Origin of the sequence: Pseudomonas sp. IT-P2, from assembly GCF_949767575.1 — a bacterium.
Classification (GTDB): domain Bacteria; phylum Pseudomonadota; class Gammaproteobacteria; order Pseudomonadales; family Pseudomonadaceae; genus Aquipseudomonas; species Aquipseudomonas pharyngis.
Genome location: NZ_CATKQA010000049.1, coordinates 1 through 230,686, shown reverse-complemented (window position 1 = coordinate 230,686; position 230,686 = coordinate 1). Strand labels below are relative to the sequence as shown.

177 protein-coding genes, 3 tRNA genes, 1 other RNA gene and 3 pseudogenes (1 of these 184 cut by a window edge) are annotated in these 230,686 nt (G+C 58.9%); 105 read left to right on the top strand and 79 right to left on the bottom strand.

The window, feature by feature from the left end; genetic code table 11:
* The 5 genes from recB to ACM6JM_RS29610 all read left to right on the top strand — a co-directional run.
* Positions 1–3,037 carry the 3' portion of an exodeoxyribonuclease V subunit beta gene (gene recB, locus ACM6JM_RS29630; protein ID WP_414882945.1) on the top strand. It extends 653 nt beyond the left edge of the window, so only the last 3,037 of its 3,690 coding nucleotides appear in the window; its start codon lies beyond the left edge, outside the window; it ends in the stop codon at positions 3,035–3,037.
* Positions 3,034–5,142, top strand: a complete 2,109-nt coding sequence (gene recD, locus ACM6JM_RS29625) for an exodeoxyribonuclease V subunit alpha (RefSeq protein WP_414882944.1) — start codon at positions 3,034–3,036, stop codon at positions 5,140–5,142. The genes recB and recD overlap by 4 nt, the downstream gene beginning before the upstream one ends.
* Positions 5,143–5,261: 119 nt before the next feature.
* On the top strand, positions 5,262–5,837 hold the full coding sequence (locus tag ACM6JM_RS29620) for a YfiR family protein (RefSeq protein ID WP_103387293.1): 576 nt from the start codon (positions 5,262–5,264) through the stop codon (positions 5,835–5,837).
* Positions 5,834–7,102, top strand: coding sequence for a diguanylate cyclase domain-containing protein (locus ACM6JM_RS29615; RefSeq protein ID WP_074692019.1), 1,269 nt, complete (start codon positions 5,834–5,836; stop codon positions 7,100–7,102). Before ACM6JM_RS29620 ends, ACM6JM_RS29615 begins: the two co-directional genes overlap by 4 nt.
* Positions 7,102–7,602, top strand: coding sequence for an OmpA family protein (locus tag ACM6JM_RS29610; RefSeq protein WP_170929403.1), 501 nt, complete (start codon positions 7,102–7,104; stop codon positions 7,600–7,602). The genes ACM6JM_RS29615 and ACM6JM_RS29610 overlap by 1 nt, the downstream gene beginning before the upstream one ends.
* Here ACM6JM_RS29610 and ACM6JM_RS29605 read toward each other — a convergent pair.
* Positions 7,599–8,546, bottom strand: a complete 948-nt coding sequence (locus ACM6JM_RS29605) for a LysR family transcriptional regulator (RefSeq protein ID WP_103387294.1) — start codon at positions 8,544–8,546, stop codon at positions 7,599–7,601. The two genes, ACM6JM_RS29610 and ACM6JM_RS29605, sit on opposite strands and share 4 nt — an antisense overlap.
* Positions 8,547–8,695: 149 nt before the next feature.
* Between ACM6JM_RS29605 and ACM6JM_RS29600 the strand changes: the two genes are divergently transcribed.
* Positions 8,696–10,222 (top strand): CoA-acylating methylmalonate-semialdehyde dehydrogenase, encoded by a 1,527-nt coding sequence (locus ACM6JM_RS29600; protein WP_039772936.1) that lies wholly within the window; start codon positions 8,696–8,698, stop codon positions 10,220–10,222.
* Positions 10,223–10,231: 9 nt separating this feature from the next.
* Positions 10,232–11,119 carry a 3-hydroxyisobutyrate dehydrogenase gene (mmsB, locus tag ACM6JM_RS29595; protein ID WP_039772935.1) on the top strand — a complete coding sequence of 296 codons (888 nt, stop codon included), beginning with the start codon at positions 10,232–10,234 and terminating at the stop codon, positions 11,117–11,119.
* A 94-nt stretch (positions 11,120–11,213) separates the two neighbouring features.
* Here mmsB and ACM6JM_RS29590 read toward each other — a convergent pair whose 3' ends face one another.
* Complete coding sequence (locus tag ACM6JM_RS29590) at positions 11,214–11,558, bottom strand: cupin domain-containing protein (protein ID WP_007953863.1); 345 nt, start codon at positions 11,556–11,558, stop codon at positions 11,214–11,216.
* Positions 11,559–12,198: 640 nt separating this feature from the next.
* On the opposite strand from ACM6JM_RS29590, the gene ACM6JM_RS29585 reads away from it, so the two are divergent.
* The 5 genes from ACM6JM_RS29585 to rfbA are packed head-to-tail and all read left to right on the top strand — an operon-like array spanning position 12,199 to position 18,648.
* Positions 12,199–13,098, top strand: coding sequence for an acyltransferase (locus tag ACM6JM_RS29585; RefSeq protein ID WP_414882943.1), 900 nt, complete (start codon positions 12,199–12,201; stop codon positions 13,096–13,098).
* Positions 13,095–14,345, top strand: a complete 1,251-nt coding sequence (locus ACM6JM_RS29580; protein WP_085666951.1) for a hypothetical protein — start codon at positions 13,095–13,097, stop codon at positions 14,343–14,345. The genes ACM6JM_RS29585 and ACM6JM_RS29580 overlap by 4 nt, the downstream gene beginning before the upstream one ends.
* 22 nt (positions 14,346–14,367) lie before the next feature.
* Entirely contained in the window at positions 14,368–16,545 is a 2,178-nt protein-coding gene (locus ACM6JM_RS29575) for a prenyltransferase/squalene oxidase repeat-containing protein (RefSeq protein ID WP_414882942.1), read from the top strand.
* Positions 16,546–16,599: 54 nt separating this feature from the next.
* A complete protein-coding gene (gene rfbB / locus ACM6JM_RS29570) occupies positions 16,600–17,682 on the top strand; it encodes a dTDP-glucose 4,6-dehydratase (protein ID WP_085666949.1) in 1,083 nt (360 codons plus the stop codon).
* A gap of 42 nt (positions 17,683–17,724) precedes the next feature.
* Positions 17,725–18,648 carry a glucose-1-phosphate thymidylyltransferase RfbA gene (gene rfbA, locus ACM6JM_RS29565; RefSeq protein WP_011332341.1) on the top strand — a complete coding sequence of 308 codons (924 nt, stop codon included), beginning with the start codon at positions 17,725–17,727 and terminating at the stop codon, positions 18,646–18,648.
* Between the two features lie 36 nt (positions 18,649–18,684).
* On the opposite strand, the gene ACM6JM_RS29560 is transcribed toward rfbA, so the two are convergent.
* A complete protein-coding gene (locus tag ACM6JM_RS29560; protein ID WP_039772929.1) occupies positions 18,685–19,821 on the bottom strand; it encodes an LLM class flavin-dependent oxidoreductase in 1,137 nt (378 codons plus the stop codon).
* Positions 19,822–19,946: 125 nt separating this feature from the next.
* Here ACM6JM_RS29560 and ACM6JM_RS29555 point away from each other — a divergent pair, with 125 nt between their 5' ends.
* The 7 genes from ACM6JM_RS29555 to ACM6JM_RS29525 all read left to right on the top strand — a co-directional run bounded on the left by ACM6JM_RS29555 (position 19,947) and on the right by ACM6JM_RS29525 (position 29,141).
* On the top strand, positions 19,947–20,852 hold the full coding sequence (locus ACM6JM_RS29555) for an NAD(P)-dependent oxidoreductase (protein WP_256587092.1): 906 nt from the start codon (positions 19,947–19,949) through the stop codon (positions 20,850–20,852).
* A 232-nt stretch (positions 20,853–21,084) separates the two neighbouring features.
* Positions 21,085–22,242 carry an oxidoreductase gene (locus ACM6JM_RS29550; protein ID WP_103387301.1) on the top strand — a complete coding sequence of 386 codons (1,158 nt, stop codon included), beginning with the start codon at positions 21,085–21,087 and terminating at the stop codon, positions 22,240–22,242.
* A 135-nt stretch (positions 22,243–22,377) separates the two neighbouring features.
* Positions 22,378–23,478: an efflux RND transporter periplasmic adaptor subunit gene (locus ACM6JM_RS29545; RefSeq protein ID WP_039772925.1), complete on the top strand. Its 1,101-nt coding sequence runs from the start codon at positions 22,378–22,380 to the stop codon at positions 23,476–23,478.
* Positions 23,475–26,552, top strand: coding sequence for a MexW/MexI family multidrug efflux RND transporter permease subunit (locus ACM6JM_RS29540; RefSeq protein WP_011332346.1), 3,078 nt, complete (start codon positions 23,475–23,477; stop codon positions 26,550–26,552). Before ACM6JM_RS29545 ends, ACM6JM_RS29540 begins: the two co-directional genes overlap by 4 nt.
* 9 nt (positions 26,553–26,561) lie before the next feature.
* Positions 26,562–28,013 carry an efflux transporter outer membrane subunit gene (locus ACM6JM_RS29535; protein ID WP_414882940.1) on the top strand — a complete coding sequence of 484 codons (1,452 nt, stop codon included), beginning with the start codon at positions 26,562–26,564 and terminating at the stop codon, positions 28,011–28,013.
* Positions 28,014–28,143: 130 nt separating this feature from the next.
* The gene (locus ACM6JM_RS29530) at positions 28,144–28,509 is read left to right on the top strand and encodes an ArsR/SmtB family transcription factor (RefSeq protein ID WP_074691998.1); all 366 of its coding nucleotides are present in this window, start codon (positions 28,144–28,146) and stop codon (positions 28,507–28,509) included.
* A gap of 74 nt (positions 28,510–28,583) precedes the next feature.
* Positions 28,584–29,141 (top strand): chorismate--pyruvate lyase family protein, encoded by a 558-nt coding sequence (locus tag ACM6JM_RS29525; RefSeq protein ID WP_414882939.1) that lies wholly within the window; start codon positions 28,584–28,586, stop codon positions 29,139–29,141.
* Positions 29,142–29,192: 51 nt separating this feature from the next.
* On the opposite strand, the gene ACM6JM_RS29520 is transcribed toward ACM6JM_RS29525, so the two are convergent.
* The 3 genes from ACM6JM_RS29520 to ACM6JM_RS29510 form a co-directional block, all read right to left on the bottom strand.
* Positions 29,193–29,468: a helix-turn-helix domain-containing protein gene (locus ACM6JM_RS29520; protein ID WP_085713206.1), complete on the bottom strand. Its 276-nt coding sequence runs from the start codon at positions 29,466–29,468 to the stop codon at positions 29,193–29,195.
* 59 nt (positions 29,469–29,527) lie between these two features.
* Positions 29,528–30,037: a flavin reductase gene (locus ACM6JM_RS29515; RefSeq protein WP_007953834.1), complete on the bottom strand. Its 510-nt coding sequence runs from the start codon at positions 30,035–30,037 to the stop codon at positions 29,528–29,530.
* 172 nt (positions 30,038–30,209) lie between these two features.
* Positions 30,210–31,091: a LysR family transcriptional regulator gene (locus tag ACM6JM_RS29510; protein WP_414882938.1), complete on the bottom strand. Its 882-nt coding sequence runs from the start codon at positions 31,089–31,091 to the stop codon at positions 30,210–30,212.
* Between the two features lie 142 nt (positions 31,092–31,233).
* On the opposite strand from ACM6JM_RS29510, the gene ACM6JM_RS29505 reads away from it, so the two are divergent.
* Positions 31,234–31,998, top strand: coding sequence for a sulfite exporter TauE/SafE family protein (locus ACM6JM_RS29505; protein WP_414882937.1), 765 nt, complete (start codon positions 31,234–31,236; stop codon positions 31,996–31,998).
* Here ACM6JM_RS29505 and ACM6JM_RS29500 read toward each other — a convergent pair.
* The gene (locus ACM6JM_RS29500) at positions 31,988–32,302 is read right to left on the bottom strand and encodes a putative quinol monooxygenase (protein ID WP_007953825.1); all 315 of its coding nucleotides are present in this window, start codon (positions 32,300–32,302) and stop codon (positions 31,988–31,990) included. The two genes, ACM6JM_RS29505 and ACM6JM_RS29500, sit on opposite strands and share 11 nt — an antisense overlap.
* A gap of 202 nt (positions 32,303–32,504) precedes the next feature.
* On the opposite strand from ACM6JM_RS29500, the gene ACM6JM_RS29495 reads away from it, so the two are divergent.
* The 7 genes from ACM6JM_RS29495 (at position 32,505) to ACM6JM_RS29465 (ending at position 39,484) form a co-directional block, all read left to right on the top strand.
* A complete protein-coding gene (locus ACM6JM_RS29495) occupies positions 32,505–33,095 on the top strand; it encodes an NAD(P)H-dependent oxidoreductase (protein WP_414882936.1) in 591 nt (196 codons plus the stop codon).
* A gap of 60 nt (positions 33,096–33,155) precedes the next feature.
* Positions 33,156–34,067, top strand: coding sequence for a LysR substrate-binding domain-containing protein (locus tag ACM6JM_RS29490; RefSeq protein ID WP_414882935.1), 912 nt, complete (start codon positions 33,156–33,158; stop codon positions 34,065–34,067).
* 103 nt (positions 34,068–34,170) lie between these two features.
* Positions 34,171–35,064: an NAD-dependent epimerase/dehydratase family protein gene (locus tag ACM6JM_RS29485; protein WP_414882934.1), complete on the top strand. Its 894-nt coding sequence runs from the start codon at positions 34,171–34,173 to the stop codon at positions 35,062–35,064.
* A gap of 249 nt (positions 35,065–35,313) precedes the next feature.
* A complete protein-coding gene (locus tag ACM6JM_RS29480; protein ID WP_163973982.1) occupies positions 35,314–36,663 on the top strand; it encodes a GntP family permease in 1,350 nt (449 codons plus the stop codon).
* Positions 36,664–36,678: 15 nt separating this feature from the next.
* On the top strand, positions 36,679–37,539 hold the full coding sequence (locus tag ACM6JM_RS29475) for a MurR/RpiR family transcriptional regulator (protein WP_039769047.1): 861 nt from the start codon (positions 36,679–36,681) through the stop codon (positions 37,537–37,539).
* Between the two features lies 1 nt (position 37,540).
* Positions 37,541–38,998 carry an N-acyl-D-amino-acid deacylase family protein gene (locus ACM6JM_RS29470; protein WP_414882933.1) on the top strand — a complete coding sequence of 486 codons (1,458 nt, stop codon included), beginning with the start codon at positions 37,541–37,543 and terminating at the stop codon, positions 38,996–38,998.
* Positions 38,999–39,115: 117 nt separating this feature from the next.
* A complete protein-coding gene (locus tag ACM6JM_RS29465; protein ID WP_039769049.1) occupies positions 39,116–39,484 on the top strand; it encodes a glyoxalase superfamily protein in 369 nt (122 codons plus the stop codon).
* On the opposite strand, the gene ACM6JM_RS29460 is transcribed toward ACM6JM_RS29465, so the two are convergent.
* From ACM6JM_RS29460 to ACM6JM_RS29425, 8 genes and pseudogenes are all read right to left on the bottom strand, one after another.
* A complete protein-coding gene (locus ACM6JM_RS29460) occupies positions 39,481–40,509 on the bottom strand; it encodes an AraC family transcriptional regulator (protein ID WP_039769050.1) in 1,029 nt (342 codons plus the stop codon). The genes ACM6JM_RS29465 and ACM6JM_RS29460 overlap by 4 nt on opposite strands.
* Before the next feature lie 239 nt (positions 40,510–40,748).
* Positions 40,749–41,132: a DUF6124 family protein gene (locus tag ACM6JM_RS29455; RefSeq protein WP_163973984.1), complete on the bottom strand. Its 384-nt coding sequence runs from the start codon at positions 41,130–41,132 to the stop codon at positions 40,749–40,751.
* Between the two features lie 490 nt (positions 41,133–41,622).
* Complete coding sequence (locus ACM6JM_RS29450) at positions 41,623–44,445, bottom strand: RHS repeat domain-containing protein (protein ID WP_414882932.1); 2,823 nt, start codon at positions 44,443–44,445, stop codon at positions 41,623–41,625.
* Entirely contained in the window at positions 44,442–48,971 is a 4,530-nt protein-coding gene (locus tag ACM6JM_RS29445) for a SpvB/TcaC N-terminal domain-containing protein (protein ID WP_414882931.1), read from the bottom strand. The genes ACM6JM_RS29450 and ACM6JM_RS29445 overlap by 4 nt, the downstream gene beginning before the upstream one ends.
* Positions 48,968–52,816 carry a neuraminidase-like domain-containing protein gene (locus tag ACM6JM_RS29440; protein WP_103385613.1) on the bottom strand — a complete coding sequence of 1,283 codons (3,849 nt, stop codon included), beginning with the start codon at positions 52,814–52,816 and terminating at the stop codon, positions 48,968–48,970. The genes ACM6JM_RS29445 and ACM6JM_RS29440 overlap by 4 nt, the downstream gene beginning before the upstream one ends.
* Positions 52,817–52,839: 23 nt before the next feature.
* Entirely contained in the window at positions 52,840–56,160 is a 3,321-nt protein-coding gene (locus ACM6JM_RS29435) for a Tc toxin subunit A (protein ID WP_414882930.1), read from the bottom strand.
* A 226-nt stretch (positions 56,161–56,386) separates the two neighbouring features.
* The gene (locus ACM6JM_RS29430) at positions 56,387–57,100 is read right to left on the bottom strand and encodes a methyl-accepting chemotaxis protein (RefSeq protein ID WP_372240818.1); all 714 of its coding nucleotides are present in this window, start codon (positions 57,098–57,100) and stop codon (positions 56,387–56,389) included.
* A gap of 144 nt (positions 57,101–57,244) precedes the next feature.
* Positions 57,245–58,171 (bottom strand): annotated as a pseudogene (locus ACM6JM_RS29425) (methyl-accepting chemotaxis protein); the annotation flags it as partial.
* A gap of 379 nt (positions 58,172–58,550) precedes the next feature.
* Here ACM6JM_RS29425 and ACM6JM_RS29420 point away from each other — a divergent pair.
* Positions 58,551–59,222 carry a histidine phosphatase family protein gene (locus tag ACM6JM_RS29420; protein WP_085611269.1) on the top strand — a complete coding sequence of 224 codons (672 nt, stop codon included), beginning with the start codon at positions 58,551–58,553 and terminating at the stop codon, positions 59,220–59,222.
* Positions 59,219–60,040, top strand: a complete 822-nt coding sequence (locus tag ACM6JM_RS29415) for a phosphatase PAP2 family protein (RefSeq protein ID WP_414882929.1) — start codon at positions 59,219–59,221, stop codon at positions 60,038–60,040. Before ACM6JM_RS29420 ends, ACM6JM_RS29415 begins: the two co-directional genes overlap by 4 nt.
* 65 nt (positions 60,041–60,105) lie before the next feature.
* On the opposite strand, the gene ACM6JM_RS29410 is transcribed toward ACM6JM_RS29415, so the two are convergent.
* From ACM6JM_RS29410 to ACM6JM_RS29400, 3 genes are all read right to left on the bottom strand, one after another.
* A complete protein-coding gene (locus ACM6JM_RS29410) occupies positions 60,106–61,539 on the bottom strand; it encodes an ArnT family glycosyltransferase (RefSeq protein WP_414882928.1) in 1,434 nt (477 codons plus the stop codon).
* 68 nt (positions 61,540–61,607) lie between these two features.
* On the bottom strand, positions 61,608–62,195 hold the full coding sequence (gene rimJ / locus ACM6JM_RS29405) for a ribosomal protein S5-alanine N-acetyltransferase (RefSeq protein ID WP_074691948.1): 588 nt from the start codon (positions 62,193–62,195) through the stop codon (positions 61,608–61,610).
* 215 nt (positions 62,196–62,410) lie between these two features.
* Complete coding sequence (locus ACM6JM_RS29400) at positions 62,411–62,779, bottom strand: DUF6124 family protein (protein ID WP_414882927.1); 369 nt, start codon at positions 62,777–62,779, stop codon at positions 62,411–62,413.
* 611 nt (positions 62,780–63,390) lie between these two features.
* Between ACM6JM_RS29400 and ACM6JM_RS29395 the strand changes: the two genes are divergently transcribed.
* Together ACM6JM_RS29395 and ACM6JM_RS29390 are read left to right on the top strand one after the other, a co-directional pair.
* Complete coding sequence (locus ACM6JM_RS29395; RefSeq protein WP_414882926.1) at positions 63,391–63,624, top strand: helix-turn-helix domain-containing protein; 234 nt, start codon at positions 63,391–63,393, stop codon at positions 63,622–63,624.
* Complete coding sequence (locus tag ACM6JM_RS29390; protein ID WP_414882925.1) at positions 63,621–64,793, top strand: HNH endonuclease; 1,173 nt, start codon at positions 63,621–63,623, stop codon at positions 64,791–64,793. The genes ACM6JM_RS29395 and ACM6JM_RS29390 overlap by 4 nt, the downstream gene beginning before the upstream one ends.
* On the opposite strand, the gene ACM6JM_RS29385 is transcribed toward ACM6JM_RS29390, so the two are convergent.
* From ACM6JM_RS29385 to ACM6JM_RS29375, 3 genes are all read right to left on the bottom strand, one after another.
* The gene (locus ACM6JM_RS29385) at positions 64,755–65,744 is read right to left on the bottom strand and encodes a DNA cytosine methyltransferase (protein ID WP_414882924.1); all 990 of its coding nucleotides are present in this window, start codon (positions 65,742–65,744) and stop codon (positions 64,755–64,757) included. The genes ACM6JM_RS29390 and ACM6JM_RS29385 overlap by 39 nt on opposite strands.
* 847 nt (positions 65,745–66,591) lie before the next feature.
* Positions 66,592–67,065 carry an isochorismatase family protein gene (locus ACM6JM_RS29380; protein ID WP_414882923.1) on the bottom strand — a complete coding sequence of 158 codons (474 nt, stop codon included), beginning with the start codon at positions 67,063–67,065 and terminating at the stop codon, positions 66,592–66,594.
* A 413-nt stretch (positions 67,066–67,478) separates the two neighbouring features.
* Entirely contained in the window at positions 67,479–68,549 is a 1,071-nt protein-coding gene (locus tag ACM6JM_RS29375; protein WP_414882922.1) for a hypothetical protein, read from the bottom strand.
* 144 nt (positions 68,550–68,693) lie between these two features.
* Between ACM6JM_RS29375 and ACM6JM_RS29370 the strand changes: the two genes are divergently transcribed.
* Complete coding sequence (locus ACM6JM_RS29370; protein WP_414882921.1) at positions 68,694–69,476, top strand: hypothetical protein; 783 nt, start codon at positions 68,694–68,696, stop codon at positions 69,474–69,476.
* Positions 69,477–69,680: 204 nt separating this feature from the next.
* Here ACM6JM_RS29370 and ACM6JM_RS29365 read toward each other — a convergent pair whose 3' ends face one another.
* The 10 genes from ACM6JM_RS29365 to ACM6JM_RS29320 all read right to left on the bottom strand — a co-directional run bounded on the left by ACM6JM_RS29365 (position 69,681) and on the right by ACM6JM_RS29320 (position 84,990).
* The gene (locus ACM6JM_RS29365; RefSeq protein ID WP_273902723.1) at positions 69,681–70,382 is read right to left on the bottom strand and encodes a M48 family metallopeptidase; all 702 of its coding nucleotides are present in this window, start codon (positions 70,380–70,382) and stop codon (positions 69,681–69,683) included.
* The gene (locus ACM6JM_RS29360; RefSeq protein ID WP_414882920.1) at positions 70,379–73,705 is read right to left on the bottom strand and encodes a type I restriction endonuclease subunit R; all 3,327 of its coding nucleotides are present in this window, start codon (positions 73,703–73,705) and stop codon (positions 70,379–70,381) included. Before ACM6JM_RS29360 ends, ACM6JM_RS29365 begins: the two co-directional genes overlap by 4 nt.
* A 67-nt stretch (positions 73,706–73,772) precedes the next feature.
* Entirely contained in the window at positions 73,773–75,425 is a 1,653-nt protein-coding gene (locus ACM6JM_RS29355) for an ATP-binding protein (protein ID WP_414882919.1), read from the bottom strand.
* A gap of 48 nt (positions 75,426–75,473) precedes the next feature.
* Positions 75,474–76,778, bottom strand: a complete 1,305-nt coding sequence (locus ACM6JM_RS29350; RefSeq protein ID WP_414882918.1) for a restriction endonuclease subunit S — start codon at positions 76,776–76,778, stop codon at positions 75,474–75,476.
* The gene (locus ACM6JM_RS29345; protein ID WP_414882917.1) at positions 76,771–79,266 is read right to left on the bottom strand and encodes a type I restriction-modification system subunit M; all 2,496 of its coding nucleotides are present in this window, start codon (positions 79,264–79,266) and stop codon (positions 76,771–76,773) included. Before ACM6JM_RS29345 ends, ACM6JM_RS29350 begins: the two co-directional genes overlap by 8 nt.
* Positions 79,267–79,676: 410 nt before the next feature.
* A complete protein-coding gene (locus ACM6JM_RS29340; RefSeq protein WP_201819116.1) occupies positions 79,677–79,994 on the bottom strand; it encodes a hypothetical protein in 318 nt (105 codons plus the stop codon).
* Positions 79,995–80,588: 594 nt separating this feature from the next.
* Positions 80,589–81,149 (bottom strand): DUF2857 domain-containing protein, encoded by a 561-nt coding sequence (locus tag ACM6JM_RS29335; protein ID WP_414882916.1) that lies wholly within the window; start codon positions 81,147–81,149, stop codon positions 80,589–80,591.
* A 147-nt stretch (positions 81,150–81,296) separates the two neighbouring features.
* Positions 81,297–81,515 (bottom strand): AlpA family transcriptional regulator, encoded by a 219-nt coding sequence (locus ACM6JM_RS29330; protein WP_414882915.1) that lies wholly within the window; start codon positions 81,513–81,515, stop codon positions 81,297–81,299.
* A gap of 286 nt (positions 81,516–81,801) precedes the next feature.
* Positions 81,802–82,704: an integrase domain-containing protein gene (locus ACM6JM_RS29325; protein WP_414882914.1), complete on the bottom strand. Its 903-nt coding sequence runs from the start codon at positions 82,702–82,704 to the stop codon at positions 81,802–81,804.
* A gap of 1,413 nt (positions 82,705–84,117) precedes the next feature.
* On the bottom strand, positions 84,118–84,990 hold the full coding sequence (locus ACM6JM_RS29320) for a LysR family transcriptional regulator (RefSeq protein ID WP_414882913.1): 873 nt from the start codon (positions 84,988–84,990) through the stop codon (positions 84,118–84,120).
* 99 nt (positions 84,991–85,089) lie between these two features.
* Here ACM6JM_RS29320 and ACM6JM_RS29315 point away from each other — a divergent pair, with 99 nt between their 5' ends.
* From ACM6JM_RS29315 to ACM6JM_RS29300, 4 genes are all read left to right on the top strand, one after another.
* Positions 85,090–86,259 (top strand): mandelate racemase/muconate lactonizing enzyme family protein, encoded by a 1,170-nt coding sequence (locus tag ACM6JM_RS29315; RefSeq protein ID WP_414882912.1) that lies wholly within the window; start codon positions 85,090–85,092, stop codon positions 86,257–86,259.
* 101 nt (positions 86,260–86,360) lie between these two features.
* Complete coding sequence (gene dctA, locus ACM6JM_RS29310; protein WP_011334186.1) at positions 86,361–87,668, top strand: C4-dicarboxylate transporter DctA; 1,308 nt, start codon at positions 86,361–86,363, stop codon at positions 87,666–87,668.
* Positions 87,669–87,775: 107 nt separating this feature from the next.
* Positions 87,776–88,648 carry an isocitrate lyase/PEP mutase family protein gene (locus tag ACM6JM_RS29305; RefSeq protein ID WP_011334185.1) on the top strand — a complete coding sequence of 291 codons (873 nt, stop codon included), beginning with the start codon at positions 87,776–87,778 and terminating at the stop codon, positions 88,646–88,648.
* A gap of 26 nt (positions 88,649–88,674) precedes the next feature.
* Entirely contained in the window at positions 88,675–89,640 is a 966-nt protein-coding gene (locus ACM6JM_RS29300) for a 2-hydroxyacid dehydrogenase (RefSeq protein ID WP_414882911.1), read from the top strand.
* A 173-nt stretch (positions 89,641–89,813) separates the two neighbouring features.
* Here ACM6JM_RS29300 and ACM6JM_RS29295 read toward each other — a convergent pair whose 3' ends face one another.
* Positions 89,814–90,401, bottom strand: coding sequence for a TetR/AcrR family transcriptional regulator (locus ACM6JM_RS29295; RefSeq protein ID WP_414882910.1), 588 nt, complete (start codon positions 90,399–90,401; stop codon positions 89,814–89,816).
* Between the two features lie 97 nt (positions 90,402–90,498).
* On the opposite strand from ACM6JM_RS29295, the gene ACM6JM_RS29290 reads away from it, so the two are divergent.
* The 4 genes from ACM6JM_RS29290 to ACM6JM_RS29275 all read left to right on the top strand — a co-directional run bounded on the left by ACM6JM_RS29290 (position 90,499) and on the right by ACM6JM_RS29275 (position 93,785).
* Positions 90,499–91,257 carry an SDR family oxidoreductase gene (locus tag ACM6JM_RS29290; protein ID WP_414882909.1) on the top strand — a complete coding sequence of 253 codons (759 nt, stop codon included), beginning with the start codon at positions 90,499–90,501 and terminating at the stop codon, positions 91,255–91,257.
* Positions 91,258–91,466: 209 nt separating this feature from the next.
* Complete coding sequence (locus tag ACM6JM_RS29285) at positions 91,467–91,898, top strand: MarR family winged helix-turn-helix transcriptional regulator (RefSeq protein ID WP_011334181.1); 432 nt, start codon at positions 91,467–91,469, stop codon at positions 91,896–91,898.
* Positions 91,899–92,080: 182 nt separating this feature from the next.
* Entirely contained in the window at positions 92,081–92,827 is a 747-nt protein-coding gene (locus ACM6JM_RS29280) for an NADPH-dependent F420 reductase (protein ID WP_414882908.1), read from the top strand.
* Between the two features lie 223 nt (positions 92,828–93,050).
* Positions 93,051–93,785, top strand: coding sequence for an NADPH-dependent F420 reductase (locus ACM6JM_RS29275; RefSeq protein WP_414882907.1), 735 nt, complete (start codon positions 93,051–93,053; stop codon positions 93,783–93,785).
* 494 nt (positions 93,786–94,279) lie between these two features.
* On the opposite strand, the gene ACM6JM_RS29270 is transcribed toward ACM6JM_RS29275, so the two are convergent.
* From ACM6JM_RS29270 to ACM6JM_RS29260, 3 genes and pseudogenes are all read right to left on the bottom strand, one after another.
* Complete coding sequence (locus ACM6JM_RS29270; RefSeq protein ID WP_414882906.1) at positions 94,280–94,525, bottom strand: hypothetical protein; 246 nt, start codon at positions 94,523–94,525, stop codon at positions 94,280–94,282.
* Between the two features lie 321 nt (positions 94,526–94,846).
* Entirely contained in the window at positions 94,847–95,989 is a 1,143-nt protein-coding gene (locus tag ACM6JM_RS29265) for an STY4528 family pathogenicity island replication protein (protein ID WP_414882904.1), read from the bottom strand.
* A gap of 137 nt (positions 95,990–96,126) precedes the next feature.
* Positions 96,127–96,305, bottom strand: a pseudogene (locus ACM6JM_RS29260) (integrase); the annotation flags it as partial.
* A 125-nt stretch (positions 96,306–96,430) separates the two neighbouring features.
* Here ACM6JM_RS29260 and ACM6JM_RS29255 point away from each other — a divergent pair.
* Both ACM6JM_RS29255 and ACM6JM_RS29250 read left to right on the top strand, forming a co-directional pair.
* Entirely contained in the window at positions 96,431–99,784 is a 3,354-nt protein-coding gene (locus ACM6JM_RS29255; protein ID WP_414882903.1) for an STY4851/ECs_5259 family protein, read from the top strand.
* A 2-nt stretch (positions 99,785–99,786) separates the two neighbouring features.
* Positions 99,787–105,990, top strand: a complete 6,204-nt coding sequence (locus ACM6JM_RS29250; RefSeq protein ID WP_414882902.1) for a DEAD/DEAH box helicase — start codon at positions 99,787–99,789, stop codon at positions 105,988–105,990.
* A 311-nt stretch (positions 105,991–106,301) separates the two neighbouring features.
* Here the strand turns inward: ACM6JM_RS29250 and ACM6JM_RS29245 are convergent, their stop codons facing one another.
* From ACM6JM_RS29245 to ACM6JM_RS29210, 8 genes are all read right to left on the bottom strand, one after another.
* Complete coding sequence (locus ACM6JM_RS29245; protein WP_414882901.1) at positions 106,302–107,534, bottom strand: integrase domain-containing protein; 1,233 nt, start codon at positions 107,532–107,534, stop codon at positions 106,302–106,304.
* A 183-nt stretch (positions 107,535–107,717) separates the two neighbouring features.
* Positions 107,718–108,107: a transfer-messenger RNA gene (gene ssrA / locus ACM6JM_RS29240) on the bottom strand.
* Between the two features lie 95 nt (positions 108,108–108,202).
* The gene (locus ACM6JM_RS29235) at positions 108,203–108,481 is read right to left on the bottom strand and encodes a hypothetical protein (protein ID WP_007953788.1); all 279 of its coding nucleotides are present in this window, start codon (positions 108,479–108,481) and stop codon (positions 108,203–108,205) included.
* A gap of 130 nt (positions 108,482–108,611) precedes the next feature.
* Positions 108,612–111,434 (bottom strand): FAD-binding and (Fe-S)-binding domain-containing protein, encoded by a 2,823-nt coding sequence (locus tag ACM6JM_RS29230; protein WP_414882899.1) that lies wholly within the window; start codon positions 111,432–111,434, stop codon positions 108,612–108,614.
* Positions 111,431–112,102 (bottom strand): LutC/YkgG family protein, encoded by a 672-nt coding sequence (locus ACM6JM_RS29225; protein ID WP_011332385.1) that lies wholly within the window; start codon positions 112,100–112,102, stop codon positions 111,431–111,433. The genes ACM6JM_RS29230 and ACM6JM_RS29225 overlap by 4 nt, the downstream gene beginning before the upstream one ends.
* The gene (locus ACM6JM_RS29220; protein ID WP_230735347.1) at positions 112,102–113,556 is read right to left on the bottom strand and encodes a LutB/LldF family L-lactate oxidation iron-sulfur protein; all 1,455 of its coding nucleotides are present in this window, start codon (positions 113,554–113,556) and stop codon (positions 112,102–112,104) included. The genes ACM6JM_RS29225 and ACM6JM_RS29220 overlap by 1 nt, the downstream gene beginning before the upstream one ends.
* Positions 113,553–114,377, bottom strand: a complete 825-nt coding sequence (locus tag ACM6JM_RS29215) for a (Fe-S)-binding protein (protein WP_115076499.1) — start codon at positions 114,375–114,377, stop codon at positions 113,553–113,555. The genes ACM6JM_RS29220 and ACM6JM_RS29215 overlap by 4 nt, the downstream gene beginning before the upstream one ends.
* A gap of 150 nt (positions 114,378–114,527) precedes the next feature.
* A complete protein-coding gene (locus tag ACM6JM_RS29210) occupies positions 114,528–116,222 on the bottom strand; it encodes a lactate permease LctP family transporter (RefSeq protein ID WP_039769138.1) in 1,695 nt (564 codons plus the stop codon).
* 262 nt (positions 116,223–116,484) lie between these two features.
* Between ACM6JM_RS29210 and ACM6JM_RS29205 the strand changes: the two genes are divergently transcribed.
* On the top strand, positions 116,485–117,252 hold the full coding sequence (locus tag ACM6JM_RS29205; RefSeq protein WP_039769141.1) for an FCD domain-containing protein: 768 nt from the start codon (positions 116,485–116,487) through the stop codon (positions 117,250–117,252).
* Between the two features lie 50 nt (positions 117,253–117,302).
* Here the strand turns inward: ACM6JM_RS29205 and smpB are convergent, their stop codons facing one another.
* Positions 117,303–117,785: an SsrA-binding protein SmpB gene (gene smpB / locus ACM6JM_RS29200; protein WP_007953781.1), complete on the bottom strand. Its 483-nt coding sequence runs from the start codon at positions 117,783–117,785 to the stop codon at positions 117,303–117,305.
* Between the two features lie 119 nt (positions 117,786–117,904).
* On the opposite strand from smpB, the gene ACM6JM_RS29195 reads away from it, so the two are divergent.
* From ACM6JM_RS29195 to ACM6JM_RS29185, 3 genes are read left to right on the top strand one after another with little or no spacing between them, the layout of a single operon-like run.
* Positions 117,905–119,308, top strand: coding sequence for a sodium-dependent transporter (locus ACM6JM_RS29195; protein WP_039769144.1), 1,404 nt, complete (start codon positions 117,905–117,907; stop codon positions 119,306–119,308).
* Positions 119,309–119,315: 7 nt separating this feature from the next.
* On the top strand, positions 119,316–119,750 hold the full coding sequence (locus ACM6JM_RS29190; protein WP_003221509.1) for a type II toxin-antitoxin system RatA family toxin: 435 nt from the start codon (positions 119,316–119,318) through the stop codon (positions 119,748–119,750).
* Positions 119,743–120,057: an RnfH family protein gene (locus ACM6JM_RS29185; RefSeq protein WP_074691917.1), complete on the top strand. Its 315-nt coding sequence runs from the start codon at positions 119,743–119,745 to the stop codon at positions 120,055–120,057. The genes ACM6JM_RS29190 and ACM6JM_RS29185 overlap by 8 nt, the downstream gene beginning before the upstream one ends.
* A 61-nt stretch (positions 120,058–120,118) precedes the next feature.
* On the opposite strand, the gene ACM6JM_RS29180 is transcribed toward ACM6JM_RS29185, so the two are convergent.
* Entirely contained in the window at positions 120,119–120,646 is a 528-nt protein-coding gene (locus ACM6JM_RS29180; protein WP_039769148.1) for an outer membrane protein assembly factor BamE, read from the bottom strand.
* Positions 120,647–120,743: 97 nt separating this feature from the next.
* On the opposite strand from ACM6JM_RS29180, the gene fur reads away from it, so the two are divergent.
* The gene (gene fur / locus ACM6JM_RS29175; RefSeq protein WP_039769149.1) at positions 120,744–121,148 is read left to right on the top strand and encodes a ferric iron uptake transcriptional regulator; all 405 of its coding nucleotides are present in this window, start codon (positions 120,744–120,746) and stop codon (positions 121,146–121,148) included.
* A gap of 75 nt (positions 121,149–121,223) precedes the next feature.
* Here fur and recN read toward each other — a convergent pair whose 3' ends face one another.
* The gene (recN, locus tag ACM6JM_RS29170) at positions 121,224–122,897 is read right to left on the bottom strand and encodes a DNA repair protein RecN (RefSeq protein WP_134334082.1); all 1,674 of its coding nucleotides are present in this window, start codon (positions 122,895–122,897) and stop codon (positions 121,224–121,226) included.
* Positions 122,898–123,137: 240 nt separating this feature from the next.
* On the opposite strand from recN, the gene grpE reads away from it, so the two are divergent.
* The 8 genes from grpE (at position 123,138) to ACM6JM_RS29130 (ending at position 133,611) form a co-directional block, all read left to right on the top strand.
* Positions 123,138–123,707 carry a nucleotide exchange factor GrpE gene (gene grpE / locus ACM6JM_RS29165; RefSeq protein WP_039769154.1) on the top strand — a complete coding sequence of 190 codons (570 nt, stop codon included), beginning with the start codon at positions 123,138–123,140 and terminating at the stop codon, positions 123,705–123,707.
* A 102-nt stretch (positions 123,708–123,809) separates the two neighbouring features.
* Complete coding sequence (gene dnaK, locus ACM6JM_RS29160) at positions 123,810–125,726, top strand: molecular chaperone DnaK (protein ID WP_074691912.1); 1,917 nt, start codon at positions 123,810–123,812, stop codon at positions 125,724–125,726.
* Between the two features lie 297 nt (positions 125,727–126,023).
* A complete protein-coding gene (gene dnaJ / locus ACM6JM_RS29155; protein ID WP_039769159.1) occupies positions 126,024–127,148 on the top strand; it encodes a molecular chaperone DnaJ in 1,125 nt (374 codons plus the stop codon).
* Between the two features lie 9 nt (positions 127,149–127,157).
* Positions 127,158–127,964, top strand: coding sequence for a 4-hydroxy-tetrahydrodipicolinate reductase (gene dapB, locus ACM6JM_RS29150; RefSeq protein ID WP_007953764.1), 807 nt, complete (start codon positions 127,158–127,160; stop codon positions 127,962–127,964).
* Positions 127,965–128,220: 256 nt separating this feature from the next.
* The gene (carA, locus tag ACM6JM_RS29145) at positions 128,221–129,357 is read left to right on the top strand and encodes a glutamine-hydrolyzing carbamoyl-phosphate synthase small subunit (protein WP_064593337.1); all 1,137 of its coding nucleotides are present in this window, start codon (positions 128,221–128,223) and stop codon (positions 129,355–129,357) included.
* Between the two features lie 126 nt (positions 129,358–129,483).
* A complete protein-coding gene (gene carB, locus ACM6JM_RS29140; RefSeq protein ID WP_039769162.1) occupies positions 129,484–132,705 on the top strand; it encodes a carbamoyl-phosphate synthase large subunit in 3,222 nt (1,073 codons plus the stop codon).
* A complete protein-coding gene (gene greA / locus ACM6JM_RS29135) occupies positions 132,702–133,178 on the top strand; it encodes a transcription elongation factor GreA (RefSeq protein WP_039769164.1) in 477 nt (158 codons plus the stop codon). The genes carB and greA overlap by 4 nt, the downstream gene beginning before the upstream one ends.
* Positions 133,179–133,206: 28 nt before the next feature.
* Positions 133,207–133,611, top strand: a complete 405-nt coding sequence (locus tag ACM6JM_RS29130; protein WP_039769166.1) for a hypothetical protein — start codon at positions 133,207–133,209, stop codon at positions 133,609–133,611.
* Between the two features lie 9 nt (positions 133,612–133,620).
* Here the strand turns inward: ACM6JM_RS29130 and ACM6JM_RS29125 are convergent, their stop codons facing one another.
* The gene (locus ACM6JM_RS29125; protein WP_007953753.1) at positions 133,621–133,929 is read right to left on the bottom strand and encodes a YhbY family RNA-binding protein; all 309 of its coding nucleotides are present in this window, start codon (positions 133,927–133,929) and stop codon (positions 133,621–133,623) included.
* 101 nt (positions 133,930–134,030) lie between these two features.
* Here ACM6JM_RS29125 and rlmE point away from each other — a divergent pair, with 101 nt between their 5' ends.
* The 17 genes from rlmE to ACM6JM_RS29040 all read left to right on the top strand — a co-directional run bounded on the left by rlmE (position 134,031) and on the right by ACM6JM_RS29040 (position 150,078).
* The gene (rlmE, locus tag ACM6JM_RS29120) at positions 134,031–134,660 is read left to right on the top strand and encodes a 23S rRNA (uridine(2552)-2'-O)-methyltransferase RlmE (RefSeq protein WP_414882897.1); all 630 of its coding nucleotides are present in this window, start codon (positions 134,031–134,033) and stop codon (positions 134,658–134,660) included.
* Between the two features lie 202 nt (positions 134,661–134,862).
* Positions 134,863–136,770: an ATP-dependent zinc metalloprotease FtsH gene (gene ftsH / locus ACM6JM_RS29115; protein ID WP_414882895.1), complete on the top strand. Its 1,908-nt coding sequence runs from the start codon at positions 134,863–134,865 to the stop codon at positions 136,768–136,770.
* Positions 136,771–136,778: 8 nt separating this feature from the next.
* Complete coding sequence (gene folP / locus ACM6JM_RS29110; RefSeq protein ID WP_414882894.1) at positions 136,779–137,630, top strand: dihydropteroate synthase; 852 nt, start codon at positions 136,779–136,781, stop codon at positions 137,628–137,630.
* Positions 137,631–137,646: 16 nt separating this feature from the next.
* Positions 137,647–138,984 (top strand): phosphoglucosamine mutase, encoded by a 1,338-nt coding sequence (gene glmM, locus ACM6JM_RS29105; protein WP_039769173.1) that lies wholly within the window; start codon positions 137,647–137,649, stop codon positions 138,982–138,984.
* 65 nt (positions 138,985–139,049) lie between these two features.
* Positions 139,050–139,805 (top strand): triose-phosphate isomerase, encoded by a 756-nt coding sequence (tpiA, locus tag ACM6JM_RS29100; RefSeq protein WP_007953744.1) that lies wholly within the window; start codon positions 139,050–139,052, stop codon positions 139,803–139,805.
* A gap of 4 nt (positions 139,806–139,809) precedes the next feature.
* Positions 139,810–140,193 carry a preprotein translocase subunit SecG gene (gene secG, locus ACM6JM_RS29095; RefSeq protein WP_011332406.1) on the top strand — a complete coding sequence of 128 codons (384 nt, stop codon included), beginning with the start codon at positions 139,810–139,812 and terminating at the stop codon, positions 140,191–140,193.
* A gap of 22 nt (positions 140,194–140,215) precedes the next feature.
* Positions 140,216–140,301 (top strand) — tRNA-Leu (locus tag ACM6JM_RS29090).
* A 97-nt stretch (positions 140,302–140,398) separates the two neighbouring features.
* Positions 140,399–140,475: transfer RNA gene (locus ACM6JM_RS29085), tRNA-Met, on the top strand.
* Between the two features lie 138 nt (positions 140,476–140,613).
* Positions 140,614–141,072, top strand: coding sequence for a ribosome maturation factor RimP (gene rimP, locus ACM6JM_RS29080; RefSeq protein ID WP_039769696.1), 459 nt, complete (start codon positions 140,614–140,616; stop codon positions 141,070–141,072).
* Positions 141,073–141,119: 47 nt separating this feature from the next.
* Positions 141,120–142,601, top strand: a complete 1,482-nt coding sequence (nusA, locus tag ACM6JM_RS29075; protein WP_003221546.1) for a transcription termination factor NusA — start codon at positions 141,120–141,122, stop codon at positions 142,599–142,601.
* A 27-nt stretch (positions 142,602–142,628) separates the two neighbouring features.
* Positions 142,629–145,145: a translation initiation factor IF-2 gene (infB, locus tag ACM6JM_RS29070; RefSeq protein ID WP_414882893.1), complete on the top strand. Its 2,517-nt coding sequence runs from the start codon at positions 142,629–142,631 to the stop codon at positions 145,143–145,145.
* A 159-nt stretch (positions 145,146–145,304) separates the two neighbouring features.
* Positions 145,305–145,706 (top strand): 30S ribosome-binding factor RbfA, encoded by a 402-nt coding sequence (rbfA, locus tag ACM6JM_RS29065; protein ID WP_007953741.1) that lies wholly within the window; start codon positions 145,305–145,307, stop codon positions 145,704–145,706.
* Positions 145,707–145,710: 4 nt separating this feature from the next.
* The gene (truB, locus tag ACM6JM_RS29060) at positions 145,711–146,628 is read left to right on the top strand and encodes a tRNA pseudouridine(55) synthase TruB (protein ID WP_007953739.1); all 918 of its coding nucleotides are present in this window, start codon (positions 145,711–145,713) and stop codon (positions 146,626–146,628) included.
* Positions 146,629–146,769: 141 nt separating this feature from the next.
* Positions 146,770–147,039 carry a 30S ribosomal protein S15 gene (gene rpsO / locus ACM6JM_RS29055; RefSeq protein WP_011332409.1) on the top strand — a complete coding sequence of 90 codons (270 nt, stop codon included), beginning with the start codon at positions 146,770–146,772 and terminating at the stop codon, positions 147,037–147,039.
* A 194-nt stretch (positions 147,040–147,233) separates the two neighbouring features.
* Positions 147,234–149,339 (top strand): polyribonucleotide nucleotidyltransferase, encoded by a 2,106-nt coding sequence (gene pnp / locus ACM6JM_RS29050; protein ID WP_011332410.1) that lies wholly within the window; start codon positions 147,234–147,236, stop codon positions 149,337–149,339.
* A 129-nt stretch (positions 149,340–149,468) separates the two neighbouring features.
* Positions 149,469–149,544, top strand: a tRNA-Thr gene (locus tag ACM6JM_RS29045).
* 234 nt (positions 149,545–149,778) lie between these two features.
* A complete protein-coding gene (locus tag ACM6JM_RS29040; protein WP_039769697.1) occupies positions 149,779–150,078 on the top strand; it encodes a DUF6388 family protein in 300 nt (99 codons plus the stop codon).
* An 88-nt stretch (positions 150,079–150,166) separates the two neighbouring features.
* On the opposite strand, the gene nadC is transcribed toward ACM6JM_RS29040, so the two are convergent.
* Positions 150,167–151,015, bottom strand: coding sequence for a carboxylating nicotinate-nucleotide diphosphorylase (gene nadC / locus ACM6JM_RS29035; protein WP_007953729.1), 849 nt, complete (start codon positions 151,013–151,015; stop codon positions 150,167–150,169).
* 255 nt (positions 151,016–151,270) lie between these two features.
* Between nadC and ACM6JM_RS29030 the strand changes: the two genes are divergently transcribed.
* The 6 genes and pseudogenes from ACM6JM_RS29030 (at position 151,271) to ACM6JM_RS29005 (ending at position 157,647) form a co-directional block, all read left to right on the top strand.
* Positions 151,271–153,460, top strand: a complete 2,190-nt coding sequence (locus ACM6JM_RS29030) for a DUF1631 domain-containing protein (RefSeq protein WP_039769182.1) — start codon at positions 151,271–151,273, stop codon at positions 153,458–153,460.
* Positions 153,461–153,524: 64 nt separating this feature from the next.
* The gene (gene ampD / locus ACM6JM_RS29025) at positions 153,525–154,085 is read left to right on the top strand and encodes a 1,6-anhydro-N-acetylmuramyl-L-alanine amidase AmpD (protein WP_074691898.1); all 561 of its coding nucleotides are present in this window, start codon (positions 153,525–153,527) and stop codon (positions 154,083–154,085) included.
* Positions 154,082–154,915 carry a regulatory signaling modulator protein AmpE gene (gene ampE / locus ACM6JM_RS29020; protein ID WP_414882892.1) on the top strand — a complete coding sequence of 278 codons (834 nt, stop codon included), beginning with the start codon at positions 154,082–154,084 and terminating at the stop codon, positions 154,913–154,915. The genes ampD and ampE overlap by 4 nt, the downstream gene beginning before the upstream one ends.
* Before the next feature lie 190 nt (positions 154,916–155,105).
* A pseudogene (locus tag ACM6JM_RS29015) lies at positions 155,106–156,245 on the top strand (HAMP domain-containing protein); the annotation flags it as partial.
* 144 nt (positions 156,246–156,389) lie between these two features.
* Positions 156,390–157,103, top strand: a complete 714-nt coding sequence (locus tag ACM6JM_RS29010) for a methyl-accepting chemotaxis protein (RefSeq protein ID WP_371855252.1) — start codon at positions 156,390–156,392, stop codon at positions 157,101–157,103.
* Positions 157,104–157,257: 154 nt separating this feature from the next.
* Positions 157,258–157,647: a hypothetical protein gene (locus ACM6JM_RS29005; RefSeq protein ID WP_074691892.1), complete on the top strand. Its 390-nt coding sequence runs from the start codon at positions 157,258–157,260 to the stop codon at positions 157,645–157,647.
* Here the strand turns inward: ACM6JM_RS29005 and ACM6JM_RS29000 are convergent, their stop codons facing one another.
* A complete protein-coding gene (locus tag ACM6JM_RS29000) occupies positions 157,648–158,424 on the bottom strand; it encodes a TatD family hydrolase (protein WP_414882891.1) in 777 nt (258 codons plus the stop codon).
* Positions 158,425–158,427: 3 nt separating this feature from the next.
* A complete protein-coding gene (gene cra / locus ACM6JM_RS28995) occupies positions 158,428–159,423 on the bottom strand; it encodes a catabolite repressor/activator (protein ID WP_074691885.1) in 996 nt (331 codons plus the stop codon).
* Between the two features lie 306 nt (positions 159,424–159,729).
* On the opposite strand from cra, the gene ptsP reads away from it, so the two are divergent.
* Genes ptsP through ACM6JM_RS28975 form a run of 4 tightly spaced genes read left to right on the top strand, consistent with a single transcriptional unit; the run spans position 159,730 to position 166,878 of the window.
* Complete coding sequence (ptsP, locus tag ACM6JM_RS28990) at positions 159,730–162,591, top strand: phosphoenolpyruvate--protein phosphotransferase (RefSeq protein ID WP_414882890.1); 2,862 nt, start codon at positions 159,730–159,732, stop codon at positions 162,589–162,591.
* Positions 162,591–163,532: a 1-phosphofructokinase gene (gene pfkB / locus ACM6JM_RS28985; protein WP_414882889.1), complete on the top strand. Its 942-nt coding sequence runs from the start codon at positions 162,591–162,593 to the stop codon at positions 163,530–163,532. Before ptsP ends, pfkB begins: the two co-directional genes overlap by 1 nt.
* Positions 163,533–163,543: 11 nt before the next feature.
* Positions 163,544–165,277 (top strand): PTS fructose-like transporter subunit IIB, encoded by a 1,734-nt coding sequence (locus ACM6JM_RS28980; protein WP_414882888.1) that lies wholly within the window; start codon positions 163,544–163,546, stop codon positions 165,275–165,277.
* A gap of 59 nt (positions 165,278–165,336) precedes the next feature.
* On the top strand, positions 165,337–166,878 hold the full coding sequence (locus ACM6JM_RS28975; RefSeq protein ID WP_414882887.1) for an alkaline phosphatase D family protein: 1,542 nt from the start codon (positions 165,337–165,339) through the stop codon (positions 166,876–166,878).
* Between the two features lie 54 nt (positions 166,879–166,932).
* Here ACM6JM_RS28975 and ACM6JM_RS28970 read toward each other — a convergent pair whose 3' ends face one another.
* Both ACM6JM_RS28970 and ACM6JM_RS28965 read right to left on the bottom strand, forming a co-directional pair.
* Positions 166,933–169,461 (bottom strand): PepSY domain-containing protein, encoded by a 2,529-nt coding sequence (locus ACM6JM_RS28970; RefSeq protein WP_414882886.1) that lies wholly within the window; start codon positions 169,459–169,461, stop codon positions 166,933–166,935.
* 132 nt (positions 169,462–169,593) lie between these two features.
* The gene (locus ACM6JM_RS28965; protein WP_414882885.1) at positions 169,594–171,915 is read right to left on the bottom strand and encodes a TonB-dependent receptor; all 2,322 of its coding nucleotides are present in this window, start codon (positions 171,913–171,915) and stop codon (positions 169,594–169,596) included.
* 207 nt (positions 171,916–172,122) lie between these two features.
* Here ACM6JM_RS28965 and ACM6JM_RS28960 point away from each other — a divergent pair, with 207 nt between their 5' ends.
* Together ACM6JM_RS28960 and ACM6JM_RS28955 are read left to right on the top strand one after the other, a co-directional pair.
* On the top strand, positions 172,123–172,803 hold the full coding sequence (locus tag ACM6JM_RS28960; RefSeq protein ID WP_039769208.1) for a Fe2+-dependent dioxygenase: 681 nt from the start codon (positions 172,123–172,125) through the stop codon (positions 172,801–172,803).
* Complete coding sequence (locus ACM6JM_RS28955) at positions 172,804–173,562, top strand: tetratricopeptide repeat protein (RefSeq protein ID WP_414882884.1); 759 nt, start codon at positions 172,804–172,806, stop codon at positions 173,560–173,562.
* 60 nt (positions 173,563–173,622) lie between these two features.
* Here ACM6JM_RS28955 and ACM6JM_RS28950 read toward each other — a convergent pair whose 3' ends face one another.
* From ACM6JM_RS28950 to ACM6JM_RS28930, 5 genes are all read right to left on the bottom strand, one after another.
* On the bottom strand, positions 173,623–174,786 hold the full coding sequence (locus tag ACM6JM_RS28950) for a type III PLP-dependent enzyme (protein ID WP_039769212.1): 1,164 nt from the start codon (positions 174,784–174,786) through the stop codon (positions 173,623–173,625).
* A gap of 858 nt (positions 174,787–175,644) precedes the next feature.
* Positions 175,645–176,799, bottom strand: coding sequence for a betaine/proline/choline family ABC transporter ATP-binding protein (locus ACM6JM_RS28945; RefSeq protein ID WP_039769215.1), 1,155 nt, complete (start codon positions 176,797–176,799; stop codon positions 175,645–175,647).
* Positions 176,796–177,449 carry an ABC transporter permease gene (locus ACM6JM_RS28940; protein WP_007953690.1) on the bottom strand — a complete coding sequence of 218 codons (654 nt, stop codon included), beginning with the start codon at positions 177,447–177,449 and terminating at the stop codon, positions 176,796–176,798. The genes ACM6JM_RS28945 and ACM6JM_RS28940 overlap by 4 nt, the downstream gene beginning before the upstream one ends.
* 13 nt (positions 177,450–177,462) lie before the next feature.
* Positions 177,463–178,356 carry a glycine betaine ABC transporter substrate-binding protein gene (locus tag ACM6JM_RS28935; protein WP_064593352.1) on the bottom strand — a complete coding sequence of 298 codons (894 nt, stop codon included), beginning with the start codon at positions 178,354–178,356 and terminating at the stop codon, positions 177,463–177,465.
* Between the two features lie 20 nt (positions 178,357–178,376).
* A complete protein-coding gene (locus ACM6JM_RS28930; protein ID WP_172829515.1) occupies positions 178,377–179,066 on the bottom strand; it encodes an ABC transporter permease in 690 nt (229 codons plus the stop codon).
* Between the two features lie 355 nt (positions 179,067–179,421).
* Here ACM6JM_RS28930 and ACM6JM_RS28925 point away from each other — a divergent pair, with 355 nt between their 5' ends.
* Both ACM6JM_RS28925 and ACM6JM_RS28920 read left to right on the top strand, forming a co-directional pair.
* The gene (locus ACM6JM_RS28925; protein ID WP_011332431.1) at positions 179,422–181,005 is read left to right on the top strand and encodes a peptide chain release factor 3; all 1,584 of its coding nucleotides are present in this window, start codon (positions 179,422–179,424) and stop codon (positions 181,003–181,005) included.
* A gap of 335 nt (positions 181,006–181,340) precedes the next feature.
* Complete coding sequence (locus tag ACM6JM_RS28920) at positions 181,341–181,601, top strand: hypothetical protein (RefSeq protein WP_103385642.1); 261 nt, start codon at positions 181,341–181,343, stop codon at positions 181,599–181,601.
* Positions 181,602–181,697: 96 nt separating this feature from the next.
* Here the strand turns inward: ACM6JM_RS28920 and ACM6JM_RS28915 are convergent, their stop codons facing one another.
* The 10 genes from ACM6JM_RS28915 to ACM6JM_RS28870 form a co-directional block, all read right to left on the bottom strand.
* Positions 181,698–182,831: a F0F1 ATP synthase subunit beta gene (locus tag ACM6JM_RS28915; protein ID WP_414882883.1), complete on the bottom strand. Its 1,134-nt coding sequence runs from the start codon at positions 182,829–182,831 to the stop codon at positions 181,698–181,700.
* Between the two features lie 301 nt (positions 182,832–183,132).
* Positions 183,133–184,113, bottom strand: a complete 981-nt coding sequence (locus ACM6JM_RS28910) for a peptide ABC transporter ATP-binding protein (protein WP_007953682.1) — start codon at positions 184,111–184,113, stop codon at positions 183,133–183,135.
* Positions 184,113–185,081, bottom strand: a complete 969-nt coding sequence (locus ACM6JM_RS28905; RefSeq protein ID WP_064382563.1) for an ABC transporter ATP-binding protein — start codon at positions 185,079–185,081, stop codon at positions 184,113–184,115. The genes ACM6JM_RS28910 and ACM6JM_RS28905 overlap by 1 nt, the downstream gene beginning before the upstream one ends.
* Positions 185,082–185,091: 10 nt before the next feature.
* Positions 185,092–186,018 carry an ABC transporter permease subunit gene (locus ACM6JM_RS28900; RefSeq protein WP_039769224.1) on the bottom strand — a complete coding sequence of 309 codons (927 nt, stop codon included), beginning with the start codon at positions 186,016–186,018 and terminating at the stop codon, positions 185,092–185,094.
* Positions 186,019–186,029: 11 nt separating this feature from the next.
* Positions 186,030–187,040 carry an ABC transporter permease subunit gene (locus ACM6JM_RS28895; RefSeq protein WP_007953665.1) on the bottom strand — a complete coding sequence of 337 codons (1,011 nt, stop codon included), beginning with the start codon at positions 187,038–187,040 and terminating at the stop codon, positions 186,030–186,032.
* 74 nt (positions 187,041–187,114) lie between these two features.
* Positions 187,115–188,710, bottom strand: coding sequence for an ABC transporter substrate-binding protein (locus ACM6JM_RS28890; protein ID WP_163974029.1), 1,596 nt, complete (start codon positions 188,708–188,710; stop codon positions 187,115–187,117).
* Positions 188,711–188,788: 78 nt separating this feature from the next.
* Entirely contained in the window at positions 188,789–190,225 is a 1,437-nt protein-coding gene (locus ACM6JM_RS28885; RefSeq protein ID WP_039769228.1) for an OprD family porin, read from the bottom strand.
* Between the two features lie 177 nt (positions 190,226–190,402).
* Positions 190,403–192,001: an ABC transporter substrate-binding protein gene (locus ACM6JM_RS28880; protein WP_074691859.1), complete on the bottom strand. Its 1,599-nt coding sequence runs from the start codon at positions 191,999–192,001 to the stop codon at positions 190,403–190,405.
* A gap of 298 nt (positions 192,002–192,299) precedes the next feature.
* Entirely contained in the window at positions 192,300–193,925 is a 1,626-nt protein-coding gene (locus ACM6JM_RS28875; RefSeq protein ID WP_129972358.1) for an ABC transporter substrate-binding protein, read from the bottom strand.
* 260 nt (positions 193,926–194,185) lie between these two features.
* Positions 194,186–195,787 carry an ABC transporter substrate-binding protein gene (locus ACM6JM_RS28870; protein ID WP_414882882.1) on the bottom strand — a complete coding sequence of 534 codons (1,602 nt, stop codon included), beginning with the start codon at positions 195,785–195,787 and terminating at the stop codon, positions 194,186–194,188.
* A gap of 918 nt (positions 195,788–196,705) precedes the next feature.
* Here ACM6JM_RS28870 and ACM6JM_RS28865 point away from each other — a divergent pair.
* Positions 196,706–197,065 carry a DUF6124 family protein gene (locus tag ACM6JM_RS28865; RefSeq protein ID WP_414882881.1) on the top strand — a complete coding sequence of 120 codons (360 nt, stop codon included), beginning with the start codon at positions 196,706–196,708 and terminating at the stop codon, positions 197,063–197,065.
* Between the two features lie 74 nt (positions 197,066–197,139).
* Here the strand turns inward: ACM6JM_RS28865 and ACM6JM_RS28860 are convergent, their stop codons facing one another.
* Positions 197,140–197,856, bottom strand: coding sequence for an SIMPL domain-containing protein (locus ACM6JM_RS28860; RefSeq protein WP_103385650.1), 717 nt, complete (start codon positions 197,854–197,856; stop codon positions 197,140–197,142).
* 278 nt (positions 197,857–198,134) lie between these two features.
* On the opposite strand from ACM6JM_RS28860, the gene ACM6JM_RS28855 reads away from it, so the two are divergent.
* The 4 genes from ACM6JM_RS28855 to ACM6JM_RS28840 all read left to right on the top strand — a co-directional run bounded on the left by ACM6JM_RS28855 (position 198,135) and on the right by ACM6JM_RS28840 (position 202,652).
* A complete protein-coding gene (locus ACM6JM_RS28855) occupies positions 198,135–199,397 on the top strand; it encodes an ATP-binding protein (protein ID WP_011332442.1) in 1,263 nt (420 codons plus the stop codon).
* Entirely contained in the window at positions 199,390–199,950 is a 561-nt protein-coding gene (locus ACM6JM_RS28850) for a response regulator transcription factor (RefSeq protein WP_003221630.1), read from the top strand. Before ACM6JM_RS28855 ends, ACM6JM_RS28850 begins: the two co-directional genes overlap by 8 nt.
* Positions 199,951–200,046: 96 nt before the next feature.
* The gene (locus ACM6JM_RS28845) at positions 200,047–201,774 is read left to right on the top strand and encodes an ABC transporter ATP-binding protein/permease (RefSeq protein WP_134334068.1); all 1,728 of its coding nucleotides are present in this window, start codon (positions 200,047–200,049) and stop codon (positions 201,772–201,774) included.
* A 131-nt stretch (positions 201,775–201,905) separates the two neighbouring features.
* Positions 201,906–202,652, top strand: coding sequence for a FadR/GntR family transcriptional regulator (locus tag ACM6JM_RS28840; protein WP_176240928.1), 747 nt, complete (start codon positions 201,906–201,908; stop codon positions 202,650–202,652).
* 7 nt (positions 202,653–202,659) lie between these two features.
* Here ACM6JM_RS28840 and ACM6JM_RS28835 read toward each other — a convergent pair whose 3' ends face one another.
* From ACM6JM_RS28835 to ACM6JM_RS28820, 4 genes are all read right to left on the bottom strand, one after another.
* Positions 202,660–203,013 (bottom strand): hypothetical protein, encoded by a 354-nt coding sequence (locus tag ACM6JM_RS28835; protein ID WP_414882880.1) that lies wholly within the window; start codon positions 203,011–203,013, stop codon positions 202,660–202,662.
* 192 nt (positions 203,014–203,205) lie between these two features.
* A complete protein-coding gene (locus tag ACM6JM_RS28830; protein ID WP_414882879.1) occupies positions 203,206–203,580 on the bottom strand; it encodes a hypothetical protein in 375 nt (124 codons plus the stop codon).
* Positions 203,581–203,682: 102 nt separating this feature from the next.
* Positions 203,683–203,874 (bottom strand): hypothetical protein, encoded by a 192-nt coding sequence (locus ACM6JM_RS28825; RefSeq protein ID WP_103385652.1) that lies wholly within the window; start codon positions 203,872–203,874, stop codon positions 203,683–203,685.
* Between the two features lie 11 nt (positions 203,875–203,885).
* Entirely contained in the window at positions 203,886–205,184 is a 1,299-nt protein-coding gene (locus tag ACM6JM_RS28820; RefSeq protein WP_414882878.1) for a phospholipase, read from the bottom strand.
* A gap of 234 nt (positions 205,185–205,418) precedes the next feature.
* Between ACM6JM_RS28820 and kdgD the strand changes: the two genes are divergently transcribed.
* The 5 genes from kdgD (at position 205,419) to ACM6JM_RS28795 (ending at position 211,986) form a co-directional block, all read left to right on the top strand.
* Positions 205,419–206,330 carry a 5-dehydro-4-deoxyglucarate dehydratase gene (gene kdgD, locus ACM6JM_RS28815; protein WP_011332448.1) on the top strand — a complete coding sequence of 304 codons (912 nt, stop codon included), beginning with the start codon at positions 205,419–205,421 and terminating at the stop codon, positions 206,328–206,330.
* Positions 206,331–206,391: 61 nt separating this feature from the next.
* Positions 206,392–207,831 carry an aldehyde dehydrogenase family protein gene (locus tag ACM6JM_RS28810; protein ID WP_039769256.1) on the top strand — a complete coding sequence of 480 codons (1,440 nt, stop codon included), beginning with the start codon at positions 206,392–206,394 and terminating at the stop codon, positions 207,829–207,831.
* Between the two features lie 99 nt (positions 207,832–207,930).
* The gene (locus ACM6JM_RS28805; protein WP_039769701.1) at positions 207,931–209,295 is read left to right on the top strand and encodes an MFS transporter; all 1,365 of its coding nucleotides are present in this window, start codon (positions 207,931–207,933) and stop codon (positions 209,293–209,295) included.
* Between the two features lie 11 nt (positions 209,296–209,306).
* A complete protein-coding gene (gene garD / locus ACM6JM_RS28800; protein WP_039769258.1) occupies positions 209,307–210,860 on the top strand; it encodes a galactarate dehydratase in 1,554 nt (517 codons plus the stop codon).
* A gap of 184 nt (positions 210,861–211,044) precedes the next feature.
* On the top strand, positions 211,045–211,986 hold the full coding sequence (locus ACM6JM_RS28795; RefSeq protein ID WP_007953620.1) for an AEC family transporter: 942 nt from the start codon (positions 211,045–211,047) through the stop codon (positions 211,984–211,986).
* 9 nt (positions 211,987–211,995) lie between these two features.
* On the opposite strand, the gene ACM6JM_RS28790 is transcribed toward ACM6JM_RS28795, so the two are convergent.
* The 6 genes from ACM6JM_RS28790 to gatC form a co-directional block, all read right to left on the bottom strand.
* Entirely contained in the window at positions 211,996–212,376 is a 381-nt protein-coding gene (locus ACM6JM_RS28790; RefSeq protein ID WP_011332452.1) for a carboxymuconolactone decarboxylase family protein, read from the bottom strand.
* Positions 212,373–213,434: a calcium/sodium antiporter gene (locus tag ACM6JM_RS28785; protein WP_039769703.1), complete on the bottom strand. Its 1,062-nt coding sequence runs from the start codon at positions 213,432–213,434 to the stop codon at positions 212,373–212,375. The genes ACM6JM_RS28790 and ACM6JM_RS28785 overlap by 4 nt, the downstream gene beginning before the upstream one ends.
* A 46-nt stretch (positions 213,435–213,480) precedes the next feature.
* Positions 213,481–213,855, bottom strand: a complete 375-nt coding sequence (locus ACM6JM_RS28780) for a septal ring lytic transglycosylase RlpA family protein (RefSeq protein ID WP_064593383.1) — start codon at positions 213,853–213,855, stop codon at positions 213,481–213,483.
* A gap of 145 nt (positions 213,856–214,000) precedes the next feature.
* The gene (gene gatB, locus ACM6JM_RS28775) at positions 214,001–215,446 is read right to left on the bottom strand and encodes an Asp-tRNA(Asn)/Glu-tRNA(Gln) amidotransferase subunit GatB (RefSeq protein ID WP_039769265.1); all 1,446 of its coding nucleotides are present in this window, start codon (positions 215,444–215,446) and stop codon (positions 214,001–214,003) included.
* Positions 215,447–215,456: 10 nt separating this feature from the next.
* A complete protein-coding gene (gene gatA / locus ACM6JM_RS28770) occupies positions 215,457–216,908 on the bottom strand; it encodes an Asp-tRNA(Asn)/Glu-tRNA(Gln) amidotransferase subunit GatA (protein ID WP_163974033.1) in 1,452 nt (483 codons plus the stop codon).
* Positions 216,909–216,924: 16 nt separating this feature from the next.
* Positions 216,925–217,212, bottom strand: a complete 288-nt coding sequence (gene gatC, locus ACM6JM_RS28765) for an Asp-tRNA(Asn)/Glu-tRNA(Gln) amidotransferase subunit GatC (RefSeq protein WP_007953612.1) — start codon at positions 217,210–217,212, stop codon at positions 216,925–216,927.
* Between the two features lie 211 nt (positions 217,213–217,423).
* On the opposite strand from gatC, the gene mreB reads away from it, so the two are divergent.
* The 8 genes from mreB to tldD all read left to right on the top strand — a co-directional run bounded on the left by mreB (position 217,424) and on the right by tldD (position 228,644).
* Positions 217,424–218,461, top strand: a complete 1,038-nt coding sequence (mreB, locus tag ACM6JM_RS28760; RefSeq protein WP_002555108.1) for a rod shape-determining protein MreB — start codon at positions 217,424–217,426, stop codon at positions 218,459–218,461.
* A 140-nt stretch (positions 218,462–218,601) separates the two neighbouring features.
* Positions 218,602–219,732 (top strand): rod shape-determining protein MreC, encoded by a 1,131-nt coding sequence (gene mreC / locus ACM6JM_RS28755; RefSeq protein ID WP_414882947.1) that lies wholly within the window; start codon positions 218,602–218,604, stop codon positions 219,730–219,732.
* Positions 219,732–220,223: a rod shape-determining protein MreD gene (gene mreD / locus ACM6JM_RS28750; RefSeq protein WP_039769270.1), complete on the top strand. Its 492-nt coding sequence runs from the start codon at positions 219,732–219,734 to the stop codon at positions 220,221–220,223. Before mreC ends, mreD begins: the two co-directional genes overlap by 1 nt.
* A gap of 63 nt (positions 220,224–220,286) precedes the next feature.
* Positions 220,287–220,883: a Maf family protein gene (locus tag ACM6JM_RS28745; RefSeq protein ID WP_414882876.1), complete on the top strand. Its 597-nt coding sequence runs from the start codon at positions 220,287–220,289 to the stop codon at positions 220,881–220,883.
* Positions 220,884–220,940: 57 nt separating this feature from the next.
* The gene (gene rng, locus ACM6JM_RS28740; RefSeq protein WP_007953605.1) at positions 220,941–222,398 is read left to right on the top strand and encodes a ribonuclease G; all 1,458 of its coding nucleotides are present in this window, start codon (positions 220,941–220,943) and stop codon (positions 222,396–222,398) included.
* 75 nt (positions 222,399–222,473) lie between these two features.
* A complete protein-coding gene (locus ACM6JM_RS28735; protein WP_414882874.1) occupies positions 222,474–226,277 on the top strand; it encodes a YhdP family protein in 3,804 nt (1,267 codons plus the stop codon).
* Positions 226,278–226,335: 58 nt separating this feature from the next.
* Positions 226,336–227,196 carry a carbon-nitrogen hydrolase family protein gene (locus ACM6JM_RS28730; protein WP_007953603.1) on the top strand — a complete coding sequence of 287 codons (861 nt, stop codon included), beginning with the start codon at positions 226,336–226,338 and terminating at the stop codon, positions 227,194–227,196.
* Between the two features lie 5 nt (positions 227,197–227,201).
* A complete protein-coding gene (gene tldD / locus ACM6JM_RS28725) occupies positions 227,202–228,644 on the top strand; it encodes a metalloprotease TldD (RefSeq protein ID WP_007953601.1) in 1,443 nt (480 codons plus the stop codon).
* A 51-nt stretch (positions 228,645–228,695) separates the two neighbouring features.
* Here the strand turns inward: tldD and yjgA are convergent, their stop codons facing one another.
* Complete coding sequence (yjgA, locus tag ACM6JM_RS28720; protein ID WP_007953598.1) at positions 228,696–229,220, bottom strand: ribosome biogenesis factor YjgA; 525 nt, start codon at positions 229,218–229,220, stop codon at positions 228,696–228,698.
* A 108-nt stretch (positions 229,221–229,328) separates the two neighbouring features.
* On the opposite strand from yjgA, the gene pmbA reads away from it, so the two are divergent.
* Entirely contained in the window at positions 229,329–230,675 is a 1,347-nt protein-coding gene (pmbA, locus tag ACM6JM_RS28715; protein WP_039769277.1) for a metalloprotease PmbA, read from the top strand.
* Positions 230,676–230,686 lie beyond the last annotated feature (11 nt).

Genomic DNA, 230,686 nt, shown 5'->3' with positions numbered 1-230,686 from the left:
GATCGAAGAATGCCTGCAGGAACGCCGTGCGGCATTGGTGGAGTTGAAGGGACCATGGCGGCAGTGGGCCGATGAGTTGCTCGCGATCTGTCATCAGGGCGTCGCCAACAAAACGGTGGACGGGCGCAAGATGCAGGCCCGCTATTTCGAACCCTGGTTCGAAAAGCTCAAGGCCTGGGCCGAGGACGAGTCGCTCGAACAACTGGATATCGGCACCGGGTTCGCCCGGCTCACGCCGGACGGCATGGCTGAAGCCTGGAAAGGCGAGCCGCCGAGTCACCCGGGCCTGGATGCCATGCCTGTGCTCAAGTCTAGTCTCGACAATTTGCCGACGCCCGATGCGGCCGTGCTGCAGCATGCTGCCAAATGGGTTGGTGCTCGCTTTGAAGATGAGAAGCGCCGTCGAGCCGAAATGGGTTTCGACGACATGCTGCTGCGTCTGGATGCGGCCTTGCAGTCCGACGGCGGGGAGCGTCTCGCCACGCTCATTCGCGAGCAGTTCCCCGTAGCTTTGATCGATGAATTCCAGGACACGGATCCGGTGCAGTACCGGATTTTCGAAAGCATCTATCGCATTGAAGAGAATAACCCCGAGACCGGGCTGTTCCTGATTGGCGACCCCAAGCAGGCAATCTATGCCTTCCGTGGCGCGGACATCTACACCTATCTGCGAGCCCGGCAGGCCACAACCGGGCGACTGCATACCCTGGGCACTAACTTCCGTTCCAGTCACGGGATGGTCAGTGCGGTCAACCATGTTTTCGAACGTGCCGAGTCCCGTGAGCAAGGGCGCGGAGCGTTTCTGTTTCGAGAGAAAAACGGCGATAACCCGGTGCCGTTCCAGCCTGTGGAGGCGCAGGGACGCAAAGAACATTTGCAGGTAGCCGGGCTGGACGTACCGGCGCTGAACATCTGGCATCTATCTACCGACAAGCCACTGTCCGGGGCAGTTTATCGCCAGCAGTTGGCGGCAGCCTGCGCCAGTGAGATCACAGCCCTGCTCAATGGCGGGCAGACCGGTCGCGTCGGGTTTGCGCAGGAGGGCAAGGATTGGCGTGGACTGCGGCCAGCGGACATTGCGATCCTGGTGCGCGACGGTAAAGAGGCGCAGGCGGTACGCGGTGAGCTCGCAACGCGGGGAGTCCGCAGCGTTTATCTGTCGGACAAGGACTCGGTCTTTGCCGCACAGGAAGCCCATGATCTGCTTTCGTGGCTCAAGGCGTGCGCGGAGCCGGATGTCGAGCGTTCCCTGAAAGCGGCGTTGGCGTGCATCACGCTGAATCTGCCACTGGCTGAGCTGGAGCGTCTGAATCAGGACGAACTGGTCTGGGAAACCCGGGTCATGCAGTTCCGTGGTTACCGTGAGCTATGGCGCAAGCAAGGGGTGCTGCCGATGTTGCGGCGCCTGCTGCACGACTTTCAACTGCCGCAGATGCTCATTGCCCGCAGTGATGGTGAGCGGGTGCTGACCAACCTGTTGCACCTGTCGGAGTTGTTGCAACAGGCCGCGTCGGAACTCGATGGTGAGCAGGCACTGATCCGCCATCTGGCCGAGCATCTGTCGCTGTCTGGGCAGGCAGGTGAAGAGCAGATCCTGCGTCTTGAAAGCGACGAACAACTGGTCAAGGTCGTGACCATTCACAAATCCAAGGGGCTCGAGTACCCGTTGGTGTTCCTGCCTTTCATCTGCTCGGCTAAACCGGTAGATGGCAGTCGATTGCCGCTGCACTACCACGATGAATCCGGCAAGGCTCGCATCAGCCTGAAGCCCGACGCGGAACTGATCGCTGTGGCGGACACCGAACGCCTGGCAGAGGATCTGCGTTTGCTCTACGTCGCGCTGACCCGCGCACAACACGCTTGCTGGCTTGGGGTGACGGATCTCAAGCGCGGCAACCACAGTAGCTCGGTGCTGCATCTTTCTGCGCTGGGCTATCTGTTGGGCGGCGGCGTAACGTTGAATGAATCCAGCGGATTGGCCCGCTGGCTGGACGATCTGCAACAGGATTGTTCGGCGCTGAGCGTTGTTGAAATGCCACAAGCCACCAGCGAGGTTTACCAGCCTCCGCGTAACGAAGCTACGCTGCGTGCCACCCTTTTACCGAGCCGCAGGGCCAGCGAGAACTGGTGGATCGCTTCGTACAGTGCCTTGCGCATCAGTGACGTGCTGAGCGCTGGCAACGACGAAGCCCCCGACAGTCCGCAAGCGCAAAAGCTGTTCGACGACGAACGCCTCGATCCTGAAGCACCGCGCGAGATCATCGCCGGCGGAGCTGATATTCACCGTTTCCCTCGTGGACCGAATCCGGGAACGTTTCTTCACGGTTTGCTCGAGTGGGCGGGTGAGGAGGGCTTCGCGGTCACCCGCGAGTCGCTCGATGATGCGATCGCCCGGCGTTGCAATCGACGGGGCTGGGAGGGCTGGATCACCACCCTCGGCGACTGGTTGCAACACTTGCTCAAACTGCCACTGCCTGCGGGCCTCGACCAACCGCCAGTGGTGCTTGAGCAATTGAAGCAATATCGGGTCGAGATGGAGTTCTGGTTCGCCAGCCACAAGGTCGACGTGCTCAAGCTCGACGAACAGGTGCGTCAATTCACTCACAACGGTGTGGCCCGGGTCGGCGCCGAAGCGGTGCAACTCAACGGTATGTTCAAAGGCTTTATCGACCTGACGTTCGAGCACGAGGGCCGGTACTACGTGGCCGATTACAAATCCAACTGGCTGGGCGTCGATGACGCCGCGTACACCGAACGGGCCATGGAGCAGTCAATTCTCGACAACCGTTACGACCTGCAATACGTGCTGTACCTGTTAGCACTGCATCGTCAGCTCAAGGCGCGGCTCGCCGATTACGACTACGACCGGCATATCGGCGGCGCGTTGTATCTGTTTCTGCGTGGAACTCGGGCGCCTGGTGGTGGCGTTTACTTCGCACGCCCACCACGGGAGCTGATCGAGCGTCTGGACATCATGTTCCAGGGTAAACCGCAACCCAGGGCCGAGCCCGCGTGGGTGCAGGGAGAATTGCTATGAATCGGACGTTCGCCGACCTGCTGCCCACGCCGCTGACCGCCGACAGCCTCGCGCAGCTGACACCTCTCACCTGTGCCGATGATCTGCTGCTATTGCTCACCCGCTGGGTCGAGCGCGGATGGCTGCGGGCACTGGACAAGGCATTCGTGGCTTTTCTTCATGAATTGGCACCCGATGTCGATCCGCTGGTGTTGCTCGCCGCCGCATTGACCAGTCACCAGCTCGGCCATGGACATGTGTGCCTGGATCTGTTTGAAACCCTCAAGGCGCCGGATTTTGCACTTTCCCTGCCGCCGGAGGGGGATGCGCAACCCGGCGTGTTGCTGCTGCCATCGCAACTGCTCGAAACCCTCGACGGAGCGAACTGGTGCAAGGTGCTGGCCGGCAGTTCGCTGGTGGCACTGGCCGCCGACGAAGGTGCGTCGGCGCAGGAGCGCCCGCTGGTGTTGTCCGGCAAGCGTTTGTACTTGCGACGCTATTGGGCCTACGAGCGGCGTATCGACAGCGCATTGCGCCAGCGGCTCGCGGAGCAGGAAGCGACGCCGTCCGATCTTGCACGGCGGCTGGACGAGCTGTTCGATCCAGCGCAGCGCGCGGATGTCATCGACTGGCAGAAACTGGCCTGCGCCCTGGCCACCCGAAGTGCCTTCAGCATCATCACGGGCGGCCCGGGCACTGGCAAAACGACAACGGTGGTACGTCTGCTGGCGTTGCTCCAGGCACCTGCGGTCGAGGCGCATCAACCACTGCGCATTCGACTCGCGGCGCCTACCGGTAAAGCGGCGGCGCGGCTGACCGAGTCCATCAGTCAGCAGGTGCAGTCGCTGAAGGTCGCTGAAGGCGTCCGGGAAAAAATTCCGACCGAGGTGACCACGGTGCATCGCCTGCTCGGCAGCCGACCTGGCACGCGGCATTTTCGCCACCATGCCGGTAACCGCCTGCCACTGGATGTGCTGGTGGTCGATGAAGCATCCATGATCGACCTGGAAATGATGGCCAATCTGCTCGATGCCTTGCCGCCTCATGCTCGACTGGTGTTGCTGGGCGATAAGGATCAACTGGCCTCGGTGGAGGCTGGCGCGGTGCTGGGCGATTTGTGCCGTGATGCCGAAGCGGGTTGGTACAGTCCGCAGACTCGCCAGTGGCTGGAAGCGGTGAGCGGCGAATCCCTGCAAGACAGCGGTTTGCAAGAAGGCAGTGACAGCTCGCACCCGCTGGCCCAGCAAGTGGTGATGTTGCGTCACTCACGGCGTTTCGGCGAGGGCAGCGGCATCGGTCAACTGGCGCGACGGGTGAATCAGCAACTCTCGGACGAGGCTCGCCAGTTGCTGGATGCCAAAACCCATGGCGATGTGTTTTCGTTGCCACTTCAGAACGAGCACGACCGGAAACTTGAGCACCTGGTGCTCGATGGACACGGCGAAGGCCCCCACGGTTATCGACACTATCTGAGCATTTTGCGCGATCGACGTCCGGTGAGCGGAACGCCGCTCGAGAACCCGGGTTGGGTCGATTGGGCGCGTGACGTCCTGCGGGCCTTCGATACCTTCCAGTTGTTGTGCGCAGTGCGCAAAGGACCGTGGGGTGTTGAGGGGCTTAATCAGCGCATCACCGATGCATTGCTCAAGGCGCGGCTGATCGAGAGCGACCAGCAATGGTACGAAGGCCGGCCGGTGTTGATGACTCGAAACGACTATGGCCTCGGGTTGATGAACGGTGACATCGGTATCGCCCTGAAACTGCCCGAGCGCGATGGCCCGGATGCCGGTAAGTCGGTGTTGCGCGTGGCGTTCCCGCGTAACGACGGGCGCGGTGGGGTGCGTTTCGTGCTGCCGAGCCGGCTCAACGATGTCGAGACCGTCTATGCGATGACCGTGCACAAGTCACAGGGTTCTGAGTTCGCCCATACCGCGCTGATCCTGCCGGACGCCCTGAATCCCGTGTTGACCAAGGAGCTGATCTACACCGGAATTACCCGGGCCAAGGACTGGTTCACCTTGATCGAGCCTCGGATCGGCGTGTTTGAAGAAGCGGTGCAACGCAAGGTGAAGCGCTTGAGCGGACTGATGCTGGAACTGGAAGAAGGGGCGCCGCATAAAGGATGAAGGTGCCTTCGATTGCCGCCGGTAATTGACCGACCGGTCAGAGGTCGCTGTATCGCTGGCGTTCCAACGCTGTGCTATCGTTGCGGCATCATTTCGTAACGATCCAAGAGAATCCCTGCATGAAGGTGGCTGTCTGGGCGACAGAGCGCGTAGTTGGCTGCAAGCGGACGTTGCTTTCCGGTGTGCTCTGTTTGCTCACGGGTGTGGCCGCTGCCCAGACTCAAACCCCGGTGGGCATGGCCGAACAGCGGGCCAAATCCGTCACCCAAGTTGTTCTCGGTATCCTCAGTTACGCGCGCTGGCCGGTAGAGCCTGCGCAGTTGCGCCTGTGTATCGTTGGCCCGACCGAATACACCGATGACCTGGTCAAGGGCACGACCCAGGCCACGGGCCGTCCGGTTATCGTGCGCCGGCTGTTGGCCGACAATCCAGCCATCGTCAGCGAGTGCGACGCGGTCTATATCGGCAAACTCACCACAGACGAACGCAGCCGGCTGTTCGCGTCCCTGATCGGCCATCCGGTGCTGAGCATCAGCGAAGGCGGCGATCAATGCACGGTCGGCAGTCTGTTCTGCCTGAGGGTCGGTGATGAACAAGTGTCGTTCGAGGTCAATCTCGACTCCGTTGCCCGCAGCGGTGTGCGCATTCACCCCAGCGTGCTGCAGTTGTCGCGCCGCAAACCGGCGGTGCCATGAGACGCGACAAATCCACAGGGCGCCCGACCCTCGGCTCGGTCATCGGTCGTGGCAACCTGATTGTGGCGCTGGTCGCCGTGGCAATGGCCAGTGTGTCGCTGACGTTGCTCGGGGTGCTGGCGCTGCGGGTCTATGCCGATCACAACCTGCACTTGATCGCCCGCTCGATCAGTTACACCGTGGAAGCCGCCGTGGTGTTCAACGACAAGGCCGCCGCGACCGAAGCGCTGGCGTTGATCGCCTCGACCGAAGAAGTGGCCGATGCCCAGGTGCTGGACACTCAGGGCCAATTGCTCGCGCGCTGGCAGCGTCCGGAGAACGGCCTGATTTCCGAGCTGGAGATGCAGGTCGCGCGAGTCATTCTGGAAAAACCCATCAACCTGCCGATCCAGCATCAGGATCGGGAGATAGGGCGGATCTTGCTGATCGGCCACGGTGGCAGCCTGATGCGTTTTCTGTTGAGCGGTCTGGCGGGGATCATTCTCTGCACGGCGATCAGCGCCTGGGTCGCGCTGTACTTGGCGCAGCGTCAGTTGCGCAGGATCATCGGCCCGTTGCACAGCCTGGCGGCGGTGGCGCATGCGGCCCGCAGCGAGCGGGCACTGGATCGACGGGTGCCACGGGCAAAAATTGCCGAACTGGACAACCTCGGCACTGACTTCAATGCCCTGCTCGATGAACTCGAATCCTGGCAAACCCACTTGCAGAGCGAGAACGAAACCCTCGCCCATCAGGCCAGCCACGACAGCCTCACCGGGTTGCCGAACCGGGCCTTTTTCGAAGGCCGCCTGATCCGTGCTCTGCGCAGTGCCCACAAGTTGAATGAGCAAGTGGCGGTGCTGTTTCTCGACAGCGACCGATTCAAGGACATCAACGACAACTTCGGTCATGCCGCCGGCGACGCGGTGCTGGTGGCGGTGGCGAATCGGGTGCGGGCGCAGTTGCGTGAAGAGGATCTGGTGGCGCGTCTGGGCGGTGACGAGTTCGCCGTTCTGCTCACGCCCTTGCACAAGACCGAAGACGCCGAACGCATTGCCGACAAGATCCTCGCCAGCATGGACACCCCGATTGCGCTGCCGGGCGACAGCAGTGTCGTGACGTCGCTCAGTATCGGCATCGCGGTTTACCCCGATCATGGCGTCACGCCCGGCACCTTGCTCGACGCGGCCGATGCCGCGATGTATCAAGCCAAGCGTTTGTCGCGCGGCGCCCAATTCACGGCCGGGACGGAGTACCCGGTCGATTCCGTTCAAACCAGGAGCTGATGCCCGTGTTCTCACTTTCCTTTCGACTGTTTTCCACCCTGTTGCTGACGGCCATGCTGGCCCTGACCGGTTGCCAGACCGCCCCGCAAAAAGGCCTGACGCCGGCCCAGGTCGCGGTTCTCAAGCAGCAAGGCTTCGAGCTGACCGATGACGGTTGGGAGTTCGGCCTGTCGGGCAAAGTGTTGTTTGGCAGCGATGTCGAAAGTCTTAACAAGCAAAGTACAGAAATCGTCGAGCGTATCGGCAAAGCGTTGCTGGGTGTCGGCATCGAACGGGTTCGGGTCGATGGCCACACCGACGCTTCGGGCAAGGAAACCTATAACCAGCAGCTGTCACTGCGTCGCGCGAAAAGCGTCGGCAAAGTGCTGACCTCGGTCGGCATGAAAGAAGAGAACATCCAGTTGCAAGGCCTCGGCAGCCGCGAACCGGTCGCCTCCAACGATACCGCCGCCGGCCGCACCGAAAACCGCCGGGTGTCGATCGTGGTCAGCGCCGATTAGTCGGCGAACTGCATCTCTCGAGTTTCACCCATCAACAGCGCCTGATTGCACTCGGTCACCTCGCGGATGTAATCCCACAACAGGGTGATCCGCTTGAGCTTACGCAGGTCTTCCCGGCAGTACATCCAGAACTGCCGGGTGATATCGATTTCCTCCGGCAGCACCGGCAACAGGCGCGGATCCTGAGCCGCGAGAAAGCACGGCAGAATCGCCAATGAGCGCCCCTGCTGCGCCGCCACGAACTGCGCAATCACGCTGGTGCTGCGTAAATTGGCGCTGGCACCGGGCAACACGTTCGCCAGATACAGCAGCTCCGAGCTGAACGCCAGGTCATCCACGTAACTGATGAATTGATGCTTGCCCAGGTCGGCGGGGCGGCGGATCGGCGGATGTTTGTCCAGGTATTCCTGGGTCGCGTAGAGCTGCAAGCGGTAGTCGCAAAGTTTGCAGCACACGTACGGCCCGTGTTCCGGGCGCTCGAGGGCGATGACGATGTCGGCCTCGCGTTTGGACAGGCTGATGAAGTGTGGCAGCGGCAGGATGTCCACCGAGATCGCCGGGTAGGCGTCGACGAAGTGGCTCAGTTGCGGGGTGATGAAGAAGCTGCCGAAACCTTCGGTGCAACCCATCCGCACGTGCCCGGACAGTGCGACGCCGGAGCCCGAAACTTGCTCGCAGGCCATGTGCAGCGTGCTTTCGATCGACTCGGCATAACTCAGCAGGCGCTGGCCTTCGGCAGTCAGCACGAAACCGCTGGTGCGCGACTTTTCGAACAGCAAGGTACCGAGCGCCGCTTCCAGCGAACTGATCCGCCGCGACACGGTGGTGTAGTCCACCGCCAGGCGTTTGGCCGCCGTGCTGGCCTTGCGGGTACGGGCGACTTCGAGGAAAAACTTCAGATCGTCCCAATTCAGCGAGCCTAGAGAGGTGATGTTTTTTTGCATGATGGACGGGCTTATATGTGCGTTCTTATTAGAAGTTTGCACATCTATACTCCAAAAACAGTCCGACAACCAATTCGTGACACACGCCTCATCTCAAGGCGAACCTTTCGCCTTGGCTCCTACGATAAAAACAAGTTCTGGAGACCAGCATGAACGCATCGCTTACGCCCAACGAAACCACGATCCAGAAGGTCAAGCTGCTGATCGACGGCGAGTGGGTCGAGTCGCAGACCACCGAGTGGCACGACATCGTCAACCCGGCGACCCAGCAAGTGCTGGCCAAAGTCCCGTTCGCCACCGCCGCTGAAGTCGACGCTGCCGTCAGCGCCGCCCAGCGCGCCTTCCAGACCTGGAAGCTGACCCCGATCGGCGCGCGCATGCGCATCATGCTCAAGCTGCAAGCGCTGATCCGCGAACATTCCAAACGCATCGCCGTGGTGCTGAGCGCCGAGCAGGGCAAGACCATTGCCGATGCCGAGGGCGATATTTTCCGTGGCCTGGAAGTGGTCGAGCACGCCTGCTCCATCGGCAGCCTGCAGATGGGCGAGTTCGCCGAGAACGTGGCCGGCGGCGTCGACACCTACACTCTGCGCCAGCCGATCGGCGTCTGCGCCGGCATCACCCCGTTCAACTTCCCGGCGATGATTCCGCTGTGGATGTTCCCGATGGCCATTGCCTGCGGCAACACCTTCGTCCTCAAGCCATCGGAGCAGGATCCGCTGTCGACCATGTTGCTGGTGGAGCTGGCCATCGAAGCCGGCATCCCGGCTGGCGTGCTTAACGTCGTCCATGGTGGCAAGGACGTGGTTGACGGCTTGTGCACCCACAAGGACATCAAGGCCGTTTCATTCGTCGGTTCGACCGCCGTCGGCACTCACGTTTATGACCTGGCCGGTAAACACGGCAAGCGCGTGCAATCGATGATGGGCGCGAAGAACCACGCCGTAGTGCTGCCAGACGCCAATCGCGAGCAGGCGCTCAATGCGCTGGTCGGTGCCGGTTTCGGTGCGGCGGGTCAACGTTGCATGGCCACTTCGGTGGTGGTGCTGGTGGGCGCGGCCAAACAGTGGCTGCCGGATCTGAAAGCGCTGGCGCAGAAACTCAAGGTCAACGCCGGCAACGAGCCGGGCACCGATGTCGGCCCGGTCATTTCGAAAAAGGCCAAGGCGCGGATTCTCGATCTGATCGAAAGCGGCATCAAGGAAGGCGCCAAACTTGAGCTGGACGGTCGCGACATCAGCGTGCCGGGCTACGAGAACGGCAACTTCGTCGGCCCGACCCTGTTCTCCGGGGTCACCACCGACATGCAGATCTACACCCAGGAAATCTTCGGCCCGGTGCTGGTGGCGCTGGAAGTCGACACCCTCGATCAGGCCATCGCGCTGGTCAACGCCAACCCGTTCGGCAACGGCACCGGCCTGTTCACCCAGAGCGGTGCGGCGGCGCGTAAATTCCAGACTGAAATCGACGTCGGCCAGGTCGGCATCAACATCCCGATTCCGGTGCCGGTGCCGTTCTTCAGCTTCACCGGTTCGCGCGGTTCGAAACTCGGCGACCTCGGCCCGTACGGCAAGCAAGTGGTGCAGTTCTACACCCAGACCAAAACGGTCACGGCGCGCTGGTTCGACGACGACAGCGTCAACGACGGCGTGAACACCACCATCAACCTGCGCTGAGGAACGGCCATGAAAATCGCATTTATCGGGCTGGGCAACATGGGCGCGCCGATGGCGCGCAACCTGATCAAGGCCGGGCATTCGCTGAACCTGGTGGACCTGAACAAGACCGTGCTGGCGGAACTTGAGCAACTGGGCGGCACCATCCGCGCTTCGGCTCGCGAAGCTGCTGAAGATGCTGAACTGGTGATCACCATGTTGCCGGCTGCGGTGCATGTACGCAGCGTCTGGCTCGGTGAAGACGGCGTGCTGGCCGGGATCGGCAAAGGCGTGCCGGCAGTGGATTGCAGCACCATCGATCCGCAGACGGCGCGCGATGTGGCGGCGGCGGCTGCCAAACAAGGCGTGGCCATGGCCGATGCGCCGGTGTCCGGCGGCACTGGCGGCGCCACGGCCGGGACGCTGACCTTCATGGTCGGCGCCACCCCGGAACTGTTCGCCACTCTGCAACCGGTGCTGGCGCAGATGGGCCGCAACATCGTGCATTGCGGTGAGGTCGGCACCGGCCAGATCGCCAAGATCTGCAACAACCTGTTGCTCGCCATTTCGATGGTTGGCGTCAGCGAGGCGATGGCGCTGGGTGATGCGCTGGGGATCGACACCACGGTGCTCGCCGGGATCATCAACAGCTCTACCGGCCGTTGCTGGAGTTCGGAAATGTACAACCCATGGCCAGGCATCGTCGAAACGGCGCCGGCCTCACGCGGCTACACGGGTGGCTTCGGCGCCGAGCTGATGCTCAAGGATCTGGGGCTGGCTACTGAAGCGGCGCGTCAGGCCCATCAGCCAGTGGTGCTGGGCGCGGTGGCGCAGCAGTTGTATCAGGCGATGAGTCAGCGCGGGGAAGGGGGCAAGGACTTCTCGGCGATCATCAACAGCTATCGCAAGCCGCAGTAATCGTCGTCAGGCCTGTGCTCGTCACAGGTCTGCAATTCAGATGCAGTAGGTGTTGCCGGGAAATCACGTCGGGTGGTTTCCCGGCTTTTTTGTATCAGGCGAACACGAAATATTTGCGCACGGTCTCGACCACTTCCCAGGTGCCCTTCATGCCTGGCTCGACCACGAAGATGTCGCCGGCGCGCAGGTGGATCGGCTCCATGCCGTCCGGGGTAATCACACAGTAGCCTTCCTGGAAATGGCAGTACTCCCACTTCACATAGTCCACCCGCCACTTGCCCGGGGTGCAGATCCAGGTGCCCATGATCTTGCTGCCGTCTTCGCTGGTGTAGGCGTTGAGGTTGACGGTGTGCGGGTCGCCCTCGAGCTTTTCCCATTTGCAGGCGTCGAGTACGGGCAGGGGATGGGTGTCGCGCAGAACGGTGATAGGTGCGGGCATGACGGCTCCAGGCCAGAGGGAAATAGAGCCGTCACCGTAGCGTTCGTGGGGGCTGTCGAAGTGTCTGGGGTCGACCTCCAGATGTCTGTAAGCGCTGGAGCAAATCTGCACTCCTCCCTGATTTGCACCAACGCTGTGCATATAAAACGGTTTTGGTACAAGCGTGCACCATAAAAGTTCAATCAATTTTTAGACTAAAACGAGATAACCATTCTGACACCTATTGCAAAACAAAATCGTCTGTACTATAACATTCGTACTAAAGAACTATTCCTCAAAACGGAGCTTCATCTGAGTCACGGACAGACTTGAATCGGCTTTTTCTCATCTCGACAACTGACTTGGCCTTTGGCTCAAGTGTGAACTTCTATCTGTTGTTAATGAATAATGACAGTTGAATGAACCGGACAGTTAATAAGTGGCGCGGACGCAATGTCTCGCGTGCTTTGAGTTGAAGCCTTAAATGAACAGTTAATTAATTATTTGTGCACTGGCGGATTTATATCTGCGGGATACGCACGCCTCTCGGAATGTTATGTGCCCGGCATCAATGGAATGAGGCTTTATTGTGGACGACATAAACGTAATTGAAGTTTCGACGACTGTTGATAGTTCAAGTGAGCTTGGCCGGCACGTCTGGGTGCGTGCCGGCAGTCGCCTGACAAACGTGCAGATCGGCGATGAATGCTTCATCGGTTTCAGATGCGATTTGCAGCACGCGTTGGTCGGCAAGTCCAGCATGTTCGCCACCGGTGCGCAGTGCCTGGGGACGGCGCAGTCGCCGGTTCGGATTGCCGAAAACGTCTGGGTGGGCGCCAAGGCCACCGTGACTGCCGGTGTTTCCATCGGTGCCGGGGCCGTGGTGGCGGCTGGCGCGTTGGTGACCGCCGATGTGCCGCCGGACGCAATCGTCGTCGGTCGCCCGGCGCGGGTCATTGCCCAGCGCACTGTGGTCGAGGACGGCCGGCCGAGCCCGGAACCGGTGCTGGCCAAAGTCCGGGACCGGGCGCGCCAGGGCTTGCCGTCGATGCTCGATCGGTCCACGCAGTCGGTCGCGCGACTCAAGTCGCTGAACCCCGACACCTTGACGTGGGACATTAGTGACGATGCCTTGATCGACGCCGAATTGCGCGGCGGAGCGTCGGTGGAAATCGCCCGGGACTGCATCCTGATCGGGCGCAGCAACCGCCAGGGCGGCATGTCGCAATTGGGCGGTATCGAATTGGGCACCGGCGTGCGACTGGCGACCGGTGTGGTTATCGAAGCAGCCGGCGGCGTATCCGTCGGTGCCTTCAGCGAGTTGTCCGAGGGGGTCACGATCGTGGCCTCCACCCATGATCATTCTTTCCGCTCACTGCCTTGGGAGGAGGCACCGGTGCGCATTGGAAGTCGTTGCGTTATTGGCGAGGGCGCCATCTTGGTAGGTCCACTGAATATTGGTGACGGTGCCGTTATCAAACCGTACTCGGTGGTTATAAGGGATGTATTGGAAAACACTGTGGTTCATGGCGTTGTTCAACTAATGGAGATTCAAGAATGATTTTATTTGCCCCCAATCCAACCGGTTCCGGTCACAACATGCGCGCGCTGTCCATCGCTCAGGCGATTAAAAAGCAGCGCCCGGACATGCCATTGACCGTGGCACTGGCTTCCTTGCAGCCGACCTTCACGCCGATGTTCGAAAAGTCTGGCGTTGAAGTAGTGGATATTGCCGGCCGTTTGGTCGATTACTCGAAAAAGAGCAACTTGTCGAAAGAACTCGACTGGAATAATTACATCGGCGGATATATCGCCAATACCTTCTTGTCCGGCGAGCGAATTCTGTCTTACCTGGCCCTGATCGCCGAATACAAGCCCACCGCTCTGGTGTCGGACTACAACATGGCCGCCTGCCTGGCCGCGATTTTCAGCGGTACGCCGCTGGTGTTCGTCACCGAGCGCTACGACTTCACCCTGTGCCAGCTCGAAGACCATGATCTGGCCGACGGCGGTTTCGAAGTCAACGCGCTGGAAATGGCCCGGGCCCGCACCGCGCTGCACAGCCAGTTCAACTGGATGATCAATCAGAGCCAACTGGTGCTGACCGACAAACCGTACGTGGCTTCCCTCGATCAGGGCACGCCGGTGGCCGAAGCGCTGGTCAGCGGCAAGGCGCATTTTGTCGGCCCGATGATCCGCGACATCAATGTGCAGACCGGATTGAATGTGCGCGAGCAACTGAACCTCGGCGACTCGCCGTTCATTGTGGCTTCGATCAGCGGCACTACGATGTTTGCGCAAAACAAGGACGCGCTGCTCGCTGCGTATCTGGACAGCTTCAAGATCCTGCGCGAGCGCAATCCGGAACTGAAACTGGTGCTGCTGGGCCGTCAGGATATCCAGGCTCAGGACGGCGTCGTCTGCGTGCCGTACTACCCGGACTGGATGGGTCTGCTGCGTGAAGCCTGCCTGCTGATTTCGGCGCCGGGCTGGATCACCGTAACGGAAATCGCCGCACTGCAGATTCCGACGCTGTTCGTGCTGCCGTCCAAGTCCGAGTACCACGAACTCGAGGCGCTGCGCCGTCTGGAGCTGCTGGGTTTCCCAACGCATCTGGGCCACGACCGCGATGCGATCGTCGAACTGATCCAGGGCGAACTGGAAAAAGACACCGACGCTTCGACCTATTACGCACCGCATCAGCAAGTCGCCGCGCCGGATGGCGAAGGTGCCGCCCGCGCCGCGACGCGCATCATCGAGTTGTGCCAGGGCAGCGTTGTGTCGCTGACCGAAAGCAAAGCCGCTTAACCTCAAGGAAGAGGGATTCACCATGTCACTGCATCCGCAGTTTCTATTTGATCAAGGCCTCAAGGACATCGAGCACGGCGGCTTTTTCGCCGTGACCGATGCCAGTGGCGAGGTTGCGATTTCCAGCGACAAGCAGTTGCAGGATCAGGTCGCGGCGACGCTCTACCAGGCTGAACACGGCGACGATGTCGAACTGCGTTTTGCCCATGACGGGCTGATGCGTTTGCATGATGCGGCGAATGGCGGTTTCCACGAACTGGCCGACCGCTACTGGACGCCGCACGGCTCCGGACGCTGCCGTACGCTGGCGCTGCAACTGGACGCGCTGGCGGCATTGATTGCCTATCAGCGCCGGGTGCCGCAGGACGCGGCGAACAATGCCGCGATCCACGGCCTGCTGGAAAAGGTCGAAGCGCTCTACGCCCGTTCCACCGTCGCCGGCCTGTATAGCAGCGACTGGTCGACGCCGCTGGAGCTGGCGACCTCGATCAATCTCGACATCAGCGCCACGGCGTTGCTGGCGCGTATCGACAATCAGCCGTTGGGGCTGGGGTTGGTCGGGCACTTGCAAGTTCATGCAGAGAACCTGATTGGCCGGGTGGCCGGCAGCGACAGCCAATCCTGCGTCGATGTGGCGCTGACCCGTTGCGGTGTGCGTGCGCAGGTCAGCCTGGTGCTGGCGCAACTGGCTGATGCGCGCGACGACAATGCGCTGTCGAATCTGGCCCGTTCGTTCCTGCTGCAAACCCTGGCACTGTTCCGCGATCCGGCGTACGGCGGGTATTGGGATCGAGTCGGGATCAACGGCAAAGTGCGTTGCGACTGGCACACCTCGTACAAAAATCACGAGTCGCCATTCCCGATCAAGACCGCCTACGACGTGGCGTTGCTGTTGCAGGCGATTCAGGCCTTGCCGTCCGGCGCGAGCGAAGCGGATCGGGCTTCGGTGACGGCGGCGTTGCTGGAGTTTCATGACGCGCGCAATGGCGGTCTGTTCATGGGCAAGGGCTACTTCTGGTCGACCCCGGATGACCCGACCGTGCCGTTCATTCGCCAGTTCTGGGCGCCGCCGCGTCAGCCGGGGATCTTCAGCATCGGCAACCTGACGTACCTGCCGCTGCACCTGAAAAGCCTGAAAACCCAGCTCGCCGCTGCCCACGCTTTGCAGTCCATCGAGCCGGTCGCTGCCGTCACTCATCATGACGATGCGGCGCTGGTAAACCGTGAGCTGCAAGTGATCGATGGCGGTGGTGATGTGCAGCGCATTCACCCGAATGGCGTGCCGACCATCAATGTTGATCTGCAGCGTTATCTGGCGTGGCTGGTCAAGGCCCGGGCGTCGAATGAAACGCCCTACGGGCTGACCGCCGAAACCGCGCCGCTGGGTTTCCGTGCCGACAAGACCTGGCAAGTGTTTTCCGGGCTGCACGTGATTTCGGACTTGCACGCGCTGGGTCTGCAAATCGAAAACAAGGCCAGCCTGATCGATTGCATCAGGGCTTCGCAAAACACCGACGGTGGATTTGCCGAGCAACCGGGTCACCTGAGTGATGTGTTCGCCACCTACTGCGCAGTGTTGTCGCTGCGAGTGCTGGGCGCGTTGCCGAACGATATCGGTGGTTGCGTGCGTTACCTGCAAGCGTGCCAGAACCCCGATGGCGGGTTCGGCGATGTACCGGGTTTCGGCTCGGACATCTGGCACACCAACCTGGCGGTGCTGTCGCTGCACGCCCTTGAAGCCAAGGCGCCGGACGAGCAGGGCGTGATGGCGTTTGCCTTGCGCTGCCGCTCGGTCGATGGCGGGTTCGCAAACAAGCCGGGTTATCCGCCGGACGCGTTTTCGGTGTACCGCGTGGTGTCGACGCTGTTCATTCTCAACCGACGCATCGTCGATGCCGAACAGACCGTCGCCTGGCTGCAAAAGCTGCAACTGGCCAACGGCTCGTTCCATTACCGGCCGGGCAAAGCGGTCAGCCTGGTGGGTACTTACATGGCCATCGCAGCAATGTATTTGCTCGACGCGCAGCCGACGTATCTGCAGGAATCGAAAGACTGGATCGCTGCCCATCAGAAGCAGGACGGTGGTTTCGGCCCGCTCAACGCAACCTCGGCAACCACCGACGAAAGCTTCGTCTGCATCCAGACACTGCTGATTCTCGAACAAGGACTGTCGCCATACTGGGTCGCGTTGTTGAACTGACCCGCACACAGCATCGAAGGACGTTAAGTCATCATTTTGCCAGGGGAGGCGCTGATGAAAATTTTAGTGACAGGGGGCGCGGGCTTCATTGGCTCGGCCGTGGTGCGGTTTCTGATTGAAGAGACCGAATGTGAAGTGATCAACGTCGACAAACTGACCTACGCCGGCAACCTGGAATCGCTGGCCGATGTATCCGATTCGCCGCGTTACCGTTTCTGCCAGGTCGACATCTGCGACAAGCCGGCGCTGGACGAGCTGTTCGCACGGCTGCAGCCGGATGCGGTGATGCATCTGGCCGCCGAGTCCCACGTTGACCGCTCGATTGATGGCCCGCAAGCCTTCATCGAAACCAATATTGTCGGTACCTACACCCTGCTCGAAGCCGCGCGTGGTTACTGGAACCGACTGGATGCGGCGCGTCAGGCGGCGTTCCGTTTCCATCACATTTCCACCGACGAAGTGTACGGCGACCTGGAGCCTGAAGATCCGGCGTTCACCGAGCGTACGGCGTATGCGCCAAGTTCGCCGTACTCGGCAACCAAGGCCGGTTCCGATCATCTGGTCCGCGCCTGGCATCGCACTTTCGGCCTGCCGGTGGTGATGAGCAATTGCTCGAACAATTACGGGCCGTATCACTTCCCGGAAAAACTGATTCCTCACGTCATTCTCAATGCGCTGCAAGGCAAGCCGTTGCCGGTGTACGGCGATGGCGCGCAGATCCGCGACTGGCTGTTCGTCGAGGATCACGCCCGCGCCCTGTATGCGGTGGTCACGCGCGGTGAGGTCGGGCAGACCTACAACATCGGCGGCCACAACGAGAAGACCAACCTGGAAGTGGTGCACACCTTGTGCGATCTGCTTGAAGCGCGCGGTGCGGAAAAACCGGCGGGCGTTGCGCACTTCCGCGACCTGATCACCTTCGTCAAGGATCGTCCGGGCCACGACAAACGCTACGCCGTCGATGCCGGAAAAATCCACGCGACGCTCGGCTGGACGCCGCAGGAAACCTTCGAAAGCGGCATGCAGAAAACCGTCGACTGGTATCTGGACAACCGCGCCTGGTGGGTGCGGGTGATGTCGGGTGCCTACGCACTGGAGCGCCTCGGCGAGCAACGCGACGAAGCCCTCGTGGCCTGAACATTCAGTCATTCAAATCTCACTGCTTGAAAGGAAAAAAGCATGGCCAAGTACAAAGGAATTCTGCTGGCGGGCGGCGCCGGTTCGCGTCTGCACCCGATCACTTTGGGCGTCTCGAAACAGTCGCTGCCGGTGTATGACAAACCGATGATCTACTACCCGCTGTCGGTGCTGATGCTGGCGGAAATCCGCGAGATCCTGATCATCTCCACCCCGGAAGATCTGCCGGGCTTTCAGCGCATGCTCGGCGACGGCAGCCAGTTGGGCCTGAGCCTGAGCTACGCGGTGCAACCGAGCCCGGACGGTCTCGCTCAAGCGTTCATCATCGGTCGCGAATTCGTCGGTGAAGACAACGTCTGCCTGGTGCTCGGCGACAATATTTTCTACGGCGCCGGTTTCGGTGAAACCCTGCTGCAAGCGGCGGCGCGTGATGAAGGCGCGACGGTGTTCGGCTACTACGTGGCCGATCCCGAGCGCTTTGGCGTGGTGGAATTCGATGCTGCCGGCAAGGCCCTGAGCATCTGCGAAAAACCGAGCGATCCAAAGTCCAACTACGCCGTCACCGGCCTGTATTTCTACGACAACGAAGTGCTGCAGATTGCCGCTGACATCAAGCCGTCGCCGCGCGGCGAGCTGGAGATCACTGACGTCAACAACGTCTATCTGCAACGCGGCAAATTGAACGTGTCAGTGATGGGCCGTGGCATGGCCTGGCTCGACACCGGCACCCACGACGCGTTGATGGAAGCGGGCAATTTCGTCCAGGCCATCGAGAAACGCCAGGGCCTGAAAATCGCCTGCCTCGAAGAAATCGCCTACCACAAGGGCTGGATCGACGACGCGCAGTTGCTGGTGCATGCGGGCAGCATGAGCAAGACCGGTTACGGTCAGTATCTGGCCCGTTTGATCCACGATGACGTGGTGGTGGCGATGGATGCGCAGCGCCCGTTGAAAGGCGCTGCCTGATCAAGTGTGGGAGCGGGCTTGCTCGCTCCCACAGGTTCAGTGGCCGGTCACGCTGTCGAGTTGGGCAGCTTTGACCGTGGCGCGTGGATCGGCCGACGGAGTTTGCAAACGGGCCAGTCGATTGGCATGCGTCGGCGCTTCGGCCGCCAGCGGCGAGCGGCGTTTGCGGGTTTCTTCACGCAGCACCGGCAACACTTCCTTGCCGAACATGTCGAGTTGTTCCAGCACGGTTTTCAGCGGAATGCCGCCATGGTCGAACAGGAACAGCTGGCGCTGATAGTCGCCGAAGTACTCGCGGAAGGTCAGGGTCTTGTCGATGATTTCCTGAGGGCTGCCGACGGCCAGCGGGGTCATTTCCATGAACTCTTCCAGCGACGGGCCATGGCCGTACACCGGGGCGTTGTCGAAGTAGGGACGGAACTCCCGGCGCGCATCCTGCGAGTTGCGACGCATGAAAATATGCCCGCCGAGGCCGACGATCGCCTGCTCCGGCGTGCCGTGACCGTAATGGGCAAACCGTGCGCGGTAGAACTCGACCAGCGCCATGAAATGCTCACGGGGCCAGAGGATGTGGCTGGCAAAAAAACCGTCGCCGTAATAAGCGGCCTGCTCGGCGATTTCCGGGGTGCGGATCGAGCCGTGCCAGACGAAGGGCGGCAGGTCATCGAGGGGCCTGGGGATTGAGGTGAAGTTTTTCAGCGGGGTGCGAAAGCGTCCGCTCCAGTTGAGGTCTTCTTCGCGCCAGAGACGATGCAGCAGGCGATAGTTCTCCATCGCCAGTGGCAGACCGTCGGCGATGCTCTTGCCGAACCAGGGATAGACCGGTGCGGTGTTGCCCCGGCCGAGCATCAGGTCCATGCGCCCGCCACAGAGGTTTTGCAGCAGCGAATACTCTTCGGCCAGGCGAACCGGATCGTTGGTGCTGATCAGGGTGGTGGACGTCGAAAGAATGATGCGTTGGGTCTTGGCTGCGATGTAGGCCAGCAGCGTGGTGGGAGAGGAGGTGATGAACGGAGGATTGTGGTGTTCGCCGGTGGCGAACACGTCCAGTCCGATGTCTTCGGCCTTCTGCGCAATTTGCAGGGTGGCCTGGATGCGCTCGGATTCGCTGGGGGTACGGGCGTTGGTAGGGTCTTGTGTGACGTCGCCAACGGTGTAAATCCCGAATTGCATAAAGCCTCCTTGCCTTGGGTAAAGGTGTGTTTGAAACCCTTGCCGCGAAGAATGAATCGTCGCGGCACTTGAAATGTACGCCTGTACACGTACAATCGCAATTCTGCATCATCGTCTGAACGGCTTTGAACACCTCATCGAGAGAGGAACGCGACATGGAACTGGGATTTATCGGTCTGGGCACGATGGGCGCACCGATGGTGCTGAACCTGCTGAAAGCCGGGCATCGGGTCCGCGTGTGGAATCGTTCGACGGCACCGCTGGAAGCACTGGCCAAGGCCGGCGCCGAAGCTGTCGAGACACCGGCGCTGGCGGCGCAGGCCGAGGTGCTGATTTCCATGCTCGGCGATGACACGGCGATCCGCTCGGTGTTCTTCGACGCCAAGGCGCTGGACGGTCTGCAGGCCGGCAGCGTGCACGTCAACATGTCCACGGTGTCCGTGGCGCTGGCCAAAGAACTGGCGGCCGTGCATGAAGCGCGTGGCGTCGGTTACGTGTCGGCACCGGTGCTGGGGCGGGTCGATGTGGCGGCTGCCGGCAATCTGAACATTCTCGCCTCCGGGCCCGTCGAAGCACTGGCTCGGGTACAGCCGTTGTTCGATGTGCTTGGGCGCAAGACCTGGACGCTCGGCGACACGGCCGAGGTGGCCTGCGCTGCCAAACTGTCGGCCAACCTGATGATCGCCTCGGCAATCGAATCCATGGCCGAAGCCTCGACCCTGGCCGGCGGCTATGGCATCAGTCGCGAGGCGTTCATCGAGATGATCACCTCGACCCTGTTTGCCGTGCCGGTCTATCAGGGCTACGGCAAGCTGATGGTCGATGAAACATTCGAGCCGGCGGGTTTCAAATTGTCGCTCGGTCTCAAGGACGTGCGCCTGGCGCTGGAAGCCGGTGAAGCGGCGCAGGTACCGCTGCCGTTTGCCAGCGTGTTGAAGGACAACCTGCTGGACGGCATGGCCCATGGTCAGGCCGATCAGGACTGGGCTTCACTGGCGAAAGTCAGTGACCGGCGCGCCGGCGTGAAGTAATCCAAAAGTTTCAAGCAACGTAACTTGTGCGCAAGTTACGTTGGCCTTTTGCGCCTTGCGTTATTGTCGGACAGTGATTGCTCTTTTATTGGGAAATGAAAGAAGTCTGATAATAGTGCTTGTAAAATGTACGACTGTAGACGTACATTTTTATCGGGGTTTAACAACAATAAAAAGTTCTGTCTGTTTTTTTCGTCTGCTGATCGTAAATAAATAATAGCTAGGAGCCGTTATGAAAAATCTAATGCAATGGAACAGCCTTCCCTCCGAATCCAATGAATGGCTCGAGAAGGTGCGTGCACTGAATCCGCTGATTATTCAGCACCGCGATTACAGCGAGCAGACCAATGCGACGCACAAGGATGTGATGTCCCGATTCTTCAAGGAAGGTTTTGGCCGCACCTCGGTATCCAAGGCGTTCGGCGGGTCCCAGGTCGATATCCAGACCACCTCGGCCCTGCTGCTGGAATTCGCCCGGTTTGACGCCTCGCTGTCCTGGCAGCTGGCGGTGCAAGTGGCGATGGGGCGCCTGTCGGACTACCTGCCGGAAGCCACTTCCGAAGCGATCTACAACCACTGCGACGGTTTCGTGATCGGCGCCATCCACTCCGGTGGCGAAGCGCTGCCGATGGGCGACGAGTACCTGCTGAGCGGCAAATGGGCGTTCGCCAGCGGCTCGGCCCACGCCGACTGGCTGGTCTGCACCGCCACCGTCAAAGGCACCGAAAACAACACTAATCCGGAAGTGCGGATGTTCTTCGTGCCCGCCAGCCAATGCACCATCCTGCCGACCTGGGACACCCTGGGCATGCGCGGCACCGGCAGCCATCACTTCCAGTGCTCCAACGTGATCGTCCACAAGTCATTCTCGCTGGATGTCGAAACCCTCAAGCAATCCCCCGAAGCGCGCAGCTCCCGGGCCTACGCCACCGGTTACTACGAGTTCGGCACCCTGGCGGCGATGTCCACCGTGCTGGGCGTGGCCCGGGCTGCGGTCGATCACTTCCGCAATGACCGCGCCGTGAACACCGATCCGGGCCTGGAAGGGGTGATCTTCGAGAAGACCGGTCGCGCCATATCCTCGGTGCATACCGCACAACTGCTGCTGGAAGATGCGATCCATCAGGTGATCAACCGGGGTGAAACCATCGGCGAACCGGTCAGCGCCCGCGTCGGCCTGGCAGCCTCGGTGCTGACCGAGAACTCGGTCAATGCGGTCAACCAGATCTACTCGATGGCCGGTTCCAAAGCCGTCTACAAGTCGCACTTCCTGGAGCGTTGCTTCCGCGATATTCACACCGGCTCGAAGCACTTCACGTTGTCGCCTTTGAACTTGCACGGTATCGGCAAGTATTACCTGGATAAAACCAACGTACTGGCCGCGGCGTAACAGCGGATAAATAAAGCGGGCGCGTTTACAAGTGAAAGTTCACAGGGATCGATAGCGCGCCCGTCTTTAGTTGCACCTTTATTTTCTTAAAACTCAAACTTTTGTGCTCGCAGCAAAGAGTCAAGGGAGTGCCACATGCTTGCTCGAAACATTATCAAGTCGCTGATCTTTATTGTTCTTGTGGTGGTGTTATCCGCTGCACTGGGCTGGCGTTTCTGGTCGCCGCCACCGGCGGCGGCCGAGCAACGGATCCCCAGCACCCGGGTCGGTCTGGCCGTAGTCAAAAAGCAGCCTTACACCTACTACCTCGAGGCCATCGGCAAACTCGAAGCCCAGCGTCAGGTGCTGGTGTCGGCTGAAGTCAGCGGCAAAGTGGTGGATATCGATTTCGAGTCCGGCGATGAAGTGAAGGCGGGGCAAGTGCTGCTCAAGCTCAACGACGCGCCGGAGCAAGGCGAACTGGTGCGCCTGAAAGGCGAGTACGAATCGGCCAAGGCCCAGTTCGCACGGGTTCAGGAACTGGCCAAGACGGGCGCCGAAAGCCGTCGCGCCTTCGACAGTGCCCGCGCTCAATACGACGCGGCGAAAGGCGACATGGAGCGCATGCAGGCGCAGATCGCTCAACGGCATATCCGCGCGCCGTTCGCCGGCACCCTAGGCATTCGCCAGGCGCACCTGGGCCAATACCTTCAGGCCGGCAGCGCGGTGGCAACCCTGACCGATCCGGGCGTGCTGCGCGTCAACTTCACCCTCGCCGAGCGCGATGGCTCGCAAGTGCAACTGGGCCAGACCGTGCAGGCCAAGGTCGATGCCTGGGGTGATGTGACCTTCGCCGGGAAGATCGTCGCGGTCGATCCGCAGATCAACCAGTCCCACACCATCAACGTTCAAGCGGTCATCACCGACACGCAAAAACGCCTGCGTCCCGGCATGTACGCACGGGTCTCGGTGACCCTGCCGCAGACCGCCGAGCTGCTGATTCCGGAAACCGCGATCACCTACAACGCCTACGGCGAAAGCGTGTTCTCGGTCTACACCGACGAGGCCGGGGTGCAGAAGGTCAAGCGTGAAAGCATCAAGGTCGGCGAGCGCCGCGATGGCTGGGCGGTGGTCGACAAGGGCCTGACCGAAGGCGTGCAAGTGGTGACGTCCGGCCAGCTCAAACTCCACGACGGCGTGGCGGTGGAAGGTGTCCCGGACACGATTGCTCTTAAACTCAGTGGGCTGGAAAAATGAATTTCACCGACCTCTTTCTTCGCCGCCCGGTGCTGGCCGTGGTGGTCAGCACGCTGATCCTGCTGTTCGGGGTGCGTGCGCTGATGAACCTGCCGATCCGCCAGTACCCGATGCTGGAAACGTCGACCATCACGGTCACGACCCAATATCCCGGCGCCTCTTCGGAACTGATGCAAGGCTTCGTCACGCAACCGATCAGCCAGGCCGTGGCCTCGGTCGAGGGCATCGACTATCTGTCGTCAGCCTCGACCCAGGGCCGCAGCCAGGTGACGATCCGCATGGCACTCAACAGTGACTCCATCGCGGCGCTGACCGAGGTCATGGCCAAGGTTAACCAGATCAAATACCGCTTGCCGAAGGACGCCTACGACCCGGTGGTGGAGCGCACGTCCGGCGGTTTCACCAGCGTGGCCTACGTCGCGTTCGCCAGCTCCAACCTGACCATTCCGGAGATGTCGGATTACATCTCCCGCGTCGTCGAGCCGATGTTCGCCGGCATCGAAGGCGTGGCCAAGATCAACATCATGGGCGAGCAGAAATTGTCCATGCGCCTGTGGCTCGACCCGCAGCGTCTGGCCGGTTACGGCATGACCGGGCAGGACGTGTCGGCGGCGATCGAGGGCAACAACTTCCAGGCGGCGCCGGGTCAGGTCAAAGGCCTGTACGTGGTCAGCAACCTGCGGGTCAACACCGACCTAAACAGCGTCGAAGACTTCCGCGACATGGTGCTGCGCAACGACAACGGCCACATCATCCGTGTGCGAGACGTCGGCACCGTGGAGCTGAACGCCGCCTCCACCGACACCAGTGGCGCGATGAGCGATGTGCCGGCGCTGTTCCTCGGCCTGGACGCGGCGCCGACCGGCAACCCGCTGGTGATCGTCAAACGCGTGCGTGAATTGCTGCCGCAGATCCAGGAAACCCTGCCACCGGGCGTGACCGTGCAGATCCCGTTCGAAGTGGCGCATTTCATTCAGTCGTCGATCGACGAGGTGAGCTACACCCTGCTCGAAGCGCTGGTGATCGTGGTGCTGGTGATCTACCTGTGCCTGGGCACGTTCCGCACTGTGCTGATTCCGCTGGTGACGATTCCGCTGTCGATGCTCGGCGCGGCGATGCTGATGCAGATGTTCGGCTTCAGCCTCAACCTGCTGACCTTGCTGGCGATGGTTTTGGCCATCGGGCTGGTGGTTGACGACGCCATCGTCGTGGTGGAGAACGTCCACCGTCACATCGAAGAGGGCAAGAGCCCGTTCGAAGCGGCGCTGATCGGCGCGCGCGAAGTGGCGGGTCCGGTGGTGGCGATGACCTTCACCCTGGCGGCGGTGTATGCGCCGATCGGTCTGATGGGCGGCCTCACCGGCACGCTGTTCAAGGAGTTCGCGCTGACCCTGGCCGGCGCCGTGGTGATTTCCGGCATCGTCGCGCTGACCCTGTCGCCGATCATGAGTACCCGTCTGCTGGACGCGAAAACCAGCGAAGGTTTCATGGCGGTCAAGGCAGATCGATTCTTCCAGTACCTGTCCCGTCGTTATGGCGCGCTGCTCGGCGGTTCGCTGGCGCGGCGCTGGATCAGTCTGAGCGTGGCGCTGGTGATCTTCTTCAGCCTGCCGTTCCTCTATCGCTCGGCGCAGACCGAACTGGCGCCGCTGGAAGACCAGAACATCCTGCTGACCGCGATCAAGGCGCCGCAGCACGCCAACCTGAATTACCTCGAGGCCTACGCCCACGAGTTGTACAAGACCTTCAACGAAATCCCCGAGGGTTACAGCAACTGGGTGGCGAACGGTTCCGACGGTCTGTCCAACAGCGTCGGCGGGATCAACCTGGTGGACTGGGAAAAGCGCGGCCGCGATGCCAACACCATCCAGCCTGACTTGCAGGCGCGGGTGAACCAGATCGAAGGCACGAGCATTTTCGTGTTCCAGATGCCGCCGCTGCCGGGCTCTACCGGTGGTCTGCCGGTGCAGATGGTGATCCGCAGCGATCAGGAATACCTGGCGCTGTACAACGTGATGGATCAGCTCAAGCAGGCCGCGCAGGCCAGCGGTCTGTTCGCGGTGGTCGACAGTGATCTGGACTTCAACAACCCGGTGGTGGAAATCCAGGTTGACCGGGCCAAGGCCAACGCCCTGGGCATCCGCATGCAGGACATCGGCGAAACGCTGAACAGCCTGATCGGTGAGAAGTACGTCAACCGGTTCTCGTTCCATGGTCGCTCCTACGACGTGATCCCGCAGTCGGTGTCGGCGGACCGGCTGACCCCGGAAACCCTGAAGCTGTATTACGTGAAGGACCAGAAGGGCAATCCGGTGCCGCTGTCGACGCTGGCCACTCTCAGCGTCAAGGTCGAGCCGAATCGCCTGACCCAGTTCAACCAGCAGAACTCCGCCACGTTCCAGGCCATTCCGGCGCCGGGCGTGACGTTGGGTGATGCAGTGGGCTTCCTGCAAAAACAATCGGAAGGCTTCCCGGCCGGCTTCAGTTTCGACTGGCAGTCCGACGCCCGCCAATACGTGCAGGAAGGCAACAGCCTGGCGTTCACCTTCGGCCTGGCCCTTGTGATCATCTATCTGGTTCTGAGCGTGCAGTACGAGAGCTTCCGCGACCCGTTCATCATTCTGATCAGCGTGCCGCTGTCGATCTGCGGGGCCCTGGTGCCGCTGGCGCTGGGCATGACGTCGATGAACATCTACACCCAGATCGGCCTGATCACGCTGATCGGTCTGATCAGTAAGCACGGGATTCTTATGGTTGCGTTCGCCAACGAGTTGCAGCGCCAGCAAGGCATGGACCGCGTGCAAGCCATTCAGCATGCCGCGCAGGTGCGTCTGCGGCCGATCCTGATGACCACGGCTGCCATGGTGGTCGGCCTCGCGCCGCTGTTGTTCGCCAGCGGTGCCGGCGCCAACAGCCGCTTCGGCCTGGGCCTGGTGATTGTGGTGGGGATGCTGATCGGCACCTTGTTCACCCTGTTCATTCTGCCGTCGGTGTACACGCTGCTCAGTTCGATCAAGCAACCGAGCCACGCACCCGAAGCCGAACCGGCCGGTGTGCCGCAACCCATCCTGTGAGGACGTGACATGCATTCGATTACACGTTTGATGCTGGCGCCGCTGGCGGCGTCCATTCTGTTGGCGGCGGGTTGTGTGAACTACGCCGGGATCGATCATCAGGGCAAATTGCTGGCGGTCGGCGATGCGCCGTCCGACAGCCTGAAAGACAAACTGCCGCCGGCCCAATGGCCGCGTGCGGACTGGTGGACATCGCTGGGTGACCCACGTCTGGGTGCGCTGATCGAAGAGGCGTATGCCAGCAACCCGGACTTGCAGGAAGTCGCTGCCCGGGTCGCCAAGGCCAACGCATTTCTCGACCTGCGCGACGCCGAGCGTTATCCCGAAATGGACGCGTCGGCGGGTGTCACTCGCGGTCGGCTGTCGCGCTTCGAGGACTACAGCGGCGAGGGCCACAAGTATTTCACCGCACGCAATCTGGCGGTCAATTTCGGCTATACCTTCGACCTCTGGGGCGGCCAGCGTGCCGCCTGGGAATCGGCGCTCAACAGCGCACGAGCGGCGGAAGTCGATCTGCAATCGTCGCGGCTGATTCTCGCGGTCAACGTGGTCAAGGCTTACAACCAGTTGGCGTATGCGTGGCAGGTCTCGGAGCTCAATCAACGGGATCTCGAACGCCTGAGCAAACTGGTGGAGCTGACGGATTCACGTTACGGCTCGGGCCTCGACAACCTGTCGCAACTCAAGCAGGTGCAGAGCCTCAAGGCGCGTTCGGAATCGACGTTGATCGGCGCCAACGAAGACATCGAAATCGCCCGTCTTCAACTGTCGGCGCTGATCGGCAAGGGCGTTGACCGTGCGCACACGCTTGATCGGCCATCGAATCTGCAAGCCAGTGTGGTGGCCTTGCCGGCGCAGTTGCCAGCCCAGTTGTTGGGCCGTCGTCCGGACATCGTCGCCGCACGCTGGCGCGTGGAGGCCGAGACTAAAAACGTCGAGGCGGTGAAGACCACGTTCTACCCGAACATCAATCTGGTGGCAGCGGCCGGGTCCCATGCATTGACCGGTGATGCGCTGTTCGCCGGGGTCAGCAAGTTCTGGAATGTGGCGCCGACGGTGTCGCTGCCGATCTTCGATGCCGGGCGCCTGCGCTCGGATCTCAAGGCCGGCAATGCCGAACTCGACAGCTCCATCGCGCAGTACAACCGGGTGCTGAATTCGGCCCTGCACGAGGTGGCGATTTCGGTGACGCAGTTGCGTTCGTTCGAGCAGCAGATCGTCGTGCAGCGCGATGCCTGTGCGATTGCCCAGTCGTCTTACGATCTGTCGCAGTCGCGCTACAAGGCCGGGGAGGACACGTTCCTCGATGCGCTTAACATCGAGCAACAATTGATTCAGGACGAAATGCGCCTGGCCTTCCTCAACAGCAAGCACATCGACAGCTCGGTTTCGTTGATGGCAGCGCTGGGCGGCGGGTTCCAGGCGCCTGCGCTGGAGACCGCGCAGAGCAGCAATTTGTAGTTGTTTTGCGGGACGCCGCCTCCGGGGCGGCTGTCGCGGGGAAAAAACATCTTGTGTATAGTCTTACTGTTCTCGTATAGACGAATACAAGACGGATTTTTCCCGCCTATATCATCAAGGGTACCTACCTATGAACGTCCCGAATCATCCCAATCAGGATCAGATCCTTCTGGAAAATGTGCTGTCCGCATTGGGAAGCCCGCTGCGTCTGACCGTGTTGAAAGTATTGGCCGATGGCCAGGAACATCCGTGCGGCCGGATCCTCAAGGGTGCATCGAAGTCGACCATGACCCACCACTGGCGGGTTCTGCGTGACAGCGGTCTGATTTGGCAGCGCCCTTACGGTCGGGAAAACCTGCTGTCCCTGCGTCGTGAAGACATGGACGTGCGTTTTCCGGGCCTGCTCGACTCGCTGCTGTCGGCGGTCAAGACCGATGAACAGACCATCAGCGTCATCAGCAAACACGAAGTGACCGAAGAAAACGGAGCCGAGTGACAGACACCGCCGGTGAAGGGTTGGCCTTCCACGGCAACCAACAATTCACCATCACCAGGAAGGTGTGAGCGGGTATGGATACAAGTCATTACTGGTCATCGCGACCGCTGTCGGAATTGACCGGCTCCGAGCATCACTGGCTGTTTTTGCCCGGGGCCTTGACCCCACGTCTGAAAGCCATGGGCGATTATTCAATCGAAGTCGTCGAGCAGTCCCATGGCCCGCTCAATCCTGAAGAAGCGCAAGCGCTGAACGTGCCGCCAAACACCATTGGTTGGGTGCGTGAGGTGGTGATGAAACTCGATGGCGAGGCCTGCGTCACCGCGCGCAGCCTGACCAGCGTGCCGGCACTGAATGGCGACTGGGCGGATCTGAACGGCTATGGCCGTCGACCGCTGGCCGAGATCCTCTACACCTCGGAGCAGACCCTGCGCGAACCCTTCCAATGTGCTTTGCTGCCGCCCGGCGCACCGTTGGCGGCGCTGTCCTATCGCTTCGCGCCACAGGCCAAACGTCTGCTGGCCCGGCGTTCGCGTTTCACCCGCAATGGCTCGGCGCTGCTGGTCAGCGAATGCTTTTTGCCGGCGTTCTGGGCTCGGGTCGAGTACGCTCAGGCGCTCAAGTCGGCCTGATGAAAAAAACCTGCGGAAGCGAACCCCCGCAGGTTTTTTTTCGCCGGTTTTTCAGAGCCGGATCACCGCTTCGATCTGCTTGATGGCCGGTGTCAGTGCTTGCGCCAGTTCCTCGGCCTTCGAGGTCGGGCGCATGGTTCGCGACGAGCGCAGAAACAACGGATCATCGAACCGCTTGCGCAGGCGTGCCAGCGATCCGCTGATGGCGGGTTGTTTGACGTGCAGACGTTCGGCCGTGCGGGACACGCTGCGTTCGCGGAACAGCACCAGGAAAATGATGATCAGGTTCAGGTCGATATCCGCGAAGTTGTCTTCATTGAATAGCATGGTTACATCCCTGTCATGACCCGCCGGCCGGCGTCAGCCGAGGCCGGCGGGTGTCTGGATCACTGCTCGGGTGCCAGGCGCAGTTCGTCGTTCAGACGGTAGTAACTGCGGTTGAAATAGACCAGGCCTTCCGTGGCCTCGCTGTGTTGCTGCAGTTCGAGGATTTCACAGTAGAAGATGCTGTGAGTGCCGACCTCGTCGACCTTGCTGACCCGGCAATCGAGGCTGACCAGCGCCTCTTCGATCACCGGCGAACCGGTCTTGAGGGTCTGGCAGTTCACGCTGGAAAAACGCTCCTGCATGCTCAACTGCCGATTGGCGAATGCGCCGGAGGTCGACTGGTGATCACCGGTCAGGACGTTCACGCACAGCACGCCATTGGTCTTGAAATGCTCGTGATTGGACGACGAGCGATTGACGCACACCAGCAGCGTCGGCGGTGAATCCGTCACGCTGCACACCGCCGACGCGGTAAAGCCGAAACGCCCCGCAGGGCCATCGGTCGTGACGATGGTGACGGCACTCCCCAGCATCGCCATTGCATTACGAAACTCCGTTGAATCAACCATCGCGTCACCTCATTCCATGTAGGTTTAATGGAGCCGATCCGTTCTTCCTTGTCCGTTGTCGTTGTGCGAAAACGGGTATCGGGCAACACGTTCGCTCTGGCGATATAGTACGTATGTATACGTACCTTGCAAGCTATTCCTTGTGCTTAATTTGCCGAAGAAAAAAACATGTTTACGGGAGTACCAAGGCTTGCAACAAGGCTGTGGCATAGGGCGGCAACGCGGCGATGTCGCGGGCACACAGCAACAGTTTGCGCCTGGCCCAGCCTTCATTCATCGGCAGGGTCTTGAAGGCTTGCGGCGCGGCGCGCTGAACCGCCGCCAGCGGCACGATGCCCAGGCCGGCACCTCGGGCCACCATGCGCATTACCCCGTCAAAGCCATCGGCACGGATGCGGATCTGCATCCGCGAGCCGCTGTGCAGCGCCTGCTCTTCCAGGTAAATCGCCAAAGCGCTGTCGGCCTGCAGCCCGACAAAGTCATGGCGCAGAGCGTCGCTGAAACTGACTTCAGTTGCGTCAGACAGTGGATGTTCCAAAGGCAGAATCAGCACCAGCGGATCATCGCGAAAGGCGCGGGTCTGCAAGTCGGTGGTGTCGATCGCGTCGGACACAATGCCCAGATCCGCCGCGCCCTGACGCAAGGCATGGGTGATGCGGGCGCTGGGCAGTTCCTGCAGATCGATGTCGAGGTTGGGATGCTCCCGCAGAAAATCCGCCAGCACCTCCGGCAGGTATTCACTGAGCGCCGTGGTGTTACACAGCAGGCGCACCTGACCTTTGACGCCGCGCGCGTACTCGGCCAGATCCTGTTGCAGACGTTCGGCCTGTTGCAGCATCACCCGCGCATGTTGCGCCAGGGCCTTGCCGGCCGGCGTCGGCGTGACCCCACGGCGCCCGCGCTCAAGGAACTCGGTGCCCAGCGAAGCTTCCATCGCCCGGATCCGCGCACTGGCCGCCGCCAGCGACAGATGACTGCGCGCGGCGCCAGCGGTGATGTTGCCGCTGTCGAGAATGTGCAGGAAAAGGCGCAGGTCGGTGAGGTCGAAGTGCATGGGGCAGCCTCAATATCAGTGGTATCGGTCCCGACGAAGAGGCCAGTGGCCGCAAAAAAATCTACTAGCCTCAGGCAGAGCGAGAGGCTGCCTCAGTGTATGACAGATTTTCAGTTCACCCGCGCAGGCGCACAGTATCGCCATGAACGCACTCGCAGATTTCTATCAAAACCTCGGTCTGGCCGTGTCGTTGCTGGTGATCGTGACTTTCGTCGTCGCCGGCATGATCAAGGGCGTGATCGGTCTTGGCCTGCCTACCGTCGCCATGGGGCTGCTCGGTCTGGCTATGGCACCGTCGCAGGCTGCGGCGTTGCTGATCATTCCGGCAACCCTCACCAACGTCTGGCAACTGGCGTTCGGCGGACATTTGCAGGGGCTGGTGAAACGGCTGTGGCCGATGCTGCTGGCGATCTTCCTCGGTACGGCCGTAGGCACCTTGTGGATCGGCATGGCCGGCGGGCATTGGGTGGTGCGCGGGCTCGGCGCGGCGCTGCTGCTCTATGCGTTGAGCGGATTGTTCCTGCCGACGCTGAGTGTCAGTCGCCGCCATGAACCATGGCTCGGCCCGCTGTGTGGCGTGATCACCGGCGTCATCACTTCGGCGACGGGTGTGTTCGTGATTCCCGCCGTCCCGTACATGCAGGCCCTGGGTTTGAGCCGCGATGAACTGGTGCAGGCGCTGGGCCTGTCCTTCACCGTATCGACCCTGGCATTGGCCGGCGGATTGCTCTGGCGCGGGTCGCTCGGCGGCGCAGAATTGAGCGCCTCGTTGCTGGCGCTGATCCCCGCTGTCCTCGGCATGCTGCTCGGCCAATGGCTGCGTCAGCGCATCAGTGCCGTGCTGTTCAGACGGGTGTTTTTTATCGGTCTGGGTGCGCTCGGCGCCCATCTGCTGATCAGCGGTTAGCGGACGAATCGCTGAGCATTTCAATCGGGCGGATATCGAAATCCCGCTCCAGGTATTCCATGCGCTGGGCCAGGAACTGCTGCATGTGCGGCAGGTTCGAGTGCACGTCCAGATGCGCCTGGCTTTCCCAGATCTCGTAGAAGATGAACAGGCTCGGGTCTTCCTTGTCGCGCAGCATGTGGTACTCGATGCAACCGGGTTCGGCGCGGCTCGGTTCGACGTAGGCGCGGAAAAACGCTTCGAAGGCTTCGGCTTTTTCCGGGCGGGTCTTGGCGTGCAGGATGAAACCCTGGCGTTCGCTCATCGCAAAAAACTCCTCAGATTCAGATGGCGGCCAATCCTACGGCAAAAATCGGCAATCGATTCGTGCGTTTTACTCAAATGATTTTTGCGCCGTCGGTGCTTATTCCGCGCGAGGCGGATCGCTAATCTGCCCGCCATTCCATTTTTCCACTTCTCCATCCAGCGCTCTGCGCTGCGCATCGGAATCCGATCGAGGCTCTCCCATGAAAAAAGTGCTGTTGCTCAATGGCGGTAAAAAATTCGCCCACTCCGACGGTCGCTACAACACCACCCTGCACGAAGCAGCGTTGAGGGTGCTGGATCGTGGCGGTCTCGACGTCAAGACCACCTTCATCGACGAGGGTTACGACGTCGCTGAAGAGGTCGCCAAATTCCTCTGGGCCGACGTGATCATTTATCAGATGCCGGGCTGGTGGATGGGCGCACCGTGGACCGTGAAAAAGTACATCGACGAAGTCTTCACCGAAGGCCACGGCAGCCTCTACGCCAGCGACGGTCGCACCCGTTCGGATTCTTCGCAGAAGTACGGCAGCGGCGGTCTGATCCACGGCAAGCAATACATGCTGTCGCTGACCTGGAACGCACCGCAGCAGGCGTTCGATGACCCGACCGACTTTTTCGAAGCCAAAGGCGTGGACGCCGTGTACTTCCCGTTCCACAAGGCCAACCAGTTCCTCGGCATGACCGGCCTGCCGACGTTCCTTTGTGTGGACGTGATGAAACGTCCAAACATCGAAGCGGATGTGGCGCGTTACGAGCAGCATCTGAGCGAGGTGTTTGGCCTCAAGGCCTGACGCTCGGCTACTATCGAAGGCCTGAGCTTGCGCAGCAGGCCTTTCGATTCGAGGACACCCGTGAAAGCCAGATCCGATGAGTTGCAGATTTTCGTCTGCGTGATCGAATGCGGTTCGATCTCCGCCGCCGCCGAGCAGGTCGGACAGACGCCGTCGGCCGTCAGCCGCACGCTGTCGCGGCTGGAAGCCAAGCTCGACACCACGCTGATCAACCGCACCACTCGGCGCATGGACCTGACCGAGGAGGGCAAGTACTTCTTCGAACAGGCCAAGCTGATCCTCGATCAGATGGACCAGCTCGAAGAGCGCCTGTCTTCGCGCCAGCAGACGCCATCAGGACGACTGCGGATCAACGCCGCGTCGCCGTTCATGCTCCACGCCGTCGTGCCGTACATCGACGAATTCCGCCGGCTGTACCCGGACATCCAGCTCGAACTCAACAGCAATGACCTGATCATTGACCTGCTGGAGCAAAGCACCGACGTCGCCATCCGCATCGGCACCCTCGCTGATTCGACGTTGCATGCCCGCTCACTGGGTTGCAGTCCGCTGCTGATCGTCGCCAGTCCCGCGTATCTGGAAAGACACGGCGCGCCGCTCCAAGTGGCCGACCTGAGCGAACACACGTTGCTCGGCTTCACCCAGAACGAAGGTCTCAACCAGTGGCCGCTGCGTTACGTGCACGGCGACCGCTGGCCGATCACCCCGGCGATCAGCGCCTCCAGCGGCGAGACGGTTCGCCATCTCGCGCTGCAAGGCCAGGGCATCGCCTGCCTCTCGCATTTCATGACCATCGACGATATTCGCGCCGGACGCCTCAAGGTGTTGCTGGCGGAATTCAACAGCGGTTATCGCCAGCCGATCAACGCGGTGTACTACCGCAACTCGCAATTGGCGCTGCGCATCCAGTGCTTCCTCGACTTCATCCAGAGCAAACTGGCGGCTTACGCCAGCGCCGATTTCAAGGGCTGATTCGTGATCCCTGCGCAACAGTGATTTGGTTGGGGGCGGGTTTTTCCACCGGGCTCGCCGGTCGATACTCGCTCCATCACTTACTCACGCAGGGAGTTTCTCCATGAACGTATTCGTCACCGGCGCTGCCGGTTTTATCGGCGGTTCCATCGCCACCGGTCTGGTCCAGGCCGGCCACACCGTCACCGGTCTGGTGCGCAGCGCCGAACAGGCCAATGAACTGAAAGCACTGGGCATCACCCCGGTGATCGGCACCCTCGACGACAACGCGCTACTGGCCGAACAAGCCCGCGCCGCCGATGCCGTGATCAACGCCGCCAGCAGCGACCATCGCGGCGCGGTCGAAGCCTTGCTCGACGCCCTGCGCGGCTCGAACAAAGTGTTCCTGCACACCAGCGGTTCGAGCATCGTCGGCGATGCGTCCGGCGGCAAATCCAGCGACGTCATCTACTTCGAAGACAACCTGCCGGAGCCGACCGTCGACAAGGCCGCACGGGTGGCCATCGACAATCTGATCCTCGCCGCAGCGCAGGAAGGCGTGAACTCGGCCGTCATCTGCAACACCCTGATTTACGGCCACAGCCTGGGCGTCAATCGCGACAGCGTGCAGCTGCCGCGCCTGCTGAAACAGGCACGTAAAAGCGGCGTAGTGCGTCACGTCGGCACCGGTCAGAACATCTGGTCCAACGTGCACATCGAAGATGTCGTGGCGCTGTACCTGCTGGCCCTGACCAAAAACGTCCCGGGCACCTTCTACTTCGTCGAAAGCGGCGAAGCGTCGTTCATCGACATGACCACCGCCATGGCCGAAGCGCTGAATCTGGGCCAGCCACAAGACTGGCCACTGAAAGATGCCGAAGCCGAGTGGGGCTACGAAATGGCCAACTACGGCCTCGGCTCCAACAGCCGCGTACGCGGCAAACATGCCCGCGAGCTGCTGGGCTGGACGCCGAAGCGCACGTCGGTGGTTGAATGGATTCGTAACGAAATGGTGTGAGTCCACGCTGAAAAGGTGACGTTCCCGAGACCGGTGGAAGCAAGCTTGCTTGTTTTCACCGGTTTTTTTGTGCCCGAGGATTATGAAAATCCCACCCCGCGATTTTCATTATTCGCGACAAGACATATCCAAAAACGACAACCCTTATCCCTCCACGAAAATTACTTTCACTTGGTTTGAAAACTCGATCTCGAAATGATTTATGAGTTTCACAACCCATTCGAACGTGACCCTTTCGAGGAGTACCGCATGACACCGTCCTTCGGCTATTGGCTGCTGGTGTACGCCGCCGTTGCCATCATCGCCCTGATCGTTCTGATCGCCCGTTACCGGCTCAATCCGTTCATTGTCATCACCCTGATTTCCATCGGCCTGGCGCTGGTGGCGGGGATGCCGCCGTCCGGGGTGGTGGTGGCGTACGAGGCCGGGGTGGGCAAGACGCTGGGGCACATTGCGCTGGTGGTGGCGCTGGGGACGATGCTCGGCAAGATGATGGCCGAGTCCGGTGGCGCCGAGCAGATGGCGCGCACGTTGATCGAGCGCTTTGGCGAGAAGAACGCGCACTGGGCGATGGTGTGCATTGCGTTTCTGGTGGGGCTGCCGCTGTTTTTCGAAGTCGGTTTCGTGTTGCTGGTGCCGATTGCATTTACGGTGGCGCGGCGGGTTGGCGTGTCGATTCTGATGGTCGGTTTGCCGATGGTCGCGGGGCTGTCGGTGGTGCATGCGCTGGTACCGCCGCACCCGGCGGCGATGCTGGCGGTGCAGGCCTATCAGGCGTCGGTCGGGCAGACCTTGCTGTACGCGATTGCCATCGGCATTCCGACGGCGATCATTGCCGGCCCCCTGTACGCCAGATTCATCGTGCCGCGCATTCAGTTGCCGGCGGATAACCCGCTGGAAAAACAATTTCTCGAACGCGAACCCCGCGACAGCCTGCCGGGTTTTGGTATCACCATGGCGACCATTCTGTTGCCGGTGGTACTGATGCTGATCGGCGGTTGGGCCAACCTGATTTCCACGCCGGGCAGCGGCTTCAATCAGTTCCTGTTGTTCATCGGCAACTCGGTGATCGCGCTGTTGCTGGCGACGCTGTTGAGTTTCTGGACGCTCGGCATTGCGCAGGGTTTCAACCGCGAATCGATCCTCAAATTCACCAACGAATGCCTGGCGCCGACCGCCAGCATCACCTTGCTGGTGGGCGCTGGTGGCGGTCTGAACCGGATTCTGGTTGACGCCGGCGTCACCGATCAGATCGTCGGTCTGGCCCACGAATTTCACCTGTCGCCGCTGATCATGGGCTGGTTGTTCGCCGCGTTGATGCGCATCGCCACCGGTTCAGCGACCGTGGCGATGACCACGGCTTCCGGCGTAGTCGCGCCAGTGGCCATCGGTCTGGGTTATCCCCACCCGGAACTGCTGGTGCTGGCGACCGGCGCGGGCTCGGTTATCTTTTCCCACGTCAACGACGGCGGCTTCTGGTTGATCAAGGAATACTTCAACATGACCGTGGCCCAGACGTTCAAGACCTGGACGGTGCTGGAAACCCTGATCTCGATTGTCGCTTTCGCCCTGACCGTCGGTCTTTCTTACCTGCTGTAGTCGGAGTTATCCGCCATGGACATCCTTTATCAGATCCGCGCCCGTCAGGATTCCTTCAGCGCCGGTGAAGGACGCATCGCCCGTCTGATGCTCGACGACGTAGGATTTGCCGCCTCCGCCAGCCTCGAAGACCTGGCGCAGCGGGCCGAAGTCAGCACCGCCACGCTGTCGCGCTTCGCCCGCACCGTCGGTTGCCGCGACCTGCGCGATCTGCGCCTGCAACTGGCCCAGGCCAGCGGCGTCGGCAGCCGTTTCCTCGACCCGGCGGGCACGCCCGAGCAGTCGGCGTTTTACGGGCAGATCGTCGGCGATATCGAAACCACCCTGCGTCAGCATCTGGCGGCGTTCGATGAATCGCGCTTCGCCGATGCGGTGAAACTGCTGGGCCAGGCGCGGATGATCCACGCCTTCGGCATCGGCGGTTGCTCGACCCTGTGCAGCGATGAGTTGCAAGTGCGACTGGTGCGCCTCGGCTACCCGATTGCGGTGTGCCACGACGCGGTGATGATGCGCGTCACCGCCGCCAGCCTCAGCGCCGAGCAGGTGGTGATCGTCTGTTCGCTGACCGGCATCACCCCGGAATTGCTGGAGACCGTGGCGCTGGCGCGCAACTACGGCGCACGGATTCTCGCCATCACCCGCGCCGACTCGCCGCTGGCGGAACTGGCCGACATCGTCCTGCCGCTGCAAGGCGCCGAGACCTCGTTCATCTACAAACCGACGGCGGCGCGCTACGGCATGCTGCTCGCCATCGACGTGCTGGCAACCGAGCTTGCGCTGGCCAATCCTGAAGACAATCAAGAACGTCTGCGGCGGATCAAACTCGCCCTCGACGAATACCGTGGCGGCGACGATCACCTGCCGCTGGGAGACTGACATGCTGTACGACACCCTGATTCGCAACGCCCTGGTCATCGACGGCAGCAACAGCCCCGGTTACGCCGCCGACGTGGCGATCCTCGATGGCCGCATCGCGCGCATCGGCGACTTGGGCGATGCCCGCGCCACCGATGAAATCGACGCCGCTGGCCGTGTGCTGGCGCCGGGTTTCATCGACGTGCACACCCACGACGACACCGTGGTGATCCGCCAGCCGCAGATGCTGCCCAAGCTCAGCCAGGGCGTGACCACGGTGATTGTCGGCAACTGCGGGATCAGTGCCGCGCCGGTCAGTTTGCGCGGCGATCCGCCGGATCCGATGAACCTGCTCGGCTCGGCGGCAGCGTTCGTCTATCCACGTTTCAGCGACTACCGCGCAGCGGTGGAAGCGGCCAATCCCACGTTGAACGTGGCGGCGCTGGTCGGGCATACGGCGCTGCGCAGCAATCATCTTGATGATCTGTTTCGCACCGCGACTGACGATGAAATCACCGCGATGCGCGAGCAGTTGCGTGAAAGCCTGGAGGCGGGCGCCCTTGGGTTATCCACAGGTCTGGCCTATGCGAGCGCGTTCTCGGCATCCACCGACGAAGTCATGCAATTGACCGAAGAATTGAATGCATTTGGCGCGGTGTACACCACCCACCTGCGCAGTGAATTCGAACCGGTGCTGGAAGCAATGGACGAGGCCTTCCGTATCGGACGCCACGCCCGATCGCCGGTGATCATTTCCCACCTCAAATGTGCCGGCGCCGGTAACTGGGGCCGCAGTCCGCAGTTGCTCGCCTCGCTGGAAGCCGCGGCGAAAACTCACCCGGTCGGCTGCGATTGCTACCCGTATGCGGCGAGTTCTTCGACCCTGGATCTGAAGCAGGTCACCGACGCCCACCGCATCACCATCACCTGGTCGACGCCGCATCCGGAAATGGGCGGTCGCGACCTGATGGACATCGCTGCCGAATGGAACCTGTCGTTGCTCGACGCCGCCAAACGCCTGCAACCGGCGGGCGCGGTGTATTACGGCATGGACGAGAACGACGTGCGCCGGATCCTCGCTCATCCGCTGTCGATGGTCGGCTCCGATGGTCTGCCGGAAGACCCGTTCCCGCACCCGCGTTTGTGGGGTGCTTTCCCAAGGGTGCTCGGACATTTCAGTCGTGATGTCGGCTTGTTTCCGCTGCACACCGCCGTGCACAAGATGACCGGTCTGTCGGCCGCGCGATTCGGCCTGAAGGAAAGGGGCGAGATTCGTGAAGGACACTGGGCAGATCTGGTGTTGTTCGACCCGGCGACCGTGCGTGACGTGGCGGATTTCAACGACCCGCAACGTGCCGCGCAAGGCATCGACGGGGTGTGGATCAATGGTGTGTTGAGTTATCGCGACGGCCGGGCCAACGGGCAAACAGCAGGGCGGTTCCTGGCGCGCCAGGGCGATCTGCGCGACGGCTTTCGTTGAATTTTGCTGACTGCGTCACGGTGATGGCACATTGCAATTAAAGAAAGCCATCACCAAGCCGAATTGCTGACATCCACCCCGGCTACACTCTGGGGCCAATCAGTCAGGGAGCAACCCATGAGCTTCGGCAAAACCACCCCGATCCTGCGGATTTTCGATGAAGCCAAAGCCGTGGAGTTCTACGTCGACTTCCTCGGCTTCAAGATCGACTGGCAGCACCGTTTCGAACCCGGTTTCCCGTTGTACCTGCAAGTCTCGCGCGGCGAGTGCGTGCTGCATTTGTCCGAACACCACGGCGATGCAACACCGGGTTCGGCCCTGCGGATCGAGACCGATGAGCTGGAGGCGTTTCAGCAGCAGTTGCTGGCCAAGGAATACAAGTTTTCGCATCCACAGATTCAGGCCATGCCCTGGGGCAGCCAGGACATGACCATCGCCGATCCGTTCGGCAATCGTCTGGTGTTCACCAACGCGATCAGCATCTAGCCGTCGTTCGACACCCGGTGAATCTGCCGAAACTCACCGGGCGGCATGCCGCGTCGGCTCTTGAAGGCGCGGTGAAAGGAGCGTGATTCGCTGAAGCCCAGATACTGGGCGATGTCCTGAATCGGCAGGGTGCTGTTGAGCAGGTAATGCTCGGCCAGTTCCTGGCGCAGTTCATCGAGAATCTGCTGATACGAGGTGCCGGCCTGATGCAACTGACGTTGCAGCGTGCGTACCGACACGGTGAGATGTTCGGCCACTTGTTCCTTGCGCGGCAGGCCTTCCTTGAGCAACTGGCGCAGGATGCTTTTGACCCGCTGCTCCAGCGACGCATCCTCCAGGGTCGCCATCAAACTCTGCGCGTGCTCTTCCAGGGTGCGCAGCAAATGTGCATCGGCCTGGCGCAACGGCAACTGCAAATACGGCAACGGCACGATCAGCGCTGAATACGCCTGATCGAACAGTACCGGGCATTCAAAAAACTGTTCGTACTGCGCCAGCGTCGTGCCCGCCGGGAGTGAGTGTTCCAGCCACACTGCGGCGGGCGACAGTCGGGTATCGGCGATCCAGCGTGCGTATTGCAGCCAGGAGCCAAGCACGTTTTCCACCAGATGCCGGCGAATCCGCGGGCGCTCAAAGCGACAGCTCCAGATCAGGTGTACGTGGCTGTCGTGTACCTCGGCGCGGCTGACACCCATGTCGCCCACCAGTTTTTCGAACGGCATGATGCGGCTCATGGCATCGCCCAATGTCGCGCAATTCATGGTGATGTAACCCAGCACGCTCCACGAGTTGGGCAGGACGAAATTCGCCGCGTTGAGGCCGAACAGCGGATCGCCCGAGTGTTCGCAAAAGTAATCGAGCAACCGCTCATGGGTTTCACCCGGCAAGCGCAGGCTGTTGTCGCTCAACTGCTGCGCCTGCAACCCGGCCGCCGCCAACGCAGGCTCGATGGCCAGGCCCAGATGTTCGGCATGGCGCAGGTACTTGAGCAGCGGCGGAACGGAGGTGAAGCCGAGCGATTGCATGACCGAATCCTCTTGATCGAGGCCGCCGTGGGCGGATGAGCGCTCTGAAAGGTAATTTGAATCCGCAAATAAAGTAAATGGCTGACGCTTGCGCGACGTTGGGGGGTGAGGTGATCAGCCCTTGGAGAATTTGAGCGAGACAAGCCTTAAGTCTTTGTGAAAAAGCCCGCGTCCTGCGGGCTTTTTCATTGAGCGATCAAGAAGAAGCGGCGAGTGCACCGCACTCGCCACCTCCCGCATCAATCCGTCGGCACAACCTTGTCCAGCGCCCGGTTAACAGCCAGTTCGGCGATCATCACGATCTGGGCGATGCCTTGCAGGGTCTTGCGGTGGCTGCCCTCGACCAGCGCCACATGATTGTTGAGCATGACGGTGGCGGAGCCGAGGGATTCGCTGGCGTCCACCAGCAGGGATTCGGTGTCGGCTTCGGGGTGAGCCTGGTAGAGGGTGTTGGGTCTGTAGGGCGCGGCCATGATGTGGGCGCTGAGTGGGCCCAGGTGATAATCGAGGGCGCGTTCGGCGGCTTCGTTGAAACGTTTCGAGCCGGGGCATTCGTAGGGAGATGCCGGATCCGGGAGGGTTGTGGGTTCGGTGAGCGGTGGGTTTGGCGTTACCTTGAACATGGGTGACTAACCTCTGGTTAGGCCGCACCTTTTCGCCGCTAAGCGAAAGGGTGGCAGCTGTGCGCAAGTTAGCGGACCGGTAAGTCACCCAAAACCCGGCGCACCCGAAGGTGCCATGCGCACAGCCACCATCAAGTGCAGGCTGGCGCCTGACTGGATTCGACATGTGCAACCGTAGGGGACATTCCGAACCGCTAAGTTCGGTCACTGGAAATCAGTGACGCAATCAAATTACGCAGCCAGCCCAAGGCGCACAAGCCGGCGGATTCTGGCGTAGCCGTAGGCAACGGCGCAAGGTTTTGTGGGCTTCGGGACGTATCACCGCGTGTCCTTAAACACCCATGACCAACCGTGTGTAATTGCGATTCAGAACGCGTCATCCACTTCCTGAAGTTGGCAATTTCAGTGCCTAGTCCTGAAATAGGTGTAAACCTTATTCAGGACGGGACACCCAGCCAAAAAGAAGGGCAGCCAAAAAGCTGCCCTTCTTTCAGAACCGCCTGAAATAGCCAGTCGGGAACAGATTTCTGAAATCCTCGGTAAATTGGGTTTCATTGGCAATCTGAAGATAGTGACCTTGTGGGACATGGGCGAAGTTGAAGAACTGCCCATTTTCCACGAAGTTGACATCGGCAGACTGTTGGCTGGACGTCATTTGACTCCACACCCACGTGCTTGGGGCGCCAGTCGTAAGGGCATCATTCAGCATGTCGATAATCAATGGTGTATTCGGTAGTACCGTTTGCATATACACAGGTAAAAGCGCATTGACATCGGCTGTGCGGATTTCATAAGTGGGATCCTGAGGCATGCGCGGGGTTACGTTGTAGTAGAAGGGCGTTGCGGGGTATCGGCTTTCCGAGAGCAGATGTGGCAATGGATAAGTCACCCATGGATCTATGACCAGTGGATCCTGATTCGGATCGCCCAGCACCGTGAATGTATGACCGGGGATCACGGCGATGTTTACAGGGTGTATTGCAGAATTGCGGGCGGACGATGAAAGCAGGCTTGAACTGACGGCCGCGTATTCGTCGCAGTAGCCAGTGCCTGCAGCAACAGCGTGTTGTGCCCGGGATGGTGTGGTTGCGGGCGATCCGATATTGAAGCGAAGACGACCGACAAGTGCCGGTGCCCAGCCAGTGCTGTTTACAATGCTGCCGATCTGGTTGCCGGCGCCTGTGTGAAGCAGTGAGCGAGTGGTCCAGATCGTGTCATAAGCCAGCCTGTAGTGCTCCAGATCGTTTGCGTCCAGAAAAGCGCTGGAAGAGTCATGCTGTACGGCCGCACGAGTCGACGCCGGGGCCGGGACGCCGGGCTGGGAGCTGTAGGCGCCGATCTCATACTTTGTGAGTCCCGCATGATCCTTGTATCTTTGAGGGTTGTTGGAAACGAAGCGGTACAGATTCAACCCGTCGACAAATCCCGCCGGATCCGCACTGATCCAGCGTTGCAGCCAGGGCGCGTAATACCTCGATCCGTAATAGTACAGCCCACTGGCATCGCACTCTTTGCCCGAGTAGCGGATGGTTCTGTAATTTGCTTCCACGTGGTTAGGGGCCGCTCTCCACGCTGTGCCACCAAAGGGGTAATAGCCTTCTTCGCTGAGCAGATTCCCCTCAGCGTTCAATTCGATCGTGTTGGCGCCCAGGTGATCATTGAAGGTGTAGCGCAAGGCGTCATTCGTGATCTTTGCGGGCGTGGTTTCATCGCGCCAGTGCAGGCAACGCACGTTGCAACCTCCTGCCTGCACGGTGATGACGTCCAGTCGTTTACCGTTTTTCTCACGGATTTCCAGGCCTGGTAGATAGATGACGGCGTCGATGTGGGTGAGTGCACGAGACTGGGTGGCGCGTTGCTTGCGTATACGTTGACCATTGCCATCGTAGACGTAACTTTCCGTATCCCCCTCTTGCTGTGCGCGTTCGACCAGAGTCACGCGTTGTAGCTGGTTACGTGCATCCCACTCCAGGGGATTCCCGGCTTGCAGCAACTGCAGATTGCCGTTGGCGTCGAAACCCTCTGCAAAGTCGGGTGAGGGATCGCCGGTCTTCCAGGCCAGCGCGCGATTGCTTGCAAGGGCGGTGCGCATTTCACGGGTGTAGTTGTTTCCCTCCCGTTGGTGTTGCAATCGAATCAGATTTCCGCGTGCATCATAGGTATATTTCTGAACGAAGTTGAGCAACCTGCTCCTATCACCGGAGCGCGAGGACCACTCTGGCAGCGATCTTTGAATGCAGGATCCCTTTTCCTCACGACCAGAAGCCTGAACCAACTGATAAAGGCTGTCGTAGACATAGGTATTGATCGGTCTGATCTGTTGATTGTTGTTGTGCTGCACAGGCTTTGAATGGTCCTCGACGTTCAAGACGTTGCCGACGGCGTCATAGGCATAATGCATTTCCTGAAGTACACCTCCGTCTGTGAGCGAAATTTTCATTTTTTTCATTCGCCTGTTTTCAGAGGCGTATTCGGCAGTGTGGTTGATCTTTTCACCCAGGACCTGCGACTCGATCTGACCCTGAGCGTTGTATCGGGTCCGGTCGAGAATCAGCCGCTGTTCGGTTCTGCCATGGAGCTGCAAAGCAACTTTCTTGAGCTGCCCGGCTACATCGAACCAGAAGTGTTGCGTATTCCCTCTGGCATCTTTCTGTCTGAGGGTTTCTCCGGTTGGCGCGTACCACCAGGTAGTGGTGTAGCCGGCACCTGTTTCGAGTTGTTTGTCGCGCTCGTCGAGATCCTCCGGCCAGTCAGGCGTTTGTTGGCTTTTCAACAAATGTCGGGTTTCGCTGAGCAACTTTCCCTTCAGGTCGTACCCGGAAAAAAGGCGTTTTCCCGCTGAATCGTCATGGCGAATCAATTGACCGCACCGATTCGTGTTGGCGTAGCCGGCGGAGCTGTCTGCATAAGTAAAACGCTCGATTGCCCTGCGCGGTTCATTCTTGGGCTTTTCGTAAACCGCAACTGGGCGTAACTGACTGTCATAACGGGTCTGCCAGTGAGTACCGCGAGAGTCCCATTTCTCCAGTGCTTTTCCCGCCCCGGCGAAGAATTCCAGGCGCCAGCCGGCATCATTGCTTTCGGTCAGTAACGCCACACCCGACAGGCTGCTGACTTGCCGCAGGTCAGCTGTTTCCATCTGGTGCGAATAGTGCGCAATGTCCTGACCCTGGATGTCATGTCGGGAGCGAGTGATACGGGGTTGTGGTTCTTTGAGGGAGTCATTGAGCAGGTACGTGACCTCACGGACCTGCAGGCCACGGCCGTCGATGACGCTCAGGGTCGGAGTGTTGCGGTGAGTGTTCGCGCTCATTGCTTGACTCCTGTCTGAGAGGCTTGCTCAGGCTGGGTGTCATTTTCGTCTTCTGTGATGGAGTACCAGGGGTGATAGGTGTACCGACGCTCGTCACCTTTGGCATTGATGACGCGGACAGAGCGGCCCAGCGGGTCGTGGAAATGCTGATCGCACAGTCCTGATTGACGCAGGGACTCATCGTTGATGTACCGATGACGATCACTGAAGTAGGGGCGGTAGGCGCGAATCACCAAGCCTTTGCTGTCGTATTCAGTCCTTTCGCTGACGCGCCAGCGATGGCTGGTTTCGTGCGATTGCGGTTTGTTCCCGACTTGCCTTAACGCGCCATCCGTGTCGACGACCCACGCTGTCCCCGGGTCGACCTTCTGTTTTCGTTGCAATGGTCGACCGAAACCGTCCCAGCAAGCGATCGTGATTCGGAACTGACTATCGACGTCGGTGGAATACCGGTCCGCTTGGATCGTCGCGCAGTGAACCGGTTCGCGTTGAGTGTTTTCAATCCGCTTCTGGAGTTCTTGCTCGTAGGATGTCTTGGTACCGAGGCTGCTCAGACGAATCCGGGCACTGGCGCGGACATGGCCGCCAGGCAACAGATCGCCAAGCTCGACGGCCTGGTTGCGCCATTCCATTTCGGCCGGGGTCGTGGCTGCAATACGACCCATCCAGCTGAGCGTATCGTAGAAGCAGGCGCTGGCGACATCCTGTATTCCTCTTGCCGGTTGCTCGATGGCAATGTCGGGTCGACCATCGTAACGCCGGATATAGCTGGCAATCGGTTTGAAGCCGGTTACCCCGTCAGCATTGCTTTTATGATAAGTGGTGGCCTGCACTTGTCCGAAGGCATCGTACAGTGCTTCCTGGACATTGCCGTTGGGGTCGGTGATCTGTTTGGGCTGGAGTGTCCGGTAGTCAATACCAGAGACCGTGGTGGTGCAGTTGTCCGGCAGCTTGACGGCGCTGATCAGGCAGCAATAAGGGTCGTGGGTGATTGTGGTCGGATCGTGCTGCTGGCTTTCACGGAAACTCTGAATCCTGAAAAAGCCATCCGGTTTTGCGTAAGTGGTGAAGTTGCGCCTGACCGACCAAAGTCTGCCTTGCTTGTCCCCCTCGCTGTCGGGGGGTAATGCGAGGGGCATTTTCCGGTAACCGCCGTTCTGCAGCTTCGCTGTCATTTCAATGGGCGTATTGCCCGGCTGATGGTTGAGTTTGTTGTAGGCACTGAGTGCCAGATCATTGAGTTCGGCAGTTTCCAGATGATCAGCCAGGGCTTCGTTGCTGGCCTGGCCATCTTTAAAGGTGCCACTTGCATCCGGTTTGCGGTAACGCTGTAAAGACAGGCCTGTCATGGCCCGCCTGGCCTTCCAGGCTGCTGAATCGCAAAGTTTGAGCAGATTTTCATAGCTGATGGAGCGCAGCTCCAGGCCGGCGTCCAACGGAGCTTTCGGCAACTTCAGAGCATTGCTGCGTTGCAGGTAACGCAGGCCCAGGTGTCTGGCTTGTTGCGTGCGTACATGGATGAATTCAGATCGTGTTTCGTTCACGTAGTAATACTGCTGATCCTCATCATGGGCATCTTTCCACCACTTGGCTTGCCAGGTGTCCGTGAACGGAGGCTTATCAGTGGCTGTTTTGCGGCGTGCATAACTGATCTTCAGGCTATGGGTGAGATAACCGTATGGGTCCCATTGCAGATTGACTGTGTGGTCGCAGCGAGGGTCATCGTGAGTGCGCTCGTAATGATAGTGAATGGACTCCACGAGCAAGGGCTGCATGATCGAGTAAGGGCTGTTTTCACCCATCCCTTTGAGTTCACGTACCAGGTATCGATGTTGTAGTACCGAGTACGGAAGTTTTGCTTTCGTGTCGTTGTCCAGGCCAAATGTTTCCACCCGCAAGATGTGACCACTGAGTGCCCGAGCAAGCTCGCGCCGGCGAGCTTCGACAAAAGTCCTGTGCGGGGCATGGATGGATGTGCGTGGGCTCCAGCTCTCACCGTAGTTCTGAATTGTCGTTCCGAGGGCGATGGCTGCCGTATCGCTGCGGTCGTAATCGACGTTGACCGGGTCTATCGTATTTCCGGTATGGAACCAGCTTTTGGTCAACGTTGGAGAGCTTTCGGGACCCGTTCGGATGCTGTTCCGGTTGCTGGGGCTATCGGTTGTCAGTAAAAGGCCGAACCCACGGAACTTTCGTTCGGCGCTATCGTAGAAACCGCGTCGATACTTGAAACTCTGAGTCAGATTGTTGCCGGTGATTTCATCGCACTGGACCTGTTTCTTGACCAGAAACACTGGAAATGGCAAACGTGAAACAGGGTCTTTTTGGTTTTTGAGCAACTGTCTCTTTTCGTCCAGCCACTCTTGCGCAGAACTACGGTAGTGGATACTGCCGCTCGCTCCCATATTGTTGTTGGTCGCCGTGAGCAGGTACGGCTTGATGTCAACGAAGTCGTAGCGCCAATAGCGACGTAATTCACCGGGCTGGCAGAAAACCAGGCTGGAGCAGCCGGTCCCTTGCAGATCCGAAGCACTGACCTGGCAGAAACGGTCATAGTGCAGGCCGTCGGGCCATGGCAAATCGATTGCATCACTCAGTCCATTTCCGCACCGGTTCATGAAAATACGCGCGCAGGTGGATTGCAGATAAACAAGATCGACAGCCCCCGATCCGTCCAGATCGGCCAGCAAGATGTTTGAGGCATCGAATGTCTCATGGGAGAAATCCAGCGTTGCGATCACCCGGCCTTTGCCGAAGTGTCCATGGCCGAGGTTGGGCCAGCACTTCACTTCATTGTGGCGGATACGGATCAAGTGTTGTTGACCACTTCCCAGTACATCACTGAAAGCCACCAATTCGCCGGGCGAGTTTCCAGGCTTAGGGAAATCGTCTTCATCGATCGGCCGAGGTACCTCGGTTGCGGGGGCGAAGTCTCCGTTAGGTTGTCTGGCATACAGGCGCACACTGCGCGGTCCAATCATGGCCAGGTCTGGAAGCCCGGAGCCCGCCAGGTTGGCCAGTCGCCCTTGAGGGTGAAAGAACTCTGTCGGCACCGCGCCAAGAGGGGTGAAATTCGACCATTCGCCTTTTGGGTCCAGGGTGAAAAAACCGTTCAGTCCAGCTTGCGCGACCAGCCAGGCGGGGAGCCCGCTGTCGTCGATACCGTGGAGAAACTGGCGAGTGGGTGCGCGGCTGTCCGCCAAAGGAATAAGTGGAAGCTCGCGCCATTGCGAGTACGTGACCCTGTCCCCTCCCTTTTCATCCCGCAGGGGCTGGCTATAGCGCCAGTTCTTGTCTGTTCGGTTCAGGATGCCTGGCAGTCCCTCTCCGAACAGATCGACAAACTGAAATTGCTGTTGGTGGTTGAGCCGGGAAAGGGCCTCGAACGGTTTGTAACGCCGAGGGTCGGGCTCCAGGGTAAAGTCGGTATAGGTGAGTTCAATGGGTGGATGGTATTGGCTGGTACTTTCGCCGAAGCCCTGGGTCAATGCTGCGGTCAGCAGGTTGTAGGTCAAAGAGGTGGTCTGATACTGGAGCAAGAGACGCTGAACCAGTACCTGTTTACTCCCCATCGATGGTTCTTCGGGGAAGTAATGAAACATCAGAACCTGTCGGCACAAATGCTGAGTGCCCAATTCAAAGCCGTAGGCGAAGTCGGAGAATGGATCGCTGCGTATCGGCCACGGGTGCTCCGCCCGATAGGCTGGTTGAACCCTGAGCGATACCTCTCGTTCGCCGTAGTCGAAGACCATTTCGAAATGCCATTTCACAGCCGTGAGTCCATCAGTCCTGCAGTGGTACAACTGTGAATCGGCGTTGAAGTTGCCATAGCGCACGTGGCTCAGGTAGCGCTGGGCACGATAGTCGGCAGAAGCCCTCGCGGGTGGGGACGTGTCGGATTTGTACTCGTAGAGAATATGTTCCCCGTGAGCGTTCATGCTTTCTTCGAGCAACCACTCTCCGACGCGTAACGGCGTGTCGGGGTCTGCGCGACGTGCCGAGAGGGTTTTTCCGAAAAGATGCTTGCTGCCATCGGCGCTGTGCATCAGCCAGAAGCCGGCTTTGTCCGTTGTGCTGGACCAGTGTTCGAGCAGATCGAAGCGGGTTTCGACCCGAGGTCGGTAACGCACGACAGTATGCTTCAGTTGCTGTTTACCGTCGCTGCACATCTTTTGGCTGGATTGGATGGTCCCCGTCGTTCTATTGCGCTCAGGCATCCAGACCTCTCCATCGGGGCCAATGTACAAATCATCGTCGGCGTACTTTGGGACACCAAGTCTGGTTCGTCTTGCAACGGCGGGCAGGGACAACCTCCAGCCGAGACCGAAAATCCCGTTGCCTTGATCACTGCTGTATTGCAGTGCAAGGGGCGGGGCATACCCGCGCCCGGGTGACACGGGGAGTGGAATTTCGCAGGAGGCCGAACCGGTGACTCCGACAGAGCCTATTGCGTTTCCGATACTTTTGATCGCACCACCGCCCTTGGGCAGAGCTGGAAGGTAGGTCGCCAGGGATTGTTCACTCATTGCACACCTCCATTTACCCTGGCGGTGTACCGTACATGAACGATGATATCGGTGAGCGATTCGAGCATTGCCTTCTGCGCGTCATGATTGGGAAACGACAGTATCCACTTTGATACTGCGCCGGTGTATTCAAACGGCAGGTAGCGCTCGTCCTGGAAGTTCAGCGTGAACAGACCGTGATCGTTGACGCCGGTGGAGAGGGCTATTTGCTGATTGCTGCGCAGACTTTTCATGACGCTCTTGCCATCACCGGGCATGACGACTTCGCTGTCGGTCTGGGTCAGCGTGGCGCGGATGTCTTCGTATGGGCCGAGGATGGCGGGCAGAGAGATACTGATGCTTTTGATTCGGCGCAGACAGTGCCCCGGGTAGTCATTTTCAAAAAGGGACTGGGTCAGTTCGAACGCGCACGAGCCGGTTTTCACAAGGTCGGACTTGATCCCGTCAACCTTCTCCGTGCCGCCTGCCTGGAGCGGCGAGTCCTCCCAGTTCTTATTGATCGATATCTTATTGTCGTTCTTGTTGTTGTCTTTCGCCTTGAGCTGACGCAACGACACGGTTTTACTGATTTCCAGCTCGCGCTCGTTGCCCAGCAGGTAGGCGTTTTTCATCTTCAGCAAACTCATCTTCATTCGCTCGCCAGGGCCCAGCCCCTGATAGGTGCTGTTCCAGGTCTGATGCTGGAAGAACGGCTGCGTGGAGTTGTCGACCATCGTTTCGTAGCGCCAGCTCAATTCGGTGAGCCGGCACATGGAAAGGGCCGAGTCATACACCTGGCTGTAGAAACTGGCCATTTGATTGGTGAACCATTGGTAAAGCTGCGAATTGGTAAAGCGTTTGCTGAGAAATTCGTAGGAGCTACGGGCATGTGCCAGGGAGGTCTGGGTCTGTTGCAACAGCAGGCGCGAGGCGGTTTCCTTTTCAGTTTCCTGCTCCAGCTGTGCCTCGATCTGCGCGATTTCGAGCCGTGCCTGGTCACGGGCGAGCTTCCAGTCCTGATGGCGGCGACGATACTGCGCGACACGATCGAGGGCGTCGCCAATGCCATGGGCGGCGACTGCCACCCCTTGAGCGGTCGTTGCCATGGACATGGGCACGCCTTCAAGGCGAAAACCGCCATCTGCCAGACCAAAAATATTTGGCATGACTTTCAGGCCCTCGCCAACGGCCTGTGCCGCATAGACGACTTTTTCAGCGATACGTCCCTTCAAGTGTGACGCGCTGGCCGCCACCTCGTCAGTATTGACGACTTCATGGACCAGTTGGCTGTAGTAGTCCAGCCGGTTCTCGACAATGGCTTTACTGGCGAGCAGCGCTTGTCTGGTTTTCTGGTCGACTTGCAGCGCCTGGGTCTGAAGGTCGACTGCCATATTGGCAATATCCCAGACGTGGTGCTGTTGCAGTTCCTGATAGCTGGACTGCTCGCTGCGTTCGATGAACGACATCAGGGAATTGCCGAGTTGAATGACCGTGTCTACCGCGCCCATGGCATGGGCATGCCAGATAGTGAAACGGTAAGGCGGTATCTCTGAACCCAGGTATTGGGCCATTTCGGGTTCCGCTGCACGCGGGGAACTGGAAGCAAGAATATCGGAAGAGAATGATGAGGGCGCAAAGAGCGGGAGCCTCAACGGGCGGCCGACGATATCGAGATTGTGTCTCAGGTTGTGTAGACGGCTTTCGAGTTTCTCCCACCGTGAAATCAATACGGGGTTGAAGGGCAATCGCAAATGCGGTGTGTCGATCGTATGTACAGAGAGTGGGGGAGCATAGGGGCGTATGCAGACTTGGGGGGGCTGTCTGGGGTTGGCGTCACTGGGTATGTGTTTGCTCTCATCGATCAGACTTTGCTCAAAATCACGCAACTCTTGATTCTTGTTCTCACTGAGCTCCTTCAATGAGACCGTCTCCCACAAATCGGTTTGCCTGATATCCAGCCGTGGACCCAGTAAATCCAGTGCGCGTATGTACCAGAACTTGGCATCCGTCAGGCTCTCGGGCGTTAACTGGCGGTAGGCCGTGTCGCCGCAGTTGAACAGAATATCGATATAGAGCATGTACAAGGCTTTGCGAAAGTGCACGGGATGGCTCATGGCAATCTGATGCGGATCCAGTGGATTCTGAATGGCAAAGCTGGGCTGGCTCGGGGTGGGGGTGGCGGTGATCAATGGCACCGCGTTCCAGTAATCGGGGTTGGCGCCTTCGACCTTTTTCCGACCGGGATTGAACAGGTAGTGCAACCAGGATTTGGCGTTCCCGTATTGACCCTCTTGGTTATAACGGTGGGCCACCAGCCAGGGAAGGTACAGGAACAGCTCGACAAAGTAGCGCCCGTAGGCACCATAGAAATCCAGCTTCTCCCCCTGCTCCCCGGTCTTCAAGCCAGGTTCTTCAAGACACTGGGTGCTCCAGGCGAGCAGTGTGTCCATACCGTTTTCTGCGCGTTCGATCAGGTGTCTGGCGAAGGTGATGTTCAGTCGGATGTCGCTGCGAAGCTGTTCTGGTGAACTGTCGCTCTGTTTGATTGATGAGCCTGAGAAGTCGATGAGTTCTATCGTACCCAGTGCAGTGTCCTGACGGGAGGTAAGGCAGGGTGGCGTCTGCTTGCTTTCTGTGGCGTGAGGCGCCAATAAAGGGAACAGGAGTTTTCGTTTGAGAGGCTGCGATCGAACATCCAGCTGCTGCAGATGTGTATAACTATCTTCACTGACAGTAAGTTCCTCGAGTAGGATCGATGACTTGCTTACAGAGTCCTTGTCTATGTGAACCGACATCCCGAAAACGAAAGTGATAACCGATGTTGGCTCGCCAGTTGGCTTTTCAACATACAGGCCAATCAACAGTCGTTCTGTAGGCCCCGATTTATCAACCATTGCAACGGTATGCGTTCTGTCTTTCAGCGAGGTGACGTCGTGGGGAAAGTAGCTTTGCAGGCAGGTACGTGGCGTGCTCCAGTTGCCGTCGTATTTTTTGTGGCACATGTTTAAACGGAACAGGGGATTGGCGGCTGCTTTCTTCGATTGATCTTTTTTAGCCGCCTCGTCTTGCTGGATGCACTCAGCCCAGATCACAAACAAACGATTGTTGAACACAACCGGGCGAATGGTACGTTCGATAGTGCTTTCGGAAACCGGCAGGTCGACGCGTTTCCAATCGGACCACGCTTGCGGCTCCGGTGCATCGTATTTTTGTGCCAGTGGGCCAGATAGTGAGGGGCGGCATTTCATGTCCAGAGAACGCCAGTACCACGTGTTGGCAGTCCGGGACCTGGCAATGAAGTAATAGGTACTGTGGGCTAAATCGACTCCGTCGATATAACCGTTGATCATTTGCAGGTTGGCCACCTCTTCAAGCCTGCTCAGGTAGGCCAGCACTGCCGTATCAACGGACTCGGCCGTGAGCTGGTTCTGGTTGAGGTCGTTTTCCAGTTGCTCAAAGTTTGCGGTCCTGGTCTTGCGCAGTGTCGGATCAAGATAGAGTGCGGGGAAGTAGTGCAAACGCTGATGCGTTGCCCAGGCAGGATAGTGATGCATCACGGTGTGCCAGATTTCGATGTGGTCCGCCGGAAAATGCGCGGTGTGGTACCCGGGCTCCATGTCGGCCAGGATACTGCTGATGTATTGCTGAAGGCTGGCAATGGCACAGGCCACCGGAGTGGTCGGTACATCCTGGCTGACCAGCACATCCAGCAGCCAGTAGTGATAAAGGTCATTGGCAGTCTGGATATTCTTGTCGATACCGAGGCGCACCAGTGTTTTGTCTTTCGGGGCAATTGCCGACAGGTAGAACCCGAGCTGCGCGTCACGCAAGCTTTCGTTAAGTTGTTTTTCAATCGCAGTAGACATGTTCATTCCTTGAGCATGTGGGATCAGAGACTGGCAGCCATCACGGCTTCTCCGACAGTTTTCCAGGCGTTTTCCGGGCTTTCGTTACTCAAGGCCGTAGCCTTGAGCAAGGCTTGAGCGCTGAGTCCCGTGGATTTACAGGTATTCTGGCAGCGCATGATCCAATCAATGGCTTGCAGCGTTTGGGCCTTTCCGGATTCCAGCTTTGCACTCAGCTCGGTGACTTCTGCCGTTGTCCAGTTCAGCAGCCGGGCCAGAAGACTGTTGAGTGTCGTTGCGCTAGCAGAGTCGTTGGCGAGTTCCAGATAGCTCAGTACGCTTTCTTCAGAGACGTAATTTGTGTCGATGCAATGATTGAAACGATCCAGAAAGTACAGGCTGTCAATCGTCATCCTCAAGGGCGAGGTTGTCTTTCTCAGCCACTCGGGGTGCTTCAGGAACAAGCACAGGGTCTTGTTACTCAGGCGCAATTGAACGCTTGCTTCGGCATGGCGCAGAATCGGATGCATAACCTGGGGAAGAGAGCGGGAGTATTGATCCTGTATGGCCGCGCTCAGAATCCGGTAAACCGACGATCCACTCCAGATCACGACACCTTTGCCACGATTCATGGGCAGTGAAGACGTTTCTTGCAGGAATTTTTCCATCAGGTGCAGCTGTCGGTCATGGGCCGATAGCAGCAGCGCCTTGAGTTTCTTTTTGCAGTCCACCTTGAGCTTCAGGTCTTTGTCGGGATTTGTATCCAGAGTCAGCGCATCTACGACGATGGCCAGCGCCGCGTCGAACTTGCCAGGTATATCGTCGTCGGGTGACGGGGCGAAATCCTTTACCAGGCCTTTGTCATCAAGCAATGTCTCGGAAAGCTTTGCGCGCCAGTCAATGTTTTCCGGCAGATACAACTTTGCCAGCTCCTGGGGAGTGACTGCGCATCGCTTTGTATCCTCGTGCAGCTTGTCCAGATGCGGCAGCAAGTCCTGATACGAATGATCATCGCTGTTCGTGGGTACGAGGAAACGGCGCAGCATGGGGATGTCCAAGGCAGATTCATTGAGCCAGCGAGTCATCCAGTCCATCTGCATCAGCACATCCATCAGGTTGATGGAAGGCTCGTCATGGGTGAGCGTTGCATTGAATTGAGTGTCATCATCGTCGAGCCCGTTCGATTTGGTTGAAGTGATTTCAGCAACAAGTTGCTTTCGGTGTAACAGGCGGTATAGAGAAGGGGCATTTACATTAATGACAAGTCCCTCCAGAGAGTGTGTTTGTCTCTCGGCAATTGTCGGGATCCCGCTGATAAAGAGATGGGCGTTGTCCCCGTTAGCGGCAAGTTTGAGTCCGTAAGGTGCCTTACCCTCTGGAAACCATGTTGAATGGTTAGTCAGGCTTGATCCCGATAGAAGTCGAAGAGACGCTGACGAATCGGCGTCTTCCGGTAACTGGATTATGGCGACCAGTTCACAGTGCTGCTTACCGTGAGAGACCTTGATGCGCAGGGTGCTGGTATCCAGATCTTTTCCTTTTACCAGGCATCGACGAACGCTTTCTCCTCCAAGCCAATTGGCCAGTGTCATGGTGTCAGTGATTGAAATGTCGAACATTCGGGCAATTCGTGCCTGTCGGTAAATCGAAGACAGGGTCGGCAGGTCACACTTCAGTGAGCCTAGGTATTTTTGCGTGTTGTTGATGGCAAGCAGGAGTGAGTCTTCCGTCTGAGGCAGGCCAAGGTTTGCACTCAAATGCTGAAGTACGCTGTGCGACTCAGGATCCGACAGGTCGGCCCGAAATTGTCGACCGTCAAGCAGCAACGGTTTCTCGAACAACCGGCTCTGATTGAAGATCCGATCAAGCTGGGAAGTGTCGCTACCGTTGGCGGAGGGTGAGACCCGATGCAGCAGCGCTGCAAACTCTTCAGCCGTAACCGAGTACAGACGGTTCAGATAGCGATAAACCCCGAGGGATCGCACGGTGTGTCTGTCGGGTTGCATCGAAGTATTACGGGGGTGTTGTGATTCAAAAATGCTGCAGATCAATGTGTCCAATGCGCCGAAGGGGATGCCGAGCCAGCGTTGCAAACGAATCATTCGATGCAGGCGATCGATTCGATACTCGTTTGCTTCGTTGATCTTTTGATTTTTCCCGATCCGGGACAAATTCATCGAGGCATTCGGTGCGGTGCCGTTAACATAGCGGGCTCCAAAGGGCGTAGTGAAAGGATTGGGTAACCGGTAGTGTGATGATTGGCGGGGTGTGTATTTCCCTTGAGCGATCAATGCCTCCAGCTGTTCTGCGTGCAGTCCGGTGCGTTTCAGCAACGTGTTCACGTCCTTCAGGTCGAGGAATGACGCAATGCCAACGTTGTTTATCCAGTAGTCATTATCCTGTTGATGTTGCGCGGGCGGAAAATGTGGCTGTTCCTCGTTCCGCGGCACTTCTGTCAGCAGCTCTTGCTGTTTAGGACCCATTCCGGACATCAGGAGTCGGGCTGCATCAGCGGTGGATTCCAGTACCTTGCCATACGGGCTGTTCACGCTTGCCGTAATGGGAAGGTCATTGCTGATGAGGTAGTTCAATTCCCCCAGCGCGGGCTTTTTCCCTGCCAGGCCCAACATGCATTGGTGATGGAAAAACTCATAGGGAAGGTTGAGGGGATAACGATGTTGAGCAAGTACCTCATACGTCGTCTTGCGTTTGTCGGAGGTGGTTTTCAACGCTTCCTGAATATTCGTGTCCAGGATGTCATTGACAATTTTGAGCATGGGTTGAGCAGTGAAGGTACTTTGCTGATCGATCGACAGCATTGCCAGGTCTGGCCGGCGATCTTTCAACAGGATCCGGCTGGCTTTGTCCCCGACGTCAGTGGAGATAGAGGACTCCAATTGATGGGCATATCGGTACAACGCTCTGAGGTAGGCTACTGGTGAGTCGATGGCGGAGATCGAATCGACTTTGCAGGCGTCATTCCAGTTTTCTTTGAACAGATTGGTGTAGGTCGGGCCATGTCCCTTCAAACCCCGAATGCCATGGAGATGCCAATGATCCTGAATCGTGCCGCCTGAACTCTGTTTCTCCCGATAGAGTTGGCTGATCTGGGCGGCCAGGCATTTGGCATTGTCGTAGAGCTGCCCGAGTCGGACTTTGGAAAAATCCTCCTTTAGCGCAACCTCTAGCGCATCGTCGGGTTTTTTGATCGCATTACTTACGCGATCCTTGAAGTCGGCTTCGGTCAATCCGCTGATATCAAATACCGAGGTGATCCCCAGTTTTTTGAACAACGCTAGGGACTCAACCGTGTTGTTGAGACTGTATTTCTCGATCAGAGTCTTGAGTAACGAATTGTCGTTCATGCCGAGGAGCTCCTTGAGTTGGAGCTATCGACGTTACTGCGTGGCCAAAGTGGAAAGCTGTCAGCCAGACCGTCACATGGAGGTGGATGCGTCGCTGTCGGAAAGGTGAAAGAGTCCGCAGACCTGTAGGATTCCGATCGCCCCGTGGCTGAGTGCGACTTTGCGGCTTGGGCTTTGCCATTTGAAACCCGAAACCCCGCCGTTGCCAGCGGGGTAAAAGGGGTGATCAGACGCGGAAATGACTCACCATCTGCTGCAACTGCCCACCCAACCGCGCCAGTTCAACGCTGGATTTGGCGGTCTCATCACTCGCCGCCGCGGTCTGTTCCGACACGTCACGGACGTTGATGATGCTGCGGCTGATTTCTTCGGCCACGGCGCTTTGCTGTTCGGCGGCAGCGGCGATCTGCTGGTTCATCGACTGGATGTTCGACACCGTGCGGGTGATGTTTTCCAGCGAGTCGCCGGCCTTGCGGGTCAGGGCGACGCTGCTGTCGGTCAGGGCGCGGCTGTTGTTCATCACGGCAGCCACTTGCTGAGTGCCGTTTTGCAGACCGGCCACCAGGCCTTCGATTTCCTCGGTGGATTTCTGCGTGCGCTGGGCCAGGCCACGGACTTCGTCGGCGACCACGGCAAAACCGCGACCGGCTTCACCGGCACGGGCGGCTTCGATGGCGGCGTTGAGGGCCAGCAGGTTGGTCTGTTCGGCCACGGCCTTGATCACGTCCATGACGCTGCCGATCTTGTCGCTTTCCTGTTGCAGCACGCTCATGGCTTCGGTGGAACGCACCACTTCGCTGGCCAGACGCTCGATCTGGGCGATGGCTTCGTTCACCACTTTGTCGCCTTCGCGGGCTTCGCCGTCAGCGGCGGCTGCGGCTTGCGAAGCTTCTTCGGCGTTGCGCGCGACTTCCTGCACGGTGGCAGTCATCTCGTGCATCGCGGTGGCCACCTGATCGGTCTCGACCTTCTGGCTGTTCACGCCGGCGCTGGTCTGTTCGGTCACGGCCGACAGTTCTTCGGCGGCGCTGGCGATCTGGGTCACGCCGTCGCGGATGCCGCTGATCAGGTCGCGCAGGGTCACGCCCATGCGCGCGATGCCTTGTTGCAGCACGCCGAGTTCGTCGCGGCGGGTGACGATCACGTTCTGGCTCAGGTCGCCGCTGGCGATGCGGTCGACCACGGCCATGGTTTCCTGCAGCGGACGGGTGATCTGACGAGTGATGATGAAGGCAGCGATGATGCCGACCAGCAACGCCAGCAGGGTGCTGATCAGTTGCAGTGTGCGGGCCTGGGCGCTTTCCGCGTCACGGCGGTCGAGCTGGATCTGATACAGCTGCTCGCTCAGCGATACGATCAGGTTGCCCTGATCGGTCATTTCCTTGCGCGCCTGCACCGCATCGGTGTTGGCGTTCTTGAAGGCCTGCAAGGCGCTGCGGTAGTTGGTCAATGCGGTTTCCAGCTGACGCAGGGCGTCCTGTTGGGTGCTGGCGAAATGCATGTTCAGTGGCTTGAGGCTGGCGATGGCCGCATCCAGTTGGCCGACGGCTTTCTGCTCGGTCTCGGCGTTGGCGGTGGCGGTGTAGCCACGCACTTCGTAGCGCGCCAGGATGAACGCTTCCTTGGCGGCGGTGACAGCCTGGAACTGCTCGAAACGCTGCTCGCTCATCTCCATCTGCTGGACGCGGGTGCTGATCGACTGGATCAGGTTGTACGCGGTCTCGGCATTGGCGGCCATGGTGTCCCGCGCCGTGTTGCCGGTGCGATAGGCGTTACGCATCTTGTTGAGCGAAGTCTGGTACTCGGCGATGGTCGCCGCCTGCTCCTTGAGCAGCTTGACGTTTTCCGGGCTCTTGAAGCTGCTGATCAGCTTCTGCTGTTGGGCGGCGAAACCGTCGAGGGTGGTCTGCACGTTCTGCGCGGCGGTTTCGTCGCCGTTGGTCAGCATGTATTGCAGGCGCACCACGCGCAGTTTGGTCAGGCCAGCGTTGAGCTGGGTGATGTCGCTCATCCAGTTGCTGCGGTCAATCAGGCCGCCCAGGCTGGTCCAGCCAGTGAGCGCCAGGATGCAGGTCAGGGCCAGGACGAGGCCGAATCCGAGGCCCAGTTTCAGGTTCACGCTGATGTTGCCGAACCAGCTATTCATCAAAAATCCTCCAGAAAAACGTTGTGCGTCTTGATCGTCGGTCAGGCTGGAAGATTGTTGTTTTTTTGCGCCAGCAAGGGTGTAAGCAGGACTGTATCGGCCGCAAATCCGATAGCTGAAAGGATTTTGTCCTACGGAATTTGTAACAGGCACTCACAAGACTTTTTTCACATGGGTTTCACTGCCTGCCCACGCCGTGCTCTCTAACCTCGCCGCATCGAATGACAAGTGATGGCGGCTTTTTGTGGAATTGCGACTGAGTCTGTTCGGCGTCAAGCGCTCGATTGATCTGAGCGGTCTGGCCCGTTTTCGAAACACCTGGGTGGTCTTGGCGGCCTCGGTGCTGGTGATCCCTTTGACCCTCTGGCTGCTGGCACCGGCGGCGGTGCCTGACCTTGCCCATGGCAATGTGGCCGGGGCGCAGGCGCTGAAGGAGGGCTGGAACAAAGGCGACATCATCGTGCTGGTGCGGCACGTCGAGCGCTGCGACCACTCGAAAGCCGCTTGCCTGAGCGGCCACGATGGCATCACCGACCGTTCGCGCAGTGTCGCGGTGAGCGTCGGCGCGCAGTTCGAGCAGTTGGGTCTGGACAAGGCTGACGTCTACAACAGCCCGATGATGCGCACCGTGCAGACCGCCGGCTACATGTTCAACAAGGCGGCGACCGGCGAAGACTGGCTGATCAGTTGCAAGGGCCGGATGTTGCAGGATGCGCTCGCGCACAAAGTCCCGGGGCGCAACCTGATTCTGGTGACCCACAGCGAATGCATGGCGCAGCTGGAAAAAGACCTCAAGGTGCCGGCCTCGACCCTCGGTTACGGCGCATCGCTGTTTGTTTCCGCCGCCAGCCCGGCGGCCCCACAGATGCTCGGCTTCATTGAAGCCTCCGACTGGCGCACGGTGACCACCCGATGAAATCCCGCTTTTATGCTTACAACTTCGGCATCCCGCTGCTCTGCGCAGCCGTGGTTTTTTTGATGTTCGACATGACCAACATCGACATCGCTTTCAGCAATTTGCTGTTCGATCCACTGACCCACACCTTTCCGCTCGACAAGATTCACTTCTTTGAAAAACTGACCCACAAGTGGGCGCGGATCATTCCGAACTGGACGGCGGAAATCGCCTTGATCGGCGCGATGTTGTCGTTTGTCTGGCCGCTGCTGAAACCGCAAAAGCATCCGCGTCTGGGCGGGTTTCTCGAGCGCTGCAAAGTCGCACCGGTACTGCGCTTTGCCGCCGATCATCGTAGGGATTTTCTGTTTGTGGTGGTGGCTTTCGCGGTCTGCACCGGGGTGATCCATTTCCTCAAGGCACACACCAGCGTCTACTGCCCGATCGAGACCACGTTGTACGGCGGAAAGATGCCGCACATCGAGTGGTACAACAATTTCCAGCTGTTCCACGAAGCGGGTGAAGGACGTTGCTGGCCGGGCGGTCATGCTTCCGGTGGTTTCACCATGCTGGCGCTGTATTTCGTGGCGCGTCGTTACCAGTGGCGTTTCTCCAGCGCGTTGTTGTGGAGCTCGCTGCTGCTCGGTTTTGTCTACGGCACTACGCGAGTCCTACAGGGCTGGCACTACATGTCCCATACGTTCTGGGCCGGCATCTTCGTGTGGCTGGCGTGTTTGCTGACGGCGCTGGCGTTTTACGGGCGGGCTCGTCTGGAATTGCCGGTGTTGAGCAAGCGTGAGCGAAAGGTGTTCGGCGCACAGCCTGAGGTTTCTCTCTAAGTCCTCGCCGGTGAAATGAAAAACCCGCCATCACCGGCGGGTTTTTCGTTTGTGCTGCTGTGGTTTCAATAGCCCACGAAGTAATACGCCTGGCGCCCGACCATCATGGTCTTGTGGACTTTCAGCGGTGCGGCGGGTTCGCTGTCTCCCGACATCACGGCGATGTGCGATGGCGATGCACTGAGAAATTCCCGTAGCTGTGCATCGGTGTCCAGGCCCTTCAGGACGCTTTGGGTGTAGAACACGCTGGCGCCGCCGACCCGTTCGTTGGCTTGAAACAACGCAACCTGATTGCCGCTCGCCTGCAGGGCCTGAATGTGTTCGGTCAGCGGCAGGAACGACAGGTGTTTATCGGCGTTGGGCAGTGCCCATTGCGCGGCGCCAAGGTAGCTGGCGATGACCACCGCCAATATGCCCGCCGCCACTGTCTGACGATGCCGGGCGATTCGTCCGACAAAACCGTTCCTGTGATCCTTCAACCTGTCGAACAACACGCCCGCATATTCCGCCGCGATCACTGCCGCTGCGGGTGTCATCGACATCAGGTACACCGTGCGTTTGCTTGAGGCCAGGGTCAGCAGGATGAACTGCGCAATGATCCACAGGCTGAAAAACAGGAGGTAACGGTTGGCCTTCAGCTCCTTGCGAAAATGCCACAGACCCAGGTACACCAGAATGTTCCAGGGCAGGAACGCCTGCGGCAGCTTGGCGAGGTAATAGTAGAACGGCTCGTAGTGGCCGGCTTCGACGAACGATCCGCTGAAACGTCCGACGCTGTTGGTCAGCAACACTTCGCTGACGGCCTGGACGCCACCGCGCTGATAGAGCACGGCGAGCCAGATCATCAGCGGGATCAGACCAACAAGGGTCAGCAAGCCCGGACGCAGCCAGTCCGTCAGTTTGAAGCGATTGTCCATCAGGTTGTCGGCCAGCAGAAAAGCGAAAATCACCACGCCCGGCATCGCCAGGCCGAGCACGCCTTTGCTCAGCGTGGCGATGGCAATCCCGACGGCAAACAGCAACGAATTGCCGAAGGTTGATTCTCGCTGCGCCTGGAAGAACGCCAACAATGCCGTGGTCACGCCGAGGGCAAGCAAAGCATCCTCGCCGACCCCACGCACGTTGCTCCAGTAACTGGCCATGGTCGCCAGCAGAATCCCCGCCGTCCAGGCGATGGCCTTCGGACGTTCGAAGCGCCGCAACATGGCGTACAGCAGCATCACGCTGAGCAACCCGGCCACCGCCGACGCCAGTCGCACCGCCCAGGGCGAGACACCGAAAACCCGCAAGGCGCCGGCATCCAGCCACAGGCTCAGGGGCGGTTTTTCCAGGAAGGGTTCGCCGAACAGACGCGGTGTCACCCAGTCGTTGTCCAGGTGCATTTCCATCGCAATGCCCGCAACCCGAGCCTCGGTGGAACCTTGCAGTTGATGGCTGCCGAGGGCGAAAAAGAACAGCAGGGCGGCAAGCAGAAGCAGGGAAGAGGCGGCACGCGACATGGGTTCAGGCAACCGGAAGTGAGCGGAAACCCGAGCTTACGCGGCCATTCCTTAATAATTTGTGAACGTCAGGACAGCGGTCGCGACCAGCGTTGCTCCGACGTTTCGAAACGCGGATTGACCCGCGCCGTCAGCACATGATCCTGCCAGCGCCCGGCAATGTTCAGGTACGCCTTGGCATAGCCTTCACGCTCGAACCCGAGGCGCTCCAGCAACCGGGCGCTACGTTCATTGCCGGGAATGTAGTTGGCCATGATCCGGTGCAGGTTCTGGGTCTCGAACATATAAGCGATGGCCGCCTCCAGCGCTTCCTGCATCAACCCCTTGCCCTGATGCGCCTCGTCGATGTGATAACCCAGATAACACGCCTGAAACGCACCGCGAATGATCCCGCTGAAATTGCAGGCGCCGATCATCTGCTCGCCGTCCGGGGTCAGCAACGCCATATGCACCGCCAGCCCGGCTTCGAAGGCGCTGGCCTGTATTTCAAGGCGCCGGCGGATCTGTTCAGTGGAAAAATAATCGGTGGTACGAATCGGCGACCACGGGGCGAGGTGGCGTTGATTGCGCTGGTAGAACGCGCTTTCCAGAGGCGCTTGATCCGGGTCTAGTACCGCGAGCGTGAGGCGTTGACAGGGCAGGGTCAGCAGCGGCATCGGGTGCTCCGGGTCTCGGGATTGAACACCAGAATTGCGCGGTGGGCGGGAAAATACAAATCGCCGCCAAATTCCGGACAAAAAAAGCCCGCAGGAGCGCGGGCGAACCGTAGTTTCTTGAATGAGCGAGGCCAATGTACACGGCCATCACCGCCGCCGGGGTGAAGAAAAGTTCATGTCGATGAACGACTTGCATCATCGACGAGCGGTCGTTTTCAGTGCACGACAGGCGCTGTCGTACGAGGCACCAGATTCACCGGATCAAGGTTCTCCACGGCACGATTGACCAGCATTTCGGTCATGATCGACAGCTGCCGGATCGCCAGTAACCGGCTGCGCTGAGAGCCTGTGAAATCATCGGTGATGTTCGTCGTCATCATGTTGAGCGCCGCCAGGGTTTCACAGGCATGGGTCAGCAGAGTGGCCGTATCCACATCGGTGCGCACGGAGAAAATCTCGTTAAACGGCAGGGTGCGACGCGGCTTTCTCACGTATTCCTGAGGCTGGGCAAGCACAGCCGGTTCTTTCGATTCGGACTCGTGAGACGGTGTTTGATCAGGCAGGCTTGGGGTGTCTTTTTTCATGACGAGGCTCCATGGTTTCAGGCTCCCGGCGAATCCCTTTGGTAAACCATCTGCCGGGTTGCAGCGGAGCGCGAAGACTAGCGTTTGGAAGCATCTTGAACCAGTTCATGGAAGTCGACGCGGGTTGAGGGAAATTTCCTAGGACGTTGGTTGGAGGTATTGTCTGGATGCGAAGTGCAGATGCGACAAGGCCCGCACTGGGCGGGCCTTGTCGTTGAGAGTTGGTGGGCCGGGGTAATCTGAATCGATTTCTTAAGCTTCTGATTTTAAGTTTTTTATGTCTGTATTTTTTTGCTTGGAACACCGAGTCAAAATTTTCCCATCACGATGCACTGCCAGGACAACGAAGTAGAACAAGGCATCTTTTATGGTAGGAAGCCCCTTACGTCTTGTCATTCTCGATGTATCCGGTGCAGACAAGGATGCTTTGTTAGCTTGTCCACACGCTCACTGTAATCTACAGAGATCAATCCAGTGACTTTCCTGTTAGGGGCCTGCGGCTTGAAAGGCTATGTGCGCGCGGCCTGACGACCGAAAAGGAAGAAGTGCCAGTAGGTGGTGTGACTCATAGTCCGTAGACCGATCGTCATCATTTGGATGAAAGTCATAGGATGAATGATAACGAAATTTGCTTATCGCTTGGTTCGCGTGTTAGAGCTCTCCGCTTAGCAAAAGGTTGGTCTCAGGAGGAGCTTGGCGCACGTGCCAATCTAGATCGCACGTATGTGAGCGGTATAGAGCGAGGAGTGCGAAATCCTACGGTGACAGTTCTTCATGCGCTTTCGGAAGGGCTTGGAATTGGCATAGGCGATTTATTTGCTGATGCTAATGAGATTATTAAATGAAAATCCATAAGCGCTCCAGTAATGGTCGCGGAGAGTACGAACTGGCCGGTGCGGTAGATGGTTACAGCACGACGATGCTGGTAGAGAAGCAGCTGGTGATTGATGCGGGGCCGGAGCTTGGAAACATACCCACAAATATTGCATTAAAGAAGCAAGGTGGCAAACCCCGGCTACGACGTATCAGCAATATTGGTATACATATTCAGAGACAGCTAGAGGCATTGCTACTAATGCCGAAGTCTATTCGAGAGGAAAGCCAGTTACTTGGTGGTCAGCCGGTGATTATCGCTGAGCGTTACATTCTTTCGAGTGTTGAGATTAAGTCGGTATTGGTGGTTGAAGACCAAGCAATTATTAAGCTTGGTGGAATTGACTGTGTAAACGATAGCGTGACTCAAGAGATCGATTTTTCAAAGCGGATCTCTCAGCTTATGCACCTGTACCAGAAGATCGAAAGTCTTCCGCCACGTGTAGCGCAAGCTTTGCGAGCGCATCACGCAAATATCCAGACAGGAAATGTTATCAGTAGCGTTACAGAGCGCCTTGTGTTGGATGTTATCAGGGCGACTGAAGAGGCAGCCAAGGACAGTGATGCAGTTCTTATCCCAGGCGAAGATCCCGTTCCGTTGTTGCTTGATATGCTGCGATCCCAGCCGATGGTCGAGACTCCTCCTCTTGACGAAATCGATCCGGCAGACATTGAAATCCGTAGAAGGGTTGCTGATCGATGGCGCCTCCAAAAGGATCGGGGACCAGCATCTACGCAGTTTAGAAGAGATGTAAGACGAGCTTACGATTCCAGTTGTTTATTTTGTGGTCTAAAGCTTCCGACGTCAGAAGGTGTTCGAATAGCAGGTGTCGATGCTGCTCATATTATCCCTTGGTCACAATACGAGGCAGATCTTGTTGTTAATGGTTTATGTCTTTGTAAGTTGCATCACTGGGCATTTGATCAGTATTTACTGGCGTTGAGGTTTAATGGAGTTGGCTACGAGGTAGTTATTACAGAGTTGGCAAAAACCGCATTTGCTAACTCTCCAGGGGTGATGCAAAGTTTCGAAGCTGTTGCCGGTCCAATTCCTTTGGCCCGGCTACCAGCTAATAAATTAGAATGGCCTAGCCCGAAATTACTAGGTCAGCTCTACGAGGACGTCCGCGTCGACTTTTGATCGTTTTTTGGTGGGCTTCAAGTTTGAGGCTTGCTTTCTTTCTATTGCGCTACGCACTCGGTTACCAAGCCATTCCACTACGTTCACAGTTACCGCATTACCCGCTGCATGATAGCGCTTTGATTCAATTCTTTCTGAGTCATCGTCGCTATCTAGCGGTAGTGTCCAATTATCGGGAAAGCCTTGAATTCGCTCTGATTCCAGTGGGGTAAGGCGGCGTACGCGGCCAGCGGGATAGGACACGTAGGTGCGACTCCAGTCCGTACCTGTATGACGCGCTGAGCAAGCATACAAACAGTACGCTATTCCTTGGACGATGGGGCCGTTGACAGGATCTCCATAGCTTGTCTTAAAGGGGGAAATAGACTTCTGCCCATTTGGTCTGCTCGCCGAATCGCTCCCTTCGCTGCATTGGGGCTCAAAAAGTATTTCTCCGGCAAGTCCTGGGTCTCTATAAGTGGCAACAATAAAGACTCTTTGGCGAGACTGGGGGACTCCGAAGTAGCGGCTGTTAAGCACTCGCCATGCCACGCCATACCCGAGTTCGGCCAGCGTTTGAATGACGATTCCGAAGTCGCGTCCTTCGTGGGAAGAGAGGAGACCTGATACGTTTTCGATAACGACAACAGAGGGGCGGCGGCTTTCAATAAGCTTTGCATAGTCGTAGAAGAGTCCCGATTTTTTTCCTCGGAGGCCGCTTCTGGGACCCATTCGGGCGAGGGAGACGTCTTGGCAAGGGAATCCTCCGACCCAAACATCTGCATCTGGGATTTCATCTGCTGTCACCTTTGTAATGTCTTTTGCCAACGGAACGTGTGGCCAATGCTGCGCAAGGATTTTCTGACAAAAGGGTTCAACCTCGCATTGCCAGACGACTTCCATGCCGGCGCGCTCGAAGCCGAGATCGAACCCGCCAATGCCTGCGAAAAAGGAAGCTACTCGTAGCGTCATACGTATTGCCCCTGGCCTGAAGGATGAACTCTACAGGCTTTGATATTAATACTCATGCTGCTAACATTAGCAGTTAAGCTCGTTTGCGGCAATAGTGGATCCCGTTTTTGCGTTTTTGGGCTCCCGTCTTGGTTTATTTGGGAGGTTGGCATAAGCTTACAACCTGTGAGGGTTGACGCGATGGCTATTGAAGGCATGATAAAAGGTGAATCCCTCAGGGAAATGCTCGGCGTGGGAGCCCAGGTTGATGTGACTATTTCAGCTGAACGGGATTCCTTTGTTGTGCTTGTAGGCTCGGGCTTAACGAAGTGTGCCTTGCAGGCAAAGCGAGGCCATATTCGCAGGTTTAAAACACTTGATAGTGCAGCGCATTACCTAAACCGCATAGGCTGCCGGTACGCCTCCGTAGACCTTGAACACTGGACGCCCGCTCAGCGTTCAATAGCGTAGCTCATCTGAATTTTTGCTGGTTATTTATACAGTCTTTGGCGTCTTATCTTCAAGTGAGTATGCGCCAAGGTGACGAATGGTTCTTTGGGCTCACCTGGCAGGAACAGAGCCAGCGAGATAACCTTTTTGGGTCTCACTGGCTTTTTTACTTAATAACCCAAAAAATGTTCTTACAGACGTCACTAACATAAAGGGGACAGATTGATTTTGAAGGAAATCAATCTGTCCCTTTTTCATTTGTCTACGAGTGTCTTTCTCCTGACGAGGTTCAGGCTCTCGGCGAGTTCCTTTGGAAAGCCATCTTCCTGGCTGCAGCAGAGCGCGGAGACTGGCGCTCGGAAGCATCTTGAACCAGTTCATGAAAGTCGACGCGGGTTGCGGAAATTTCCTAGGACGCCTACAGACAGGAGCGAAGTTCACTCGACGTCAGCGTGTGCTTGAAGTGATGTTCCCATAACCGTACACCCAACCCACCCGAACGATCCAGCGACGAACCCACAGTCAGGTCGGTGAGCAACGCCGGCTGCAACCCAGCATCGAACAACGCAAAACCGGCGGCGAGGCAGCAGGTTTCGGTTTGCAGGCCGCAGACCAGCACGCGATCCAAATTCAGGCTTTTCAGGTATTCGATTGTGTCCGGGAAGGGCGCGTAGCCGTATTTGATGAAGATACGGTCTGCGGCGATCAGGCTGTCGTCATCCGCAGTCGGCTGCCAGCCGAGCTGACGCTGGAGCGGTGTGCGGCTCTCGTCATGGCGCTCGACCGTGGCGACGCTGGGCAGTTTGCCGATGAGCGATTGAATGCCGTCGATCAGCCATTGCGGAGGGGAGAAGCTGGGTTGGACGTCGATGATCAGCAGTGCTTGTCGCATGCGCTCTCCGGATAAAAATCCCCAGATGCGACAAGGCCCGCACTGGGCGGGCCTTGTCGTTGAGAGTTGGTGGAGCCGGGGTGAGCTGAAATGATTTGCTAAACCTATGAAAAATATGAAGTTGGTTCGTTGAGCTTTCTTCGTGGAATACTATTTGGAATGCGCTGCACAGAATTCAGGCGGAATGCTGAAGCGTGTTCCTCCTGAGTCAATTGCCAGGAGTCATTTCGCTGTGGCCAATCACGTGGTTGTCAGCCCCTTTTTCTTTCCTGTGTTGGATGAGGATAGGGTACAGGTATCAGCTTTAAATGAAGGGACCTAATTGGCTTTGATTACTCATCGTTAGCATCCGGGTACTAAGAGTACAGGTGCGTGGTTGAGCAGTATCTTGTACTTGTACCCTACTCGGCGGACTATGTGAGCTTGAAAACGGCGAAAAATTCCTTGAAGCCCTTTGTGGTTAATGTGTTATGTATGCGTGGCAATCCTGTTTCATCTAAAGGGGCGGTTCCTTTGCCATTGCGGCTTCTCTCGTGCTGGAGTTGCTCTTGCAGTTTATCCACTGATAGCCAATAGTTGCATGTCTGCTGATCATATGATCGATTGATGCTGAAGTATTTTCCGTCTCGCTCACCTGCGACTGGGTAATGATGAATGGACTCACTCAGCCAGTATAACTTGGAGTCCAATGTGGCTATCCATGTGTCCTGAAGCTTGCCATAAAAGAACTCTTTGGAAAACTCCAGGGCGCCTTTTATGTATTTAAGGTCTTGAACGCCATTGAAGATATTTTTGAAGCGCTGCGCTGGCTTGTTGCTCCCACTCATGAAGTTGTTCTTGATGTCTTCGATTTTGGCGTTAAGCTCGTCGGAATAGTTGGGGTTTTTCTCACAGAAGCAGTACTTGGCAATTTCGGCTTCAACAGCACTGAGCATATCAATGTCATCACAGACACGGCTCATATATGTTTTGAATTTTTCAATGCCTGTCAAGTTCGGCTTCGTGGCGTTGATAATATGTATCTGCATGAGCGAAAAAAACGGCACGCTGTAGAGGTGCTGCTCTTCTATGCTGAGTTCTGAAAACTCATACGGTCGGGTTCTTTCCGCTTCATTTGGGGTGTTTCGTGTCGTGGTTGGATGATCGACCATCTGCGGGCAGAATATCGAAAGAAACAATTCATACATCTCAAAGCTTAGCTTCTTGAATTTCGGGTGGACCTCGTTAAGGGCAAGCCCAGGCGTTATGCACAGACTTTGTGGTGGGCAAGAATTTATGAAGTTTATAAGTCTAGTTAAGTCAAAATCGTTCGGGCTGTGGCGGCGAAGAATTACATCTTCCATTCTCACCAGAATGTTAAGGTCGAGAATCAAGGTCGTTTCTATGCCGTTCCGCTTGTTTTCGGCCACCATGCTTGGGGTGAGCCGCGGGGAACTGTCGGTTTTGCGGCAAGGCTTTATGAAATGTAGGGTATGTGTGGGCATTGTGGTTTACCTAACTCCTATCCGATTAGACTGCGTCCTTAGATCGTGTGCTGCTTACTGCGTAGAGCCTGCATTGCCTGCTGGGGCAGCGTCAAGTAGATAGTCAGATATTGCTTCTAATGATCCTTTAGTGGTGATAAATTTATGCTACTAATCTATGGCGTGGGTTGTATGAAGAAAACTAGGCAGGAAAACGTAATTCAAGCTGCAATTACTGGTGCATTGGAAGCCTACTGCAGAGATAGTCGGACATCGCTCAAAACCTTCCCCCCATATGCTGTCCAGCAAGGCGACGGAATGCGGCTGTATTGTGGTGATCTAGTCGCTATGTTGGGAAACGCTAAAATACTGCTTTTGGAAATTAAAGAGCTTAATTGTAAAAGCGGGGTTTTTGACCAGTTTGATGGCGAGCAATTCAAAAGCTGCCTTGCTTATGAGGAACTTGGCGTTCCCATTGCATATTCATATAATTCTATATCTCTTCCTGATTATGATGATCGCTCGGATGTTGAGCGGTGGCCTGAGTTAATTTTGGGTAGGACGAAACGGGCAGTGCCGAGTAAGCTACCAAACAAAAAGCCAGATAAGTTAAATCATTCATCGCTGCTGGATTGGCTTCGTGATGATCAGGGCGGCGACATGACTGCGGGCTTTGGCCGGGTGCTCGGTGCGCTTGAGCGTCCGGAAACGCTAAAGAATGGTGCGTTGGTCCTTTTGTACGGGGTAGCTGAGCAAACGCTTGCAATGCTAGATCGTGAACAGGTTCTGCTCGTGTTGAACTATTTGGATAAGGAAAGTAAATTGCGTCCGGGTCATTATAAGAAGATAGAAAGTGTACTGGGTGCCGCAGCTGAGGTGTTTAAAGGTTACATAAAGCCTATCATTAGTAGAGACAACTCTGGTGGGGCGACGCCAGGGCAGCCGTGAATTATTTTATTGATTTTCTGCAGGGTATGGTTGTTCAAAGAGTTCTAGGCGCGTGGTGATCCTAATGTCTGGCTCGAAGGTTAAATGCAGAAATTTATCCGATCGCTGGAATCCTGGTGCTTGTAAGCTATCCTCAGAGTCAAGTTGGTTGGTTCTGACCAGTACCTATGCCGCGGGTGCTGATGAAATAGTCAGCCATGGTACTCAGAGGCCTTCAACATCAATTCCATGTTCTGCCAGCCATGTCTTGCGCTGTGCGTAGTCAGGCATGACGCGTTCAAGGCGGAGCCAAAATTCTGGGGTGTGATGTGGCTCTTGCAGGTGCACCATCTCATGCACAACCACATACTCCGCAATGGGCTTGGGCAGCAGGATTGTTTTCCAATGAAAATAGAGTTGTGCACCTTTGCCACAGGAGCCCCAGCGATAGCCTAGATCCTGCACACGCACACCGCTGGGGATCAGGTCCATGCGGGCTTGGTGGTTTTTGACGCGTAAGGCTAACCAGCTGCGGGCATGTTCGCTGTACCAACGGATGAAATGTTCGCGGGCTTGTGGCAGTTCGCTACGCAGCAGGCGGAAGCGACCGGCAGAAAGTTTCAGCGGCACATCCTGCTCATCAACCAGTTTGAGGCGATAACTTCGTCCCAAATATAGAAAACCCTCTCCGTCGAGATATTCCTTGTTGGGGATCGAACGTTGCAGGCGTTCCTTTTCTGCAAGACGTGAGTAAATCCAGAAGCTTTTTTCTGCCACGAACTGCCGCAACATTTGCTCTTCTACCTCGGGCGGGGCAGAAAGGATAAGCGCGCCGTCGCGTTCCACAGTGATCTGCAGTGTTTTTCGGCGCGCGCTACGGCGCAGTGTAAATTGCAGATCGTCTACCGTGAGGGTGTGATTGCTCACAGTTGCATCAACCTTTCATGACTGGCTCTCGCTTGATCCATCAGGCGGTCAGACAATATCCCGGCCTTATCGCTATCCATCAAGGGCGGACGCAGTCGCATCAAGTAATCGAATAGCTGCCCGGCCAACTCCTCCTGTGCCGCTCGCTTGCGCGGGCTCCAGATATCGCGGTGGCTTTGGATCTCGCCTACCAACAGATCGACTACTTCCACTGTCACATCCTTCAAACGCAGCAGCTCGGCGGGCTGCGGATTGACGCCGGCACACACCATATCCAGCAGGGTGCGAAGGAAGGGGGCGTAGTGTTCGGGCAAATCCAGGGGGCTGTAGTCATCGCTCATTTGACCGCAGCGCAGATCGTTGATGATCTTCTGCATCTGCTCAACCAACTGATCCCACTGCTCACCCAGCGACTTGAGTAGCTCGTTCAGGCGTTCGGACAGCTTGCGATAAAGTACCGGATCTTCATCAGCATGCTTGCGCACATGCGAGCGAATGGCATGCTCCATCTCTGAGGCCTTGGCGCGGTCGTTGACGCTACGCGACAACTGCTTCTCGAAGTCTGCATCGGTGAGTTGGATAGGCGGAATTTTCGGGTCGATGCCCAAAGAAATAACGTGATCGTCGATTAGCTTGCGCACTTTGGCGCCGACATCCTTGCCCAGTTGCGGCAGGTCCTTGTAACGCCCGCGCGCACGTGCATGGATATAGGCCAGACGCTTGGCGTCCTTGACGAAGGGGAGGCCTTCGGGGCGTGGCAGTACGGTGTCCAAAGAGTCGAGGAACGCTTTGAGTTTTACCGAAAATTCAGCGCGCACTTTTTCCGACTCCAGTGCGGCAATGCAGGTTTCGGCATCTTCCAGAGACTCGATGCCCTGGCGACGCAGCACATCCACCACGCGCAGATGACGGTCGCGCAGTACAGGCACCTCGTCCTTGATGCTGCTCAGCGCACCTTCAATATCCTCGTCGGCATAGGCTGCCAGGGCTTCGCGCAGGTGGTTGGCGACTCCGTAGTAGTCGACCACGATGCCGCAGCGCTTGCCGAAACCAGTACGGTTGACCCGCGCAATGGCTTGCAGCAGCTCGGCTTCCTTGATTGGCCGGTCAAGGTACATGACCCCTTCGATGGGGGCGTCAAAGCCAGTGAGCAACATAGACTTAACGATCAGGAAAGCCAGTGGATCGGCCTTGCCCTGCTGCTCATGAATCAGCGGCTTCTTGAAACGCTGGATCAGTTGCTCGTGCTTGCTGCCATCCGTCCAGGTTTTCCACTCGGCCGGATCGTTATTGGAGCCGGAAATAATCGGTGCGAATTCCAGGCTGCGTAGTTTGTCGCGATAGCGCCATGCCTGCACACGCGCCTGCAGCTTGGGCGGACGCTGGCACAGTGCTTCATCGTCGAGGTCCTTTTCGGCTGCCGGCAGTGCTTCAGCCTCCAACAGCAATTCATCACGGGCGGCCTGCAGCGCGTGGAAATAGCGGGTTACTGCAATCCGGCTGTAGGCTACCACCTGCGCCTTGTAGCCATTGGGCAGGATATTGGTGACGTAATGTCTGAGGATGTCGCGCGCCTTATCAGCGATCAGCGCGGGGGCCTCAAAGATATGGCCCTTGGTGGCGTACTTTTTCTTGATCAGCTCCAGTTCGTCCTGACTGTGTTCGCGGAACAAATCCTCGAACAGTTCATCCAGGTTCGCCCCATCTTTCAATGCGCCCTTGGCAGTGCGTCCTTCGTATAGCACCGGCACTGTCGCGCCATCTGCCTCGGCTTCCTTGATGGTGTATTTATCGATGAACGCGCCGAAAATTTCGTGGGTGCGTTTCTTATCGCCCATGATGATTGGCGTACCGGTAAAGCCAATGCGCACGCAGTTTGGCAGGCCTGCCAGCAGGTTCGCCTGCAGATCGCCTGCTTGGGTTCGGTGAGCCTCATCGATCAATACCAAAATGCTCTCGTCGTGGTTGAGCACCTCGAATGGTTTGTTTACCAGATAGGGCGCTCGCTTTTCTGCGGCTTTGAGGAAGGGCACAGTGTCCACGGCGATGTGGGCATTCCCGTTTTCTTCTTGCTCGGGATTGCGATACTTCTGGATAGTGGCGAATATCAGGCCGGGGCCCTGGCGGCGTGCCAAGGCTTTAACACCTTCGATATTGGAGGCCACCTCCGGTAGTTCACCACTAAGTGTCGCAGTGACGGCGAGCTGGTTTTGCAGGTCTTTACGGTCAGTGACCACGATGATCTTGAAGCGGCGCAGCTGTGTATCCGTGCGCATCCTGCGCACCAGAAATACCATGGTCAGGCTTTTGCCCGAGCCTTGGGTGTGCCAAACGATGCCGCCGCGTTGGTCACTTTCGCCATGCTCAAGACGGGTCTGTCCGCGTTTCATGCGGGTCACTGTGCGGTTCACCGCGCGGTACTGCTGGTAGCGGCAGACCGTCTTGATGGTCTGCCCGCCAACCTGCATAAACAGCATGAAATGTCGGATTAGATCGAGCAGGTGGGCCGGTGTCAGCATGCCTGCCACCAGTCGCTCCTGCTCGGACAGTTTGGATTTGCCCAACTGCACGGCTACTGACTGCTCGCTGCCGTTGCCATCCGGGCCAACCACGGTCTTCCATTGGGAGAAATGCCCGAAGCCAGCACCAATGCAGCCCACCCGTGCTTCGTCGTAACTACTGGCGATCAACAGCTGCACGCTGGCGAACAGTGTCTCGTTGCCTTCGTTCTCCTCGACCTCGAAGGCCGCCTTGCGCTGGTTGCTGTAGCGACGCAATTGATCGACAGCCTCGGCCAACGGTTCTGGAATGGAGGGGCTTTTGCACTCCACCAGCACCAGCGGGATGCCATTCACCAGCAACACCAGATCCGGGACGATAAATTTTTTGCCGCTGTCATACCCCGGCGGGCAATTCACTCGGAACTGGTTGATCACGCTGAAGTGGTTATTGGCCGGGGTGGCCCAGTCGATGTACTGGATGGTCTGGCCACGCCCGCCTTCCCAGCCGGGGAGGCCGTCGACAGTGATGCCTTTGAGCAGCAGCTCAGTGACTGTTTGGTTGGCTTCCATCAACTTGCCGGCGCCTACGCGGGTAACGGCCGCCAGTGCTTCGGCAATGCGCTGCTCATCCAACCAGGGCTGACCGTCGCGCAGGTTGATGGCACGCAAGCGCTCGGCCAGTGCGGCCCGCTGAATCACTTCACTGAAGCTGCTGCGGCCAGTGATGGCCGGGTCGTCGAGGCTGCCCTCGATATGCTTCCAGTTCAGCCCCTGTAACTGAGCCACAAAGGGTTTTTCGACGTCATCCAATTCCCAGCCCACGGTTACTCCTTTAATCCAGTTCAGGCGTGTATGGGCTCATAGCGGCTCATAGCGGCTCATAGAATTTTTAGCCGAGCTTATAGACCGACCAGCGTCGTTCACCTTGCTGTATCAGTGTGCCCTTGTCTTTCATGCGCTTGAGCAGTTTTGCCGCTTGATCAGGCGAGAGCCGACAAAGATCCATTACTTCAGCGCGCTGAATCTGCCCATGCTGCTGCACGTAGTTCAACACCATCTGCTCATGTTGAATGGGTGTGAAGCCTGCCTGGCGGGTATAACCGGCCTTGTCGCCCACGGCCTGGTACAGACTGGCTGACAGAGTGTAGCTGCGCCCTCGGGTAGAACCGTGGGCCTCGACCAAGCCAGCTTCGGTTAGGGCTTCCAACGTGCGTTTGGCACTGGCGGTATCGCGCTGGATTTGTACGGCAAGTTCGTCGGCCGTGACGCGCTTGGTCTCACGCAGGGCGGCCAGTGCGATCAGGCTGTCGATGGGCAGTTCGGCGTTGGTGGCGCGCTCGTGTTCGACTACCAGGCGGCGGAAGTCCAGGTCGGCCTCCGCGGTGGGTAGGCGCAGCACCACGCTTTGGGCGGTGGTGTAGCTGTAGTCCGGGGCCGGCCGGCCGAACTTGAGCATGCCGCGGAAAATCTTGTCCACACCTCGCCCAGAGCGTTCGACCACGCCGACGCGCTTCATGGCATCGGCCAGGGCCGGGTTGCGCGGGCGCGGTTCGGTCACCAACAGGTTGGCCAGGGTCACGCCATCGACTAGGCCACCGGGGTTGCTGACCACTAGGGCATCGTCCTCCAGGCGCACATGCACCGCGCCTCTGCCGTGGTAATCACGATGCACCAAGGCATTGGCTACGGCTTCACGGAAGGCGCCGAGGTCGACCTTGGGCACTGGCACGCGGAACAGGCCGACCTGTAGTTCTTCCTCTGGGTTGTATGGACGGAAGTTGGTTTCCAGCCAGTCTAATGCCTTGAGCAATGGGAAGCGGCGAAACTCATTGAAGCGCACTGCCTGCTGGGCCAGCACCTGGAAAGCGAACTCGTGGGTGGACACCAGTTGGCGCAGGGAGGTTTCCCGGCCGATCAGTAGCAGGCCGGTAAGGGTCGGCACGCGCATACCGTCCGGCTGGCGCGCAGTGAGCAGCAGTGCGCCGTCCAGGGCTTCGTCGTCCAATTCCAGCAGCACTCGGTCGCCGCCGTATTGCTGCACCGCCTGGCGCAGGCGTTCGCGCTCCAGCGGATCGAGGTCGGCGAGGGTGGCACCGGCGACTGGCAGGGCGGAGACATCGAGCAGGCCGAAACTGCTTGCGCGGCTGCTGCGCTCATGGGGCAGCATGGCTATGCATTCGGGCATGCCGTTGTGTTTCAAGCGGCGGCGTAGATAGGTGCCGCTGGTGGTGGCCACTTCTCCCTGGGCTTTGGGTACATGGATACGTGCCACGGTCACTCCATCCAGATCGAGCGTCTCGGCCTGTACGTTCAGCGACGGCGAGGTGCGCGCTGCGACCATGCCAGACAATCCCTCTAGCAGGCGATGCTCGGCATGCAGGCCGGTAGGCGTGCCGTCGTCCTCGACGCCCAGCCATAGCTCGCCCCCCTCGGCATTGGCCAAGCAGATCAGCGCCTCAATAAGCTCGCGGTCGGGGAGCTTGCTGCGGTCGCTCTTGAACTCGACGCTAAGGGGTTCGCGAGGTGCCAGGCGCTGGGTCATCTCAGGCTCCCCTTTGGCCAACAAGCTGTTGGACGATTTGTGCACAAATTATGACGATGCTTCCCGTAGCGAGGTGACGCGCACGCAGCCGGTCAGCAGATCCTCCATCAGGCCTGCTTTGCTGTCTCGGAGCTTCACCAAAGTGCTTTCTTCTGCGCTTAACCGATCAACAGACGCCTGATATTGATCGACAATCAGCACCTGCTCCGGCAATGGCGGAACAGGCACAGCGAGTAGGCGAATATCACCAACGCGCACATGACCGACTGTCGAGCCACCTGCCTTGTCAATCAAAACACGCTGAACAGGTTGCGACATAAGCGCAATTAGCATGAAGTCATTACGCAATAGTGAGGGGTTTGGCTGATACATCATCATGCGTTGCCCCAAACAAGCCCCCTGCATATCGGCAGGAACCAAGCATACTTCGCCAACAGGTGCTTCTCGTGTGATTAGCACATCACCTGGGCGAGGGCGTCCACGCTGCGTCCAGATTTTGTAAGATGCCTCGTCCGTGAATACGAGTTCTGTGAATACAAATCTCCCATCACGAACATTCGGAGTTCGAACAACCGGATGACCGCTATCCAAGATCGGTGGCGTCCGGTTTTTGCAGTCAATCACAGCCTCACAGACACTTTCCGCCGGTTTTACTTCCCACTCCCTTGGAATCCACCCCAGCGGCGACTCCTTGTATTGCTGCGGCGCTTCGTTCTGTGGCGGGCGTAGTTGGCCGTTGGAGTCGATACCTCGGGTCAGCAGGTCGTGCAGCAGGCCCTGCTTGACCGCCTTGAGCTTGTCGATCAACGCCTCGGTTTCGCGGATGGCAGTGTCGATAGTGTCGAGAACATCTGCAACCAGCACCTGCTCCTTAATTGTCGGCAGCGGAAATTGAAATTGCACGAACTTCGCTTCGCCTAGACCGGCTAAGGTGCTTCCGCTTTTTTGGTTTTCAATAAAATCGCGGAACGCTGCAGAGGTAAATATGTGGAATGCAAATCGCGCAGAGCAAATTTCAGGTTGAATTGGTCGCACAAGAAACAAATGCGCATTTAGTGACGTATCCCCTGGAAGCCAGTCGATTCGGGCAACCTTACCGATTGTCCCGTCCTTCGTGATAACCAAATCACCGACTTTGACCTGAATCTCCGGAGACTCATCGAACTTTCGTCTAGGGATGCGAAAGCAAGAGTTCCAGTCAACGCGTCCAGTGCCGTCAATATGCATCCCGGTAATGAGGTGGGGCCCATCCTCGCAGAAGTCCGAGCGCCGAAGATTTCGCCAGCCGATGCGGCCCTTCACGAAAAATACATCACCCGTCCGACGTGTGGGCCAATGGGGGAAATTAGACATATCCCAACCCCTTTAAGAAGCCCTGCAACGCCACCGCCGCCGCATCGCGCTTCTGTTCGATCTCGTTTAGCGTTACTCGGTACTTATCCCACCAGTTTTCGAAAGCGGCTACGATCTGCTTTCGCTGGGCAGCGACATTGCGCTCAAGAATGGCCTGCATGTCGTTGTGTAGGATGGTCAGCAGCAACTCGGCGGCTTGTGGCTCATCCAGTCCGTCGACGGCCTGACTCAGGTGGTTGGCGAAGTTTTCCTGCTGGGTTTTGAGCTGCTTCTTTACCTTGGTCAGCTCGGCCTTGCAGCTTTTGAGCTGGGCTTCATCGATGGGATTTTCCTCATCATCGGCATCAGCTGTGCTGTCAGCCTCGTCAGCTTCGTCCCCCTTGGTTGGGGTGGCAGCTTTGAGCTGGCTGTCCAGTTCGGCCTTTCTCGCTTCCATCTCGACCAACCTGGTAACGAAATCGCCGAGCAAGAATCTCACCAGCTTGTGCTCCAGCGGGCTTTGCTTGCTGGCCTTGTCTTCCAGGGCGGTGACGATGCTGGTGCGCCAAGCATCGATCACACCTCGGCTGCCGCGTGCCATCAGGCCGAGGAAGTCGTATTTGCTCTGGTACCAGAAGCCGGCAACGATGCCGCGTATCTGGAAGGGATCGAGTAGGCCGATACATTCAAGCTTCTGGCTAAAGCTGTTCAGCAGTTCTTCGCGCAGATTGACCAGCGCGGCGCTGTTATCAAGCTTCCCGGCCAGCGCAGTGATACGCGGGCTGTGTTCGTGCCACCAGCTCTCGAAGGTTTCACGCAGGGCGGCTTCCTTGGCCTGCAGGCCGGCATTGCCTTCGACGGCCAGCTTGAGATCGGCACGACGGGTTAGCTCGTCGCGAAAGTCGAGATACTGCGCTTTGCGTGCTACGAAAAGGTCGTGTGGGTCGAGGCCGTGTGCAGCGAACAACGGTGTTTTGGCTTCGACTTCTGCCTTGGGCACACCCCCCAGCAGGTGCGCACGCACATCATGGGGCTCGGGCGGCGGTGCGTTATCCACATAGCGGCGAATATTAAGGTTGTACTCGTTGTCGCGCAGTGTGGCGATATCCACCACGTCGCTAAGGCCGTCGATCCGGCGAAATTCGTCGAAGGCAGTGGTGATTTTCTCAATGTGCTCGGGTAGCAGGTAGTTCTGCGCACGGCCCTCGAAGTACTCGCGGTCGGCGTTGATAAACAGCACCTTGCCCTGGCGCTCGGCAGGCTTGGCGCTGACACGGTTGGCGCCTTCCTGCTTTTGTTGGCGCAAGATGAGGATGCAGGCGGGAATGCCAGTGCCATAGAACAGGTTGGCCGGCAAGCCGATCACTGCTTCGAGCAGGTCGTTCTCGATAATTCCAGCACGGATACCGCGCTCCTCGCCGCCTCGGAACAGCACGCCATGGGGCAGTACGGTGGCGATCATGCCCTCGTCGCGGGTCACGGCGAGCATGTGCTGGAGGAACATCAGGTCGGCCTTTTTCGAGCCCAGCGGAACCTCGCCGAAGCGGAAGCGCTGTTCGCGGAATGCCGGGTTCCAGGCTAGGCTGCCATCCGGGCTTTTCTCAGTGTGGCCCCAATTGATGGAGAAAGGCGGGTTGGTGAGGATTCGGTCGAAGCGGCGCAGTTCGCCGCCCTCGATATGCCGAGGGTCGGCCAGGGTATCTTCGTTCTCTAGCCAGGCGTTGCTTATGCCGTGCAGCAGCATGTTCATTTGCGCGATGGACCAGACGGTGCCGTTGAATTCTTGGCCGAAAAGGTTGGCCTTGCGGCCGTCCTCGCCGTGCTCGTCGATATATTCCTTGGCCGCAATCAACATGCCGCCCGAGCCACAGCAGGGGTCGTAGATATCATGAGCCAGGGTCGGCTTGAGCAGGTGCACCATCAGCCGCACCACCGAGCGCGGCGTGTAGAATTCGCCGCCTTTCTTGCCGGCCGAGTCGGCGAACTCGGCGATCAGGTACTCGTAGGCGGCACCCAGTAGGTCGGGGAATTCAAAATCGCTGTTGCGCAGGCGTACTTCACCGAAGTGGGTGATGAGCTGGCGCAACTTCTGGTCCGGAATCTTGCTCTGGCCGACCTTGCGGGTGAAGTCGATGTGCTCCAGCACCCCTTCCAGGGAAGCGTTACTTTCCTCAATGCCGCCCAGCGCCTTGTTAAGTAGATCGCCGACGTTGATGTGCGCTTCGTTGAGCAAGTACTTGAAGCGTGAATGGCTGGGCACCCAGAAATTTCCATCGCGCTTGTACCAGCGCGGATTTTCCGCCGTGACAAAGGCCTCGGCCTTGCTCTTGCCGGCGTTTATTTCATCGGCAACGACCTGCTCATAGCGCTCCTCGAATACGTCGGAGCAGCGCTTGAGGAACAGCATGCCAAAAATGTATTCCTTGAACTCCGAGGCATCCATCTTGCCGCGCAGAATATCGGCAGCCTTGAACAGATGTCGTTCCAGTTGTTGCAGCGTGAGGGGCATTGCGGAATCTCTTGTGGGCACTCAGGGAGCAGATGCCGATCCTGATGGACTAAATGCCGGGGATTGTATCCCAATCCAAGCTCAGCACTGAGCAGTCTCGGTTGTAGAAGCTCACAGATCGCCCTGCGCCGCAAATGGTTGGGTAGGCAGTTGTCTGTTTTTCAGCAAGGGGCACGTTAGTCCTTGGACTTTGGCAGTTGCCTAGCCATCTTCATGTACCATGCGCCGTACTCAGTTCTGCCGGGATTGAGCCCTGGAACAACGGAAGTTAAGTGAGGCCCTTATGCTTAATCAGAGAATGTCTGAGTGTGGGGGGAGTCAGCTTACTGTCTTGTTCAACGCCAAGAGCCGCAAAAAAATCACCTGTCGAAGGACAGGTGATTTCGTTGTTTCAGTAATCGCTAAGAAAACTATAAGAAGACTTTCATCGCCCCGATCAAGATGCCGATCGTAACGGCGAGCATTGAAGCCATACGAATGGACAGCTTTAGATCCGATTTAGCGATCTCTGCAGTCAGCCTATGATCAATTTTAGAGATCTCGGATGTCAGCCGGTGATCAGTTTTAGCCAACTCGACCGTCAATCGCTGTTCTAGATTGGTGAGATCACTTTTCGTCGCAAGTAGTGTGAGCATGTCAGATTCCAATGCTTGGATAACCGCTTCGGCTTTGAGCTCAGGTACGTCGATTGCGCGCAGTGCCTGATACATCGCCAGTTCCATTTTCATTAAGGCCTCCTGAAACAAAAAAAGGCCTCCCCCACGACGGGAAAGGCCCGTCGTGGGTGGGAAAGTCATACTTCCATCGACATTCAAGTCGACTGTCCGCGCTGCCGGAAGCGATGCGGTCATTGGGGGGGGATCCTGCGGAGAACCGCAGCGCCGTCTTGAAGATCCTGGCGGCTGGTGCTGAACGAGTCAGCGAGGTGCATTGCCAAAGTGCCCCTGAGCACGTTTGTTGTCAATCCGGAAAAGAGTTATCGAGTGTTTCCGTATTTTGTGGAAATTAGCCCCCTAGCTGCTTGGCGTTACTACCTTCAGATTCGGGATGCAACGGAACTCCCAGCAAAGCTACTTGCTAGACTTTTGGTATTAACGAAGGTCGCTTAATCTGAGATTTTGGCGGTTTTCAATTGAGCAGGTGGCCGCTGAAGAGTAGTGCGACCAACGCTCAAATCCTTTGCATATCGTCCGTCATGGGTAGACGTAGCGAATAGCTGCTCAATTGCGTGAGTTTGAAGCGCCAATCACGCCTTTCTACCGGACAAGCGCCGGGAGCGTACGAGCGGGGCGGGGGGAGGGATGTCAGGTTATCTCGCGAAATCAGATTAGCCCCTCAGCTATCCATGCTTGCAGGGTTGACCAGATGACTGATGCCGGGAGTAAAAGATCCTCAGCCAAATCCAGCGACACTTCCAACATGGCACTCTCATTACCGGCCGACACTCCAGCCGTTCTCACATGGGGTTGCAGCCGGTGCCATAGTAATGTGTCTTGTTCCTCGGTAAGTACGGGTCTGCGACCTTTGCGTTTTGGTAGTCCGAGTACGTCTCGACGCAGAGCAATTTCTTGGTGTGTTAAACCATGAAAGCTGGCCACCATTTCTGTGCTCGCCCCTAAGCGAAGCATGCGATCAATCATGGCGGTTTCGTGTTCCACTTCACCCGCCTGTTTCAGAATTCTTTGCAGCACGTTGCGGTTTATCTGCACCGTGCACCAAAGCACTCGGGTATGGAGTAGTGCGCTGAGCAACATCGGCTCCTTGAGTGCCGCCAGGTCTTCAATTGCAAAGCCCATCGCCTTGCACCGCCGCAATTGACCACTGCGCAAGTCTTGCAGAGCTTGGGCAATGACGGCTTGATTGATTGGGTGCGGAGTTGTCATAGCACCTCCTGAGAGAGGTATGCCGTCGTTGGATCGGAGATTCGTCGGATGTCTCTGAGTGGTTGTTGCAACGGGGTCAGTTGGAACAATTTTGCTGAGCCACCGCGTTGAGTGATCAAAGCTACCGTCACGTTCCTGCCCCATCTTTTATTGTCGTTTTCTTAAGCGTTCCGAAATCCACTGGTCAATCTCTGCGGCATCCCAGCCGACAGCGCGTATACCGAGCTGCACTGAGGCAGGGAATTTTCCTTCGCTCATCAGCTTGTAAATGAAGGCGCGTTTCAACCCGGTTTTTTTCTCAACATCCGCGCGCCGGAGGATTCGTAGTTCCGGATTGGCTGATGGCTGTTCGTCGTTGTGGGGCATGAACAATTCTCCTGACGATCACTCGCATTCGTTGGGCCGGGGAGGCATTCAATGTGTCGTGCTCATAGGACACGCAGCCGGCGAGCGCAGAAAGCATCAATGCGGTATTACGCATACCCGTATTGGCGTGGTCAGGTTGGGGCTGAAGAGGTGCGCAATGGTGCGTTTGCATCCAGCTAAAGAGTGGCGAATGTCATCGTAATGGTTGATCGAGCATTCGAAGTGACGTTCGTCAGTATTGGACTTCGTGACTACCCAGTGCGCTATGTTTCGGTGCGTGGAGGAGTCAATGCTTTGGCAGCTCATTGACGTCGCGCGGACTGGAGTATCGGCCCAGATACGTTGCGGTAATTTGCGTTCTCTCGTGCCCGAGTTCACGACTGATAATTTGCCGAGCAATACTGTCTTGAGAACGTTGTACTGGGGTCAGTTCTTTGGAGGAGATTCCCCCTGCTGCCGGTGCCTTCCAGCCTGTCAAAGCCACGTAGCGGCTTTGCGCATATTGATGACGTAACCCATGCATGTGGCTCAGGCCTGCCGCTTTGCACTGTCCGTCGTATGTATTGCGCTGCTGAATGTATGTCTTGTGTGCCGGGATCAATGAGCCGGCCCCCGTCAGCGAATGTGCTGCATTGAGTACCTCGCGTTGTTGCGAGGTAGTAATCGGAACTGTTCGATCACGACCACCCTTCGTCCATGAGCCCTTAAGGAGAATGTGATCGCCTTGATCCGCATACCTGGGTTGAAATTTGATGGCTTCCTCACGGCGTAGTCCAAACGCAGATTGAAGCTGGAGGCTCATGTGGACATGGGCATCGGTTATCTTGCCAAGGCCTGTTCCCAAATCCGTGGCTTTGCTGACGTTGGTAACGAAGCGTCGGTCGGCCACACCCAGTTGCGTGTTGTCCGCTGGGAGAATTCCGGCCTTGCCGACTTTTTCAGCCCACCATCGAAGGTGCGCAAGTCGATTTTTGATGGTTCCAGGTGAGAGGCTTTCAACTTGCCAGCGATCCAGCAGCGCCTGGGCATGTTTGCCCTTAAGAGACGAGGCTTTCAGTTGCCGAAAGCCGGCCTCGCGCAGTTGGCGGGCGATCAGCCCTAGCGACCGAATGCGGTCGGCCTGAGTGTTGTGACTGCCGTCGCGATTGCGTCGGCAAAGTTGACGCAGGGTGTAGGTCAAATCGTCCATATCCCATTCACGCTCACAGGTTTGGTTCGTGTTATTGCGCTGTCCTGAAAATCATTGGTAAGTGTTGGTGCCAACTCGCTAGGCGAGATCCCCGGAGGGCAGGGGCATGGTGTTCAGGCAACACCGGTGTCTCGACTGAGACGTCCGTCTTACTTCCTGTTGGAAGTTCATACGGAGATGGAGCGGGGTGAACGAGCTTTTGGCGTTGATGAGTACTCCAGGGGAATGGATGAGATTGTTAATGGAGGCAGCGCGGTGCGTTGCGCATGACACTGCTGTTTTCGACGGTGCATTAGCTGCACATAGCGGAATGAATCCGATAGACAAAAACGGCTCCGTCCCATGGGTAGGGGGCGGTATGTTTTTGGAGCCTTGCATACCTGGATAACTCCATCCTGATGGATTCGCGCTTGCAGGAGTTTTGCGCGATTGGGAGGACGACGTTCGAAATTGCCGTCCTTGGTTTCTGCAAGGCTAGTGTGTGGGGGCATCATCATGTATGCCGCACGTTTTAGGATTCAGGATTTACCCGTGATGTTTGGGGCGTCGGCGGGGCCGTCACTGCGGCTGCAGTGACGGCCCATTTCATAGCAGGGTGCTACGGCAGAGGTATGTCTGTGGCACTGACGCGGCCTTCGGCCTTGTCGGCTGCCTGCGCAGACGTGGCGTGGTTCCCATGCCACGTCTGCGCAGGCAGCTTGTGAACAAGATGGACGATGCAGTTGTTTGTTTTGGGGAGGTGGTTAAGTAGGGCGAAGTTTTGCCGAGTGGTGGACAGTTTGCCACTTGTCTTATTTATCGCAGTGGGTATTGGTCAAGCACTCTATACATGTCATTGAGCGCAACCACCTCAGGTGATGAGTCACCCTGTATCGTGATCGCGGTATCCGATGCTTGTGGCAAGAACTTTACGAGAGACACGAAGTGGTTGGCTTTGCGTTTTTATATCGCGATTGTGTGAATGCGTGAGACTGGTGGCCGTCAGTCTGAATTCGTTGCTCGTATGCTACGCCTAATCGTGATGTCGCGGCCATGTGGGAACTTGAATACGACAGCGCTTTATCGGCGGGACAAAAACATCCCCGTGAGCGGCAGCTATCGGCCGATTCTGTTGAAAAAGTCGGTTCTTCCAGACTGCCCGCATACTGATCGCTGAAAACGCCTTTTTTGCGCGCAGCTACGCGAAATCTGAGCCCGGAGTACTCTGCTCAATGCAAAGATTTCAATCTCAAGCGCGTACTTTTCTACCGTGGAAACCATGGCCGACTTTTTCAACAGAATCGGCCATTAGCGTACGCTCACAAGTGACTGCTTCACAGCCAATAGGAGACACTCAGTCACTAACAGCCGAGTTTTCTGGCTCGCCAGAGTGCCGTTAAAAAGTGAAAAATGGGGGGCAGTAAGATGGATCTATTAAGCCAGCCTGGCCCAGAACTCTTCCGCAGATAAGCTAATGGGGGCTTTAGGTCGAGTGAGATGAATCTCTAACGGTATATCCCAGCTTTCGTCGAGAGCTCTGACCAGCCGCCCATCAGCCATTTCCTGCTCGGTCAGGCTTTTTGGTAACCACGCTACGCCCTTGCTTTCCAGTGCCATGGACATCAGAACCGCTGCAAGATGGCTGCTAAAAAGCGGTTTGAGGTGAAGGTAGTCTTCCTTGCCGTGGAGTCGGTGAGCGACGATACGGCCTAGACCCGATTCTTGGGTATATGCCAAATAAGGCAGTGTTGCCGGGGACGTACCCAACGTGGCAGAGGCACTCGCCAAGGGTATGAGTACATCCTCTCCGACTTTTTTTCCGGTGAACTGATCAGGGGCCAGCAAGGGGGGGACATCGGGGTGGCGATGACAAAGCAGGAATTGAACCTGACCGTGTATCAGCATCTGCTCGCAAACAGCCATGCTGTCTGAATGCAGACGTACGGCATCTATCGGCGCGCCATTTTCTGCACTTCTCAACCACCTTGGGAAGAAGGTAAATGACAAGGAATGAGTGGCTGCAAATTGCAGCGTTTTGGCGGCCATCCCTGCCACCTCCTGTGCCTCGGAGCGCATCCGGTACAAACGTCTGGCAGCCTCTTGGGCGCTAGGCAAAATCTGTCTTCCAGCCTCGGTCAACGTCGCGCCTTGGGGAGTGCGCAAGAACAATTCGACACCCATCCAATTCTCCAGAGAACGGACTCTGCGACTGAAGGCAGGCTGAGTAACGTGGCGCGCTTCCGCCGCCCGAACAAAGCTGCCGTATTCCGCAAGCGCTGAAAAATCCTCAAGCCAAACGAGTTCCAAGGGCAATGCCTCCTGTGCATAGGGCGCGGCATTAATAGCATTGGGCGGGTGTCATCGCAAAGCATAACGTGGGGCCACCAACAACAAGAGGAACCCGTCATGCGTATCGTAGACATCCGCGAAAAAACTGTTTCTATCGCTTCTCCCATTGCCAATGCCTACATCGACTTTTCGAAAATGACCTGCTCGGTCGTTGCTGTCGTCACGGATGTGATTCGCGATGGTAAACCTGTCATTGGCTACGGCTTCAACTCCAACGGTCGCTATGGTCAAGGCGCGTTGATGCGTGATCGCTTTCTGGCGCGAATCATGGAAGCTGATCCGGACACTCTTGTCGACCATGAGAACAACAACCTGGATCCTTTCGCCATCTGGAAGACCCTGATGACAAACGAAAAGCCAGGTGGCCACGGCGAACGTTCAGTTGCAGTCGGCACCATTGATATGGCCGTGTGGGACGCCGTTGCCAAGATCGAAGGCAAGCCTCTCTATCGTCTGCTGGCTGATCGATACCGTAACGGCGTGGCCGATGACAAAGTCTGGGTCTACGCGGCAGGTGGCTACTACTACCCAGGCAAAGACCAGACCAAACTCAAAGCAGAAATGCAGAGCTACCTGGATCGTGGCTACGACGTTGTCAAAATGAAGATCGGTGCTGTGCCACTGGACGAAGATATCCGTCGCATCGAAGCGGTACTCGAAGTGGTTGGGGACGGTCGTCGACTGGCGGTCGATGCCAACGGTCGCTTCGATCTTCAAACCGGTATTGCTTACGCGGAAGCCATCAAGAAGTACAACCTCTTCTGGTACGAAGAAATCGGCGACCCGCTGGACTATGCACTCCAGGCTGAGCTTGCCAATCACTACGAACTGCCGATGGCTACCGGGGAAAACCTGTTCTCCCATCAAGACGCTCGTAACCTCCTGCGTCATGGTGGCATGCGCCCTGATCGCGACTTTCTACAGTTCGACTGCGCGCTGTCCTACGGACTCGTTGAGTACATGCGCACTCTGAAAGTGATGGAAGAAATGGGATGGTCTTCCCGTCGTGTGGTTCCGCACGGAGGCCACCAGATGTCCCTCAACATCGCAGCAGGCCTGCACCTGGGCGGCAACGAATCTTACCCGGACGTATTCCAGCCTTTTGGCGGCTTCGCTGACGGAATCAAGGTAGAAAATGGTTATGTCGGTCTGCCTGATATTCCAGGTGTTGGCTTCGAAGCCAAGTCCGCTTTGTACGCAGTCATGCGTGAGCTAGGCGAAGGCTGATCACCCTCCATCTGCGGCCTTCCTCAAGAGGCCGCAGAGTCAGGCGTCATCCACTGACGCCAAGCCACATGCCCATCACAAAAATAAAATGAGGTGCTTCCGTGGAAACTTCCAAGTCCCGCTGGTATAGCCAGCTGTATGTGCAAGTGCTGATCGGCATCGTGATCGGTGCAGCAATCGGTTACTTCGTGCCTGATATTGGAGCCAAGCTCCAACCCTTCGCCGATGGTTTCATCAAGCTGATAAAAATGCTGCTGGCCCCCATTATCTTCGGTACGGTCGTCGTCGGTATCGCGAAAATGGGCAGTATCAAGGAGGTCGGACGGATTGGCGTAAAAGCGCTGATCTACTTTGAAATTCTATCGACTATCGCCCTGGTCGTAGGCCTTATCGTGGTGAACATCGTCAAGCCTGGCGTCGGGATGAACATTAACGTCAACGCGCTCGATGGAAATGCTATCAGCAAGTACAGCCAGGCCGCGAGTGAACAAGGCGGTACAATTGATTTCTTCCTTAATATCATTCCCCACACGTTCCTCGGCGCATTCTCCAACGGCGTCATGCTGCAGGTCATTCTGCTTTCGGTCTTGATGGGAGTTGCCCTGGTTCAGATGGGCGAAACCAGCAAGCCGTTGATCAACACTATTGATTTGTTCCTGCAAGGCCTGTTCAAGATCGTTGCAATGGTCATGCGCTTGGCGCCGATTGGTGCGGGTGCAGGTATGGCGTTCACTATCGGCAAGTACGGGATTGGCACCTTGCTGTCACTCGGTCAGTTGCTGATCGCGCTCTACATCACAACCTTGATTTTCATTGTGGTGGTGCTAGGCACGGTGGCCAGATGGTCAGGCATGCCACTCATGCAGTTTCTCCGTTATTTCAAGGACGAAATTCTCATCACTCTTGGCACCTGCTCAACCGAAGCAGTGCTGCCACGCATGATGGTGAAACTTGAAAAACTTGGCTGCAAGAAATCTGTAGTGGGCATGGTGCTGCCAACGGGATACACCTTCAACGCAGACGGCACCTGTATCTACCTCACCATGGCCGCGATCTTCATCGCCCAGGCGACCAACACGCCACTGACCTTCGTTGATCAGATGATCCTGCTAGGCGTATTCCTGCTGACATCCAAAGGGTCGGCTGGTGTCGCGGGTGCGGGGTTTGTCACGCTGGCTGCAACACTCACGACCATCCACTCCATCCCTCTGGTCGGACTCGTTTTGCTTTTGGGCATTGATCGTTTCTTGAACGAAGCGCGGGCCGTGACCAATCTGATCGGCAATGGCATCGGCACCATCGCCATTGCCAAGTGGGACAACTCGTTCGATGTCGAGGCTTGCGAGCGTGAAATCGCCGCAATGAAGCAAGAAAAGGCGGCAAGCAAGGCATCGCTGGCGCATAAATAAACTACAAAGCGATCCGGTCATTCCCATCTAAACGGTTATGACCGGTAGTGTTTTCCATGCCTTCTTCCGCGTGGAGAGACCTGATTGGAAAGATTGATGGAGCCAACATGATAGAGCGATCACATCATGATTTACGCAAGGTGTTTGGTGAGTTACTCCAGGGAGACACCTGCAAATTTGCAGCTTCCGTATTCGATCCGATCTCAGTTCGGATGGCATACGACCTTGGCTTTGACGTTGCCATTCAAGGCGGCTCCGTTGCGTCGCTTCAGGTGCTCGGCGCACCTGACATTGCATTACTCACGCTGGATGAATATGTCGAGCAGGTTTCCAGGGTCGGACGGGCAAGCCAGATTCCGATCATTGGGGATGCTGACCATGGCTTTGGTAACGCGCTGAATGTGATGCGAACAGTCACAGAGTTACAGAAGGCCGGCGTTGCAGCCCTGACACTGGAAGACACCCATCTACCGGCCAAGTACGACGAGCAGTCGCATGTGCTTATCGAAAGGGAAGAAGCCGCAGCCAAAATCTATGCCGCGCGATTTGCCCGGTCGGATGATGCACTCAGCATCATCGCCCGTACGAATGTGGCTGTGACCACTTTGGACGACTCCATCGCTCGCACTGCGGCTTATCAGAAGGCTGGAGCAGATGCTATTTGCCTGGTCGGTGTTAAGGACTTCCAGCACCTAGAAGCACTTACGGCACATCTCAGAGTGCCGATCATGCTGATCAACTATGGAAATCCTGCTCTGAGCAATGTTGAAAAATTGAGTGCTGCCAATGTGCGGATCGTGGTCAACGGGCATGCCCCCTATTTGTCCGCAATCAAAGCAACCTACGAGGCGCTACGCGAACAAAGCGGCACGGAGGGGAGCGAGCTATCCCTTCCTGAGCTGCTTTCTAAATACACACTCTCGGACAGTTATCGTGAGTGGGCAAAAACCTTTTTGAAGTCAGAGCACGATTCAAATTGATATTGGAACAGGTGGAATACGCCGTCATGAAAAAGACAATCTTGGCCTTCAGCCGGGTCTCCCCCAGCCTGCTTGAACCTTACAAAGACGACTACGAAGTCATCATCATTAGCCCTGAGCTTGGTGATATGGACGCCCAGTTCGAGGCCGCTATTTCGAACGCTCACGGGCTGATTGGTGGAAGTCGTCGTCTGGGTGCAGCTGAGCTGGCTGCGGCTGTAAATCTTGAGATCGTCTCAAGCATATCGGTTGGCTACGACAACTATGACCTCGACTACCTCAACCGCCGAGGGATCATGTTGACGAATACGCCAGATGTGTTGAACGAAACCACTGCTGACCTGGCTTTGGCCCTGATCCTCGCCACAGCAAGACGCATTCCTGAGCTTGATTCCTGGACTAAAGAGGGGAACTGGACACAAACCATCGATGCATCCCAATTTGGGTGCGACGTTCATGGAAAGACGTTGGGCATTATCGGTCTGGGAAAAATCGGAGAAGCCATCGCACGCAGAGGCCGCTTTGGTTTTGGCATGACCATTTTGTATAGCGGCAACAGTCGTAAATCAAAGCTTGAACAGGAACTTGGTGCGAGGTTTGTACCGCAGGAAGAGCTTTTAAGCGCGTCTGACTTTGTTTGTCCGGTCGTGCCATTGACGGACGCCACGAGGAATCTTATCGGACGCAAAGAACTCGCTTTGATGGGCCCGGAAAGTATTTTGATCAATATCTCGCGTGGGTCTGTCGTGGATCAGGACGCACTCATCGAGGCTCTGCAAGAAAAGACAATCCGGGCGGCTGGTTTGGACGTTTATGTGAAGGAGCCCCTGACGAACTCCGAGCTTTTTAACCTGAGAAACGTCGTCACCGTACCTCACATTGGCTCTGCGACGACTGACACCCGCAACGCAATGGCCAAGCGAGCCCTGGAAAATTTGCTTGCGGGTCTGGAAGGTCGCCAGCCGAGAGATCTTGTGCACTTCAAGAAGTAAGAAGAAGTAGGGCGGATTGAGCTCAAAATCGCCGGCAATATGGCTGCTCTCCGGGTGACGTACATAGTTGGGGTGGCAAGCGTTTTCTGACGCAAGCCAGCTTTGCGCGACATCTGCTTCTGGTAAACGCGATCTGTCCCCAATTAGCTCTGACCCTCTTTTCCTGCTGGGTATTAGACCTTGTTTTTCAGGCTTTCAGGGCTCCCAAAACATAGGCCATCCATCACCAGGTTCATCAATCTGGACAAGCGAGATCGCCATTCGCTCTGAGTATCCATTTGCCAGATGCCGGCGATGGCTAGAAAAAAGTCATCGTTAGTGATCCCGGTACGAATCGTCCCCGCGTTTTCGTTCGCTCTTAAAAGCAACTCGGCTGCATCTTGAACTGGAGCGTAACCCGACTTGCCAGGGAAGTCGTAAACGGAGGCCGCTTGTTGGATTGCTGTAGCGAGTCCTGCCTTTGTCATTGCATATTCGGCAAGGCTATCCATCCACTCTCGGAGGGCTTCCTTCGGGGGTCTTGTTGCGAGCAGCTCTTGTGCCAACAAGGCGATCTGCTGCATTTCGAACTGATAGACCTCGTATACCAGCTTCTCTCTGGTAGGGAAATGGCGATAAAAAGTTCCCTGTCCTACTCCAGCCTTTTTCGCAATCGTACTCAGCGGAATTGCAGGATCGCTTGTCAGTTCAACCACTGCGACCTCCAGAATCCGCTCCCGATTTTTCTTGGCGTCAGAACGCATCACCAACTCGTCAGGCATGAATAATTTTCCCTCATCGCATTGCTAAGCGGACAACTGTCCGGTACGGTTTGCAAGTGGACACTTGTCCGCTTAAGTATCGTTTCTGGAGTTTACTATGAACAGCACTGGCAACACGATTCTGGTTACAGGCGGCACCTCAGGCATAGGCCTCGGGCTGGCGCTACGGCTTCATAAAGCGGGCAACAACGTCATCATCGCGGGACGTCGCAAGGCTCTGCTCGACAAAATCGTGTCGGATAATCCTGGCATTGAATCAGTATTGCTGGACGTTTCTGATGCTCATTCCATCCAGCGCACCAGCGAAGCGCTTGCGATCAGCCATCCAAATCTTAACGTTCTCATCAACAACGCAGGGATCATGCATTGGGAGGATCTGACTGATCCGGGATACTTGAGTACAGCCGAAGATATCGTGACAACGAACCTGCTAGGCACGATTCGTATGGTGTATGCGTTTACTCCGCAACTAATCAAGCAGCCTGGCGCGACAGTGATCAATGTCAGTTCATCTTTGGCATTTGTCCCCCTGCCAGCCACGCCTACCTACAGCGCAACCAAAGCGGCAGTTCACTCGTTCACTCAAAGTCTTCGAGTGCAGCTGGAAGCCTCGCCAGTTGAGGTTATCGAACTTGCGCCACCGGGTGTGCGTACCACATTGCTCGGCCAGGAAAACGACGAGCATGCGATGCCGTTGGAGGAGTTTTTGGATGAAGTCTTCGAACTGCTAAAGATTTCTCCCACTCCACCTGAACTCGTCGTTGAGCGGGCTAAGCCCCTGCGGTTTGCTGAGGCAAGCGGGTCACATGATGACGTGCTGAAAATGCTTGCGGGATACAAACCACCGGCAGAATGAGTCATTGCTCTGAAGCGCGTCCTGTGTCCAGGTGAGCAGATTGCATCTGCTTACCTGCAGGCCGAATCGCTCAATCGGTGTGTTCACAATTCCGCTGCCTGATCCAGGGCATTTCATCTGAAAAAAGATTGGAAGCTTCAGAAGCTGTTGACACCTGTAGGAGCCGAGAATAATTTATGTAGCACACTACATAATAGCAGGCGATATATATGAGTTCGACGCAACGAAGCGTGGCCACAGAACTTTCCTTCGCGCTTAACGCTGCCGCGAACCGGATGGTTCGATTGCACAAGCCGTTCCTCGAACCACTGGGCCTAACTTTTTCGCAGTACCTGGTCACGCTTGAGCTCTTGAACGGGTCGCCTCGATCTGTGAGCGACTTGTGTGAACGTCTCGACATGGAGACCGGCACGCTTACACCGTTACTCAAAAGGCTGGAAGCTGCCGGGGTGATTACACGCACACGTGATGCCGTCGATGAGCGCCGAGTGCTTATAGACCTCACGGCGTCTGCCCGCGGCATGGAGGATGAACTTCGTAGCATCACTGACAAGATCAGAACGGCGTGCCAGCTCACGCCCGAAGACCTTCAGGAGCTTCATCGCACGCTTGAGGGTTTAGCGCGACCGGCTATCAGTTAATACCTGCCTCAGAAGCAGCTGACAAAGGCATAGCTTTTGAGGTGATGCCACAAACAAATGAAACACCGGCTCTAAAAGCCGCGATGTATTTGTAGAACAGATCGTGTAGGGAGAGGCTCTGTTTGTTAGCACTCGCTGAGGCTTATGTTGTGAACATCCAGCTCCAAAGATGAGGAATCTCTATGAACGTCGGAATTATCGGTAGCGGATTTATCGGGGGAACGCTTGCAAGACTGCTAAGCACTGCTGGCCATACAGTAAGAGTTTCAAATTCACGCGGGCCGCATACAATTGATCCTGATGTGCTCTCCACGGGTGCAATTGCAGTCACGAAAGAAGAGGCTTTGGTGGGTGCTGACGTCGTAATTCTCTCGATACCTTTTGTACGAATTCCAGATCTTAAAGCGCTTCTCGAAGGCCTTCCTGAAGACAGCGTGATCATCGACACATCCAACTATATACCTGCGCGGGACGATCGATTGGATGCAATCGAGAATGGTCAGCCCGACAGTGTATGGGCATCCGAACAAGTTGGCCGTCCCCTCGCAAAAGCCTGGAATACAATTTACTCCGCCTCGCTAAATGAAGCTGGCAGGCCAGCTGGCGATCCGGAGCGCATTGCCGTCCCTGTCGCGGCTGATCGTGATCATGACCGCGTTGTGACGATGGCACTCGTCGAGGATTCCGGATTCGACGCCTACTATACCGGTTCGTTGGCCGAATCCTGGAAGCAGCAGTGCGGCACGCCCTGCTATTGCACTGAAGTGACGCTTGAGCACCTGCCCCAGGCACTGGCTGACGCGGATCTGGCGCGCTCGCGAAAGCGCCAAGATCTCTTCTTTTCGGTATATAACGAGAGATTCGGCAATATTGGAACAAACCCAAGCCGCAACTACATTGTTCAGCTTTCCAAGCTAATTTATGCGTGAGCTCGTTATGACGACATATGGATGACGACCTGCAAGGTCGCCATGCATGTCAAGTTTCTAAATCATTATGCAGACTAACAATGTCTCAGGCGCATATGCTTTTTAATAAAATAAGCGCGCCGTGTTTTTTCTGATGGTGCTTAATAGTCGAATACAAACCAATCAAACAGTACTCGGCCAAAAACTTTTTTTCAATTTCACATGAGTGCGAGGAGTTGTTTAGATGAAAATCGGAATTATTGGCGCAGGTAACATTGGCTCTACTTTGGCGCGAAAGCTCGCTGCGTGTGGACACGAAGTTAAACTGGCAAATTCGAAAAGCCCTGAGAGCATTCAAAGCCTTGCCAATGAAATCGGCGTGCATGCGGTAACCAAGGAAGAAGCGGTTTCCGAGGTAGAAGTGGTTATCCTCTCGATACCCTTTGCAAATTATCCTGATCTCGAACCGATCATGAGCAAGGTGCCGGAGAAGACAGTTGTCATTGATACATCAAATTATTATCCGGGGCGTGACGGGGTAATCAAGGAGGTCGAAGATGGCATGCCAGAAAGCATCTGGGTAAGTGAGCAGATTGGCCACCCGGTTGTTAAGGCATGGAACGCCGTCCTCGCCGCGACCCTCGCCGACAAAGGTCAGCCGGTCGGCTCCCCAACGCGCCTCGCCATACCTGTGGCTGGAGGAAACACATACGCGGAAACCATCGCGCAGGATCTTGTTGAGGATACTGGCTTTATCGCGCTTGCCGCTGGCAGCCTTGAAGAATCGTGGCGCCAGCAACCAGGTACACCAGCGTACTGTACCGAATTGACATTGCCGGAATTGAAATTGGCGCTGAACGCGGCAGACAAGGTACGGGCGCCTCAAAACCGCGACGCACTGATCGCCAGGTTTATGGCTCCCGGGAGTCAGTTTACGCACGAGCAAATAGTTGCCACCAATCGTGCCATGACAGCCTGAGCGGTTTTCTTCCAATGCCATGCCCCGTACGCCAATTCTCTATGGTGCACTAATGCTTAGGCCATTTGGCACTTCAGGCGGATAGGTTGAACTGTTGTTTACTACCGTCTTGTCTGAACGAATGTTGGTCGGGAGCGGAATAAATTGAACGTCCGCTTCTGGCCGATTTCTGCCCGTCATAAATGGTAGAAACCAACCATGGCCAGTATCGTTTTATACGGCGTTGATAAAGATGAGCTTGTCGTGAGCACCACGATTGGGGTGGGCTGTGGCAGTCCGCCCATGGAGATAGCTCTGGCCTCCAGTCGGCGAGTCCATCAAAAAAGCGCAGTTACGATGAATCACTGTATTAGATGAGCCCGATTTCAACCGGATATCTCCCGCCTTTGATTTAAGGCCAAGGCGAGTGCTACACGCTATCAGCTTTCTGGCTCACAAGAAAAAACCACCTGCACGCGGCAGGTGGTTCTCGGTACTACCGACAAGGTAGATCGTTAATGAATCATCACCATCAAGACGAAGACCACTGCCACCACTGGGAACATCATCGTGCCAATGTTGAGAGTGAGATCAGATGCGACGCGAGATAGCTCTGACCGAAAGTGTTCTACGTCTGGATCGGATTTAACGACAGGAGGTGACTGCAACGCAGTCTCCATGGCTTGGATTACAGCATCGATTTTTGGCTCAGGCACATCGATCGCTTTCAGTGCTTGATACAGTGCCAGTCGAATGTTCATTAAGGCCTCCGAGTAAACAAGAAAGGCCTTGCCCGGACGGGGAAGGCCCGTCGTGGGTGGGGGTGAGTAACATGCTTCCATCGACATTGATGTCGACTGTCCGCGCTGCCGGAAGCGATGCGGTCATTGGGAGGATCCTGCGGGAACCCGCAGCGCCGTCTCGCAGATCCTGGCGGCTTTTGGGTGCTGATCACTTCAGCGAGACGAGGTGTGAAGTTGCTCCCTCCGGTGCTCGCTGTAAATCCGAAACCGGATATTCCAGATTTCCTAATGTTCCCCGTCTGCTGATAACCAGGTGCGCAGTGATTACTGACGACTGCTTTAGGCAGGTAGTGGCTGGCGGGCCAAGCTTTTCATGACTTGTGCAGCCAGGTCGTCTGCAATCCTTGGCCCCTTCATTATCTTGCGCATCTCGGCAAAGTGCGGCCGGCCCTGCTTAGTTGTCATCGATTTTTTTGTGCGCTCTTGTTTGACCTCAGCGGCAACCGAGACCACTTGAGGGTGCGTAATGGGGGCGACATTTTTCTGCTCTTTTTTACGGCCTGCCCATGGTCGAAATTCGCCGGCTAATGCTCGATTTATCAACCCGAAAAAATAGGCGACGACGTTACGCACCGTCCCGCGCTGACTGCGCGCCTGGAGTTCGTCGAGCACTTGCTGGCGATGCTGGGGTGGCAGTCGAGTCAGGGCTGCCAGCACGTCTTGTTGCTGATCCGCTTTGGCGTTTGCCAGGCATTGCGGCAGCGTCACTGGCCCTTGTGTCAAATGGCGTTCCTCACGTGCGCGTGTGCGGTACGTACGTATTTTTTTATATTTGTTTTTATACGTACTGTCGCCGGTGCTGAGGTGTTTCTGGTCGGTCTGCTGCGTGACGGAGGTTCTTGTTGCCGGATGACTCGGTACAGGCTTTCTGGTGGAGGGGGGGCGTTTCCGTGAGGGTGGCGGCTCATCGTCCTCGTCGCGTTGTGATGGCGTGTGTGAGGGATTGTCTTTGGACGTTTGCTCCCGCGTAGCTTCGATGTGCCTCGCGATGCAATCGAGGTGGGTGTGCTTATGGTCGATGCAGTTATCGAGAAGCGCTGGCAGGGTGGTGTCTAAATCGCAGGCTTCGCGGAAGCTCAGGGCACTCTCGTTGATCTGGTAGAGCTCGTTAAGAACATTGCCCGTCATGAGGTCGCTATTCTGGCCGACCAAGCTTATCCAGCCTGTTAAGCGCAGAACGGTTAGCGCTCGCGATGCGGTTTCGTAGGAGGCTCGTTTTGCCAGCGGGGCGCACGCGAGGTATGAGCGTAATTGACCCATTCCTGCCAGGGTGTACAGACCTCCGGCAGATCGTAGCGAGTGCATCACGTGCCAGCAATTGCGATCCAGAGGTGTCAGGCGGTTATCGACCATGAGCGATAGGACGGTAGAGCGCGGAGCGTCTTGAGCCTGCAAGGTATGGGAGGAGTGTTGGTTGGTCATGAGGTGTCTCTGAGGTCTGGGCCACGTCGGCCTGTTACTCGGCATCTCATATGGGACTGTTCCGTTTATCAGCCAACAATGCGATCTCTGCTACGGACGCATTGTTTGGCCTTTGGAACGATGGGTACCAGCGGAGTGTCATTCAGGATGATGCTGGCCATGGAGCGCATCCGTGGCTTACCAACTGACCTTCAAAACCCATTTGCTTCAACGCCATGTTTGCCGTCTGGCTATTGCAATGAGTTTGCGGATTTCGGTCGGCGGGGAAGACGCGCTCTCGATGGTCGCTGTAGGGGTTGATCGTTTGTAGTAGGGCAGACTTCCTTAACGAGAAAGTATTGGTTGATATTAAACGGCCAGCTTGCAATTCTAAGCTCAGAGAAATCGGGAGGTGTCGAGCATCAACACCCCTGCCCAGCCTGCGAATAGATGGAGCTAGACGTGCAGCTTAGTCAATGGATTAGCCGTTTTCTTTCTGAAAAAGGCCTTGATGCTCCGGATGGCCGGCCGCTATTCGCTTACAAAACCACAGAAGCTCAGTACAACGAGCTAAAGCAATGTCTTCGTGCGATTCCAAGTTTTGCCGTTGGTAGTGCAGAGTACTGCCAGGTATGGCTTCTGTTTGCTGCGGAATGGTGGAAACGTGAATACGCTGGCGGAGCTTGGCGCTGGGCTCCGCTCTGCCTCGCGGCCGGACAACCCGGTATGACTCATGAGCAAACGAGTCGCCACGTATTGGCTGGCCACCGCCAATGGCAGTTGACTACCGAAATCAGGGGGGAGGGCAAGCGCTACATTGGACATGTCGCCATTAACGGTGGCCTACCCATGCGTCTGCTCGAGACTGCTCAAGGCGGCTTGTCTCGTCTTCTACGAATGGTGCTTGAGCAAACGCTTCGATGCAGCTTACACCAGGATGACTTGCTGGATGCCATCAAGACGCAGGCGGCATTACTTCCAGTAAGCTATCGGCAGGACCTAATTTTCCAATTACTCCGCGATCTGGTATGGGGCGTATTGCAGCTTCGCGAGCAATACAAGCTTCAAAATGAGTCCGATCCACTCTTGAAGCTTCAGCAGCAATGCCCTGACTGGGAAATGCGATTTCCGCTAGCTGTGGATAGTGCCGTCGCTAACACGCTAATAAAGGGGCTTGTCGCCAGCGTTGCGACTATCAGCGTGCAGACCAGTCGCGTACCGTTTCAGATTGTCCGTGGTTTGCGATTTTCGTCCGATGACGGAATGCCCGTGTTTGAAATGGCATTTGAGATGCAGGCTCAGACATCGACGCAAGAACTGGCTGATGCCATAGGTATTGCTCCCGATAAGCTGCCTCACCAGTTCCGGTTGCTGCTGTTGATTGCGGGCAAGGAGCATCTGGTAGGTGAAGCCCTGCGTCGCGGAGGTGGCTATCAACTCGTTGCACGCAAGGGGCTTTCCCTACAAAACCTCCATGCGGGAGCGCAGCTGATCCTCAGTCGCAACGGTCAGGCGATACATACAGCGCATCTGCCAGGGGGTGAGCCAATTAGCTTCGACGAGCCCTTGCTGTTTGAAGACTGTCGACCTTTCGCCAGCCTTATCGGGCAGGGCAGCGCTACGCTCAAAGGGGGCAGAGCGATAGCCCTCATCCCCGCCAAAGCGTTTTTCTACTCGGAAGGCGATGACGCCATAGTTCTTCACGAGGGCATGCCCGGCGATCAGGTCTTGCTGATAATCTCTCAGGGTAGGACGCAGTTTACCTATCGTAAGCAGTCCTATTACGTCACCGTGAGCCCTAATGCTGCCCCCAAAGTTGATGCGTATTGGCAAGGGCAGACTCTGGATGCGGGCTCTGTACCTGGGCTGCTCTTCCGTGGCAACCCTCGCCTGCGTGTTCAACAGGCGGGGGGCAGCTTTACCTATGCTCCCGTCAGCGAGCTCTATACTCGATCCGATGGCATAGACACACCGTTCGCTCAGGCGAAAGCCCCGGGGCTATGCTGGCTAAGCTGGTCCCGAGGGGGGCAACGTCTATTACGTTCCCGTGCCGTTGTTTTGCCTGCCAATGCATCTATTAGTTTTGCTCCGAGCGTAAATCCTGCCAAGGGATGCATCCTTCTGGAGAACTGGCCTGATATTCATGTCACCTGCGCTAGTCCGGATATCACGCTGTCTCGTAGCTATGAAAACAATACGAATGTCCTGACGGTAGAAAGCAAGGCCGCGGCGCCGGCTACCTCGGTTCAGCTACTCATTCAATGGCCGGAGGGGGAGCAGAAGCTGACCTTGGCATTCCCGGGGCAGGGGGCCGTTCTTCTGGATGCCAGGCATGAGTCTATCCGGGAAGGAGCAAATCTGTCGGTTGAGGAGCTAATGGGCTGCCGGGCAATCCTAATGTCTCCCACTGGCGCCGACGCCTGGCAAGTACGGTTGACTGCGCACAGCACAGACCAACCTGACCCGCTTACACGTGAAATTCGCTATACAGGCACTCGTGAAATACGTTTGTTTGAACTGATTAATCCCATCCAGCAAATACTGTCATGCCATACCGGGCTCGACATAAGCGTGACGATGCAGTTCGTCCATGCTCATCGAGTTCGAGGGACCTTTCACGTCGGTCGTTATTCCACCGTCGCTCGCCTACACAGTCATTCACCGTTCGTTTCGCTCAATGATGGACGGCGCGATTTGTTGCTGGAGCGAGAGGATGCTGAAGGCTTGCTAATGGCGCTCCCCCTCGCGTTACCGAATCGTGATCCCGAGCCGTTATCGTTGCACTTATCCGAGCAGGTATTCACCGGTAGTTGGGGCCTAAACCTTCCCGATAACGTCGCCAGCCCATGGCTGATCTACGCCAGCGCTGAGAGTAACTACCGTTGCCGCCCGTGTGTCGCACCTCCGCAAGGTAACGCCAAGGCGGAAGGGTTTTCGCCACTACAAAAGGCTCTTTGTGAAGCGAATCATGACAGCCGCATGGTGCTGCTGACCAGCCGACTGGAACAGATGGCGTTGACCCCGATGGATAAGGATTGGGTGTTGCTTGAGGCGTTGCTGGATAAGTTGCAGCACCTTCCATTACCTAGTCTTGATCTGTATCAAGCGTTGATCCGCACGCCTTCTGCGCTTGTTATGGTCACGCTTTTGCTGGATGGCTTTGCCGCCAACATGGTAGAGCGTATGCCGCTTGAGCTCCCTTTTGAATGGCTGTTGATTTCTCCTTCGCAATGGCTTCAGGCATTTGAGGTGTTGAAAGAAGCGCTGGTGACCGACACTGCGCTGCTGCCAATCATCCGTAGGGACATTCAGCGCAAAAGCCAGTATCTGCCGCGCTGGCAGCCCGCTCTGAAATTCATCTTTGATCAGGGTATTCATCGTCACTTCGATGGCAATATCCAGGATGCTCGCCTTTTTCTCAATAACCCACAGATGTTGACAGAACTGTGGCTTGGTCGGCTGCTTGATGGGCCGGACTGCGAAATGCAGCAGTTTTTTCATCGCAATTATGCAGACGATCAACCGTGGCCGATGCTTCCTGGAAACTTGATGAAGGAGTTTCTACGCACCGACAACGGCAAACTCCTCCTAAAGCGCGTAAGGCTCAGCGTGGATGACGTAAAAATGCCGGCGACGATGCTGCCGTTCATGGTGGGATTTGACGCGTGCGCCGGAAAAAGCGAGTTCTGGCAAGGCGACTCCTCGCGTCTTTTTGCTCTGCGCGCCGCTCGCCAATTCGATGCCGCCTGGTTTGACTCCGCTTACGAGTTGAGCCTAGCTATGGCCCACACCGCCTCTCTGAATTTGAAGAACTAACAATGCTCTATAAAAAAAACTATTTCAGCTCATTGGTGCACAACCTGACACAGCGCAGCGAGCGTGCGGCGCTTGGCTTGCTGGGGATCGGTAATGCGCCTTTGCGTCAGTTTCTGCATGACCGTTTGACAGCGGTACCAGGCACCGAAGGAGCACTGCTGGCCGACCCGGTTTTCGAGCCGACTTTCGGTTGGCAGGAAAGCCAGGAAACCATGTCGTCACTGGCTGGCGGCTCATTTCTGAATCGTAAGTTGGCGCAGGTAATGGCTGCGCCGCCCAAGGAGTTGGCAGAGGAGTATGCCTTCCCTTCTGATCGGCATCCGTTTAAACATCAGTTGAGTGCGTGGGAGGTGCTGAACCATTCAAAACCGCAATCACTGGTGGTGACCAGCGGCACCGGCTCCGGTAAGACCGAGTGCTTTCTTGTGCCTGTGCTCAATCAGCTTGCTAATGAAGTTGACGCTGACGTCGACCCTGAAGGTATCCGTGCGCTGTTCATATATCCGCTCAATGCCTTGATCAACTCCCAGCAAAGTCGTCTGGATGCCTGGACGGATGGTTTTGACGGCAAGATACGCCACTGTCTCTACACGGGTGCTTTGGAGAACGAGCGCAAGGCGACAGACCAGAAGTACAAAGGGCAGGTGATCGATCGCACCAGATTGCGAGATAGTCCACCGCAGATCCTGGTCACGAACGCAACCATGCTGGAGTACATGCTGATTCGTAAAGAGGATGCGCCGCTGCTTCAGAAGTCGGAAGGCAAGTTACGCTGGATTATTCTTGACGAGGCCCACAGTTACATCGGTTCCCAAGCGGCTGAAATGGCTCTTTTGTTACGCCGGGTAATGCTAGCGTTCAAGGTCAAACCGGAAGACATTCGATTCGTTGCAACATCCGCCACATTTGGTTCAGATGAGCAGACCATTGAAAACTTGCGCAATTTTTTGGCAGACATCGGTGGCATTTCAGTGGATCAGGTTCACGTCGTACAGGGGCGACGCGAGATTCCGGCGCTACCGGTATTGGCCGCGAATAAAGTAGATGACTCCCCGCAAGGCATTGCAGGCATCGACCCCGACCAAGAAGTTTCTGCACAACGCTATTTGCGTCTGGCAGCAAGCCCAATAGCCGTCAGTCTGCGTGACGCCTTTGTGCCGGGCGGTGAAACACGGCCGCAAACCCTTACAGCCCTTCAGGAAATATCGGGGTTGCCCCTGAGCGTGCTGCTGGCTTGGCTCGATTTGATGACTGGCACCAAGAATGCTGAGGGACTTGCTTTCCTACCTCTTCGTGGTCACCTTTTCCATGGTGTGATCCCAATCATTCGCGCATGCATCGACAAAAACTGCAAGCTCAAACCGGGAACTGCTCTCTGCAATCAGGACTGGCCGTTTGGCATGGTCTATACCGATGACCGCACACATTGTGATTGCAATGCTCCGCTAATGCCTCTGGTGAAGTGCGAAGAGTGTACAGAGCTGTTCTTGCAGGGGTATCACAGCGAAAGAGATCGGTTGGTAGATCAGTCCTTTAATCAGGACGACGAATTCTCTATGAATTCGGAACCCATAGATGCAGAGGATGGGGACGACGGGGAAGCCGACGATGGCGGCGAAGCTATGCGTACCCCGGTGCTGATCACCAATCGGCCAGGTGAGGATTGCTACACCGAGCATTTGGATCGCGTCAGCCAAAAGTTCGTCTATACACCAACCGAAGACTGCATTGAAGTAACTCTGTTTCGTAGCCTTGTAAACGAGTGCCCGTGCTGCACCAATCAGAGCGAAACGCGCAGCATCATGCGCGCTCACCGTATCGGTGCGCCGTTCACTCTCGGTACGGTTATTGGCACGTTGTTGGAGTACTGCCCGGAGGATAAAACCCCTCAAGGCAAGCCGTTTCAGGGCCGCAAGCTGATCTCATTCACTGACAGCCGGCAGGGCACGGCCCGGATCGCGGTCAAGTTGCAGCAGGACTCGGAGCGCAACCGTATCCGGGGTTTGGTCTACCACCACCTAATCAGTTCGCAGTCCGTCAATACGCTGACAAGTGCCCAGGAGGTCAGTCTCGCCGCGCTGGAAGCAAAAGCTGATCGCGATCCGATGGAGAACATGCTTTTCGACATGCTTGTTGCTCTGCGCGATAACGCAGGTCCGGCAGAAATCAGCTGGACTGCCATGGTCAGCCAGCTTTCGAGCATTCCTGAGGTAGAAATCGGGATCCTTGACTACTACCGTGGTCTGGCACCGCACGTTTTTGGCCCGCACGACAGTGTGGCGTTGGCCGGTATGCTAATGGCGCGTGAGTTCTATCGTCGCCCGAAACGCGCCAACAGCCTGGAGACAATGGGCCTGGTGCAAGTGACTTACTCAAAGCTAGCTCAGGTAACCAGCACGCCTCTGGCATGGCCCAGCGGTAAAGGCGTGGATTCATGGCGCAGTTACCTGAAAGTGATTATGGATTTCTATGTTCGTGAAAACACCATCCTGAATATCGACAAACGTTGGCAATCGCTTATTGGTGCCAAAATTCAACCGAAGTGGCTGTTGCCTTCAGACACAAATGACAAGCCAGGTCGACGTTTTGTCCGCTGGCCTTCAGTTAATAAGGGCTCCAGCGTGCAGTCGCGCCTGATCCTTATGCTCTGCAAGGCATTTGGTTGGTCAGTGCAAACGCATGATCAGGAAATCGACTCCATTTTGCAGGAAGCCTGGCAGGTGCTGACCCAGCAAGTCAGACTGCTCACCAATAAGGCTGATGGCTATCAACTGGATCTGGCTGACCTAAGTTTCCGTCTTCCTAAAACGGTCTATTTCTGCACGGTGAGTCGCCGATTTATCGATACCCCCTTCGAGGGTTTGAGTCCTTACACTCCACGAAATAACCGTAATCACGTCGCCATAGTGACGCCTTACACATTGCCGGTGCCAGCGCAGTCTCTGATCGATATGCGTGGTGACGAGGGATTGCTGGCGATACGTGACTGGAGTGAAAACGAACCAGGGATCGTTCAGCTTCGCCATCAAGGCTTATGGTCTGACGTTGCTGACCTGGTAGTCGAGGGCGGGCACTATTTCCGTTCTGCCGAACACTCGGCTCAACAGCCTAAGAAGAAGCTCGATCGTTACGAGACTGACTTCAAGTTAGGCAAACTGAACCTGTTGAGCTGTTCCACCACAATGGAGATGGGTGTGGATATCGGCGGTATCACGGTGGTTGCGATGAATAATGTACCGCCGCATCCGGCGAACTACTTGCAGCGCGCTGGTCGCGCCGGTCGTCGACGTGAAGGTCGTGCACTGGCAGTGACCGTATGCAAGAACACACCACATGATCAGGCTGTGTTCCGCAATCCGCTCTGGCCGTTCAATACCGGCATGCGGATGCCCAAGGTTTCTCTGCAAAGTTCCGCGTTGATTCAGCGTCACGTTAATTCCTGGCTACTTTCGCACTGGCTGAAAAACATCGCAGGTGCCTTGGAAATCAAATCCATGACTGTGGGGGCCTTCTTGCTGAGTGGAGATCTTCCCGTTTCCCTGGCCGAGCGTTTTTGCGCCTGGGTTGAGGGTGAGTCTCATGGCGCTTGCGCAGCGGTCACTGAGGCGGTCGCTAGCATCACCCGGCGCAGCGTGTTGTCATCGATGCCTGTGTCTGGATTGTTGAATGATGCATTGAGAACCCTGCGCGAAATTCAACAGAAATGGGTAGGCGAACACTCGATCAGTAAGTCTCAATTGGATGGGATTGGTAACAAGACGGCTGCTGCTTATCGGGCGATGTCCGCGCAATTGGCTCGAATCGAGAAGGAGTATCTGCTAAGTGAACTGGCTGGCCGCCGGTTCCTGCCGGGATACGGATTCCCGAACGACATCGTGAGCTTCGACAACCAGTGCATGCAAAACTTCAGATCCAATGACGGGGGTGCAGGCCGCGAGGATAACAGGGGACGCTACCGTGACCTGGCATCCCGGGATCGGATTACTGGCCTTCGCGAGTATGGCCCAGGCGCAGAACTGGTGATGGATGGCCTAGTATACAAGTCAGCAGGAATTACTCTCAACTGGCATGCCCCGGCCTCGGAGGAAAACGTCAAAGAGCTGCAATTAATAAAGAAAGCCTGGAAGTGTGGTGCTTGTGGGGCCAGCGGAACGGGGCTCAACCCCGGACTCAATCTGAACTGTCCGGAGTGTGGCGCTGACGTCGATAAGGGTAATATCCGTGAGTACCTTGTTCCGTCCGGGTTTGCAGTAGATTTCTTTGCAGAGCCACATACCGCCATTGAGTCATTGGCGTATGTGCCAGTCAAAAAGCCGTTGCTGAACGTCCCTGCGAGTTGGATCTCCTTGTCGAACCCTGCATTGGGACAGTTCCGAAGCAGCCATGAAGCACACCTGTTTCATTACACCTCTGGGGCCGGCGGCAACGGCTTTGCAATCTGCCTTGAATGCGGTCGAGCGGAACCGATGCTGGAGGTTGATGACAGTTCGGACTCGACTGCGGCCAATGAGCAACGCCTTGCTCATACCTTTCGTAGTGGGCAAACGCACCGACGCCTGCGCGGGGGCAAGAACGACTCGGGCGAAAACGTCTGTCCGGGCAGCTATAACTCATGGAAAATCAAACAGGCTATCCATCTGGGTAACGACAGCATTACCGACGCCCTGGAACTAATCCTGTTCAATCCTGATAGCGGTGAGCCGCTCAAGGATGAAGATACCGGCTATTCCATCGCCATTGCCCTGCGTGATGCAATTGCCGAGCAACTGTGCGTGCAGCCAGACGAGCTTGGCTGCGACTGCGAGAACATCCAGATCGACGGACGCTGGGCTAGCGCGATTCGTGTGTTCGATCAGCGCAGCGGTGGTTACGCGACGCAAGCGGTGGGTTTGCTGAATGAGCGAGGCCTGTGGGAACGAGTGATTGACCGACTCGATTGCGATTGCAGTCACGCATGCCAGTGCTGCCTACTGAGCTTCGATACCCGTTTTGAAGCAGACCGTCTGGATCGTCATGAAGCGCTGAAATGGATCAACAAGGACTGGTTGGTGAAGCTGGACCTGCCAGCCGAGCTGAAGGTGTTTGGCGTGGATACACGACCGGAGATCGTCACACTGTATGGGGCAATTGAGCGTGAACTTGCGGCTGATAATTTGCCCAAGACACTCTCGATTTACCTGCCAGCGCCAGCCGCAGAGTGGGATCTGGCTATCGCTAGAAAACTGCGTCACCGACTTCTGGCTTGGGAGGGGGCGGGTCACCAAATAGCTTTGCGCCTGACAGAAAGCACCTTCAACGAGCTGGCCGCTGATCAGAAAGACTGGCTGCATCGCCTGGCTGTTAACAACATTAAGATCGAAGTCGAACAGTCGTTATTAGACGTCGGCGTACTGACGTTAAATACGGTCCTGTCCAGCCAGAAACAGCATATCGCCTGGGCGAGTAATGACGAGGGTCTACTGGTACCTAATAAGGATTGGAACCCCGTCGCTGCTGGATCGTGCATCGTGTACGGGGGGCTTCCGGCCTTGCCGCAAGCAAGACTGATCACGGCTCAGGATCTGAGCCAAACATCGGCGTCGGTACCGGGTATCGTGAAAGTCGAGCTGGGAAGCGAGCTGGATGGCTCCCTGAGCGGCTTTGCGAAAAGGTTCTGGGATGCCATTGAGCCTGAAGCCGGCCTACTTGACTTTGCATTGAACGGCCAAGACGCAATTGAGACTGTGTCGTACTCCGATCGCTATGTATGCAACCCATTCACTGCCTGCGTCCTAGTTAATATTTTGTACGAACTAAAGCAGCGTAGCGGCGAGGAGTTCTCGGTCAAAATTCTCGGGCGAAAGTACCTTCGTGAGTCAAGCCGTAACTCCTGGAAGTGCTGGCATGATTGGTTGAGTAGCGAAGATCGTGACAGAGCTATTCGTGAGGCGATTGAGTATTGCGGCCTGACTGGTGAGGTGTTGAGCCAGCCTGTGCTCGCTCATTACCGTCAATTACGTATCGGGCTTGCGTCAGGTCGAAGTTTGACCATTCAGTTTGACCAGGGACTCTCTTTTTGGGAGGCAACGCGTAGCGAAAATGCTTACTCCACTCGTTTCAATTTCGAGATAGGAAATATGGGCGCAGAGCTTATGGAGAAAATTCAGATCCCTATACGTGCCACTGCAGACGAAGGGACGCAACTATTCCTCTCTTTGGACAAATAGTGACATGCTGAATAGCTCCGGATTCCAAGAGCGTTTCAGCAGTGTCACTTTTCTTCCTTTAGAAGCGGCGGTGTAATCGTTGACACTAGCACGACCTTTTTCTGAAGCATGGTATTGGTTTCATTGATCAGAGATACCACTCGTGCTCAATCAGTTGACCCATGGCGGTGCTACCTGGGATAGCAGCGTCTAACGGGCGGATTTTGTGGAATTGCTCTGTAAATAGGTCGCGCAAGTGGGTTTGAGTATTTTTATACATAGACATGTTCAGTGTCCGGCAACACCTGCTATCGCATCGAAACGACTTTCAGTCATCTGGTTCCTTGAATGGCTGAAACCGACAAGCTCCCGGTGGCCGCTTGCTGGATATGTTCACTCCACCAAGCCATCATCGGGCGTCTTCGCTCTATGTAGTCCGCCCGGTTGTAGGCGCTACGGACTTCGTCTTTGTCCACATGCGCAAGCGCGACCTCGATCAGTTCGGCATCCCAGGCGTGCTCGTTCAGGATGGTGCTCGCCATGGAGCGCATTCCGTGGCTTACGAGTCGCCCCTCAAACCCCATACGTTTTAGCGCCATGTTGGCGGTCTGGCTATTGCAATGGGTGCGCGGATTACGGTCGGCGGGAAACACGTACTCCCTGTGTCCGCTGTAGGGCTTGATTGCTTCCAAGAGCGCCAAAGCTTGCTCCGTGAGCGGGATGATGTGAGTGCGGCGTTTCTTCATTCGTTCCGCAGGGATCGTCCAGATCTTCTTCTCGAAGTCGATGTCAGCCCATCGGGTGGTCGCAGCTTCTGCAGGCCGAGTCATAGTGTGGAGTTGCCACTCGATGAGGCAGCGGGTGGTTCTTTTGATGCTGGCGTTGGCAATCGCCACCATGAGTTCATTGAGCTCATCGGGGGGCAATGCCGCCATGTGTTTCTTCTTTGGTTTTTTGAAGACAGATCGAATTCCGCTCAGGGGGTTGGCATGAATGAGTCCGTAGTTCACCCCGTAAGTCATGATTTCGTTGAGGCGTTGGGTCAGGCGCTTGACCGTTTCCAAGCTGCCTTTGGTTTCAAGTGGCCTTAGCAACTTGATGACCTGAGGCGCGCTGATTTCAGAAATCGGGGTGGCGTGTAGATCCGGGAATATGTGCAGCGTGAGCGACCGCCAAATGTCTTCAGCGTAGGCGGTTGTTACGGAGTCTTTCTTCAGTTCAAACCAGGCTGTCGCCACGTTTTGAAAGGTGTGCTCTGTCGCGGCTTTTTTCGCTTGGCGATCTGCGTCGCGCTGCTCTTTCGGGTCCAGTCCTTGAGCAACCAGCTCCCTGGCTTCAACCGTGCGTTTTCGCGCATGAGCCAAGCTGAGTTCCGGGAACGTCCCCAGTCCCATGTTGATCCGTTTCTTGGTCACGGGATGGATGTAGTTGAAATTCCAAAGCCTCGAACCGTTGGTTCGGACTCGTAACTGAAGGCCGTCGCCGTCGGTCAATGTGTAGTCTTTTTCCTTGGGCTTGGCGGCTTTGATTTTCAGGTCTGAAAGGCGTGTGGCTCGGGCTCCCATGGGTACTCCAACGCTGTTTGTGTATTCCAAAATTTACCAGTCACTGGCTTGGAATACGCCTTGGAATACATTTCAAAATGGATCTGCCTGAAGCGCTGTGAAGCTCAATGGCCCTGAAACCCCCGTATTTACTGGATTTCAGGCACAAAAAAAGACGTCCGTGGACGTCTTTAGATGATGAAGTGGTGGAGCCGGGGGGATTTGAACCCCCGTCCGCCAGTACTCCGCTGTCGGTACTACATGCGTAGCCGTGTCTATTAAGTTAACCCTCAGCGACCCGACGGGCAGGGTGCTTTGGGCGAGTTGTGTAAGTTTTAGCCGCTTCGTCCACAACGTACTGCACGGCGATTCTGTTCTATATGACAATCATTTTGGGTTTACAGACATCCCCTGATGATTGCTGGACCCGAAGGTACCAGGAGTGCATGTCAGCTGCAATTAAGCAGCGAGAGCAGCACCGTATTGGTCGTCATTGGCAACTATAAGTAGTTGCAACAGTGGATTTACGACTTCTGTTACCAAGTCGGCATGCACCTAGAGTTTCGCAACCGGCGTCGAATCCTAAACGGCCCCGAGCCTGGCGCTCTGTGTGGCTTATGAGCGACAAGCCTGCGCAGTGTACGCCAAACGGCTCACAAGGCCAACCCGAAGGTTGGCCTGAGCTTCGATCAGTTGTTGGTTCCGCTGGTTTTGCGGATTTCCAGAATGGTTTGCTGGGTTTCAGCCACGCATTCGTCGATCTTGCCCTGGGCCTTGAGTGCCTGGGCTTTTTGCACACTGGCTTCTACCCGTTGATTCAGGTCGGGTGAGGCCATTGCCTGCGCCTTGGCGTTGTTGATGGTTTGCAGATTGGCATCGCACAGATCGGCGGGCTTGTCGGCGGCGAACGAAGCAGACGCCATCATCGAGGCAGTAACGAACAGACCTAACAGTACAGAACGTTTCATATGAATCTCCTTGAACTGAGGGATCCAGACTTCGCTGGCCGTCAGGACGGGCAACCGAATGGAGGACAAGCCCCGATTGTTCGGGGCCTGTTCTGTGGACTGCGGTCGCTCGCAAGGGTTCTATTTTTCTTCAGAGGGCGGTTGCGGGGGCTTTGGCCCGGGTCACCCGATCCACCAGATAGACCAGACCGTGGTAGTCGATGCCGCCGTGTTGCGTCAGACCGATCTCACAGGTGCGGCTGGTGGAAATTCCCTCGCTGCACTGTTGCACCGCATCCTTGAGCGTTCGCAGTGAGTGGCTGTTGAGCTCCGGCGTGGTGAAACCCTTGTCGCCGGCGAAACCGCAGCAGTGAATGCCTTCCGGAATCACAACCGTCTTGCTGCATTGGCGCGCCAGGTCGATCAGTGCCTGGCTTTCTCCAAGATGCTGAGTGCTGCACGTGACATGAACTGCAATCGGTGCTTCCTGCGGGGTGAAGTCGAGCCGATCCATCAGATGCGTACGGATGAATCGCACAGGGTCATACAGATCCAGGCGAACATTTCCCACATCCTGCACCAGCCGCAACGTGCAGGGGCTGGTGTCGCAATAGATCGGATCGAGCCCGCCGCGACTGGCCTGGAGCAATGCGCCGATAAGCTCCTGACGCTTGTGCTCGGCCTGTTCGGCATAGCCCTTGGACGCGAAGGGCTGGCCGCAGCAGAGGTTGTCCAGATTGTCCGGGAACACCACTTGATAACCGGCTTTTTCCAGCAGACCACGGGTTTTGTCGTACAGCGACATCTGCTCCTTGTCGCCCGCCGCCGGCCCCATCACCCGCGAGACGCAGGCTGCCAGATACACGACGCGCGGGCGTTCGTCCGACACGGCCGGGCTGAAGCGAATGGCTTTTTCCGGTTGCGGCATTGCGTTGGTCCATCGCGGCACCTGACCTTTGGACAGTCGTGTCAGGGTCGCCGAAAGCTTCGCCAGACGCGGTGCCCCCAACAACATCCGCGCACCGTTGGCCACATGCAAGGTGAACCGCGCACCTTGCAGGGTGGTGGCGAAATTTCCTTCGATCAAGTTGGCGGTTTTCGTATGTGTGGCGTGACGGCCGCGCAGCTTTTTCACCAGCTCGCCGGTGTTAATACCTACGGGGCAACGTTGCGCACACAAACCGGTCGCGGCGCAGGTATCGATGCCTTGGTACTCGTAGGCTTTTTCCAGTTCGGTGGTGTCGATTCCGGCGCGCTTTCGCGCCTGGATATCGCGCCAGATCACGATGCGCTGGCGCGGACTCAGGGTCAGGCCCTTGGAAGGGCAGACCGGCTCGCAGAAACCGCACTCGATGCATTTATCCACAATCTCGTCAGCCGCCGGCAGCGGTTTCAGGTGCTTGAGGTGGATCTGCGGATCTTCGCTGAGCACCACGTCCGGATTGAGAATGCCGTTGGGGTCGAGCAGGCGTTTGAGCTGCCACATCAACTGATAGGCGTCACTGCCCCATTCGAGTTCGACGAAGGGCGCCATGTTGCGCCCGGTGCCGTGTTCCGCCTTCAAAGAACCGCCGAACTCCACGGCCACCAGTTGCGCCACGTCGTCCATGAACGCCTGATAGCGTGCGACTTCTTCCGCGCTGTTGAAGCCTTGGGTGAAGACAAAGTGCAGATTGCCTTCCAGCGCGTGTCCGAAAAGGATCGCTTCGTCGTAGTGATGTTTGTCGAACAGCTCGATCAGGCGGTTCACGCCGATAGCCAGTTGCTCCACCGGGAAGGTCACGTCTTCGATGATCACCGTGGTGCCGGTCTTGCGCACGGCGCCGACGGCGGGGAAGGTGTCTTTGCGAATCGCCCAGAGGCGGGCGTTTTCGACCGGGTCTTCGGTGAAGTCGACCTGTTTCTCCACTGGGAAACCGCCGAGTGACGCCATGATCTGCGCCAGTTGTTCCTGCAGCAAAGTGGAAGAGGCGGCGCGGGATTCGATCAACAGCGCGCAGGCATTGTTCGACAGCTGCTGTACGAAAGCCGGCATGCCGGGTTTGTCCTGCACCGAACGCAGGCTGCGGCGGTCGAGCAGTTCCACGGCGGACACCGGTTGGCTTTTCAGCACGGTGACGGCGTTGCAGCAGGTTTCCACATCCGGGAAAACGATCAGCGCCGAAGCCTTGTTCGGGTGGTCGATCACCGTGTCGTAGGTCACCGCGCTGATGAAACCAAGGGTGCCTTCGGAGCCAACCAGCAAGTGGCTCAAGATATCCACAGGCTCATCGAAATCCACCAGGGCGTTGAGCGACAGGCCGGTGGTATTTTTCAGACGGTATTTGTGGCGGATTCGCGCGGCGAGTTCGGCATTGGCGCGGGTTTCGCGGCCCAATGTTGCCAAGCGTTCCAGTAGTTCGCGGTGGCTGACTCGAAACGCCTCGACGCTGGCGGCATCTTCGGTGTCGAGACGTGTGCCGTCGGCCAGCACCAGACGAATCCCGGCCAGCGTGTGATAGGTGTTTTGCGCGGTTCCGCAGCACATGCCGCTGGCGTTGTTGGCGACGATGCCGCCGATCTTGCAGGCGTTGATCGACGCCGGATCCGGACCGATCTTGCGCCCGAATGGCGCCAGCCATGCATTGGCCTGGGCGCCGATCACGCCCGGTTGCAGGCGAATTTGTGTGCCTTGTCCGCGGATCTCACGCGCGTTCCAGTTATCCCCAAGCACGATCAGCACCGAATCGCTGATCGCCTGACCAGAGAGGCTGGTGCCGGCGGCGCGGAAGGTCACCGGGACCTGATCGCGCTGGGCCAGTTTCAGCAGCGCCACCACTTCGTCTTCCGATTCGACGCGTATCACCAGTTGCGGAATCAACCGGTAGAAGCTGGCATCGGTGCCGAAAGCCAGGGTCGACAGCGGATCGTCGAAACGCCGTTCGGCAGGAATCAATTGCTGCGCATCGCGCAGGAAAGTCGCCGGTAAGGTCATTGGTCCTCCAGGATCAACACCACCAGATCTTTCGGGCCGTGGGCGCCGTAAGCCAGGACTTGTTCGATGTCGGCGGTCTTCGATGGGCCGGACACCAGCAGCGCGTTGGTGGGCATGCCTTGGGCCCACTCGAATTCCTGCTGCACCTGATAGAAGTTGTCGCGGATCTGGCTGGCCTTGAGCAGGGCGAAATGCACCGGTGGCACCAGACTCATCAGCCGTGGTTCTTCGCGGGTCGGCCAGAGAATCAGGCTGCCGGTGGCGGCGATGGCGCCGAGGGTGCCGGTGAGGCTGGCCGGGGTGTCGTTGAACAACTCGGCTTTCCATTCCTCCATCGGCCGGTCGTAGGATTTCAGCGCCGGCAGATCAGGATTGTTCGCCCAGTGTTGTGTGATGCGCTGCCCGTGAGGCGTAGTCGGTGCGATCAGCAGGCTCGGCAACTGACGGTCGCGCAGCAATTGCGCCAGCAGCGCCGGCCACCCATCAGCGGATGTCAGGTGGATTTCGGTGTGCACCGCTTCCATCAGTTTGCGCAGTTGCGGGATCCGTTGTTCGGCACTGTAGGTGTAGGGCTGGGTCACCAGATCGACGTCAAAGTTGTCGGCAATCGGTGTGGTGCCGGTCAGACTCTTCCGTAACTTGCCGAGGATGTTTTGTTTGGCGCTCATCAACGGTCTCCTCGTTTTGCCAGGTGTTCGCGAGCCATGTCATGCAGTGAGCGGGCGGCGGGTTTCGGTGCGCTGTGGTTCTGCGTCCACGGCCCGACATTGTTCGGCGCCAGGGCGCGCAGGCGCGTGGCGAAAAACGCAAACAGTCGATACAAAGTCGGCGAGCTGTTGAGCTTCGCCCAGGCGTTCCAGATGAAGCGTTCCTTGCGCGAATACTTGCTGCCCTGACCTCGCATCACTTGATGAGGACTGTCGGGGGCTTTGACGTTCTCTTCGCGCAGGCGACGTAGCAAGGCGGGGATCGGAATTTTCACTGGGCAGACTTCACCGCAGGCGCCGCACAGCGAAGACGCGCTCGGGTGATCCGGGACTTTCGCCAGGCCGACCATGTGCGGGGTGATGATTTTGCCGATCGGGCCGGGGTAAACCTCGCCGTAGGTATGGCCGCCGACGCGGGTGTAGACCGGGCAATGATTCATGCAAGCGCCGCAGCGGATGCAGTTCAGGGTCTGGCGCAGTTCGCTGTCGGCGAAGGCCTGGCTGCGACCGTTGTCGAGCAGTACCAGATGCACTTCCTGCGGGCCGTCGAGTTCATGCTCCTTGCGCGGGCCGGAGATCATGTTGACGTAGGTGGTGATCGGAATGCCCAGCGCCGAGCGGGTCAGCAATGACAGCAGCGGCACCACGTCGCGCAGGTTTTCCACGACTTTTTCGATACCGGTAACGGCGATGTGCACCGGCGGCACGGTGGTGGTCATGCGGCCGTTGCCTTCGTTTTCCACCAGCAGCAGGGTGCCGGTTTCGGCCACGGCGAAGTTGACACCGGAGACGCCGATGTCCGCTTCGAAGAATTTCTGCCGCAGGACCCTGCGACCGATCTGAATGAGTTGGTCAACGTCCTTGGTGTATTCCACGCCAAGTTTGTCGTGGAACAAGGACGCGACCTGACCGGCATTCTTGTGGATTGCCGGCATGATTATGTGTGAAGGCTTCTCGTGGTCGAGCTGGACGATGTACTCCCCCATGTCGGACTCCAGACATTCAATGTCCCGAGCCTCGAGGAAATGGTTCATCTCCATCTCTTCGCTGACCATCGATTTGCCCTTGATCACTTGCCGCGCCTCGTGAGCGCGGATGATCGAAAGGACGATGCCATTGGCTTCGTCCACCGTTTCCGCCCAGTGCACTGTCACACCGTTGCGGGTCAGGTTCTGTTCCAGCTGCTCGAGCAGGTCGGGCAACTTGGAGAGCGCGCGGGCACGGATTGCATTACCCAGTTCACGCAGGTGTTCTCTTTCGTGGGCATCGCTGAAAGCCGCTGCCCGCTTGGTCATCAGTGAATCCATCGCGGTGCGGAAGTTGTTCCGTAACTGCGAGTCGCCCAGGGCGTTGTGCGCCCGGGTGCGGAAATCTTCTTCTACGGCAACCGTAGGAATAATCGTGGAAGTGCTCATCGCGCACCTCCGGTTCGTTGCCAGAGGAAGCTCGCCAGGTGTTGCCCGCGCAGCGCTTCCTTCTGTTTTTCCAGCGAGCCGTTGATGTTCATCAAGCAGCCGCAGTCGGCACTGAGTACCTGATGCGCGCCGGATTCCTTCAACGCCCGGGTCTTGTCAGCCACCATCGCGCCGGAAATGTCTGGCATACGGACGCTGAATGTCCCACCGAAGCCACAGCATTCGCTTTCGTGATCGTGGTTGACCCGTTCCACGTTGCTCAACTGCGCCAACAACTCGCGGCCGTGCAGGTGGGTGTTCATTTCCCGTCGCGCCGAACACGAGGTGTGCAGCGCCACTTTGACCGGCTCGCCGCTGTCCTTGAGCTGCACCTTGCAGACGAACAGCAGAAACTCGGCCAATTCATAGGTGCGGGCCGCGAGGGCCTGAACCTGTTTCAACGTTTCCGGCTCGTCCTTGAACAAGTCGGCGTAATGCTCGCGGATCATCCCGGCGCACGAACCCGAAGGCACCACCACCGGATAGTCCCCGGCAAACAGCGCCAGTTGCGAGCGCGCCACCGTCCGTGCCTGCTCGGTGTAACCCGAGGTGTAGGCCGGTTGTCCGCAGCAGCTCTGCCCTTGCGGGTAATCGACCCGGATGCCTTCGCGTTCCAGCAAGTGGATCGCGTCCATCCCGGCTTCCGGGTAGAACAGGTCGACCACGCACGTGCCGAAAAGGTAGACCCGCGACGGTTTCTCGCTGGGGTATTGCCGGGGTTCGGGCAGTGGCGGTGCGACGCGAGTGGCGTTGGGCACAGCGTTGTAAAAAAGCTCGCTCATCAGGCGTGTCTCCGGGTGGGCCCGGTTATCCGTCTGTTGAGGCTGCCGAATATAGAGCGCATTGCTTTCAGCAGCCTTACAGACCGGGTTGTGAGTTGCTGACGCCGGAATCACGGACCGGCGTCGGTTATTTCCATGTCGCTTGTAGTCTTAATGCACCAGCATGCCGGTGAACCAGTAGGCCTGAGCCAAAGTGATGAGGCCGACAATCGTTGCAAAGAATAGGCTGTGCTTGAGGGTGAAGCGGAACAGATCGGATTCCTTGCCCACCAGGCCGGTTGCTGCGCAGGCCACGGCGATCGATTGTGGCGAGATCATCTTGCCGGTCACGCCGCCGCTGGTATTGGCTGCCACCAGCAGGGTGTCGTTGACCCCGATCTGGTGAGCGGTGGTTGCTTGCAGCGAACTGAACAGGGCGTTGGACGAGGTATCGGAACCGGTCAGGAACACGCCGAGCCAGCCGAGGAACGGCGAGAAGAACGGGAACGCTGCGCCAGTACCGGCCAGCACCAGAGCCATGGTCGAGGACATGCCGGAATAGTTGGTGACGAAGGCAAACGCCAGCACCATGCCGATCGACAGGATCGGCCAGCGCAGTTCGTAGAAAGTCTCTTTCAAAGTGGTCAGACCAGTTTTGAAGTTGATCTTCAGCACCAGCATCGAGATCAGCGCGGAGAAGAAAATCGCCGTGCCGGTCGCGGAAATCGGGTCGAGTTTGAACACGGCTGGGATCGCGGTCGGGGCGGCAACGATCGGTGCAGTCTTGATGACCAGTTGATCAAGGTGCGGAATCGCGAAGTTGAACACCCAGGCGTACATCGAGCCGCCGGCGGCGAACATGGCTTTGAAAGGCTTGAGGGTCCAGATGGTCACCAGCACGGTGAGGATCAGGAACGGCGACCACGCCTTGAAAATTTCCCCAAGGCTGTAAGGCGAAGCGACGGTGGTGCGCTTCTGGCCGAAACCGCCGACGCTGGCGGTGACCACCGAAGCGGACACGGCGCCGACGATGTGCTGGCCGGCGGCACGTTTCGGTTGCCAGACCTTCAGGAACAGGGTCAGCGAAATCAGACTGGCCAGGGCCGACGTGATGTCCGGCAGCTCCGGGCCGATGAAATTCGAAGTGAAGTATTGGGTGACAGCGAAGCTCAGGCCGGCAACCAGTGCGGCTGGCCAGGTTTCACGCACACCGCGCAGGCCGTCCATCATGAACACCAGCCAGAACGGCACGAACAGCGACAGCAACGGCAGTTGGCGACCGGTCATGGCGCCAATCTTGAACGCGTCGATGCCGGTGACTTGCCCGGCCACGATGATCGGAATCCCCAACGCGCCGAACGCCACCGGTGCGGTGTTGGCAATCAGGCACAGGCCGGCGGCGTACAGCGGGTTGAAGCCCAGTCCCACCAGCAGCGCAGCGGTAATCGCCACCGGCGCGCCGAAACCGGCGGCACCTTCGAGGAATGCACCGAAGCAGAAACCGATCAGCAGCACCTGCAGGCGTTGGTCGTCAGTGATCGACAGCACCGAGCTGCGGATGACCTCGAATTGACCGCTCTTGACCGTCAGTTTGTACAGGAACACCGCCGCCACAATGATCCAGGCAATCGGCCACAGACCATAGGCGAAGCCATATCCGGCAGCGGCGAACGCCATGTCGACCGGCATCTGGAACGCGAAGATCGCCACGGCGATGGCCAGGGCGAGCGTGATGCTGCCGGCCACATGACCTTTGAGTCGGAACACCGCCAGGGCGAGGAAGAAGAAAACGATGGGGATGACGGCCGCGAGTGCGGACACGCCGAGACTGCCGAGCGGGCTGTAGAGCTGTTGCCAGGTTTGCATATGGGGTGGCCCCTAATTGTTGTTGGTCAGGCACTGTCAGCTTACTTGGTTAATTGGTAAGACCAATTTACAAGTGCTGTCGGCTAGGGTAAAAGCCTTGATGTCGGTGTGTCAATTTGCCGCCCTAAAACTTTTGTCGAACAACCGGACGGCGAGTCGGATTGCACCGGTTGAATTGGCGTCATCTGGCAGGTGTCGGCGCAGCGCCGATAGGCCAGAATAGAGAGCCCGGCGAGCGGTCGGGATGGTGGAGAGTTGAGTGATGGGGTTTGATCAGATACGTCAGCGCCGTTTGTCTGACGACATTGTCGAGCGACTGGAAGGGATGATTCTCGAGGGCACGCTGAAGTCCGGCGAGCGTCTGCCGGCCGAGCGGACTCTGGCGGAACAGTTCGGCGTTTCTCGGCCCTCTTTGCGCGAGGCGATTCAGAAGCTTGCGGCCAAGGGGTTGCTGGTCAGCAAGCAGGGCGGCGGCAACTATGTCGTGGAAAGCCTCGGTTCGACGTTCAGCGATCCGCTGCTGCAACTGCTGGAAAGCAATCCTGAGGCGCAACGTGATCTGCTGGAATTTCGCCACACGCTGGAGGCATCGTGCGCCTATTACGCGGCATTGCGCGCCACGGATGTGGACCGCGAACGGCTGACGGCGGCGTTTGAAGAGTTACAGGACTGCTATTCGCGTCACGATGAAGTGAGCCGGGCGGAAGAGGGCGCGGCGGATGCGAAATTCCACCTGGCGATTGCCGAAGCCAGTCATAACGCGGTGTTGCTGCACACCATTCGCGGGCTGTTCGATCTGCTCAAGCGCAACGTCGTGACCAACATCGGTGGCATGTACAAGCAGCGCACGGAAACCCGCGACATGCTGATCACCCAGCATCGGGAGTTGTATCTGGCGATTATCGAGGGGCGCGCGGAACAGGCGCGTGAGGTGTCCAGCCGACACATTCTCTATGTGCAGGAAGTGCTGGAAGAAGTGCGACAGGAAGTACAGCGCATGGCTCGCGCCGAGCGACGCAAAGGGATGTAAAAAAGACCGCTCCCGTGCCAGGCGCGGGAACGGTCATTCAGGCAGAAGAATCAGTCTTCCTTGCCCTTGTTGCGCACCGCACGCTGCAACTCGCGACCGGCGTCGCGTTCGCGTTCGGTATCGCGCTTGTCGTATTCCTTCTTGCCCTTACCGAGAGCGATCTCGCACTTGACCATGTGCTTGCTCCAGTACCAGGACAGGCACACGCAGGCGTAACCCTTCTGCTGCACGGCGGCGGCGAGCTTGTCCAGCTCGCGGCGGTTGAGCAGCAGCTTGCGGGTGCGCACCGGGTCAGCGATGACGTGGGTGCTGGCGGTCATCAGAGGCGTGATATGGCTGCCAAGCAGCCAGGCTTCGCCATCCTTGAGCAGCACGTAACTGTCGACCAGTTGCAGCTTGCTTGCCCGCAGACTTTTTACTTCCCAGCCGGCCAGGACCAGACCAGCCTCGAACTTGTGCTCGATGAAGTAATCGTGTCGCGCCTTTTTGTTTTGCGCGATGGTCCCTGTTGGGTGTTTCTTCTGTTTAGCCATAGGGGCGGCATTATATGGAGATAAACGGCTGTCGGCTACGGTGATGCTGCGTGCTTGAGCAGGTTGAGTGAATCCCGGACAATGCGGCCTCTTTTTCTAACGCTTGGGCGTGATAAACGATGTCGACAGACAAGGTTTCTGTCCACGGCAGTTGGGCTAGCCGCTGGGTTTTCATATTCGCCGCGACCGGTTCGGCCGTGGGATTGGGCAGCATCTGGAAATTCCCCTACATGGTCGGGGTCTACGGTGGCGGCGCCTTCGTGCTGATGTTTCTGGCATGTATCGCGCTGATCGGCATCCCGGTAATGCTCGCCGAAACCCTGATCGGCCGCCGTGCCCGCCAGAGTCCGGCGAATGCCCTGAAGGTGCTGGCGCGTGAAGCCGGGCACTCGGGCAAGTGGTCGTGGGGCGCGTTCGCCGGGATGATCACGGCGCTGCTGATCCTGTCTTTCTACAGTGTGGTCGGCGGCTGGTCGCTGGATTACATCATTGATATGGGGCGCGGAGACTTCCAGGGCGCGACGGCTGATCAGGTCGGGGCGTACTTCGGGAATGTCATCGCCGACCCGTGGCGTATCACGCTGTGGCACACGGTTTTCATGCTGTTGTCGGCGGTGGTGATCGCCAAGGGCGTGGTTGCCGGGCTCGAGCGCAGCCTGCGGATCATGATGCCGCTGCTGTTCGTGATGGTGCTGGTGCTGCTGGGTTACAGCATGACCACCGGGCATTTCATGGAAGGCGTGCATTTCATGTTCGACTTCCACCCGGAAAAAGTCCTCGACGGCTTGCTGCCGGCCATGGGGCACGCGTTCTTCTCCCTGAGCGTGGGCGTGGGCTCGATCATGATCTATGGCGCCTACATGACCAAGGAAGCCTCGCTGTCGGGCACGGTCGTCGGTGTGGCGCTGCTCGATACCTTTGTTTCGCTGGTGGCTGGTCTGGCCTTGTTTCCGATTGTGTTCGCCGGTGGTTTGAACCCGAGCGAAGGCCCGGGGCTGATGTTTGTCAGCCTGCCATTTGCTTTCGGTAACGTGCTGTTCGGCCAGTTGATGGGCGTGGTGTTCTTCGTTCTGGTGGCCATTGCGGCCTGGAGCTCGGCGATTTCCCTGCTGGAGCCAATGGTCGCCTATCTGGTCGAGCGGACTAAAATCAGCCGTGCCTGGGTGACATTCTGGTTGGCGTTCACCTGCTGGTTCGTTGGCCTGGGCACGGTGTTTTCCTTCAATATCTGGAAGGAAGCCAAATTTTTCGTGAACGATGGTGGGGTGTTCCATCTCTACCAGTGGGGTGCGGCCGGTGGCCTGGACTTCTTTGGCGTGATCGACTTCTTCACCTCGCGCATCATGTTGCCGCTCGGTGGGCTGTGCTTTGTGCTGTTTGCCGGTTGGGTGATGGGGCGTGAGGCGGTGCGTGATGAATTGTCGATTCGCAGCCCGGCGCTGTTCGCCCTGTCTCTGTTTTTGATGCGCTATGTGGCGCCCATCGGCATTCTTGTAGTGTTTGCCGCCCAGCTCTGGAAGTGACGCTTACATGACGACACATATTCAACGATCGGCGCTGCTGCCTTATCCGGCGCAATTTCTCTACGACCTGGTCAATGACGTGGCACGTTACCCGGAATTTCTGCCGTGGTGCTCGTCTGCTGAAGTCCTGGAAAGCTCGCCTGAGCACATGCGCGCCAGTGTCGGCGTGGCCAAGGGTGGGCTTAGTCAGCACTTCGTGACACGCAATACGCTGGTGCCGGGGCAGTCGATCGAGATGAACCTGGAGGAGGGACCGTTCAATCAGCTGCACGGCGTCTGGGTATTCAAGGCGCTGAACGAGAAGGCTTGCAAGATCAGTCTGGATCTGTCCTTCGACTACGCCGGGCCGCTGGTCCGCGCGACGCTCGGTCCTTTGTTCAATCAGGCAGCCAATACATTGGTGGACGCGTTCTGCCAGCGCGCCAAGCAGATGCATGGTTGAGCCGGTGATCGAAGTCGAAGTGGTGTATGCGGCGGTTGATCGTCAGGTTTTGCGTGTAATCAGTGTTGCTGAGGGTACGACGGTGCGTGCGGCGCTGATGGCGTCCGGGATTGATGCTGAATTTTCGGAGCTGGATCTGAAGAGCTGTCCTTTGGGGATCTTCGGCAAAGTGATTGCTGATCCGGATGCTCGACGGGTTCAGGAGGGCGATCGCATCGAGATCTATCGGCCACTGTTGGCAGATCCGAAAGAGGTGCGTCGTCTTCGTGCCGCCAAGGCTGCCGAAGCCAAGGCGCGAAATCAGTAGGCTGGCCAAGCGGCAGGTAATAAAAAACCCGGAATTTCCGGGTTTTTTATTGCGTCGCAATTTATTGCGGCGAGGTGTCCAGCGGTTCTGGCGTTGGAACCGGAACGGTTTCCACACCATCGACGTCCTTCTGGATCTGATCCAGCAAGGAGCCAGGCTTGGCCGGTTGTTCCGGTTTCGGCTGTTCGGTGTTTTCAGCAGGAGCGGTCACGCTGGTGCCGCTGTCCTTGCCGAGAATTGCTTCATCACGGCTGACGCCCGGCATGAAGTCACCGGACAGGCTGACGAGGCGGTCATTCGAGTCGAAAATGACACTCATGCGTTCCTGTTGGCGTTCACCGCCACCAGGTTGCAGGCTGTACAGATAATCCCAGCGGTTGGCGTGGAACGTGTCGGCAAGCAGAGGGTTGCCCATGATAAACCGTACTTGCGGCCGGGTCATTCCCGGGCGTAACTGGTCTATCATGTCCTGCGTGACGACATTGCCCTGCTGGATGTCGATTTTGTAAACCCCGGGGAATGAACAACCGGCGAGTGCGAGCAGTCCCACAAAGGTGAAACTGGTTAGCAAGAGCTTGGTGTTTTGCATCGGTGGGCGACTTCCACTATCTTGGCTGGGACAACGTAAACGCCGATCATACCCGCATTAAGAGAAGCTGCGAAGCAGCATCGCGAGAAAGCTGACCATGGTTGAAAATAGCGAACTACGCAAAGCCGGCCTCAAAGTGACCCTGCCACGGGTCAAGATCCTGCAAATGCTCGACTCTACAGAGCAGCGTCACATGAGTGCCGAGGACGTCTACAAGGCGTTGATGGAAGCTGGCGAGGACGTCGGTCTGGCCACGGTCTACCGTGTTCTGACCCAGTTCGAAGCGGCTGGCCTCGTGGTCCGTCACAACTTCGACGGCGGCCACGCGGTATTCGAATTGGCCGACGGTGGCCACCACGACCATATGGTTAACGTGGAGTCGGGCGAAGTCATCGAATTCTTCGACGAAGAAATCGAAAAACTTCAGAAGGCGATCGTCGAGAAGCACGGTTACGAGATGGTTGATCACAATCTCGTACTGTACGTACGCAACAAAAAGTAAGCATGTCGCGCGAATTTCAGGTTCGCGAAACGAGCGAAGGCGACCCAAGGGTCGCCTTCGTGCTTTCTGGCGTGCTTAAACCTTTGCGGTGACGACCATCTTTTTCGCGTGCGCCAAAGACTCTTTGGTCAGATCGATGCCGCCAAGCATGCGTGCGACTTCTTCTATGCGGTCATTCTTGCTCAGCTTCGAAACGGCCGTATGAGTCGCCTGCTCGCCGCGTACTTTATGCACGAACAGATGCTGATGCCCCTGAGCCGCGACTTGCGGCAAGTGCGTAACCGTCAGTACCTGTCCGCGATCCCCAAGGCGACGCAGCAACTGGCCGACGATTTCAGCCGTTGGACCGCCAATCCCCACGTCAACTTCGTCGAATACCAATGTCGGTACGCGAGAGGTCTGGGCGGTAATCACCTGGATGGCCAAGCTGATCCGTGACAGCTCACCGCCGGACGCTACTTTGGCCAGGGCCTTCAGGGGTTGGCCCGGGTTGGCGCTCACCAGCAGCTCGACTTGTTCCAGACCGTTGGGTTGCAGTTCGCTGCTGTTGTTGGCGCGCAATTCGATGGTGAAGCGACCGCCCGGCATGCCCAAGCGTTGAATCTCCTGCTCCACCGCGCTTGCCAGGCTGCCGGCTGCCTGATGACGCAGCTCGCTCAGTTCCCGAGCCTTTTCCTGATAATGGCGGGCATAGGATGCAAGTTCCTCGGCGAGGCGCTCGATGGATTCATCGTTGGCGTCCAGCGCTTCGATTTCGTCGAGCAGCTTCTGTTGCATCTCCGCCACTTCAGTCGGCTGAATGCGGTGTTTGCGTGCCAGCGTGTAGATGGAGTCCAGACGTTCTTCCAGATATTGCAGGCGCGCCGGGTCGGCATCGAAGTTGTCGAGAAAGCGATTGAGCTCGCCGACGGCTTCTTCAACCTGAATCTGCGCACTGGTCAGCAGGCTGCTCGCCTCACCCAGCGCGCCGACGGAGTTGTTCACGCTCGACAGTCGATTGAGGCTGGCCGTCAGGGCATTCAGCACGTTGCCGGAATCGCTTTCGCTGCATTGCTCGACCACTTGTCGGCAGATGCCGAGCAGGGTTTCGGCGTTGGTCAGGTTCTTGTGTTCCTGCTCCAGTTCTCCCAGCTCGTTTTCGCCGAGGCCGAGGTTTTCCAGTTCTTCGAGCTGGTAGCTGAGCAACTGATGGCGCGCGCGCTGTTCGTCGCCGGAGTTGGAAAGGCGCTCCAGCTCCTGGCGAGTCTGGCGCCAGCGCTGGGCTGCCAGATGTACCTGGCGCGCCAGATCGGTCGCCCCGGCGTACTCGTCGAGCAGGCGCCGGTGGGTATCGGTCTTGAGCAGGGATTGGTGTTCGTGCTGGCTGTGGATGTCGATCAGCAGCTCGCCGAGCGCCTTGAGATCGCCGAGCGGGCAGGGGGTGCCATTTATATAGCCGCGTGAGCGACCTTCGGAAGTGATGACCCGACGCAGGATGCACGGACCGTCGGTTTCCAGGTCGCGTTCCGCCAGCCAGGTACTGGCCTCGGGAATATCGGCCAGATCGAAGGTCGCCAGGATATCGGCCTTGTCGGCGCCCGGTCGCACCACGCCGCTGTCGGCGCGATCACCGAGCGTCAGGCCCAGGGCGTCGAGCATGATCGATTTGCCGGCGCCGGTTTCCCCGGTAATCACGCTCATGCCGCGATCGAGCTCGAGATCGAGATGTTCAACGATGGCGTAGTTGTGTACGGACAGGTGCACCAGCATAAAGGCCGCTCCCAAACTTTAGGTCTGGTTATTTATACAGTGTTTTGTTTCGAGCTGACAATGCCCTCGCTCGGCTCAATGGGGATGATCCGATCAAATGCTTGTCGCACGCAGGAATGCCAATGCAGCACTTTTTTGTAGGGTTAATCGTTGTCAGCCCTTGAAGCCTGATTTTGCGGCCCCATATACCGGGGCAGAAGCGCGAATCGAACTCGCGGACGATATTGAAAGGAGAATTCCATGGCTGACGAACAGACAGTAGATACGCAAAACCCAGAAGCCAATCAGGCGCCCGAGACTTCGGGTGATGACCTGGCGACCCGTGTACAAGTGCTCGAAGAGCAATTGGCCGCCGCGCAGGATCAATCGCTGCGCGTAGCTGCCGATCTGCAGAACGTCCGCCGCCGTGCCGAGCAGGATGTCGAAAAGGCGCACAAGTTTGCGCTGGAAAAATTCGCCGGCGACCTGCTGCCGATCGTCGACAGCCTGGAGCGCGGCCTCGAGCTGTCGAGCCCGGATGACGAAAGCATCCGTCCGATGCGCGAAGGCATCGAGCTGACCCTGAAAATGTTTCACGACACCCTCACGCGCTACCAGCTTGTCGCTGTAAGCCCGCAGGAAGGCGAACCGTTCAACGCCGTGGAGCACCAGGCAATGGCCATGCAGGAAAGTGATGTCCTGGAGCCGAACAGCATTCTCAAGGTGTTCCAGAAGGGCTACCAGCTCAACGGTCGCCTGCTGCGTCCGGCGATGGTTGTGGTCAGCAAGGCGCCGGCGCCAGTTTCGCCTTCGATTGACGAGAAGGCTTGAAATTAGCCGCAAGGCCCCCATTTACAAGTCAAGCGTTTAAGTATTACCGCAGTCAGCCACCACTGCTGCGGCAAAAAAATCCAAAGTTTCGGGAGAGTGAACATGGGCAAAATTATCGGTATCGACCTGGGGACTACCAACTCCTGCGTCTCCGTGCTGGAAAACGGCAAAGCCAAAGTTATTGAAAACGCTGAAGGCGCGCGTACTACGCCGTCGATCATCGCTTATGCCAACGATGGCGAAATCCTGGTCGGTCAGTCGGCCAAGCGTCAGGCTGTGACCAACCCGCACAACACACTGTTCGCAGTGAAGCGCCTGATTGGCCGCCGCTTCGACGAAGAAGTTGTACAGAAAGACATCAAGCTGGTGCCTTACAAGATCGTCAAGGCCAACAACGGTGACGCCTGGGTCGAGGCTTCCGGCAAGCAGATGGCTCCGCCGCAAATCAGCGCCGAAGTCCTGAAAAAGATGAAGAAGACCGCCGAAGACTACCTCGGCGAAGCAGTGACCGAAGCGGTGATCACCGTTCCGGCCTACTTCAACGACAGTCAGCGTCAGGCGACTAAAGATGCTGGTCGCATCGCCGGTCTGGACGTAAAACGTATCATCAACGAACCAACCGCAGCCGCTCTGGCTTATGGCATGGACAAGGCCAAGGGCGATCACACCGTGATCGTTTACGACCTGGGTGGTGGTACTTTCGACGTTTCCGTGATCGAAATCGCTGAAGTTGACGGCGAGCACCAGTTCGAAGTGCTGGCCACCAACGGTGACACCTTCCTGGGTGGTGAAGACTTCGACATGCGCCTGATCGACTACCTCGTCGACGAGTTCAAGAAAGAGTCCGGCATGGACCTGAAGAACGATCCTCTGGCCTTGCAGCGTCTGAAAGAAGCCGCTGAGAAAGCCAAGATCGAGCTGTCTTCTTCGCAATCGACCGACGTCAACCTGCCGTACATCACAGCAGACGCGACTGGTCCTAAGCACCTGAACGTGAAGATCTCTCGTGCCAAGCTCGAGTCGCTGGTCGAAGATCTGGTGAACCGTACCATCGAGCCATGCCGTATTGCTCTGAAGGACGCCGGTATCGACGTCAGCAAAATTAACGACGTGATTCTGGTTGGTGGTCAGACTCGTATGCCTCTGGTGCAGAAGGCAGTTACCGATTTCTTCGGTAAAGAAGCACGTAAAGACGTGAACCCGGACGAAGCTGTTGCCATGGGTGCTGCGATCCAGGGCGCCGTTCTGGCCGGTGACGTGAAAGACGTTCTGCTGCTTGACGTCAGCCCGCTGACCCTGGGTATCGAAACCATGGGTGGCGTGATGACCGCGCTGATCGAGAAAAACACCACGATTCCTACCAAGAAATCGCAAGTGTTCTCGACCGCCGACGACAACCAGGGCGCCGTGACCATTCACGTCCTGCAAGGCGAGCGCAAGCAAGCCGCACAGAACAAGTCCCTGGGCAAGTTCGATCTGGCCGACATTCCACCAGCTCCACGTGGCGTTCCGCAGATCGAAGTGACCTTCGACATCGACGCCAACGGCATCCTGCACGTAGGTGCGAAGGACAAGGCGACCGGCAAAGAGCAGAAGATCACCATCAAGGCCAACTCTGGTCTGTCGGATGAAGAAATCCAGAAAATGGTGCGCGACGCCGAGCTGAACGCCGAGGAAGACCGCAAGTTCGAAGAGCTGGCCGCTGCCCGTAACCAGGGTGACGCACTGGTTCACTCGACTCGCAAGATGATCGCTGACGCTGGCGACAAAGTGACTGCAGAAGAGAAGACTGCAATCGAAGCGGCTGTGGTTGCCCTGGAAGCCGCCGTCAAAGGCGACGACAAGGCTGCCATCGACGCCAAGGTTGAAGAGCTGTCGAAAGTCTCTGCGCCGGTTGCCCAGAAGATGTACGCCGAACAGGCTCAGCCTGCTGAAGGCGCGGCACCGCAAGGCGAATCGGCTGAGAAGGCTGACGATGTTGTCGATGCCGAGTTCGAAGAAGTCAAAGACCACAAGTAAGTTGTTGGTCGCCCGGTTGACTGCCTTGCGGCGGTGACTGGTAGGATGTCGCCGCGCGGGAGCTTGCTCCCGCGTTGGCGTATCTGGAATACGCGAATTTTTACAGCATGCGACAAGCTTCGTGTGTTGGCGGTATGGCCGGGAATGCTCCTGCTTTTCGCGCCGTAAATACCGCATGAACCAAAGACCAGGATCGTTGAATTGACGTGAGTTGGGTCCGGGCCTGTATTGGGGCTCAACGAGTTTGGCGAAGCTCAGGAGGGGTTTGCCGAACGTCCTCAAGAGTATGAAGAACTTATGGCTAAGCGTGACTATTACGAAGTGTTGGGTGTTGAGCGCGGCTCAAGCGAAGCAGACCTGAAAAAGGCCTATCGCCGTCTGGCGATGAAGCACCACCCGGACCGTAATCCCGGTGACAAGGCGTCGGAAGATCTGTTCAAGGAGGCCAACGAAGCCTACGAAGTGCTGTCCGATTCCAGCAAGCGTGCAGCGTACGATCAGTACGGTCATGCCGGCGTCGACCCGAGCATGGGTGGCGGCGGTGCAGGCTTCGGCGGTCAGAACTTCTCCGACATCTTCGGTGATGTCTTCAGTGACTTCTTCGGTGGCGGTCGCGGCGGCTCCCGTGGCGGCGCTCAGCGCGGCAGCGATTTGCGTTACACCCTGGAGCTGAACCTGGAAGAAGCGGTACGCGGTACGACCGTGAATATCCGCGTTCCGACGCTGGTCAATTGCAAACCATGCGACGGTTCGGGCGCCAAGAAAGGCTCGTCGCCATCGACTTGCCCGACTTGCGGCGGCATCGGTCAGGTGCGTATGCAGCAAGGCTTCTTCTCGGTGCAGCAGACCTGCCCGCGCTGCCATGGCCAGGGCAAGATCATTTCCGATCCGTGCGATTCCTGCCACGGCGACGGTCGCGTCGAAGAGTACAAAACCCTCTCTGTTAAAGTGCCGGCCGGTGTCGACACCGGTGACCGCATTCGTCTGTCCGGCGAAGGCGAGGCGGGCACTCAGGGTGGTCCGACCGGGGACCTGTACGTGGTGATCAACGTCCGCGAACACGACATCTTCCAGCGTGACGGCAAGCACCTGTTCTGCGAAGTGCCGATCAGCTTTGTCGACGCAGCCCTGGGTGGCGAGCTGGAAATTCCGACCCTCGATGGTCGCGTCAAACTGAAGATTCCGGAAGGGACTCAGACCGGCAAGCAGTTCCGCGTACGCGGCAAGGGCGTTGCGCCGGTGCGTGGCGGTGGTGCGGGCGACCTGATGTGCCGTGTGGCCGTCGAGACGCCGGTCAACCTGAACCGCCGTCAGCGTGAATTGCTGGAAGAGTTCCGCAGCTCCCTGGCGGACGACAACAGCCATTCCCCGAAAACTACCGGTTGGTTCGACGGTGTAAAACGCTTCTTCGGCGATCTGTAAGGAGTCGGCATGCGACGTATAGCTGTGATGGGCGCTGCCGGGCGCATGGGCAAGATTCTGGTCGAGGCGGTGCAGCAGCGCGCGCCGCTGACCGGTTTGACGGCTGCGATTGTCCGTCCTGGCAGTACGCTGATCGGCGTGGATGCCGGTGAGCTGGCTTCGCTCGGTCGAATCGGCGTGCCGTTGTCCGGCAATCTGGAATCGGTGGCGGAAGAGTTCGATGTGTTGATCGACTTCACCCTGCCGGAAGTCATGCTGAAAAACCTGGCCTTCTGCCGCAAGGCCGGCAAGGCGATGGTGATTGGCACGACTGGTCTGGATGCTGCGCAGAAGCAGTTGTTGGCCGAGGCGGGCAAGGATATTCCGATCGTGTTCGCCGCCAACTTCAGTGTCGGCGTCAACCTTTCGCTGAAGCTGCTCGACATGGCGGCACGGGTGTTGGCGGAAGATGCGGACATCGAAATCATTGAGGCCCATCACCGCCACAAGATCGATGCGCCATCGGGCACGGCCCTGCGCATGGGTGAAGTGATCGCCAATGCGCTGGATCGTGATCTGCAGAAAGTCGCGGTCTATGGTCGTGAAGGTCACACCGGTGCCCGTGAGCGTGAAACCATCGGTTTCGCCACTGTTCGCGGTGGTGATGTGGTGGGTGATCACACGGTGCTGTTTGCTTGCGAAGGTGAGCGCCTGGAGATCACACACAAGGCTTCGAGCCGCATGACGTTCGCCAAGGGCGCGGTGCGTGCGGCGTTGTGGCTGGATGCTCGCGAGCCTGGTTTGTACGACATGCAGGACGTGCTCGACCTGCATTGAGATGTTCTGAATCCGGCGCAAACGCCCTGTTTGTGCCGGTTTCAATCCGCTGAGCGACGCCCTGTCGCATTCTCCGGCCTTTCAGGCTCATTGGCGGTAGACCAAAAATCCCTTTTTCTGTAAGCTACAGCTTTAGTGTGTCCACTAAAAGCGCGCAGAATAATTCAGTGAAGAAGCGGGGTGACGTGTCCATACGTCACTCCGCTTTTTTACAACCTGCGATTGCCCTTTCATGCGTTATTTACGGGAGGTCTTCTTGACTAAGCCAGCCATACTCGCCCTTGCTGATGGCAGCATTTTTCGCGGCGAAGCCATTGGAGCCGACGGTCAGACCGTTGGTGAGGTGGTGTTCAACACCGCAATGACCGGCTATCAGGAAATCCTTACCGATCCTTCCTACGCCCAACAGATCGTTACCCTGACTTACCCGCACATCGGCAACACCGGCACCACGCCGGAAGACGCCGAGTCCGACCGCGTCTGGTCCGCTGGTCTGGTCATCCGTGACCTGCCGCTGGTAGCGAGCAACTGGCGTAACACGATGTCCCTGTCCGATTACCTGAAAGCCAACAATGTTGTGGCAATCGCCGGTATCGACACCCGCCGCCTGACCCGCATCCTGCGTGAAAAAGGCGCACAGAACGGCTGCATCATGGCCGGCGACAACATCTCCGAAGAGGCGGCCATCGCCGCTGCGCAAGGCTTCCCGGGCCTGAAGGGCATGGATCTGGCGAAAGTCGTCAGCACCAAGACCCAATACGAATGGCGCTCCACTGTCTGGGATCTGAAAACCGACAGCCACGCGACCATCGAAGCCTCCGAGCTGCCATACCACGTGGTTGCCTACGACTACGGCGTCAAGGTCAACATCCTGCGCATGCTGGTCGAGCGCGGTTGCCGCGTGACCGTGGTTCCGGCGCAAACCCCGGCTGCCGACGTGCTGGCTCTGAAGCCGGACGGCGTGTTCCTGTCCAACGGCCCTGGTGACCCGGAGCCTTGCGACTACGCAATCAAGGCCATCAAGGAAGTGCTGGAAACCGAAATTCCGGTCTTCGGCATCTGCCTCGGTCACCAGCTGCTGGCTCTGGCCTCCGGCGCCAAGACCCTGAAAATGGGCCACGGCCACCACGGTGCCAACCACCCGGTTCAGGATCTGGACACTGGCGTCGTGATGATCACCAGCCAGAACCACGGTTTTGCGGTTGACGAAGCGACCCTGCCAGCCAACGTCCGCGCGATCCATAAATCGCTGTTCGACGGCACCCTGCAAGGCATCGAGCGTACCGACAAGAGCGCGTTCAGCTTCCAGGGTCACCCTGAAGCGAGCCCGGGCCCGAACGATGTAGCCCCTCTGTTTGACCGCTTCATCAACGAGATGGCCAAGCGACGCTAAGCGCTCGCCTTGAGACTGTAGCGAGAAGCCCCTCGAGGGCGGCCCCGGAACCGGCGGCCCCCTCGGGACTTCAGAAATCGATCAAGACGGCTTGCCGACTGACCTGCGGATTTGAGTGACAAACCCATGCCAAAACGTACAGACATTAAAAGCATCCTGATTCTCGGCGCTGGCCCGATCGTTATCGGCCAGGCCTGCGAATTCGACTACTCCGGCGCCCAGGCCTGTAAAGCCCTGCGCGAAGAGGGTTACCGCGTCATCCTGGTGAACTCCAACCCGGCCACCATCATGACCGACCCGGACATGGCCGACGCCACCTACATCGAGCCGATCAAGTGGCAGACCGTTGCCAAGATCATCGAAAAAGAGCGTCCGGATGCCGTGCTGCCAACCATGGGCGGCCAGACTGCTCTGAACTGCGCCCTGGACCTGGAGCGCGAAGGTGTTCTGGAAAAGTTCGGCGTAGAGATGATCGGTGCCAATGCCGACACCATCGACAAGGCTGAAGACCGTTCGCGTTTCGACAAGGCGATGAAGGCCATCGGCCTGGAATGCCCGCGTTCCGGTATCGCCCACAGCATGGAAGAAGCCAACGCGGTGCTCGAGCGCCTGGGCTTCCCGTGCATCATCCGTCCGTCCTTCACCATGGGCGGCACCGGTGGCGGTATCGCTTACAACCGTGAAGAGTTCGAAGAAATCTGCGCCCGTGGTCTGGACCTGTCGCCAACCAAGGAGCTGCTGATCGACGAATCGCTGATCGGCTGGAAAGAATATGAAATGGAAGTTGTCCGCGACAAAAAGGACAACTGCATCATCGTCTGCTCGATCGAAAACTTCGACCCGATGGGCGTGCACACCGGTGACTCGATCACTGTTGCCCCGGCTCAGACCCTGACCGACAAGGAATACCAGATCCTGCGTAACGCCTCGCTGGCGGTACTGCGCGAGATCGGCGTCGAGACCGGTGGTTCCAACGTTCAGTTCGGTATCTGCCCGGACACCGGCCGCATGGTCGTGATCGAGATGAACCCGCGTGTATCCCGCTCGTCGGCTCTGGCCTCGAAAGCCACCGGTTTCCCGATCGCCAAGATCGCGGCCAAGCTGGCCGTCGGTTACACCCTCGACGAACTGCAGAACGACATCACCGGCGGCCGTACCCCGGCGTCCTTCGAGCCGTCCATCGACTACGTCGTGACCAAGCTGCCGCGCTTCGCGTTCGAGAAGTTCGCCAACGCTGACGCGCGCCTGACCACTCAGATGAAGTCGGTCGGTGAAGTCATGGCCATCGGTCGTACCTTCCAGGAATCCCTGCAGAAAGCCCTGCGCGGTCTGGAAGTGGGCGTTTGCGGTCTGGACGAGAAGGTCGACCTGAGCAACCCGGAAAGCATGAGCGTGCTCAAGCGCGAACTGACCGTGCCGGGCGCCGAGCGTATCTGGTACGTGGCGGACGCTTTCCGCGCCGGCATGACCGTCGAAGAAATCTTCGGCATGAACATGATCGATCCGTGGTTCCTGGTGCAGATCGAAGATCTGATCAAGGACGAAGAGAAGGTCAAGACCCTCGGTCTGTCCGCTATCGACCGCGATCTGATGTACAAGCTCAAGCGCAAGGGTTTCTCCGACCAGCGTCTGGCCAAGCTGCTGGGCGTCACCGAGAAGAACCTGCGTACTCACCGCCACAAGCTGGAAGTGTTCCCGGTTTACAAGCGCGTCGACACCTGCGCGGCCGAGTTCGCCACCGACACCGCCTACCTGTACTCGACCTACGAGGAAGAGTGCGAAGCCGCGCCGTCCGGTCGTGACAAGATCATCATCCTCGGCGGTGGCCCGAACCGTATCGGTCAGGGCATCGAGTTCGACTACTGCTGCGTACACGCGGCACTGGCGCTGCGCGATGACGGTTACGAGACCATCATGGTCAACTGCAACCCCGAAACCGTTTCCACTGACTACGACACTTCCGATCGTCTGTACTTCGAACCAGTGACCCTGGAAGACGTGCTGGAAATCTGCCGCGTCGAGAAGCCGAAAGGCGTGATTGTCCAGTACGGCGGCCAGACGCCTCTGAAGCTGGCTCGTGCTCTGGAAGCGGCCGGCGTGCCGATCATCGGCACCAGCCCTGACGCCATCGACCGTGCCGAAGACCGTGAGCGCTTCCAGCAAATGGTTGAGCGCCTGAACCTGCGTCAGCCGCCAAATGCCACCGTGCGCAGCGAAGACGAAGCCGTTCGCGCTGCCGCGAAGATCGGTTACCCGCTGGTGGTGCGTCCGTCCTACGTACTGGGCGGCCGGGCGATGGAAATCGTCTACAAGGAAGAAGAACTCAAGCGTTACCTGCGTGACGCGGTTCAAGTGTCGAACGACAGCCCGGTGCTGCTCGACCACTTCCTCAACTGCGCCATCGAGATGGACGTGGATGCGGTCTGCGACGGCAAGGACGTGGTGATCGGCGCGATCATGCAGCACATCGAACAGGCGGGCGTTCACTCCGGTGACTCCGCGTGCTCGCTGCCGCCGTACTCGCTGCCGGCGCACATCCAGGACGAGATGCGCGAACAGGTCAAGAAAATGGCCCTGGAGCTGGGCGTGGTCGGCCTGATGAACGTTCAGTTGGCGCTGCAAGGCGAGGACATCTACGTCATCGAAGTCAACCCGCGTGCTTCCCGTACCGTACCGTTCGTGTCGAAGTGCATCGGTATTTCCCTGGCAATGGTCGCGGCTCGCGTGATGGCCGGTAAAACCCTGAAGGAAATCGGCTTCACCAAGGAAATCATCCCGAACTTCTACAGCGTGAAAGAGGCGGTATTCCCGTTCGCCAAGTTCCCTGGCGTTGACCCGATCCTCGGCCCAGAGATGAAGTCCACCGGTGAAGTGATGGGCGTCGGCGACACCTTCGGCGAAGCCTTTGCCAAAGCCCAGATGGGCGCCAGCGAAGTGCTGCCGACCGGCGGTACCGCATTCATCAGCGTGCGCGACGATGACAAGCCACTGGTTGCAGGCGTGGCCCGTGATCTGATCAACTTGGGCTTCGAAGTCGTCGCCACTGCCGGCACTGCCAAGCTGATCGAAGCCGCAGGTCTGAAAGTGCGTCGCGTGAACAAGGTGACCGAGGGTCGTCCGCACGTGGTCGACATGATCAAGAATGACGAAGTCACCCTGATCATCAACACCACCGAAGGTCGTCAGTCGATCGCCGATTCCTATTCCATTCGCCGTAACGCCTTGCAGCACAAGATTTACTGCACAACCACCATTGCTGCTGGCGAAGCTATCTGCGAAGCGCTGAAGTTCGGTCCCGAGAAGACCGTACGCCGCTTGCAGGATCTACACGCAGGATTGAAGGCATGAATAAATACCCAATGACCGTCCAGGGCTCCAAGGCCCTGGAAGAAGAGCATGCTCACCTGACCAAGGTCGTTCGTCCGAAGCTCAGCCAGGACATCGGTACGGCCCGCGAGTTGGGTGATTTGAAAGAAAACGCTGAATACCATGCTGCGCGCGAACAGCAAGGCATGGTCGAGGCGCGGATCCGTGACATCGAAGGTCGCCTGCAGAACGCGGTGATCATTGACGTGACGACCATTCCGCACACCGGCAAAGTGATTTTCGGCACTACCGTCGAAATCGCCAACGTCGAGACTGATGAAAGCGTGACTTACCAGATCGTGGGTGAGGATGAGGCGGACATCAAACTCGGCAAGATTTCGGTCGGCTCGCCGATCGCTCGCGCCTTGATTGCCAAGGAAGAGGGCGATACGGTCGTCGTGAAAACGCCAGGTGGCGATATCGAGTACGAGATTGTCAAAGTCCTTCACATCTGAGGGTGGGCGCCCGCTGCATGCGGGCGCGATGCTCTGGCAACTGGCCCAGATGTTGTGGGTCGGTGGCCTGTGGTTGGTACATCTCGGTCTGCGGCCGGTGCTGGGTCAAATTGGCCTGGCTCCGCTGCTGATCGATGAGGTTGCAAGTACGTTTGAAGTGGCGGTGGTGGGTTTTGCCGTCGCGTGCGTGATATTTCAGGCTTTGGTGCTGATACAGACCGAGGGCCTTGCCAGTCTATGGCGGGATTTTCGCGGGCAGGTGTTGTTGATGGCGTTGTATGCGTGTGCGATGTTTGTCGCAGTGCGTGTCGGCTGGCCAGATGCGCAGCGCTGGCAGGTGTTCAGCTTTCTTGTGTTGGGTTTTTCCGGGTTGGTGCTGGTATTGCAGCCGGTGCCGGGATGGAGTGGCAGGGTGCGCGAAGCACACCCTTGACCCTTGCCATCACTTGAAGCGATGGACGTTCGACAGCTGCTTGTTGACGCTGAAGTTCTTGCGGTAAATCAGTGCCATCTTGCCGATGACTTGAACCAGATCGGCCTTGCCGGTCTTGCACAGCTCTGCAACGGACGCCAGGCGCGCCTCGCGATCGAGGATGTTGAGCTTGATCTTGATCAGCTCGTGATCTGCCAATGCGCGTTCGAGTTCGGCTAAAACACCCTCAGTCAAACCGTTGTCAGCCACAGTCAGAACTGGTTTCAGGTGGTGGCCAATGGATTTGTACTGTTTCTTCTGCTCTGGAGTGAGCGGCATAATCTGACCCTTTCGTCTGGATTCTGTAAAATGGCGGCCATTTTACCCGAGGGCTCGTGGATCCGCCCAATTAATCACGACCCTAATCAACGAGGTGCCCAATGGCGCGTTCCAAGACAAGCCTTGGTTGGCTGAAAAGACATGTCAATGATCCCTATGTGAAGCAAGCGCAGAAGGATGGCTACCGCTCGCGTGCGAGTTACAAGCTTCTGGAGATCCAGGAGAAATACAAACTGATCCGTCCGGGCATGAACGTCGTCGACCTCGGCGCGGCGCCTGGCGGCTGGTCGCAGGTCACCAGCCGCCTGATCGGTGGTCAGGGGCGACTGATCGCCTCGGACATCCTGGAAATGGACAGCATTCCGGACGTGACTTTCATCCAGGGTGACTTCACCGAGGATGCAGTGCTCGCTCAGATCCTTGAGGCTGTGGGTAATTCGCAGGTGGACCTTGTGATTTCCGATATGGCCCCCAATATGAGTGGTACGCCTGAAGTGGATATGCCAAAAGCCATGTTTCTTTGCGAGCTGGCGCTTGATCTGGCGGAGCGGATACTCAAGCCGGGCGGTAATTTCCTGATCAAGATTTTTCAGGGCGAAGGGTTCGATACTTACCTGAAGGACGCTCGCAAGAAGTTCGACAAGATCCAGATGATCAAGCCGGACTCCTCTCGTGGCAGCTCTCGTGAGCAATATATGCTGGCATGGGGCTACCGCGGTCGTAGCGAGTAAAACGAGGTTTTTTGGCGGGGTGATAGGTTTTTCGTATTTCGCCCCGCGCGCATAAGCGAATATTGTGTAGAAAGTGTTTCACAAAGGGTTACAGACGGCGCCTGCCAGAGCTGTAGGTAATGTAGTAAGTTAGGCCGGTGAATATCATGCGAAGCGCGCGCCAGTAGCGGAGCTTGCTTCAGAGGGTAGTTAATTGAACGATATGGCAAAGAATCTGATCCTGTGGTTGATCATCGCGGCAGTCCTGGTGACGGTGATGAACAACTTCTCCAGCCCTAACGAGCCGCAGACCCTCAACTATTCCGACTTCATCCAGCAGGTCAAGGATGGCAAGGTCGAGCGCGTGGCCGTCGACGGCTACGTGATTACCGGCAAGCGCAACGACGGCGACAGCTTCAAGACCATTCGTCCGGCAATTCAGGACAATGGCCTGATCGGCGACCTGGTCGACAACCACGTCGTGGTCGAAGGCAAGCAGCCTGAGCAGCAAAGTATCTGGACCCAGCTTCTGGTGGCCAGCTTCCCGATCCTGGTGATCATCGCGGTGTTCATGTTCTTCATGCGCCAGATGCAGGGCGGCGCGGGCGGCAAGGGCGGGCCGATGAGCTTCGGCAAGAGCAAGGCGCGTCTGCTGTCCGAGGATCAGGTGAAAACCACTTTGGCTGACGTTGCCGGTTGCGACGAAGCCAAGGAAGAAGTGGGCGAGCTGGTCGAATTCCTCCGTGATCCGGGCAAGTTCCAGCGCCTGGGCGGCCGCATTCCTCGCGGCGTGCTGATGGTTGGTCCTCCGGGCACCGGTAAGACCTTGCTGGCCAAGGCGATTGCCGGCGAAGCCAAGGTCCCGTTCTTCACCATTTCCGGTTCCGACTTTGTCGAAATGTTCGTCGGTGTAGGTGCCAGCCGCGTTCGTGACATGTTCGAACAGGCCAAGAAACACGCTCCATGCATCATCTTCATCGACGAGATTGACGCCGTTGGTCGCCATCGTGGTGCCGGTATGGGCGGCGGTCACGACGAGCGCGAACAAACTCTCAACCAGTTGCTGGTGGAGATGGACGGTTTCGAAATGAATGACGGCATCATCGTCATCGCCGCGACCAACCGTCCTGACGTGCTGGACCCTGCTTTGCTGCGTCCGGGTCGTTTCGACCGTCAGGTGGTGGTCGGCTTGCCGGACATCCGTGGTCGCGAGCAGATCCTCAAGGTTCACATGCGTAAAGTGCCAATGGGTGATGACGTTGCTCCGGCTGTTATCGCGCGTGGTACTCCGGGTTTCTCCGGCGCCGACCTGGCGAACCTGGTCAACGAGGCTTCGCTGTTCGCTGCCCGTGCCGGCAAGCGCATCGTCGAAATGAAAGAATTCGAACTGGCCAAAGACAAGATCATGATGGGCGCCGAGCGCAAATCCATGGTCATGTCCGAGAAGGAAAAACAGAACACCGCTTATCACGAAGCAGGCCACGCCATTGTTGGTCGTGTCGTGCCCGAGCATGATCCGGTCTACAAGGTGTCGATCATTCCGCGCGGTCGTGCACTCGGTGTGACCATGTTCCTGCCGGAAGAAGATCGCTACAGCCTGTCCAAGCGTGCGCTGATCAGTCAGATCTGCTCGCTGTACGGCGGCCGTATTGCCGAAGAGATGACTTTGGGCTTCGACGGTGTGACGACTGGTGCTTCCAACGACATCATGCGTGCGAGTCAGATTGCGCGGAACATGGTGACCAAGTGGGGCCTGTCGGAAAAACTCGGTCCGTTGATGTACGCCGAAGAAGAGGGTGAGGTATTCCTCGGTCGCGGCGGTGGCGGTCAGAATGCCAGCTTCTCCGGTGAGACAGCCAAGCTGATCGACTCCGAAGTGCGCAGCATCATTGATCAGTGCTACGGCACGGCCAAGCAGATCCTCACGGACAACCGCGACAAGCTCGATGCCATGGCGGATGCGCTGATGAAGTACGAGACGATCGATGCCGAGCAGATCGACGACATCATGGCCGGTCGTACACCTCGCGAGCCTCGCGACTGGTCGGGCGGTACCGGTACTGGCACGCCTCCTGTCATTCAGGGTGAGCGTCCGGAAACACCGATTGGCGGTCCGGCTGTCGACGTTTAAGGTTTGAAATGACTTCTGTACAGTCCCTGACCCGGTTGCCTTGCGGCAACCGGGTTCTTGATTTGGCCCGGACGCATGTCATGGGCATTCTCAATGTCACTCCCGATTCTTTTTCCGACGGTGGCCGATACAGCCAGCTCGACGCGGCCTTGCGTCATGCCGAAGCCATGGTTACGGCGGGTGCAACGCTGATCGATGTGGGCGGCGAGTCGACCCGCCCGGGCGCGCGGGCGGTTTCTCCGTTGGAGGAGCTGGAGCGCGTAGCTCCCGTCGTCGAGCTTATAAATCGCGAACTGGATGTGGTCATATCGGTCGATACGTCCACTCCGGCGGTCATGCGCGAAACGGCGCGTTTGGGTGCCGGCTTGATCAACGACGTTCGTTCGCTACGGCGGGATGGCGCGCTTGATGCGGCGGCGGCCACGGGATTGCCCGTGTGCCTGATGCATATGCTCGGCGAGCCTGGCGATATGCAGGATGATCCGCGTTATCAGGATGTCACCCGGGAAGTGGGCGAATTTCTTGCCGAACGCATGGCCCAGTGCGAGGAGGCAGGCATTCCGGCCGAGCGGATCATTCTTGATCCGGGCTTCGGCTTCGCCAAAACCCTGCAGCACAATCTAAGCTTGTTCAAGCATATGGAAGCCCTGCATGCGTTGGGGCGGCCGCTATTGGTGGGCGTTTCGCGCAAAAGCATGATCGGCCATGCATTGAATCGCCCTGTGGGTGAGCGTCTGTATGGCGGTTTGGCACTGGCTGCACTGGCATCGGTGAAAGGTGCGCGTATATTGCGCGTCCATGATGTGGCAGAAACGGTGGACGTGGTGCGAATGCTCGCAGCCGTGGAATCAGCCGAATAAGAATGATGGAGCACTTATGAGCAAGAAATATTTTGGTACCGACGGGATTCGTGGTCGCGTCGGGGAATACCCGATCACTCCGGACTTCATGCTCAAGCTCGGCTGGGCTGCCGGTATGGCCTTTCGCAAGATGGGGGCCTGCAAGGTACTGGTCGGCAAGGACACGCGAATTTCCGGCTACATGTTTGAATCGGCCCTTGAGGCTGGTCTGACATCTGCGGGCGCCGATGTAATGCTGCTCGGTCCGATGCCGACTCCGGCCATCGCCTACCTGTCGCGTACATTCCAGGCTGAGGCCGGAATCGTGATCAGTGCATCGCACAATCCGCATGACGATAACGGCATCAAGTTTTTCTCCGGCAAAGGCACCAAGCTGCCCGATGAGCTGGAACTGATGATCGAGGAATTGCTAGATACGCCAATGACTGTTGTAGAGTCGAGCAAGATTGGCAAGGTGTCGCGAATCAATGATGCGTCCGGTCGCTATATCGAGTTTTGCAAGAGCTCTGTGCCGACCGGCACCAGTTTTTCCGGACTGAAGATTGTCATCGACTGCGCGCACGGAGCTACCTACAAGGTCGCGCCGAGCGTATTCCGTGAGCTGGGTGCCGAAGTTGTGGTTCTGTCCGCGCAGCCCAACGGTCTGAATATCAACGACAACTGTGGCTCCACTCATATGGGGCAATTGCAGGCGGCGGTGTTGTCCGAGCATGCGGATCTGGGTATCGCCTTCGACGGTGATGGTGATCGGGTACTGATGGTCGACCACACCGGGGCGATAGTCGATGGTGACGAGCTGATTTTCATCATCGCGCGCGATCTGCATGAGCGAGGCAAATTACAGGGCGGTGTGGTCGGTACGCTGATGAGCAATCTGGGCCTGGAGTTGGCTCTGGCGGATCTGGGTATTCCTTTTGTGCGTGCAAATGTCGGCGACCGCTATGTGATTGCCGAGTTGCTGGAGCGCGATTGGCTGGTCGGGGGCGAGAACTCCGGACATGTCGTTTGCTTCAATCACACGACGACTGGCGATGCGATCATTGCGGCGTTGCAGGTGCTGATGGCGTTGAAAACACGCAACGAAGGTCTGGCGCAAACTCGTCAGGCCCTGCGTAAGTGTCCTCAAGTGCTGATCAACGTGCGCTTCGGCGGTGGCGACAGCCCGCTGGAGCACCCGGCTGTCAAGGAGGCGAGCGCACGCGTAACCCAGGCTATGGCGGGGCGCGGGCGTGTGCTTTTGCGCAAGTCCGGGACAGAGCCTCTGGTACGTGTGATGGTCGAGGGCGAGGACGAAATCCAGGTTCGTGGCTATGCCGAAGAACTGGCAAAACTGGTAACTGAAGTTTCTGCCTGATTCGGCTTGCCAGCCATGATTGTGTTGGGTAACATCTGCGCCCACTTTGACCGACGAGGTACAGCATGCGTCGCCCTATGGTAGCTGGTAACTGGAAGATGCACGGTACCCGCGCCAGCGTCGCTGAGCTGATCAACGGCCTTCGTCATCTGGCCTTGCCAAGCGGTGTTGATGTCGCGGTATTCCCGCCTTGCTTGTATATCAATCAAGTGATTGATGGCTTGAAAGGCAAATCGATCTCGGTCGGTGCGCAGAATTCTGCGGTGGAGTCCATGCAAGGTGCATTGACGGGCGAGATTGCGCCGAGTCAGTTGGTGGATGCAGGTTGTTCCCTGGTGCTTGTCGGGCACTCCGAACGCCGCCAGATCATGGGTGAGCGAGACGGAATGCTGAATCGCAAGTTCGCAGCGGCACAGGCGTGTGGCTTGATTCCGGTGTTGTGTGTAGGGGAGACCCTGGAGCAGCGCGAAGCCGGAAAGACTCTTGAGGTTGTCGGGCGTCAGCTGGGCAGTATCATCGAGGAGCTGGGTGTCGGTGCTTTTGCCAACGCAGTGATCGCTTACGAGCCGGTCTGGGCGATTGGCACCGGGCTGACTGCAACGCCGCAACAGGCTCAGGATGTGCATAAAGCCATTCGCGAGCAGTTGGCGGCAGAGAATTCTGAAGTGGCACGAGGTGTGCGGCTTCTATACGGCGGCAGCGTGAAGGCGGCCAATGCGGTCGAACTGTTCGGCATGCCGGATATCGATGGGGGGCTCATTGGTGGAGCTTCCCTGAATGCAGATGAGTTCGGTGCGATTTGTCGCGCCGCGGGAAACTGAAAAAATGCTGGAAACAGTCGTAGTCGTTTTTCATCTGCTGGGTGCATTGGGCGTAGTTGCTCTGGTTTTGCTGCAGCAGGGTAAAGGTGCGGACGCTGGCGCGTCTTTCGGAGCAGGTGCTTCAAATACTGTGTTCGGAAGCCAAGGTTCCTCTACCTTTCTTAGTAAGTTTACTGCTATACTTGCCGCCGGTTTCTTCATAACCAGCTTGGGGTTAGGATACTTTGCTAAAGAGAAGGCTCATCAGCTGACTCAAGCAGGTTTGCCAAACCCGGCAGTGTTGGAAGTTCCAAAGCAACAGCCGGCTTCTGATGATGTCCCGGTGCTTCAAGAGCAAAAGTCGGCTACTCCAGCGACTGACGTACCTCCAGCTCAAGAGCAGAAGTAAGAAGGGTTTCAAACGTAGTATTGCCGAGGTGGTGGAATTGGTAGACACGCAACCTTGAGGTGGTTGTGCCCATAGGGTGTAGGGGTTCGAGTCCCCTTCTCGGTACCAATTAGTCAGGAGAGCCCGCTGTTGCGGGCTTTCTTGCAGGTGGAAGGTTACATTGACCCTAAAAGGGATCGGTCGTATACTTCCGCCCCAGCTTTGTCGCGGGGTGGAGCAGTCTGGTAGCTCGTCGGGCTCATAACCCGAAGGTCGTCGGTTCAAATCCGGCCCCCGCAACCAGTTTAAGGAGCCCCTTTTAAGGGGCTTTTTGTTAGCTGGACACTTTCAACGCCGCTGTTCGACGGCGTTTCAAGGATGGGCGTTTCGCCCATTTTTTTATTTTGCATAGCATGCACATACATGCACGAGGGGGTTCAGGTGTCGAGCAAGCTAGAAGAGTTGCAGGCCTTGCTGGCCCCGGTGGTCGTGGCCCTAGGCTATGAATGCTGGGGTATTGAGTTTTCGGCTCAAGGTCGCCACTCAATGTTGCGCGTTTATATCGATAAGGAAGGCGGCGTACTGGTGGACGATTGTGCCATCGTCAGCCGTCAGATCAGCGGTGTGCTGGATGTTGAAGATCCGATCTCCGTTGAATACACCCTTGAAGTTTCCTCGCCAGGCATGGAACGCCCACTGTTCACTCTTGAGCAGTTTGCCAAATATGTCGGTGAACAAGTGAAGATCAAGCTGCGCTCGCCTTTTGAAGGTCGACGCAACTTTCAGGGCCTTCTGCGCGGTGTAGAAGAGCAGGACGTCGTGGTGCAAGTAGATGACCATGAGTTCCTGTTGCCGATCGATATGATCGACAAGGCCAACATTATTCCCAGTTTTGACTGAGACGCGGATCCCGCGGATCCAATGGCTTGCGAAAGGCGAGGCGTACGATGAGCAAAGAAGTACTGCTGGTTGTTGAGTCGGTATCCAATGAAAAGGGTGTACCGGCAAGCGTGATTTTTGAAGCGCTGGAGCTGGCTCTGGCCACTGCTACCAAAAAGCGTTTTGAAGACGAAGTTGATCTGCGTGTGGAAATCAATCGCCACACCGGTTCTTACGAAACTTTCCGTCGCTGGACGGTCGTCGAAGAGAATGATCTCGATGATCCGGCTATCGAAACCTGGCCTAGCAAGGTTGCTGAAACGCATCCTGGCGCCAAGGTTGGCGACGTCGTTGAAGAAAAGATCGAGTCCATCGAGTTCGGCCGCATCGCTGCGCAGACCGCCAAGCAGGTCATCGTGCAGAAAGTGCGCGAAGCCGAGCGCGCTCAAGTGGTTGACGCTTATCGCGAGCGCCTGGGAGAAATCATCTCCGGCACCGTGAAGAAAGTGACCCGCGACAACGTGATCGTCGACCTGGGTAATAACGCTGAAGCGTTGCTGGCCCGTGAAGACATCATCTCTCGCGAAACCTTCCGTGTTGGCGTGCGTCTGCGTGCGCTGCTCAAGGAAATCCGCACCGAGAACCGCGGCCCTCAGCTGATCCTGTCGCGTACCGCGCCGGAAATGCTGATCGAGCTGTTCCGTATCGAAGTGCCGGAAATCGCTGAAGGTCTGATCGAAGTCATGGCCGCTTCCCGTGATCCGGGTTCGCGCGCCAAGATCGCTGTCCGCTCCAAGGACAAACGCATCGACCCGCAAGGCGCGTGCATCGGTATGCGCGGTTCGCGCGTCCAGGCCGTGTCGGGCGAGTTGGGTGGCGAGCGTGTCGATATCGTCCTGTGGGACGACAACCCGGCACAGTTCGTGATCAATGCCATGTCGCCGGCAGAAGTGGCGGCCATCATCGTTGACGAAGATGCCCATGCCATGGACATCGCCGTTGGCGCAGACAATCTGGCTCAGGCCATCGGTCGTGGTGGTCAGAACGTGCGTCTGGCGAGCCAGCTGACTGGCTGGACCCTGAACGTGATGACCGAATCGGACATCCAGGCTAAGCAACAAGCGGAAACCGGCGACATCCTGCGCAACTTCATCGACGAGCTGGAAGTCGACGAAGAACTGGCTCAGGTGCTGGTAGACGAAGGCTTCACCAGCCTGGAAGAGATTGCCTACGTACCGTTGGAAGAAATGCTCAACATCGACGGCTTTGACGAAGACATCGTCAACGAGCTTCGCGCTCGTGCCAAGGATCGCTTGTTGACCAAAGCCATCGCTACTGAGGAAAAGCTGGCAGACGCCCATCCGGCCGAAGACCTGCTCTCGCTTGAGGGTATGGACAAGGATTTGGCGATGGAACTGGCGGTGCGCGGCGTAATTACCCGCGAAGACCTGGCCGAGCAGTCTATTGACGATCTGCTCGACATCGACGGCATTGACGATGATCGTGCCGGCAAGTTGATCATGGCCGCCCGAGCCCACTGGTTCGAGTAATTAGGCGCGGCCTGAGGAGAGAAGTGCATGACGCAAGTCACGGTGAAACAACTGGCCGATGAGGTCAAAACACCGGTAGAGCGCCTGTTGCAGCAGATGCGTGAGGCAGGTCTGCCGCACACCGCCGCCGAAGAAAATGTGACTGACAGTGAGAAGCAATCCCTGCTGACCCACTTGAAAAGCAGCCACAAGGCGAAAGTGGAAGAACCACGCAAGATCACGCTGCAGCGTAAAACCACCAGCACCCTGCGTGTGGCTGGCAGCAAAAGCATCAGCGTTGAAGTCCGCAAGAAGAAAGTTTTCGTACAGCGTAGCCCGGAAGAAATCGAAGCCGAGCGCAAGCGTGAACTGGATGAACGTCGCGCAGTAGAAAATGCTGCCCGTCAGAAGGCTGAAGAAGAAGCCCGCGTTCGCGCCGAAGAAGAAGCGCGTCGCCAGCCTGCTGCGCCGTCCGCTACTGCCGAAGCCGTCGCTGCCCCTGCTCCAGTGGCCGAACCCGTGCGCGAAGCCGCGCCGGTTGTGGCTGCTGCGCCAGCTGCCGACACTCGCAAGCGTGACGAACAGCGCCGTCCGGACAAACCACGTGCTGACGACAACAACCGTCGTGGCGGTGGTGATGGCGAGCGCAAAAACGCTCCGCATCGCGCATCGGTCAAGGAAAAGGCTCCGGCTCCACGTGTGGCGCCACGCACTACCGACGAAGAAAGCGATGGCTTCCGTCGCGGCGGTCGCGGCAAGGCCAAGCTGAAGAAACGCAACGCCCACGGTTTCCAGAGCCCGACCGGCCCTGTCGTGCGTGAAGTGAAGATCGGCGAAACCATCACTGTTGGCGATCTCGCCCAGCAGATGTCGGTCAAGGCTGCCGAAATCATCAAATTCATGTTCAAGCTGGGCACCCCGGCCACCATCAACCAGGTACTGGATCAGGAAACTGCCCAGCTGGTCGCAGAAGAACTGGGCCACAAAGTGACCCTGGTCAGCGACACCGCCCTGGAAGATTCCCTGGCCGAGTCCCTGAAGTTCGAAGGTGAAGCGGTTCCTCGTGCGCCGGTCGTGACCGTAATGGGTCACGTTGACCACGGTAAGACCTCGCTGCTCGACTACATCCGTCGTGCCAAGGTAGCTGCTGGCGAAGCCGGCGGTATCACCCAGCACATCGGTGCATACCACGTTGAAACCGAACGCGGCATGGTCACCTTCCTCGACACCCCTGGTCACGCCGCGTTTACCGCCATGCGTGCCCGTGGTGCCAAGGCGACCGACATCGTGATCCTGGTGGTTGCGGCGGACGACGGCGTGATGCCACAAACCATCGAAGCCGTTCAGCACGCTGTTGCTGCCGGCGTTCCGCTGGTGGTTGCGGTGAACAAGATCGACAAGCCGGGTGCTGATCTCGATCGCATCCGCAGCGAACTGTCGGCTCACGGCGTGACCTCTGAAGACTGGGGTGGTGACACTCCATTCGTTCCGGTCTCCGCGAAGATGGGTACCGGCGTCGACGAGCTGCTTGAAGCTGTATTGCTGCAGGCTGAAGTTCTCGAGCTGACCGCCACTCCTTCGGCTCCTGGCCGCGGTGTCGTGGTTGAATCGCGTCTCGACAAGGGCCGTGGCCCGGTGGCGACCGTTCTGGTTCAGGACGGTACGCTGCGTCAAGGCGACATGGTGCTGGTCGGCTCGAACTATGGCCGCGTGCGCGCCATGCTCGACGAGAACGGCAAGCCGATCAAGGAAGCGGGTCCGGCCATTCCGGTCGAGATCCTCGGCCTGGACGGTACGCCTGACGCCGGCGACGAAATGAGCGTGGTTGCCGACGAGAAGAAAGCCCGTGAAGTGGCTCTGTTCCGTCAAGGCAAGTTCCGCGAAGTCAAACTGGCTCGCGCTCACGCCGGCAAGCTGGAAAACATCTTCGAAAGCATGGGCCAGGAAGAGAAGAAGACGCTCAACATCGTCCTCAAATCCGACGTCCGTGGTTCGCTGGAAGCCTTGCAGGGCGCTCTGAACGGCCTGGGCAACGACGAAGTGCAAGTGCGCGTGGTCGGTGGCGGTGTCGGTGGTATCACCGAATCCGACGCCAACCTGGCACTGGCTTCCAACGCTGTACTGTTCGGCTTCAACGTGCGTGCCGATGCCGGCGCACGGAAGATCGTCGAGCAGGAAGGTCTGGACATGCGTTACTACAACGTGATCTACGACATCATCGAAGACGTCAAGAAAGCCCTGACCGGTATGCTTGGCAGCGACGTTCGCGAGAACATCCTCGGTGTGGCCGAAGTCCGTGACGTGTTCCGTTCGCCGAAGTTTGGCGCGATCGCTGGTTGCATGGTGATCGAAGGTGTTGTGCACCGTAACCGTCCGATCCGTGTACTGCGTGAAGACATCGTGATCTTCGAAGGCGAGCTGGAATCCCTGCGCCGCTTCAAGGATGACGCTTCCGAAGTACGTGCCGGCATGGAATGCGGTATCGGCGTGAAGAGCTACAACGACGTCAAAGTCGGCGACAAGATCGAAGTCTTCGAGAAGGTTCAGGTTGCTCGCAGCCTCTGACTCGCGCACTTCAAGGGCCACGTCGGGCCGCCGCATGCAAGTGCGCAGCACGGCGTCAGGACTCTAAACGCAACGCCCGGTCTGGCTTTTGTCAGGCCGGGCGTTTGCCGCTTTCAGACCTTGCGGGTTTCACCGCAGGGCAGTAACAGGTAACAAATCATGGCAAAAGAATACAGCCGTACCCAACGTATCGGCGATCAGATGCAGCGTGAGCTGGCCCAGCTGATCCGTCGTGAAGTCAAAGACCCGCGCGTCGGCCTGGTCACCATTACCGCTGTGGAAGTCAGCCGTGACGTCGGTCACGCGAAGATCTTCATCACCGTGATGGGGCAGGACAACGCCGAAGACATCGCGCAAAGCATCAAGGTGCTCAACGCTGCCGCCGGTTTCCTGCGCATGCAGCTGGCCCGCGAAATGAAGCTACGCAGCGTGCCGCAATTGCACTTCCACTACGACGAAAGCGTCGTGCGGGGTGCGCACCTGTCGGCCCTGATCGAGCGCGCCGTGGCTGAGGACAATCAGCACGTGGCTGCGGCAGAACCCGAAGACACCAAGGAGTAACTCGGTGGCTCAGGTCAAACGTATCCGTCGTAACGTCAGCGGCATCATCCTGCTCGACAAGCCGCTGGGGTTCACCTCCAACGCCGCGTTGCAGAAGGTTCGCTGGTTGCTCAACGCCGAGAAGGCCGGTCACACCGGCAGTCTCGACCCACTGGCCACCGGCGTTCTGCCGCTGTGCTTTGGCGAGGCGACCAAGTTCTCGCAGTACCTGCTTGATTCCGACAAGGGTTACGAAACCCTGGCGCAACTGGGCAAGACCACCACCACGGCGGACGCCGAAGGCGAGGTTTTGCAGGAGCGTCCGGTGACCGTTGGTCAGGCCGACATTGAAGCGGTTCTGCCGAAATTTCGCGGGCAAATCAGTCAGATACCGCCGATGTACTCCGCTCTCAAGCGTGATGGCCAGCCGCTGTACAAGTTGGCCCGTGCAGGCGAAGTAGTGGAGCGCGAACCGCGTTCTGTTACTATTGCGCGCTTGGAATTGCTGGCCTTCGAAGGCGATACTGCGCGACTCGCGGTGGATTGCAGCAAGGGCACCTATATTCGCACCCTGGTGGAGGATATCGGTGAGCAACTCGGTTGTGGTGCGTACGTCGCTGAATTGCGCCGTACCCAGGCCGGGCCTTTCACCCTGGCGCAGACCGTGACCCTCGAAGAGCTGGAAGCGGTACATGCCGAAGGCGGCAACGAAGCGGTCGACCGCTTCCTGATGCCATCGGACAGCGGCCTGCAGGATTGGCCGTTGCTGCAGTTCTCGGAAGCGAGCGCGTTCTACTGGCTCAACGGCCAGCCGGTACGTGCCCCGGATGCTCCGAAGTTCGGCATGGTGCGGGTACAGGATCACAACGGTCGCTTCATCGGTATCGGTGAAGTGAGCGAAGACGGGCGCATCGCGCCGCGTCGACTGATTCGGTCAGAATGACCGGAAACCGGTCTGTGTAACAGCAGGCCGGCGAGTGTGGCTGTCAACAGGCACGGTCACTACTCATTTATAGATACAGGGATTTGTCCCTGGCCTGTTGAAACTGTTTTTGAAACAGTTTCCTGATAAAAGGATTGCCTCATGGCTCTCGACGTTCAAGAAAAAGCTCAAATCGTTGCCGACTACCAGCAAGCCGTTGGTGACACTGGTTCGCCAGAAGTGCAAGTTGCACTGCTGACCGCCAACATCAACAAACTGCAAGGTCACTTCAAGGCCAACGGTAAAGACCACCACTCCCGTCGTGGTCTGATCCGCATGGTTAACCAGCGTCGCAAGCTGCTGGACTACCTGAAAGGCAAGGACGTGAGCCGTTACAGCGCTCTGATCGCTCGCCTGGGTCTGCGTCGCTAATCAGCGATTGCGCTATGAGGTTGGTTGTCTGTCAGACGTCAGCGGGTTTCCGCCGGCGTCCGGCAGGCTCCCAGCCTCAAGTTTTATCTGGATACACGTTTTACCCTGGACAGGCGTCGGGCCGATTCCCGGCATTGCCCAAGAATTTCGCAAGAAACCAGTTCCCCCAAGAGCCACAAAGAAGGTAGGACACCGTGAACCCGGTAATCAAAAAATTCCAGTTCGGTCAGTCGACCGTTACCCTCGAGACTGGCCGTATCGCCCGTCAGGCCTCCGGCGCAGTATTGGTCACCGTTGACGACGACGTCAGCGTATTGGTGACCGTAGTCGGTGCCAAGCAAGCCGATCCGGGCAAGGGCTTCTTCCCTCTGTCCGTTCACTACCAGGAAAAGACCTACGCTGCCGGTAAGATCCCTGGCGGTTTCTTCAAGCGTGAAGGCCGTCCTTCCGAGAAAGAAACCCTGACTTCCCGACTGATCGACCGTCCGATCCGTCCACTGTTCCCTGAAGGTTTCATGAACGAAGTGCAGGTTGTCTGCACCGTCGTTTCCACCAGCAAGAAGACCGATCCGGACATCGCTGCGATGATCGGTACCTCGGCTGCCCTGGCGATCTCCGGCATTCCGTTCGACGGCCCGATCGGCGCCGCTCGCGTTGCTTTCCACGAAAGCACCGGCTACCTGCTGAACCCGACCTACGAGCAGCAGGCTGCCTCGAGCCTGGACATGGTCGTTGCCGGTACTTCGGACGCCGTACTGATGGTTGAATCGGAAGCCAAAGAGCTGACCGAAGACCAGATGCTGGGCGCAGTACTGTTTGCTCACGACGAGTTCCAGGTCGTGATCAACGCCGTTAAGGAACTGGCTGCCGAAGCCGCCAAGCCAACCTGGACCTGGGCACCTGCTCCAGAAGCCACCGAGCTGCTGGCCGCTATCCGTTCCGAGTTCGGCGAAGCGATCTCCCAGGCTTACACCATCACCATCAAGGCCGACCGTTACGCGCGTCTGGGCGAGCTGCGTGACCAGGTTGTGGCCAAGCTGTCCGGTGAAGAAGGCCAGCCTTCGGCTGCCGACGTCAAAGCCGCTTTTGGTGAAATCGAATACCGCACCGTTCGCGAAAACATCGTTAACGGCAAGCCACGTATCGACGGTCGCGACACCCGCACCGTACGTCCGCTGAACATCGAAGTCGGCGTTCTGCCGAAGACTCACGGTTCGGCACTGTTCACCCGTGGCGAAACCCAGGCTCTGGTCGTCGCGACGCTGGGCACCGCCCGTGACGCGCAACTGCTGGACACCCTGGAAGGCGAGAAAAAAGACCCGTTCATGCTGCACTACAACTTCCCTCCGTTCTCGGTGGGCGAGTGTGGTCGCATGGGTGGCGCCGGTCGTCGCGAAATCGGTCACGGCCGTCTGGCCCGTCGCTCGGTTTCGGCCATGCTGCCTGCCGCTGACGTGTTCCCGTACACCATCCGTGTGGTATCGGAAATCACCGAATCCAACGGTTCGAGCTCGATGGCTTCCGTTTGCGGCGCTTCCCTGGCCCTGATGGACGCTGGTGTCCCGATGAAGGCACCGGTTGCCGGTATCGCCATGGGTCTGGTTAAAGAAGGCGAGAAGTTCGCCGTCCTGACCGACATCCTGGGTGACGAAGACCACCTGGGCGACATGGACTTCAAAGTAGCCGGTACCGCCAAAGGTGTGACCGCGCTGCAGATGGACATCAAGATCAAGGGCATCACCGAAGAGATCATGGAAATCGCTCTGGGCCAAGCCCTGGAAGCGCGCCTGAACATCCTCGGCCAGATGAACCAGATCATCGGCCAGTCGCGTACCGAACTGTCGGCCAACGCTCCGACCATGATCGCTATGAAGATCGACACCGACAAGATCCGTGACGTTATCGGTAAGGGTGGCGCGACCATCCGTGCGATCTGCGAAGAGACCAAGGCTTCGATCGACATCGAAGACGACGGCTCGATCAAGATCTTCGGCGAAACCAAGGAGGCGGCTGAAGCAGCTCGTCAGCGCGTTCTGGGTATCACCGCAGAGGCCGAGATCGGCAAGATCTACGTCGGCAAGGTTGAGCGCATCGTCGACTTCGGCGCATTCGTCAACATCCTGCCAGGCAAGGACGGTCTGGTTCACATCTCGATGCTGAGCGACGCTCGCGTAGAGAAAGTGACCGACATCCTGAAAGAAGGCCAGGAAGTGGAAGTACTGGTACTGGACGTGGACAACCGCGGCCGTATCAAGCTGTCCATCAAAGACGTAGCAGCTGCCAAGGCTTCGGGCGTTTAATCACCCCGCAGTCCTAGCGCAATGAAAATGCCCCGCCGTGAAAACGGCGGGGCATTTTTTTGTCCATGAAATATCGAGTCATTCGGCGAAGTTGCCGACCTGCAAGACCAGTGCTAGGTTTAGCCCACCGCCCGTGTAGCTCAGCCGGTAGAGCAGCGCACTCGTAACGCGAAGGTCGCAGGTTCGATTCCTGTCTCGGGCACCACCACTCCCTAATCCTTTTGAACCGGCATTTATGTTCCACAGGTCAACTTTTTGTGGGAGAGATGTAAAGAGCCGTGTAATTCGCCATGCAAACGTCCTATATTCGGTGCCTGCATGAGCATCGCCCAGCAGTTTTCAGATGATCCCGAATGGTTCCGAAGGCCGGACAGTCCGCGTCAGAGAGATCCTTGATGATCCAGATCCATCCTCCATTCCTATGATCAGCGAGAACGCCATGACCGAATTAACTCAAGAGCAACGTCACGAAGAAGCGCTTAGAAAATACATCCTGGATGTTCCGGATCTGAAGGAAGAGATCAAGGACCTGAGTCCCGATGATCAGAAAGACCAGATCCAGTGGGCGTTCGAAGATGAAGCCGAAGCCCAGGGCCTGCAGCCGTGGGAACTGACCCTCAAGTACACCAGCACACCTGAGGAGTTCGAGGCCAAGCGCCTGGAGCTGCACAAGGAAGCGGCCGAGGTGTTGGGCGTCGAGTGGGAAGAGTACTGCGAGATGAACAATCTCGTCGTTTGACGAGAGCTGCCAGCTACAAGCCGCAAGCTACAAGTAAAAGCACAACCGCTTTGGCTTGCAGCTTGTAGCTTGCATCTTGCCGCTGCCCTTAAATGCTCAGTCGCATCGACAGATCCACGGCCTTCACGTCCTTGGTCATCGCGCCGATCGAAATGTAATCCACCCCGGTCTGTGCGATCGGCAGCAGCGTGCTTTCGTTGATGCCGCCACTGGCTTCCAGTTTTGCCTTGCCGCCGTTCAGGCGCACGGCTTCGCGCATGTCGTCGAGGCTCAGCTCATCGAGCATGATGATGTCGGCTCCGGCGGCCAGCGCCTCCTTCAGCTCTTCCAGACTTTCCACTTCGATTTCCACCGGCTTGCCCGGGGCGATCTTGTGCGCAGCGGCAATGGCCTGCGGGATGCCGCCGCTGGCAGCGATGTGGTTTTCCTTGATCAGGAACGCGTCGTAGAGACCGATGCGATGGTTATGGCAACCGCCGCAGGTGACCGCGTATTTCTGCGCCAGACGCAGGCCCGGCAGGGTCTTGCGGGTGTCGAGCAGTTTTACCGAGGTCTCGGCGACGAAGTCCGCCAGGTACTGCGCGCGGGTCGCCACGCCCGACAGCAATTGCAGGAAGTTCAGGGCGCTGCGCTCGCCGGTCAGTAGCGAGCGGGCAGGGCCTTCCAGATGAAACAGCGGCTGATTGGGCGAAACCCGTTCGCCATCGCGCACCTGCCAATGCACCGCCACCCGCGGATCGAGCTGGCGGAACACCGCATCGACCCAGGCCGTGCCACTGATGACGGCGGCGTCACGGGTGATGATGGTGGCTTTGGCCAGGCGTTCGGCCGGGATCAGTTGCGCGGTGATGTCGCCGCTGCCGATGTCTTCGAGCAACGCACGGCGCACGTTGGCTTCGATTTCGGCGGTCAAATCGGCGAGACGTAGATTCGGCATAACGGGCTCCACAAACTAAGTGGTCCGATTATAGGGGCATGGCGTCGGCCAACCCAAGGCGAGAACAGCCACGCAGCCCTGCATCCGGTCGATTTTCTTTGAGCAAACCCGATTCTGTCGTGGTCACTTCAAGGTGTCGGCGCATAGGGGAAACCCTGACGGCTCTGGCGCCGGAGACATCTTTTGCAAGATAATCCGCCTTGCATTTGACGCCATAGCTTTGACGTCGGCAAATCACCGTTTCAGGAGGCTTGGATGCACAACGACGGGAATGTAGTGCCTTTGCACAAGGCCACTACCGATCAGGCGCCTCACTCGCCGCTCGCCCGCCTGCCTGTGATTCTGCTTCAGGTTCGCGACAAGGCTGCCCAACGCCTGCGCAACGGTTTGCAGGAGCTGTTCGATAACGCCGACGACACCCTGTTCGAAATGGCCGACCGGGCACGCAACGACGTCGAACAGAACATCTTTTTCGAAGCCATGCGCGACCTGCGCCTCAAGCGCAAGAACATCGAGCGTGGTTTTCTCGAGCAGTTTTTCGAAGCCTTTGTCGGCCTCACTCAATTCGATCCCGTTCCCGCCGTCCTCTCGCACGCCTTGCAATACGGGGACACGACAGCGCGCACCGATGACATGGAGCGCAGCGTCGCGGTCGAAACCATGGTCGGCCGCGTGCTCAATCGCGACGGCTTCGCCCTCGACCAACTGACCGCGCGGTTCAATGCGTTGTTGGGCAAGACGCTGGGCGATCATTACAACCCGCTGGGCCCGGCGATGCTTTGCGAGTACTTCCTGCAGGCCGGGCGCAATCTGGGGGTGGAGATCAAGGTCAAGCTGATCCTGCTCAAATTGTTCGAGCGCTATGTGCTGGCCGATACCGATCAACTCTACGCCGAAGCCAACCAACTGCTGATCGCCACGGGTGTGTTGCCCGAACTCAAGCCGGCACCGGCCCGTCGTGCCATCGATCAGGCCGTGGCCAGCGTGCAGAGCGAATTCGAGGGCGTCGACAAACCCCAGACCGATGCCGGCGTGCAGGAGGTCTTCGCCGCATTGCAGGAGTTGCTGCTGCACGTGCGCGGCACCGTCGCGCCGACCCTTGAACCCAGCGCTCCGGCGCAGCCGATTTCCACCCGCGACCTGCTGCGCCTGCTCTCGCACCTGCAGCAATACGTGCCGGCGCTGGCAGTGCAGGACGACTTCGATCTGCGCCATCAGCTTGAACAACTGCTGACGCGGGTCAGCGTACGCAGCGGCAAATCGCGAATTGTCGGCGGGGCTGACGAGGACGTGATCAATCTGGTGGCCATGGTCTTCGACTGCATCCTCGATGATCGCAACCTGCCGGATTCGCTCAAGGCGCTGATTGCCCGGTTGCAGATCCCGATGTTGAAGGTCGCGGTGATCGACAAAAGCTTCTTCAGCCGCAGCAGCCACCCGGCGCGGCGCCTGCTCAACGAAATCGCCGAGGCGGCGATGGGCTGGGGCGAGTGCGACGGTAATGCGCGCGACAGCCTGTACCTGCGCATCGAGCAAGTGGTGCAGCGCCTGCTGACGGATTTCGTCGATGACCCGGCGATTTTTTCCGAGTTGCTGGCGGACTTCCTCGCCTTCACCAGTGACGAGCGCCGTCGCAGCGAATTGCTTGAACAGCGTTTGCGCGATGCCGAAGAGGGCCGGGCGAAAACCGAACTGGCTCGCCAGCGGGTCGAGCAGGCGCTCAATCAGGCGTTGCTGGGCAAGGTCCTGCCACCGTCGGTGGTGACGTTCGTGCAGGACGCCTGGAGCAAGGTGTTGCTGCTGACCTGCCTCAAGCACGGCGATCAGTCCGCCGAATGGCAGGCCGACGTGCAGACCATGGAGCAATTGATCTGGAGCGTGCAGCGTCACGACGATGCCGAAGCCGGCCTGCGTCTGCTGGCGCTGGTGCCGGGGTTGCTCAAGTCATTGCGCGACGGCCTGAGCACTTCGGCCTTCGATCCGTTTGCCACCAGCGGCTTTTTCAGTGAGCTGGAAGCGCTGCATGTGCGGCTGCTCGAACCGTCCGGCGCACCGGATCAGTCCGTGCTGCCGGAAATGATCGAAGTGTCGCAGACGATTGTCCTGCAGATGGCCGACGACGGTCTCAAACCACGCACGCCAGCGCGTTTGCCAGCTGACGATGTCGGTCTGCGCCAGGTCGAACAGTTGCGTCTGGGCAGCTGGGTGGCGTTCGAGGAGGACGAAGAACACACTCTGCGCTGCAAACTGGCGGCGATCATCGAGGCGACCGGCAAGTACGTGTTCGTCGACCGCACCGGCATGAAAGTGCTGGAGCGCGACCGCACGGAACTGGCCCTGGCGTTTCGTCGCGGCGCGGTGCGGGCGCTGGACGACACCTTGCTGTTCGACCGGGCGCTCGAGTCGGTGCTCGGCAATCTGCGGCGGCTCAATCGCGGCAAGTGATCGCGCGCCGGGGGCCGATCACGGCATACTGGTCGCCAACACAGTCGGCGTTGAAGGAATCGGTATGCAGTTGGATCCCGCAAGCGGGTGGTGTCACGGGGTGCAGGTCTGCCCTTCGCCCAACTTCAATGAACGCCCGGCGGGCGAAGTCTCCCTGTTGGTCATCCACAACATCAGCCTGCCACCGGCGCAGTTCGCCACCGGCAAGGTCCAGGAATTTTTCCAGAATCGTCTGGATGTCACGGAACATCCCTACTTTGCGGGGATCGCCGACCTGCGCGTGTCTGCACATTTTCTGATCGAACGTGACGGCAAGGTCACCCAGTTTGTCTCCTGTCTTGAACGGGCCTGGCATGCCGGTGTTTCGATGTTCGAGGGACGGGAAACCTGTAACGATTTTTCCGTAGGCATCGAGCTGGAAGGCACCGATGATCTGCCGTTCACCGATGCGCAGTACCGGGCGCTGACCGCGCTGACCCGGCAGATACAGGCGGCGTTCCCGGCAATCACCGTCGAGCGCATCTGCGGGCACAGTGACATCGCCCCCGGACGCAAGACCGACCCCGGACCCGCATTCGACTGGGCACGCTACCGCGCCGCCCTGGCACAAGAGGAAGGACAATGAGTTTTCTGGTGTTACTGCTGGCGGTATGGATCGAGAAGTTCTCGGCTCTGCGCCAACGGGTGCAACGCGATGGCGGATGGATCCGCGAACTGCACAAGCTTGAAACCGGTGGGCTGGCGAAACAGCCGTGGCTGGTGCTGATTGTTCTGGTGCTGCTGCCGGTGGCATTGCTGGGCTTGTTGCTGCTGGTGCTGGAGCCGGTGGCCTATGGTCTGCTGGCATTGCCGGTGCATTTACTGGTGGTGATTTACAGCCTGGGGCGGGGTGACCTGCTCGGCGAACTCGGGCCGTTTCGCGACGCCTGGCGCCGCGAGGACCTGCAGGCCGCCGCCCATGTGGCCAAGCGTGATCTGAAAATCTGCGCCGAAAGCGGAGAACAATTGCTGGAGCAAGTGCAGCGGCATCTATTGTGGCAGGCCTACCAGAGCTTTTTTGCGGTGATTTTCTGGTACTTCCTGCTCGGTCCGGTGGCGGCACTGAGTTACCGCTTGCTGGCGCTGGCGGAGGAAAACGCCCAGAACCCGGCGGTGGCCGAACGGGCAGGGCAACTGCGTCATGCCTTCGACTGGGTGCCGGTGCGCCTGCTGGCGGCGAGCCTCGCCCTGGTCGGTAATTTCGTCGCGGTCAGTCGGGTGATGCTGCACGAGCTGCTGAACTGGAACATCAGCGCCGCGCAACTGATCAACAGGGTCGGGCTCGCGGCCGGGGAAATCCCGCCGGCCGCTGTCGGCCCCGAAGGCATCAACACCCTCGACTGCCTGTGGGAGTTGCTGCTGCGGGCGGCAGTGTTGTGGTATGCCGGATTTGCCCTGTGGACAGTGCTGGCGTAGGCCGTTCGAGTGATGAGGGGGGCAATCCCCCTCGTTAACCTTAAGTTACAAAACCTCCCTTCGATTTGAGCTATACAGAGATAGCGCCCGATAGTGGCTATCTGCTGTCGCCCCGCGCCTGCCAATAAAAACAAGAAAAAACCAAGGGAGACTTCCAGTGAAGAGCTTGCTCTATCCCGCCGTCTCGCTGATGAACCGCTTGAGCTTCGGCATGAAGTTCAGCCTGATCAGCGTGCTGTTCCTGGTGCCGATGCTGGTGACCAATTTCTATCTGGTGCGCGATTCCTACCGCGAATTCCAGGGCACCCGGGTCGAGCTGCAGAGCCTCGACCTGCTGGGCAGCAGCCTGACCCTGCGCCGGGATCTGGAAACCCTCAACAATCTGGTGCAGATCAATGTCACCCTCGGCCAGTCCGGAAAGGCCGGCAATGTCGAGGCGCAGATCACCAGTCTTGAGCAAAACGTTCTGGCGCGCCTGCAAGGGCTGACGCCCATGACCGAGGATCCGGAGCAGATCAAGTTCTTCGAGGCCAAGCGCGATGAAATGATCGCCGCTTTCAAGGCTCAGCAGGCGGAAAACTCCCTGCAAAGCAAAAGTGCGCTGATCGGCAAGCTGCTGGGCAATGCGCAGGTTTTCAGCCAGATCGTCGCCAGTCAGGCCGGATTGAGTCGCGACAACCAGAGCGACATACGCCAGCTCAGCGAGCTGATCACCGCGATCACGCCGGCCGTCACCCAGGCGTTGGGCGAAGGTCGGGCGATGGGCTCGTATTCATTGGGCCAGGGCTTTCTCAATAGTTCGTCGAGCACCCGCTTCGACGAGTTGCTGGTGCAGATCGAAAAGCTTCAGGCCGAATATGGCCTGAAATTGCAGGATGCGCTGGGGTCGAGCAAAGCCGCCCGTGACTCCCTGAGCGCCCCGGCCGATGCCAGCAAGGCGTCGCTGAAACAGGCCGGCACACTGATCGAAGAGCAAGTGGTGATGGCCGAAACCCTCGACGCCCCATGGCAGGGTTTTTATGACCAGCTCACCGGGCTGATGGACCAGACCTATCAGCTCAACGACGCCACCCTGAAATTCCTCGACACCCAATTGCAACAGCGCCTGGGGCAAAACCGTACGCACATGGTGCTGCAAGCCGTGGCGTTGTCGCTGGTGTTCGTGCTGATTTTCTATCTCTACGGTGGCTTCTATGCCTCGACCCGCGCCACCCTGAAAAACCTCGGCGCCATGATGGATAAAGTCGCGGCGGGCGACATGACGGTGAATTTCCACGCCAACAGCCGCGATGAACTCGGCGAGTTGGGCGAAGTGTTCAACGGTACGGTGAGGAAAATCCATGACCTGATCGAACGGGTCGGCCACACCGTTGGCGAGGTCGAGCGACAGGCGGGGCAGGTGGAAAACGTCTCGGCGCAAAGCAATCAGGCAGTCGCCGGGCAACGCACACAGATCGAACAAGTGGCGACGGCGATGAACCAGATGTCGGCAACGTCGCTGGAGGTGGCACGCAGTGCGGCGGCAGCGGTCAGCAGCGCCCACAGCGTGAACGATGAAACCATCAATGGGCGCGGACTGGTGGAATCGCAGCAGGGCAGCATCGCGGCACTTGCGAGCGAGATCGATCAATCGGTGCTGGTGATCAACCAGTTGGCCAGCGACAGTCAGTCGATCAGTCGCGTTCTGGAAGTGATCAAGAGCATCGCCGAACAGACCAATCTGCTGGCGCTCAACGCCGCGATCGAGGCTGCGCGGGCCGGTGAGCAGGGGCGCGGTTTTGCCGTGGTCGCTGACGAAGTCCGCACGCTAGCCAAACGCACTCAGCAATCGACCGAAGAAATCGAGCAGATGATCGCCAAGCTCCATGGCGGCGTCGGCGCGGCAGTGAAGGCCATGGGCGTCAGCCATCAGATGGCCAACGGCACGGTGGGGCAGTCGGAGAAAGTCCAGCAGGCGCTGGAAAACATCCTCGGCGCTGTCGGCATGATCGTCGACCAGAACCAGCAGATCGCCGCCGCCGTCGAGCAGCAGACCGCCGTGGCCCACGACATCGACCAGAACATCGTCGAGATCAACCGTGCCGGCGAACGCACTGCAGAAGGTGCACACCAGACCGAAGATGCCAGCCGTGCGTTGTCGGCGCAGGTGGTCGAGTTGAAGCAGTTGATCAGCGCGTTCCGGGTTTGAAGCGACCTGCCTCCTCTGAGGCAGGCTTTTTCGGAATGGCTTGTAGTACTTTTTTGCCTACATCTGTAAGCCCAATCCTGTTTTCCTCCAGGCGCTGGTTTTTCGGCTTCAATGAACCAAGATCAATTCATTGACTACTTGGAGGAGATCGCACATGTCCGTCGCAACCCTGGGCGTCCAGGGCCGCTGCGCCCACTGCCAGACCACGCTGGTGCTCAAGCCCTGGCAACTGAATGCCATTTCGATCCACGAAGCGTTCACCTGCGCGAATTGCCAGAAAAGCCTGGAATTGCGTTGCCCCAAGCAGATCAAACGTTTCCGTTCGCTCGATTCACTTGGCCTGCTGCGCGCCAGTGCGCTGGTGACGGTGTGCACCGCGCTGCTGGTGGCCCTGGTGATGGAATGGGTGGGTCTGCTCAGCGTCACCGAGCAGCTGAACGGATCGCTGATCGCGATTTTCGTGTACTTCGCGGTGATTCGTTATGCCCGGCAGCGCCAGCACCTGACGCTGATTCTCGACGCGGCCAAGGCTCACGCCGACTGACTACCAGCCGAACACGTCGCAGCTGTTGGCGGTACTGGCGGCGGCGAGTTGTTGGGCGCTGATGTTCATCAAAGTGGCCAGTGAGTCGCAGATCGCCGGCAGATGCGCCGGCGTATTGCGCACGCCGGGAAACATGGCGGGCGCCATGTCCGGTGAGTCGGTTTCCAGCACCACCGAATCCAGCGGCAAGTCGGCCAGCACCCGGTGCATGCGCAACGCCTGCGGCCAGGTTGGCGCACCGCCAAGACCCAGTTTGAAACCGAGCTTGATGTATTCCCGCGCTTCTTCACGGCTGCCGGCGAACGCATGGATGATCCCGGCACGCTTGAGCTTGAAGCGCTTGAGCGTGGCAATCACCGCCGCATGGCTGCGTCGTACATGGATCAATGCCGGCAGTTCAAAATCTGCCGCCAGTTGCAGTTGTGCCTCGAACAGCGCTTGCTGGCGCTCGCGGTCGAGGGTTTCGATGAAGTAATCCAGGCCGATTTCGCCGACCGCGCACAGCTGCCTATGACCCTTTAGCCGTGTCAGCCAGTCGCCCAGTGCCAGCAAGTCTTGCGGCCGATGCTGATCGAGATACACCGGGTGCAAACCGAGGGCCGCGTACAGATCGGCATCGCTTTGCACCAGATCCCACACCCGTTGCCAGTTACCCTCGTAGACCCCGAGCACCACCATTCGCCGCACCCCGAGGGCGCGGCTTTCGCTCAGCAGCACCGCGCGGTCGGCGTCAAAGTCAGGGAAGTCCAGATGGGTGTGGCTGTCGATCAGCTCCACGGCTCAGTCCCGGTGAATACGCTGCTTGAAGGTACGGGCGATGGCCTGCACGCCGGGCTGGTAGTCCGATTGTTCGACCGCCGCCAGCGCCAGTTCAAGCGCCTTGTCGGCGATCAACTGGTGCTGCTGGGCCATGGCGTTGACCGGCAGCGGCAGGAAGTCGAGCAGTTGGGTGTCGCCGAATGTGCCGAGGCGCAGCGGGCGGTTTTTAAGCGGGAAGTCATGCAGCGCGTCGAACACACCCTGCAGCAGCACGTAGGACGTGGTCACCAGCGCATCCGGCAAATGCCCGAGGCGTTGCAGGAGTTCTTCCATCAACTGCTTGCCGCACTCGCGGCTGAAGGATTCGGCGTGTTCGATCAGCACTTCGCCCTTGAATCCGGCGAGGGCTTGCTTGAATCCGGCCGCACGTTCCTGGCTGATGCTCAGTTCCGGGCGGGCGCCCAGCAGCACGATCTGCTTCGGCTGCGGGTCGAGCAGGCTTTCGGTCAGGTGCAGGCTGGCTTCGCGGTCGTCGCTGACCACCGAGCAGAAATGCTCGGCATCCATCACCCGGTCGATGGCAATGATCGGCAAGCCCTTGGCCTGTAACTGACGATAACTGTCGTCACCGGCAGGCAGGCAACTGGCGACGATCAATGCATCGCAGCGCCGGGCGCGGAACAGTTGCAGCAGTTGTCGCTCGCTGTCCGGCGCGTCGTCGGAGCTGGCGATCAGCAGCTGATAACCCCGCGCCCGGGCGCCTTGCTCCAGCAGTTTGGCGATCCGCGCGTAACTGGGGTTTTCCAGATCCGGCAGGATAAAACCCAGGGTTCGGGTGTGCCGACTGCGCAGCCCGGCCGCCTGTGGATTGGGGGTAAAGCCGTGCAGATCGACCACCGCTCGCACCCGCTCGACGGTGGCGGTGCTGATGCGCTGCTGTTCGGCCTTGCCGTTGATGACGTAGCTGGCGGTGGTCACGGACACTCCGGCCAACCGCGCGATATCACTGAGTTTCAACCCGGGATTTCCTTGTTTTTTCGAGCTTGCCGCGACATTTTCGCCAATCCTACCCGATTCAGGCAGGCGACCATTGTCTCAGCGCATCCGACAAGTTGGACTTCAAGGATGGGACATTATCGAGTAACGTGCCGATCAATCTAGATTAAACGTTTCAGCAAGCGTATTTTCTACGTTTTAGACGCCTTTGGCCGGTTCTGCCGTGAAACCGCCAAAACTGCCTCCTGAAAAGGATGGCCCATAGCGCCTAAGCTGCAACCATTCAAAACAATACCTGGCGCGCCACCGCGCCAAAAAGGAGATCGCATGCTCGAGCTCACTGTAGAGCAGATATCCATGGGCCAGTCGGCTGTGGATAAACCCGCCGCTTTGCAATTGCTGGCCAGTCATCTGGTCGCCGATGGTCTGGTCGCCGACGGATACCTCGCTGGCCTGCAGGCCCGGGAGGCTCAGGGCTCGACCTTCCTCGGCCAAGGCATTGCGATCCCCCACGGCACGCCCGAAACCCGCGATCAGGTGTTCGCCACCGGCGTGCGCCTGATGCAGTTCCCCGATGGCGTGGACTGGGGCGACGGCCAGATCGTTTATCTGGCCATCGGCATCGCCGCCAAATCCGACGAACACCTGCGCCTGCTGCAACTGCTGACCCGCGCTCTCGGCGAGACCGATCTGGGCCAGGCCCTGCGCCGCGCCAGTTCGCCGGAAGCACTGCTGAAACTGCTGCAAGGTGCGCCGCAAGAGCTGGCGCTGGATGCGCAGATGATCGGCCTCGGGGTCTCCGCCGACGATTTCGAAGAACTGGTCTGGCGTGGTGCGCGTCTGCTGCGCCAGGCCGATTGCGTGAGCAACGGTTTCGCCGGCGTGCTGCAGCAAGTCGAAGCGCTGCCGCTGGGCGATGGCCTGTGGTGGCTGCACAGCGAGCAGACCGTGAAGCGTCCGGGGCTGGCGTTCGTCACCCCGGACAAACCGATGCGTTACCTCGGCCAGCCGCTCAGCGGTCTGTTCTGTCTGGCCAGCCTCGGTGAAGCGCATCAGGCGTTGCTCGAGCGTTTGTGCGCGTTGCTGATCGAAGGTCGCGGCCATGAACTGGGCCGCGCCACCAGCAGCCGCAAGGTTCTCGAAGTGCTTGGCGGTGAGTTGCCGGCCGACTGGCCGAGCGCACGTATCGCACTGGCCAACGCCCATGGTCTGCACGCGCGGCCAGCGAAAATCCTCGCGCAACTGGCGAAAAGTTTTGACGGCGAAATCCGTGTGCGCATTGTCGACGGTCAGGACAGCGCCGTATCGGTGAAAAGCCTGAGCAAACTGCTGAGCCTCGGCGCCCGTCGCGGCCAGGTGCTGGAAATCATCGCCGAGCCGAGCATTGCCGCCGATGCCTTGCCGGCCTTGCTCGCCGCTATCGAAGAAGGCCTCGGCGAAGAAGTCGAACCGTTGCCCGCAGTCAGTCAACAGCGCGAAGTGATTACGGACATTGCAGAAGTGCTGACCGCCCCGGCCTCCGGCAGTCTGCTGCAAGCGATCCCTGCCGCCCCCGGCATCGCCATCGGCCCGGCGCACATTCAGGTCCAGCAAGCCATCGATTACCCGTTGCGCGGCGAGTCTGCCGCCATCGAGCGCGAACGTCTCAAGCAAGCGCTGGCCGACGTGCGTCAGGACATTCAGGGCCTGATCGAGCGCAGCAAGGCCAAGGCGATCCGCGAGATTTTCATCACCCACCAGGAAATGCTCGACGACCCGGAACTCACCGACGAAGTCGACACCCGCCTCAAGCAGGGCGAAAGCGCCGAAGCGGCGTGGATGGCCGTGATCGAGGCCGCCGCAAAACAACAGGAAGCGTTGCAGGACGCGTTGCTCGCCGAACGCGCCGCCGACCTGCGCGACATCGGTCGCCGGGTGCTGGCGCAACTGTGTGGTGTGCAGACGCCCGCCGAGCCCGAGCAACCGTACATTCTGGTGATGGGTGAGGTCGGCCCGTCCGACGTTGCGCGGCTGGATCCGGCGCGGGTCGCGGGGATTCTTACCGCCCGTGGCGGCGCCACCGCTCACAGCGCCATCGTGGCTCGCGCGCTGGGGATTCCGGCGCTGGTCGGTGCGGGCGCTGCGGTGTTGCTGCTGAAGCCGGGCACGCCGTTGCTGCTCGATGGTCAGCGCGGTCGCCTGCATGTGGACGCGGATGCCGCGACCCTGCAACGTGCCAGCGAAGAACGCGACACCCGCGAACAACGCTTGAAAGCCGCCGCCGAACAACGCCATCAACCGGCGCACACCACCGACGGCCACGCCGTGGAAGTGTTCGCCAACATCGGTGAAAGCGCCGGTGTGATCAGCGCGGTGGAGCAGGGCGCCGAAGGCATCGGCCTGCTGCGCACCGAACTGATTTTCATGGCTCATCCACAGGCGCCGGACGAGGCGACTCAGGAAGCCGAATACCGCCGCGTCCTCGACGGCCTCGCCGGTCGGCCGCTGGTGGTGCGCACCCTCGATGTCGGCGGCGACAAACCGCTGCCGTATTGGCCGATCGCCAAGGAAGAAAACCCGTTCCTCGGCGTACGCGGGATTCGCCTGACCTTGCAGCGTCCGCAGATCATGGAAGCGCAGTTGCGCGCCTTGCTGCGTTCGGCGGACAACCGTCCGTTGCGGATCATGTTCCCGATGGTCGGCAGTGTCGAAGAGTGGCGTCAAGCTCGTGACATGACCGAACGCCTGCGCCTGGAAATCCCGGTTGCCGACCTGCAACTGGGGATCATGATCGAAGTGCCGTCCGCCGCGTTGCTGGCGCCGGTCCTGGCCAAGGAAGTGGATTTCTTCAGCGTCGGCACCAACGACCTGACGCAGTACACGCTGGCGATCGACCGTGGTCATCCGACCCTGTCCGCCCAGGCTGACGGCCTGCACCCGGCGGTGCTGCAACTGATCGACATCACCGTGCGCGCGGCCCATGCCCATGGCAAATGGGTCGGCGTGTGCGGCGAACTGGCGGCGGATCCGCTGGCGGTACCGGTGCTGGTCGGCCTCGGTGTCGATGAACTGAGCGTCTCAGGGCGCAGCATCGCCGAGGTCAAGGCACGCATCCGTGAACTCAGCCTGACGCAAACACAAGCCCTTGCTCAACAAGCCCTGGCCGTGGGCAGCGCCAACGAAGTGCGCGCATTAGTGGAGGCCCTGTAATGGCCAAGATTCTCACCCTGACCCTCAACCCGGCGCTGGACCTCACGGTGCAGTTGCGACGCCTTGAGGCCGGTCAGGTCAACCGCAGCGACGAGATGCACACCCACGCCGCCGGCAAGGGCGTCAACGTTGCGCAAGTGCTGGCCGACCTCGGTCATCAACTGACGGTCAGCGGCTTTCTCGGCGAAGACAATCTGCAAGCGTTCGAAACCCTGTTCGCCAAGCGCGGTTTCACCGATGCGTTTATCCGGGTGCCCGGCGAGACCCGCAGCAACATCAAGGTCGCGGAACAGGATGGCCGCATTACCGACATCAACGGCCCGGGGCCGGTGGTCGGCGTGGTGGCGCAACAGGCGTTGCTGGATCGACTGGTGCAGATCGCGCCGGGGCATGACGCGGTTGTAGTTGCGGGCAGCTTGCCGCGCGGAGTCACTGCACAGTGGTTGCGCGAACTGGTCGAACGCTTGAAAACGTTGGGCCTGAAAGTCGCCCTGGACACCAGCGGCGACGCCTTGCGCGCGGCGCTCAAGGCCGGCCCGTGGCTGATCAAGCCGAACACCGAAGAGCTGGCCGATGCGCTGGGCTGTGAAGTGGTGTCCCACGCGTCTCAGGCCGAAGCGGCCAATCGGCTGCACGCCCAAGGCATCGAGCATGTGGTGATTTCCCATGGCGCCGAGGGTGTGAACTGGTACAGCGTCGGCTCGGCGCTGCATGCGACGCCGCCGAAGGTCAGCGTCGCCAGCACGGTCGGTGCCGGCGATTCGTTGCTGGCCGGCATGCTCCACGGCCTGCTCAGCGCCGACACGCCCGAACAAACCCTGCGCACGGCCACCGCAATTGCGGCGCAGGCGGTGACCCAGATCGGATTCGGTATTCACGATGCTGCGCAACTGACGCAGCTCGAACAGGGCGTGCGCGTGCGCCCCCTGACAGAACAATAAGAGGGTTTGTCATGAAGTTAGCCATTGTCACGGCCTGCCCGAACGGCATGGTCACCAGTGTGCTGTGCGCCCGGCTGCTGGATGCCGCGGCCCAGCGTCAGGGCTGGAGCACCAGCGTCGAAGTGGTGGATGCCGCGCACCCGGAACGCGAGTTGTCGGCAGCCACCATCGAGGCCGCCGAGTGGGTGTTGCTGGTGACCACGGGACCGGTGGACATGACCCGGTTCATCGGCAAGAAAGTCTTTCGGATTGCGCCGGCGCAAGCCCTGCAGGATGTTGAAGACGTGCTGCGGCGTGGCGCCGTCGAGGCGCAGGTTTACGTCGCTGACGAAACGCCGCCCGTGGTTGCCAGCGCGCAAGCGCCGCGTCTGGTCGCGGTCACTGCATGCCCGACCGGCGTCGCCCACACCTTCATGGCCGCCGAAGCCTTGCAGCAAGCCGCCAAGCGTCTGGGCTACGACCTGCAAGTCGAAACCCAGGGCTCGGTCGGCGCGCGAAATCCGCTGAGCGCAACCGCGATTGCCGAGGCTGACGTAGTGCTGCTGGCGGCTGACATTGAAGTCGCCACCGAGCGTTTCGCCGGCAAGAAAATCTATCGCTGCGGCACCGGGATTGCGTTGAAGCAATCCGAAGCCACGCTGAAAAAAGCCCTGACTGAAGGTGTCGTTGAAAGCGCTGCCAGCGACGGCAAGGCCCCGGCCAAACAGGAGAAAAGCGGCGTCTACAAACACCTGCTGACTGGCGTTTCTTTCATGCTGCCGATGGTGGTGGCGGGCGGGCTGATGATCGCCTTGTCGTTCGTGTTCGGCATCACCGCGTTCAAGGAAGAAGGCACGCTGGCGGCGGCGCTGATGCAGATCGGTGGCGAGACCGCGTTCAAATTGATGGTGCCGCTGCTGGCCGGTTACATCGCCTGGTCGATTGCCGACCGTCCCGGACTCGCACCGGGGATGATCGGCGGTTTGCTGGCGAGCACCCTGGGCGCCGGATTCATCGGTGGGATCGTTGCCGGGTTTATCGCAGGCTATGCCGCCAAAGCAATCAGTCGCTATGTGGCGCTGCCGCAAAGTCTCGAAGCGCTGAAACCGATTCTGATCATCCCGCTGTTCGCCAGTCTGTTCACCGGGCTGGTGATGATTTACGTGGTCGGCAAACCGGTGGCCGGGATGCTCGCGGCGCTCACACATTTTCTCGACAGCATGGGCACCACCAACGCGATCCTGCTCGGTGTGCTGCTGGGCGGCATGATGTGCGTCGACCTCGGCGGGCCGATCAACAAGGCTGCCTATGCGTTCTCGGTGGGGCTGCTCGCCTCGCAGAGTTATGCACCGATGGCCGCGACCATGGCCGCCGGCATGGTGCCGCCGATCGGTCTGGGTATCGCCACCTTCATCGCCCGACGCAAGTTTGCCCAGACCGAACGCGAGGCCGGTAAAGCGGCGCTGGTGCTCGGGTTGTGCTTCATCTCCGAAGGGGCGATTCCGTTTGCCGCGAAAGACCCGTTGCGGGTGATTCCGGCGAGCATTGCCGGCGGTGCGCTGACCGGTGCGCTGTCGATGTACTTCGGCTGCAAACTGATGGCGCCCCACGGTGGCCTGTTCGTGCTGGCGATCCCGAATGCGATCAACCATGCGCTGCTGTATCTGCTGGCGATTGTCGCGGGCAGTCTGCTGACGGCGGTGGTGTATGCGCTGGTCAAACGCCCGGAGGCCGTGGAACTGGCGCTGGAGCCCGCGAAGGCGTGAGGTGTCACACCCCTTTCATCTAGCAGTGCTTAAGTTTCCCTTTTTTCAGGGAGAACACCATGAGCGATTTCAATCCCGGTCGCCGGCGCGTGATGCAAGCCGTCGGCGCCGGACTGCTGATGCCGGGGCTGGCGCCGGCCGTCATCGCCTCGGTCAAGGATCGACCGCAACTCACTGACGGCGTGCAATCTGGCGACTTGCAGGGCGACCGGGCGATGATCTGGAGCCGCGCCGACCGCCCGGCGCAGATGGTGGTGGAGTGGGACACTCGCAGTCAGTTCCGCCATCCGCGCCGCGTGGTCTCGGCGCTGGCCGATGCCCGCAGCGATTTCACCGCCCGCGTCGAACTCACCGGGTTGCCCGCTGATCAGGCGATTTTCTACCGCGTGTATTTCAAGGACGCCCGCACTGGCGTCGCCAGCGAGCCGTGGCTCGGCCACTTGCGCAGTGCACCGACTGCGCGGCGCAATCTCCGTTTTGTCTGGAGCGGCGACACCGTCGGCCAGGGCTTCGGCATCAACCCCGATATCGGCGGCATGCGCATCTATGAAGCCATGCGCATGCGCCTGCCGGACTTCTTTATCCACAGCGGCGACACCATCTACGCCGACGGCCCGGTGCCGGCGCAACTGACCACGGAAGGTGGCCGGATCTGGCGCAACCTCACCACCGAAGCCAAGAGCAAGGTCGCGCAAACCCTCGACGATTATCGCGGCAATTACCGCTACAACCTGATGGACGAAAACGTCCGTCGTTTCAACGCCGAAGTGCCGCAGATCTGGCAGTGGGACGACCATGAAGTGGTCAACAACTGGTCGCCGGGCAAGCAGCTCGACGAGCGTTATCAGGAAAAAAATATCCACACCCTGGTCGGCCGTGCGCGTCAGGCCTGGCTCGAATATTCGCCGATGCGCCGTCAGGCAGCGGACGGTGGCGGGCGGATCTATCGCAAGCTGAGTTACGGGCCGATGCTCGATGTGTTCGTGCTCGACATGCGCAGTTATCGCGGGGCCAACGACGACAATCTCGGGGCGGAAAAACCGTTCCTCGGGCGCGAGCAACTGAACTGGCTCAAGCGCGGATTGACGGCCTCGAAAGCCCAGTGGAAAGTGATTGCCGCCGATATGCCGATCGGTCTCGGCGTGCCCGACGGTGAAGTCAGTCCCGGTGTTGCACGCTGGGAAGCGGTGGCCAACGGCGACCCCGGTCCGGCCCAGGGGCGCGAGCTGGAAGTGGCCGAATTGCTCGGGTTCCTGCGGGCACATCAGGTGCGCAATTTCGTGTTCCTGACGGCAGACGTGCATTACTGCGCGGCGCATCATTACCACCCGGATCGCGCGGCGTTCCAGGATTTCGAACCGTTCTGGGAGTTTGTCGCAGGGCCGTTGAACGCCGGCAGTTTCGGCCCCAATCCGCTGGACAAGACCTTCGGCCCGCAAGTGGTGTTTCAGAAAGCGCCACCGACGCAAAACGCTTCACCGTTTGCCGGTTTTCAGTTTTTCGGCGAAGTGAACATTGAGGGGCAGAGCGGGGAGATGAGCGTGGTGTTGCGGGATCTGGAGGGGGTTGCGGTGTTTGAGCAGAAGCTGCAGCCGGTCTGAATGCAGCGCTGAAGCTGTGGGAGCAAGCTTGCTCCCACAGTTATCCAAGGTGAATCAGTAAACGTCGCGGCGATAGCGACCCTGTTCGATCAGGCGTTCGACTTCGGCAGCGCCCAGCACTTCATTGAGCACCTGATCCACGCCCGACGCCATCCCTTGAAGGCTGCCGCAGATGTAGATCACTGCACCGTCCGCCAGCCATTTCTTCAACTCGCCGGCCGATTCGCGCAGGCGATCCTGCACGTAAATCTTCTCGGCCTGATCCCGCGAGAACGCCAGATCGAGGCGTTCCAGATCGCCATTGATCAACCACTCTTCCAGCTCTGCGCGGCAGAGGAAGTCGTGCTCGCGATTGCGTTCGCCAAACAACAGCCAGTGGCGCTGTTGGTTGTCGGCGATCCGTGCCTTGAGCAAGCTGCGCAGCCCGGCAAGGCCGGTGCCGTTGCCCAGCAGGATCATCGGCACCGGAGCGTTCGGCAGGTGGAAACCGCTGTTGCGGCGGACCCGCAGGCTGATGCTGCCGCCGATCTGCGCATGCTCGGTCAGCCAGCCGGAGCCGATGCCGAGGCTGCCATCGGCATGCTGTTCTTGCCGCACGATCAGTTCCAGTACGCCGTCGGCGGCAATCGAGGCGATCGAGTATTCGCGCATGGCCAACGGCACCATCGCATCGACCAGCGCCTGGGCGTGCAGGCCCACCAGATGGGCGCGGTGCTCGGGCAACTGGCGGCTGGCGAGGGCCACTTCCAGCGACTCCTGCAGGCCGTTGACCTTGACGCTGGTTTCGCCACGGATGCCGAGGCCGTCGAGGAAATGCTCGATGGCCCACGGGCAGTTGCGCGGCAGCACTTCCACCAGGTCACCGGCCAGCCAGCTGCGAGAAGTCGGCGCGGTCAGGCCGAGCAGGAAAACCGGGGCGCCGGCGCTGTCCGGGTTCATCAGCTCGCGGCGCACCAGTGTCCAGTTCTCGTAGCTCGGTGCCTGCCAGGTGTCGACCGGTGCTTGCCCGGTGAGCAGGCCGAGCTGGGTCTGCCAGTGACGCAGCGCGTAAGGATCGCCGCTGTCGACTTCGACCGGGGCGAACAGGGTCTTGCCACCGTGTTCGCCCAGCCATTGATGCAGGCGTCGGGCGAAACCGCAGAAGTGTTGATACTGCCGATCGCCAAGGCCGAGTACGGCGTAGTTGAGGCTGTCGAGGGTCGAGGCGTTGTTCAGCACTTTGCGTTCGAAACCGCGCGCGCTGTCCGGCGCTTCGCCGTCGCCGAAGGTACTGACCACGAACAGCGCGTTGTTTGATTCGCGCAGATTCTGCTCGCTGACATTCGCCAGCGGCTGCACCTTCACCGGCAATCCGGCGGCCTGCAATTGACCCGCAGTCTGCCACGCCAGTTGCTCGGCAAAACCGCTCTGGCTGGCGAAGCCGATCAGCCACGCCGGCGTATCGCCGGCCGGTTGGTCGAGGCCTTTGCGGGCATCCTTGATCTGCTTTTTCTTGCGTCGGCGATCCAGATAAAGCAACCAGCCGGTGATGAAGAACAGCGGCATCAAGACGGCCGCGACGGTGACGATGATCCGCCCGACCAGCCCGAAATAGCTGCCGACGTGCAGCGCGTAAATGCTGGTCAGCAATTGCGCCTTGAAGCTCTTGTCGGCGTAGCGGTCGACGCGTTTGACCACACCGGTGGCCGGGTCGAGGGTGATCTGGTTCAGCGCGCGGTCATGGGGCGAGCTGTCGAGCAGGTAGAACACGGTCGCCGGTTGGCCGGCCACCGGCGGCATGCGGATGTTGTAGGAAGCGAGGCCCGGGCCTGCGGTGCTGTAGATGCTGAGCCACATGGCGGCGTAATCGGCAGTCGGCGCCGGACCTTCAGGCGCCGGGCCACGACCACCGCGCACGCGCTCGTTTTGCGGTGCATCGGAAAGCAGTCGGGTCAGGCCCTTGTTGTACCACTCGTAGGACCAGGACAGTCCGGTCAGTGCCAGCAGCAGGTAAACCAGCATGCACCAGGTGCCGAACACCGAGTGCAGATCCCAGTTGAAGCTGCGGCCCTTTTTCTTCCAGTCGAGGGTCAGCCACACGCGCCAGCTGTGCCACTGGCGCGGCCAGCGCAGGTACAGGCCGGACAGGCAGAAGAACAGCAGCATCAGGGTGCAGGCGCCGGTGATGTTGCGGCCGGTATCGCCCATGGCGAGGAACCGGTGCAGTTGCAGCATCAGGCCGAAGAAGTCCTGGCCGGTGGCGTCGCCCTTGAACTCGGCGGTGTAAGGATCGAAGTAGCGCATCTCGCCCCGGCGCTCGCCTTTGGGCGGGGTGAACCAGACGCGGCCGGCGCTGCCGCTTTCGGTTTCGACCGAGAGCATCGAGACTTTCTTGCCCGAGGCCGCTTCGATGTGCGCCACCAGATCGGCGGGCGGCAGCACGCCGGCGACCTGCTTCTCGACCTGCAAAACCGAAGGGTTGAGGGCTTTGAGAATTTCGTCCTGAAACGAATAGGCAGCGCCGGTGATGCCCATCAGGGCCAGCACCAGCCCGGCAGTGATGCCAAAAAACCAGTGCAACTGGAACAGGGTTTTCTTCAACACGTTGCTTGCCTTGTCCGTTCGGAGGTTGTGTTCACGGCGTGCATTATGCCGTGGCCTATCGAGAAACGTTCTTTATTACGCACAAAAGCCCCGCTCAAATGAATGAACGGGGCTCGGTACTTCCCGCTTCGATCAGAAGTGGAAGTTGGTGCTCAGCAATGCCGTACGGCCCGCCGCCTGATTGGCGAAGTGGGTCGAGAAGGCCTTGTCGTAGTAGGTCTCGTTGGTCAGGTTCTGCACGTTCAGTTGCAGGTCGACGTTCTTGCTCAGCTTGTACGCCGCCATCGCGTCGTAGCGAACGTAGGAATCGACCATGGTGGTGTTGGCCACGTTGCCGAATACGTCATCCACATAGAACGCACCGCCACCGATGGTCAGCTTCGGCGTGACCTGGTAAGTGGTCCACAGGCTGGCGCTGTTCTTCGGCGTGTTGGGCAACTCGTTACCGTTGTTGGCCTTGTTGGCCGGCAGGTCACCACCGTCCACCTGTTCGCTGTCCATGTAGGCGTAGCCGGCGAACACTTGCCACTTGTCGGTGATCTTGCCGCTGGCGGACAACTCGATACCTTGTACACGAGTCTTGCCGGCGTTTTCGTACGAGGTGGTATCGACCTGGACACGCGCGTTTTCTTTCTCGGTGCGGAAGATGTCGGCGGTCAGCGACAGGCGATCGTTCAGCAGATCCCACTTGGTACCGACTTCGTAGTTCTTGGTGGTTTCCGGCTCCATGTCGCTCTTGAGCAGGTTGCCATTGCGATCCGGCGTGCCGCCCAGCGGGTTGCCTTCCTGACCTTCACCCAGGGTGTTGCCCGGCGGAGTGGCGGAGGTGGCGTAGGACGCATAGATGCTGCCGTTCTCTGCCGGTTTGTAGACGATGCCGAACTGACCGGTGACGAACTCGCTGGTGTCCGAACCCTTGGAGGTGGTGCGGCCAGCGTTGGTGTAAGTCTTGTAGCCGGTTTCGAAGTGGTCGTAACGCAGGCCCATGTTCACCAGCCATTGCTCGGACAGCTCGAGGGTGTCGAACGCATACAGTGCGTAGGTATCGGACTGGGTGTCGGTGCCGGCGTAGTTGCGCGAAATGGCGCCGTTCCACGGATCGTTCGGCGTCGGGTTCGACAGCGAGGTGCAGTTGTAGCCGCTGGCGGCGCCGATCAGACCCGGGTTGCAGTTGGTGGTCACGGCCGAGGTGCGCGGCGTGGTGTCGGTGTTGACGTTGTACGAGGATTTGCTGCTTTCCTCACGGGTGTACTCGACACCGGTGGAGAAGCTGTTCTTGAAGCCGGCAACGTAGAAGTTGCCGAACAGATCGGTCTGGTTGGTGGTGGTCTCGGTGTTGCTCACACGAGTGTTCGCACGACGCCAGACGCTGCCGTTGTTGACGTTGCCCTTGCTGTCGTCCGGCTGGGTCAGGATGTAATCCTGCATGCTGGTGCCGTGACGCAGGGTGTTCTTGATCGTCAGCGAGTCGCTCAGGTCATGCTCGATGGCGAAGGTCGCGGTGTCGGTGCGGCCCTTGCGGAAGTCGCGGTCCAGACCGTAGAAATTGCTGTGATCGCCGCCGGCGTACGGTTTGTCCGGGTTGGACTTGGTGCGCGCCGCCGAGCCGCCGGCCGGAATGGTGTAAGGGATGCCCGAATCCGGCGTGTCGTTGCTTTCGAGATGGTAGTAATCGAGGTTGACGCGAGTGTCGGTGCCCAGGCCGAAGGCCAGGGACGGCGCGATGCCCCAGCGGTCGTAGTCGACCTTGTCGCGACCGGCGACGTTGCTCTCGTGGCTCATCAGGTTCAGACGGCCGGCAGCGGTGTCGCTGAACTGGTAGTTGCCATCCATGGTGTAGCGCTGGGTCTGGTCGGAGCCCCAGGTGAAGCCACCGTCGAACGAGTTGCCCAAGTGGGCTTTCTTGCTCACCAGGTTGATGCTGCCGCCGGCTGCGCCGCGACCGCCGATGGCGGAGTTCGGGCCCTTGCTGACTTCGATGTTTTCCACGGCGAAGATTTCGCGGCTCTGGGAGCCGGTGTCGCGCACGCCGTCGAGGTAGGTGTCGCCCTGGGCGTCGAAACCACGGATGAACGGACGGTCGCCCTGCGGGTTGCCGCCTTCACCGGCACCGAAGGTGATGCCCGGTACGGTGCGCAGCGCGTCCTGCATGTTCAGGGCGCCGGTGTCTTTCAGGACTTGTTGCGGGATAACGGTGACCGAACGCGGGGTATCAACCAGCGGCGCGGTGTACTTGGGCGAGGAGGCTTTCTCGACCTGGTAGGAGGTCGAGTCCTGGGCTTCGCCGGTGATGGCGGTGGCGTCCAGGGCGATGGCATTGCCGGTGGCTTTGCTGTCGGTTTTTTCGGCGGCGAACACCATGTGGCCTGCGGAGCCGGCGGTGATTGCCACGCCGATGGCGGAAGCGAGCAGACGTGGTGAACTGACCGGTACTTGTGCTGGTTGACGTGCCATTTTTATTCCCCTCCCCAAGGATTTGAGGCGGCGGAATATAGGGTAAACAGGTATTCGTATCAATTGCGAAACATTACTATTCGCGACAAATTTACATTCTTTACAATTTAACCTTACGGTTTTTGCCAGTTCATTCGTCTAGCGGGTTTTACACAGTCAATAAGAATCAATACCATTGGCATCCTTTTGCCATCTGGTGACGTCGCCATGCTCCTGCACATTCCCGCGCTGTTCGAGAAAGACGAAGTGCAGCGTATTCGCGAGGCGCTGGAACAGGCCGACTGGGCAGATGGCAAGATCACCGCCGGCTATCAATCGGCCAAGGCCAAGCACAATCTGCAGCTTCCGGAAGGCCATCCGCTGGCGAAGGAAATCGGCGCGGCGATGCTCGAACGGCTGTGGAAAAACCCGCTGTTCATGTCGGCCGCGCTGCCGCACAAAGTGTTCCCGCCGTTACTCAATTGCTACACGGCGGGCGGCAGTTTCGATTTCCACATCGACAACGCGGTGCGTCAGCCCAAGGGCAGCATCGAGCGGGTGCGCACCGATCTGTCGGCCACGCTGTTTTTCAGCGAGCCCGAGGACTACGACGGCGGCGAGCTGGAAATCCAGGACACCTTCGGCACCCAGCGAGTGAAGCTTCCCGCCGGCGACATGGTCTTGTATCCCGGCACCAGCCTGCACAAGGTCAATGCAGTCACTCGCGGCGCGCGTTATGCCTCGTTCTTCTGGACCCAAAGTCTGGTGCGCGAAGACAGCCAGCGAGCCTTGCTGTTCGAGATGGACGGCGCGATCCAGCAACTGACCCAGGACATGCCCGATCACCCTTCGCTGATCCGCCTCACCGGCACCTATCACAATCTGTTGCGTCGCTGGGTCGAGGTGTAAGTGGCGGACTTTCGGTTACGCCGCGAAGAAGTCCTCGACGGCGAACGCCTCACGGCCATGCTTGAAGAAAGCCCTGCTCGTGCGGCTCAGGCAATTCTGATGGCAGCGGGTGAGGGCGTGCTGGAAGCGCAGGCGCTGCTCGGGCAGATCCTGCTTGATGGTCACGGGATCGCTCAGGATCAGCCGCTGGCCTTGCGCTGGTTTGAGATTGCCGCCGGGCAAGGTCATCTGATGGCGCGCAACATGCTTGGCCGCTGTCATGAGCACGGTTGGGGGTGTCCGGTCGATGCCGCGAATGCTGTGCAACATTATCGAATCGCTGCCGCCGGCGGGTTGGATTGGGCGATGTACAACCTCGCCAACCTACTGGCGACCGGGCGCGGTGTCGCGGTCGATCATCTTCAGGCCATGGCGCTGTATCAACGCGCGGCAGAGTCCGGGCATGCCAAGTCGATGAACCTGCTCGGGCGTTATCTGGAAGAGGGGCAAGTGTGCCCGGCGAATCCGGCAGCGGCCCGTGACTGGTATCGACGTTCGGCCGAAGGCGGGGATTTTCGTGGGCAGTTCAGCTACGCGGCGGTGTTGGCGGCTGAGGGGCGCGTTGATGAGGCGTTGGTCTGGCTGGAGAAAGCGCTGGCCGGCGGCAACCTGAATTTTCTGCGCGTGGCCAGCCAGACGCTGGCGAGCGCAACCGATCCGCGAATCCAGGCGCTGGCGCAGGCCTACACTCACCGTTGCACCGAGTTACAGAACACCTGAATCGCAGCCATAAAAAAGCCCATGACACGTCATGGGCTTTTTGCATTACGCCAGCATCGCTTACACGTAGAACGATTTCAGCGGCGGGAAGCCGTTGAACTCTACCGCGCTGTAGCTGGTGGTGTACGCACCGGTCGACAGCCAGTACAGGCGATCACCGATCGCCAGGTTCAGCGGCAGGCCGTACTTGTAGTTTTCGTACATGATGTCGGCGCTGTCGCAGGTCGGGCCGGCGATCACGACTTCTTCCATCTCGCCTTTCTTCTCGGTCCAGATCGGGAACTTGATCGCTTCGTCCATGGTTTCGATCAGGCCGGAGAACTTGCCCACATCGGTGTAAACCCAACGCTCGACGGCGGTGCGGGATTTACGCGCAACCAGCACCACTTCGCTGACCAGGATGCCAGCGTTGGCGATCAGCGAACGGCCCGGCTCCAGAATGATTTCCGGCAGGTCATCACCGAAGTCTTCCTTGAGGAAGCGGATGATTTCTTCGGCGTAGGTTTCCAGGCTGTTGGTGCGAGTGATGTAGTTGGCCGGGAAGCCACCGCCCATGTTGATCAGCTTCAGGTGGATGCCGTCTTCTTCTTTCAGGCGCTCGAAGATCACTTTGACCTTGGCGATCGCCGCGTCCCAGACGCTGATGTCACGCTGTTGCGAACCGACGTGGAACGAGATGCCGTAAGGCACCAGGCCCAGGTCACGAGCAAGGATCAGCAGGTCCATGGCCATGTCGGTCTGGCAGCCGAATTTGCGCGACAGAGGCCAGTCGGCGGTGGTCGAGCCTTCGGTCAGGATGCGCACATAGACTTTGGCGCCCGGTGCGGCCTTGGCGATGTTGCGCAGGTCGGCTTCCGAGTCGGTGGCGAACAGGCGCACGCCCTTCTCATAGAAGTAGCGAATGTCCTTGGACTTCTTGATGGTGTTGCCGTAGCTGATCTGGTCCGGGCTGACGCCACGGCTCAGCACTTTGTCCAGCTCATAGATCGAGGCGATGTCGAAGCTCGAACCTTTCTCTTTGAGCAGATCGATGATCTCGACGGCCGGGTTGGCCTTGACCGCGTAGTAGACCTTGGCGAATTCGAAACCGGCGCGCAGGTCATCGTAGGCCTGGGCGATCATCGCGGTGTCGATCACTACGAACGGGGTTTCCTGTTTGTCGGCGAACGCCTTCATTTTCTGAAAGGTTTCGCGCGCGAAATAGTCTTCGACCTGGATCGACATGCTGGGAACTCTCCTACTGGCAAACAAAGTTAATCAATGGGTGCGAGGGTGTGTCATCAATGAATTCGCGAGTGCGTTGTGCCTGAGCGCGTGCCAGGCAAGGCGCAGGCCGCAGCTAATGGTTGCTCCCTTCGCAAGGCCTGCAACGCAGCATGGCGCGCGCTCAGGCACAACCCGAAGGGCCGGGCCTGCTTTTGCGCAGGGCTGCGTTGCTCGTCCCTTATTTGGAACAACCAAACTGCGGGCCTCGCGCCTTGCCCTGCGCAAAAGCATGCCCGGCGCACTCGTGAATTCATTGATGACACACCCTCCTGAACGTCCTCCGTATCCCCACTTTGGTTCGCCTACTTCCCAAGGCATGTCGCCGAAAGCAAAAAGGCCATGGGAAATGAAGCTTTCTTTCCCTTGGCCTTGCTGTCTCGTCGTCAGTACTTGAGCCGGATGGATCGTTTCCAGCATGGACGTTCGGCGCGAACTTTAGGGCGTGAGGGGCCTGAGATCAACTAAAAATGTCGCGTTTTTGCACGCTTCTGACGTACGTCGCGGATATCACTCTTTGTACCCGACCGAGATGACGGCCAGATGTTCCGCAATAATTTTCAGGTGTTAAAAATACCTGCACGTTCGACGCTGATGTGTGCCAAGTCTCAGATAAGTGCGTTCACTTCAACATCGGCGACGTTGGCGGCGAGAAGGGGAGGTGCGAGGGAAGTTGCTGGTTGAGGCAGAGATCTTCGGGCGGGTTCAACCTTCTGACGTGTTGATATTTCTTGCCGGCCCATAGTCGGCAAAATAATCACGGCTTTCAGATTCCGGCGGTCGAAAAAAAGGGCTGTCGAACAGCCCTTTTGCATTTGATCAGGCCACCGCTTCGGCCGGTGACACGATATTGGTCTTCATTCCGCGCGAACGGCCCGAACTCAGGTAAGCCGCAATCGACTCCTGGGTGACCTCGCCAAGGAACACACGCTCGGCATCCATCACTGGCAGCCATGAGCGATTGAACTCGTACATGCGCGACAACAGAATGCGCAAATGCTCGTCGTAGGCAGCGGTGGCGTTGAACTCGCGGAGGAATTGCGCACAGGTGCCGGTCTGACGGTGCAGGTCGCGACGGCGCACATAACCCAGAGCCTTGTTCTCCGCGTCAGTGACGACGACATAACGACGGTCATGCTCGTCCATCAACTCCAGTGCATCGGCCACCGGGGTTTCCGGGCTCACCGACGGCGCGTTGTCCGCGGCGTCTTCGGCTTTGACCAGCAGCAGACGTTTGAGGGTGCTGTCCTGACCGACGAAGTTGCTGACAAAGTCGTCCGCCGGATGAGCGAGCAGGGTGTCCGGATGATCGATCTGCAGCAACTTGCCGGCGCGGAAGATCGCGATCTTGTCGCCGAGCTTGATCGCTTCGTCGATGTCGTGGCTGACCATGATCACGGTCTTGTTCAGCGCCCGCTGCATCTCGAAGAATTCGTTCTGGATCATCTCGCGGTTGATCGGGTCGACCGCGCCGAACGGTTCGTCCATCAGCAGCAGCGGTGCATCCGCCGCCAGCGCACGGATCACGCCGATCCGTTGCTGCTGGCCACCGGACAGTTCGCGCGGGTAGCGATGCAGATACTGCTTGGGTTCAAGCTTGATCATGCTCATCAGTTCGCGGGCGCGGTCGTGGCATTTCTGTTTGTCCCAGCCGAGCAGTTTCGGCACCACGACAATGTTCTCTTCGATGGTCATGTTCGGGAACAGACCGATCTGCTGGATCACGTAGCCGATGTTGCGGCGCAGGGTCACTTCGTCGAGGTCGGTGGTGTCTTCGCCGTTGATCAGGATCTTGCCCGAGGTCGGCTTGATCAGGCGGTTGATCATTTTCAGCGTGGTGCTTTTGCCGCAACCCGATGGCCCGAGGAACACACAGATTTCGCCTTCATTGACGGTCAGGCTTACCGAGTCCACGGCTTTCACATCTTTGCCGTTGCTTTGGAAGGTCTTGCTGAGGTTTTGAAGTTCGATCATTTGAGGAGTCCTTTTGGAGTCAGCGAACGTTGCAGCCACTGCAAAATGAGGTCGGCGAAGATCGCCAGAAGACTGACCAGCAGCGCGCCGACGATGAGCATCGACATGTCGCTGCGGCTGATGGAGGCGAGGATCAGCACGCCGAGGCCGCCGGCGCCGATGGTCGCGGCAATGGTCATCACACCGATGTTCATCACCACGGCAGTGCGTACGCCGGCGAGGATCACCGGCACGGCGATCGGCAACTCGACCATGCGCAGGCGTTGGCCGAAGGTCATGCCGATGCCGCGCGCGGCTTCGCGGATGCCCGGCTCGACACCGGTCAGGGCAAGGTAGGTGTTACGCATGATCGGCAGCAGTGAATAAAGGAACACAGCGGTGATCGCCGGCATCGGGCCGAGGCCCTGGCCGAACTTCGAGTAGAACGGCAGCAGCAGGCCGAACAGGGCAATCGACGGCACGGTCAGCAGCACCGTGGCGCTGGCCTGCAAGGGGCCGGCGAGGCTCGGGAAGCGTGTCATCAGGATGCCCAGCGGCACGCCGATGAGGATTGCCAGGCTGACAGCAATGCCGACCAGTGTGATGTGCTGCCAGGTCAGGTGCATCACCTGCTGCCAGTCGAGGTGGGAAAAGGCGTTCAAAAATTCCATGACTTTTCCTCCTTTAGTTCAGTGGATGCTGGCGCAGGAAATCGGCAGCGACTTTCGACGGGCTCTCGTGATCGACATCGACCCGCGCGTTGAGCTGGCGCATGGTTTCGTCGTCGAACAGCTCTGCCAGCGGCTTGAGTTGCTCGGCCAGTTGCGGATGCGCGTCGAGGTAGGCCTGACGCACCACTGGCGCAGCGGTGTAGTCCGGGAAGTAGTGCTTGTCGTCTTCCAGCAACTTCAGGCCGAAGGCGTTGAGACGACCGTCGGTGGTGTAGACCAGACCGGCAAACACCTGACCGTTGCGCAGTGCGGTGTAGACCAGGCCCGCGTCCATCTGCCGGATGTTCTTGCGGGTCAGGTTCATGTCGTAGAGCTTGACCATGCCGTCCAGACCGTCGGAGCGGTTGGCGAACTCGGTGTCCAGCGCCACCAGATGATTGGTTTTGGCTTCAGCGCGCAGCACTTCGTTCAACTGGCTGATGGTGTGGATCTGCGGATATTCCTCGGCCACGGTCTTCGGCAGGGCGAGGGCGTAGGTGTTGCTGAATTTCGACGGCGTGAGCCAGACCAGGCCTTTCTTCGCATCGAGTTCTTTGACCCGGGCGTAGGACTGTGCACTGTCGAGTTTTTCGGTGACGTGGTTGTAGGCCACCAGCGACACACCGGTGTATTCCCAGAGCATGTCCAGTTGCCCGGTTTCGTGGGCGCTGCGGGCCAGGTTACTGCCCAGACCACCGGTGATCTGCGCGTCGTAGCCTTTGCTGCGCAGGTATTGCGCGGTGATTTCCGCGAGCAGGGTCTGCTCGGTGAATACCCGGGCGCCGAGGCGAATCACCGGTTTGTCGGCGGCTTGGGCGATGCCTGCGAAGAGCAGCACGCAGCCCAGAATCAAACTAAGTCTTTTCATAAATATTCCTTCGCAAAGCCTCAAGACGGGCGCAAACCGCGTTCCAGCCAGAGACGGCTGGCGAGGGTGACCACGCCATCGAGCAGCAGGGCCAGCAGCGCAGTGCACGCGGCGCCGAGCAGCAGTTGCGGCTGATTGTTCAGGGCGATGCCGGGGAAGATCAGGCTGCCGAGGCTGTTGGCGCCGATCAGGAAGGCCAGCGGCGCGGTACCGACGTTGATCGCCAGCGCCACCCGCACACCGCCGACGATGATCGGCACGGCGTTGGGCAACTCGACTTTCCACAGCACCTGGCGCGGAGTCATGCCGATCCCGACGGCGGCTTCTTTCAGCGAGCCCTGGACGTTTTTCAGGCCTTCATAGGTGTTGCGCACAATCGGCAACAGCGAGGCGAGGAACAAAGCGAAGATCGCCGGACCGCTGCCGATGCCGAGAATCCCCAGGGCAATCGCCAGCACGGCCAGCGGCGGCACGGTGTTGCCGATGTTGAAGATCTGCATGAAGCGTTCGGCGCGGCCGACCATGGTCGGGCGGCTCAGGAAGATACCGGCGGGGAGGCCCACGACAAGGGCGGCCAGCATTGAGGCGAGGACGAGAATCAGATGAGCTTGCAGGTAAAACAACAAATCGTCGCGGTAGTGTTCGATCGTGTTGATGCCGATCCAGTGGACCAGCAGGGCCAGGAGCGCGATCACCACCGCACCTCCCATCAGCCCTTTGCCATAGCGGATAGCCACAGGCGGACTCCTTTTTTTAGTCGGCGACCGCTGCTCCGTGTGGCATGCCATGCCTGGCTGCCGGAGTCAGTGTTCGCGAGAAGCAGCTTTTTTTCAGTCCGGCAAAAGCGGTCTGAAAGCGAGCCATGAGCGCAGCCTCGTCAGGCTAACTTGCTGATTTTTCAGCCCCTGACGAATTGTCGTAACAGGGGATGGACGTCTCCGTGCTTTAAAAGGTTCCCATCCGAGGCAGCATTTGGCCACCCTTAATGTGCTCAACGGTTCGGTTATTGAATCGAGTTGGGCTATAATCGCCGCCCTTTTTTGAATCACCGCCAGGCGATTTCCCATGACCAGACAGGCCGCCGAAGTCGCGAAACGCCGCACTTTCGCCATTATTTCCCACCCCGATGCCGGTAAAACCACCATCACCGAAAAGCTCTTGCTGATGGGCAAGGCGATTGCCGTGGCCGGTACGGTGAAATCCCGTAAATCCGACCGCCACGCGACATCCGACTGGATGGAGATGGAAAAGCAGCGGGGCATCTCGATCACCACGTCGGTCATGCAGTTCCCGTATCGCGAACACATGATCAACCTGCTCGACACCCCGGGCCACGAAGACTTCTCCGAAGACACCTACCGCACCCTGACTGCGGTGGACTCGGCCCTGATGGTTCTCGACGGCGGTAAAGGTGTAGAGCCACGGACCATCGCGCTGATGGACGTCTGCCGTCTGCGTGACACGCCTATCGTCAGCTTCATCAACAAACTCGACCGTGACATCCGCGACCCGATCGAACTGCTCGACGAGATCGAAGCCGTCCTGAAGATCAAGGCTGCGCCGATCACCTGGCCGATCGGTTGCTACCGCGACTTCAAGGGCGTGTACCACCTGGCGGACGACTACATCATTGTCTACACCGCCGGTCACGGTCACGAACGCACCGAAACCAAGATCATCGAGAAGCTCGACTCCGACGAAGCCCGCGCACACCTGGGCGATGAGTACGAGCGTTTCCTCGAACAGCTGGAACTGGTGCAGGGCGCCTGCCACGAGTTCAACCAGCAGGAGTTCCTCGACGGTCAACTGACCCCGGTGTTCTTCGGTACTGCACTGGGCAACTTCGGTGTCGACCACGTACTCGACGCCGTGGTCGACTGGGCCCCGCGCCCGCTGCCACGCGTAGCCAACGAGCGCACCGTGGAGCCGGTGGAAGAGAAGTTCTCGGGCTTCATCTTCAAGATCCAGGCGAACATGGACCCGAAACATCGCGACCGTATCGCCTTCATGCGTATCTGCTCCGGCAAGTACGAGAAAGGCATGAAGATGCGTCATGTGCGTACCGGCAAGGACGTGCGCATCGGCGACGCCCTGACGTTCTTCTCCTCCGAGCGTGAACAGCTGGAAGAAGCGTACGCCGGCGACATCATCGGTCTGCACAACCACGGCACGATCCAGATCGGCGACACCTTCAGCGAAGGCGAAACCCTGGGCTTCACCGGTATCCCGCACTTCGCCCCGGAACTGTTCCGCCGCGTACGCCTGCGCGACCCGCTGAAATCCAAGCAACTGCGTCAGGGCCTGCAACAGCTCGCCGAAGAAGGCGCGACCCAGGTGTTCTTCCCGGAGCGCAGCAACGACATCATCCTCGGCGCCGTCGGTGTGCTGCAGTTCGATGTGGTCGCCAGCCGCCTGAAAGAGGAATACAAGGTCGAGTGCTCCTACGAGCCGATCACCGTGTACTCCGCGCGCTGGATCGAATGCAGCGACAAGAAGAAGCTCGAGGAATTCTCCAACAAGGCCGTGGAAAACCTGGCACTGGACGGCGGCGGTCACCTGACCTACCTCGCGCCGACCCGGGTCAACCTGGCCCTGATGGAAGAGCGCTGGCCGGACGTGAAATTCCGTGCGACGCGTGAGCATCACTAAGCGCTGATTGGCTGCACCCAAAACCCCGTCGCGAAAGCTGCGGGGTTTTTTATTGCCGGAAAATACCTGTGGGGAGCGAGCCCGCTCGCGATAGCGGATGGTCAGCCGAAGTTGGACGGGCTCATCAATCGCCATCGCGAGCAGGCTCGCTCCCCCAGGAGACCTTCCACATTAGATGGATTGGGTATAGGCGTTATTTCCAACCAGTCTCTACAGTCACGGCATTTCCAGCCGCTCCACAACGTCCTATCTGGTGAACCCGGCGGATCGGAACTAGATTTCAATCAGCGTCAGGTCAGCATGAATTTCTCACCTGGAACAGGATGGACTCGGCTATGAAAAGCAGGTTGCTACGGATTTTGCTGCTGTTGAAAGTGATGGTGATGCTGTCCCTCGGCACCGCGACGGCCTGGGCCGAGTGCGAGGATCACGATACCCAGGCGTCCAGCGGGCAGGTGGGGCACAGCACGCTGATGCTGGCCAAGTCCGAGTCCGAGCCGGGCGATAAGGGCCAGGGTGGCAGCGCCGACGATGACGACTCGACCACCGATGAGCCGGACACCGATGATCCGGATGAGGGCGACAGCCAAACTTAGTGTGCGGAGGGCACATTTCCACGCATTTGGCTTTCAGATGGACGGGTTGGGAAAAGGCGAAGCGTGGAGCTTCGCCTTTTTGTTTTCTCTGCGTGCTTAGCGTGGCTGGATTGGAGCCTTTCCGAAATTGAGGATTGGGACTTCGTAAGTGCTGTACCACTCATCTTTCATGTGGTCGTAGATACCGCTGACAATCCCTTTGCAAACAGCAATGGTGTTTTCCAGGAAAAAGTATCCACCCGGAGTTCCAGCCTTGGAGCGAGGCTGCGACAAGAAGTACTGGATCTTACGAGCACGGCTAACCGTCAGCTTGTCCTCGTCCGACAGTTCGTCCATACCCAGTGTTGCAATGATGTCTTTCAGTGATTCGTATTTCTCCAGCAAGTTCAGAACGCTATTAGCTGTTTTGTAGTGTTCTTCACTGACCACGTCCGGGTCCAGCAGGCGCGAAGTCGAGCTCAGTGGATCTACCGCTGGATAGATATTGTCGGCGGCCAGTTTTGTAGACAGAACGAAGGAGGCGTCCAGGTCGGCGAAAGTGGTCGACGGCGCCGGGTCGGTCAGGTCCTCCGCAGGTGTGTAGATGGCTTGTACAGAAGTTATCGATCCCCTCGGCTCTCGCGGGGCGCCTATCTCTGTCGCGAGGGTCGGCTGGTAAGCGACTTCCGAAGGTATTCGACCGAGCAGTGCGGAGACTTCGCTACCGGCCTGGGTGAATCGGGGGGAGGAATCGATTGTCACCAGAACGTTACGACCTTCGTCACGGAAATGCTCGGCCACGGCCAATCCGACTTTTACCGCCCTTAGATAGTCGTCCTGTGAGTCATGTTCCGAGCCGATCAATCTCAATCGTTTGTCATCACTTGCGTCCTTACTTATGGAGTTCGGGTAGCTCGACCCAAGCCCGATTTCTATAGAAACAACAAAAAACGATTGCTGAGATTTTGCGATGTTATTTATCAGTTCCTGTATCAATACCGTCTTGCCAACCCCTGCTCCCCCGAACACACCGATTTTGCTGCCCTTCAGAACGGGGCGCAGCAGATCGATCGTCTTGATCCCGGTTTTCAGCGTGTGGGAATCCGTTGGCTCTGACGTGATGTCTATGGGGTAGTCTTTGCTAGCCCTGGCAGTGAGCTCCCCCTTGCCGTCCCGTGGTTGGAGATTAAAGTCAACCACCCGATCCAGCAGCGCACGAGGGTGCGGTGTAGCGATGTGTTCATCGTTCATTTCCCGATACTCCAGATCCAACAATAGAGGGATTGAGTGCAGCGTCACGCGTATTGAGTACGTGAAACCATAAGCCTGCCTCGCTCTATCGAGCACCTGTCATAACTGACAGTTGTTTAGATCGTTGCGCGATAGCCCGGGATTTTTTGGTCACCCCACCGAATATCCAACGACGCCGGGTTAGCCGGATGTAAACGCCGGGCAAAAGAAAACCCCTTCTTTCTCGACTGATGCGCAATCGGGGCAGAAGGGGTTTGGTCAACTCATCAACAACCCGCCCCGGGAAACGGGGCGGGTTTTTTCATGCCGCGCCGTCGAGGAACTGCTCGGCGTAGTGGCACGCGACCTGACGCGTGTCGAGCTGGCGCAGGGCCGGCTCTTCGCTGCTGCAACGCGCGGTGGCGTATGGGCAGCGCTTGTGGAACGCGCAGCCAGGCGGCGGGTTCAGCGGGTTGGGCAGCTCGCCGACGATCTTGATTTTCGGCTTGTCCGGATCCGGATGGATGGTCGGGGTCGCCGACAACAGCGCCTGGGTGTACGGGTGCAGAGGGCGGGCATAGATGTCGTGCTTCGGACCGATTTCCACCGGGCGACCGAGGTACATCACCATCACGTCATCCGCCACGTGCTGCACCACCGCCAGGTTGTGCGAGATGAACACGTAGCCGGTGTTGAACTCCTGCTGCATGTCCATGAACAGGTTCAGCACCTGCGCCTGGATCGACACGTCCAGCGCCGAGGTCGGTTCGTCCGCCACCAGCACTTTCGGTTGCAGCATCATGGCGCGAGCCAGCGCGATACGCTGACGCTGACCGCCGGAGAACATGTGCGGATAACGCTGGTAGTGCTCGGGACGCAAGCCGACCTGCTTCATCATCGCCTGGACTTTCTCGCGACGTTCGGCAGCCGACAGGTTGGTGTTGATCAACAGCGGCTCGGCCAGTTGATCACCGATTTTCTGCCGAGGGTTCAACGACGCGTACGGGCTCTGGAACACCATCTGCACGTCTTTGCGCAGTTGTTTGCGCTGAGCCTTGTCGGCGCCGGCCACTTCTTGCCCGGCGATTTTCAGGGAACCGGACGACGGCTCTTCGATCAGGGTCAGGGCGCGGGCGAGGGTGGATTTGCCGCAGCCCGATTCACCGACGACGGCGAGGGTCTTGCCGGCTTCCAGCTCGAACGACACGCCGTTGAGGGCGCGCACGGTGGCGTGGCCCTTGAACAGGCCACGGGAGACTTCGTAGTGACGGGTCAGGTCGCGGGCGGTAAGTACGACGGCCATTACGCCACCTCCTGGTTCAACGGATAGAAGCAGCGGGCGAGGCTGTGGCTTTTCGGGTCAAGGGTCGGACGCTGCGCGCGGCAGCTGTCCTGCACGTACGGGCAGCGCGGCGACAGCAGGCAGCCTTGCGGGCGGTCGTAACGGCCGGGAACGATCCCCGGCAAAGTCGCCAGACGCTCGGCACCCTGGCTGTGTTCCGGAATCGCCTTGAGCAGCGCTTCGCTGTACGGGTGGGCCGGGATGTCGAACAGTTGCGGCACCTGCCCGACTTCAACGGCTTGACCGGCATACATCACGCACACACGCTGGGCGGTTTCGGCCACGACGGCGAGGTCGTGGGTGATCAGCACCAGGCCCATGTTCTGCTCTTTCTGCAACGCCAGCAGCAGGTCCATGATCTGCGCCTGAATCGTCACGTCGAGTGCAGTGGTCGGTTCGTCCGCGATCAGCAGTTTCGGCTCGCCGGCAATCGCCATGGCAATCGCCACACGCTGGCTCATGCCGCCGGACAGTTGATGCGGGTAGGCATCCATACGGCTGGCGGCGCCCGGGATCTCGACTTTTTCCAGCAGTTCGATCGCACGCTTGCGCGCTTGCTTGCCGGACATTTTCAGGTGCAGGCGCAGCACTTCTTCGATCTGGAAACCGACGGTGTAGCTCGGGTTCAGCGCGGTCATCGGGTCCTGGAACACCATCGCCAGGTCTTTGCCGACGATCTGCCGACGCTGGCGGTTGTTCAACTTGAGCATGTTCTTGCCGTCGAAGCTCAGGGCGTCGGCGGTGACGATCCCCGGGTGCTCGATCAGGCCCATCAGCGCCATCATGGTCACGGACTTGCCGGAACCCGACTCGCCCACGATCGCCAGGACTTCGCCCTTGTCGACTTTCAGGTCGAGTCCGTCGACGACCGGGGTGGCGTTCTTGTCGCCGAAGCGAACGTTGAGATTCTTGATTTCTAACAGTGACATGGGAATCTCCTCAGGCGGCGTTCTTGAGTTTCGGGTCCAGCGCATCGCGCAGGCCGTCGCCCATCAAGTTGATTGCCAGCACGCTGAGCAAAATGGTCAAACCAGGCAGACTCACCACCCACCAGGCGCGTTCGATGTAGTCGCGGGCCGAAGCCAGCATGGTGCCCCACTCAGGGGTTGGCGGCTGGACGCCGAGGCCGAGGAAGCCCAGGGCGGCGGCATCGAGGATCGCCGAGGAGAAGCTCAACGTCGCCTGGACGATCAGCGGTGCCATGCAGTTCGGCAGCACGGTGATGAACATCAGGCGTGGCAGACCGGCACCGGCCAGGCGCGCGGCGGTCACGTAGTCGCGGTTCAACTCGCCCATCACGGCGGCACGGGTCAGACGCACGTAGGACGGCAAGGACACCACGGCAATCGCGATCACGGTGTTGATCAGGCCAGGGCCGAGGATGGCGACGATCGCCACGGCCAGCAGCAGCGACGGCAGGGCCAGCATGATGTCCATCAGACGCATGATGGTCGGGCCGACCACTTTCGGGAAGAAACCGGCGAACAGACCCAGCAGGATCCCCGGGATCAGCGACATCACCACCGACGACAGACCGATCAGCAGCGACAGGCGCGAACCCTGGATCAGACGCGACAGCAGGTCGCGACCCAGTTCATCGGTGCCGAGCAGGAATTGCATCTGCCCGCCTTCGAGCCACGCCGGCGGCGTCAGCAGGAAGTCGCGGTATTGCTCGCTCGGGTTATGCGGGGCGACCCACGGCGCGAAGATCGCGCAGAAAATCACCAGCAGCATGAACAGCAGGCCGGCGACGGCGCCCTTGTTCTTGGCAAAGGCCTGCCAGAACTCTTTGTACGGTGACGGATACAGCAGACTTTGATCCACGGCGGTGGCGGCGGTGACTACTGAGGAAGTTGGAGTGCTCATGGGTATTGACCTCAGCGCTGATGACGGATGCGTGGGTTGGCAAAGCCGTAGAGGATGTCCACCACGAAGTTGACCAGAATCACCAGGCAGGCGATTAACAGGATGCCGTTTTGTACAACCGGGTAGTCCCGGGCGCCGATGGCTTCGATCAGCCATTTACCGATGCCGGGCCAGGAGAAGATGGTTTCGGTCAGGACCGCGCCGGCCAGCAGGGTGCCGACTTGCAGGCCGACTACGGTCAGTACCGGAATCAGGGCGTTGCGCAGGCCGTGGACGAACACCACGCGCGACGGCGACAGGCCTTTGGCCTTGGCGGTACGGATGTAGTCCTCACGCAGCACTTCGAGCATCGACGAACGGGTCATCCGCGCGATCACCGCCAGCGGAATGGTGCCCAAAACGATGGCCGGCAGGATCAGGTGGTGCAGGGCATCGAGGAACGCGCCCATGTCATCGGCCAGCAGAGTGTCGATCAGCATGAAGCCGGTGCGTGGCTCGATGTCGTAAAGCAGGTCGATCCGCCCGGACACCGGGGTCCAGCCCAGGCTCACCGAGAAGAACATGATGAGGATCAGGCCCCACCAGAAGATCGGCATCGAGTAACCCGCGAGGGAGATGCCCATCACCCCGTGGTCGAACAGGGATCCTCGCTTGAGGGCCGCAATCACCCCGGCCAGGAGGCCCAGGATGCCGGCGAACAGCAGGGCGGCCATGGACAGTTCCAGGGTCGCCGGGAAGAGGGAGGTGAACTCGGTCCATACGCTCTCACGGGTGCGCAGGGATTCGCCGAGGTCGCCGTGGGCCAGTTTGCCGATGTAGTCCAGGTACTGGGCGTACAGCGGTTTGTTCAGACCGAGGCGTTCCATTGCCTGAGCGTGCATTTCGGGGTCGACCCGACGTTCGCCCATCATCACTTCCACGGGGTCGCCGGGAATCATGCGAATCAACGCGAAAGTCAGCAAGGTGATGCCGAAAAACGTGGGGATCAACAACCCCAGTCGGCGGGCAATAAAACTAAACATCGTGTGTGGTACCTCATCAGCCGGTTAGGCGTGCCCGGTTTCCCTGGGGTCAGGGAAACCGGGAGTTTTCTTATCTACTTCACCTGGGTGGTGGCGAAGTTATTGGTTGTCAGAGGGCTGATGTGATAACCCTCTACGTTGTTGCGCATTGCGGTGAACATGCGGGTGTGGGCCATGCTGATCCACGGCTGATCCTGATTGAACAGCACTTGAGCCTGTTCATACAGCCTGGCGCGTTCGGCCGGATCTACTTTAGCCCGTGCTTCGTCGAGCAGGGCCTGGAATTTCTCGTTGCACCAGCGCGCGTAGTTTTCGCCGTTCTTGGCGGCTTCGCAACTGAGCATAGGCGTCAGGAAGTTATCCGGGTCGCCGTTGTCGCCCGCCCATCCGGCCGAGACCATGTCGTGCTCGCCGGCCTTGGCGCGTTTGAGCATCTCGCCCCATTCCATCACGCGGATGTCGATCTTGATCCCGACTTTCGCCAGGTCGGCCTGCATCATCTGCGCGCCGAGCATCGGGTTCGGGTTGGTCGGGCCGCCGCCGTTACGGGTAAACAGGGTAAACACGGTGCCTTCCGGTACGCCGGCTTCCTTGAGCAGCTTGCGGGCAGCATCGAGGTCACGTGGCGGGTTCTTCAGTTCGTGGTTGTAGCCCAGCAGGGTTGGCGGGTACGGGTTGACCGCAACCGTCGCGTTGCCTTTGCCGAACAGGGCGTTGACGTAGGCTTCCTTGTCGAAGGCGATGTCGATCGCCTTGCGCACCCGCACGTCGCTGATGTACTTGTGCTGGGTGTTCATGGCGACGTACGAGACGGTCATCGCATCCAGTTCGTCGACTTTCAGGTTGCTGTCTTTCTTGATGCTCGGGATGTCATCCGGTTTCGGGTACAGCGCGATCTGGCACTCGTTGGCCTTGAGTTTCTGCAAGCGCACGTTGTTGTCGGTGGCGATCGCCAGGATCAGCGCGTCAGCCGGCGGCTTGCCACGGAAATAGTCCGGGTTGGCCTTGAAGCGAACCTGGGCGTCCTTGTTGTAGCGCTGGAAGATGAACGGCCCGGTGCCGACCGGTTTGTTGTTCAGGTCGCCGGTCTTGTTGGCCTTGAGCAACTGGTCGGCGTACTCGGCCGAATAGATCGAGGAGAACGCCATGGCGATGTCGGCCAGGAATGGCGCTTCGCGACGGGTCAGGGTGAACTTGACGGTGTTGTCGTCGACTTTCTCGACGCTTTTGAGCAGTTCCTTGAAGCCCATGCTTTCAAAGTACGGGAAGCCCACGCTCGACAGCTTGTGCCACGGGTGATTCGGGTCCAGCTGACGCTGGAAACTCCAGACCACGTCGTCGGCGTTCATGTCGCGGGTCGGCTTGAAATATTCGGTGGTGTGAAACTTGACGCCTTTGCGCAGGTGGAACGTGTAGGTCAGGCCGTCGTCGCTGATGTCCCAGGATTCGGCCAGCGCCGGAATCACTTCGGTGGTGCCGGGCTTGAAGTCCGCCAGACGGTTTAAGATGGTTTCGGCCACCGCGTCGGCTGTGACTGCAGTCGTGTACTGGACTATATCGAAGCCTTCCGGACTGGCTTCGGTGCAGACCACCAAGGGTTTGGCCGAGACGCCGACAGCGACACTCAGCAACGCAGCCGCGATGGCCGCACGTAGGGGAAGCATTTTCATCAAGAACCCTCTGCAATCGGTTGAAGACAAAAAGCCGAATGGCCGACTCGTCACTGAGTCAGCCGTCGGCGTGCGGTTTTACAGGATGTTGAACGGGATGGTGGTCACGAGACGGAACTCGTTGATGCTGCCGTCCGACTGGAATTCGCTCGCACGGTGCGCGGTGTAGGTGCCGCGAATGGTGGTCGCTTTAAGAGGGCCGCTCTGTACTGCGTAGGTGGCACCGATACCGTATTCATAATGGTGCTCGCCATCTTGTTCCTGGATACCGTCGTAACCCTTGCCGGCAACGCCTTTGTTGCCGTTGTAGTGGGTACCGTCGATGCCCCAGCCGCGTGCCTGATAGATGTTGAACTTCAGGCCTGGCACGCCGTATTCGGCCATGTTTATGCCGTAGGAAACCTGGAAGGATTTCTCGTTCGGGCCGTTGAAGTCCGACAGCAGGGAGTTGGCCAGGTAGATGCCGTTGGTTTCATGCAGGTAGTCGAAGTACTCGTTACCGTTCACTTGCTGGTACGAGAACGTCAGGCTGTGGGCCTGGTGGGTCAGGCCGAACGACAGAGAGTAGGTGTCGTTGTCGATATCGCCCAGCAGTTTTTTGCCTTCATCAACGGTCTTGTAGTAGTTAAGACCGGTAGTCAGGGCGAGGACATTGCTGTCACCCAGTTCATGGGTGGCGCCGAAGTAGTACTGGTTCCACAGGTCTTCGACCTGAGTGCCCCAAACACTGGTTTTCAGGCTTTCAAGTGGCTGGTAGCTGATACCGGCAGTGTGCACGTGATCGGATTCGACACGGCCGTTGGCGTATTCGGCGCGGAATTTCTGCAGGCTCTGTTCCGAACGTGGCGACACGCGGTCGAACGTGGCCAGGTCGAAGGACAGGTTGTTCAGCTCTTCACTGTGCAGGGAAATACCTTCGAAGCTCGAAGGCAGTGCACGGTTGCCGATCACGTCGACTTGCGGGCTGCTGAAGTTCATGCGACCTGCGGTCAGCGTGGTGTTGGAAATACGGGCCTTGATGTTGGCCAGCCCGATTTTGCTCCACTGATCGACCGCTTCACCGTTGTTCTTGTGAGTCAGGGTACGGTTGTTACCGGAGAAGGAGCCGGTCTTCGGTGCACCACCGTTGCCGGAGGCCAGATTCTCACGATCACGCTCCAGCGCGATGGCGTTGTACGCCGCAACTTCGGTGCTGATCCCTACAGTGCCTTCGGTGAAGCCCGAGTTGTACTTGACGATGGTGCCTTGCACCCAGTTGATACGACGGTCGGTCTCGGCGATTGCACCATCTTTCTTATAGGCAAACTTGCCGCCACGTTTCAGTTGTTCGTTGGCGTACCAGTTGCGGGTAGTGCCGGTGATCGACTGACCTTCGACGAAACCGGTGGCTTCTGCCTGGGCGCTCTTGGTGTTGACGGTCACCGGGGTGAACGCCTGGCTTTGGGTTTCCGCGTAAGCCGTGGCGGTGATGCTGCTGATGGCCAGGGCCAGTATCGCGGTATTGCTCAGTTTCATGGGTGAAGCTCCTTTACTTTCTTTTTATGCCGGCTTTTTTGGGTTGGCCGGTTATTGGTTTAGAACTCATTCACACATCGCAAACGTTTGCAAAATGCCTGATTGGCGAATTTCGGCAAAGCGCTTGCGTGAGGGGGTAGACGGCCCCCTCAGCATTGCGGCTAATCGGTTTTTTGTTTAATCGATGCTGACACCCGAAAACACGTTGCGACCGAACGGGCTCACCTTGAACCCTTCGACTTTGGCGCTCAGCGGCTGGTTGACCGTCGAGTGGGCGACAGGCGTGATCGGCACTTGCTGCTTGAGCAGTTGCTGGGCCTGTTTGTAGAGCACGGTGCGCTGGTCGCGGTCGGTGACGACCTTGGCCTGCTTGATCAGCTTGTCGTAAGCCGGATCGCACCACATGGAGTAGTTGTTGCCGCCGATGGCGTCGCAGCTGTATAGCGTGCCGAGCCAGTTGTCCGGATCCCCGTTGTCACCGGTCCAGCCGATCAGGCTGACGTCGTGCTCGCCATTCTTGGTGCGTTTGATGTACTCGCCCCATTCGTAGCTGACGATCTTCACTTTCAGACCGATCTTGGCCCAGTCGGCCTGGAGCATTTCGGCCATCAGTTTGGCGTTCGGGTTGTACGGACGTTGTACCGGCATCGCCCACAGGGTGATCTCGGTGCCTTCCTTGACGCCGGCAGCCTTGAGCAGCTCTTTGGCTTTCTCCGGGTTATAGGCGGCGTCCTTGATGGTGTCGTCGTAGGACCATTGGGTCGGCGGCATGGCGTTGACGGCCAGTTGGCCGGCGCCTTGATAAACAGCGTTGAGAATTCCCTGTTTATTCACCGCCATGTCCAGCGCCTGACGCACTTCGAGCTGGTCGAACGGCTTGTGGCGCACGTTGTAGGCGATGTAGCCGAGGTTGAAGCCTGGTTTCTCGATCAATTGCAGTTTCGGGTCGTTCTTCAGTGCCGGCACATCGGCCGGACGCGGGTGCAGGGTGACCTGGCATTCGCCGGCCTTGAGCTTTTGCACACGTACCGAGGCGTCGGTATTGATCGCGAAAATCAGGTTCTTCAGCTTCACCCGGCTCGGATCCCAGTAGTGCGGGTTGCCGGTGTAGCGAATGTTCGAGTCTTTCTGGTAGCTCTTGAACACGAACGGGCCAGTGCCGATCGGCTTCTGGTTGATGTCGCTCGGCTTGCCTTCGGCCAGCAGCTTGTCGGCGTACTCGGCGGACAGAATGGCGGCGAAGCTCATGGCAATGTTCTGGATGAACGCGGCGTCGACGCTGTTGAGCGTGAACTGCACGGTCAGCGGCCCGGTCTTCTCGACCTTGGCGATGTTCTTGTTGAGGCTCATCCCGTTGAAATACGGGAACTCGGTCGGATAAGCCTTACGGAAAGGCTGTTGCGGATCGAGCATGCGGTTAAACGTGAACAGCACGTCGTCGGCGTTGAAATCGCGTGTAGGTTTGAAGTACGGCGTTGTATGAAATTTCACACCTTCACGCAGGTGAAAGGTGTACTTGAGGCCGTCCTCGGAAATATCCCAGCTGGTTGCGAGGCCCGGTACTACACCGGTCGCACCTTTTTCGAACTCGGCCAGGCGGTTGTACAGCGGTTCGGCGGCGTCGTTATCGGTCGCCGTCGTGTACTGCGCGGTATCGAAACCGGCCGGGCTGCCTTCGGAGCAGAACACCAGACTGTCGCTGGCGGCGAAACTGGCGGACGTGGCGGCCAACAGGCCGGCGCCCAGCAATGCGGAAAAAACCAAGGTATGGCGCATGACGCTCCCTCTTTTTTAGTGTTTTTCAATGCGCCGCGATCCCGTCCGGGGACGTTGTGGCTGCATTGAGCTCCAACCGAAACGAACAGCAAAACCGAAAGCCCACGCAGTCACTGGTCAGAACCCGACGGTAGGGGCCGTGGGTCTGGCAGTAAATGCGCTGAGTCCTAAAGACTCGTAGGAAAAGGCGACACGTCCTAAACCATCCCGGTCAGACGGGCTGGAAAAGGCTGTAGGCAAATTCCTTGCTTCTCGGCAAAAAAACAGCGGCGACGCTGAAACGTCGCCGCTGCTTCTTTTATTTGCTGACGCTGACGCCGTAGAAGGAGTTCAAGCCGAACGGGCTGATCTTGAAGTCCTGCACGTTGGCGCGCATGGGTTGATACACCGTCGAGTGAGCGATAGGTGTCATAGGGACTGCATCTTTGAGGACGTGCTGCGCCTCTTTGTAGAGTTCGGTGCGCTTGGCCTGGTCAGTGGTGCGCTTGGCTTCTTTCACGAGGCCGTCGAATTTCTTGTCGCACCATTTGGAGAAGTTGTTGCCACTCAGGGAGTCGCAACCAAACAACACGTTGAGCCAGTTGTCCGGATCACCATTGTCACCGCTCCAGCCAATCAGCATGCCCTGGTTCTCGCCACCCTTGGAGCGCTTGATGTACTCGCCCCACTCGTAGCTCTGAATCTTCACGTTCAGACCGATTTTCTTCCAGTCGGACTGGAGCATTTCGGCCATCAGTTTGGCGTTCGGGTTGTACGGACGCTGAACCGGCATCGCCCACAGAACGATCTCGGTACCTTCCTTGACGCCGGCTTCCTTGAGCAACTGCTTGGCTTTCTCAGGATCGTACTTGGCGTCCTTGATGGTGGTGTCGTAGGACCACTGGGTCGGCGGCATGGCGTTGACGGCCAGTTGGCCCGCGCCCTGGTATACCGAGTCGATGATCTGTGGCTTGTTGACCGACATGTCCAGCGCCTGGCGAACGCGCAGGTCGGCCAGCGGATTAGGCTCGTTGCTGCCCTTGACCTTGTCCATCACGTTGTAGGCGATGTAGCCCAGGTTGAAGCCAGCCTGGTCAGGCATCTTCAGCGCAGGATCGGCTTTCAGTGCCGCGAGGTCGGCCGGACGCGGGAACAGGGTGACCTGACACTCGTTCTTCTTCAGCTTCTGGATACGTACCGACGGGTCGGTGGTGATGGCGAAGATCAGGTTGTCGATCTTCACATCTTCAGGCTTCCAGTAGTCCTTGTTGCCGGTGTAACGAATGTTGGAGTCTTTCTGGTAGCTCTTGAACACGAACGGACCAGTGCCGATCGGCTTCTGGTTGATGTCGGCAGCCTTGCCTTCTTTCAGCAGCTGGGCTGCGTACTCGGCGGACTGGATCGACGCGAAGCTCATGGCCATGTTCTGGATGAACGCAGCGTCGACTTCTTTCAGGGTGAACTTGACGGTGTGGTCGTCGACTTTATCGATCTTGGTGATGTTGGTGTCCATCCCCATGTCGGTGAAGTACGGGAATTCGGTCGGGTACGCCTTACGGAACGGGTCATCCTTGTTAATCATGCGATTGAAGGTGAACAGCACGTCGTCGGCGTTGAACTCACGAGTCGGCTTGAAATACGGGGTGGTGTGGAACTTGACGCCTTCGCGCAGGTGGAAGGTGTAAGTCAGGCCGTCATCCGAAATGTCCCACTTGGTCGCCAGACCAGGAATCACGGCGGTACCGCCACGCTCGAACTGGGTCAGACGGTTGAACATGGTTTCGGCTGAGGCGTCGAAGTCGGTTCCGGTGGTGTATTGGCCTGGATCGAAACCGGCCGGGCTGCCTTCGGAGCAGAACACCAGGTTAGTCGCAGCGGTGGCGAAAGGTGCGGAGGCTAACAAGCCTGCGCCGACTAAAAACGGAATGACCGCGTGTTTAAGCATGTTGGCCTCATGATTTGTTGTCATTTTTTAGTAGTGAGGTACGACCTCGTGAGTCGTGCCTGCGGATACTTATGCAGGGCCCATACCCAATGCAAGATCCAGAGCGCTCGGCGGCCTCAAAGCGTGGCACGAACGTACCTTAATGTCGCATCCGTATAACTTCTGACGCATTTGACCGTTTGCGACCGGTTTTTACGGTGCAAATGGAGCCCCAAAACGGTGCATTGGTCATGCCGTACGCGCCGCATTGGGGCCGGGTGTTACTTATTTATACCCACGCCATAGAAGGGGGTTAGACCGAACGGGCTGATCTTGAAGTCGCTGACTTCCTTGCGCAGCGGCTGGAACACCGTGGAGTTGGCGATCGGCGTGATCGGCACCTGCTGTTTAAGGATCAGTTGCGCCTGTTGATACAGTTTTACCCGTTGCGATTTATCGGTGGACACCTTGGCCTGCTGCACCAGCTTGTCGTAGGCCGGATCGCACCATTTGGCGTAGTTGCTGCCGTTCACCGCCGCGCAGCTGTAAAGCACGCCCAGCCAGTTGTCGGGGTCGCCGTTGTCACCGGTCCAGCCGTAGATCATCGCGTCGTGTTCGCCATTCTTGGCGCGCTTGATGTACTCGCCCCATTCATAGCTGACGATGTTGGCCTTGATACCGATCTTCTCCCAATCCTGCTGGATCATCTGTGCCGACATCCGCGCATTCGGGTTCGAGGCGCGCTGCACGGTCATGGCCCAGAGGTTGATGGTTGTACCCGGTGCAACCCCGGCTTCCTTGAGTAGCGCTTTGGCTTTCACAGGGTCGTGCGGCGCGTCTTTTATGTTCGGATCGAACGACCATTGCGCTGGCGGCAAGGCGTTTTGCGCCAGCTGTCCGGCACTCTGATAAACCGCTTTGATGATTGCCGGTTTGTCGATGGCCATGTCCAGCGCCTGGCGCACTTTGAGCTGATCCAGCGGCGGATGGGTGGTGTTGTAGGCAAGGAAGCCGAGGTTGAAACCGGGCTGCTTCAACACCCGCAGGTTCGGGTCTTTTTCCATCACTTCGATGTCGGCGGGGCGCGGGTAGCCGCTGACCTGGCATTCGCCGGTCCTGAGCTTTTGCAGGCGTACGGCGGCGTCCGGGGTGATCGAGAACACCAGGTTATCGAGCTTTACGTCCTCTGGTTTCCAGTAGTCCTTGTTCGCGGCGTAACGGATCTGCGCGTCCTTCTGATAGCGCTTGAACACGAACGGGCCGGTGCCGACTGGTTTCTGGTTGAGGTCGGCGGCGTGGCCTTCCTTTAGCAATTGGGCGGCGTATTCGGCCGATTGCACCGAGGCGAAGCTCATGGCGAGGTTTTGCACGAACGCGGCGTCGACGTTGTTCAGGTTGAAGCGCACGGTGTTGTCGTCGAGTTTTTCCACGGATTTGATCGTGGTGTTCAGGCCCATGTCGGTGAAGTACGGGGATTCGGCGGGGTAGGCTTTGCGAAAGGCGTTGTCCGGGTCGAGCAGGCGCTGGAAGGTGAAGAGGACGTCGTCGGCGTTGAAGGTTCGGGTTGGGGTGAAGTAGTCGGTGGTGTGGAATTTTACGTTTTGGCGCAGGTGGAAGGTGTACTGGAGGCCGTCCGGGCTTACGTCCCATTTGGTTGCGAGGCCGGGTTCGACTTCGGTGCCGCCGCGTTTGAATTGGGTGAGACGGTTGAAGAGGGTTTCGGCGGAGGCGTCGAAGTCGGTGCCGCTGGTGTATTGGCTGGGGTCGAAGCCGGCGGGGCTGGCTTCGGAGCAGTAGACGAGGGTTGTGGCTGCGTTGGCGATTGGGGTTATGGCGGTCAGGGCCAGGGTGATCAGGAGTGGTTTTAGGGTGGATCTATGCATGTCTGGCCCGTGGGTTTTTAGGTGGTTGTTGTTTGAGGTTAGCGGGGATTTGGGGGTGTTCGGAAATATCGTTTTTTGAGGGGATGCGTCTATCTCGGTATATCTGGCGGGTTTTTGGGCATATCCGTTTTTTCGGGTGCTGCGGCTTATGGTTCCGCCCTTACGGCGGGTCACTTTTTACAAACGCCTAAAAAGTAACCAAAAACGCTTTGCTCCTGCGTTCGGCCCCTCGCTGGGGCTCGGGGTTCCTTCGTTACGGGATTCATCCGGGGGCATCGCCTACGGTTTGCTTCGCTGCACCTCCTCTCGATGTGTTTGGCTTCGCCAAACGGTCGCTACGCTCCCACCCCCGGATAAATCCCTCCACTCAGCCTTCCGACGTCGCCCGAAGATCAAAAGCGGTACTCGAGCTAACGCTCATCGTGTTGAGTGGTGGGAAGCGAGAAGCGGGAAGCCGAAATCAGAAAGCGGAAAGCGGAAAGCGGAAAGCGGAAAGCGGAAAGCGGAAAGCTGAATGCAACTGCGGACTGCTTGATCGTTCCCACGCTCCGCGTGGGAATGCAGCCCGGGACGCTCCGCGTTCCATTTTCGGATGTTTAAAGATGTGTGGGATTCACCGAACCTTCCCACAAGTTTTTCAGGTTGTCCGTCGGAACCACGATCCCTAGTCTTTGGTTGTCGCAGAAAACTCTGTGATTGGGTGTGAGAACCCAGGCAAGCGAGTGTTATTCGAACGCCAGTCCGACCATAATTGCCGCCAGCTTTTGCTGCCTGTAATTGATTTATGGCGGCTGTGTGCGGGCAGACTTCGGTCTGGCCGGAATCTCCTTGCCCGGTTTCTCACCCCGCACATAGCTGCCACCTCTTCGCCGCGTGAGAACGGCATTGGGTGGCTTCAAGTCAGCAAGGAGTTAATCAATGAACAAGGTTGTCCCCGACCCACCCCTCGAATCACCCACCCCACTCGAAGAAGCCATGCGCGCCGAAGACCTCGCCCGCAACCGCGAAGCCATCAAACGCGCCCTCGATTTTTATCTCTGCCCCAACCGTTCAAAACCGCGCCCGAGCACGATGTATATGGTCACGCCCAACGTCGACACCGAAAGCCTGCTGGCCAACGCCTGCGAATCCCTGGCCTCGGCCAATACCATCGCCAGCAATTTCGCCAATGAGCTTTCGGGCCCGCAGCGCAGTACGGCGCTGGGTATTCAGCAGATCATCATGCTGGCCGAGCTCGCAGTGAACCGCGCGCTGGACCGGGTTGATCCGCAAACCTGACAACACAAATCCCAGGTATAAAAAAAACCGGCGATCATCACTGATCGCCGGTTTTTCATTCAGTCGTCATTCAATCACTGCATCAACACTTCAATCGAGCCATCAGCGGTCAGGCTGACCTGGCTGGTGCCGGCTTCGACTTCAGGCGTGACGGGCGCCGAATCCATGCCAGCGGCTTTCATCATCATCGGGGCGCGCATGTACGGTTGCGGGAAGCCGTTGCTGTTGAGGTTCAGGTTGACGATTTTGTAACCCTTGCCGCCCAGGGCGTCGGTGGCCAGTTGGGCGCGGGCCTTGAAGGCGGTGACGGCTTCTTTGAGCAGTTGGTCTTCGCTGGCCTTGCGGGTGGGGTCGGCGATGGCGAAGTCCATTCCTCCCATTTTCAGGTCGGTCAGCAGCTCGCCGGTGAGTTTGGACAGGGCGGCGAAGTCGGCGCTTTCCAGGCGCAGTTCGGCGCGTTCGCGCCAGCCGGTGATTTTCTGGCCCTTGGTGTCGTAGATCGGGTAGCTGTTGCGGCTGCCCTGGCGCAGGGTGATGTCTTTGACCTGCTTCGCCTGGGCGAGGGCCTTGTTCATGGTGGTGCTGACGTCGGCGGCGAGTTTGGCCGGGTCGGTGTTCTGTTCTTCGGTGTAGAGGGTCACGATCATCAGGTCGCGGGCCACTTCCTGGCTGACTTCGGCGCGCAGGGAAATCTGGTTGTAGTGCAGCTCATCGGCGGCCATGGCCGGAAGGCTGGCGATGCTGCCGACGGTCAGGGCGAGAAGGGCGGCGCTGCGGCGAAATGTGTGCATGAAAGCTCCTTGATGAGGGCGCAGGTGATGGTTCGGGGGCCTGCGTGAAACCATCAGACTCTAGCTTTTATGATCCGGTTCGCCCAGTTACAACTTCTATACAGATGACAAGGCCAGCGACGAGATTCAAGCTGCAAGCCGCAAGCTTTTGCTCGTAGCTTGAAGCTCGCAACTTGCAACTGCTTTTGGGTGTGGTCGTTTGCCGCACTTTCGACTCTCAAGCCCGCGCCTTGGTTATACTCCGTGCGATCCGCCTGGAGCGCTCATCAGGAGAGCTCATGCTCGCCCCCGTACAACTGACTTCCGCCACTCGCCAGAATCTCTGGCGGCTGACTTTCATCCGCACCCTGGTGCTCGCCGCGCAGGCCGGTTCCGTGGGCCTGGCCTACTGGCTGGATCTGTTGCCGTTGCCGTGGGTGCAACTGGTGATGACCCTCGGCTGTTCGATTCTGCTCTGTGTGTTCACCGCCGTACGCCTGCGCACTTCGTGGCCGGTGACCGAACTCGAGTACGCGCTGCAACTGGCCTGCGATCTGGTTATCCACAGTGCCTTGCTGTATTTCTCCGGTGGTTCGACCAACCCGTTCGTTTCGTATTATCTGGTGCCGCTGACCATCGCTGCGGTGACGCTGCCATGGCGTTATTCGGTGGTGCTGTCCGGTATTGCGCTGGCCTTGTACACATTGATGCTGACGCACTTCTATCCGCTGGAAACCCTGCCGGTGGCCCGGGAGAACTTGCAGATCTACGGCATGTGGCTGAGCTTCGCGCTGGCGGCGGCAGTGATTACGTTCTTCGCCGCGCGCATGGCTGAAGAGCTGCGCCGGCAGGAAGAGTTGCGCGCGATCCGCCGTGAAGAAGGCCTGCGCGATCAGCAATTGCTGGCCGTCGCGACTCAGGCTGCCGGTGCCGCCCATGAGCTGGGAACGCCGTTGGCGACCATGAGCGTGTTGCTCAACGAAATGCAGCAGGATCATCACGACCCGATGCTTCAGGAAGATCTGAAGGTGCTGAAGGATCAGGTGAAACTCTGCAAGGAGACCCTGCAGCAACTGGTGCGCGCCGCCGAAGCCAATCGCCGGATGGCGGTGGAGATGCAGGACGTTACCGAGTGGCTCGACGAAGCGCTCAATCGCTGGCACCTGATGCGTCCCGAGGCCAGTTATCGCTTCCAGCGTCTGGGCCAGGGCCCGTTGCCGCGTGTGGCACCGCCGCCGGATCTGACCCAGGCACTGTTGAATCTGTTGAACAACGCCGCCGACGCCTGCCCGGAAAACCTTCAGGTGACCCTGGACTGGACCGCCGAAGACCTGACCATCAGCATCCGCGATCATGGTGCCGGTGTGCCGCTGGCCATCGCCGAGCAGATCGGCAAACCGTTTTTTACCACCAAGGGCAAAGGTTTCGGCCTGGGCCTGTTTTTGAGCAAGGCCAGCGTGACACGCGCCGGCGGCTCAGTGAAACTCTATAGTCATGAGGAAGGCGGCACGCTCACCGAGCTGCGCCTGCCCCACGGCGCACGAGGAGAGCAACATGAGTGACGAAATCCAAGTCGAAGGCGAAGAACTGCCGCATTTGCTGCTGGTCGATGACGACGCGACCTTCACCCGAGTGATGGCCCGTGCCATGGCCCGCCGCGGTTTCCGCGTCAGCACCGCCGGTTCTGCCGAAGAAGGCCTGACCATCGCTCAGGCCGATCTGCCGGACTACGCCGCGCTGGACCTGAAAATGGACGGCGACTCCGGTCTGGTCTTGCTGCCGAAGCTGCTGGAGCTGGACCCGGAAATGCGCGTAGTAATCCTCACCGGTTATTCGAGCATCGCCACGGCGGTTGAAGCGATCAAGCGCGGCGCCTGCAATTACCTGTGCAAACCGGCGGATGCCGACGACGTGCTGGCAGCGCTGCTCTCCGAGCATGCCGACCTCGACAGCCTGGTGCCGGAAAACCCGATGTCGGTAGATCGCCTGCAGTGGGAGCACATCCAGCGCGTGCTGACCGAGCACGAAGGCAACATTTCCGCCACTGCCCGCGCCCTGGGCATGCACCGCCGCACCCTGCAGCGCAAGCTGCAGAAGCGCCCGGTTCGTCGCTGAACCTGCGCTGAACGACCATCGCCAGCCCTCGCGATAAAGCGCGCCGATCATCTATGATCGGTGCGTGTCTGTTCTTTTCTTTATCGAGCCTTTTCCATGAATCAGAACGCTGAATATTCCGCGGTCAACGATACTGTGCGCGGGCAGTTTTTTCGCAAGGTGTGGGCCATGACCACGCCTTACTGGCGCAGCGAAGAGAAGGGCAAGGCCTGGACGTTGCTGATCGCCGTGATTGCGCTGACGTTGTTCAGCGTGGCGATCTCGGTGTGGATCAACAGTTGGTACAAGGATTTCTATAACGCCCTGCAGAAGAAGGATGAGGCGGCGTTCTGGCAGTTGATCCTGTATTTCTGCGGCATCGCGGCCGTGGCGATTCTTGGCGCGGTGTATCGCCTGTACCTGACGCAGATGCTGACCATCCGTTGGCGGGCATGGCTCACCGAGAACCATTTCAAACGCTGGCTCGGGCACAAGAACTATTACCAGCTGGAGCAGGGCGGCTACACCGACAACCCTGACCAGCGGATTTCCGAAGACCTCAATACCTTTACCACCAACACCTTGAATCTCGCGTTGGGCCTGATCCGCACGGTGGTCAGCCTGGTGTCGTTCTCGATCATTTTGTGGGGCGTGTCCGGCAGCATCGAAGTGTTTGGTATCGAGATTCCCGGCTACATGTTCTGGTGTGCGCTGCTGTATGCGGCGGTCGGCAGTTGGCTGACGCACCTGATCGGTCGACGCCTGATCGGCCTGAACAATCAACAACAACGCTTCGAAGCTGACCTGCGTTTCTCCATGGTCCGCGTACGTGAGAACGCCGAGAGCATTGCGCTGTACAACGGTGAGCCGAACGAGAATCGCCGTCTGAGCAATCGCTTCGGTCTGGTCTGGCACAACTTCTGGGACATCATGCGGGTGTCCAAGCGCCTGACGTTCTTCACCTCGGGTTACGGCCAGATCGCAATCATCTTCCCGTTCATCGTCGCGGCCCCGCGTTACCTGACCGGCAAGATCGAACTGGGTGAGCTGATGCAGATCAACTCGGCGTTCGGCAACGTGCAGGAGAACTTCAGTTGGTTCATCAATGCCTATGCGGATCTCGCCGCGTGGCGCGCCACCTGTGATCGTCTGCTGAGCTTCCGCCAGGCCATGGCCGACAACGAAGAACGTGCGCCAGCCATCGACGTGCAGAATCAGGGTGATGAGCTGAAGGTTCATAACCTCGGCCTCGATCTGGCCGACGGTCGTCATCTACTGACCAGCGCCGACATGACCGTGGAGCAGGGCGATCGGGTGATGCTCAGCGGTCGTTCCGGCAGCGGTAAATCCACGCTGCTGCGGGCGATGGGCCATTTGTGGCCGGCCGGGCACGGCAGCATTCGCCTGCCGGCTTCGCGTTATCTGTTCCTGCCGCAAAAACCGTATCTGCCGATCGGCACCCTGCGCGACGCCTTGAGCTATCCACAACCGGGCGACACTTACGCGCCAGAACGTTATGCACAAGTGCTGGAGACCTGCCGCTTGCCGCATCTGGTGGCTCGACTGGACGAGGCCAATCACTGGCAGCGCATGCTCTCGCCGGGTGAACAGCAACGTCTGGCCTTCGCCCGCGCGCTGCTCTATGCGCCGCAATGGCTGTACATGGACGAAGCAACGTCGGCAATGGATGAAGAGGATGAAGCCACGCTGTATCAGGCGCTGATCGATCAGTTGCCCGGCCTGAGCATCGTCAGCGTCGGCCATCGCAGCAGCCTCAAGCGCTTCCATCCACGGCATGTGCGGATCGACAGTGGTCACCTGGTTGAGCAGAACGTGACCGCCTGATATGTCCACACAAACCCTGTGAGGGCTGGCTTGCCGCCTCCCACAGGGTTTGTGTGGAAACGGAAAGTGATCGTACAACCCGCTTGAGCTATGATGCCCACAAGCCGAATTTTCGAGACAAGATGCAGACCATGGAAAACCTGATCGACACCCCGCGACTCCCTCGCAAGCGCCGCAGCCTGGCTCAGGAACTGGTGACGGTGCTGACCGAGCAGATCCGCGACGGTCTGCTCAAGCGCGGCGACAAGTTGCCGACCGAGTCGGCGATCATGGAGGCCCATGGCGTCAGCCGCACCGTGGTGCGCGAGGCGATTTCCCGTTTGCAGGCGGCGGGGCAGGTGGAAACCCGTCATGGCATCGGCACCTTCGTGCTCGACACCCCGAGCCCAAGCGGGTTCCGGATCGACCCGGCCACCGTGGTCACCCTGCGTGACGTGTTGGCCATTCTCGAATTGCGTATCAGCCTCGAAGTCGAATCCGCCGGCCTTGCCGCGCAGCGCCGCAGCACCGAGCAACTTGCTGCGATGCGCGCGGCCCTTGATGCGCTGAATGACAGCGTGGCCCACGCCAGCGATGCAGTGGCGTCGGACTTCCAGTTCCATCTGCAAATCGCGCTGTCCACCGGCAACCGCTATTTCACCGACATCATGACCCACCTGGGCACCAGCATCATTCCGCGCACGCGGCTGAATTCGGCGCGCCTGGCCCATGACGATCAGCAGCACTACATGAGTCGCCTGAGTCGCGAGCACGAGGAAATCTACGACGCCATCGCCCGTCAGGATTCCGATGCCGCCCGTGCGGCCATGCGCCTCCATTTGACCAACAGCCGGGAAAGACTGCGCCAGGCTCATGAAGAGGCACAGGCGCAGGGGTGATTGTTGCTTATCGTTCGAGTTGAACTGTCAGCAATGGGGATGACGAAGCATTACCGTTGTTTATGGTGACGGTGTAATGCAGTTCGGCCCTCGCACCGGGAACAAGTTTTTTCTCAAAGACATCTTTGGGGATGGCGAAGATCACTGACTTTCCCACCTCGGCTGCGGTCAGGGTATGTCTTGCTTCCCATTTGTTACCGGTCGAGGTCTCTACTTTCATGGTAATCACGTCGCCAGCGACGGCCTGCTGGTAAGGCGGTACATCACCGTGAGCGTCTCCTTTGAGTTTGCTAAGGAAGAGCACACCGTTCTCGGCTTCCTTGAGAATAGGTGCCACCAAGGCTTTGACTTGTGCAGTCATGATCAAACTCCTTTTTCACATCCATTTGAACCGTTGTAAGAACGCAAACCATGGTGTTGCGTCGACGGAGCCGGTTCGTTAACTCCCAAGTCAGTAAGCCCGAACCTGCCAAGCGTTCGCACCTGTCAGAAATGACAGTTGCGATGAACGGTAGTAGTGGGCTCGGTCTTGGAAGGACTCGAAAGAGCAGGATCAGGACTCGATGTACAGTTTCAGCGGCTCCGAACAAGGCTCGAGACCGGCCTCATCAGCGAACTTGTAGCGCAGTTCAACGGTGCTGTTCAGGTACTTTTCCAGCTCGAATCTCGGGATGCTCAGTTCGATCCCGGTCAGGCCGACCATGTCATCCAGTGTGTCATCCCAGACGCCGGTCGGCTCCGCCAAACCCTGCCATTCAGACTCTTCCGGGTCATCGCCGAGGATCGGGTACACATCCCAGTTCGGCGGTGTGTTCTGGCCATCGGGTACACGGACGATCAAGTCATCATCCAGAGTTGATAACCGCAGAATGATCGAGTCGCTGGCGTGGTCGGGGAATTGCGGAAGGTGTGCAGCGGCAAACGTCATGTTTCGCTCTCCTTGAAAGATCTGCCGCGATCCTTCGCGGCAGTCGTCGCACTTTACCCGGCGAGTCGGTGAGGCGCGCCGGGGCAATCTTGTCCGGGCATTTCAGCTCTGGGGCAGAGTCGAACGATCCAACCTGACTGCGAGTTTGCCGGGGCCGGGCCGGACGTCGAACGTCGCCTGGCCATGAGCATCCACCGACGCCCGGGCGATGGCCACGCCATCGCGCAGCAATTGCAGCGGCGCACCTTCCATCGATTGGCCCGAGGCCAGTTCCAGTTTCAATTTGATGGTCATCGAATCGCTCCTTAATTCGTGTTGCCCGTTGGGTGATAGTCCTTGAGCAGCAGGTAAGTGCTCCAGCCCCACCAGTCGTCGACGGTGGCGGTGTCGTTGAGGTTGTTGACGTCCTTGCGCCGCAGGACTTTGTTGCCCTCGACGCGGAACAGTGGCGAGAAGTTGTTGGCCGGGTCCAGCACGGCCGTCAGATCCGGCAACCGTTGCAGCGCGTTGAAGGTGGTCGGCACGTTGCCGCTTGAATACGCGGCGTACACCTCGTCCGCCGAATCCTGTACCGCCCGATTCACCTGATTGCGGTTGTCAGCGTCCGTGGCGTCGAAGTAGCGCTTGTCACCGAATGCCCGCCATTGCTCGCCATGTCCGTTGCGTACCTTGAGGCCGAACTTGCTGTCTTCGTCGTGCATGAAACGTGTGATGAGCGAGCCCAGATCGCTCGGTGTCACCGCTGCGGCCATGGCTTTGCGCGGCACTCGCAAATGCCCGGAAGAGAACAGATCGGTGAGGTAGTGGTCGGCGAATGCGTTCATCGCGTAGGCCCGTTCCAGTTGCAGTTCGTCCTGACTGGCGTGGGCGGCAGCGGCGGTTTGCAGGGCGGCGGTGTGCCCGGCGATGTAGGCCTGGCGAGCCCATTCGCCGAAGTGGTCGGCGTTGTTCGCTGCCAGTTTCAGATAGCGACCGAGCGGGAACAGGGCCGAGACAAAACTCCCGCCGCCGGTGATTTTGTTCCACTCTTCCGACAACGTATCTCCTAACGCGTCGTAGGCCTCATGAGGTTGCTTGCCATCCTTGATGGCCTGTTTAACCGCGTCGATCTCCTTTTGCATGATTGCGAGAATTTGCGTCGCCTCGATCTTCGAGGCCGACAGCGTGGCGAGAGTGTCGAAGGCCGCCGTGAAGCGCTGAAGGCGATCAGCCGAAGTCGACCCTTCATTGATCGGACGGTCGACGATTCCATAGAAATCACCGCCCAGCGCCAGCACCTGGCCGTAGGTCAGCGCCAATCCGTTCGGCAGATGCAGGGGCACGTTTTGCGCGAGTAGCGGCTCGGCATTTTCAACGAAGCGCAGTCGGGTGTTATCGCCGATAGCCGTGTGTTCCGCACCTTCGAAGCGCAGTTGCGGCTTGCCTTTCAAGGCTTGAGCGGGCAGGGCGGTCGCGGGTTCGACATCGCTGTGCGAGTCGGCGATGTGCAACAGCAAGTGCGGGTTCTCGGCATTGAAGGCGATGCCGCCGGGGGTAAACAAGTCATCAAAACGGGCGATGACCGGTGCAGGCTTTTCGGGGCATTTTGTTTGTAGACCGGACATTTCTTTCTCCTTGATATGTCGTCGGCAAGTTGTATTTAACTGTACGTATATACAGTTAAAATCAGCCTAGTCGAGAAATTTCCTACGTCAAAAAGAAATCCTGTCCGACAAAAAATGCCCTCCAACGATGAAATGCAGTTGACGGTTATATTTTAAGTTGTACGATGACCTACAACTTCGGCGAAGGCTGAACGGTCCACTCACAAAAAACGTTGCTACCAGGGTGTTCGAATAATGAATCCACAAGAACTGAAGTCCATCCTCTCCGCCGGCCTGCTGTCGTTCCCGGTGACCGATTTCAATGCCCAGGGCGATTTCAACCGCGCTGGCTACATCAAACGCCTGGAATGGCTGGCCCCGTACGGTGCTTCAGCCCTGTTCGCCGCCGGTGGCACCGGTGAATTCTTCTCCCTGGCCGCCAGCGAATATTCGGAAATCATCAAGACTGCCGTCGACACCTGCGCCAGCAGCGTGCCGATCCTCGCCGGTGTCGGTGGTTCGACCCGCCAGGCCATCGAATACGCTCAGGAAGCCGAGCGCCTGGGCGCCAAAGGTTTGTTGCTGCTGCCGCACTACCTGACCGAAGCCAGCCAGGACGGCGTTGCCGCCCACGTTGAAGCGGTGTGCAAATCGGTCAACATCGGCGTGGTGGTCTACAACCGTAACGTCTGCCGCCTGACCGCGCCGCTGCTGGAGCGTCTGGCCGAGCGCTGCCCGAACCTGATCGGTTACAAGGACGGTCTGGGTGATATCGAACTGATGGTGTCGATCCGTCGTCGCCTCGGCGATCGCTTCAGCTACCTCGGTGGTCTGCCGACCGCCGAAGTCTACGCCGCTGCCTACAAGGCCCTGGGCGTGCCGGTCTACTCGTCGGCGGTGTTCAACTTCATCCCGAAAACCGCGATGGACTTCTACCACGCGATTGCCCGCGAAGATCACGCCACCGTCGGCAAGATCATCGACGACTTCTTCCTGCCGTACCTGGACATCCGCAACCGCAAGGCCGGTTACGCCGTGAGCATCGTCAAGGCAGGCGCCAAGATCGCCGGCTATGACGCAGGCCCGGTGCGGGCGCCGCTGACTGACCTGACCGGCGAAGAGTACGAAATGCTCGCTGCGCTGATCGACAAGCAAGGTGCGCAGTAACACACCTCTATAAACAAGGCCGCTGAGCAATCAGCGGCCTTTTGCGTCAGGAGAATGATTCGTGACCAAGCGCTATGACAACTACATCAACGGTGAATGGGTCGCCGGTAACGATTACTCGGCGAACATCAACCCGTCCGAACTGAGCGACACCATCGGCGATTACGCCAAGGCTGACCTGGCTCAGGTCAACGCCGCCATCGACGCCGCGCGCGCCGCGTTCCCGGCGTGGTCGACCTCGGGCATTCAGGCCCGTCACGATTCGCTGGACAAAGTCGGTACTGAAATCCTCGCCCGCCGCGAAGAGCTCGGCACCCTGCTGGCCCGGGAAGAGGGCAAGACCCTGCCGGAAGCCATCGGTGAAGTAACCCGCGCCGGCAATATCTTCAAGTTCTTCGCTGGCGAGTGCCTGCGCCTGTCCGGCGACTACGTGCCGTCGGTGCGTCCGGGCGTCAACGTCGAAGTCACCCGCGAAGCCCTGGGTGTGGTCGGCCTGATCACCCCGTGGAACTTCCCGATTGCCATCCCGTCGTGGAAAATCGCCCCGGCCCTGGCCTATGGCAACTGCGTGGTGTTGAAACCGGCGGATCTGGTGCCGGGTTGCGCCTGGGCCCTGGCTGAAATCATCTCCCGCGCAGGCTTCCCGGCCGGCGTGTTCAACCTGGTGATGGGCAGCGGTCGTGTGGTCGGTGAAGCGTTGGTCAACAGCCCGAAAGTCGACGGCATCAGCTTCACCGGCTCCGTCGGTGTGGGCCGTCAGATCGCCGTCAACTGCGTGTCGCGTCAAGCCAAGGTTCAGTTGGAGATGGGCGGCAAGAACCCGCAGATCATTCTCGACGACGCCGACCTCAAGCAGGCGGTCGAGCTGTCGGTGCAGAGCGCGTTCTACTCCACCGGCCAGCGTTGCACGGCTTCGAGCCGACTGATCGTCACTGCCGGGATTCACGACAAGTTCGTCGAAGCCATGGCCGAGCGCATGAAGTCGATCAAGGTCGGCCACGCGCTGAAGGCTGGCACCGATATCGGTCCGGTGGTTTCGCAAGCGCAGCTTGAACAGGACATGAAGTACATCGACATCGGTCAGTCCGAAGGTGCGCGTCTGGTCAGCGGCGGTGCTCTGGTGACCTGCGACACCGAGGGTTACTTCCTTGCGCCGACCCTGTTTGCCGACAGCGAAGCGTCGATGCGCATCAGCCGCGAAGAGATCTTCGGCCCGGTGGCCAACATCGTTCGCGTGGCCGATTACGAGGCTGCACTGGCCATGGCCAACGACACCGAATTCGGTCTGTCGGCGGGTATCGCCACCACGTCGCTGAAGTACGCCAACCACTTCAAGCGTCATTCCCAGGCCGGGATGGTGATGGTCAACCTGCCGACCGCCGGTGTCGATTACCACGTTCCGTTCGGTGGCCGTAAGGGTTCATCCTATGGCTCACGTGAGCAAGGCCGCTATGCGCAAGAGTTCTACACGGTCGTGAAGACCAGCTACATCGGTTCGTAAATCGCTGCACCCGCGCCGGGCCTTCGCCTGAGGCCCTGCGCGGCACAAGACCAAAGAATGTTTTACCCGCATAAAAATAATCAGTGGGAGTACATCTACATGCAATCGTCCAAGCCGACTCACGTCCGCTATTTGATCCTGCTCATGCTGTTTCTGGTGACCACGATCAACTACGCCGACCGCGCCACCATCGCGATCGCCGGTTCCAGTTTGCAAAAAGACCTCGGCATCGACGCGGTCACCCTCGGCTACATCTTCTCTGCATTCGGTTGGGCCTACGTGGCCGGGCAAATTCCCGGCGGCTGGCTGCTCGATCGCTTCGGCTCGAAAAAAGTCTATGCCCTGAGCATTTTCACCTGGTCGCTGTTCACCGTGCTGCAAGGCTTCGTCGGTGAGTTCGGCATGTCCACGGCCATCGTCGCGCTGTTCATGCTGCGCTTTTTGGTCGGCCTGGCCGAGGCGCCATCGTTCCCCGGCAACGCGCGCATCGTCGCGGCCTGGTTCCCGACTGCCGAACGCGGCACCGCTTCGGCAATCTTCAACTCGGCGCAATACTTTGCCACCGTGTTGTTCGCGCCACTGATGGGCTGGATCGTGTTCTCCTTTGGCTGGGAGCACGTGTTCATCGTCATGGGCCTGCTCGGCATCGTGTTCTCGCTGGTCTGGCTCAAGGTTATCCACAGCCCGCGCCAACACCCGATGGCCAACGAAGCGGAAGTGAAGTTCATCGCCGACAACGGCGGCATGGTCGACATGGACCAGAAACAAGGCAAAAAGGCTGACGGTCCGAAGTGGGATTACATCCGCCAGTTGCTGACCAATCGCATGATGCTCGGCGTTTATCTGGGCCAGTACTGCATCAACGGCATCACCTATTTCTTCCTGACCTGGTTCCCGGTGTACCTGGTGCAGGAACGCGGCATGACCATCCTCAAGGCCGGTTTCATCGCCTCGTTGCCGGCGATCTGCGGTTTTATCGGTGGCGTGCTCGGCGGCGTAATTTCCGATTACCTGCTGCGCAAGGGCCATTCGCTGACCTTTGCCCGCAAGGCGCCGATCATTGCCGGTCTGCTGGTTTCGAGCAGCATCGTGGCGTGCAACTATGTCGACGTTGAATGGATGGTGGTCGGCTTCATGGCCCTGGCATTCTTCGGCAAAGGCGTGGGCGCGCTGGGCTGGGCGGTGGTGTCCGACACCTCGCCGAAACAGATCGCCGGTCTGAGCGGTGGCCTGTTCAACACCTTCGGCAACATCGCCTCGATCACCACTCCGATCGTCATCGGTTACATCATCAGTTCCACCGGCTCGTTCAAATGGGCGCTGGTGTTCGTCGGTGCCAACGCACTCGTGGCGGTGTTCAGCTACCTGGTGATCGTCGGCCCGATCAAACGTGTGGTCCTTAAAGAGCCGCCAACCCAAGGCGGTTCCGAAGCCACCGGCAAATTGTCTCAAGCGCATTCCTGAGGAGCGGCGTCATGCAGTTGATTGAACATTCCGACTCGCCGCGCTACATCCGCCTGCACGAGCGGGACAACGTAGTGGTAGTGGTCAACGACCAGGGCGTGCCGGCCGGCACCGCATTTGCCGATGGCCTGGTGACGGTGGATTTCGTGCCGCAGAGTCACAAGGTCAGCCTCGTGGATATCCCCGAGGGTGGCACGGTGATTCGCTACGGCCAGATCATTGGCTACGCGTTGCAGCCGATTCCCCGTGGCAGTTGGGTCAAGGAAGATCAACTGCGCATGCCGACCGCGCCACCGCTGGACAGCCTGCCGCTGTCCACCGATGTGCCGGCCGCCCAGGCACCGCTGGAAGGCTTCACGTTCGAGGGTTATCGCAACGCCGACGGTACCGTCGGCACGCGCAACATCCTCGGGATCACCACCACCGTGCAATGCGTCACCGGGGTGCTGGATCACGCGGTAAAACGCATCAAGGACGAACTGTTGCCCAAGTACCCGCACGTTGATGACGTGGTGGCGCTGACCCACAGTTATGGTTGCGGCGTGGCCATCACGGCCACCGACGCCTACATCCCGATCCGCACCGTGCGCAATCTGGCGCGCAACCCGAATCTCGGTGGCGAAGCGCTGGTGATCAGCCTGGGATGCGAGAAATTGCAGGCCGGGCAGGTGATGCACGAGGACGATGCGTCGGTGGATCTGAGCGAGCCGTGGCTGTATCGCTTGCAGGATTCCAGTCACGGCTTCACCGAGATGATCGAGCAGATCATGGAACTGGCCGAAGTCCGCTTGAAGAAACTCGACCAGCGCCGCCGGGAAACCGTGCCGGCGTCTGAGTTGATTCTCGGCATGCAGTGCGGCGGCAGTGATGCGTTTTCCGGCATTACCGCCAACCCCGCGCTGGGTTACGCCTCGGACTTGCTGCTGCGGGCGGGCGCGACGGTGATGTTTTCCGAAGTCACCGAAGTGCGCGATGCGATCTACCTGCTGACCTCACGGGCGCAGAGCAAAACCGTTGCCGAGGAACTGGTGCGCGAAATGGACTGGTACGACCGTTACCTGGCCAAGGGTGAAGCGGATCGCAGCGCCAACACCACCCCGGGCAACAAGAAGGGCGGGTTGTCGAACATCGTCGAAAAGTCGCTGGGCTCGATCGTGAAGTCCGGCAGCAGCGCGATCAGCGGTGTGCTCGGCCCTGGGGAGCGCTTCAAGCAGAAGGGCCTGATTTTCTGTGCGACGCCGGCGAGCGATTTTGTCTGCGGCACCTTGCAACTGGCGGCGGGGATGAATCTGCATGTGTTCACTACCGGGCGTGGCACGCCTTATGGTCTGGCCATGGCGCCGGTGGTGAAGGTTTCGACCCGTACGGAGCTGGCGCAGCGTTGGCCGGATCTGATCGATATCGATGCCGGGCGGATTGCTACCGGACGCGCGTCCATCGAGGAGTTGGGCTGGGAGTTGTTCCACTACTACCTGGATGTGGCGAGCGGCAAGCAGCAGACGTGGGCGGAGAAGCACAAGCTGCATAACGACATTACGTTGTTCAATCCGGCGCCGATTACTTGATCTGTTTGAGGGGTGTGGATCGTTCCCACGCTCCGCGTGGGAATGCAGCCCGGGACGCTCCGCGTCCCAACAGCGTGACGCGGAGCGTCACAGGAGACGTTACCACGCAGAGCGTGGGAACGATCAGGGTGAAAGTGGCTTATCATTAGCGCCCTAACGACGCTCACCTCCAAGGCTCCCCGGCATGCTGGCAATCTTCCTCGAAACCCTGAACATCACCGCGCCGGTGTTTGCCATGCTGTTTCTCGGTGTGCTGCTCAAGCGCATCGACTGGATCAACGACAACTTTATCCACACCGCTTCGTCGCTGGTGTTCAACGTCACCATGCCGGCGCTGCTGTTTCTCGGCATCCTGCACGCCGACCTGCACGCCGCGCTGCAACCGGCGCTGCTGATCTATTTCGCCCTCGCCACGCTGGTCAGTTTTGCCGTGGCCTGGGGCTGGGCGATTTTCCGTTGTCCGCGTGAAGATCGTGGCATCTACACCCAAGGCGCGTTTCGCGGCAACAACGGGGTGATCGGCCTGGCGCTGGCGGCGAGCATGTATGGCGACTACGGAATTTCCCTCGGAGCGATTCTCGCGGCGCTGGTGATCCTGTTCTACAACACCCTGTCGACCATCGTGCTGGCGGTCTACAGCCCGGTGATCAAGTCGGACCCGTGGAGCATCTGCAAAAGCGTGGTCAGCAATCCGTTGATCATCAGCGTGATCGCGGCGGCGCCGTTCGCTTATTTCAAGATCGGTCTGCCGGGCTGGCTGGAAACCTCCGGCCAGTACCTGGCGCAGACCACGCTGCCGCTGGCGCTGATCTGCATTGGCGGCACGCTGTCGCTGGCGGCGCTGCGCAAGAGCGGCAACATGGCGCTCAGTTCGAGTCTGGTCAAAATGGTCGGCCTGCCGGTGATCGCCACGCTGGGTGCATGGCTGTGGGGTTTTCGCGGGGCGGAGCTCGGGATTCTGTTTCTGTATTTCGGCAGCCCGACTGCCGCCGCCAGTTTTGTCATGGCCCGTGCGGCCCAGGGCAACCATGAACTGGCGGCGGCGATCATCGTGCTCACCACGCTGATGGCGGCGATCACCACCAACATCGGGATTTTCTTTTTGCAGTGGGGCGGGTGGATCTGAGGCCGGCGGTTACTCGGGCTTCTGGTAACTGTCGATCACTTCCTGCGCCGCACGAAACGCATCAATCGCCGCCGGCACGCCGGCGTACACCGCGCAATGCAGCAGCGCTTCACGGATCTCATCGACCGTGCAGCCATTGTTCAACGCGCCGCGCACGTGGCCCTTCAATTCCTGCGGGCACTTCAATGCGGTCAGCGCGGCGAGGGTGATCAGGCTGCGGGTTTTCAGCGGCAGACCTTCGCGATTCCACACGCCGCCCCAGGCGTGTTCGTTGACGAAGTCCTGCAAGGGTTGAGTGAACTCGGTGGCGTTTCCCAGCGCGCGATCGACAAACGCGTCGCCCATTACCTGGCGGCGGACTTCAACCCCGGATTTCTTCGATTCGGTCATGGCACATCCCTCTTGTGGTGTTGGCGGCGCCAGGCGCGCACGGACGTGAAAAACAGAAACGCCAGCAGCGTCGGCAGCACATAAAACAGCATCAATCGCTCGAGCTTGCCGGCCAGTGGCATGCCGGTGGTGAACGACACCACGTGCAGCCCGTACGCAAGATACAAACCCAGCAGCAGCAGACCTTCGGCGCGGGTTACGCGGTAGCCGGAATAGAACACCGGCAGGCATAGCAACGCGACGCCGAGCATTACCGGCAGGTCGAAATCCAGCGCATTGGGCGAGACCGACAGCGGTGTTGGCGCGATCAAAGCGGTGAGGCCCAGCACCCCAAGCAGGTTGAACAGGTTGGCACCAATCACGTTGCCCACGGCGATGTCCCGCTGACCGCGCAGCGCGGCGATCAGCGAGGTGGCGAGTTCCGGCAGCGAAGTGCCGACCGCGACCACGGTCAGACCAATCACCCGTTCGGAGAATCCCAGGTCAGTGGCGACGACCACGGCCGCCCCCAGCAGCAAGTGTCCGGCGAACACCAGCATGCCCAGGCCGCCGACAATCATCAGCAGGCTGGTGAACCACGGGGCTTGCGGATCGTGGGGTTGATCGGAATGCGGGCGGGTCGAGTGCCGCGACTGGCGCAGCAACAATCCGAGGTAAAGCGCCAGGGCACCGAGCAACAGAATGCCGTCGAAGCGCCCGAGTTCTTCATTCCACGCCAGTACGAATACCAGCAGGCTGGCGCCGATCATCAACGGGATATCGAGGCGCACCAGTTGCCGCGACACCCGCAGCGGAATGATCAGCGCTGACAGGCCGAGGGTGACAAGAATGTTGAAAATGCTGCTGCCGATCACGCTGCTGACGGCGATGTCCGGCGTGTGCGCCTGCACGGCTTGCAGGCTGACGGCCATTTGCGGGGCGCTGCTGCCGAGGGCGACGATGGTCAGGCCGATGATCAGTGGTCGTACATGCAGGCGCGCGGCCAGGCGCACGGCGGCGCGCACCATCAGCTCGGCGCCGGCGATCAGCAGGAACAGCCCGCTGAGCAATTCGATCACGCTGATCAGCGGCAAGTCGGTCAGTCCGAAAATGGTGGACGCTCCATCAGTCGTCGAGGGCCTGCACCCGAACCCGGGCGGTTCCACTGCGCAGCATACCGAGCTGTTCGGCCGCCGCACGTGAAACATCGATCAGGCGGCCGCGGGTGTGCGGGCCACGGTCGTTGATGCGGACCACGACGGATTCATCGTTTTTCAGGTTGGTGACCTTCACCCGAGTGCCGAACGGCAACTGGCGGTGGGCGGCGGTCAGGGAATTCTGGTTGAACGCTTCGCCGCTGGCGGTACGTTTACCGTGGTGTTTGGCTCCGTAATAGGAGGCGACGCCGGTCTGGTCGTAACCGTGCGGGTCGATGATGTCGGTGCTGGCGCAACCGGCCAGCAAAGAGAGCAGGGCGCAGGCGCCGAGCAGACGTTTCATTCATAAGCTCCCAAGTGATCGTTCCCACGCTCCGGCGTGGGAATGCACCCCGTGACGCTCTGCGTCACACCGCAATGGACGCGGAGCGTCCGAGGCGGCATTCCCACGCAGAGCGTGGGAACGATCCTCAGGCGCGGGGCCATCGTCAGCCTTCGAGCTTGCTTTTCAGCAGTTCGTTCACTTGCTGCGGGTTGGCCTTGCCTTTGGAGGCTTTCATGGCCTGACCGACGAAGAAGCCGAACATCTTGCCGCGCTTGGCTTCGTCTGCCGCGCGGTATTGTTCGACCTGCTCGGCGTTGGCCGCGAGCATTTCGTCCAGCACCGCCGAGATCGCGCCGGTGTCGGTAACCTGCTTCAGGCCGCGCTTTTCGATGATCTCGTCTGCGCTGCCTTCGCCGTTGGCCATCGCTTCGAACACCACCTTGGCGATCTTGCCGGAGATGGTGTTGTCCTTGATGCGCTGCAGCATGCCGCCCAGTTGCTCGGCGGAAACCGGTGAATCCTCGATGTCCAGGTTCTGCTTGTTGAGCAGGCTGCCCAACTCGACCATCACCCAGTTCGCCGCCAGTTTGGCGTCGCCGCCGATGCTCGCGACTTTCTCGAAGTAGTCCGCCTGCTCACGGCTGGTGGCCAACACGTTGGCGTCGTAGGCCGACAGACCGAAGGCACTCTGGAAGCGCTCGCGTTTCTGCGGTGGCAGCTCCGGCAGAGTGGCGCGCACGTCGTTGAGGAACGAGTCCTCGATGACCACCGGCAGCAGGTCCGGATCGGGGAAGTAACGGTAGTCGTTGGCTTCCTCTTTGCTGCGCATCGGACGGGTTTCGTCCTTGTTCGGATCGTACAGACGGGTCTGCTGGATCACTTTGCCGCCGTCTTCGATCAGGTCGATCTGACGCTGGATCTCGGAGTTGATCGCTTTCTCGATGAAGCGGAACGAGTTGACGTTCTTGATCTCGCAGCGGGTGCCGAACTCGACCTGGCCTTTCGGACGTACCGACACGTTGCAGTCGCAACGCAGCGAGCCCTCGGCCATGTTGCCGTCGCAGATGCCCAGGTAACGCACCAGCGCGTGGATCGCCTTGACGTAGGCCACCGCTTCCTTGGCGCTGCGCATGTCAGGCTCGGACACGATTTCCAGCAGCGGCGTGCCGGCACGGTTCAGGTCGATGCCGGTGGCACCGCTGAATTCTTCGTGCAGGCTCTTGCCGGCGTCTTCTTCCAGGTGCGCGCGGGTGATGCCGACACGTTTGACCGTGCCGTCTTCCAGGGCGATGTCCAGGTGGCCCTTGCCGACGATCGGCAACTCCATCTGGCTGATCTGGTAGCCCTTCGGCAGATCCGGGTAGAAGTAGTTTTTACGGGCGAACACGTTGTGCTGGCCGATCTCGGCGTCAATCGCCAGACCGAACATCACCGCCATGCGCACCGCTTCCTGGTTGAGCACCGGCAGCACGCCGGGCATGCCCAGGTCGATCAGGCTGGCCTGGGTGTTCGGCTCGGAACCGAACTGGGTGGAACTACCGGAAAAGATTTTCGACCGGGTGGTGAGCTGGGTGTGAATCTCCAGCCCGATCACGACTTCCCATTGCATGTGTGTCTCCTCAGAAGCCGGTTGGGGTGCGAGTGTGCCAGTCAGTGTTCAACTGATACTGGTGCGCAACGTTGAGCAAGCGGCCTTCCTGGAAATACGGAGCGAGCAGTTGCACGCCGACCGGCAGACCGTCGACGAAACCGGCCGGCATCGACAGGCCCGGCAGGCCCGCGAGGTTGGCGGTGATGGTGTAGACGTCTTCCAGGTAGGCAGCGACCGGGTCGCTGTTCTTGGCACCGAGTTTCCAGGCCGGGTTTGGCGTGGTCGGGCCGAGGATGATGTCGACTTCATTAAAGGCAGTCATGAAGTCGTTCTTCACCAGGCGACGGATCTTCTGCGCTTTCAGGTAGTAGGCGTCGTAGTAACCGGCGGACAGCGCGTAGGCACCGACCATGATCCGGCGCTGTACTTCAGGCCCGAAACCTTCGCCACGGGAGCGCTTGTACAGGTCTTCCAGGTTCTTCGGGTCTGCGCAGCGGTGGCCGAAGCGCACGCCGTCGAAACGCGACAGGTTGGAGGAGGCTTCTGCCGGGGCGATCACGTAGTACGCAGGGATCGCGTGCTGCATGTTCGGCAGGCTGATTTCCTTGATCACGGCACCGAGCTTCTGCAGCTCTTTGATGCTGTTCTGGATCAGGTCGGCGATGCGCGGGTCGAGACCTGCACCGAAGTACTCCTTCGGCACACCGATGCGCAGGCCTTGCAGCGAACCATTCAGGCCAGCGGCGTAGTCCGGCACTGGCTCATCGATGCTGGTGGAGTCGTTCGGATCGAACCCGGCCATACCTTGCAACAAAATCGCGCAGTCTTCGGCAGTGCGCGCCAGAGGGCCGCCCTGATCGAGGCTGGAGGCGTAAGCGATCATGCCCCAGCGCGAAACACGACCATAGGTCGGTTTCAGGCCGGTGAGGTTGGTGAATGCAGCTGGCTGACGGATCGAACCGCCGGTGTCGGTGGCCGTTGCGGCAGGCAACAGACGAGCGGCAACCGCGGCAGCCGAACCGCCGGACGAACCGCCCGGCACGTGTTCCAGGTTCCACGGGTTTTTCACCGCGCCGTACCAGCTCGACTCGTTGGCCGAACCCATGGCGAATTCGTCCATGTTGGTCTTGCCCAGGGTCACGGTGCCGGCGGCGGCCAGCTTCGACACCACGGTGGCGTCGTACGGGGCCTTGAAGTTGTCGAGCATCTTCGAGCCGCAGCTGGTGCGGATGCCCTGGGTGCAGAACAGGTCTTTATGGGCGATCGGCGCGCCGAGCAGGGTGCCGCTCTCACCATTGGCCCGGCGCACGTCGGCGGCTTTCGCCTGCTCGAGGGCCAGCTCTTCGGTGAGGCTGATGAAACTGTTGAGCTGCGGGTCGAGCTGGGTAATGCGTGCCAGCAGGACTTTGGTCAGCTCTTCGGAGGAAAACTTTTTATCGGCGAGACCGCGGGCGATCTCGGCCAGAGTCAATTGATGCATTGCAGGCTCTTTCCCTTTAGTCGATGACTTTCGGAACCAGGTACAGGCCGTTTTCGACCGCTGGTGCGATGGACTGATAAGCCTCGCGGTTATTGCTTTCGGTCACGACGTCGGCGCGCAGGCGCTGACTGGCTTCCAGCGGGTGGGCCAGCGGCTCGATACCGTCGGTATTGACCGCCTGCATTTCGTCAACCAGCCCGAGAATGCTGTTGAGGGCCGAAGTGATGTGTGGAAGATCGGCGTCATTCAGGCCAAGGCTGGCCAGATGAGCGATTTTTTCCACGTCGGAGCGTTCTAGCGCCATCGGGTTTCTCCAGTGGAAAACAGGACGGACGGCGTCCGTGTGTTAGATTGTCGGAACACTACCGCACTTCTACGGTCATAAGGCCGCGATTGTGGGGCTTGGTGCACAGAAAAGCGGCCAATTTAACATATTGGCGCCTTGCCCAAAATCCCTGTCGTTGTTAGAGTTTGCCGCACTTTTTTACCCACGCGTTGCCTAGGGTCCCTTTCCCATGTTCAAGAAACTGCGTGGCATGTTTTCCAGCGATCTTTCCATTGACCTGGGCACTGCCAACACCCTTATTTACGTGCGCGAGCGCGGTATCGTCCTGAATGAGCCATCGGTTGTGGCCATTCGGACACACGGTAACCAGAAAAGTGTCGTCGCTGTCGGCACCGAGGCCAAGCGCATGCTCGGCCGTACGCCGGGCAACATTGCTGCCATTCGTCCGATGAAGGACGGCGTGATCGCCGACTTCAGCGTCTGCGAAAAGATGCTGCAATACTTTATCAACAAGGTTCACGAAAACAGCTTTCTGCAGCCCAGCCCTCGTGTGCTGATCTGCGTTCCATGCAAGTCCACCCAGGTTGAGCGTCGTGCCATCCGTGAATCGGCCCTTGGTGCCGGTGCCCGTGAAGTGTTCCTGATCGAAGAGCCGATGGCCGCTGCGATCGGTGCCGGCCTGCCGGTTGAAGAAGCTCGCGGCTCGATGGTCGTGGATATCGGTGGTGGTACCACCGAAATCGCGCTGATCTCCCTGAACGGTGTGGTCTATGCCGAATCCGTACGCGTTGGCGGCGATCGCTTCGACGAAGCGATCATCACCTACGTGCGCCGCAACTACGGCAGCCTGATCGGCGAATCCACCGCCGAGCGCATCAAGCAGGAAATCGGCACGGCCTATCCGGGCGGTGAAGTTCGCGAAGTCGACGTTCGCGGTCGCAACCTGGCCGAAGGCGTTCCACGCGCATTCACCCTGAACTCCAACGAAGTGCTGGAAGCTCTGCAAGAGTCCCTGGCAACCATCGTTCAGGCCGTGAAAAGCGCCCTGGAGCAATCGCCGCCGGAACTGGCTTCCGACATCGCCGAGCGTGGCCTGGTGCTGACCGGTGGTGGCGCGCTGCTGCGTGACCTCGACAAGCTGCTGGCCCAGGAAACCGGTCTGCCGGTGATCGTTGCCGAAGATCCGCTGACCTGCGTTGCTCGCGGCGGTGGCCGTGCACTGGAAATGATGGACAAGCACACCATGGACCTGCTCTCCAGCGAATAATCGCCGGGTGCAATACGTGGGTGAGCGCACAGGCAGCACTTTGCAGTGCTGCCTGTTGGCGTTTATCTTCTGTCAGTCTTCATCCAGGCCGGTTTGATGCCGTATGAATAAACAGAACATTTGCCTGGGAGGAGCGGCTTATTAAACCGCTTTTCGCCAAGGGCCCCTCACTGGGCGTGCGCTTGTTGGTGCTGGCCGTACTGTCGGTCGCGCTGATGGTCGTTGACGCGCGCTTCAGCCTGCTTAAACCCGTACGCAGCCAGGCCTCGCTGGTGCTGATGGACGCCTACTGGATTACTGACCTGCCCGGACGGTTGTGGGAAGGTATCGCCAGCCAGTTCGGCAGTCGCACCGAGCTCGTCGCCGAAAATGAAAAACTCAAGTCGGAGAACCTGCTGTTGCAGGGTCGCATGCAGAAGCTTGCCGCCCTCACCGAGCAGAACGTCCGTCTGCGCGAGTTGCTCAATTCCTCCGCGCTGGTCAACGAGAAGGTCGAAGTGGCCGAGCTGATCGGCATGGATCCCAACCCCTTCACCCATCGCATCATCATCAACAAAGGCGAGCGTGATGGCGTGGTGCTCGGTCAGCCGGTGCTCGATGCTCGCGGCCTGATGGGGCAGGTGGTCGAACTGATGCCGTACACCTCCCGTGTGTTGCTGCTGACCGACTCGACCCACAGCATTCCTGTGCAGGTGAACCGTAACGGTCTGCGGGCGATTGCCAGTGGGACCGGTAACCCTGAGCGTCTGGAACTGCGTCACGTAGCGGACACCGCCGATATCAAGGAAGGTGATCTGCTGGTCAGTTCGGGCCTCGGTCAGCGTTTCCCGGCCGGTTATCCGGTGGCGACGGTCAAGGAAGTGATCCACGATTCCGGCCAACCATTCGCCATTGTTCGCGCCGTGCCGACCGCCGCATTGAACCGCAGCCGTTACCTTCTGCTGGTATTCAGTGACAACCGCACCGCCGAAGAACGTGCCAACGATGCCGCGCAGGCTCAGGAAAACCTCGATGCCTTTGGTGGCGGTCCGGTGGTTCCGGCCACGGTGCCGAAAATCGTCACCCCGCCTGCCGCAGCCGCAGCCGCAACCCCTGCCACGACGACAGCGCCGGCTACGCCTGCCGCCGACACCACGCCGGCCAAACCCGCTGCGAGCAAACCGCCTGCAGCCACACCCGCGGTCAACAAGCCACCGGCGAATCAGCCCGCTGCTCGACCAGCAGCCAAACCGCCTGTCACTGCGCCGGCGACCACCGGGAGGCAAGAATAATGGTCGGAGCTACCGCATCGCGTAACGGCTGGATCGTCTGGCTGACGTTTATCGTCGGCATACTGCTCAGCGTGTCGCCATTGCCGATTTTCATGGAAATCCTGCGCCCGCTGTGGCTGGCCTTGCTCCTGGCCTTCTGGGCTTTGTACCTGCCGCATACGGTCGGCATGGTCACGGCTTTCTGCCTGGGGCTGGCCGAAGACGTGCTGCAAGGCGATCTGCTCGGTCAGAATGCCTTGATCCTGACATTGATCACGTTCCTGGTGCTGTCGTTGCAACAACGCCTGCGAATGTTCCCGATGTGGCAGCAGAGCCTGGTGATTCTGGTGATCTTCGGCCTCGCCCAGCTCGTACAACTCTGGCTCAGTGCCTTGACCGGCAACCGTCAGCCGACCCTCGCACTGGTCCTGCCGGCACTGGTCAGTGCCTTGCTCTGGCCATGGGTCAGCTTCGCTTTGCGTGGGTTGCGCCGGCGCTACAAAATCAACTGATTCGGTCAGGCATGGGCCCCCACCGGTGCCATGAGGCAGGGCACTCAACAGGGAGATGTTTGGATGAAGCCGCTTTACCTCGCCTCAGGATCGCCGCGTCGGCGTGAGTTGCTCACGCAGATCGGCATCCCGTTTACCGCCATCAGCGCGGATATCGATGAAACCCCTCTCGCCAATGAACCCCCATCGGCCTACGTCGAGCGCCTGGCGCGCGGCAAGGCAGAGGCCGGACGGCGCACCGTCGTCTGCGACGTCGCGTTTTGCGTACTGGGCGCCGACACCGCCGTGGTGCTGGACGGCAAAATTCTTGGCAAACCGGTGGACGAAGCCGATGCATGCGCCATGCTGATGATGTTGTCCGGCAAGGAGCATGAAGTGCTGACGGCGATTGCCGTGCTCGACGGCGAGCGCTGCGAGTCGCGGGTGGTGCGCAGTCGGGTGCGGTTCCGCTCGATCAGCCGCGAAGAAGCCGCCGCCTACTGGGCCAGCGGCGAGCCCCGGGACAAGGCGGGTGGCTACGGCATTCAGGGGCTCGGTGCGGTGTTCGTCGCCGGCCTCAACGGCAGTTACTCGGCGGTCGTCGGCTTGCCGGTGTGCGAAAGCGCAGAACTGCTTGGCCATTTCGGCATACCCTGTTGGCAAACCCTGAACGCGCAATGAGCGTCGAACGGACAAGATGCAGCCATTATCGTGAACATGCCTGAACGAGACCCTGCCATGAGTGAAGAGATTCTGATCAACATCACGCCGATGGAATCGCGCGTGGCGGTGGTCGAAAACGGTGTGCTGCAAGAAGTGCACGTCGAGCGTACGCAAAAACGCGGGATCGTCGGCAACATCTATAAAGGCAAGGTGGTGCGGGTCCTGCCGGGCATGCAGGCGGCATTCGTCGACATCGGCCTGGATCGCGCAGCCTTCATTCATGCCTCGGAAATTTCCCTGCGCGAAGGTCCTGCGGTGGAAAGCATCAGTGCGCTTGTACACGAAGGGCAGAGCCTGGTGGTGCAAGTCACCAAGGACCCGATCGGTTCCAAAGGTGCGCGATTGACAACGCAATTGTCGATCCCGTCGCGCTATCTGGTGTACATGCCGCGCACCGCCCACGTCGGCATTTCTCTGAAGATCGAAGACGAAGCCGAGCGCGAACGCCTCAAACAGGTGGTCAGCGACTGCGTGGCCAAAGAAGGCATCAAGGAGGCCGGCGGCTTCATTTTGCGTACCGCCGCCGAAGGTGCCGGGGCCGATGAGATCCTCATGGACATCCGCTACCTGCGCCGCCTGTGGGATCAGATCAACGAGCAGATCAAGACCATCGGCGCACCGAGCGTGATCTACGAAGACTTAGGCCTGGCGCTGCGTACCCTGCGCGATCTGGTCAGCCCGAAGATCGAGAAGATCCGCATCGACTCCCGGGAAACGTTTCAGAAAACCACGCAGTTCGTCGCCGAACTGATGCCGGAAATCGCCGATCGTCTGGAACACTACCCGGGTGAACGACCGATTTTCGATCTGTATGGCGTCGAAGACGAAATCCAGAAAGCCCTGGAACGCAAGGTTCCGCTGAAGTCCGGCGGTTATCTGGTGATCGATCCGGCGGAAGCCATGACCACCATTGACGTGAACACCGGGGCGTTCGTCGGTCATCGCAATCTTGAAGAAACCATCTTCAAGACCAACCTCGAAGCCGCGACCGCGATTGCCCGGCAGATGCGCCTGCGCAACCTGGGCGGGATCATCATCATCGACTTCATCGACATGGAAGACGAAGAGCACCAGCGTCAGGTGCTGCGTACCCTGGAGAAACAACTGGAGCGCGATCACGCCAAGACCAACATCATCGGCATTACCGAGTTGGGCCTGGTGCAGATGACGCGCAAGCGCACCCGTGAAAGCCTTGAGCAAGTGTTGTGCGAACCGTGCAGCAGCTGTCAGGGCCGGGGCAAGCTGAAAACTCCGGAAACCATTTGCTACGAGATTTTCCGCGAGATCCTGCGCGAAGCCCGGGCCTATCAGGCCGAGGGTTATCGGGTGCTGGCGAACCAGAAAGTCGTCGACCGGCTGCTCGATGAAGAGTCCGGTAACGTGGCCGAACTTGAAGGTTTCATCGGGCGCACCATACGCTTCCAGGTGGAAACCATGTATTCCCAGGAACAATATGACGTGGTGCTGCTCTGAACCCCTGCATCACCTTTTTCCTGAAACGGCTGGCCTCAGCTTTTTGCAGTATTTTTGCCATGGGAGCCAACTGACATGGAACGTCTGACACGCATTTTGGCCGCACTGACCCGCTGGGGTCTGGGCCTGTGCGCGTTGGTTCTGGTATTGATGGCGTTGTACGTCAGTCTCGGCCGGGAACTCACGCCACTGGTGGCCGAATACCGCACCGATATCGAAGACAAGGCCAGTGCCGCATTGGGCATGCCGCTGCAGATCGGCGAGCTGGAAGGCAACTGGAGCGGGTTTGCCCCGATCCTGCTGGCCCACGACGTGATGGTCGGCAGCGGCGCCAATGCCCTGCGCCTGGATCGGGTGCGCGCGGTGCCGGATCTTTGGGCCAGTTTGCTCGCCCGGGAAGTACGCATCGCCCATCTTGAACTCAACGGTCTGAAGATCAGCCTCAAGGAAGGCGAAGACGGAAAGTGGGCGCTGGAAGGCTTGCCGGTGCAGCAGGATCAGCCCATGGATCCCGAGCAACTGTTCAACCGCATGCAAATGATTCAGCAACTGTCGGTGCTCGACAGTCAGGTGACGTTGCAGCCGCTGGAGCAGGCGCCGCTGACCCTCACTTATGTCGGCCTCAATCTGAAGACCGGGTCCAGCCGCCAACGCCTCGATGCGCGCCTGACCCTGCCCGACGGTCAGCCTGTGGCGCTGAGCCTGCGCACGCGACTTCGTCCGAATCAGTGGCAGAACAGCGAAGTGGACGGTTATGCCAGCCTGCCGCAGAGCGACTGGTCGAAGTGGCTGCCTGAGCGCCTGACCCAACAATGGAATTTCTCCGAGATCAAGGCCGGTGGCGAGCTGTGGGTCAACTGGCGCGAGGGGGCGTTGCAGAGTGCTGCGGTCCGTCTCAATGCGCCGCAACTGACCGGCGCCTACGCTGAACGCAAGCCGATCCAGATCAACAATCTGGCGCTCAATGGCTATTTCCAGCGCGGTTCCGAGGGAGCCATTGTCACGCTTGATTCGCTGGCGATGAATTTCGGCGAAACCCGCTGGGAATCCCATGTCCAGATTAAACAGACTGCCGCCACCGACAAGAACGAAGAACTCTGGCATCTGCAGGCTGACCGGCTCGACCTGACGCCGATCACCCCTTTGCTCAATGCCCTCGGACCTTTGCCCCAAGGCGTCGCCACCGTGGTCGAGCGCCTGAAAGTAACCGGCGGTCTGCGTAACGTGCTGCTGGATTTCCGGCCGAACGCCACCGACGACAGCAAATTCAGCTTCGCCGCCAACCTCGATCAAGTCGGCTTCGACGCCTACCACGGCGCGCCGGCCGCACGGAATGTCAGCGGCAGTCTTACCGGCAATCTCGGCGGGGGCGAACTGCGCATGGACAGCAAGGATTTCGTCCTGCACCTCGATCCGATTTTCGCCAAGCCGTGGCAATACATTCAGGCCAACGCCCGGTTGACCTGGAAGCTCGATAAAGAAGGTTTCACCCTGATCGCGCCGTACCTGAAGGTGCTCGGCGAGGAAGGCAAGATCGCCGGCGACTTCCTGATCCGCCTGCATTTCGATCACAGCCAGGAAGACTACATGGATCTACGGGTCGGTCTGGTGGATGGCGACGGTCGCTACACCGCCAAGTACCTGCCGCAAGTCCTGAGCCCGGCCCTCGACGAATGGCTGCGTACGGCGATTCTCAAGGGCGCGGTGGATCAGGGGTTCTTCCAGTATCAAGGCTCGCTGAACAAGAACGCCGGGGAAGCGGATCGCAGCATCAGTCTGTTCTTCAAGGTGCACGACGCCGAGCTGGCTTTCCAGCCGGGCTGGCCGCACGTGAGCAAGGTCAACGGTGATGTGTTCATCGAAGACAGCGGCGTGCGCATTCTCGCCAGCAAGGGCCAGTTGCTCGATACCCAGGTCGGCGACGTCTTCGTCAATATTCCCCATGTGCCGAGCGGCGAGCACAGCCACATGTTCCTCGACGGCAGCTTTGCTGGCGGGCTGGGCGATGGCCTGAAGATTCTTCAGGAGGCGCCGATTGGCACCGCCGATACTTTTGCCGGCTGGGAAGGCGAGGGTGACCTGCAAGGCAAGCTCAAACTCGATGTGCCATTGGCCAAGGGCGATCAGCCGAAAATTCTCGTCGACTTCAAAACCGCCAATGCGCGCTTGAAGCTGGCGGAGCCGAAGCTTGAATTGAGCCAGCTCAAGGGCGACTTCCGCTTCGACAGCGCAAAAGGGCTGAGCGGACAGAACATCAGTGCCCGGGCTTTTGACAAGCCGGTGACCGCGCAGATCTTCGCCGACGGTGCCCCCGGCAATCTCAAGACCCGGATCGCGGCGTCAGGGCAGGTCGAGGTCAAGAAACTCACCGACTGGCTGGGCGTGACTCAGCCATTGCCGGTGTCCGGGACCATCCCATATCAGTTGCAAGTGAATCTGGACGGCGCCGACAGCCAATTGATGGTCGGTTCCAGTCTGAAGGGCGTGGCGGTGGATCTGCCGGCGCCGTTCGGCATGGCCGCCGATGTCGGGCGTGACACGGTTTTCCGCATGACCTTGCAGGGGCAGGAGCGGCGTTACTGGGTCAATTACGATCAACTGGCCAACTTCACCTTCGCCGCGCCACCGGGCAACTTTGCCGATGGTCGGGGTGAGCTGTTCCTCGGCGCTGGCGAAGCGGTGTTGCCGGGCAGCAAAGGCCTGCGGGTGCGTGGCGTGTTGTCGGAGCTGGACGTAAAGCCGTGGCAGGATCTGCTGGACAAATACGCCGGCCAGGATCCAGGCGGCAACGCCAAACAGTTGCTCAGCAGTGCGGACTTCAAGATCGGCAAACTCACCGCCTTCGGCACCACACTGGATCAGGCAGCCGTGCAGGTGAATCGCAAGCCCGGTGCCTGGGCACTGGCCCTCGACAGCCAGCAGGCCAAAGGCACGGCGGGCATTCCCGATACCAAGGGCGCGCCGATTGCGGTGAATCTGCAATACGTGCGGTTGCCGGCGCCGGACCCGACGGTGCAAGCCGACGAGAACGCGCCGGACCCGCTGGCCTCGGTCGATCCGAGCAAGATTCCGGCGCTGGATATCACCATCAATCAATTGTTCCAGGGCCAGGAACTGGTCGGCGGCTGGTCGCTCAAGGTTCGACCGACCGGCAAGGGCATTGCCCTGAACAACCTCGATCTGGGCCTCAAGGGCATCCTCTTGCAGGGCAGCGGTGGCTGGGAGGGAGCGCCCGGTGCCACGACCAGTTGGTACAGGGGGCGGATCGGCGGCAAGAACCTCGCCGATGTGCTCAAGGGCTGGGGTTTTGCGCCGAGCGTGACCAGCGAAGAATTCCACATGGATGTCGATGGCCGCTGGCCGGGCTCGCCGGCGTGGCTGGCGACCAAGCGCTTCTCCGGCACACTCGACGCGTCCCTTAACAAAGGCCAGTTCGTCGAAGTCGAGGGCGGCGCCCAGGCATTGCGCGTGTTCGGTCTGCTCAACTTCAACTCGATTGGCCGGCGTTTGCGGCTCGACTTCTCCGACCTGTTCGGCAAGGGCCTGAGCTATGACCGGGTCAAGGGTTTGCTGGTGGCGACCAATGGCGTTTATGTGACGAAAGAGCCGATCAAGTTGACCGGCCCCTCGAGCAACCTGGAACTGGACGGCACGCTGGATCTGGTGGGCGACAAGGTGGATGCCAAATTGCTGGTGACTTTGCCTGTGACCAACAACCTGCCGATTGCCGCGCTGATTGTCGGCGCGCCGGCCGTCGGCGGTGCGTTGTTCCTGATCGACAAGCTGATCGGCGATCGCGTGGCGCGGTTCGCCAGCGTCAAATACACCGTCAAAGGCCCATGGAAAGAGCCGAAAATCACCTTCGACAAGCCTTTTTGAACAGCCAGCCCTTGAACCGATGGAGTAGCATGGCCGCATACCTCTTGCGGAGTGCGCCATGTCTTTAGCGGTGATTCAAATGGTCAGCCAGAGCGATGTGCTGGCCAATCTGCGCGATGCCCGACGTTTGCTCGAACAAGCAGCCAGCGCCGGTGCGAAGCTGGCCGTGCTGCCGGAAAACTTCGCCGCCATGGGCCGTCGCGACATCGCCGATATCGGTCGCGCCGAAGCGCTCGGCGAAGGCCCGATACTGCCGTGGTTGAAACAGACCGCCCGCGACCTCAGGTTATGGATTGTGGCCGGCACCTTGCCGTTACCGCCGGTGGGGCAGCCCGAGGCCAAGTCCCATGCCTGCTCGCTCTTGGTGAACGATCAGGGCGAAATCGTTGCTCGCTATGACAAGTTGCACCTGTTCGATGTAGACGTAGCGGACAATCGCGGCCGTTACCGCGAATCCGATGACTATGCTTATGGCAGTGGCGTGGTGGTCGCGGACACGCCGGTCGGGCGATTGGGCCTGACGGTGTGCTACGACCTGCGCTTCCCGGAGCTGTACAGCGAACTGCGCGCTGCCGGGGCTGAACTGATTACCGCACCGTCGGCCTTCACTGCGGTGACCGGGGCGGCGCACTGGGATGTACTGATCCGCGCGCGGGCCATTGAAACCCAGTGCTACGTGCTGGCGGCAGCCCAGGGCGGAACGCATCCGGGGCCGCGGGAAACCTTTGGCCACGGGGCGATTGTCGACCCGTGGGGCCGCGTGCTGGCGCAGCAGGAACAAGGCGAAGCCGTATTGCTGGCCGAGCGCGACAGCAATGAACAAGCGTCCATCCGGGCGCGAATGCCGGTGACCGGTCATCGGCGGTTTTTTTCGCAGGGCGCACAGCGACCTGCTTCAGAACACGAATTTAAGGCGTAAAACCTATGAGCGAGTTGTTGTCCTCAGTCAGTGATCACCTGTTGGCGCCCGGCGGCGTGACGATCGAGAGTCTGCAAGGCGTGCTCGGTGACCTGGCGGGTCCAGGCATCGATGCGGCCGACCTGTATTTCCAGGGGCAGATTTCCGAGTCCTGGTCGCTGGAAGACGGCATCGTCAAGGAAGGCAGTTTCAACCTCGACCAGGGTGTCGGCGTGCGGGCGCAGTCCGGTGAGAAAACCGGTTTCGCCTACAGCAACGCGATCACCCTCGAAGCCCTCGGCGCAGCGGCCCGTGCGGCCCGTTCGATTTCCCGCGCCGGGCAGAACGGCACGGTGCAGGCGTTCAGCACCCAGGATGTCGCCCAGTTGTACGCGCCGGACAATCCGCTGGAAGTCTTGAGCCGCGCTGAGAAAGTCGAACTGCTCAAGCGCATCGATGTGGCGACCCGCGCGCTTGACCCGCGAATCCAGCAGGTCAGCGTGAGCATGGCCGGGGTCTGGGAGCGCATTCTGGTGGCTTCGACCGACGGCGGCCTGGCGGCCGATGTGCGTCCGCTGGTGCGTTTCAATGTCAGTGTGATCGTCGAGCAGAACGGCCGTCGCGAGCGCGGCGGACACGGCGGCGGCGGGCGTACCGACTACCGTTATTTCCTCGCCGAAGACCGCGCCATGGGCTATGCCCGTGAGGCGCTGCGTCAGGCGCTGGTGAACCTGGAAGCGATTCCGGCACCGGCCGGGACCTTGCCGGTGGTTCTGGGCTCGGGCTGGTCCGGCGTGCTGCTGCACGAAGCGGTCGGCCACGGCCTGGAAGGCGACTTCAACCGCAAGGGCAGCTCGGCCTACAGCGGTCGTATGGGCGAAATGGTTGCCTCGAAACTTTGCACAATCGTCGATGACGGCACCCTGAGCGGTCGTCGCGGTTCCCTGAGCGTCGACGACGAAGGCACCCCGACCGAGTGCACCACGCTGATCGAAAACGGCGTACTCAAGGGCTACATGCAGGACAAGCTCAATGCGCGGCTGATGGGCGTGGCCCGCACCGGCAATGGTCGTCGCGAATCCTACGCACACCTGCCGATGCCACGGATGACCAACACCTACATGCTCGGCGGCCAGAGCGATCCGGCGGAAATCATCGCGTCGGTGAAGAAGGGCATCTACTGCGCCAACCTTGGTGGCGGTCAGGTCGACATCACCAGCGGCAAGTTCGTGTTCTCCACCAGCGAGGCTTATCTGATCGAAGACGGCAAGATCACCGCGCCGGTCAAAGGCGCAACGTTGATCGGCAACGGTCCGGAAGCGATGAGCCGGGTGTCGATGGTCGGTAACGATCTGGCGCTGGACAGCGGTGTGGGCACGTGCGGCAAGGACGGGCAGTCGGTGCCGGTGGGTGTGGGTCAGCCGACCCTGAAAATCGATGCGATCACCGTGGGTGGCACGGGCGCATAAGAAGGGATGGAGCTTCGGGTGGCGCGCGGTGCGACCACCCGGTGGCGAATATCAGCGCAGACCGCGTTGAGTCTCGTCCAGCTCACGGATGTACTTGAAGATCTTGCGGCTCGAGGCAGGAGGTTTGTTTTGCGCAACCTCGTGCTGGGCCTGACGGATCAGGGAACGCAGTTGCTGGCGGTCGGCGTCCGGGTAATCGACGACGAATTTCTCCAGCACGGCATCGTCACCGGCGATCAGGCGGTCACGCCAGCGTTCGAGGTTGTGGAAGCGCTCGTTGTACTGACGGGTCGAGGCATCGAGTTGATCGAGCAAGGTGAGAATCGCGTCAGTGTCCTGATCGCGCATCAGTTTGCCGATGAACTGCAAGTGCCGTTTACGCGCGATGTTCGCGGTGTGCTTGGGCGCATCGGCCAGGGCCCGGCGCAAAGCGTCGGTCAATGGCAGTTTTGCCTGCAAGTCGGGCTTGAGCGTTGTAAGGCGCTCGCCAAGGTCAACCAGAGCATGCAGCTCGCGTTTGACCTGGGATTTGCTTTTTTCTCCCGTATCGAGGGAGTCGTCGTAAGAATCAACCATGGTGGCAGTCCGCAAAGAAACGCCGCCATGATAACCAGTCGGGGGCCGCTTGTCCGGCCCGGTCGCTCGAAGGCCCCAGCCGAAAGCAGAATTTGAGTGGAGATGAGCATGAGTGCAGTTGAAAGCGTCGGCCCACAGGCATTGCCGGCACTGCAGGAACAGGTCGAACAGATCATCGCCGAAGCCAAGCGTCAGGGTGCCAGTGCCTGTGAAGTGGCGGTGTCGCTGGAGCAGGGCCTGTCGACGTCGGTGCGTCAACGTGAAGTCGAAACGGTCGAGTTCAACCGCGATCAGGGTTTTGGCATCACGTTATATGTCGGCCAGCGCAAGGGCTCGGCCAGCACTTCCGCCACCGGGCCGGATGCGATTCGCGAGACTGTCGCCGCCGCGCTGGCGATTGCCAAACACACGTCGGAAGACGAAGCCTCGGGGTTGGCCGATGCGGCGCTGATGGCCAGGGATATTCAGGATTTCGACCTGTTCCACCAATGGGACATCACGCCGGAGCAGGCCATCGAGAAGGCGTTGCTTTGTGAAGCAGCCGCGTTCGACGCCGATGCGCGCATCAAAAATGCCGATGGCACCACGTTGAGCACTCATCAGGGCTGCCGCGTGTATGGCAACAGCCATGGTTTCATCGGTGGTTACGCTTCGACCCGACACAGCCTGAGCTGCGTGATGATCGCCGAGGCCGATGGCCAGATGCAGCGCGATTACTGGTATGACGTGAACCGCCAGGGCAGTTTGCTGGCGGATCCGGTGAGCATTGGCCAGCGCGCGGCACAGCGTGCGGCTAGCCGTCTGGGTGCGCGCCCGGTGCCGACCTGCGAAGTGCCTGTATTGTTTTCGGCGGAACTGGCGGGTGGGTTGTTCGGCAGCTTCCTGTCGGCGATTTCCGGCGGCAGTCTGTACCGCAAATCGTCGTTCCTCGAAGGCACTTTGGGGCAGAAGCTGTTCCCGGAATGGCTGACCATCGACGAGCGTCCGCATCTGATGCGCGCCATGGGCAGTGCTTCCTACGATGGTGACGGTCTGGCGACTTATGCCAAACCGTTCGTCGAGAAGGGCGAGCTGGTGTCGTACATCCTGGGCACATACTCCGGTCGCAAACTCGGCATGCCGAGCACCGCCAACGCGGGCGGTGTGCATAACCTGTTCGTCACCCATGGCGATGAAGACCAGGCCGCCTTGCTGCGGCGCATGGGTCGTGGCCTGCTGGTCACCGAACTGATGGGCCATGGTCTGAACATGGTGACCGGTGATTACTCGCGCGGTGCGGCAGGTTTCTGGGTCGAGAACGGTGAAATCCAGTTCGCGGTGCAGGAAGTGACTATCGCCGGCAACATGCGGGACATGTTCAAGCAGATCGTCGCGGTGGGTAACGATCTGGAACTGCGCAGCAACATTCGCACCGGTTCGGTGTTGATCGAGAAGATGACTGTCGCGGGCAGCTAAGCCCCAGGCAG

Bases quoted from the DNA above. Each gene is read 5' to 3' on its own strand.
- recD (WP_414882944.1), top strand. From the start codon at position 3,034: ATGAATCGGACGTTCGCCGACCTGCTGCCCACGCCGCTGACCGCCGAC.
- ACM6JM_RS29620 (WP_103387293.1), top strand. From the start codon at position 5,262: ATGAAGGTGGCTGTCTGGGCGACAGAGCGCGTAGTTGGCTGCAAGCGG.
- ACM6JM_RS29615 (WP_074692019.1), top strand. From the start codon at position 5,834: ATGAGACGCGACAAATCCACAGGGCGCCCGACCCTCGGCTCGGTCATC.
- ACM6JM_RS29610 (WP_170929403.1), top strand. From the start codon at position 7,102: ATGCCCGTGTTCTCACTTTCCTTTCGACTGTTTTCCACCCTGTTGCTG.
- ACM6JM_RS29605 (WP_103387294.1), bottom strand. From the start codon at position 8,546: ATGCAAAAAAACATCACCTCTCTAGGCTCGCTGAATTGGGACGATCTG.
- ACM6JM_RS29600 (WP_039772936.1), top strand. From the start codon at position 8,696: ATGAACGCATCGCTTACGCCCAACGAAACCACGATCCAGAAGGTCAAG.
- mmsB (WP_039772935.1), top strand. From the start codon at position 10,232: ATGAAAATCGCATTTATCGGGCTGGGCAACATGGGCGCGCCGATGGCG.
- ACM6JM_RS29590 (WP_007953863.1), bottom strand. From the start codon at position 11,558: ATGCCCGCACCTATCACCGTTCTGCGCGACACCCATCCCCTGCCCGTA.
- ACM6JM_RS29580 (WP_085666951.1), top strand. From the start codon at position 13,095: ATGATTTTATTTGCCCCCAATCCAACCGGTTCCGGTCACAACATGCGC.
- ACM6JM_RS29575 (WP_414882942.1), top strand. From the start codon at position 14,368: ATGTCACTGCATCCGCAGTTTCTATTTGATCAAGGCCTCAAGGACATC.
- rfbB (WP_085666949.1), top strand. From the start codon at position 16,600: ATGAAAATTTTAGTGACAGGGGGCGCGGGCTTCATTGGCTCGGCCGTG.
- rfbA (WP_011332341.1), top strand. From the start codon at position 17,725: ATGGCCAAGTACAAAGGAATTCTGCTGGCGGGCGGCGCCGGTTCGCGT.
- ACM6JM_RS29560 (WP_039772929.1), bottom strand. From the start codon at position 19,821: ATGCAATTCGGGATTTACACCGTTGGCGACGTCACACAAGACCCTACC.
- ACM6JM_RS29550 (WP_103387301.1), top strand. From the start codon at position 21,085: ATGAAAAATCTAATGCAATGGAACAGCCTTCCCTCCGAATCCAATGAA.
- ACM6JM_RS29545 (WP_039772925.1), top strand. From the start codon at position 22,378: ATGCTTGCTCGAAACATTATCAAGTCGCTGATCTTTATTGTTCTTGTG.
- ACM6JM_RS29540 (WP_011332346.1), top strand. From the start codon at position 23,475: ATGAATTTCACCGACCTCTTTCTTCGCCGCCCGGTGCTGGCCGTGGTG.
- ACM6JM_RS29535 (WP_414882940.1), top strand. From the start codon at position 26,562: ATGCATTCGATTACACGTTTGATGCTGGCGCCGCTGGCGGCGTCCATT.
- ACM6JM_RS29530 (WP_074691998.1), top strand. From the start codon at position 28,144: ATGAACGTCCCGAATCATCCCAATCAGGATCAGATCCTTCTGGAAAAT.
- ACM6JM_RS29525 (WP_414882939.1), top strand. From the start codon at position 28,584: ATGGATACAAGTCATTACTGGTCATCGCGACCGCTGTCGGAATTGACC.
- ACM6JM_RS29520 (WP_085713206.1), bottom strand. From the start codon at position 29,468: ATGCTATTCAATGAAGACAACTTCGCGGATATCGACCTGAACCTGATC.
- ACM6JM_RS29515 (WP_007953834.1), bottom strand. From the start codon at position 30,037: ATGGTTGATTCAACGGAGTTTCGTAATGCAATGGCGATGCTGGGGAGT.
- ACM6JM_RS29510 (WP_414882938.1), bottom strand. From the start codon at position 31,091: ATGCACTTCGACCTCACCGACCTGCGCCTTTTCCTGCACATTCTCGAC.
- ACM6JM_RS29505 (WP_414882937.1), top strand. From the start codon at position 31,234: ATGAACGCACTCGCAGATTTCTATCAAAACCTCGGTCTGGCCGTGTCG.
- ACM6JM_RS29500 (WP_007953825.1), bottom strand. From the start codon at position 32,302: ATGAGCGAACGCCAGGGTTTCATCCTGCACGCCAAGACCCGCCCGGAA.
- ACM6JM_RS29495 (WP_414882936.1), top strand. From the start codon at position 32,505: ATGAAAAAAGTGCTGTTGCTCAATGGCGGTAAAAAATTCGCCCACTCC.
- ACM6JM_RS29485 (WP_414882934.1), top strand. From the start codon at position 34,171: ATGAACGTATTCGTCACCGGCGCTGCCGGTTTTATCGGCGGTTCCATC.
- ACM6JM_RS29480 (WP_163973982.1), top strand. From the start codon at position 35,314: ATGACACCGTCCTTCGGCTATTGGCTGCTGGTGTACGCCGCCGTTGCC.
- ACM6JM_RS29475 (WP_039769047.1), top strand. From the start codon at position 36,679: ATGGACATCCTTTATCAGATCCGCGCCCGTCAGGATTCCTTCAGCGCC.
- ACM6JM_RS29470 (WP_414882933.1), top strand. From the start codon at position 37,541: ATGCTGTACGACACCCTGATTCGCAACGCCCTGGTCATCGACGGCAGC.
- ACM6JM_RS29465 (WP_039769049.1), top strand. From the start codon at position 39,116: ATGAGCTTCGGCAAAACCACCCCGATCCTGCGGATTTTCGATGAAGCC.
- ACM6JM_RS29460 (WP_039769050.1), bottom strand. From the start codon at position 40,509: ATGCAATCGCTCGGCTTCACCTCCGTTCCGCCGCTGCTCAAGTACCTG.
- ACM6JM_RS29455 (WP_163973984.1), bottom strand. From the start codon at position 41,132: ATGTTCAAGGTAACGCCAAACCCACCGCTCACCGAACCCACAACCCTC.
- ACM6JM_RS29450 (WP_414882932.1), bottom strand. From the start codon at position 44,445: ATGAGCGCGAACACTCACCGCAACACTCCGACCCTGAGCGTCATCGAC.
- ACM6JM_RS29445 (WP_414882931.1), bottom strand. From the start codon at position 48,971: ATGAGTGAACAATCCCTGGCGACCTACCTTCCAGCTCTGCCCAAGGGC.
- ACM6JM_RS29440 (WP_103385613.1), bottom strand. From the start codon at position 52,816: ATGTCTACTGCGATTGAAAAACAACTTAACGAAAGCTTGCGTGACGCG.
- ACM6JM_RS29435 (WP_414882930.1), bottom strand. From the start codon at position 56,160: ATGAACGACAATTCGTTACTCAAGACTCTGATCGAGAAATACAGTCTC.
- ACM6JM_RS29430 (WP_372240818.1), bottom strand. From the start codon at position 57,100: ATGCACGAGATGACTGCCACCGTGCAGGAAGTCGCGCGCAACGCCGAA.
- ACM6JM_RS29415 (WP_414882929.1), top strand. From the start codon at position 59,219: ATGAAATCCCGCTTTTATGCTTACAACTTCGGCATCCCGCTGCTCTGC.
- ACM6JM_RS29410 (WP_414882928.1), bottom strand. From the start codon at position 61,539: ATGTCGCGTGCCGCCTCTTCCCTGCTTCTGCTTGCCGCCCTGCTGTTC.
- rimJ (WP_074691948.1), bottom strand. From the start codon at position 62,195: ATGCCGCTGCTGACCCTGCCCTGTCAACGCCTCACGCTCGCGGTACTA.
- ACM6JM_RS29400 (WP_414882927.1), bottom strand. From the start codon at position 62,779: ATGAAAAAAGACACCCCAAGCCTGCCTGATCAAACACCGTCTCACGAG.
- ACM6JM_RS29395 (WP_414882926.1), top strand. From the start codon at position 63,391: ATGAATGATAACGAAATTTGCTTATCGCTTGGTTCGCGTGTTAGAGCT.
- ACM6JM_RS29390 (WP_414882925.1), top strand. From the start codon at position 63,621: ATGAAAATCCATAAGCGCTCCAGTAATGGTCGCGGAGAGTACGAACTG.
- ACM6JM_RS29385 (WP_414882924.1), bottom strand. From the start codon at position 65,744: ATGACGCTACGAGTAGCTTCCTTTTTCGCAGGCATTGGCGGGTTCGAT.
- ACM6JM_RS29380 (WP_414882923.1), bottom strand. From the start codon at position 67,065: ATGCGACAAGCACTGCTGATCATCGACGTCCAACCCAGCTTCTCCCCT.
- ACM6JM_RS29375 (WP_414882922.1), bottom strand. From the start codon at position 68,549: ATGCCCACACATACCCTACATTTCATAAAGCCTTGCCGCAAAACCGAC.
- ACM6JM_RS29370 (WP_414882921.1), top strand. From the start codon at position 68,694: ATGCTACTAATCTATGGCGTGGGTTGTATGAAGAAAACTAGGCAGGAA.
- ACM6JM_RS29355 (WP_414882919.1), bottom strand. From the start codon at position 75,425: ATGACCCAGCGCCTGGCACCTCGCGAACCCCTTAGCGTCGAGTTCAAG.
- ACM6JM_RS29350 (WP_414882918.1), bottom strand. From the start codon at position 76,778: ATGTCTAATTTCCCCCATTGGCCCACACGTCGGACGGGTGATGTATTT.
- ACM6JM_RS29345 (WP_414882917.1), bottom strand. From the start codon at position 79,266: ATGCCCCTCACGCTGCAACAACTGGAACGACATCTGTTCAAGGCTGCC.
- ACM6JM_RS29340 (WP_201819116.1), bottom strand. From the start codon at position 79,994: ATGAAAATGGAACTGGCGATGTATCAGGCACTGCGCGCAATCGACGTA.
- ACM6JM_RS29335 (WP_414882916.1), bottom strand. From the start codon at position 81,149: ATGACAACTCCGCACCCAATCAATCAAGCCGTCATTGCCCAAGCTCTG.
- ACM6JM_RS29330 (WP_414882915.1), bottom strand. From the start codon at position 81,515: ATGCCCCACAACGACGAACAGCCATCAGCCAATCCGGAACTACGAATC.
- ACM6JM_RS29325 (WP_414882914.1), bottom strand. From the start codon at position 82,704: ATGGACGATTTGACCTACACCCTGCGTCAACTTTGCCGACGCAATCGC.
- ACM6JM_RS29315 (WP_414882912.1), top strand. From the start codon at position 85,090: ATGCGTATCGTAGACATCCGCGAAAAAACTGTTTCTATCGCTTCTCCC.
- ACM6JM_RS29305 (WP_011334185.1), top strand. From the start codon at position 87,776: ATGATAGAGCGATCACATCATGATTTACGCAAGGTGTTTGGTGAGTTA.
- ACM6JM_RS29300 (WP_414882911.1), top strand. From the start codon at position 88,675: ATGAAAAAGACAATCTTGGCCTTCAGCCGGGTCTCCCCCAGCCTGCTT.
- ACM6JM_RS29295 (WP_414882910.1), bottom strand. From the start codon at position 90,401: ATGCCTGACGAGTTGGTGATGCGTTCTGACGCCAAGAAAAATCGGGAG.
- ACM6JM_RS29290 (WP_414882909.1), top strand. From the start codon at position 90,499: ATGAACAGCACTGGCAACACGATTCTGGTTACAGGCGGCACCTCAGGC.
- ACM6JM_RS29285 (WP_011334181.1), top strand. From the start codon at position 91,467: ATGAGTTCGACGCAACGAAGCGTGGCCACAGAACTTTCCTTCGCGCTT.
- ACM6JM_RS29280 (WP_414882908.1), top strand. From the start codon at position 92,081: ATGAACGTCGGAATTATCGGTAGCGGATTTATCGGGGGAACGCTTGCA.
- ACM6JM_RS29275 (WP_414882907.1), top strand. From the start codon at position 93,051: ATGAAAATCGGAATTATTGGCGCAGGTAACATTGGCTCTACTTTGGCG.
- ACM6JM_RS29270 (WP_414882906.1), bottom strand. From the start codon at position 94,525: ATGAACATTCGACTGGCACTGTATCAAGCACTGAAAGCGATCGATGTG.
- ACM6JM_RS29265 (WP_414882904.1), bottom strand. From the start codon at position 95,989: ATGACCAACCAACACTCCTCCCATACCTTGCAGGCTCAAGACGCTCCG.
- ACM6JM_RS29250 (WP_414882902.1), top strand. From the start codon at position 99,787: ATGCTCTATAAAAAAAACTATTTCAGCTCATTGGTGCACAACCTGACA.
- ACM6JM_RS29245 (WP_414882901.1), bottom strand. From the start codon at position 107,534: ATGGGAGCCCGAGCCACACGCCTTTCAGACCTGAAAATCAAAGCCGCC.
- ACM6JM_RS29235 (WP_007953788.1), bottom strand. From the start codon at position 108,481: ATGAAACGTTCTGTACTGTTAGGTCTGTTCGTTACTGCCTCGATGATG.
- ACM6JM_RS29230 (WP_414882899.1), bottom strand. From the start codon at position 111,434: ATGACCTTACCGGCGACTTTCCTGCGCGATGCGCAGCAATTGATTCCT.
- ACM6JM_RS29225 (WP_011332385.1), bottom strand. From the start codon at position 112,102: ATGAGCGCCAAACAAAACATCCTCGGCAAGTTACGGAAGAGTCTGACC.
- ACM6JM_RS29220 (WP_230735347.1), bottom strand. From the start codon at position 113,556: ATGAGCACTTCCACGATTATTCCTACGGTTGCCGTAGAAGAAGATTTC.
- ACM6JM_RS29215 (WP_115076499.1), bottom strand. From the start codon at position 114,377: ATGAGCGAGCTTTTTTACAACGCTGTGCCCAACGCCACTCGCGTCGCA.
- ACM6JM_RS29210 (WP_039769138.1), bottom strand. From the start codon at position 116,222: ATGCAAACCTGGCAACAGCTCTACAGCCCGCTCGGCAGTCTCGGCGTG.
- ACM6JM_RS29205 (WP_039769141.1), top strand. From the start codon at position 116,485: ATGGGGTTTGATCAGATACGTCAGCGCCGTTTGTCTGACGACATTGTC.
- smpB (WP_007953781.1), bottom strand. From the start codon at position 117,785: ATGGCTAAACAGAAGAAACACCCAACAGGGACCATCGCGCAAAACAAA.
- ACM6JM_RS29195 (WP_039769144.1), top strand. From the start codon at position 117,905: ATGTCGACAGACAAGGTTTCTGTCCACGGCAGTTGGGCTAGCCGCTGG.
- ACM6JM_RS29190 (WP_003221509.1), top strand. From the start codon at position 119,316: ATGACGACACATATTCAACGATCGGCGCTGCTGCCTTATCCGGCGCAA.
- ACM6JM_RS29185 (WP_074691917.1), top strand. From the start codon at position 119,743: ATGGTTGAGCCGGTGATCGAAGTCGAAGTGGTGTATGCGGCGGTTGAT.
- ACM6JM_RS29180 (WP_039769148.1), bottom strand. From the start codon at position 120,646: ATGCAAAACACCAAGCTCTTGCTAACCAGTTTCACCTTTGTGGGACTG.
- fur (WP_039769149.1), top strand. From the start codon at position 120,744: ATGGTTGAAAATAGCGAACTACGCAAAGCCGGCCTCAAAGTGACCCTG.
- recN (WP_134334082.1), bottom strand. From the start codon at position 122,897: ATGCTGGTGCACCTGTCCGTACACAACTACGCCATCGTTGAACATCTC.
- grpE (WP_039769154.1), top strand. From the start codon at position 123,138: ATGGCTGACGAACAGACAGTAGATACGCAAAACCCAGAAGCCAATCAG.
- dnaK (WP_074691912.1), top strand. From the start codon at position 123,810: ATGGGCAAAATTATCGGTATCGACCTGGGGACTACCAACTCCTGCGTC.
- dnaJ (WP_039769159.1), top strand. From the start codon at position 126,024: ATGGCTAAGCGTGACTATTACGAAGTGTTGGGTGTTGAGCGCGGCTCA.
- dapB (WP_007953764.1), top strand. From the start codon at position 127,158: ATGCGACGTATAGCTGTGATGGGCGCTGCCGGGCGCATGGGCAAGATT.
- carB (WP_039769162.1), top strand. From the start codon at position 129,484: ATGCCAAAACGTACAGACATTAAAAGCATCCTGATTCTCGGCGCTGGC.
- greA (WP_039769164.1), top strand. From the start codon at position 132,702: ATGAATAAATACCCAATGACCGTCCAGGGCTCCAAGGCCCTGGAAGAA.
- ACM6JM_RS29130 (WP_039769166.1), top strand. From the start codon at position 133,207: ATGCTCTGGCAACTGGCCCAGATGTTGTGGGTCGGTGGCCTGTGGTTG.
- ACM6JM_RS29125 (WP_007953753.1), bottom strand. From the start codon at position 133,929: ATGCCGCTCACTCCAGAGCAGAAGAAACAGTACAAATCCATTGGCCAC.
- rlmE (WP_414882897.1), top strand. From the start codon at position 134,031: ATGGCGCGTTCCAAGACAAGCCTTGGTTGGCTGAAAAGACATGTCAAT.
- ftsH (WP_414882895.1), top strand. From the start codon at position 134,863: ATGGCAAAGAATCTGATCCTGTGGTTGATCATCGCGGCAGTCCTGGTG.
- folP (WP_414882894.1), top strand. From the start codon at position 136,779: ATGACTTCTGTACAGTCCCTGACCCGGTTGCCTTGCGGCAACCGGGTT.
- glmM (WP_039769173.1), top strand. From the start codon at position 137,647: ATGAGCAAGAAATATTTTGGTACCGACGGGATTCGTGGTCGCGTCGGG.
- tpiA (WP_007953744.1), top strand. From the start codon at position 139,050: ATGCGTCGCCCTATGGTAGCTGGTAACTGGAAGATGCACGGTACCCGC.
- secG (WP_011332406.1), top strand. From the start codon at position 139,810: ATGCTGGAAACAGTCGTAGTCGTTTTTCATCTGCTGGGTGCATTGGGC.
- nusA (WP_003221546.1), top strand. From the start codon at position 141,120: ATGAGCAAAGAAGTACTGCTGGTTGTTGAGTCGGTATCCAATGAAAAG.
- infB (WP_414882893.1), top strand. From the start codon at position 142,629: ATGACGCAAGTCACGGTGAAACAACTGGCCGATGAGGTCAAAACACCG.
- rbfA (WP_007953741.1), top strand. From the start codon at position 145,305: ATGGCAAAAGAATACAGCCGTACCCAACGTATCGGCGATCAGATGCAG.
- rpsO (WP_011332409.1), top strand. From the start codon at position 146,770: ATGGCTCTCGACGTTCAAGAAAAAGCTCAAATCGTTGCCGACTACCAG.
- ACM6JM_RS29040 (WP_039769697.1), top strand. From the start codon at position 149,779: ATGACCGAATTAACTCAAGAGCAACGTCACGAAGAAGCGCTTAGAAAA.
- nadC (WP_007953729.1), bottom strand. From the start codon at position 151,015: ATGCCGAATCTACGTCTCGCCGATTTGACCGCCGAAATCGAAGCCAAC.
- ACM6JM_RS29030 (WP_039769182.1), top strand. From the start codon at position 151,271: ATGCACAACGACGGGAATGTAGTGCCTTTGCACAAGGCCACTACCGAT.
- ampD (WP_074691898.1), top strand. From the start codon at position 153,525: ATGCAGTTGGATCCCGCAAGCGGGTGGTGTCACGGGGTGCAGGTCTGC.
- ampE (WP_414882892.1), top strand. From the start codon at position 154,082: ATGAGTTTTCTGGTGTTACTGCTGGCGGTATGGATCGAGAAGTTCTCG.
- ACM6JM_RS29010 (WP_371855252.1), top strand. From the start codon at position 156,390: ATGAACCAGATGTCGGCAACGTCGCTGGAGGTGGCACGCAGTGCGGCG.
- ACM6JM_RS29005 (WP_074691892.1), top strand. From the start codon at position 157,258: ATGTCCGTCGCAACCCTGGGCGTCCAGGGCCGCTGCGCCCACTGCCAG.
- ptsP (WP_414882890.1), top strand. From the start codon at position 159,730: ATGCTCGAGCTCACTGTAGAGCAGATATCCATGGGCCAGTCGGCTGTG.
- pfkB (WP_414882889.1), top strand. From the start codon at position 162,591: ATGGCCAAGATTCTCACCCTGACCCTCAACCCGGCGCTGGACCTCACG.
- ACM6JM_RS28980 (WP_414882888.1), top strand. From the start codon at position 163,544: ATGAAGTTAGCCATTGTCACGGCCTGCCCGAACGGCATGGTCACCAGT.
- ACM6JM_RS28975 (WP_414882887.1), top strand. From the start codon at position 165,337: ATGAGCGATTTCAATCCCGGTCGCCGGCGCGTGATGCAAGCCGTCGGC.
- ACM6JM_RS28965 (WP_414882885.1), bottom strand. From the start codon at position 171,915: ATGGCACGTCAACCAGCACAAGTACCGGTCAGTTCACCACGTCTGCTC.
- ACM6JM_RS28960 (WP_039769208.1), top strand. From the start codon at position 172,123: ATGCTCCTGCACATTCCCGCGCTGTTCGAGAAAGACGAAGTGCAGCGT.
- ACM6JM_RS28950 (WP_039769212.1), bottom strand. From the start codon at position 174,786: ATGTCGATCCAGGTCGAAGACTATTTCGCGCGCGAAACCTTTCAGAAA.
- ACM6JM_RS28945 (WP_039769215.1), bottom strand. From the start codon at position 176,799: ATGATCGAACTTCAAAACCTCAGCAAGACCTTCCAAAGCAACGGCAAA.
- ACM6JM_RS28940 (WP_007953690.1), bottom strand. From the start codon at position 177,449: ATGGAATTTTTGAACGCCTTTTCCCACCTCGACTGGCAGCAGGTGATG.
- ACM6JM_RS28935 (WP_064593352.1), bottom strand. From the start codon at position 178,356: ATGAAAAGACTTAGTTTGATTCTGGGCTGCGTGCTGCTCTTCGCAGGC.
- ACM6JM_RS28930 (WP_172829515.1), bottom strand. From the start codon at position 179,066: ATGGGAGGTGCGGTGGTGATCGCGCTCCTGGCCCTGCTGGTCCACTGG.
- ACM6JM_RS28925 (WP_011332431.1), top strand. From the start codon at position 179,422: ATGACCAGACAGGCCGCCGAAGTCGCGAAACGCCGCACTTTCGCCATT.
- ACM6JM_RS28920 (WP_103385642.1), top strand. From the start codon at position 181,341: ATGAAAAGCAGGTTGCTACGGATTTTGCTGCTGTTGAAAGTGATGGTG.
- ACM6JM_RS28915 (WP_414882883.1), bottom strand. From the start codon at position 182,831: ATGAACGATGAACACATCGCTACACCGCACCCTCGTGCGCTGCTGGAT.
- ACM6JM_RS28910 (WP_007953682.1), bottom strand. From the start codon at position 184,113: ATGGCCGTCGTACTTACCGCCCGCGACCTGACCCGTCACTACGAAGTC.
- ACM6JM_RS28905 (WP_064382563.1), bottom strand. From the start codon at position 185,081: ATGTCACTGTTAGAAATCAAGAATCTCAACGTTCGCTTCGGCGACAAG.
- ACM6JM_RS28900 (WP_039769224.1), bottom strand. From the start codon at position 186,018: ATGAGCACTCCAACTTCCTCAGTAGTCACCGCCGCCACCGCCGTGGAT.
- ACM6JM_RS28895 (WP_007953665.1), bottom strand. From the start codon at position 187,040: ATGTTTAGTTTTATTGCCCGCCGACTGGGGTTGTTGATCCCCACGTTT.
- ACM6JM_RS28890 (WP_163974029.1), bottom strand. From the start codon at position 188,710: ATGAAAATGCTTCCCCTACGTGCGGCCATCGCGGCTGCGTTGCTGAGT.
- ACM6JM_RS28885 (WP_039769228.1), bottom strand. From the start codon at position 190,225: ATGAAACTGAGCAATACCGCGATACTGGCCCTGGCCATCAGCAGCATC.
- ACM6JM_RS28880 (WP_074691859.1), bottom strand. From the start codon at position 192,001: ATGCGCCATACCTTGGTTTTTTCCGCATTGCTGGGCGCCGGCCTGTTG.
- ACM6JM_RS28875 (WP_129972358.1), bottom strand. From the start codon at position 193,925: ATGCTTAAACACGCGGTCATTCCGTTTTTAGTCGGCGCAGGCTTGTTA.
- ACM6JM_RS28870 (WP_414882882.1), bottom strand. From the start codon at position 195,787: ATGCATAGATCCACCCTAAAACCACTCCTGATCACCCTGGCCCTGACC.
- ACM6JM_RS28865 (WP_414882881.1), top strand. From the start codon at position 196,706: ATGAACAAGGTTGTCCCCGACCCACCCCTCGAATCACCCACCCCACTC.
- ACM6JM_RS28860 (WP_103385650.1), bottom strand. From the start codon at position 197,856: ATGCACACATTTCGCCGCAGCGCCGCCCTTCTCGCCCTGACCGTCGGC.
- ACM6JM_RS28855 (WP_011332442.1), top strand. From the start codon at position 198,135: ATGCTCGCCCCCGTACAACTGACTTCCGCCACTCGCCAGAATCTCTGG.
- ACM6JM_RS28850 (WP_003221630.1), top strand. From the start codon at position 199,390: ATGAGTGACGAAATCCAAGTCGAAGGCGAAGAACTGCCGCATTTGCTG.
- ACM6JM_RS28845 (WP_134334068.1), top strand. From the start codon at position 200,047: ATGAATCAGAACGCTGAATATTCCGCGGTCAACGATACTGTGCGCGGG.
- ACM6JM_RS28840 (WP_176240928.1), top strand. From the start codon at position 201,906: ATGGAAAACCTGATCGACACCCCGCGACTCCCTCGCAAGCGCCGCAGC.
- ACM6JM_RS28835 (WP_414882880.1), bottom strand. From the start codon at position 203,013: ATGACTGCACAAGTCAAAGCCTTGGTGGCACCTATTCTCAAGGAAGCC.
- ACM6JM_RS28830 (WP_414882879.1), bottom strand. From the start codon at position 203,580: ATGACGTTTGCCGCTGCACACCTTCCGCAATTCCCCGACCACGCCAGC.
- ACM6JM_RS28825 (WP_103385652.1), bottom strand. From the start codon at position 203,874: ATGACCATCAAATTGAAACTGGAACTGGCCTCGGGCCAATCGATGGAA.
- ACM6JM_RS28820 (WP_414882878.1), bottom strand. From the start codon at position 205,184: ATGTCCGGTCTACAAACAAAATGCCCCGAAAAGCCTGCACCGGTCATC.
- kdgD (WP_011332448.1), top strand. From the start codon at position 205,419: ATGAATCCACAAGAACTGAAGTCCATCCTCTCCGCCGGCCTGCTGTCG.
- ACM6JM_RS28805 (WP_039769701.1), top strand. From the start codon at position 207,931: ATGCAATCGTCCAAGCCGACTCACGTCCGCTATTTGATCCTGCTCATG.
- garD (WP_039769258.1), top strand. From the start codon at position 209,307: ATGCAGTTGATTGAACATTCCGACTCGCCGCGCTACATCCGCCTGCAC.
- ACM6JM_RS28795 (WP_007953620.1), top strand. From the start codon at position 211,045: ATGCTGGCAATCTTCCTCGAAACCCTGAACATCACCGCGCCGGTGTTT.
- ACM6JM_RS28790 (WP_011332452.1), bottom strand. From the start codon at position 212,376: ATGACCGAATCGAAGAAATCCGGGGTTGAAGTCCGCCGCCAGGTAATG.
- ACM6JM_RS28780 (WP_064593383.1), bottom strand. From the start codon at position 213,855: ATGAAACGTCTGCTCGGCGCCTGCGCCCTGCTCTCTTTGCTGGCCGGT.
- gatB (WP_039769265.1), bottom strand. From the start codon at position 215,446: ATGCAATGGGAAGTCGTGATCGGGCTGGAGATTCACACCCAGCTCACC.
- gatA (WP_163974033.1), bottom strand. From the start codon at position 216,908: ATGCATCAATTGACTCTGGCCGAGATCGCCCGCGGTCTCGCCGATAAA.
- gatC (WP_007953612.1), bottom strand. From the start codon at position 217,212: ATGGCGCTAGAACGCTCCGACGTGGAAAAAATCGCTCATCTGGCCAGC.
- mreB (WP_002555108.1), top strand. From the start codon at position 217,424: ATGTTCAAGAAACTGCGTGGCATGTTTTCCAGCGATCTTTCCATTGAC.
- mreD (WP_039769270.1), top strand. From the start codon at position 219,732: ATGGTCGGAGCTACCGCATCGCGTAACGGCTGGATCGTCTGGCTGACG.
- ACM6JM_RS28745 (WP_414882876.1), top strand. From the start codon at position 220,287: ATGAAGCCGCTTTACCTCGCCTCAGGATCGCCGCGTCGGCGTGAGTTG.
- rng (WP_007953605.1), top strand. From the start codon at position 220,941: ATGAGTGAAGAGATTCTGATCAACATCACGCCGATGGAATCGCGCGTG.
- ACM6JM_RS28735 (WP_414882874.1), top strand. From the start codon at position 222,474: ATGGAACGTCTGACACGCATTTTGGCCGCACTGACCCGCTGGGGTCTG.
- ACM6JM_RS28730 (WP_007953603.1), top strand. From the start codon at position 226,336: ATGTCTTTAGCGGTGATTCAAATGGTCAGCCAGAGCGATGTGCTGGCC.
- tldD (WP_007953601.1), top strand. From the start codon at position 227,202: ATGAGCGAGTTGTTGTCCTCAGTCAGTGATCACCTGTTGGCGCCCGGC.
- yjgA (WP_007953598.1), bottom strand. From the start codon at position 229,220: ATGGTTGATTCTTACGACGACTCCCTCGATACGGGAGAAAAAAGCAAA.
- pmbA (WP_039769277.1), top strand. From the start codon at position 229,329: ATGAGTGCAGTTGAAAGCGTCGGCCCACAGGCATTGCCGGCACTGCAG.